The sequence below is a fragment of the Marinospirillum minutulum DSM 6287 genome, from assembly GCF_000422325.1.
In the GTDB taxonomy this organism is placed as follows: domain Bacteria; phylum Pseudomonadota; class Gammaproteobacteria; order Pseudomonadales; family Halomonadaceae; genus Marinospirillum; species Marinospirillum minutulum.
The window spans coordinates 115,344-346,029 of record NZ_AULO01000009.1 but is presented as its reverse complement, the minus strand read 5'-3'; the positions used below and the strand labels follow the sequence as shown (position 1 = coordinate 346,029).

The window sequence follows — 230,686 nt, the reverse complement described above, 5'->3', positions numbered from 1 at the left end:
CACTTAGCCCAATGCCCCCTTACACAAAGCTGGGCAAATAACCAAATGGTTTGGGTTAGCACCAGACGCACGGGTGATTTACCGCTAGGCAATGAGTCCTCTTCACGCCAAATCTGTGCTGAGTGTTTGCAGTTACTGAACTACAAAGGCTTCGATTTACAAAAAAATCGCAAAATTGCTTATAGTAAGAATCTAATTAAAACCTTCTCCAGAGAGGAGTTTTTTCGAGTTTATACGCTTTACCCAGTACAAGGTTTGGCAGAAAAGCTTGCATAACTGAATTAGGGCGTTTATCGTTGTTAGCCAGTAAACAAATATTTAATAAAAGGCAGCAGACATGCAGCATAGTTCTCTTAACCAAAAGACACGCCTAGCAAAAGCTAGCTTCTCTTTTTATGGCTATTGGTTTAGCAGAATTCATCGCGTCTGAGCTTTTTTGCGGGCGCCTAGTGGCTGCCCAGGCATAGATAAAAAAACCCCGGTGCAGTCCAATCACCGGGGTTTTTTTATAAGGAAAATTTGGCAATGAACAGTAAACTATCCACACCAACGAATGAACGACTTATCACAACACCAGCTGAACTAAGACAACAACTGCCTTTACCCAAGGCTTTACAAACACAAATAATGCAGCAACGCTTGGCCGTTCAAAAAATTGTTGCAGGTGAAGACAAGCGATTAATCGTAGTCGTAGGCCCTTGCTCCGTACATGATATTAGTGCCACGCTAGATTACGCTCAGCGCCTAGTAAAGCTACAAGAAAAAGTTGCTGATAAGCTTTTATTAATCATGCGTGTTTACTTAGAAAAACCCCGTACCTGCTTGGGCTGGAAAGGCATGGTTAACGACCCAGACAGGGATGGCAGCAACAATTTAACTAAGGGTTTGGTTAGGTCACGCCAACTTATGTTGCAAGTTGCTCAACTAGGCTTACCTTTAGCAACCGAAGCTCTGAATCCTTTTTTAGCCCCTTACTTTGAAGATTTAGTTAGCTGGTATGCCTTAGGTGCACGCACGACTGAATCACAAACCCACCGTGAAATGGCCAGCCAATTACCTGGCAGCATCGGCTTTAAAAATGGTACTGATGGTGGTTTTTCAGTAGCAATCAATGCCATTAAAGCAGCAGCTCAGCCTCAGCAAATTACACGTATCAATAGTCATGGACAGTTAGTTTTATCTAACTCGCCCGGTAATCAGTCCAGTCATTTAGTATTGCGTGGTGGTAATGCTGGCCCCAACTACCATCCAGATCAGGTAGCCGCTGCCAGTCATGCTTTACGTGCCGCTGGGGTTAATCACCGTGTAATGATTGATGCTAGCCATGCCAATTGTGGCAAGGTGGCAGAACGCCAGCAGCAGGTACTAGAAAGTGTTGGGCAACAACTGCAAGAAAGCCAAATTATTTTAGGTGTTATGTTAGAAAGCTTTTTAGTAGCAGGGCAGCAACCTTTTCAAGCAACAGAAGGTGTTTACGGTCAATCTATGACTGACCCCTGCTTAGATTGGCAAGCAACCAGTAGTAGCCTGCTTAAATTAGCCCAGCAGGTTAGACTAAGCACTCACATAGCTGAGCCTGCATAAAGTGGCTGGCTATCATTAACGAGTAAAATTAAGATGTTTATGTTTACACTTAAAAGCTTAGACCCAATAGACTATCGCCAAAAAACACGTAAAAGCAGTTTAATTTTAATTGTGGTTTTTGCATCTTTAGGTATGGGTTTGGCTAGCCTGCTAGTCATTATTTGGGGTAGCCCTGGCGGTAATAATTTTCGTCTAAATTTGCTGGGTGTTTTGCTTGGTTTACTAGTCACCCTCTTACTGGTTAAGTTGGTATTTAGTAAACAACCTTTTATGCAAGAAGCTATCTATGGCTGGCACTTAAAACGTAATTTAATGCGTGTTACTAATAAAATGCACACCATTAAAGCCTTGGCAGCAACGAATAACCCTGAAGCATTAAAGCTATTGCGCTTTTACCATCTGGCGCTGGAACAAATGCACCGCCTAGAAGGTGATGACACTGCACTACTAGAGTTAAAAGTTGAGAAGTTAGCGACTGAAGAGCAAATGCAGGGGTTAAACCTGCCGACTCATATAAATTATTTAGACCCAGCTTGGCTAGCAACCCTAGAAGAACAAACGCCTTAAGATACACTTAATGGCGTGTGGTTTGGTCCGTTTTTAACTTTTTTTGTTCCATCATTAAAGCGGTAACATATTCAGCACGACTTGAAGCATTAACTGGCTTTTCACGTTCTTGGCACCAGTCAATTAAAGCTTCAACATCCACTTCTACCTTCTCAATTAAAATATTGCGTGTTGCAAAAACCTCAATCATTTCTAAGCTTTTTTCCTGCCACTCTTGCCAGGTTTTTTCTAAGCTAGCACTATCTTCGGCCACTTCAATTAAACGTGACCACTGATCTTCTTTAATCCAACATAGCCCAGCAACTTGCGGTGTTACATCTAAGGGTTGTTTAATCATTTTTCTTTCCATTAAAGCTGTTTAAAACTTTCACTAGTCCTTACAGCCTAGCACCAAGAAAAACCTTTGCCTACCCAGCTAACCAAGCTTTTCTGCATAGGCATCTAACAAGGTTTCTTGCACACTAACCTCTGCCTTGCCTTCTGCTGGTGAATTCAGCAAATAAGTTCCATCACTTAGTAGCTCCCAGCTTTGGCAGTTATCTAACAAATAGGTTTCTAAATCTTTACGTACTCTATTAGCCAAACGTGGGTCTAATAAAGGGAAGCAGGTTTCTACACGATGAAATAAGTTACGCTCCATAAAGTCAGCACTAGCGCAGTAAACGTCTTCTTGACCATCATTATAAAAACAGAAAACACGTGTGTGCTCTAAGAAGCGACCAATAATAGAGCGCACTTTAATATTTTCTGATACTTCGGCAATGCCGGGTTTTAAGCAACAAATGCCGCGAACAATTAAGTCGATTTCAACACCTGCTTGGCTAGCCCGATAAAGTGCTTTTATAAGTTTAGGCTCAGTAATAGCATTTACTTTAATAATAATGCGTGCCTTTTTGCCTGCGCTTGCAAAGTCTGCTTCTCTATCAATCATTTCGATTAGTTTTTTGTGTAGGGTAAAAGGCGCATGAAGCAGTTTGCGCATATTTAATACTTGTCCCATTCCACAAAGTTGCAAAAACACCTTATGCACATCTTCACAAATGTCTTTATTGGCAGTTAATAAACCATAATCAGTATAAAGGCGTGCTGTTTTTGCATGGTAATTACCTGTTCCCAAGTGGGCATAAGGGCGTAAACGTCCCTGCTCTCGACGCAACAAATGCATCATTTTTGCATGGGTTTTATAGGCAACCACACCATAAATAACAATAGCACCCGCTTCTTGTAAGCGGCTAGCAAGCGTAAGGTTGTCTGCTTCATCAAAGCGTGCCCTTAGCTCTATAACAACAGTGACTTCTTTACCATTACGGGCGGCTTCAACAAGCGCACTAACAATATTGGAATCTGCGCCTGTACGATAAAGGGTTTGTTTTATGGCTACTACATCTGGGTCATTAGCTGCTTCTCTTAGCAGGTCTTCAACCGGAGAAAAGCTTTCAAAAGGGTGATGTAATAATAAATCTCCCTGACTAATGGCATTAAAAATTGAGCCTTCTTCTTTACGCAGCGGTTTAGGTAGGCCGGGAGTAAAAGGCTTGTAGTGTAAGTCTGGGCGATCTATCTGTCCCATAACAGCCATAAGGCGGTTTAAATTAACGGGGCCATTAACTCGGTAAAGCTCTTCATCGGTTAAGGAAAACTGCCTCAATAAAAACTGAGCCAATTCTTCTGGGCAATTATCTGCCACTTCAACACGTACTGCATCGCCATAGCGCCTAGATAAAAGCTCACCACGTAGCGCACTGGCTAAATCGGATACATCTTCAGAATCCACAGCTAGGTCGGCATTGCGGGTAATTCTAAACTGGTAGCAGCCTTTCACCTTCATTCCGGGGAAAAGTGATTCTGCATGGGCGTGAATCATTGAAGATAAAAAAACAAAATTATCGCCACCTTCACAGAGTTCATCAGGCAAGCGTAATAAGCGTGATAAAGAACGAGGCGCGGGTAGAATAGCCAAGCCACCTTCGCGACCAAAAGCATCTTTGCCTTCTAAAGAAACAATAAAGTTTAAGCTTTTATTTACCAAGCGTGGAAAAGGGTGAGAAGGATCTAAACCTATAGGGCTAATGACTGGCAAAATTTCATTATTAAAAAACTCTTTAACCCAAGCAGCTTGTTCTTTTGTCCATTGCTCACGACGAATAAAGCGTATCTGTTCTTCTTCCATCGCTGGGATTAGCACTTCATTTAAAAGGCTATATTGACGCTCAACCTGTTCATGGCATAAGCGTGAAATTTCTTTTAAGACTTCGCTTGGGCGCATACCATCTATAGCAGATTTTTCTCTATCTAAGGCAACTTGGCGGCGCAGACCTGCCACACGTATTTCAAAAAACTCATCTAGGTTGCTAGAGAAAATCAAAAGAAAAAATAGTCGATTCAAAAGCGGGTGACTAGCATCTAAAGACTGCTCTAGCACTCGAATATTAAACTGCAAGTGGGATAGTTCGCGATTAAAGTACAAATCAGCTGCATCAAGATCAATGCTGTCATCTAGCTTACGCCGCCTAACACCACTTTTACTCTGGTTAATACGCAAACTAGCACGAGGGGCGCTAGTTGCAGGTGTTTGAGTGCTGGCTTCTACTTGATTTGTTGCTTCTGTTTTTATCGCCATCTATCCCTGTCCCTTACGTTTATTGATTTAATAGTTCTGCTGCACGTTTACCGTAATAAGTTAGGACGCCATCACTGCCAGCACGCTTCATACAGACTAGCGCTTCCATCATTACGGCCTCTGTTAACCAGCCTTTTTCTATCGCCGCCATGTGCATAGCGTATTCACCACTGACCTGATAAACCAAAGTAGGTACACCAAATTGGGTTTTTACACGGCGGACTATATCTAGGTAAGGCATACCTGGTTTAACCATTACCATGTCAGCGCCTTCTGCTAAGTCTAAAGCCACCTCGTGTAAAGCTTCATCGCTATTAGCTGGGTCCATTTGATAACTGGCTTTATTAGCCTTACCCAAGTTGGCCGATGAACCCACCGCATCACGGAAAGGCCCATAATAAGCGGAGGCATACTTAGCCGCATAGGATAAAATGCGTGTATTTACCAAGTTTTCTTGTTCTAGCACTTGGCGTAGCGCACCTATACGTCCATCCATCATATCGGATGGGGCTAGAACATCCGCACCCGCTTCAGCATGAGATAAGCCTTGCTTAACCAGTGTTTCAACGGTACGGTCATTTAATACGTAGCCTTGAGTATCAATAATGCCATCCTGACCATGAGTTGTGTAAGGATCAAGCGCAACATCCGTAATAATACCCAACTCAGGTACGGCATCTTTTACTGCCTTAATGCTGCGCTGTACTAGGCCGTTAGCACTGTAAGCTTCTTCAGCAAATTCGCTTTTACCTTCTTGTCCAACAACCGGAAAAAGTGCAATACCAGGAATACCTAAAGCAGCCAGCTCACGTGCTTCTTGTACAAGTAAATCAATACTTAGGCGATCAACTCCTGGCATGGATGGGATAGGGTTACGGGCATTTGTACCTTCTTGTACAAAAATGGGTACTAAAAAATCATTGGGCGTTAGCTCGGTTTCTCGCATTAAACGACGTGAGAAATCATCCGCACGCATACGACGCATACGAGTAGCTGGAAACTGACGAAAAGTTGTTTGCACGCTTAAACCCTCTTAAAAGCAATATAAAGATAAAACTTACTTCTAGTATATCAGTCAAAGGTTGCATTTAAACTGCAACAGTTTGCCACCCACGCTTTATCTAGCTAAATTTGATTGTTACAGACTAGCTTCCCTTGGAGAATACAATGAAAAAGAAAGTCGCTTTGTTAATTGCAGGTTGTGGCGTTTATGACGGCGCAGAAATTTATGAAACGGTACTAACCCTACTTCGCCTAGACGAAAAAGATGCTGACTATCAGTTTATCGCGCCAGACAAACCACTAGCTCATGTGATTAACCACCTAACAGGTGAAGAGGTTAAAGACAGCCAGCCAGAAGGTGCTGCAAGCCGCAACCTTTTAGTTGAAGCAGCACGTTTAGCCAGAGGAGAGATTATTGCCTTATCAACAGCTAATCCTGAAGATTATGACGCAGTCATACTTCCCGGTGGTTTTGGTGTAGCTAAAAACTTTTCTACTTTTGCTACAGAGGGCGCTGCCTGTACGGTAGATAAAAAGGTACAAGCTTTTGTACAGGCCTTTTACCAAGCAGAAAAGCCCATTGGCCTGATGTGCATCACACCAGCCATTACTGCTAAGTTAATTCAGCCAGGTATTTTATGTACTGTTGGAAACGATGCTGCGGTTGAAGGTGCTATGACTAGCATGGGCTCATTGCACAAAAGCTGTGCTGTTGACGAAATAGTAGTTGATAACAACCACAAGGTGGTTACTACGCCTGCCTATATGCTAGCCAGCAGAATTACTGAAGCAAAAGCCGGCATTTTTAAACTCGTTGATAAAGTGCTTGAGCTAGCCTAAGTTAACTTAATTAAAACCAGTAGCCCTCTATTAAGCAGGGCTACTTTTTTTAGATTAGGTCTGCTACACCAGATAAATCTACACCAAATGAATTAACCCTAATTGCACTAATGCCCCAAAGGGTTGCAGGGTTAATTTTTATTCGTTCATTAACATTACAAGCGCTGCGAATAGCAAACTGTTCAGTGGCAGTGTTTCTACGTCTAGGCGATAAAAATAAATCGCCATCGGTTTTCTTAATACTAGCCACCAAAGGTGAACGTGGGTCTGGCGTACGACCAATAACAACTGCCAACTCTCCATTGTTAAGGCGAACATAAACCCCAGGCGGGTACACACCTAATTCATTCAAAAACAGTAGTGTTAGTTTAGAATCGAATTTGCTGCCTCGTTGAGTGAAAATATCACGTAAAGAGTCTTTGTGTTTTATAGGGTTACGATAGGGACGGTGCGTTACCATGGCTGTGTAAACATCGGCTAGTGCCAAGATTCTTGCTTCTCGACGAATAGCATCGCCCTTCAACTTACGTGGGTAACCCGTACCATCTAGTTTTTCATGATGCTGAGCAACAAGCTCTATCCATAATAAATCATCAATTCCCGCTTCTTCTAACTTTTGTGCACTCTGTAGTGGGTGACGATTGATTACTTCGCGCTGCTGATCATTTAGTGGTGTTTTTTGTTGATGTAACCGCTGCTGATAAGGGTTCATTGCTATATTGCCAGTTAAAGCTGCTGCTAAAACTGACAACCTTACTGTTTGCTCTACCTGCAAACGATCAAGTATTAACTCGGTTAATACTGCAATTTGCATTGGATGATGAACATGGTAAGGAAACTGTTCAGCTAAATGCACCGCGCCTAATAAAGCATCGCTATCATATTCAACCAACCCTTGAATATGCGTCGCTATATCGTAAACACGCTTTTTAATAACACTACCAGCGGGTCGCTTTTCTGCTTCTATTAGCTTAAAAACTTCTTCTAATTTTAAGCAAAGCTCATCAAATTCAGCAAAAGGGTTAACTTTACGACGAAACTTTATAGGTTTGGGTATAAGGCTTTCTGGATCTGGCTCTATTTCTTGAGCAAATAAGCCTACTCTAGTTAAGATTTCCTTTTGCCTATCTGAGCGTAGAGTAGAACCCTTGGCCATTAATAACTTACCAAACTCGTCATAAATAGACCAAGGCACCGGCTGATTCACTTGAAGGTGTTCAGGCGTTATTCTTGTTAATTCAAAATCACGCAAAAACATAGCATATCCTTGCAGTCTGTCTGTAACCTAAAAAGGCTGATCAGCGTAGATGGCTTGTAAATAATCGCCACCACACTGCAGTTCTTCAAACCAGGTTAGAAACGCTTCTACCTGATCTTCTTGAAACATTGCTCCATGCTGAGGCACTATCATTTTTACTTTGTAAGGCAAAGCTCTAATTCTAGCGACCCAATGCCGACATACAGCATTAGAATGCATGTAGCGTTTATGAAAAGGCTCCATATAGGCCTTATGTGCTTCAAAGTCTTTAACAAAAATTTCACGGCCGCCTTCTGGGTAAATGGATGCCCCAATATCACCAGTAAACAAAATACCCGAGCGCTCATCAAAAATACTAAAGTTACCTTCACTGTGTAAAAAGTGGGCAGGCAAAATTAAAAGATGATCACCCGTTGGCAGACGTAATTTAGCGCCTTTATCTGGCAGAGGAACAACACGTTCAGGTTCATCTAAGCCAAAGTGAGAAACAAAGTGCAGCCATAGGCGTGAAATTAATAACTTGGCATCGGTTGCCTTCATCCAATAAGGAGCCGAAGAACACACATCGGGATCTTGATGCGTGGCTAGCAGGGTATTGAGCTGCCGAGGATGCAAATAGCGGGTTACCTGCTCTAACACCTGATGAAATACATAAGTACCACCTGGGTCAAACAAGTAACCCTGACCACCATTAATGATTAAGCACTGGTTAGTTTGCACAAAAGAATTGGAACCTTCCTCTTCTTCCCAGCCAAACCAAACAAACTGGTGATCATCATCTTCATATAACAAGCGATCATCATCTAAAATTTCATTCATCTCGACAGGCTCCTAGTGGTTTCTTCCTTTATTATTATTCTGCCTACTCTAGAACAAATGCATGCTTGTAAAACTGAGCCAGCTCAAAAGCCGTAGTATTCATCCAATAAGTCTGTTCCACATTGCAGGTTTTCTAGCCAATCTAAAAACTTTGGGATGTGCTCTTTACCAATAATTGCACCATGCTGCGGTACAATCATCTCTATAGGGTACTGGCGAATCATGCCCACCCACTTGCGTAAAGCTGCATTATTACCCATATAACGCTTATGGAAACCTTCGGTATAGGTTAGGTGTGTTTCCCAGTCTTCTACCATTAGGTAGCGCTCACCTCTTGGAAAAACAGCAGCACCGATATCACCAGAAAAAAGAATTTTGGAGCGACTATCATAGAAGCAGAAGTTACCTTCACTGTGTAAAAAGTGAGCAGGCAACATAACGATTTCACCACCGGCTGGTAACTTAATCATTTTGCCGCGGTCTTCGATAGCTATAAGGCGGCTGTTATCACTAAAGCCAAAATGAGAGACAAAACGTATCCACAAACGAGAAACCAATAAACGAGCATTGGTTGCTTTTAGCCAAAGCGTAACAGATGAAAGCACATCAGGGTCTTGGTGAGTTGCCAAGAGGTAGCGGATTTGTTCTAGGGGAAGGTATTTATTCACTTCGGCAGCAACTTCAGAAAAAATAAAAGCACCACCTGGATCAAATAGATAGCCTTGATCCTGATTAACGACTAACACTTGATTAGACTGTACCAAACTTTCATCTGTATCTGGGTCTTCCCAACCAAACCAGATGTATTGGTGATCATCGTCTTCGTATAGAACCTTACTACTTTCTACCATCTTCGACTCCATCGGCCTCATTAATACTTCCATTTCTTTAATATATATCAAGCATCCTTAACTTAACAATTGATATAAAACAATAAACCCGCTAGATAAGGCGGGTTTATTGTTTTATAATGTAAAGTTTTGTTTTATTCTTCTTGTTTAGCCTTGGGTAGTAAGCGTGAAATCAATATACCCACTTCAAACAATAACCACATAGGTACAGCTAGCAGGGTTTGCGAAAAAATGTCGGGCGGTGTCAATAACATGCCAACAACAAAGCAGCCTAGAATTACGTATAAACGCTTAGCTACTAGGCTTTCAACATTAGTAACACCGGCCAAAACAAGTAGCACCGTTGCAACAGGTATTTCAAAGGCTATACCAAAAGCAAAAAAAAGCTTAAGTACAAAGCTTAGGTAGGCGTTGATATCCGTCATTACTGCAACACCCTCAGGCGCTGCAGTAGTAAAAAAAGCAAACAACAAAGGAAACACTGCGTAATAGGCAAATGCCATGCCTGCATAAAATAAAACAATACTAGACCCTAACAGAGGAAAAGCGAGTTTCTTTTCATGGGCATATAAACCTGGTGCTATAAAGCTCCATATTTGGTAGAGGATATAGGGCACACTGACTAAGAAAGCTGTAAATAAAGTTAATTTAAATGGCGCTAAAAAGGGCGAGGCTACTTCAGTAGCTATCATCTGTGCGCCAGCAGGCAGAATGGATCGTAAAGGTTGTGAAATAAATGCGTAAATATCATTGGCAAAGTAAAATAAGCCAATAAAAACAACCAAAACAGATAGAACAATACGCAGCACTCGGGTACGCAGTTCAATCAAATGCTCAACTAAAGGCGCATGACTAGCAGGAGCGGTACTCTCTTCAGGATGAGAAGAAGGCTGCATATCAGGGTTACTCACTTAGAATCTTCCTTAGACTGAGTTGCAGTAGGTGCTGAATCAGTATTGCTTGGTTTTGTTAATTCCATTTCTTCAGCAACCTCTTTTTCTACCTCATGTAAGCCACTACGCACCTTTTTTTCGTGCTCAGCTAAGCGCTCACGCATTTCCTCTAACTGCATCTGTTCACTCACTTCTTGCTGAATGCCAGAGACCATTTTTCGGATACGCCCAATATACAAGCCCAAGGTTTTAATTGCTTGCGGCAAGCGGTGTGGGCCTAGTACCAACAGCCCCACCACAGCAATGACTAGGAGTTCAAAAAAGCCAATATCAAACATAGACTAGGGCGCTTATTTGCGCTCCTGCTCCTGATCAACCTTAGTTGCTTTAACATCAATAGGGTCTTTATCTGCTGCTGTTTTTTCTAGGTTTTCTGAACTCGCTTCTTGCTCGCCTTCTTTCATAGCTGATTTAAAGCCTTTTACGGCACTGCCTAAATCGCTACCTAAGCTACGGAATTTTTTAGTTCCAAAAATTAGAACAACTATGCCTAGTACAATAAGAAGCTGCCAAATACTAATGCCACCAAAGCCCATGATTATCTCCTACTATAGATCAAACTATCGATTAAAGGATTGTTATTTGTTACTACGACTCGCTTTTTCATCCAAGCCAGAAATGCCCATACGGCGAGCTAGCTCATTAAGTACATCTTGATAACTTATGTCTAAGTGCGACAGCATAACGAGTGAATGAAACCAGAGATCTGCTGTTTCCGCAACGACTTCATTTTTAGCGCCCAAGGATTCTGCATCTTTAGCTGCTAAAATTGTTTCTGTGGCTTCTTCGCCCACTTTTTCTAAAATCTTGTTTAGCCCTTTATGGTGCAACTGGGCGACATAAGAACTGGTAGGGTCGGCCTGTTTACGTTCTTGCAAAATAACAGCTAGCTGTTGAAGGATATCACTCATTAACACTACTGCCTTGTTAAACCAAAAAAAAGTAACTAAGAATAATTAAAACCCGCTCAATACACCAGCAGCCTAACGTCTAAGTAATATTAAAAGCCCTACACCACCCACTACCCAAGGCTGCCATTCGCCTTCAAGCAAGGGCAGAAGGTAATCACCCAAGCCAGTAACTAAAGCTAAACCCAGTAGCAGACTACCAATTAAAAGCTGGCCATTACGACGCCGGTTTTTAGCCATTTCGTTTTTTAGCTCAGTAAGAACTAGGCGCTGCGCTTGCTGATCTTTTTGCCAGTTACCTAGTTGACTTAAACCTTCATGCGCTAACTGAGGTAGCTCAGGAACTAACTCTAGCCAATCGGGTAATTTCTCTTGAGCTTTTTTAAGAATACCACGCGGACCGACACGTTGTTTCATCCAATTTTCTAAAAAGGGTTTAGCCGTAGTCCACAAATCTAATTCTGGGTAAAGCTGCCTACCTAAGCCTTCAATATTCAGCAGTGTTTTTTGTAACAAAACTAGTTGTGGCTGCACTTCCATATTAAAACGCCTTGCTGTTTGGAATAAACCTAACAACACCTGCCCAAAAGAAATGTCTTTTAAAGGCTTTTCAAAAATAGGCTCGCAAACGGCGCGAATAGCCGCAGCAAATTCATTGGCACGTGTACCTTCGCCAACCCAGCCAGATTCTATGTGTAACCTTGCAACCTCATGGTAGTCTTGCTTAAAAAAGGCTAATAGGTTACGTGCCAGGTAGTTTTGATCTTCAACACTTAAAGAACCCACAATACCGCAATCTATAGCAATGTACCTTGGGCTTTCTGGTTTACTGGTATCTAAAAATATATTGCCTGGGTGCATATCGGCATGAAAAAAGTTATCGCGAAACACTTGGGTAAAGAAAATCTCTACGCCGCGTTCTGCCAATTTTTTCATGTTCACTTGATGCGCTTTAATGGTTTCTACTTCTGCAATAGGTACACCATAAATGCGCTCTTGCACCATTAAATTTCTACGTGTAAAAGGCCAATGGATGGATGGCACATAAAGTAAAGGTGAGTTTAAAAAGTTGCGTTTAAGTTGCGAGGTGTTAGCTGCTTCTTTTTGTAAATCTAACTCATCCATCAAGCTAACTTCATAATCTGCTACCACGGCAACCGGATGAAGGCGACGTGCATCAGGCACTAAGCGAAGCACTAAATGTGCCAGCATGTATAAAAGCTGCACATCTTTTTTAATAACTTTTTCTACCCCAGGGCGAATCACCTTAACAACAACCTTTTCTCCCGTATGCAGGGTAGCAGCATGAACTTGCGCAACAGAAGCTGAAGCTAAAGCTTCACTTTCAAACTCAGCAAAGGCCTCTTCCACTGACATACCTAAGGCCTTTTCTATGGTTGCCTTAGCCTGTGCTGCTGGGAAGGGTGGCACTTGGTCTTGTAATTTTCTTAGCTCATCGGCTACATCGGGCGGCAATAAGTCGCGCCGTGTTGATAGCATTTGTCCAAACTTAGTAAAAATTGGGCCGAGTTCCTCTAAGGCCAAACGCAGCCGCTCCCCCCGTGTATAGTTTTTCATAGGGAAAAGTTGTGCTGGATTCAAGCGCATTAGCAGCACTAGAGCAAAAGGTAGGCGATCTAAGGGAATTAAACTGTCTAAGCGGTAACGTAAAGAAATCCAAGCAATACGAAAAGCACGGTATAAGCGTCCCACTTATTTTTCTCCTGCTATTGGCTGTAACTGCTTTTCTAATAGGTTAATGCGTGCTTCTAAACGGTCGACATCTAGCCTAAGCTCATGCAAGGCATCTTCTGCCACGTGCCAGCTATCTTTGCCCGGCAAAACACCTGCTTCATCATCTAGGTAAGACTTAATATCTTCACTAGCAGAAAGTGTTAAGCGTTCCCCAAACTGCAGCAGTTGGTTAAAACCAGCTTGAATAGAAGCAAGTGGTAAAGGCCCAGCAGCACGTGTGATTAGCTCTTGGGTATCCAAACCCAAGCCTGCAAGAAGTTCTTGTAACACTTCTAGCAGGTGGGTATTACCACCGACACTAACATTTGGCCCAAATAAAATTTGATTAGCATTTTTACTGGTTGCCATCTTCAAATAGTCTTGAGCTGAAGCAAGTATCCAAGCATCTGCAGGTGCTTCACCTTGACGATAAAAGTAAAATCCATCTTCTGCTACCTGCATTCTTAATTGTAAATTTAACCCACTCACTTGAAACTCAATGCAGCTACCCTGTAGTTTTTCAAAGGCAGCAGTAGCAGCACCCTCTTGAAGAATAGCCTGCCTTAACAAAGGGTTAACTAAGCTTTCAAGCGCTGTTAAAACACTCAGCGGTAATTGCATAAAATTTCAGCTTCCTTGAAAGTAAGTTACAGCTTAAAACCACGGTGCAAAGCAACCACACCTGAAGTCATATTGTGGTATTCCACATCACTTAAACCAGCATTAATCATCATTTCTTTTAGTGTTTCTTGGTCTGGGTGCATACGAATGGATTCCGCCAAATAACGGTAGGAGTCACTATCACCGGCCAAAAGTTTGCCCATTAAAGGTAAGGCTGTAAAAGAATAAAGGTCATAAGCTTTAGACATTAGTGGGTTAGTTGGCTTAGAGAACTCCAGTACCAATAAGCGACCACCTGGCTTAAGAATACGTGCCATATCCTTCAGAGCTTTGTCTTTATCAGTAACGTTACGCAAGCCAAAAGCTATGGTAATGACATCAAAGTGATTGTCTGGAAAAGGTAAAGCTTCTGCATTGGCTTGTACAAAACGAATATTACCGCCATAACCTTTATCAAGCAGACGATCACGGCCAACCTTAAGCATAGAAGCATTAATATCAGCCAGAATCACCTCACCCTCTTCACCCACTAGGCGTGAAAACTGCATGGTTAAATCGCCTGTACCACCGGCGATATCTAACACCTTATGACCTTTACGCACACCCGATAACTCAAGGGTAAACTTCTTCCACAAACGATGAATGCCCATCGACATCATATCGTTCATCAAGTCATATTTAGTGGCTACGGAATCAAAAACCCCAGCAACCCGCTTAACTTTTTCATCAACCGGCACCTCTTGGTAACCAAAGTGGGTTGTTTTATCTTGTTGCTCTTGTGTCATGATTGGGTACCTACATCAACAGCGAGTGGAATAAGTTTTGGAGTGCGGCTTTCGCCAGCTGCTGCTAGTTGATCTAAATACCGCTGCCACCAAACTTCTTTATTTTCACCTAGTTGCCAAAAATAATCCCAGGTGAATAGCCCTGTGTCATGCCCATCATCAAAACTTAACTTTAAGGCATAACGTCCAACGGGTTCAATTTTCCAAATACGCACATCTTTCTTGCCTACTTGCAACTTAGGTGAACCATGCCCCTGCACTTCAGCAGAAGGCGAGAGCACTCTTAATAGCTCAGCTGAAAGTTCAACTAGCTTTCCATCAGCATAATGCAACTCTAAGCAATGACGACTTTTGCTGTAATGGATTTTTGTTGGCTGGGGTGTGGCCATGTTGCACCTTTAAAGAATGTAACGTGAAAGATCTTGGTCTTTAACCAGCTCGCCTAGCTGCTTATTAACATACTCAGCATCAACCACTAGCTTACCGTTAAGGCTTTCTGTTGCAAAACTGGCTTCTTCTAATAAGCGCTCTATTACGGTATGCAAACGGCGTGCACCAATGTTGTCGGTGTTTTCGTTCACTTCGTAGGCTATTTCTGCCAAGCGATTAATACCATCATCGGTAAAGCTAAGTTCTACACCCTCTGTGGCTAAAAGTGCTATTGCTTGGCGAGTTAAAGAGGCCGTAGGTTCGGTTAAAATGCGGCGAAAATCTTCGGTTGTCAGTGCTTTAAGCTCTACACGAATAGGCAGGCGGCCTTGCAGCTCTGGAATTAGATCTGAAGGTTTAGCTAGGTGAAAAGCACCTGAAGCTATAAATAAAATATGGTCGGTTTTAACCATGCCATATTTAGTGCTAACCGTACTGCCTTCTATTAGGGGTAACAAGTCACGCTGCACACCTTCGCGTGATACATCACTACCACCCGAACTTTCACCACGTTTACATACCTTGTCTAACTCATCTAAAAAGACGATGCCGTTTTGTTCAACTAAATCAACCGCTTCACGCTTAATTTCTTCTTGGTTAACCAAACGTGCCGCTTCTTCATCACGTAATTGACGCTGGGCATCACGAATTTTTAACTTAGTGGTGCGGCGCTTTTTTTGATCTAGGTTAGAGAACATGCTTTGTAGCTGCTGGGTCATTTCTTCCATACCCGGCGGGCTCATTATCTCTACACCAATTTGTGGCCCGGCCACTTCAATTTCTATTTCTTTATCGTCTAGCTGGCCTTCACGTAATTTTTTACGGAACATTTGGCGAGTTGCCGATTCTTCTGTCGCAGCGGTGTTAGCTTCTTCGCCTCTGGCTGGCGGTAACAAGGCATCAAGAATGCGTTCTTCAGCTGCATCTTCTGCTAATACATTATGTTTACCCATGGCTTCTTCACGCAGCATTTTTACTGCCGATTCCATTAGGTCACGAATAATGGTTTCTACATCACGGCCGACATAACCTACCTCAGTAAATTTAGTGGCTTCAACTTTAATAAAAGGCGCTCTGGCAAGCTTGGCTAAACGGCGAGCAATTTCTGTTTTGCCCACACCGGTTGGACCAATCATTAAAATATTTTTTGGGGTAACTTCTGCGCGCAAGTCTGGATCTAACTGCATTCTGCGCCAGCGGTTACGAAGGGCAATAGCAACAGAGCGTTTGGCATCAGCCTGACCAATAATAAAACGATCTAACTCACTTACAATTTCTCTTGGCGTCATGCTGCTCATTTCTTTATCCCTTCAATGGTTATCTGGTGGTTAGTAAAGACACAAATATCACCGGCTAACTCTAAACTTTTTTCAACAATTTCTTGAGCGGATAGCTCGGTATTTTCAAGGAGCGCCCGCGCTGCTGCCAAAGCAAAATTACCGCCCGAACCTATGGCTAGTACGCCGTGTTCTGGCTCAACGACATCGCCTGTACCGCTAATGCATAAAGTGGCGGTTTCATCGGCAACAACTAACATGGCTTCTAAACGCCTTAGCGCTCGGTCAGTCCGCCAGTCTTTAGCCATTTCAACGGCGGCTCTAACTAGCTGACCGTGGTGTTTTTCTAGCTGGCCTTCAAAGCGTTCAAACAAGGTGAAGGCATCGGCTGTACCACCGGCAAAACCGGCTAGAATTTTATCGTTATAAAGGCGACGGACTTTACGTGCATTGCCTTTCATCACGGTATTACCTAAAGAAACCTGGCCATCACCGCCAAGTACAACTTCGTTATCTCGACGTACGCACACTATGGTGGTCATACCGTCTCCTTAATTAGGGGTTATTGATTGGGGCACTGTCGACTGCTCAACCTCTGGTTCATCACGCAATCTTAACAGCATAAAATCAAGTCCAGCCTTAGCTAAATCATTTTGTGCTCGGGCAAGTAAGCGTCTATCTTGGTAAGGACCCACTTGTACACGGTGCCAAGTATCACCACTCCCCGTTTCTACTTCACTCACTCGTATGCGGTCATAACCTAAACTTTTCAAGCGTTCTTCTTGCCTTTTAGCATCGGCAGCGCTACGAAAGGAGCCAACTTGCAACATAAAACGGGGCTGATCTTCAGCTTCTCTAGGTGTTGATTTATAGGCTTCAATTTCTGGTGCTACGACTTCGCTTTCTGGTAGCAGGGTATAAAAATCAAAACGTGGTGTTGATTGGTCTTTAGCTTTAGCTGGTGCTTCTTTAGGCTTTTCTTCATTTTTAGCCTGAGGCACTTTTTTAACTTCAGCAGCAATTAAGGGTGGTTTTGCTTGTAGGGGCGTTTGGCTAGAGGGCTGACTTAAAATTGCGGCAAGGAAGCCTGCCACCAAACCTAGTGTCAACCAACCCCAACCGGGCAAACGATCCCAGAAATTCACATCAACTGGCTCTTCTTCAACAGTGCGTGGACTTGCACCGCGAGACCTAGTTGTTTCGTTTTTTTCTGGTGTAGTGCGCTTTCGTTGACGGCTAGCAAAGTCTTTAGCCATTATACCCCTCCATTCCTTAGTAACATCTAATTAGGGAGCCGGTGTACTACATAGAATCAGGTGCAGTAACACCTAGCAGATCTAAACCTTTAGCAAGAACCTTCCGTGTTGCGGCTGCTAGCATAAGCCTTGCTGTTCTAACTTGAGCGTCTTCCACTAAAAACTGATTAGCGTTATACCAAGAGTGCATCGCTGCGGCTAAATCGCGCAGGTATTGGGCAATTTGGTGGGGTTCAAGTTCCCTTGCTGCTTTTTTTACTACTTCAGGGAAACGTGCTAATAAATTCAATACCGCTTGCTCTTGATCGGTATTCAGTTGTGCTAGGCATTCAGTCGCTTTTTCAGACCAGCTATAACCTTTTTCTTCTGCCTGACGTGCTACACTAGCTAAACGGGCGTGAGCATATTGAATGTAATAAACTGGGTTGTCGTTGGTTTGTGAGCGCGCTAAATCTATATCGAAAGTTAGCTGTGAACTAGGCGCACGCGCCGCTAAGAAATAACGGGTAGCATCGCAGCCTACCTCATCAATTAAATCACGCAGGGTCACGTAGCTGCCCGCCCGCTTAGAAATTTTAACTTCTTCACCATCACGCATTACTGTCACCATCTGGTGCAGCACATAATCGGGCCAGCCTTCAGGAATGTCCACTTTTAGCGCTTGTAGCCCTGCTCTTACACGGGTAATGGTTGAATGGTGATCAGCACCCTGTTCATTAATTACTTTTTTAAAGCCGCGTTGCCATTTATTCAAGTGGTAGGCTACATCGGGCACAAAGTAGGTATAACCACCATCAGTTTTACGCATAACGCGGTCTTTATCATCACCAAAGTCAGTAGTACGCAACCATAAAGCACCACCTTCTTCGTAGGTAAAGCCGTTATCAATTAATTTTTTTACTGCCGCTTCAACCAAGCCTTCTTGGTAAAGTGACGATTCTAAATAATAAACATCAAAAGCCACACCAAAGGCTTTTAAATCTAAATCTTGTTCACGGCGCAAGAAGGCCACTGCAAAACGGCGAATGGCATCTAAATCATTAACATCAGCATTGGCTGTTACCTGCTGGTCATCTGCAATGACTGTGTCGCCAGCAAGAAAAGAGTTGGCAACATCAACGATATAATCGCCTTGGTAGCCATCTTTTGGCCAGCTAGCGTCTTCTGGGCCTAAACCCTTGGCACGCGCTTGTACCGACAAGGCTAGGTTATCTATCTGAGCGCCAGCATCGTTATAATAAAACTCGCGCGTTACCTGCCAGCCAGTAGCTTCTAATAAACGGCTTAAACAATCACCTACAGCAGCACCCCGCCCATGACCTATATGTAAGGGGCCGGTGGGGTTAGCAGAAACAAACTCGATTTGTACTTTTTCACCCTGACCAACATTGCTCTGACCAAAAGCTTCATCTTCTAGCACCTGGCTTACCACCGAAGTGAGTGTAGCTTGAGATAAAAAGAAGTTAATAAAGCCTGGGCCGGCAATTTCCATCTTAGAAACTTTTTGGCAAAAATCGGTATTGGCCTGTAAACGCTGCACTATAATTTCAGCTAAATCCCTTGGCTTTTTTCCTGCTGGTTTAGCAGCCATTAAAGCAAGATTGCAGGCTAAATCGCCATGCGCCTTATCCTTGGTGTTATCAATTTGAATGCGAGGCTGAAAATCTTCAGGTAAAAGTTGGTCAGATTTTAGCTGGGCAACAATAAGATCTAGGTGTTCAGAGATAAAAGCTTTCATGTATTAAGACTAGCCTAGGGGTTGGTTCAATTAGAGAAATAGGAATAACTGAGCATTATCCAAGGAAGGAACGCAAAAGTCACCCGTCACGGTTTGCGACTAGGCCAATTTGTCTGATTAATTTTAGGTAAATAAGCCTGATACTGGCTTAGAGAGATATAGTTAGCCTGCCGCATACTCTGTAAAACATTGCGATACTTGCGACGTAAGGCTGGGGTTAAATTACGGTTTTGATAAAGGCTGTAATGGTAGCGTCTTGGGCTAGGTAGCATTAGTGTCAGCCAAGCCCCTTCTGCAGCATTCATTTGCGCTGGTTTTTTAGAAAAATAATAGCGTGAAGCTGCAGCAACGCCATAAACATCAGGGCCAAACTCCGCTAAGTTTAAATAAAGTTCCAGAATTTCATTTTTACTAAAGGCAGCTTCTAAACGGCGGGTTAAAACAGCTTCTTGTAGCTTGCGGTAATAGCTTTGTTGCTGATTCAAAAAGAGATTTTTAACGGTTTGTTGGCTTAAAGTGCTGCCCCCAAAAGCGACACCACCACGGCGTAAATTAGTAATAAAAGCATCTAATAATGCATCGTAATCTAAGCCTCGGTGCTGAAAAAAGCGTGCATCTTCTGCCATAACCACGGCATACATTAAATCGCGATTAATCTTGCGCAAGGGTACCCAAGCATAATAAGCCGTTGGTACTTCAAGTTGCTTGGTAACTCGTTTTTCTGCCTGCTGCTGTAAATCGGCAAAGCTTTGCCCGGCAACATCTGGCAAGCTGTAAAAAAACCAACCCAACAAGCTACCGCTGATTAGTAAAAAAGTGAGCGTTATCCAGCCCAACAAATATACAAAGCGCTTAAACCAACTCACTGGAATGGCCAATAAAGCCTTAATCTTTTGCATGAATGGGTGAGGTTTAGTGCTTTTTTTACGAGTTGGCTTACGCATCCCTTTTATTCCTTTCCTAGCCTAGCACCCAACCTTCAGCGGTACTTTTTTCTGTGTAACCCAGCTTGGCTACTAAAGCCTGAGCTGGAGCATTGGCCTCTAAATCCATTATGCGAAGCGATCGATTAGTTTTACTTGCTTCTAAAGCCAGTAAATTCAATAAACGGGTTGCCACTCCACGGCGTTGGGTTACTTTTCTTACCCTTAAATCGGTTAACTTCCAACAATTAGCTTCTTCGGTCACTAACACAGCGCCCAACAAATGGTCATTAAACAATCCACCAGCAAACCAACTATTAGGTTGAGTTAAAGCTTTAGCAACAAAGGCTGGTGCAGAAGCATCCAAAACCTCAGTATAAATTTTGTTTAAATCAACTAACCAAGCTGGCTGTTCTTCAACCGCTTTAGAGTCAGCTTTAACCAAGAATACAGGCATGCCACTATCCTTTATTGAATTTAAAAAAGCATCTTAGCAAAAAACTATAGCCTGCATAAAAACCTCTGCGCTGCCTTTCAGCGTTGCAACTGTTATAATTGTTCTATCTAAAGCTTCTTTAAGGGTTAAAAACACCATGAGTGCACGCATTGCAAGTGTAAGTCGCGACACGTTAGAAACTAAAATTAAAGTTAAAATCAATCTAGATGGCAGTGGCGTTTTCTCCTGTAACACGGGGATTGGCTTTTTAGACCACATGCTAGAGCAGGTTGCCCGCCACGGTCAGATAGATATGGAAATTGAAGTGGATGGCGACCGTCATATAGACGATCACCACAGCGTGGAAGACTTAGGCATTACGCTAGGTCAGGCATTTGATAAAGCCGTGGGCGATAAAAAAGGCATGGTGCGTTACGGCCATTCCTATGTGCCTTTAGATGAAGCCTTATCTCGCGTGGTTATCGACTTCTCTGGTCGCCCCGGCTTATTTAAAGAGGTTGAATTTACCCGTGCAGCCATTGGTGGTTTAGATACGCAATCTTTATGGGAATTCTTTTACGGCTTTGTAAACCATGCCCGCGTTACGCTGCACATAGATAACTTAAAAGGTGTGAATGCCCACCACCAAGCTGAAAGCATCTTTAAAGCCTTTGGTCGAGCTTTACGTATGGCTCTATCTGCCGATGAACGCATGGCAGGACAAATGCCTTCAACCAAGGGTGTGCTCTAAGTTATGGATTTAGTCATTATTGACTATGGTATGGGTAATTTACATTCCGCCCACAAGGCAGTAGAAAAAGTAGCCGCTGGACGTAAAACAGTGGCTATTTCATCTGACCCTGAAGTGATACGCAAAGCCGAGCGGGTTATTTTACCCGGCGTGGGTGCTATGCGAGACTGCATGGCTGAAATGACCAATACTGGCCTACTGCCGGTTATTGCTGAGTGCTTACAAAACAAACCTTTTCTGGGTATTTGTGTTGGCTTTCAAGCACTAATGCAAACTAGCGAAGAAAATGGCGGTGTTGATTGTTTAGGCCATTTTCAGGGGCGGGTGAAGTTTTTTGGTAAGAACCTAGTTGACTCAAATGATCAGCGCTTAAAAGTACCCCACATTGGCTGGAACCAAGTTCAACCAACCCAAGACCACGCACTTTGGCAGGGCATTTCTGCAGCCGAATACTTTTATTTTGTGCATAGCTATTATGTAGAAGCCAAGCAACCAGAACAGCGTTTGGCTAGCTGTGATTACGGCGCAATTCATTTTGATGCCGCCCTAGTAGAAAACAACGTTGCCGCTGTGCAGTTTCACCCAGAAAAAAGTGCCGCAGCTGGCCTACAACTGCTTAACAACTTCCTCAACTGGAAACCCTGACCTTTACTATTGGAAACCTGTCACCATGTTAATTATTCCTGCAATTGATTTAAAAGATGGCCAGTGTGTACGCCTAAGACAAGGCCGTATGGAAGAATCCACCAGCTATGGCGATGATCCAGTTGAAATGGCTGCACGTTGGGTGAAAGCAGGCTGTCGTCGCCTACACCTAGTTGACCTTAACGGTGCTTTTGATGGCAAGCCAGTGAATGGTAAAGCAGTGACTGACATTGCCCGTGCTAACCCCGGCCTACCCATTCAAATTGGTGGCGGTATCCGTTCTGCTGCCACCATTGAACACTACCTAGAAGCCGGTGTGCAGTTGGTTATTCTTGGTACTAAAGCGGTGAAAGAACCCGAGTTTGTGACAGAAATGTGCCGTCTTTTCCCTGGTCATATTATTGTTGGTCTTGATGCTAAAAATGGCATGGTTGCTACTGATGGTTGGGCAGAAGTGTCTAACCAACGTGCGACCGACCTAGCCAAACGCTTTGCCGATGATGGTGTGAGCAGCATTGTTTACACTGATATTAGTCGTGATGGCATGATGCAGGGTGTAAACATTGAAGCCACAGTAGAACTGGCTCAGTTGGGCGGTTTACCAGTCATCGCTTCAGGTGGTGTCACTGACTTAGGTGATGTTGAGCGCCTTGTTAAAGTAGCCGACCAAGGCATTATTGGCGCTATTACTGGCCGTGCAATTTATGAAGGTTCACTTGATTTAGCCGCCGCACAAAAGCTAGCCGACCAAGGCTAAGGAAAAACTATGACCGCAATTAAACCAACGACCCTAACAAAACGCATTATTCCTTGCTTAGATGTAGACAAAGGCCGAGTAGTAAAAGGCGTTAACTTTGTTGGTATTCGTGATGCTGGCGACCCTGTTGAAATTGCCAAGCGTTATAACGACCAAGGTGCTGATGAAATTACCTTTTTAGACATTACTGCCAGCACTGAAGACCGTGGCACTACGCTAAAAATGGTTGAACAAATTGCTGGTGAAATTTTTATTCCGCTCACGGTCGGTGGTGGTGTGCGTAGCTGTGAAGACATTCGCCGCCTACTGAATGCCGGTGCCGATAAAGTCTCTATCAATACCGCTGCTGTCACTAATCCAGAACTGGTTAAAGAAGCCGCTGAACGCTTTGGTAGCCAGTGCATCGTAGTTGCTATTGATGCTAAAAAAGTTTCGGCTGAAGGTGAAGCAGACCGTTGGGAAATTTTTACCCACGGTGGCCGCAACCCAACGGGGCTAGATGCCATAGAATGGTCGAAGAAGATGGTCGAGCTAGGTGCTGGTGAACTTTTACTTACCAGTATGGACAGAGATGGCACCAAAAATGGTTTTGATTTAGGTGTCACTCGTGCCATAGCCGATGCAGTGAGCGTGCCGGTGATTGCTTCTGGGGGTGTGGGTAACTTACAACACCTAGTTGATGGTGTTTTAATTGGTCATGCCGATGCAGTGCTTGCAGCAAGCATTTTCCACTTTGGTGAACACACCATTCCTGAAGCCAAGCAATTTATGGCCGATCAAGGCATTCCAGTACGTTTATGACTTTTCAAGCATTATGATTCTTAAAACAAGAGCTACAAGCCAGCCGCCTGTGCTGGCTTTTGTCATTTTATGGTTAACAGGGCTTTATTTAAGGCTACCCATACTGGTTATACCACCTTTAACCGCAGCCATAGATGATGACTTTAATCTGCCACAGGCGCTCTTAGGCAGTCTAACCACCCTGCCCATTTTAATGCTTTCGGTTGGAGCTATTTTAGGTTCGCTGGTGATTATTCACCTAGGCGCACGCACTACCCTAGCCATGGCCTTGGCTTTAGTAGGGCTAGCTTCAGCCGCTAGAGGCTTAACTGACCAACTAGCCTTGTTACTTAGCTTTAGCGCCTTTATGGGGCTAGGCATTGCCATAATGCAACCTGCACTGCCCGCCTTATTAACCCGCTGGCTACAACCCACTCAGCTCGCTTTAGGTAGTGCGGTTTATATGAATGGCATGTTAATGGGGGAATTTATTGGTGCTGGTTTAACCCTGCCGATTTTAATGCCTTGGTTAAATAATAGCTGGCAACTTACCCTTTTAGTTTGGTCTTTGCCTGCCTTGCTGGTAGTAGCGCTGTTGTTTTTGCCTAAGCAACACCCCTTACCTGCAACCAACAATAAAGCCAACAAAAGCTGGATGCCTAACTGGTCAGACCCTTTGTTATGGCGCATGGGCTTTTTACTGGCAGTCAGTGCTTCATTGTTTTTTGGCGGTAATGCCTATTTAAGTAGCTTTTTAGAAGCCCGTGGTGAAAGCCATTTACTGCAAGCCGCTTTTTTCTGGTTCAACATAGCGCAGATGTTCGCCTCAATTTTAATGCTATTTATGGCGAGGCGTTGGATAGCTAGAATACTACCCATTAAAATTAGCTTAATAGCAACCATTGCTGGCATGTTAGGTATGCTGTTATTTAATGGCTGGCTAAGCTTAATGTTTGGTTTTATGTTGAGTTTTTGGGCAGGAATACTACTGATTCTTTTGGTTGCTTTGCCGCCACAACTGCGTTCAGGGCACGAAGCTGGCAAGCTAGCCGCTGGTGCTTTTACAGTTTCTTACAGCTTGTCTTTTTTCTTACCCTTGGCAGGTGGTTTAGTGGCAGACTGGTTTGAACAGGCTTCGCTTAGCCTGTGGTTCTTGCTTGTTTTATCGCTTCCAGCTATTCCTTTAGCTTGGGGTTTTCCCCTACAGAACAAACGCTAGAGCGTACCACGGATATGCAGTTTAAAGGTATCTGGGTCAAGCAGGGTTTCCCGCAAGGGGCGACCCGGCTTGTACTTAACGTCATAGTTCAAAATTCTACTCACCTGCTCTCGCGTCTCATCACTCGCATTCACCCCTAGCGTTATTGATAAAACAGCCTTAGGTGGGAAATTATAAAAGTGAACCAGCTTACCATTGGTTAAAGGCTTACTACTTTTAGCTTCATCTATTGGGCGAATTAGCCTAATTTCTTCTTCTGCCGCATATTCAGCAGGGCGATGAAACAAGGCTGGAAAAGGCTTAACAGGATGGTCTGCTTGGGGACGAGGCTTGCCATAAACAACAGGCCGTAACACTTGTTTTTTACTATTAAAACCTGGGTAGCTGGTATCTAGCTCTAACACTAAACCTCGGTGCTGGTCTGCCCAACGATCCCAGAGTAAGGGGTTATCTGGACGAGCAAAAAAACGGGCAATGGCGAGTTCTTGGTAAGACTCAGGATTGGGTAAAATAGCAGGCTTACCCTGCCGTCCTTTTTTCATTTGTTGTTCTATTTTAGGGCGTTTTTTTTGTGCTTCAACTTGAAATATTTCCCAAGTCATCAAGCCTTTAAGCTGGGGTGGCAAAGCTTTAAATTGGCGTTTTAATTCTTTTTGAAAATCTGCTTCACTAATCCGTATAGCTTGGCGCTGAATCATGCGTGCATTGTTTTGGTAAGGGTCAAGCAGATCTGCCACTTCGCTTAGGTGTAAACGTGCATGACGCAACACATCGAGTTGCAAAGGATTAAGGTAAAGGTAAACCTTCACTTAGAAATGCCTTTAATGGGTTTTTCTACAACTAGTGCAGGTAAGTAAATAGTATTAAATTCTTCGGGCAAACGACGTAACTTACCACTACTCAGGGTTACACAGGCAAAGTAGGTATAACCACGCATTAAGGTTTTTTGATCACTGACTCGAATTAATTGAAAGCGCCTTGCTACCCTAAAGCGTTGATCATACTCAACTATCCAAGTTGCCATTTCTAACGTTTCACCTTCAAAGGCTGGCGCTAGGTAATCTATTTCATGGCGAATCACTACCAAGGCTCTGTCTAAACGTTCATAATCTTCAATTGTTAAACCCAGCTTATTAGAGTGCTGCCAGCTAACCTCTTCAATATAACGTAGGTATTCAGCATTATTAACATGCCTGTAATGATCTATGGCTTCAGCCGAAACGGTAAACCGTGTAGTAAAAGGCTGCGCTAAATCCCATTGCATTAAATTCTACCTATTGAATAATTAAAGGGTTTCCAACAAGGCTGCATAAGCTGTTGCATCTAACAAGCTTTGCCATTCTTTATCTAGCTGAGCAGCATCGGCTTCAAGAACAAAAATCCACGTAATGAGTGGCGCTTCATTCAATACCTCAGGCGTGTCTTCTAAATCTGTATTACAGGCTATTAACTTGCCACTGACTGGTGACTGAATTTCAGAAGCGGTTTTAACTGATTCAATACCGGCTAGCACTTCGCCCGCTGCAACTTCTTTACCCAGTTCAGGCAGTTCAACATAAACAATATCACCCAAAGCATCTTCAGCGTGTTGGCTAATACCCACGCTCACTTGAGTTTCATTAATTCTTTTTGCCCATTGGTGAGTAGTGCTAAAACGCTGTTCGTTACTCATACTTGCTAACCTTTTTAATCTTTTAGTTTTAATTTATGCTGGCTTTTGTCACGGTAATCCACCACTTTACGCTGTAAAAAAGCGGCTAACTCTTCAGTGGTTTTACCTTCTTCGATACGTGCCGCTGGCAACCACATAGGGCCTGGGTAAACCAAAAAACCTTCTTGTGTACGAACTACCCGTTTAATTTGATTCCATTCAAGTGTCTGCTTTGGTTTAGCATCCACTTGAATGGTTATTTTTTCTTCTTCTAAATTGTATTTCAGGTTAACGCCCTCCATGCCCGAGCGTTTAAAAGCTCGTCTAAACATGCGTATCATCAAAGCACCACGCAGCGCATACCAGCACAAGCCAGCTGCTATTAGCACTAAATCCCAAACTGAATAGGTAAAGCCTCGATGCGCTATATTGATAGCCAGCAAACCCGCTAGGGTAAAAATAACCAGCCACATAGTGGCCTTACCCCGACCACTACGTGGCCCTAGTTCAAAATCATAAAGCGCTAGACGAACAAATTGGGGCTCAGTCCAACGATACTCAATATTCATAGTTAACCTTTATTGTTATTAGGAAAAAAGTTTATAAAGCTGGGAAGGGTATTTTATTAATCGCCACCCAAACTATGTAAGCAACGCTTAATAAAGCCATAGCATAAGCCCAGAGCTTGCCACGCTTAATTGCAATCGTGCCAAAAGCTATATAGGCAAGCAGCCCCACAACCTTGGCGGTTATCCAAGCAGAATTATAAAAAGGCCACTGACCTAGGTGGTAGCAAAGCGCTAAAGCGGCAATCAGTAAAACAGTATCGTTACCATGAGCAAGAATACGCACCCATTTATTGCGTATCCAGCCAGCACCCATGAGTGCAGAAGCACCGCGAATGGCAAAAAATACCACACTAATCGTAATCGTAAGCATGTGTAGGTGCTTAAATGCTTCGTAACCCATAATGACCAACCTTAAGTTAAATTTATTAAAATTAAAAAGAAGTATCTTACCAGATGCAAAATTAAATCGGCATTAGGTCTGGCAGGCTTTACACCATACACTGGCACGTTGACCTAACTTAACTTCTTGTAAAACAGCACCACAAGCCTTGCAAGCTAAGCCGCCCCGACCATAAACGTTTAGCTCTTGTGCAAAATAACCTGGTTTACCATCACCACCTACAAAGTCACGCAGCGTTGTACCACCCTGCTCTATGGCTGCTGCTAACACTTCACGAATAATTTCTACCAAACGCTGGTAACGCTTAAGGCTTACTGTACCAGCAGCTCTGCGTGGGTCGATGCCTGCACGAAACAAGGCTTCGCTTGCATAAATATTACCCACACCCACCACTTGAGCGTTATCCATAATAAATACTTTAATGGCTAGCTTGCGGTTTCTGGAACGCTGAAAAAGTGCTTGGGCAGTAAAGGCATCACTTAAAGGTTCTGGCCCTAACTTCTTTAAAAGCGCATGTTCTGAAGCAGCGCCTTGATAATCTAATAAAGCGCCAAAACGGCGGGGGTCGTGGTAGCGCAGCCGCATGGGCGCTTGGTAATCTTCCGCTAAAGCCGCTACTTGCAGTTCTACATGGTCATGCTTTTTCCAAGGTTCATCGGGCGCAACTAACCTTAAACTGCCCGACATACCTAAATGCCAAATAAAACCCCAGTTAGCTTCTTGTGCTTCTTTTTCAAGCACTGGAAAAATTAAATATTTAGCGCGGCGCTGCAAAGGTGCCAGCTTTAAACCTTTCACCCGCTGCGGTAAATCTTCAGGAATAGGCCAGCGTAACTTAGGTTGGCGTACTTCTAGCTTTTCAATCGTTCGGCCTTCTAACCAAGGGTTAATGCCTTTACGGGTTGTTTCAACTTCGGGCAACTCTGGCATATCAGCCTCCTAGTTAGTATTTAAAAAAACATAAAAAAACCCGGGCCACCTGCGCAGACCGGGTTTTTCAACAAGTGAGGCTAATCAATTACTTGATTTTAGCTTCCTTGTAAGTAACAACCTTACGAACAACTGGATCGTATTTATTACGTTCTAGTTTTTCTGGGGTGTTACGCTTGTTTTTCATAGTGGTGTAAAAGTGACCAGTACCGGCACTAGAAACCATTTTGATTTTCTCACGCATGTTTATTGCTCCAGTAATTGTTTAAGCAGAACTTAAACTTTTTCGCCGCGCTTAGCGATATCGGCTAAAACTTGCTCGATACCTTTTTTGTCAATCATACGAATACCCTTGCTGGATACACGTAGCTTAACAAAACGCTTCTCTGACTCAACCCAAAAGCGGTGAGTGTGCAAATTTGGCAGGAAACGACGACGCGTTTTACGCTGCGAGTGGGAAACATTGTTCCCGGTTAGCGGTTTTTTACCGGTAACTTGGCAAACCATGGACATTATATGCCTCCAGTCAATCTAAGGGCGCAGGTGTTGGAAAAATGAAAGGCGCCTTTATACCAGAAGGGCAGCCCGCAGGCAAGCCGACAAACCATCCAGGTTAAAACGCTGGCGTATTATAGCAGACCTCTGGCAGCAAAAGACACTGGTTCTCCATCACCAATTATAAGATGATCTAAAACTCGCACATCAATACAGGCTAAAGCTTCTTTCAATCTTTTTGTAATCAGTTCATCAGCATTACTTGGTTCAGCAATGCCCGAAGGGTGATTGTGCGCCATTATGACGGCTGCAGCGTTGTGTGCCAAGACTAACTTAACAACTTCTCGCGGATAAACAGAAGCACCATCTAGAGTGCCACGAAATAAAACTTCAAAATGCAGTACACGATGCTGGTTATCTAATAGTAATAAAGCAAATACTTCATGGGGCAAATCACGTAACTGAAGCTTTAAATAACGCCCAGCCGCTTCAGGGCTAGTTAGCCCTTCACCACGCTTAAGCTCTGCTTCAAGGTAACGGTGCGACATTTCTAACATGGCCTGCATTAAAGCAAACTTGGCTGGCCCTAACCCAAGATGGGCACAAAACTCTTTTTTACTGGCTAGTAATAAAGGCCTTAAACCACCAAAGGAATGCAGCAGCTCTTTGGATAGATCAACGGCACTTTTACCCTTAATGCCCGTATTAATAAAAATGGCTAGTAGTTCTGCATCGGTTAGGTAGGAAGCGCCTTTTTCTAATAGCTTTTCTCTAGGACGCTCATCGGCTGGCCAGTCATTAATTCCCATAGTGAAACCTCCCTGCTGATTTCTCAGTCAAATGCTAAACATGGTAAGGTTAGCCTCCTTCTACTCAGGGGTTAATTGATCCATGACAGGACTTAATAATAAACGCCTACTGCTTGGTATTAGTGGTGGTATTGCTGCTTATAAAAGTGCCTTTTTAGCACGCTTACTGGTTAAAGCCGGTGCCCAAGTACGTGTTGTTATGACACAAGGCGCACAAGCTTTTGTGCAGCCGCTAACCTTTCAAGCCTTAACAGGCAACCCAGTGCATACCGGCTTGTTAGATCCTGAAGCTGAAGCGGGTATGGGGCATATAGAGCTAGCGCGCTGGGCAGATTTAATTATGATTGCGCCCACCACTGCCGATTTGATGGCACGTCTAGCCACAGGGCAAGCAGGCGATCTATTAACCACTTTATGCCTAGCTAGCAAAGCGCCTGTTCACCTAGCGCCAGCCATGAACCAAGCCATGTGGCAGCACCCAGCTACGCAACGTAATACGCATTTATTAGAAGAACTGGGTTATACAATTATTCCACCGGCAGAAGGTGAACAAGCTTGTGGCGATGTTGGCGCTGGGCGTTTACCTGAACCTGAAGCACTTTTTAATTGGGTAGAAAGCTTTTTTCAAACAAACCAGCCCAAACTAACTAAAAAACTAGGGGAAGGTTTACGCATAACGATTACCGCTGGCCCCACCCAAGAACCTTTAGACCCAGTACGCTACTTATCTAACCATAGCTCCGGCAAAATGGGTTATGCCCTAGCAGCCGCAGCGGCAGAGCTCGGTACAGAGGTACAGCTTATCTCTGGCCCTGTAAACCTAACCGTTCCCGCTGGTGTAAACTGCACTCAAGTCATTACCGCAGAACAAATGCTAGAAGCCTGTGAAAAGCTACGCAGCACAACCGATATTTTTATTGCCTGTGCGGCAGTGGCAGATTACCGCGCTGAAGCGGTGGCTGATCAAAAACTAAAGAAGCAAGCTAATCAAGATGAGCTGGTTTTAAAGCTAGTAAAAAACCCTGATATTCTAGCTACTATGGCTAAAGCAACTGACAACAAGCAACAACCGCGCCCTTTTTGTGTAGGCTTTGCGGCTGAAACACAACAGGTTGAAGACTATGCTCAAAACAAGCTGATTAATAAAAATTTAGATGCCATTGTTGCTAACGATGTAAGTGATAGCAGCATAGGTTTTGGTAGTGATCAAAACCGCGTCATTTTATTTACCCGTTCAGGCAAACAAATTAACCGAGATCCTCTGCCACTAAACAGCAAGCAGGCTTTAGGACAACAATTAATGTTAAAACTCTTGGCCTTTTATAAGGAACAGCAAATACTATGAATCATCCTGAAATAAAACACCCCAAGGTCGCAGTAAAAATTCTCGATTCAAGAATCGGTACTAGCCTTCCTTTACCTAGCTATGCAACGGAAGGTTCAGCAGGTATGGATTTACGTGCCTTATTAGATGAAGCCCTAGTAATTGAGCCTGGCTCTACCCACCTAGTACGCACAGGGCTAGCCATTCATTTAGCAGACCCTAGCCTTGCAGGTATTATTTTACCCCGCTCAGGACTTGGCCATAAGCACGGTATTGTTTTAGGAAATCTGGTAGGGTTAATTGATTCAGACTACCAAGGTGAATTAATGATTTCTGTCTGGAATCGCGGTCAAACCCGCTTCACCCTAGAACCCGGTGAACGCCTAGCTCAATATGTAATAGTGCCAGTTATTCAGGCAGAGCTAGAGGTAGTGGAAGACTTTGCAGCCACAGAACGTGGTACAGGTGGTTTTGGTAGTTCTGGTCGCCACTAATACCAGCCCATATTAGCGCCAAGAGGATTAAACATGAGTGATGTTCCTGCTTCTATTTTTCGTGCCTATGATATTCGTGGCATAGTTGGAAAAACCCTAACACCTGAAACAGTGCAGCTTATCGGCAAAGCACTGGGTTCAGAGGCGGCCACAAGAGGAGAGACAACGATTGTTGTAGCACGTGATGGGCGTGTTTCTGGCCCAGCCATGATAGAAGCCTTAAAAAAAGGCATTCTAGAAACAGGCCGTGATGTAATAGACATAGGCATGGTACCCACACCTACCCTCTACTATGCAGCCATGCAAATAGAAGGCACCAGCTCAGGTATTATGGTCACTGGCAGCCACAACCCACCCGACTACAACGGTTTTAAATGTGTATTGGCTGGCGAAACCTTACATGGTGCTGCTATTACAGACCTCTACCGCCGCATAGTTGAAGCCGATTTCAAGCAAGGTCAAGGCTTTGAAAAAAATCACGACATTAAAGATGAATATATCAATGCCATTCTTGAATCCGTTCAACTAAAGCGCCCGCTTAAAGTTGTTGTAGATACGGGCAATGGTGTGGCTGGCGAACTCGCACCCCGCTTAATGAAAGAACTAGGCTGCGAAGTTATTCCCCTCTTTACAGAAATTGATGGCACCTTCCCTAACCATCACCCAGACCCAGGTAAGCCAGAAAACTTAAAAGACTTAATTGCCAATGTTCAATCGAATCAAGCCGATTTAGGCCTAGGTTTTGATGGTGATGGCGACCGTGTGGGTGTAATTACACCTTCTGGTACTCTTATTTTCCCAGATCACCTAATGATGGCTTTTGCCGAAGACCTCATTAGCCGTAACCCAGGTGCAAAAATTATTTACGATGTAAAATGCAGCGGCAATCTAGGTAAGGTTATTAGTGCTGCCGGTGGCAAACCAGAAATGTGGCAAACAGGTCATTCCCTAATTAAAGCACGCATGAAAGAAACAGGTGCACTACTAGCAGGTGAAATGAGTGGTCATATTTTCTTTAAAGAACGTTGGTTAGGCTTTGATGATGGGCTTTATGCCGCAGCCAGATTATTAGAAATTCTAGCGGCTCAAGATTTAGATGCTGATGCCTTCTTTAGCCAATACCCGCAAGACTTAAGCACACCAGAAATTAATATTGAAGTCACTGATGAAAACAAATTTGATCTAGTGCAAAGACTAGCGCAAGAAGGTGACTTTGGTGCTGGACAAAAAACCACCCTAGATGGTATTCGTGTTGATTACGAAGATGGCTGGGGGCTTTGCCGAGCGTCTAACACCACACCAGTATTGGTACTTAGATTTGAAGGTAAAACGCCCGAAGCACTTGCCAGAATAAGCGATACTTTTCGTACTGCACTAACAAAAATTGATGCCAGCCTTGAGCTGACTTTTTAATTGAGACTCGCTATGACACCAACACCTTCTGACGCCAGCCCACAAACTGTTGTTACTGTTTTATCAGAAGCTTTACCCTATATTCAAAAGTTTTCTGGTAAAACGCTGGTTATAAAATACGGCGGCAACGCCATGACTCAAGATGATTTAATCGATTCCTTCTGCCGTGACGTTGTATTGCTAAAAGAAGTCGGTATTAACCCCGTTGTTATTCACGGTGGCGGCCCACAAATTGGCGACCTGCTTGAACGCTTAAAAATTGAATCAAAATTTGTGAATGGTATGCGTGTTACCGACAGCGCCACTATGGATGTAGTACAAATGGTGCTAGGCGGCTTGGTTAACAAAGAAATTGTTACCCAACTTAATATGGCTGGCGGTAAAGCCATAGGTTTAACCGGTAAAGATGGCCAATTAATTAAAGCTAAAAAACTGCAAGTAAGCCACAAAACACCTGAAATGATGGCGCCCGAAATTATTGATATTGGTCAGGTAGGTGAAGTAGAGTCGGTTGATGTTTCTTTAATAGAAATGTTAACTAGCCGTGACTTTATTCCTGTTATTGCGCCCATAGGTGTTGATGCCAAAGGTGCATCTTACAATATTAACGCCGACTTAGTCGCTGGCAAGGTTGCCGAAGCCTTAAAAGCAGAAAAACTTATTTTGTTAACCAACGTGGCAGGCTTACAAGATAAAAAAGGCAAGGTATTAACAGGCTTAACAACCGCACAGGTTGATGCACTAATTGCCGATGGCACCATCTACGGTGGAATGCTACCCAAAATTAACTGTGCATTAGATGCTGTAAAAGGTGGTGTTCATACTGCGCACATTATAGATGGCCGTGTGCCTCATGCCACCCTACTCGAAATCTTTACCAATGCTGGCGTGGGTACACTTATTACCAACCAAACCAATGCAGCGGTTGAAGCAACTAACTTAGTCGAATCTTAATAGGATAAGTCAAAGTGCAAGAACAGCAACCAGTGAAGCGTAAAAGGACCACGCAACGAAGGGATGAAATTCTTCAAGCGTTAGCAAAAATGCTGGGTGACCAGCATCAAGGACGTATTACCACCGCAACACTTGCCAAAGAAGTAGGGGTTTCGGAAGCTGCTCTTTATCGCCATTTCAGCAATAAAGCCAGTATGTACAAGGGATTAATCGAGTTCATAGAAGAAAGCCTCTTTACTCGAATCAACATCATCATGAAAGAGCAAAGCGCTACCTTGGTGCGCTGTGAGCACCTTTTAACCCTAGTGCTGGCTTTTGCAGAACATAACCCAGGGCTCTGCCGTCTACTTACCGGCGAAGCCCTAGTGGGTGAAGATGAAGCACTTTGTAATCGTATTTCACGTTTATTTGATCGTATTGAGGTACAAATTAAACAAGTTTTACGAGAAACAGAAATACGTGAAGGAAGAAAAGTTGTACTACCAACAACCGCTGCAGCCAGTATGCTACTGGCTATAGTAGAAGGCCGCATAGTGCAATTTGTGCGCAGTGGTTTTCAGCGTAGACCAACACACGAATGGTCTATTCAGTGGGAACATTTAGCTAACGGTTTAGTTATTTAAACCACTGCTAAAAGCCACGCCAAACACCGTCATATAAAGTGGTAGCAGAACCCTCCATAAATACGGGGGTTCCATTTCCCTGCCACTCTATTTCCAGCTCTCCACCAGGCAAATACACCTTCACTTTTTCATTCAACCAACCCGCACGCCTACCCGCCACCACTGCTGCACAAGCACCTGTTCCACAAGCAAGGGTTTCGCCTGCACCTCGTTCATAAACCCTAAGCTTAATGGCATCTGGCGCCAACACCTGCATAAAGCCAACATTCACCTTAGAAGGAAAACAAGAATGGGACTCCAAAAGTGCACCTAAACGTTGCACTGGCGCAGTATCAACACTTGCAACCGGCAATACAGCATGAGGATTACCCATATTAACCACCGCCAGCTTTACCAATTCACCACCGGTTTCTAATTTATAAAAGTCAGCTTCCTGCCCAGTAATAAAAGGAATTTCACTTGGCTTAGTTTTAGGAATGCCCATATTGACCTTCACTAGCCCTGTAGGGGTTATGCTCAGTTGAATAATGCCTGCGCTGGTTGCAACACGAATAGGGTTTTTATTGGTTAAACCTTTATCACGCACATAAATGGCAAAACAACGCGCACCATTACCACACTGCTCAACCTCGCTACCATCGGCATTAAAAATGCGGTAATTAAAATCGACATCCTTTTGTCGCGATGACTCCACCAGAAGCAACTGATCAAAACCAACACCAAAATGTCGATCCGCTAAAAGGGTTAATTGCTCTGGCGCTAAATCAATAGGTGCTTGGGTAGCATCTAGCACCATAAAATCATTACCTAAACCATGCATTTTGGTAAAGGTTAAAGGAGTAGAAATACTGCTCATCGTTAAGGCTCCACTAAATAAATACTTTTTCAGATAAAACACTTAGCGAGAAACGTGCCAACCTTAAAAATAGCACAAAGCCTTGTAAATCAAAGGCTGGCTAATAATAAAAACAAACCAACTGCGCTTTAAAAGTGCAACAGCACTTTAACGGTGCGCCAAATAACATAAAACCCGCTCTATAAAAACCTAACTATCTGAAATATTTAACTATTTCATTATTGGCATGGCTGATGCAGTTACCTTTCTTGTAAATAGACTCACCATTTTTACTAGAAGGAGCAACCTATGAAACTAGTGGCTGCAATTATTAAACATTTCAAACTCGATGATGTACGTGAAGCCATTGCAGAAGTTGGCATACAAGGCATTACCGTGACAGAAGTAAAAGGCTTTGGTCGTCAAAAAGGCCATACCGAACTCTATCGGGGTGCTGAGTATGTAGTGGATTTTTTACCCAAGCTTAAAGTTGAAGTGGCCGTAGGTGATGACCAGGTAGAACAGCTAATTGGTGCCATTATTCAAGCCGCTTATACAGGCTCGATAGGCGATGGAAAAATCTTTGTTAGCAACTTAGAGCAGGTTGTTCGTATTCGTACCGGCGAGATGGGTGCAGATGCCATTTAAGTTAGGCCTTTAGGTCTAAGGAGACCCAGATGGAAAACAATATCTATGCTTTGCAATATGCCCTAGACACCTTTTACTTTTTAATGGGTGGCGCCTTTGTTATGTGGATGGCAGCAGGCTTTGCCATGCTTGAATCGGGTTTAGTTCGTGCCAAAAACACCACAGAAATCCTAACCAAAAACATTGTACTTTACGGGCTGGCTTGCACCGCTTATTTAGCCGTGGGCTACCATATTATGTATGGCGGCGGATTCTTCTTGTTTGGAATGGATCTATTAGATACCCAAGCCGTTCTTACCCAATTCACTAATCGTGAAAATGGCTTTGATGGCGCTGCCATTTACTCTCCAGCTGCCGACTTCTTCTTTCAAGCCGTTTTTGTAGCAACCTGCATGTCGATTGTTTCTGGTGCTATCGCAGAACGCATGAAACTTTGGATCTTTTTAACCTTTGCCCTAGTGATGACCAGCATCATCTATCCTATTAGTGGTAGTTGGGGCTGGGGTGGCCAAGAAGTTTTTGGTCTTTATTCTTTGACTGAAGACTTAGGTTTTAAAGATTTTGCAGGCTCAGGCCTAGTGCATTTTGTGGGTGCTAGCGCAGCCCTAGCCGGTGTTATTTTACTTGGGCCTCGTATTGGTAAATATGGTGAACGAGGTGAAGTGCGTGCCATTCCAGGTGCTAATCTACCCTTAGCGACCTTGGGAACATTCATTCTTTGGCTAGGCTGGTTTGGCTTTAATGGTGCATCCGTCTTAAAACTTAGTGATATAACCAGTGCTCATAGCGTTGCGGTGGTTTTCTTAAACACCAATGCAGCCGCTTCAGGTGGCTTATTAGGAGCACTCATTATTAGCTACCTAAAATTTCGCAAAGCAGACCTAACCATGATTCTAAACGGCGCTTTAGCTGGTTTAGTCGCTATTACTGCTAGCCCAGATACAACTAGCCCAGTGTTAGCGGTATTGATTGGAGTTGCTGCAGGCATACTTGTCGTATTCTCCATTCTTTTAATGGACAAACTACAACTTGATGACCCAGTTGGTGCAATTTCTGTGCATGGTGTAGCCGGTTTATTAGGACTGCTAGTTGTACCATTAAGTGCAGAAGGCACTAGCTTCTTAGGTCAGCTTGCAGGTGCAGCAACCCTCTTTATTTGGGCGTTTGGCGCTTCCTTTGCTGTTTGGTGGCTACTAAAAAGATTCTTTGGCCTACGCATCAGCGCAGAAGATGAATACCAAGGTGCTGATATTAGCGAATGTGGAATGGAAGCCTACCCTGAGTTTTCTAACAAAGCTTAATAAGAAAACTAAAAGCCTTCTAGCCTAAGGGTTAGAAGGCTTTTAGTTACAAATCTTAGGGTAAGTATACATTAGATAATAATTTTTTGTTATTTAACACCTTTACATTCTTATAGCTAGAATTTAATTTAGACGAGTTTATAAAAAAATTTACAACATTCATATAAATCACACCTTAAAACTTTAAGCATTTAATTTTATTAGTCTGTATACTCACACCGCTATTAAAATAGCACCGTATGAAATTTCTTAAAATCTTAGGATGGATTATTATGTTTAAAAAAATCGTAGCAGTAGCAGCACTTGGTTCTCTATTTGTACTTGGTGGTTGTGCAACGGGTACTTCACCCGTAGGCACTGGTTTGATCACTGATGTAAAGGGTCCTATTACTGCAACTGAACTTAATGGCAGCAAATCTGGTTCAGCTTGTGCTACATCGATTATTGGTTTAATTAATAAAGGTGATGCATCTATTGCAGCAGCTAAAGCTGATGGTGGTATTACCAATTTAGCAACTGCTGATTACCACACAAAAGGTTTCTATCCTTTCGTTGGCACTACTTGCACCAACGTAACTGGTAACTAATTAGCCTTAAAGCTAAGCGTGTGTTACACACGCTTAGCTTCCAGCTTTAATTTAATGCATTTCAATACTGCTTACTCATTTGCTGCCTAGTGATTCTAAACCGACCATTCTAATCCCTGTGGCAATTAACGCTAGACCAGCAACCTTATTAATAACGCTTACCGCCCAATTTTTTAGCTGCCTTCTTGCTAGTTGACCGCCCGCATAACCAAACATACTGTAAACCAGTAAATCAGCTAAAATGCAGGTTAAGCCCATAAGTAGTAACTGAAAAGCAAGGGGTTGATTTGGGTCAATAAACTGGGGTAAAAGTGCAGCAAAGTACATCAGCGCTTTAGGGTTAGCTAGATGAACAATCAAGCCTTGAGAAAAAGCCTTAGTCGCTGTTGTTTTAGTGCGTTGCGTTTTAACTTTAATAGCGGCTGTTTTAGAAAAAATTGCCGAAATTCCCAAGTAAAAAAGGTAAAGCACACCAAACCATTTAATAGCTGAAAATATAAGGTTCGATGCCACAATTAATGATGCAATACCTGTCGCAGATAAGGCAAAAAACAGGGCATCAGCACTAGCAACGCCTAGTACACTAAAAAATGCCATTTTTGCATTACTTGAAGCACCTTGAGCCGCAACCGTAATAGCTGAAGGACCTGGCACTAAAACAAGCATAACAGTGGTAATAAAAAAGAAAATGTAGAGTTCTGTGCTCATAAGTACCCTTAATCTAATGAACCAACCAGCAGTTGCCACTTAGCAACCCTTACCTAGATTCCGCAAGCATTCAAGTCTTTTTTTCTCTAAAATAGCAGCTGAGTAGTTTAGGCCAAGCTGAATAGCATTACACTTCAATCTTTTTATCTAAAACCTAGTGCAGCACAAAACTACAGCTCACCTAAAGCTTTTGTAGCAGTTTCATGCTTACTAAGGTGTGTTAGTATTGCAAAAAATAGTTAAAACTTGAGGATATATGGAAGAAAAAATGCAGCATAATGGAATTCATGTATGAAATACACGCGTATTTCTACTTATCTTATTTTTCTTACCATATTTTTACTACTTATCAACGTGGTTATGATTTTCTTCATCTTCCATACTGTTAAAGTGCTAGAAAATGATGCCAGTATAGTTAATCGTATGGGAGTTATTAGAGGGTCAATTCAGCGAATTACTAAGCTAGAACTCTCAGGTAACCGAAACCATTACACCAACCTAATTGAAGAAACAGACCAACTAATTGAAAGCTTATTAGAAGACAAAAAACTAGTATTTTTTGCTAAAGACTATACAGACTTCGATATTGAAAACATAATAATCATTCAAAATAAATGGCATCATCTCAAGAAGTTGTTAGCAACCTACCAAGCAAACCCAACCACCCCTCTTTTAATACAAATTCTAAATGAAAGCGAAGCGTCTTGGGAGTTAACCAACTTTGTAACTTTAAATGCTCAAGAGGTTGCTGAAAGCAAAGTTTCTGGCATTAATAATTTTTATATCATCTTACTAATTTACACTATTAATGTTCTCTTGGTTATATGGGTTGTTTATTCCTACGTGAGAAACAACCTTGAATTTAAAGCTTCTTACGACTCACTAACTGGATTAGCAAACAGGCATTCATATGAAAAAACTATAGAAGCTGAAATTGAAAGAAGCAACCGTTATAAAACAAATTTTAGTTTGATAATTTATGATATTGATTATTTTAAAAAAATAAATGATACCTATGGGCATGAAGTGGGTGACAAAATACTAATCGAGCTTTCTAACCTAGTTAAAAACACCCTGCGTAAAAGTGATGAGGTTTTTAGGGTAGGTGGTGAAGAGTTTGCAATTATAACGCCTGAAACCGATGCTACTCAAACGCTAGTATTAGCTGAAAAAATTCGAAAAGAGGTTGAAGCTGCAGTTTTCTATAATGATATAAAAGTAACGCTTAGCCTTGGTGTGGCAGACTCCTTTTCCGGCAAGACAATATCAGACATCTATAGACTAGCTGACCTAGCCTTATATAAAGCCAAAAATGCAGGTAGAAATAAAGCTGAAAAACACCTTTAGTTTACTGTTCGGGTAAATGATAAGCACACGGCCTTAACGAACCGAAGTTCATCCGCAGTTTTCTCGAAATCCTCAAGCCCTTGAACAGCAGCTATGCCACGACCACGGCTCGTAAGCAGGATTGGGCGACCTGTAACCTGAGTTCGATAAACTACCCTTCCTAGATTAATCTTTAGATCTTAAAGAGAGACAACATCTTCTGAAAACTTTACTTGCATGACACCTAGCCCAAAGTAGAGCAGCTATCACTATTAGCACCACTTAACAGGTGCCATCAAGAAAATATAATGCTGCAAAATACCTTGTTAAATTGCATTCGGCTCAACCTTGAAGTGGATGAGAGCAACTTGATCTCCATTATAATCTACTCGCGACTCAGTCTCATAAGGACAAAAACCAAGTTTTGAGTAAAAAAGAAGCCCCGCTACATTTCGGTTAAAACACGACACAGTTACAGTTTTGGCATGGTACTTTTCAAAGGCTAGCTTGGTCATATGCGAGATTAAATAACGGCCTACACCGGTGCCTCTGCAGTCAGAAGAAACTATAACATTGCCAATTGAGCATACCCCTTCTTGCCAGCGATAAAAATTTGCAAAGGCAACAACATGCCCATCTTTTTCCACCACAGTTGCACTCGCACGCGTTTGAATGCTAAGGCGCACATCAGCCACGGTTAACGGAAAAGTTGCTCTAGGAAAACAGTAAAAAAGCTCTTCTCGTGTTTCTGTTAACTTACAGATTTGTTCAATATCATCTTCTGTTACTTCTCGAGTAAACATAGATTCCATCCTTTTTAATTTAACGCCTTACTAACGCTAAATAAGAAGCCCCCCCGACTATCGAGAGCTAGAAAGTGCAGGAGAGTTTATTGTAAGGCTGTAAGCCAAGCATGGGCTGAAACGATCTTTTTGGCATGAGGCTGGGTATCCAACTAAAAGCAGTAAAGCATAAATGCTGAAAAAAGCTAATTAAAATGGATACTGCCTACCTCATGGTATCTTGTTAGCTTAATTATATTGTACCGTCACTCTTAGTTGGCTTAACTCTAGCAGAACCCGATAGCTTTAAATTTTCATTAATTGATACAATCCTTAAGACTGCCATTTTTTTGTGAAACTCATCAAACTTTTCTGTAAGACTAGAATCTGCAAAAACTCCCATTGAGTTCTCAGATGCGTAATCAATACAGGAAACATCTAAATCATTAGCAACTATAAAAGCCTTAACAATAACGGAAAAAGTCAGTGGCGCTTTATGATCTACTTGACACTCTTCCCATTCAACAATATTACCTGACACCGCACATTGTACAGGTCTATTTTTAAACTGTTCAATTTTAAACTCTCTAGTTCTTTTACGTACAGAAAACCGACAAACACTGGAAAAATACTGCAAATCTGAAGGCACTCCGCTAATTGCCATTCTGTAACTGAAAAGCTGCTCATGAATTTCTCCATCAAGCTGACCAACAAAACAAAAACATTTTGTAGTCCTAAACTCTGGATGGCGGACAACCATTACACTTAAAATTTTATTTTCATTTAATTCATCAGGCAAAATACCTAAGCCTGATACAACATCTTCTGCAAACTCTTCTACTTCATCTGATGGGCCTGTATCCTTAAATGCTAAAGCAATTATATCCTTAGCATCCTCATCATTAAGGCTCTCACCAAAACTATACTTATCAAATATTTTTTTGTAGAACTTTAAAGCAGCGGTCTTTGATGGAAAAATTTTATTTCCAATAGTTATAGAGAACCTGCTCATTTACTGTGCTAACTCCTTGATAAGCCAACATTTTATTAGCAGGCTAGCTCAAATTGCCTCTGCTGATTAAATTTAACTTTCTAACCTAACTTACCGATTTTTATGAAAAAAATCTATTAACCCATTGGTTGATACTAGGCGAAAACGAACAGGCTGGCATTCCATAAAAAAACCGCCCTAGCTATTACAACTAGGGCGGTTTGTATTTTTTTCTGCTGGCTTAGTTTTTTAAGTTATAAAGAGCCGCTCCAAGCTTTTGGCTCAAAACTTAACGTAGCAAAGTAATCTTCTAGCGTTTCTGCACGGCGAATCCGTTCTACACTGCCATCGGCTTTAAGCAATAACTCTTGTGGGCGAAGTTTGCCGTTGTAGTTAAAGCCCATTGCCTGCCCGTGTGCGCCGGTATCTTGAATTATCAGCAGGTCGCCTTCCTCAACCTTAGGTAAAGCACGTTGTATTGCAAATTTATCGTTGTTTTCGCATAAGGAACCAACGACATCGACCAGCGGGTCTTGTGGGCTAGGTTCTTTGCCCAACACAGCAATGTGGTGATAAGCATTATACATACCTGGGCGCATTAAAGCCGACATACAGGCATCCACACCAACATAGTTGCGGTAGGTTTCTTTGCTGTTAATGGCTTGAGTCACTAACACACCATGCGGGCCGGTAATATAACGGCCACTTTCCATATAAACTTTGGGCTTATAACCCTGCTTTGCTGAAAATGCTTCTAGCAGCTTGTGCGTTTCTTCGCCCAACAATGCCACATCAAACACGGCTTCTTCAGGACGGTAAGGAATACCCAGCCCGCCACCAATGTTAATAAACTCAAACTGAATGTTAAGCGTTTGACCAATTTGTGCCGCTAGGTCTAGCAGCATTTGGGTGGTTTGTACCATATAGCTAGCATTGCATTCATTAGAGGCCAGCATGGTGTGTAAACCAAAACGCTTAGCGCCTCTTGCGCGGGCTTTTTCAAAGGCGGCAAAAATTTGTTCATGCGTTACGCCATACTTGGCTTCCGTGGGCTTGCCAATAATGCTATTACCACTACGTGCAGCACCTGGGTTATAACGAAAACAAACCAGCTCAGGCATTTCAGGTACTTTATCAATTAAATTAATATCATCTAAATTAAGAATACAGCCGCCTTCTTCTTGGGCAGCCATAAACTCTTCTAACGACGTATTATTGGAGGTGAACATAATGTCTTCACCTTTAGCACCGGCTTGGCGAGACAATATAAGTTCAGCAATGGAGCTGCAATCAAAGCCAAAACCCATGTCCGCCATAATGCGTAAGATGCTGGGGTTAGGCAGGGCTTTAACCGCATAGTATTCACGAAAACCCTCTACTTTAGAAAAAGCTTGTTGTAACTGGCGACCAGTTTCACGAAAGCCTTCTTCATCATAAAGATGAAAAGGTGTGCCAAAATGCGCGGCGATATCGGGCAGCTTAGGGTAAAGGCGTTGAGAAAAATCATTAGAAATGGGCATAAAAGCAACCTGTTATAGCGGTGAGTTTTTTAGTGCTGCTTCAATACGCAACATGGCTTCTTGCACTTTATCAAATCTGTTAAAGGCACTAATACGCACATGGTTTTCACCACAAGGACCAAAACCCACACCGGGCGTACAAACGATACCCGCTTCATTCAGTAAGAAATCAAAGAAGCCCCAAGCATCCTGTTCCACTTGTACCCAAATATAAGGCGAGTTATCGCCTCCCACGCATGAAAAACCCATGCGCTGCAAAGCCGCACGAATATGCGCTGCATTGTTCAGATAATACTGAATCAAGGCTTTTACTTGCGCCTTACCTTCTGGGCTATAAGTGGCTTCTGCTGCACGTTGTACCGGATAAGAAACGCCATTAAATTTAGTGGTTTGGCGGCGCATCCATAAATCACGCACCGATACTGCGTCACCCGCAGCTGTGTAGGCTGTACAAGCTTTAGGCACAACCGCATAAGCGCAACGCACGCCGGTAAATCCAGCGGTTTTTGAATAGCTTCTAAATTCAACAGCCACTTTATCTGCGCCTTCAATTTCATAAATAGAATGCGGCAAGTCTTCGTCTTGAATAAAGGCTTCGTAAGCGGCATCAAACAAAATTAAGGCTTTGTTTTCAAGGGCATAATTAACCCACAAGGTTAGCTGCTCACGGGTGATACTGGCACCTGTTGGGTTATTAGGAAAACACAGGTAAATTAAATCGACAGGTTCTTTGGGTAAGTCTGGCAGGTAGTTGTTATCTGCCCTGCACTCTAAATAAACCACGCCAGTACGACCTGCCATTACATTGGTGTCTAAATACACGGGATAAACAGGGTCGGGAATGGCTAGGCGTATATCTTGGGCAAATAGTTCTTGAAAGTTACCCACGTCGCACTTAGCACCATCGCTAACAAAAACTTCATCAGCCGCTATGTTAGCGCCGCGTGCTTGAAAGTCGTGTTCGGCAATGGCCTCGCGCAAAAAGTCATAGCCTTGCTCGGGGCCATAGCCCCGAAAAGTTTTGCTTGAGGTTAATTCATCAATGGCTTGGTGCATGGCTTGCACACAAACACTTGGCAAGGGTTGGGTTACATCACCTATGCCTAAACGAATTAATTCCTGCGTTGGGTTTTGCTGTTGAAATGCCTGAATACGCTGGCTAATTTCTGCAAATAAATAGCTGTTTTGTAGTTTTTGAAAACTTTCATTAATACGAATCATAATGGCTCCATTAAAAATGCATCTACAGCATTGGCTGCTTCACGTCCTTCACGAATTGCCCAAACCACCAGCGATTGACCACGGCGCATATCGCCAGCACTAAATACTTTAGGTACGTTGGTAGCATAACCATCTTTAGCATCCGTTGAAGCTTTGGCATTGCCACGGGCATCTTTTTCTACACCAAAACCTTCTAAAATACTGGCAACTGGGCTAACAAAACCCATCGCCAATAAAACTAAATCAGCTGGCCAAATTTGCTCACTATTAGGCACTTCTTCAAACTTGCCGTCTTTCATTTCAACACGCACGGTTTTAAGGCCAGTTAGCTTGCCTTCACTGCCGATAAACTCTTTGGTGGCTATGGCAAATTCACGTTCACACCCTTCTTGGTGACTAGAAGAAGTGCGTAATTTATAAGGCCAGTAGGGCCAGGTTAATGGCTTGTCTTCCTGTTCGGGTGGTTTAGGCATTAGTTCAAACTGCACTACCTTGGCTGCACCTTGACGGTTGGATGTACCCACACAGTCTGAACCCGTGTCACCACCGCCAATAACAATAACCTGCTTATTAGCTGCACGAATTTGCTCAGGCATAGCAACGCCAGCGTTAACGCGGTTTTGCTGGGGTAAAAACTCCATTGCAAAATGCACACCCTCCAGCTCACGACCGGGAACAGGCAAATCGCGGGATTGTTCTGAACCGCCGGTTAGCAATACCGCATCATAGTCTTCTAACAGGCTGGCAGGCGTTACATTGGTTGTGGCCCAGTTGGTCACTTTAGTACCTTCAGGCAGTTCACCAACTAGGGTATTAGTACGAATCTCCACACCTTCGGCTTTAAGCTGCTCTACCCGCTTGTCTATGGCTTCCTTTTCTAGCTTAAAGTCAGGAATACCAAAGCGTAATAAACCACCCACTTGGTCATTTTTTTCAAACAAGGTGACGCTGTGCCCTGCTCTGGCTAACTGCTGAGATGCAGCTAAACCTGCTGGACCAGAACCCACCACGGCTACTTTTTTGCCGGTTTTTTGTTGGGCAATTTGTGGCTTAATCCAGCCTTCTGCTCTGGCACGTTCAACTATGGCGCGTTCTATCGACTTAATGCCCACTGGGTCGGAGTTGATATTTAAGGTGCAAGCGGCTTCACAAGGTGCTGGGCAAATTCTTCCCGTAAATTCAGGAAAGTTATTGGTGGAATGCAAAACCTGACTGGCATTTTGCCAATCTTGGCGGTACACCAAATCATTAAAATCTGGAATAACATTATTCACTGGGCAGGCGTTATGGCAAAAGGGCGTGCCACAATCCATACAGCGTGCACTTTGTTGCTTGGCTTGTTCAGGCGTTAATTCATGAACAAATTCTTTGTAATCCTTAATCCGTAACTCCACGGCTTCATAATCTTCTTCAATGCGCTGGTAGTTGAGGAAACCTTTGGTATGTTCCATTTTTATACCCTCCAATCAGTGGTTGTTAGCTGCGCTAGGGCTTGGCCATATTCATTGGGATAAACTTTAATAAAGTGGCTTCTGGCTATTTCCCAGTTAGCCAAAATCATTTCAGCCTGTGGCGAAGCGGTTAGCTGTAAATGTTCTTCTAGTAGGGCTTTTAATAAAGCTTCATCTGACTTGCCTGTGTGCAAAGGTATAGCGGCGGCAAGTTGCTCTGCTTCTGTTAAGACTGGCTCTAATGCCACTTGGGCAGTATTGCAGCTTTGGGCAAATAGCTGGTCTGGATCATAAACATAGGCCACACCGCCCGACATACCTGCCGCAAAGTTACGGCCTGTTTTACCTAATACCACCACTGTACCGCCAGTCATGTATTCGCAAGCATGGTCACCCACACCTTCAACCACTGCACTGGCACCGGAAAGGCGTACAGCAAAACGTTCACCAGCTACACCCTTAAAGAAGGCAGCACCAGAAGTTGCACCGTAAAGCACGGTATTACCCACAATAATGTTGTTAGTTGCTTGCCCTTTAAAGTCTGCGCTTGGACGAACAATTAACCGCCCGCCAGAAAGTCCTTTGCCGGTGTAATCATTGGCTTCGCCCACTAAATCAAAAGTAATGCCTTTAGCTAGAAAAGCTGCAAAGCTTTGACCACCCGTACCTGTGCAGTGCACTTGTAAGGTGTTATCCGCTAAACCTTCTGGGAAGTGGCGAATAAATTCACCAGAAAGCATAGCGCCCACTGTGCGGTGAATGTTTTTAACTTGGGTCTGAATTGTTACTGGCTTAGCCTGCAATAAGGTTGGTTTAGCCTGTTCTATCAAAGACTGGTCTAAGGCTTTATCTAAACCATGATCTTGCTGGCTAGTGTGAAGGCGAGCAACGTCTGCTGGTGCTGTAGATTGAGCAAACACACGAGCAAAATCTAAGCCTTGGGTTTTCCAATGCTCAACACCTTCACGCATGTCTAATAAATCCACCCGACCGACTAGCTCATCGAACTTACGCACACCCAGTTGCGCCATAATTTGGCGAACTTCTTCAGCAATAAAGAAGAAGAAATTCACTACGGCTTCAGGCTTACCAGAAAACTTCTTACGCAAAATAGGGTCTTGCGTGGCGATACCCACAGGGCAGGTATTTAAGTGGCATTTACGCATCATAATGCAGCCAGAAGCCACTAGGGGTGCGGTTGCAAAACCAAATTCATCTGCACCTAATAAAGCACCCATAACCACATCACGGCCGGTTTTCATTTGACCATCGGCCTGCAAGCGAACTCGACCACGCAAACGGTTAAGTACAAGGGTTTGCTGGGTTTCTGCTAAACCTAATTCCCAAGGTGTTCCAGCGTGCTTAATAGAACCCCAAGCCGCTGCGCCTGTACCGCCATCATGTCCGGCAATAACGATATGATCGGCTTTGGCCTTAGCTACACCTGCGGCAATGGTACCAACACCCACTTCTGATACTAGCTTGACGGAAATATCAGCACGCTGATTGACGTTTTTTAAGTCATGAATAAGCTGTGCTAAATCTTCTATCGAGTAGATATCATGGTGAGGCGGCGGTGAAATAAGCCCTACACCCGGTACTGAGTGGCGTAATTTGCCGATGTATTCAGTCACTTTACCGCCGGGTAACTGACCGCCTTCACCGGGTTTAGCACCCTGCGCCATTTTAATTTGAATCTGATCGGCTGAGGCTAGGTATTCGGTGGTTACACCAAAACGACCTGAAGCAACCTGCTTAATTTTCGAGCGCAGGCTATCGCCTTCACGCAAGATGTAATCAACCTCAAGGGTGTTGTCATCCATAATCTCGCTGAGTTTTGTGCCAGCATTAATGGTCTGCCCCTGCATCTCTTGGCGATAACGGGCATGATCTTCCCCACCTTCACCTGTATTGCTTTTGCCACCAATACGGTTCATGGCAATGGCAAGGTTCATGTGGGCTTCAGTAGAAATGGAACCTAAAGACATAGCGCCGGTTACAAAGCGTTTAACAATTTCACTGGCAGGTTCAACTTCTTCTAGTGGAAGGCTGTTTTCAGGGTTGGCACGAAATTCAAACAAACCACGCAAGGTCATCTGACGCTTAGATTGGTCATTAATAATCTTGGCGTATTCAGCAAAGGTTTCAAAACGATTGCTTAAAGTACTGTGCTGGAGTTTTGCTATGGCATCGGGTGTCCAAGCATGTTCTTCACCGCCTGCACGCCATGCAAAATCACCACTGGCAGCTAGCTGTGAATTAAAATCTGAGGCCTTTTTAAAAGCTTTGGCGTGGCTCTGCATAGCTTCTTCGGCTAGGTCAAAAATATCCAAACCACCAATTTGGGTAGGCGTACCAGCAAAGTATTTTTTAACCAAGGCTTCACTCAAGCCAACGGCTTCAAAAATCTGTGCACCGCAGTAAGACATATAAGTGCTTATGCCCATTTTGGACATGATTTTGGTTAGCCCTTTGCCTATCGCTTTAATAAAGTGGTTAGAGGCTTCTTCTGCAGTAATACCTAAATCAGGAGCAATAGCAGCCAAGGTTTCTAAGGCTAAATAAGGGTGCACTGCTTCTGCACCGTAACCTGCCAAAACAGCAAAGTGATGCACTTCCCTAGCGCTGCCGGTTTCAACCACCAAACCAACCGAAGTACGTAAGCCTTTTTTTACTAGATGCTGATGAATAGCAGATAAAGCCAGCAAAGCAGGAATGGCTAGGTGCTCACTATCCATATTGCGGTCGGTCAAAATAAGGATATTGCTACCTTTACTAATTGCCTCGACTGCTTCTGAACAAAGGTAAGCAACACGGGCTTCTATACCTTCCTTGCCCCAAGCTAGCGGGTAAGTAATATCAATTTCACTTTTACGGAATTTACCGCCGCTGCTCTGCTCGATAGCACGCAGGCGGGCCATATTGGCAACATCTAAAATGGGTTGAGCAATTTCTAAACGTAACGAAGGGTTGGTGGCATTAATATCCAGTAAGTTAGGGCGTGGGCCAATAAAGGACACCAAAGACATAACCACCGCTTCACGAATTGGATCAATCGGCGGGTTAGTTACCTGGGCAAATAACTGGCGGAAATAATGGTAAAGCGGTTGCTGACGCTTAGATAAAATAGCAATTGGCGCATCGTTACCCATCGAGCCAATGCCTTCTTCGCTTTTAGTTGCCATAGGTGCTAGCTGGTATTTAATGTCTTCTTGGCTATAACCAAAAGCTTGTTGGCGTACCAATAAAGATTCTTTAAAAGCTAAAGGCGGTGTATCACTGGTTAAGTTTTCTAAACAAATGCGTACATTGTCTATCCACTGGCGATAAGGCTTGGCAGAAGCATAAAGGCGCTTTAGCTCTTCATCTTCAATAATGCGGCCTTGGTCCAAGTCGATTAAAAACATCTTGCCTGGTTGTAAGCGCCATTTGCGCACAATTTTTTCATCGGGAATCGGCAACACACCTGATTCAGAAGCTAGCACTACTACATCATCATCGGTTACCACAAAACGTGCTGGACGAAGGCCGTTACGATCCAGGGTTGCACCAATTTGGCGACCATCTGTAAAGACCATCGCCGCTGGACCATCCCAAGGTTCTAACATGGCTGCGTGGTATTCATAAAAAGCGCGGCGCTGTTTATCCATAAACTGATGCTGCTCCCAAGCTTCGGGAATCATCATCATGGCAGCTTGTGCTAAGGGATAGCCCGCCATAACTAGCAGTTCCAGCGTGTTATCAAAAGTTGCTGTATCTGACTGACCATCAAGGCTAATGGGATAGAGTTTTTTTAAGTCATCACCCAAAACAGGCGATGCCATAACGCCTTCCCTTGCTCGCATCCAATTAAAGTTACCTTTAACTGTGTTGATTTCGCCATTGTGGGCAACCATGCGATAAGGGTGAGCTAAGGGCCAAGAAGGAAAGGTGTTAGTAGAAAAGCGCTGATGCACTAGCGCAAAGGCAGAGGTTAGCTGTTCGTTTTGTAAATCTAAATAGTATTTGCCTACCTGATCGGCCAGTAACAAGCCTTTATAAATAATGGTGCGGCAAGACATGCTAGGCACATAGTATTCAAAACTATGGGTTAGGTTTAAGCGGGCAATACGTGACGAAGCCGTTTTACGAATAACATAAAGCTTACGTTCCAAAGCATCGGACACCAAAATATCCGTTCCACGACCGATAAAGATTTGGCGCATTACTGGCTCACTCGCCAAAACCTCAGACGACATGGATAAATCACGGTTAACAGGCACATCGCGCCAGCCTAGTAACACTTGTTTTTCTGCGGCAACTGCTCTTTCTAGTTCACGCTCACAGGCTTGGCGAGCAGCGGCTTCTTTGGGTAAAAAAACCATACCCACACCATAATCGCCCGGCGGTGGCAGCTTCACACCTTGCTTAGCCATTTCACTACGATAAAAAGCATCAGGTATTTGAATAAGCAAACCTGCGCCATCACCCATCAGTGGATCAGCACCCACAGCACCCCGGTGATCTATATTTTCGAGAATTTTTAAACCCTGTTGCACTATGCTGTGCGACTTTAAACCTTTAATTTGGGCAACAAAGCCAACACCGCAAGCATCATGCTCCGCATTGGCATAAAGCCCAGTATCTATAGCATTTTGAATTTCTGAAGTTCTAGCTCCAAAATTTGCTTGAGTCATAGAGGCGCTCCCTATCATCTGAATTAAAATAAAAAGGCAGTTTTATTAACCTAGACTGCTTCACTTTATTTTTATTCTGCAAGGATTAAGCCAACCTTAGAAAAACCTAAGCTTTATGGGCGCTACAGCTAAGCTGTTATTTTTTAAGCAAGGATAATTAAAAGACTTTGCGCTAAAAACGCGCAGCCATGCACCAAAGCTGTGCGTGGTGAGAAGTGAGTAGCTAACTTTCTTATTGATATATTTTTCAGCAAATTGCTATACTTTGTAAGACATTGTACAACATTCTGCATGGGGTAAAGTTATGAAAGCAGAAATGCTGAGCACTCGAATTGATCAAGAAACCAAACTAGCCTTCACCAATGTTTGTGAAGAAATAGGCCTAAGTCCTTCTCAAGCAATAAAGCTGTTTGCTAAAGCAGTCATTAACTATGGTGGCATTCCATTTGAGCTAAAAGCTAAGCAACCTAATGCGCTAACCGCTGCGGCTATAGAAGAACTTGAGTCTGGCAGGGGGCATACTGCATCTACTATTGAAGAGTTACTAGGTAACTTAGAGACGGGTAAGCCTAACAATGCTTAAACTCGAGTATTCCTCGCAATTTAAGAAAGACTTTAGGAAAATAACAAAACTGCCAATACCAGATATGGTTGAAGTTGGTCACTTAATAAAACAATTACAGTTAGGTAAAACATTACCTGAAAAACATGTTGATCATGCCTTGTCAGGCAACTGGCATGGCTTTCGTGATTGCCATGTTAAACCAGACCTAGTTTTAATTTACAAAATAGAAGAAACAAGCCTGAAACTTGCCAGAATAGGAACACACAGTGAGCTATTTGGTTAACTGAATTTCCCCACTTCAATAGTCAAGTACATCTTAGCGGTTTGGTTTTTAAAATTATCCAATAAATCATTATAGAGTAGTAGCTTGGCTAAAATTATTCCTCACCTTCACTCCCTAAGTTTGTGGCTTCTATATTTAGGTCTTTAATTTTGCGGGTTAAAGTATTGCGCCCCCAGCCTAATAGTTCAGCGGCATCTCGTCGCCCACCAGCAGCTTGTTTTAAAGCGGCTTCTATCATAATGCGTTCAAACACGGGCAAGGCTTGGTTAAGCAAACCTTTATGCCCTTGTTGCAGGCTGTGTTCTGCCCAGTGGGATAAAGCGATTTCCCAAGATTTCCAAGATTGAGCGTTACTTTGGGTGGGTTCTGCATTTAAAAGCTCAGGCGGTAGGTCGCTAACCATCACTTCACGGCTAGAAGCCATAACGGTTAACCAGCGGCAGGTGTTCTCTAATTGGCGAACATTGCCCGGCCAGGCTTGCTGGCTTAAAAAGGCTTGGGTTTCTGGTAAGAGTATTCTAGGTTCAACATTCAGTTCACTGGCTGCTTTTTGTAGAAAATGGGCAGCCAGTTTAGCTATATCTTCACGTCTTTCGCTTAGTTTGGGCAGATGAATTCGTATAACGTTCAAGCGGTGGTAAAGGTCTTCACGAAAACGTCCTTCGTTAACTAGAATTTCTAAATCTTGGTGGGTGGCGGCAATAATACGAACATCCACTTCGATAGGCAGGTGGCCGCCTACCCTATAAAAAGTACCGTCTGATAACACTCGCAATAAACGTGTTTGGGTTTCTAAAGGCATGTCACCAATTTCATCAAGAAACAGCGTGCCGCCTTTAGCTTGTTCAAAACGCCCTTTACGACTGGCAGCAGCGCCGGTAAAAGCGCCTTTCTCGTGACCAAACAGCTCAGATTCAATTAAATCTTTAGGAATAGCCGCCATATTTAAAGCAATAAAAGGCTGTTGGGCACGTGGGCTATGGCAATGCAAGGCATTAGCAACCAGTTCTTTACCTGTACCCGATTGCCCGTGAATCAGCACTGTCATGCTGGAGTGTGACAGGCGACCGATAATACGAAATACCTCTTGCATGGCGGGTGCTTCACCAATAATGGCACTACTGGCGGCTGGGTATTCGCTTGTTGCTGTCTGCTCTTGAGCATGGGCTAAGGCGCGTTGCACAAGTGCAACTAGCTCGTCTAAATCAAAGGGTTTAGGTAGGTATTCAAAAGCACCGCTTTGGTAAGCTTTAACTGCGCTGTCTAAATCTGAATGGGCGGTCATTATAATTACTGGTAGGTTAGAGTAACGCTGATGCACTTCTGCCATTACCGCCAAACCATCCATACCCTGCATACGAATATCGGTCACTAAAATGCTTGGCTGGCTGGTCGCTAATTTTTCTAAGGCTGCTTCACCACTGGTAAAGCTGGTAACCACAAAACCAGCTCGTGTTAGGGCTTTGTCCATAACCCAGCGCATCGATTTTTCATCGTCAATAATCCAAACTTGATCAGTCATGGCGTGCGGCTCCTGAGCGGGGTGCTAGCTTAGATTTAAAAGGCAGAAAAATACGAAAAATAGTAGAACCCACTTGGCTATCGCATTTAATTAGCCCGTTATGCTGCTGCACTAAGGCTTGGGCGATAGGTAAACCTAAGCCTGTGCCTTGTGTGCGCCCAGTGACCATAGGGTAAAACAAAGCTTTAAGTAGTTTGCTATCAATACCTGGGCCATTGTCTTCTACTTCGACTAAGCAAACTAAACGGTGTCTTTGGGTGCCAAGTGTAAACTGCCTGAGTGCTCGTGTTCGTAAACTTATGGTTGCTGGGCGCTCACTGGGGTTTTCTAAAAGTGCTTGGGCTGCATTACGTACTAGATTAAGCACGACTTGAATCAAGCTATCTAGGTCGGCAGGTAGTTCTGGTAGGCTAGGATCATAGTCACGTACTAGCTTAATTGCATCGCCTACTTCAGCTTGCAAAATAAGACAAACACGCTCTAGTACCTGATGAATATTAATCCAAGTAAAATTCATCTGCTGGTGAGAACCTAACATACGATCAACTAGCTGACTGAGTCGGTCGGCTTCATCAATAATAACGTCTGTGTATTCTTTTAATTCTGAGTTGGGTAATTGTTGGGCAAGCAGTTGTGCCGCACCACGAATACCACCTAAGGGGTTTTTAACCTCATGCGCCATGCCTTGCACTAAAGCGCGTGTAACTTGGTTAGCAGTCAAAAGGCTGGCTTGCCGACTTAGGTGTAAAACACGGTCTTGGGGCAATAATTCTACTAACAACTGTTGCCCTTGCTGTTCTGTTTCACTTAGGGGCGTGGCGGTATAATCAAGCGTCATTACCTGTGCACTGCTTGGAAAATGCAGGCATGCTTCACGACGGGTATAAGGGCGTTTTTCTAATAAAGCCTGGTGAAGTGCATCTAAACAGTCGTCATCTTCCCAAAAAAACAGCGTAATGGGGCGATTTAATAAATGGGCACGACTGGTTTCAAAAAGCTGCTCTGCTGCTAAATTGGCATAAAGCACACACAAGTTTTTATCGAGCAACAAAACCGCAACCGATAGCTGCTCTAACAGTGCATGACTTAAATTAGCTGAATAAGCGGTGGGTGGATTCATAAATAGGCTACTTACAGGTTAACTCCATAATAAATAAGTATGCCCCATTAAGGGGCATAAGTATTTACAGGCTGTAGTACATATCAAATTCAGCTGGGTGAACTGACTCACGTAAACGAGCCACTTCGCTTTTTTTACAACCAATATAGGCTTTTAACATATCTTCAGAAAACACTTCACCTTCTAATAAAAAGCTTCTATCTGCCCATAAAGCATCCAAGGCTTGATCTAAGCTATAAGCAACCTGAGGAATGTTTTTTTCTTCTTCGGGTGGCAAGTCATAAAGGTTTTTATCCATTGCATCGCCGGGATGAATTTTGTTTTTTATACCATCTAAGCCAGCCATTAATAAAGCTGAAAAAGCTAAATAAGGGTTAGCGGTAGGATCAGGAAAGCGGCATTCAATACGCTTACCTTTGGGGCTTTTTACCCAAGGAATACGAATGGACGCAGAGCGATTACGGGCAGAATAAGCCAACATCACCGGTGCTTCATAACCTGGTACTAGGCGCTTATAAGAGTTAGTGCTGGGGTTGGTTATCGCATTAAGGGCGTGAGCATGTTTGATAATGCCACCAATATAATGCAAGGCCATTTCAGACAGGCCAGCATAACCATCGCCTGCAAAGAGATTTTTACCCTCTTTAGATAAGGACTGATGAACATGCATACCTGAACCGTTATCACCTACTAAGGGCTTAGGCATAAAAGTGGCGGTTTTATCCATTGCATCAGCGGCATTATGTACACAGTATTTTAATAGCTGAACTTCATCGGCTTTTTTGACTAAGGTGTTAAACGGCACACCAATTTCACACTGCCCCGCATTAGCAACTTCGTGGTGATGCACTTCAATTTCTAAACCCATCGCTTTCATGGCATCACACATGGCAACACGCACATCGACTAACGAATCGACCGGTGGTACGGGGAAGTAACCGCCTTTAACTCTGGGGCGGTGTCCGGTATTTTTTCCGTTAACTAACTGCTCTGTTGCCCAAGCGCCTTCGTCAGAATTAATTTCAAAGCTCACGCCCTGCATGGTTTCTTTCCAAGTAACAGAATCAAAAACAAAAAACTCAGGTTCAGGGCCAAAGTAGGCTGTATCAGCAATACCTGTGGACTGTAAGTAGAGTTCTGCACGGCGTGCGATAGAACGAGGGTCACGGTCATAGCCAGACAAGGTAGCTGGTTCAACAACATCACAACGCAGAATAACCGTTGGCTTTTTGGCAAAGGGATCCATCACAGCCGTGGAATCATCAGGTAAAAGCGTCATATCGGAAGCTTCAATTCCTTTCCAGCCATGAATTGATGAACCATCAAACATTTTTCCTTCTTCAAAGGCCTCATCATCAAAAGCTTCGGCTGGAAAAGTAATGTGGTGTTCTTTACCTAGGGTATCGGTAAAGCGTAAATCTACCCACTCGGCTTGATGCTGGTGAATAAGTGCTTGGGTTTTGTTAGGCATAAAATAAATCCTCTAAGTCAAAGTTACTATCACAGCTAATTGCTGTATTAACTAAGAGTTAGCAAATTCCATGCCACAAGAAAAAAGCCCGTAAATACAGGCAGATAAGCTAATAAATGCAACAAACATGCACTCTAATGGTGCACAGCCTAGTATTTGCACCAAGCTAAAGCGAAGGGCAGGACTGCTGCTAAATGGCGAGCTGTCAGCTTTAACTTGTTGATTTTAAGTCGTTTGGTTGGTCTTTATCCTGTAGGATCTTTCTTAGTTGAATGAGTAGAGTTTGTTTTATTATTAAAGGAGTCTTGGTGATGCCTACTTCAACATCTGATTTTCATCTAAAGCCAGCCCTTGTGGCTATTGCTATTGGATTTGCAATCTGGTTTATACCAACACCTGAGGGTGTTTCGTCTCAAGGCTGGCTAATGCTCGCCCTTTTTGTAGCAACCATAGCGGCGATTATTGGTAAAGTTATGCCCATTGGGGCTATTTCAATTCTCGCCATTACCTTGGTTGCTGTCAGTGGCGTAACTAGCGATAACCCTGGCACAGCCATACGCGATGCGCTGGGAAGCTTTAATAACCCATTAATTTGGTTAATTGCCATAGCAGTCATTATTTCTCGTGGGTTAATTAAAACCGGCTTGGGTGAGCGTATTGGCTACTATTTTATTGCCGTCTTTGGTAAAAAAACCGTGGGAATAGGTTATGGCTTGGCGCTATCAGAACTCATCTTAGCGCCTGTTACACCCAGCAATACAGCGCGTGGTGGCGGTATTATTCACCCAATTATGCTGTCTATCGCAAAAAGCTATGACAGTACGCCAGAAAATGGCAACACCAGTAAAATTGGTAAATACCTAGCCTTGGTGAACTACCATGCCAACCCTATTACCTCAGCCATGTTTATTACGGCAACAGCACCTAACCCTTTAACCGTTAAGTTGATTGCCGATGCAACAGGTGCAGCCATTACGCTAAGCTGGACAACCTGGGCCTTAGCCATGCTATTGCCTGGCTTGGTTGCCATAGTTTTGATGCCTTTAGTTATTTATTTGATGTACCCACCCGAAATTAAAGAAACACCTGATGCAGTTAACTTTGCACGCGAACGCCTTGCTCGCTTGGGTAAATTAACCCGTGATGAAGGCATTATGCTGGGTGTATTCTTAGTGCTACTGCTGTTTTGGGCAGATATACCCGCTTTAATTTTTGGTGCTGCCTTTAAACTTAACGCCACCACCACCGCTTTTTTAGGGCTATCCATTCTACTTGTTACAGGGGTTTTGAATTGGAAGGACGCACTAACTGAAAAAAGTGCGTGGGATACACTTGTGTGGTTTGGTGCTTTAGTAATGATGGCTACTCAACTGAACAAGCTAGGGGTAATCACTTGGTTCTCTGGTACCATTGAAAGCGGCATTGTTAGTACGGGTTTACCTTGGCCTGCAGCAACAGCGCTATTAGTTTTAGTTTTTCTCTATTCTCACTACTTCTTTGCCAGCACCACAGCCCACATCACCGCCATGATGGGTGCTTTTTTAGTGGTAGGTTTAAGTCTGGGTGCACCACCCATGGCCTTTGTACTCATGATGGCTGCTGCCTCCTCCATCATGATGACCCTAACCCACTATGCTACCGGTACTTCACCAGTAATTTTTGGCTCTAACTATGTAGAGCTAGGAGAATGGTGGAAGGCTGGTTTTGTAATGAGTGTGGTGAACCTACTTATTTGGGTAGTGGTTGGTGGTATTTGGTGGAAGGTGTTAGGTTACTGGTAAATACCAAGCTTTACCCTGTACTAGGGCTTACACTTATTGGTGTAAGCTCTTATTTTAATCTAATCTAATTTTAATCCTATCTAAGAAGTAGCATGATTTATATAAGCGACACCCTCAGCCTTAATGATGACGAAGTAGAAATTAGTGCCATACGTGCACAAGGTTCTGGCGGCCAAAACGTTAATAAGGTCTCCTCAGCAGTTCACCTACGTTTTGATATTAAAGCCTCTAGCTTAAGTGACTTTCAAAAGCAGCAGCTACTAGAAAGCAAAGACCGTCGCATTAATAAAGATGGCGTGCTGATTATTAAGGCACAAAACTTTCGTACCCAAGAAAAAAACCGTTACGCAGCTTTTGAGCGCCTACAGCAGTTTATTTTAGAAGCCACCCATATAAACAAACCAAGAACCCCTACCAAACCAAGCAAAAGTGCTAGACGTAGACGCGTTGACCAAAAAACACAGCGCGGCGCTACCAAAGCACTGCGCAAGAAAGTAGATTTTTAATTAAGCTGCTGAAGTTAAGCTTTTTAAACTCTTTCGGTTAAATATCCAAAGGGTAATAAAAGCCGGAATATTCATTAAAATTCCATAAATCAGCGCTAACATGCCTAGCTCAGGTGCTTGTAAAAAACTAAAAGCTATCATCATCGCCATGCCCGCATTTTGCACACCAGTTTCAAAACTTAAAGTGCGTGACTGCCGTTCACTTAAACCCAGAAGCCTAGCAAGCATATAACCAGCCGCAAGCGCCAAGCTTGCCAGTAGAATAACCATTAAGGCACTTAGCCCAAACACTGAAGGTAAAACCTGATAATTCACACTAATTAGTACCAGTATCATCAGCATTAATAGCCCAACCGATAGCTGCTTGAATTGTTTCTCATACCTTTCTACCCAAGCGGTTTTCAACCGACGCAAGCCCATACCCAAAGCTAAGGGCAAAACGGTTACCAAAGTTAATTGCAGCACCACCAATTTGTAAGAAAGCTTAAAGACAACCTCGTAACCCAGCCAAGCCAACTGCATTTGTGCAGCCCAAGGCATCCAAAGCGGCGACAACAAACTAACTATTGCAGTAAGAGCAATCGAAAGAGGCAAATCACCCTCAGACAAGCTACTAAAAAGATTAGAGGTTGCACCCCCAGGCGCACAGGCTAACAAAACCAAGCCTGCCGCTATTACGGGTGGTAAACGCAAAACTAAAATAAGCGCCCAAATAATGACCGGCAAAAGCAATAGCTGAGCGATTACCCCCAGTAAAGCAGCTTTAGGCTTGCTCACTAAAGGGGTAAAACTTTGCCAGCTTAGGCCAGTACCCATAACAAACATGATTAAGGCTAAACATAAAGGCAGTAAAACTTGGTTGGCTAACAAGGTCATTCCATTTTCCATCTGAGTAGTTGCTGAGTTAAGGCTTAAAAAGCAGGGGCTAGCTTAAGCTAAAACGGTCATAGCTTCATCTGGCAGGTTAGGCAAAAGCTTAAGTTAAATATAATCGACAGGTATTTACTCATAGCATCTCCGAAATACCCACTAACAAAAACCCAGTATTTTGTTACCCTACTAGCCTAAGCTAGTATAGCCAGCATTAATCTAGGCTTGCTCTGAAGCAAACGAATTTAAGAGGAAAATAAAATGGCAGACGACCTTTACCAGAAAGGCATCAAAAAAATTCAAGAACTAACCGCCTCACCCGATGACAACCCAACGGGTTTTATGAACATAGGTGCAGACTTTAAAGACCTAGCACCTGATTTAGAAAAGTACGTGGTTGAGTTTGCCTTTGCTGGTGTTTATTCACGCCCAGGTTTAGATAATAAGCAAAAGGTGCTAACCACTATTACTGCACTTGTCGCTCAAGGTAAGCCACAAATTGCTATGCACATTAAAACAGGCTTAGCCGTTGGCTTAACGCCAGAAGAAATAGTCGGCTGCATTATGCACCTTATCCCTTACGTTGGTTTTCCTAGTGTTATTAATGCGCTAACCGTGGCTAAGCAAGTTTTTGCCGAAGAAGGTGTAACTGTAGATACCTCGGCCTTTGATTAGTAGCCAGCAGCTAAAAAGATAAGCAAGATGACCCAGCAAAAAAACTCATTTTTCAGTAGTACACCTTGGTGGTTAAAGGCAATGGCCGTGTTAGTTGTTGGCATTGTAATAGGCTGCTGGCTTACAGCAGATGAGGGTTTTGCAGTCAAGTTTACCAATGCTGACCAACAACAAATCACCTCAATTAAGTTAGATTTTGGCAGCTCCAATAGCCAATCAAGCATTCAAACTTTTCGCTTAGCTCCACAAGAATCTAGGGTACTTTTTTTAAACCACCCGCTTGGCGCTGGGTTTAATGTGCTGATTACTTATGCCAACGGGCAGCAGCAAGAATTTTGTGCTTTAAAAGATAACAAGAACCCAAGGCCAGAGCTAAAGCTTGTGCTTTAGCTGTTAAAAGCAAAAACAAAAAAGCCCCGAACTTATTAGCTCGGGGCTTTTTCATTGCATCTCTAAAAACTACCGCTTTAAAATCTACTACTAAAACTTAATCGTGTGGAATCCCACGCTTACGATAAATTGAGTAGTAAAGCAGCGGTATGACCACCAGCGTTAGTAGGGTTGATACTAACAAGCCAAAGATTAGTGAAATGGCCAAGCCGTTAAAAATGGGGTCATCTAAGATAAAGAAGCCACCCACCATCGCTGCCACCGCGGTTAGAATAATTGGCTGGGCTCTTACGGCACTGGCTTTAATCACTGCATCTTCCCAACAAGCACCTTCACGAATCGACTGGTTAATAAAGTCGACAAGTAAGATAGAGTTACGCACGATTATCCCCGCTAGGGCAATCATTCCTATCATGCTGGTTGCGGTGAACTGTGCGCCTAACAGGCTATGCCCTGGCATAATGCCGATCATGGTTAAAGGAATCGGCGCCATAATCACTAAAGGCACTAGATAAGACTTAAACTGCGCTACGACTAGCATGTAAATAAGTATCATACCCACGGCATAGGCAATACCCATATCACGGAAGGTTTCATAAGTAATTTGCCACTCACCATCCCATTTAATGGCGGCTGTATCTGGCCATACAGGTTGGTTTATAAAGTATTGCTCTGGTGCATCCACTTCATCGGCTAGGGTAAAGACTGCATCAAACATACCGTAAAGCGGCGAGTCTAATTTACCAGCCATATCCGCCATTACATAGTTCACTGGCAGTAAGTCTTTATGGTAAATAGAAGCCTGCCAATCGGCGGCTGTTACTTTAGCAAACTCTGACAAACTCACTAGCTGGCCTGAACGGTTACGCACACTTAACGACAAAAGCTGTGACGCTTGTGCTTTATCGCCTTCGGCTAGCTGTAAACGTATGGGGACTGGGTATTTCATTCGTTCATCATGTAGATAACTTAATTCAACCTGCCCTAAAGCGATGGATAAAGCTTCAACTAGTTGGCCTTGGGCTACACCTAAACGTGCCGCACGATCACGGTCTACCTGAATTAACCAACGATTAGCGCTTGCTTCTAACGTGGTATCCACATCAATAACATCATCGGTGCCTTTAAGTAGCGTTTCTACTCTACGAGTCATCGCCGCTCTTATAGCTGGTTCTGGGCCATAAATTTCAGCAACAATCGGTGCTAAAACGGGCGGACCCGGTGGTACTTCTACCACTTTTACGTTGGCATTAAAGCGTTCACCTATGGCCTGTAAAGGCGCACGAACCGACAAAGCAATGGGGTGAGAAGCTAGTTTACGATCACGACGGTCAACCAAGTTAACTTGAATGTCGCCCATGTGTGGGTCTGCACGTAAATAATACTGACGCACTAGGCCGTTAAAGTTAATCGGTGCCGCTGTGCCAGCATAGGTTTGCCAGCTCATCACTTCGGGTACGGTTTCTAGGTACTCACCTAGCGCCAGCAGTACTCTTTGAGTTTCCTCAACGGGTGTGCCTTCTGGCATATCAACAATTACCTGAAATTCAGATTTATTGTCGAAGGGTAGCATTTTCATCACTACCGCTTGGAAGGCTGGCAACATGGCCGCAGCTATGGTTAAAAACACCACCGTTACACCTAAAATAACACGGCGCTTACGGCTTTCACCCAAGAAAGGACGCATGACTTTATCGAAGAAGTTAAGCACTCGATCTTTCTTGGCTTCAGCTTTAGTATCACCTGAATCATGGCCTTCATGCTTCATTAGCTTAACGGCTAACCAAGGTGTCACTACAAAGGCAATAATGAGCGAAATCAACATACCCGCCGAGGCATTAATGGGGATAGGGCTCATATAAGGCCCCATCAAACCTGTTACAAATGCCATAGGTAAGAGTGCAGCTATAACCGTAAAGGTTGCCAAAATAGTGGGCGCACCGACTTCATCAACGGCTTTAGGAATTATTCCTACTAGGGATTTGGTGCCTAGCTTCAGGTGTCGGTGAATGTTTTCCACCACCACTATGGCATCGTCGACCAAAATACCTATCGAAAAAATTAACGCAAAAAGTGACACTCGGTTGAGCGTAAAGCCCCAAGCCCAAGAGAAAAACAGGGTAATCGCTAGGGTAATAACCACCGCAATACCAACTATTAATGCTTGGCGCCAGCCTAGTGCCGCTAAAATAAGTAGCACCACCGAACCTGTGGCAAACAGTAATTTAGTAATTAAAGTATTGGATTTATCTGCCGCTGTGTAACCGTAGTCACGAGTAACTAAAACCTCAACTCCTTGTGGAATCACTCGGTCTTTAAGTAGTTCTAAGCGTTCAGTAACCGCTTGGGTAATATCAACAGCATTCTGACCCGGCTGTTTAGCTATGGCTAAAGTGACTGCCTGAGCTAACTGGCCAACTGGACGCTCACCTGCAGGACCAAAACCTGTCATCACGCTTTGTGCTGGCACTTTGCCACCACGGGTTACTTCAGCAATATCTTCTAAGAAAACCGGCGCACCTTCGTGCATACCTACGACTAGGCGGCGCACTTCATTCACTTCACTTAATAAGCTGCCAGCCTGAACGGGTAAAGCCGTGCCATCTTGCACTACCCAAGCTTCTTGAGAGGTTGCATTAGCGGCTTCTAGTGCTTGCTGAATATCATTTAACGCTAGGTTGTAACCACGCAAGCGTGAGGTATCGAAGATAACCTGCACTTCATCTTTAGCACCACCTAGGGTGTAAATGTCACGTGTGCCAGGAATGCGCTTTAATTCAGTTTCTAAGGCATGGGCAACGCTGGTTAAATTTTCAGCAGTGAAATTAGCATCGTCACTAAAAAGCGTCAGCGCCATAATCGGCACATCATCAATGCCTTTGGCTTTTATTAAAGGTGGCAAAGTGCCTAAATTCTGCGGTAACCAATCTTGATTGGTGTACACCTGATTATAAAGGCTGACCAAAGCTTCTTGGCGTGGAATACCTACATCAAACTGGACGGTAACAACTGCCATACCATGACGTGAAACCGAGTAAACATGCTCCACATCGGCCATTTCACTCATCACCTGTTCGGCAGGTGTAGCAATTAAGTGTTCAACTTCAATAGGGCTAGCACCGGGGAAGGCAATAAAAATATCGGCCATGGTGACGTCTATTTGTGGCTCTTCTTCTTTAGGCGTAACCACCACCGCAAATAAACCCATCAACATACCGGCTATCGCCAATAAAGGGGTTAGCCTAGAAGTTTGGAAAGCAGCCGCAATACGGCCAGAAATCCTTAACTTACTATCACTCATTCGTTGCCTCCATACTGGCTAAAGCGGCAGCTGGGCTAAGCACTAAACGCTCGCCTTCACCTAAACCAGAAAGCACTTCTAACTGTTCACCTTCACGGCTTCCTATACGTACTTGGCGTAAACGAGGCAAGTTTTTATCATCTAAAATATAAACCGCACGTAATTCGCCACGCTGAACTAAGGCTGATGCAGGTATCCATAAAGCTGAACGCTCGGCAACCGGTAAATTCACCTTCACCAACATGCCAGGGAATAAGTCACCTTCGGGGTTTTCTAAGTTCATACGCACACGAAAGGTATGAGTTGCAGGGTCTGCATAGGGGTAAAAAGTCATGCTGGAAGTTTCTAGAACACGGCCTGTATCTAGTAAAACTTGGGCTTCACGCTTTTCACGAGCACTGGCTGTATAACGCTGCGGTAAAGCCACAACAACGCGTAACTCTTCTAACGACAAACCTGACATGAGCGGCTGACCTGGGTTAACTGAAGCACCCACTTCAACATGGCGTTCAGTCATAATGCCGCCGTAGGGCGCAATAATACGAGTGTAATCCATTTGCTTACGTGCTTCTGCTACACCTGCTTCGGCACGGCTCATGCGAGCTTCAGCACCACTCAGTTGGTTACGAGCTTGGTCTAGCTGGGCTTGAGAAGCGAGTTCACGCTTATAAATGCCTTCAATACGTGCAAAGTTTTGCTTGGCATCTTTTAAGCCCGCCTGCGCTTCACGCAAACCAGCTTCAGCTTGGTTTAAACGTGCTTTTTGTTCGGTGGAATCTAGTTCAACCAACACATCGCCCATGGCTACTGCATCATCAACATCAAAATAAACTTTGCGAACCTGACCACTGGTTTGGGCAGATACCGTGGCCTGATGCACCGCTTCTATCACACCATCTAACTGAATTCGCTCAACTAGGCTGGCACGCTCAACTGGCTGGGTTTCCAGCGCCTGTACTTGTAGCGAGATACCAGCCAACATAGCGACAGCTAGCATCTTCCAAGAATTGTTCATCCCCATCTCTCCAGTATCAGAAATTATTTTTCACAAAAAATTGTATAGAGGCTAGTAACCAAAGCTTTAGCACGGTCATTAGCCAGCTTGTAGTAAATTTGCTGTCCTGCTCGGCGACCTTCAATTAAGCCTTGCCGACGTAAAACACCTAGGTGTTGCGACAAACTAGGCTGCTGTAAACCCAGTTTTGCTTCTAACTCACCCACATTTAGCTCTTCTTGACTTAATTGGCAGAGAAGCATCAAACGTGAAGAATGAGAACAGGCTTGCAATAGCTCTGAAATGTCACTAGCTTGACTTTGCATTTTGCTAATATTCATTCATCACCAAAACAGCTAATCTTAATATAGTAATTTATAATATACTAATACACCAACTTCAAGCAAGTTTATGATTCTGTAGTAAGATTTTGAACTAAGCCTCGCCTATAAGTACCGGGCGTACTGCCTGTCCAGTTACGAAAAGCTCGATTAAAACTAGCTATATCTTCAAAACCTAACTGCCCAGCCAATACCGCTAAAGGTACTGAGCTACTAGTTAATTGTTGAATGGCTAAATCTCGACGAACTTCATCTTTTATTGCTTGAAAATGGGTTCCTTCAGCAGCTAAGCGGCGAGATAAAGTTCTAACCGACAAATGTAAGGCCTCTGCTACCTGCTGAATAACTGCACCCGTCTGCTCTACTTCACTTAAAAAATCTTTAACACGATGGGCAAGCAACCTTTCTCCAAAAGAAACATAAATCCAATCTGCAGGCGCTCTTTGCAAAAATGCACTAAGTTGTTGTTTGGTTTGCCTAATGGGTTTACGCAGTAACTTTTTATCAAAATGTATCGCCGTCCAAGACTGATCAAAAACCACTTCTCCCGGATAAAAATACAAGTACTCATGACTATGTTGTGGCTGATGGTAGGCACAACTAATTTTTAGCGGTGGGATTTTTTCAGCAATTAACCAAGAAGCAATGCCGTGCACTAGTTTAAGCATTAACTCATGCACCAATACCCTATCGCCCTGTAAAGGTGCATTCTCTATAAAACGTAATGAAGCCAAGTCATCTTCTATAACTAATTTATAAGATACATCATCGAGCAATAACCTAAAAAACTGACTATAGCGGTGTAAAGCCACTTGTAGATTAGGTGCATCTAATAAGCTTAAACATAGGTATTTCAGCGTTCCACCACGCAAAGGGCGACTAAAGAAGCCGGGCGTTTCATCATCATATTCATTCGCTAATAAACGATACAAACGCGCAAACTGGTAAACGGTAACACGCCCATGGGGTGCTTCTAATAAAAAGTAGGGAATACCTGCTTGCAGTAAAAAATACTTACGTCTAGCTAACGTTGTTGTTATCCCCTGAAATAAATTGTGTACAAAATGCATGGGGACAGTGGTGGAAGATGCATCCATTTTTGACTCTTCTTAAGCTGATTAAAGATTGGCACGAAATGCTAATTTTTTGGCATAAAGCGCCAAATACTAATTTTAAATGCGCCTAGTATGAATCAAGCAAACCTGCACACCTAGCTTTATTCACACGAATTTTGGCAAGGAAACAGGGAGATTGCTAGATAAAACAAAAATAACAAATTGAGACGGAGTAATAAAATGTTATTAAAACCTACCCTAATGATGGCAGCTTTAGTTAGTGCTTTTAGTCTTTCTACCACAGCCGCTGCAGCTGTAAGTGACAACGAAATTCGTATTGGCTACCTAGCGGATATGTCTGGTCCTTATCGCGACCCTATAGGTCCTAAAGGTATGGATGCCATTCAAATGGCAATAGATGACTTTGGTGGCCAGGTTAATGGTGCAAAAATTATTACTTTTAGTGCCGATGACCGTAATAATGCTGACTTGGGTTCAAGCATCGTTAGAGGTTGGATAGACCAAGATAAGGTCGATATGGTTACTGGTTTAATTGCTTCTTCAGTTACGCTCGCTTCAATCAAACTCTTAGAAGAAAACGACAAGCTAGGTTTGGTTAATGGTGCAGTTTCTTCGTCTATAACCAATCAGCACTGCGGTCCTAACCACTTTCACTGGGTTTATGATACTTGGGCTATGTCTAACGGTACGGCTAGTGCTATTACCCAAGAAGGTAACAAAGACTGGTTCTTGCTCAGTGCTGACTATTCTTTTGGTCATGCTTTAGAAAATGACGTAGAGCAGGTAGTTAAAGCCAATGGCGGAAAAATTGTGGGTAAAGTTCGCCACCCCTTCCCTAGTACCGACTTTGCTTCTTTTATGCTGCAAGCTCAGTCTTCAGGCGCAAAGGTTATTAGTTTAAATAACGCAGGTACCGACACCACTAATGCTATACGTACTGCCAGTGAGTTTGGTATTACTCAAGCAGGGCAAATACTGGCAGGAATGGTGGTATTTAGTAGCGATGTTCGCAGCCTAGGTTTAGAAACCGCTCAAGGGTTACAGTTTACCAAAGCCTGGTATTACGACATTAATCCTGAAGCGCGTGCTTGGGCAGAAAGATTCAAAAAAATAACTGGCACTATGCCAACCATGGTTCATGCTGGTCTCTATTCTAGTACCCGCCATTACCTTCAAGCCGTTAAGGATACTGGCACAGATGATACTCAAACGGTTCGTAAAAAAATGATGGAAACGCCAGTCAACGATATTTTCGCTAAAAATGCGTATATCCGTGAAGACGGTCGTATGGTGCATGACATGTACCTAGTAAGAGCTAAAACACCGCAAGAATCAGCAGATGAAGATGATTTATTTGAAATCGTTCGCACCATACCTGCCGACAAAGCTTTCCGTCCTTTATCTGAAAGCGTTTGTAAAATGGTTAAAAAATAAGGAGGGCTATAATGATGACAATTTCTCCACAAGCCAACACTATCAGCGCTGCGCTTAGCCGTAGCGCACGCAAAAATGCCACTTCGGTAGCGTTAAAGTATCTCGATAGGCAATGGACTTACCAAGCACTCAATCTTGCAGTTAATAAAATTGCTAACCATCTACTCAAACAAGGTCTTAAAAAGGGCGACAGGGTTGTCGCCTATGGCAAAAACTCTGATGCCTATGTTTTAGCTTGGCTAGCTATTTTACGAGCGGGGCTGGTTCATGTACCCACTAATTTTGCACTGAGCGCAGAGGAGCTGCGCTATGTTGTTCAACAGTCTGAAGCAAGCGGTATCATTAGTGACCTCAGCCTAGCCGCTAATGTTGAACCCGCAATTAAAGACACCAACCTTGTTTTTAAAGCGCACTTTCATAGCAGCCAAGTAAAAGAAACCGACATTTTACAGTTAGCCTTAGCTGACTTACCCGCTAATGCGCCGGAAGTTGCGCTAGCCAATGATGACTTGGCCCAGTTCCTTTATACCTCGGGCACTACTGCTGCGCCCAAAGCCGCTATGATGACTCATCAAGCATTAATGGCAGAGTATATGGCTTGTATGGTTGAGCTGGATTTAAAACCCAACGAACCCATGCTAGCTGCCCTGCCTTTATACCACTCAGCACAAATGCACGTCTTCTTAATGCCTGCATTACTCTTAGGTGCCACTGTACGCCTAATGGAAAGTCCTTTACCAGACCAGTGCCTTGAGTGGATAGAACAAGAATCCTTAGTTTCCTTTTTTGCGCCACCTACTTTTTGGATAGCACTGCTACGCCACCCAGACTTTGATAAACGCAACCTAAGCAGCCTTAAAAAAGCCTATTACGGTGCATCCATTATGCCAGTACCAGTACTTAAAGAAATGGAGCAGCGCTTACCAGGTGTTGGGCTTTATAACTGCTATGGACAAAGTGAAATAGCACCCCTAGCTACTGTTCTACGCCCTGAAGATCATGCTGATCGTCCAGCTTCTGCAGGCAGACCCATTATTACCGTAGAAACACGCATTGTAGATTTAGAAATGAACGACCTACCTGCTGGTGAGCAGGGTGAAATTGTTCATCGTTCACCACAACTGCTGACTGGCTACTGGAATAACCCTGAAATGTCTGAAGAAGCTTTTCAAGGTGGCTGGTTCCATTCTGGTGATGTTGGCTACTTAGACGAAGAAGGCTATTTGTTTATTGTTGACCGTATTAAAGACGTTATTAATACCGGCGGCGTAGTGGTTGCTAGCCGCGAGGTTGAAGAAGCTTTATTTACTCATCCAGCGGTATCAGAAGTGGCCGTTATTGGCATGCCTGATGATAAATGGATTGAAGCCATTACTGCTGTAGTGGTGCTTAAAGAAGGAGTTTCAGCTACTGAAGCTGAGTTAATTCAACATGCACGCCAGCACTTAGCACCCTTCAAACTACCTAAGAAAATTGTTTTTAGTGATTCACTCCCCAAAAGTACCGCAGGTAAAATTCTAAAACGTCACCTGCGTAAGGATATTCAGTAATGCTTGAACAAGACGAAAACACTCAGCTTTTCTACGAAATGATTTGCCGTTTTTTAGATAAAGAAGCCGACCCTTACTATTCTGACTGGGAAGAAGCAGGGCAAGTACCCCGTGATTTTTGGCTTAAGTTAGGTGAAGCAGGCATGTTGGCCATTGACCTAGCCGAAGAATATGGCGGCACAGGTGCAGATTTTGCTATTACTCAGCTAGTAATAGAAGAAATCTCCCGTCGTGGTTTTGGTGGGCTTGCCAGTGGTTACAATATTCATAGCAATATCGTTATTCCATACATAGAACACCTAGCCAGTGAAGAACAAAAGCACTACTGGTTGCCACGCATGGCTAATGGTGAAGTCATGAGTGCTATTGCCATGACCGAACCCGGTGCAGGCAGCGATTTAGCCAATATCAAAACCCGTGCTGAACAGGTTGCCGATGGCTGGAAGTTAAACGGCTCTAAAATCTTTATTACCAACGGCATGATGGCGGATATGGTCATCGTTTGTGCCAAAACCGACCCTAGTGCTGGTGCTAAAGGCGTATCGTTATTTTTAGTGGATACTCACCTAGCAGGCTTTTCTCGTGGCAAGCCAATTAAAAAAATAGGCCAACATGCCAGTGACACTGCCGAACTCTTTTTTGAAGATATGTTATTACCGGCTGATGCACTCTTAGGCCAAGAAGGTTCTGGTTTTGCTTACCTTATGCAAGAGCTACCTCGTGAACGCTTAGGTGTTGGCTCACAAGCCCTAGGTTCAATGGAAGGCGCTTTGGCGCTCACCTTAGATTACGTTAAAGAGCGCACTGCCTTTGGTCAGCCAATTGCTAACTTCCAAAATACCCGTTTTAAGCTAGCCGAAGTACGCGCAAAAATTGATATGGCACGGGCTTATTTTAATCATTGTGTGGCGCTCTACCGTGAAAACCGCATGTCTGGCACCGATGCAGCAATTTTAAAACTGCAATTAAGTGAAATGCAGTGCCAAACCATTGATGAATGTTTACAACTCTTTGGTGGTTATGGTTATACGCTGGAATACCCCATTTCACGTTTTTATGTAGATGCAAGAATCCAAACCATTTATGCCGGTACTTCTGAAATTATGAAAGAAGTGATTGCTCGCTCCATGCTTGGCAAATAATTATTTATTAAGTGACAAAACAGATAGAAAACCCTAGGAATAAAAAATGAAATTTAATTCGGTTGTTATTGTGGAAGGTGTACGTACCGCTATTGGTGGTTTTGGTGGCAGTTTATCTAACCTCAGCCCTGCTGAAATGGGTATCGCCACTGCTAAAGAAGTGATTAAACGTAGCGGTGTGGATGCCAAAAAAATCGATCACGCTGTTTATGGGCACATTATTACTACTGCGCCACAAGATGCTTATCTAGCCCGCCATATCGCCATTAATGCTGGCCTAGATGAAAGCTCTGCAGCTTTTAATGTAAACCGTCTTTGTGGTTCTGGCTTACAAGCGATTATTTCTGCGGCACAAATGATAGAAACAGGTGATAGCCAGCTAGCTTTAGTGGGTGGCGCGGAATCCATGAGCCAAGGCGCTTATTTATTGCCAAAAGCACGTACAGGTTTGCGTATGGGTGATGGCAGTGTGCAAGATTTAACCTTAGGCATTCTTAGTGATCCTTTTGGTACGGGTCACATGGGTGTAACCGCAGAAAACATTGCTGCTAAATACGGTTTAACTCGTCAACAACTCGATGAATTTGCCCTAGCCAGCCACCAAAAAGCAGCGGCAGCAATAGAAGCTGGACACTTTACCGATCAAATTGTGCCTATTCCTGTTAGAAAAGGCCGTGAAGAAGTACTTTTTGCGACCGATGAGCATGTGCGTGGCCAAGTTAGCCTAGAGGATTTAGCCAAACTAAAACCTGCTTTCAAAAAAGACGGTTTAGTGACTGCGGGCAATGCTTCAGGTATTAACGATGGTGCTGCTTCTTTATTATTAGCTAATGAAGAAACTGCAGCACAACAAGGCCTTAAAGTTAAAGCACGTTTAGTTGCCAATGCCTTTTGTGGGGTTGATCCTGCTTTTATGGGTATGGGCCCAGTAACAGCCGTAAAAAAAGCGTTAGCCCAAGCGGGTCTTACTATGAATGATTTAGATGTGATTGAATCCAACGAAGCTTTTGCTGCTCAGGCTATGGCTGTGGCACAAGAATTAGGCTTCCCAGCCGATAAGCTAAACCCTAATGGTGGTGCAGTGGGAATGGGGCATCCTGTAGGTGCAACGGGCAGTATTCTTACCGTAAAAATACTTTATGAGCTAGAGCGTATTAAAGGACGCTACGGTCTTATCACCCTTTGCATTGGTGGTGGACAAGGTATAGCTTTAATTATTGAACGTGTTAGCTAAAAATCAATAACAAAACTAAAAAATGATACAGTAAGGGAGCTAAAAATGACTTCAACTATACAACCTAAAATTTTACCTGCTACTAAGTCGGCGGTTAACCCGCCACTGCTAATCGGCGATATTTTAAAATCGGGTGTACGCATGGCAGGCGAAAACAAAATTGTTTATCGTGATTTAAGTCGCCATAGCTATAAAACTTTTGAAAAACGCGTTCACCAGTTAGCTCACCTATTAACCAGCCAAGGTGTTAAAGCCGGTGATGTAGTAGCAGTCTTAGATTGGGATAGTCACCGTTATTTAGAATGCTTCTTTGCTATTCCCATGCTAGGCGCAGTTTTACATACGGTTAACGTGCGCCTAGCACCAGAACAAGTGCTTTACACCATGGAGCACGCTGAAGATGTGTTTGTATTAACCCACCAAGAGTTTTTATCCCTTTTAGAACCACTAGCAGCCAAACTTCCCCAAGTGCGTGGTTATATTCTTTGCCAAGATACACCTGAAGAGGTAAAAAGCAGCCTGCCTTTAAAGGGTGAATACGAAGCCTTACTAGCAGAACAACCAACCAAGTATGACTTCCCAACTTTTGATGAAAATGCCGTTGCTACGCTTTTTTATACAACGGGCACAACAGGTAACCCCAAGGGCGTATTTTTTACCCACCGCCAATTAGTTTTGCATACCCTAACCGAAGCAAGCAGCGTACAAGCGCCAGGTTTTGAATTGCTTAACCGCGACAAGGTTTATATGCCCATCACCCCCATGTTCCACGTACATGCCTGGGGTATTCCTTACACAGCAACCCTCTTGGGGGCGCATCAGGTTTACCCAGGCCGTTACGAGCCAGAAATGCTGGTGAAGTTGTTAGTGACAGAAAAAGTCGATTTTTCTCACTGTGTTCCCACCCTGCTTAATATGGTGGTTTCAGCCGATGCAATTACCTCTGGCAAGGTAAAATTAACTGGCTGGAAGGTTCTAATAGGTGGCAGTGCTTTACCACAAGGTTTGGCTAAAAAAGCTTGGGACTTAGGCATAGATACTCGCTCTGCCTATGGCATGTCAGAAACCTGCCCGCTACTAACCGGCTCTATTCTGCCAAAAAACATAGCCGATGCTGATTTTGAAACCCAACTACCTTGGCGCTGCAAAACGGGAGTGGCAGTACCCTTTGTTGATTTAGAAGTCGTTGACACCTACGGTAAGCCCTTACCTCACGATGGCGAAAGCGTGGGCGAAATAAGGGTTAGATCGCCTTGGTTAACCCAAGCTTATTATAAAGAAGAAGCCCGCAGTGAAGAGCTTTGGCAAGAAGGCTGGTTGCATACCGGTGATGTAGCCACCATTGATGAACATGGCTTTTTAATGATTCGTGACCGTATTAAAGATGTAATTAAAACTGGCGGCGAGTGGCTCTCCTCTTTAGAGCTAGAAAACCTCATTAGCCAATGCCCAGGTGTTGCAGAAGTAGCCGTAGTCGGTGTAGTTGATGAGCAGTGGGGCGAACGCCCAGCGGCTCTAGTGGTAGTGACCGACCCTTCTCGCCCGATTGAAACCAGTGCAATTCAAAAACACCTAGAAACTTATGTAGAGCAAGGCAAAATCAACAAATGGGCCATTCCACAACAAATTATGATGGTTGAGGAAATCCCCAAAACCAGCGTTGGCAAACTGAATAAAAAAGTGATACGCCAACAGCTAGCTGATTAAATCCGCTTCTTTTTCTTAGGCACAACAACCACCTGGGTTCCGGAAAAAATATCCGGCCAGGTGCGTTTTTCTTTATCTATAAACAACCACAAAAAACCCAGACCCAAACAAGCCCAAGAACATAAACCACCGACTAAACGTAAAAAAGTTTGTTTAGCATTAATCGGCTGGCCTTGCGTTGTTTGCACACGAATACGCCAAGCTAACATGCCCAAGGTTTGTCCGGCACGTCGCCAAAAGTAGCCATAAAATAAAAAAGGAATAACCCAAGCTATTAGCTGAAAAGCTAAATGCTCATTGGCTTCACCACCAGTAAGAGACACGCCAATAAAACCATAAAGCATAAAAATAGCGCCTAGTAATAATGAATCATAAATAATGGCGGCTAAGCGTCTAAATAATCCGGCAAAATAAACTTCGTCTAAATCAGCAAAAACGTGTGGCATAACAGCTTCCAATTCATATTTATTTAAGAAAGTTTACCTAGCTCGATAGATAAACCAAAAACCAAAAGCGGCACAAAAACCTGCTGGAATTAATACCGCTAAAGCAGGATTAAACCCCCATAACAAAGCGCTAGGGCCTAGCAAGTCTTGCACAAACTTAACCGATAAAGCGATCACTATGCCATGAAACACTCGAGTGCCAGCAGGTACAGAACGTAAAGGCCCAAAAGTAAAAGAAGCACCTAATAAAACCACTGCAAAAACAGTAATAGGTAAGAGGGTTTTTTTCCAAAAAGCTAACCAATAATAACCACTGGGTTGACCCTTAGACTCTAAATAACCAGCATATTTCCATAGCTGGCTAGGTGGTAAGTCCTCTGCTTCAAAAGCTTGTAAAGCAACATATTGAGGCTCGATAGGCAGGTTTATATCTAATTTTGGGTAGGTAGACTCTTCAAGCTTGTCTGCACTAAATGTTATATCTCTTACGTTACTTAACTGCCAACCCTGCTCTAAGTAATCTGCACGTGGAGCCGTAATCAGCTTATTTAAAGACCAATCTTCGTTTAATTCAAAAATCCTTATACCTAGTAGTTGCCCATCATCCCGCGCTACATTAATACTATAAAAGTTATTGTTTTCTTTTAGCCATAAATCGTGCGAAGTAACTAAATTAGATTGCTGGGTTTTATTCAGTTTTTCCCAACGGTAGGTGTCGGCAAACTGCCCAAGACGCGGCAACCAAAACTCACTGGCTAAAATAGCTAGTATTAATAGAATAAATACCGGCTTACAAGCTTGAAAAATTAACCTAGGAATTGAAATACCAGCAGCACGCATAACCGTTAACTCACTGGTTGCAGCCAAGTTACCCAAACCAATTAACACGCCCACCAAAATAGCGATGGGTAAAAATAAGTAAAAACGGTTAGGTAAGCGAATTAATAGGTAATTAACAACCTGAGAAAAGCCATAGTCACCTCTTAGGTTATCTAGCTCATCTAGCAGTGAAAAAACAATGTCCAGCCCTACTATCACCATCAATACGGCCAAGGTACTAATTAGTACAGCATTAGCTATATAGCGCCCGAGTAGTTTCATTTTTGAAAGACCCCACGCCGCCAGCATAAAAGTAAACCCAGTAACAAAAAGCCTGCATGAACCAACCACATACCTGGCCAAATAGGCCATTGTCCTTTATTTATAATTCCTTGCAAAGACATAAGCGTGCCCAGAAAGATTAGCTCTAATAGTAATACAGGCAAGATAGCCATAAAGCGGCCTTGGCGGGGATTCACTTTAGTTAAAGGTAAGGCAATAAAAACCATTACAATAACCAAGCTAGGCAAACCTAAACGCCATTGCAGTTCTACTTGTGCTGGTAAACTTTTATCTGCTAAAAGCTTATTCAGTGGCAGCATGGCTACCTGTTCCCTTACGCTCGGCGGTGTATAAACCCCAACCCTTAGTGCATAACGATCAAACTCTAAAAAGTTACTGGTTAAATCTGCATCAGGCAGCTCATAGCGCCAGCCATCTTCTAAAACCAAGAAGCGACTACGCGACTCTTCATTCATTTGCTGATAACCCCGCTCAGCTAAAGCCAAGGTAGTTGCATCTTTTTCTGCTTGAACAATCAACACCCTTCCTAACAAGCTCTTATCTTCACTCAGTTGGCTAACAAAAACAGTTTGTTTATTAAGTTTGGTAAATTGCCCTGGCGCTATGGATTCAAACCCAGTTTTTTCTTGTTGCTCCTGTATCATCAACTCACTAGCAAACTGCGCCTTAGGTGTAAGGTAAAGACTGCTAAAAGCCGTTAGACTGGCTACTCCTAGAGCAAGAACTAATACCAGCTTCATTAATTGCCACTGACTAATACCACTTGACTGTATAACTGACATTTCGCTTTCCATATACAGGCGACCAAAAGTCAACATTAGTGCCAATACAAAGCTTAATGGAATAATTAGCTGCAATGCATAGGGTGTATAGAAAAGTGTAAGGTGTCCTAAAATATCAAGCGACATACGACCAGAAGCGACACGACCCAAAAACCTCGCAAAGCGACTACCCACTATAACCATAAGTAAAATACTACCCACGGCTAGGGTTGAAATTAGTATTTCACGCGCAATATATCGATAAAGGATCAATCCTAACTCCTGCAAGCAAACTAACGATGCATTTCTTAAGTAAAGCCATTATCCTACATGAACAACAAGGTTGTCTTGCTAACAAGGTAAAATGACGATCTTTCTAAAGACTTTTACGGAGCAGCTATGAATTTCAAACTGGTTACCCAATCCCCAGCCCTTACGGAAACAGCCTGTGTGGTACTTCCAGTGATGCAGGATGGTAGCCTTACGCCTGCTGGCGAAGGTGTTGATAAAGCTACAGAATCACTCATTCGTCAAATTATTGACCGAGGTGACTTTAAAGCCAAGCTAGGCAAAACTTTTTTAGTTCCTTTTGCTCCAGGTGCTGAAGCCCAGCGTATTCTGTTAGTAGGCATGGGCGAACAAGCTAAGCTGACTGAAAACAAGTTCAGTAAAGCCTGCCAAGCAGCTTATGAACACTTGGCACAACTTAGTCTTCATGATGCGCTGCTCACCCTTGCGGATACGCCTCTAAAAGACCGTGACTCTAGCTGGAAACTGCGCTTAATGGCTGAAATTGCAGAAACCAGTTTCTATCGTTTTACAGAGTTTAAGTCTAAACCAACAGTAGAAGACTTTCCTGCTGAACTCGCCTTCTACTGGCCAGAAAACCAGCAAAGCACTGAAGGTGAAAAAGCTTTACAGGTAGGTCAGGCTGTAGGTCAGGGTAAAAACCTTGCTCGCACTCTAGGCAACCGTCCCGGTAATGTTTGTACGCCTATTCACCTAGCTGAAATAGCGCAAGAACTTGCGTCTAAAGATTCTAATTTTACAGCAACGGTGTTAGATGAAAACCAAATGGCAGAATTAGGTATGAACAGCCTACTTTCGGTTGGTAAAGGCAGCGCACAACCACCCCGCCTTATTGTTGTTGAATATAAGGGCAGTAAAGACCCAGAAGCAGCACCTCACCTCTTATTAGGTAAAGGGATTACTTTTGACACTGGCGGTATTAGCTTAAAGCCAGGCGAAGGTATGGATGAAATGAAATTTGATATGTGCGGCGCAGCTAGTGTGCTGGGTGTGTTAGAAGTTATTCGCCAAATCAAACCTAAGTTAAACCTAGTCTTTATGATTGCCGCTGCAGAAAATATGCCGTCTGGTAATGCCAGTAAGCCAGGTGATATTTATACGACCATGTCCGGTAAAACAGTTGAAGTGCTTAATACCGATGCCGAAGGCCGTTTAGTGCTGTGTGATGCGCTAACCTATGCTGAGCGCTTCAACCCAGCCAGTGTGGTCGATATAGCTACCCTTACTGGTGCTTGCATTATTGCTCTAGGCCACAACATTAGTGCGTTATTAAGTAATAATGATGAATTAGCTGCTGCACTATTAAAAGCTGGAACTGATGCTAATGATACAGCTTGGCAGTTACCGCTAGCCGAAGAATTTCAAGAACAGTTAGATTCTAACTTTGCGGATATGCAAAACATTGGCGGTCGTCCTGCTGGCACCATTACTGCAGCAGCCTTCTTGTCGCGCTTTGCAGAAAACTACCCTTGGGCACACCTAGATATCGCCGGTACGGCTTGGCATTCGGGTAAACAAAAAGGGGCTACGGGTCGTCCAGTAGGTTTATTAGTGAACTACCTACTCGATATTGAAGCAGCTAACGCATGACCCGTGTTGATTTCTACCTGCTAGCAGAACAGTCCAACACTAGCCGCCTAGATTTTGCCTGCCAATTAGCAGAAACTATCTGGCGACGCGGCCATCAGCTTTACATTCATGTAGCTAATGAGCAGCAAGCACTTGAGTTAAATGAAAAGCTATGGAGCTTTAAACCTGAGGCCTTTGTGCCTCATGGTTTGCTTAATGCCCACCCACCTTCACCGGTTGAAATTGGCTGGCAGGATGACCCAGGCAATCACCACGATGTACTACTTAACCTTGACTTAAAAGTACCCAGTCACTTTTCTCGTTTTCAGCGAGTAGCAGAAATTATTGACGGTGATGAAGCAGTAAAAGCACCTAAAAGGGCGGACTGGAAGTTCTACAAAGAAAGAGGCTACCCAGTACACACCCATGATATGCGCTCAAGGTAGAAGTTAGCCCCTAGGGCTGCTGGTGAGGTAATAACCCCTCATAGATAACATCAAGCAAGTCCGGTCCTTCATCCTCTTCACAAACCACCTTAACGTGACGGTTAATCATTAAGCCACCGCCTAGCTGTAATACTGGGTTATCCACACCTACTAAACGCATATCTTCCCGTAACTGTTTAATTAAAGCACGTAACTGCAAAGGGTTAGGGAAGTCTAACCCTAAATCTTCAAGATAAGCTTTTAACTCATCATTGGGTAAAGCAACCATTGGCTCTTGCTGTAATAGACGTTGCAATATCACTGCTGTTAGGCGGTTTATTTCCACTCTAACAGCTCCTTTAGATAAGGCAGACGGGTGTAGACTAAGTACAATACTTGCTTCATGCATAGTGTTCACTTCACACCTAGTAAATGTTTCAAAAGGTAACCAGCTAGTTTTATTTACTTACAAGCATAACCTGAAAAGCGCTTTTTTACAGCCTACCAGTTAACAGTTTTTTAGCCATGCAGTATTTCTAGTAAAAAGCTATAATCCCTGCAATTAAATCTTACATTCAGCTTTACCAGCAATCTACGGAATCCTCATGACCACTAAGCCAGAAGCCTCTCTTGATAAAACCTATCAGCCCGCCGAAATAGAAAAGCGTTGGGCTAAAGAATGGGAACAACTCGGTTACTTTCGTCCCTCCGGTCAGGGCGAAGCCTTTAGTATTATGATTCCACCACCTAACGTCACCGGCAGCCTGCACATGGGTCATGCCTTCCAAGATTCCATTATGGATGCCCTTACCCGCTGGCAACGTATGCAGCAAAAAAACACCCTCTGGCAAGTGGGTACCGACCACGCAGGTATCGCCACGCAAATGCTGGTTGAACGTAAAGTTGCCGCCGAAGAAGGCAAAACACGCCATGACCTGGGCCGTGATAAATTCCTAGAAAAAGTTTGGGAATGGAAAGAAGAATCGGGCGGTAACATTACCAACCAGCTACGCCGCCTAGGTGCTTCAGTCGACTGGGAACGAGAACGCTTTACTATGGACGATGGCTTTTATAAAGCCGTTCAAGAGGTTTTTATTCGTTTATACGATGAAGGCTTAATTTACCGTGGCAAACGCCTAGTCAACTGGGACCCAACCTTACACACTGCCATTTCTGATTTAGAAGTCGAAAACAAAGAACAACAGGGTAACTTTTGGCATTTCCGCTACCCACTAGCCGATGGTGTCACCACCGCTGACGGCAAAGATTACCTAGTGGTTGCTACTACCCGCCCAGAAACCTTATTAGGCGATACCTGTGTTGCGGTTAACCCTAAAGATGAACGCTACGCTTCAGTTATTGGCAAAGATATTATTTTACCGCTGGTCGGTCGTCGTATTCCGATTGTGGCCGATGACCATGCTGAAATGGATAAGGGTTCAGGTTGCGTAAAAATCACCCCAGCGCATGATTTTAATGACTATCAGGTCGGTAAGCGCCATAACCAGCCATTAATTAATGTGCTAACCCAAGATGCCGCAATTCGTGAAGAAGCTGAAGTTTATAATATGGATGGCAGCACTAATACTGAGGTGGATGCCAGCCTACCCGAAGCTTTTCATGGCCTAGACCGTTTTGTTGCCCGTAAAAGTCTCGTTGTAGCTATGGACGAACTAGGCCTGCTTGAAAAAGTAGAACAAGTAAACAACACCCTTCCCTATGGCGACCGTTCCGGTGTCGTGATTGAGCCGCTGTTAACCGACCAGTGGTTTGTAAAAATTGCGCCCTTAGCCGAGCCGGCCATTAAAGCCGTAGAAAATGGCGATATTCAATTTGTACCCAAGCAGTATGAAAACATGTATTTCTCTTGGATGCGTGATATTCAAGACTGGTGCATTTCTCGCCAGCTTTGGTGGGGTCACCGTGTTCCAGCTTGGTACGATGCAGAAGGCAATATTTATGTGGCAGCCTCTGAAGAAGAAGCTCGCAGCAAGTACAGCTTAGACGCATCACTTAAACTCGAACAAGATACCGATGTGCTGGACACTTGGTTTAGCTCTGGTTTATGGACTTTTGGCACCCAAGGTTGGCCAGAACAAACGCCTGATTTAGAAACCTTTCACCCTAGCAGCGTACTAGTCACCGGCTTTGATATTATTTTCTTCTGGGTAGCACGCATGATAATGCTAACCCTTAAATTTACTGACCAAGTGCCGTTTAAAACCGTTTATGTCACCGGCTTAATTCGTGATGATAACGGTCAAAAAATGTCTAAATCTAAGGGCAACGTGCTTGATCCTTTAGATATGATTGACGGTATAGACCTGCCTGCGCTGTTAGAAAAACGCACCAGCGGTTTAATGCAGCCCCAGTTAGCCGAAAAAATTGCCAAGCAAACTAAAAAAGCCTTCCCCGATGGCATTAGCGCACACGGTACCGATGCGCTGCGCTTCACCCTACTAGCCATGGCAAGCACTGGCCGTGATATTAACTGGGATATGAAACGCCTAGAAGGCTACCGTAATTTCTGTAATAAAATTTGGAATGCAGCACGCTACGTACTTAGTAATACTGAAAATGAAGACTGTGGTTTAGATGAAACAGCAGAAATCGAGCTAACCCTAGCCGACCGTTGGATTATTTCACGCTTACAAGAAACCGAAAGCACCGTAACCCGCCATTTAGAAAACTACCGTTTTGACTTGGCTGCCAATGCTTTTTATGAGTTTGTATGGCATGACTATTGCGACTGGTATTTAGAACTTTCTAAGCCTGTACTTTGGGATGAAACCTCGCCTGCTGCACGTTTACGTGGCACACGCCGCACCTTGGTTAGAGTATTAGAAACTCTGTTGCGCCTTGGTCATCCTATGATTCCCTTTATTACCGAAGAAATTTGGCAGCGGGTTAAACCTTTAGCTGGCGTTGAAGGCGCTTCCCTGATGCTAGCAACCTGGCCTGTGGCAAATGAAGCAAAAATTGATGCCGCTGCGGTTAGCGATATTGAATGGGTGAAAGGGGTGATTTTGGCGGTACGTGAACTGCGTGCAACCAACAACATTTCACCAGCAGTTGCTTTGCCTATTTTAATTAACAACGCAGGCGAAGAAGACCAGCGCCGTTTGGCCGATAACCGTATCTTCTTACAGAAACTTGCCAAGCTAGAAAGTGTTGAACTAGCCAGCGAACTACCCATGAGCGCCATGCACCTAGTTGGCAAAATGGAAGTGCATTTACCCTTAGCGGGTTTTATCGACAAGGATGCTGAAATTGCTCGCTTAGATAAAGAAATTGCTAAGTTGCAGCAAGAGATAGAGCGTACCGAAAAGAAACTTAGCAATGAAGCCTTTGTTAGCAAAGCGCCAGCGGAAGTCGTTGCTAAAGAACAGGCGAAGATAGACCAAGCCAAAGCAACGGCTAGCAAGCTGAAGGAACAGCAAGAACAGCTTAAAAGCCTATGATAGATAAAAGCAGCAACCAGCAACACAGCTTGCTGGAAGACGCTTTAGCCTTACTCACTGCCACCCCTTTGGTGGCTTTGGGTATTACCTTTTATAGCCAAGCCGAACTACTCACCGGCAGCACCGCCGGTTTAGCTTTCTTAATTAAATACCTGACCGAATGGGGTTTTGGTCCGGTATTTTTTATGCTTAACCTACCTTTTTACCTACTGGCTTATTTACAAATGGGCTGGAAATTTACCCTACGCACTTTTTGTGCCGTGGGTTTAGTTTCTCTATTAACTGAAATAACACCCATCTGGATTCAATTTGAATACCTTAACCCCATCTATGCCGCTGCTTTAGGTGGTATGTGTTTAGGGTTAGGAATGTTACTGCTATTTCGTCACCGCGCCAGCCTAGGTGGCATCAATATTTTGGCGCTCTACCTGCAAGACCGCTTTAATATACGCGCAGGCAAATTTCAGATGGGCGTAGATTTAGTCATAGTCATGCTAGCAATTATGGTACTGCCTTTAGATAAAGTGCTCTTATCCATTACTGGTGCCGCAGTGCTGAATATGATTCTTACCCTTAACCACAAACAAGGGCGTTATCAGGGAATAAGTTAGTTCTTAATTATTTTATTATTTAGCCGATAGGTTAGTTAGTCAATTATTAGCAGGGAGCATATATCAGATGCCTTTAACTTTTTCTTCTGACTCACTTCGTTTAGCTAATTCTAAACAAGCTAACACCATTAAAGCACAGGCTGGCACTAGTACCACGATGACTAATGATTCTTTAACCAGGTCACGAGTAGCACCAGAAGATAGTGCAGCTAAAGAAAATAAGCGCATTTATCTTCATCTATCTGAAGAGGCTAAAAACAAGTCACGCCTTGAAAAGAAAAAGGAAGCGATTGATAAAAGTGATTTACCCACCAAAATCAAAGACCATTTAAAAAGAATTCATGAGCTGAAAGAAGAGCTGCGTAAGCTAGAGCAAGCGCTTAAAAAAGTGATGGCTAATAACAATATTTCAGAAGAACAAAAAGATTTACAGGCAGCACAAATCCAAACCCAAATTAATGCTTTAAATAGTGCTCTTTTATCTACAATGAATAGCTTAATTGAAGATTTAAAAGAAGAGCCATTAACAGCAGAACAAGCATCTAGCTTTGCCGAACTGCTGCTTTAGCTAAGTATCTAGTTGGTATGACTGGCTAATAACTCTAACAGTTGTTGCTCATCCATTACTGGCACGCCTAGGCTTTCTGCCCTAGTAAGCTTAGAACCCGCTGCTTCACCTGCTACTAGCTGGCTGGTTTTTTTAGAAACGCTACCCGCTACTTTTGCGCCTAAGGCTTCAAGCTTTTCTTTGGCTTGGTCACGAGTTAGGCTTTGCATACTGCCGGTTAACACCCAAGTTTGCCCTGTTAAGGGTAAGTCTTCACGCCTTACTTGAGTTTCTGGCCAGTGAATACCTTGGGCTAATAAATCGTCTAAAGTCGTTAGATTATGCGGCTCATTAAAAAATGCATAAATATGCTGGGCAACTATCGGCCCCACATCATCCACTTCTAATAGCTGCTCAATACTCGCCTGCTTTAAGGTTTCTAGCTGACCAAAATAGCGGGCTAAATTAGCAGCAGTAGCTTCACCTACTTCTCTAATACCTAGCGCATAAATAAAGCGAGCTAGGGTGGTTTTTTTACTTACTTCTAAAGCTTCAAGCAGATTATTAGCTGATTTTTCTGCCATGCGCTCTAGGTTGGCTAGCTGTTCAACTTTTAATTTGTACAAATCAGCAGGGCTTTTAACCAGTTCATTATCAACTAGCTGGTCGATTAACTTAACGCCCAAGCCTTCGATATCAAACGCTTTACGACTAGCAAAGTGTTTAATGGCTTCTTTGCGCTGGGCTGGGCAATAAAGCCCACCGGTGCAACGGTAAGCGGCTTCACCTTCAGCACGCTCAACATGCGAATCACAAATTGGGCAGCTGGTGGGCATAATTATGCTTTGCGTATTTGTAGGGCGCTGCTCAAGCACGACTCGTACAATTTGCGGAATCACATCACCAGCACGGCGAATAATCACTGTATCGCCAAAGCGTACTTCTAAGCGAGCAATCTCATCCATATTGTGTAGCGTGGCATTAGCAACCGTCACACCGGCTACCTGCACTGGCGCTAGGCGTGCGACAGGCGTTACAACACCGGTTCTGCCCACTTGGAACTCAACATCTAACAGGCGAGTAATTTCTTCTTGCGCTGGGTATTTAAACGAAGTTGCCCAACGGGGTTCTCTAGCACGAAAACCTAGCTCTGCTTGCAGGCGTAAATCATTAATTTTTAAAACAGCACCATCAATATCGTAGGGTAACTGGTCACGTTTGGCAGCTAGCTCATCACAAAAACTCTGTAAACCCGTATAGCCTTTAACGACTTTTAAATCGGGGCTAATTTTAAAGCCCCAATTTTTAAGTGCTTGCATGGCTTTTTCGTGGGTTTTCACAGCAAAGTCTTGGCTAATTTGCGCTACTTGGTAAGCAGTAAATTCTAAAGGGCGGGTGGCGGTAATGCGTGAGTCTAACTGTCTTAAACTACCTGCTGCGGCATTGCGTGGGTTAGCAAAGGTTTTTTCATCGGCTAGGCGTGCTTGCTCATTCATGGCTTCAAAAGCCGAACGCGGCATATAAACTTCACCCCTAACCTCTAGCAACTCTGGCAATGGCTGGTTGTCAGCAGAACGTAGGCTAAGCGGAATAGAGCGCAGGGTTTTTAAATTTTCAGTAATGCCTTCGCCGGTTTGGCCATCGCCACGGGTTACGCCTTGTATTAGCTGGCCATTTTGGTATAGCAAACTCACTGCCAAGCCATCTAACTTGGGTTCGCAGCAAAATTCTAATTGCTCGCCTTCCTTACCTTCTTCGCCTATAACAGCACGACCTAAATCAGCCAGTTCTCTTTCTACCCGCTTTACAAAGGCCTGCAAGCCTTCAGCATCAAACACATTACCTAGCGATAACATAGGTACTTGGTGGCTAATGCTAGGAAAGTCGCTTAAAGGCGTTGAGCCAACTCTTTGAGTAGGTGAATCGCTGGTAACTAATTCAGGGTGTTTGGCTTCTAGTTCTTGAAGCTGTCGAAACAGGCGATCGTATTCGGCATCAGGCAAGCTTGGGTCATCTAACACATAATAACGGTAGCTATGTTCGTTGAGTTGCTGGCGTAAATCTGCAAGCTGTGTTTGAAGTTGAGTCATGGCTTTGGTCGTCGCTATTTAATTTTCCCAGCTTTTTTGGCATTAATGCGTGTTTGGTACTCAAAATCTTTAATGGTTTGGCGGTAATGTTCTATCGTTTGCTGGGTTAAATTGCTACGTTGCTCATCCTGCAAATCTGCACCCCAGTTTTTTTCCATTACCCTAGCCGTGGCTAGCATTCGCTCAAAAACAGCCATAGGTAAAGGTGTATTAGGCAAGGGCATAACCAAGACTACGCCAGCAGTAACAAAGTCTTCTTCTGTGTTAGGATCAAAATTACCGGGCGAAAACATATTCACCAAAGAGTAACCTAGGTAGGACTGAGCATCTTTTTCTTCAATGTAATGGTAAAAGCCACTTTCGCTTAGCTTCATGCCAATCATATCCATAAATTGACAAAGGTGACTGCCTATAAAGGGCTTGTCTTCCGGTGCATTTACATTAATGGTTAAGAAGATCTCAGAGCCACCCCAAGCACTTTTTTCTAAACTGGTTAATAAAGCGGTTCGCAAGGTTTGCTCTTGTTCTTCAGGGTCAATTTCAGCTTCTTTGGGCTGGGCTAGGGTTTCATCTGCAACTTTTCTTACTTTTGATTCAGCTACAGACGCTTCTTTTGTAGGCTGTTTAATGCTTGGGTGTTCTAGTTCTACCAGGTCATCCAGGTTATCTTTCACTACTGCTCTACTGGTTTTATTTGCTGCAACTTCTGTTGCTTGTTGTTCAAAACGTGCTTCTTCTTGCTGTTCTTTAGCTAGGCTGTTTTTCTTTTCTTGCAGTTGTTGCAGTTCTTTTTGCTGCATTTCCATAGACGTTCGTGAGGCTTCTGCAAAAGCAGGGTCGACAGAAAACATGCGGCGCATTTTATCCCAGGCTAGTTCTTCTTCATTTTCAGAGCCAGTATTTTGTGGTTCATACGTATTAGAATCTTCTGGAATCAAGCTTTCTTCATTTAAAGAAGGTGCTTGAGAGTCTAGAGGGTTAGTATCTAACTCACTGGGCTGTGAGGGTTGCTTGTCTATATTGGGGAGCTGCTGTTTATTGCGCAGTACAGGAATAGGATCATCATCAAAGATATCAATATCATCAAATAGTGGGTCTAAGCCTTGTTGCGATGAAGGCTTTTTACCATCTAGCGCTAAACTGGGTAGTTCTCGCGCTAATTGAGCACGGCGTTCTTGCTCTTCTGGGTCTTCATAACCATCATTTTCACGGCGTGCGGCCGCACGCTTACGACGTATCGCATCTAGGAGTACTAATAGAAAAACCACTGCACCAAGCAGCATTAAACCTTCTTGCAGACCCATATAACCCTTGCCCTTGAACCATAAAACCGAGAAGCTTACCAATATTTGCTATTGGTTACAGTAAAATTGCTTAATTGGCGACCATAGCAGAAGCTTCTTCTAGATCAACACTCACTAATCTAGAGACGCCTGGTTCTTGCATGGTGACACCCATCAGCTGCTCTGCACTCTCCATGGCTTGTTTATTGTGTGTAATATAAATAAATTGTATTCGTTCAGACATTTCTTTTACTAAACGTGCATAGCGTCCAACGTTAGCATCATCAAGTGGTGCATCAACTTCGTCAAGCATACAAAAAGGCGCTGGGTTAAGTTCAAATATTGAAAAAACCAAGGCTAAAGCAGTTAAAGCTTTTTCGCCACCCGATAGTAGATGAATTGTGGCATTCTTTTTTCCTGGTGGGCGCGCCATTATAGCAACACCTGTCTCTAGTAGGTTATCGCCCGTTAGTTGTAACCAAGCACTACCACCACCAAAAATACGTGGGAAGAGCGCTTGTAAACCTTGATTAACCTTTTCAAAAGTTTCTTTAAAACGTAATCGCGTTTCTTTATCTATACGTCGTATTGCTGTGTCTAGTGTATTAAGTGCATCTTCTAATTCATCATTTTGTGCATCTAAATAATCTTTACGTTCTGCCTGTTGGTCGTATTCTTCTATGGCAGCTAGGTTAATCGCACCTAAACGACGAATTCTTGCTTGGGTATCTTCTAGGTCTGCCTGCCAGCGTGACTCTAATGCGTCTTCTGGTAGGTGTTCCATAACTTCACGTAGGGTAGTTTCTAATTCCCGCAACTGCTCTAAGTGGCTGTCTCGTTTAACCATTAGGCTTTGTTGTTTTAGGCGTTGTGCTTCTAATAAGCCACGGAGTCTATCTAGCGTTTTATCTTGTTGGCTACGTTGTGCTTCTAGCTCTCGCTGTTCTTGCTGGGCTAGCTGTTGTATTTGACGCAACGCTTGTACCTGCTGCTCTTGCTGCTGATGTTTTTCTAGCAAGGCATCTAATTGATCTGTTTGCTCATCACCTGGCTCTCTTGCAGCTTCTAGCTCTAGGAGTAAATCTTGGTATTTTTCTTGCTGAGCTTGGCGCTGTTCGGCTAGTCGCTGTATTGCTTGGTGTCTTGCCTGCTCTTTAGTAAGCAGTTGTTGTTGGCTTAGTCTGGCTTCTTGTAATGCCTGTTGCTTGAGACGAAGCTGTTGCCGACCTGCTTCACGCTGCTGACGTAGCATTTCTCGCCCTTGCTGCTGATCTTCACGCTGCTCAAGGTTAGCTTCTACTTGTAGAAGGGATAGCTGCCAAGCTTCTTTGTCTTCTTGTAAGCTTTCTTGCAAGCTTAAACTTTCTTTGATTAATTGGCTCAATTCATCTTGTAACTGTTCACTGCGCTGCTGGTTATGCTTAACCTTTGTTTGCAAGCTGGCTTGCTTGCTGCCTAGCGCTGCTAACTGAGTTTGTAAAGGCCTAGTCTCTTGTTGAAGCTGCACCAGCTTTTGCTCACACTTTTCTATAGCTTCTAAACAACTGGCCTCTTGAAACTCTAGTTCATTTAACGCTTCTTCTAAGAGGGACTGCTGCTCTTCTAGGCGGCGTATTTCTTGCTGTCTGGCGAGCATACCCGTTGTTTGTGCTGTTGCTGCTTGCAATAGCATACCATCAGCAAAAACCTGTTCACCTTGAGCGGTTATTAGGCTAAATACTCCACTCAAATTTTGCTGTTGTGTTAGTGCTTCTGCTAGGTTGGTTGCGGTTTTTATGTTGGCCAACTGCTGAGCTAAACTGGCTGGTAACTTGTTTGGGTTACGAATTTTGTTGAGTAAACTGTCTGTGGGTAAGTTATTTATTATAGTGCTGGCTTGCTGGTAAACCAAAAGATTGCCTACGGGCAAGCTGGCTAGTCGCTGAGTGAGGTTTTTATCTAGCGGTACTTCACTTAATAAAGCAGCTAAAGAATTGGCTAGGGCCACTTCAACTGCTTTTTCCCAACCTGCTTCAATTTCTAATACTTCACCTAAACGCGACCAGCTGGTTAAACCTTGGTTTTTTAACCAAGCATCTAGCTCTGCATCTTGCCCTTCTAATTCAGCTTGTTGCAAGGCTTGCAACGAAGCTAGACGGCCTTGCTGCTGCTGAAATTGGCTGGTTTGCTGATTTAAGCGCTGACGCAGCTGTTTTTGCTCTTCTTGCTTTTCAGTGCGTTGTTCACGCAGGCTTTCTTCATTTGTTTCTAGTTGCAATAAGCGCTCTTGAACTGCTTGCTGCTCTAGGCTTAAGTCTTCTAGCTGAGCTTGTTCTTCTTCTAGATTAGCTAAGCTTTGCTGCTGCGTTTCTAATCGAGTACGGCGCTCTGCTAAGTTCTGTAGGTTACGTTCATGCTGTTGAATACGGGCTTGAGCTAAGGCTGCTTCACGTTGGTCTTTTTCTGCGCCAGCAACAAAACTATCCCAAGTTAGTTCTAGTTGATGAAGCTTTTCTTCTAGGCTATCAAGAGCTTCTTGTTCGATAGTTTCTAATTCAGCCAGTTCTTCAACAAGTGGTTCTGTTTCAGCCAGCTCTTCTTGTAAGGCTAGTAGCTGCTCTTGATCTAACTGCTCATCTTCTTCTGCTTTGCGTTGTTGCTGGCTTAACGCTTCTAATTCAGCTTGCAGCTGTCTTTCACGTTGTTGACGATGTTGTAAACCTTGCTCTAGGCGCGCAATTTGCAAACTGGTTTCAGTCAGAAGTTTTTGTGCTATGTCTAGCGCATCACTGGCTTCTGCTTGGCGTTCACGACTGGATTCTAACCTAGCCTCACCCTGCCTTAAACTGACTAAGCAGGCTTCTTGCTCTAGCTCTAATTCGGCTAGCTGTTCTAGTAGGCTGGCTAGCTGGTGATCAAGTTCTCGCCAGCGCAAAACGGCTAATTCGGATTTCAGGCGACGTTCACTGGCTTTTAATTGTTGGTAGCGTCTTGCCGCTTCAGCTTGACGACCCAAACGCTCTAATTGCTTGCCTAATTCTTCTCGAATATCACTTAAGCGTTCTAGGTTTTCTTGTGTTCGTTTAATGCGATTTTCGGTTTCACGGCGGCGTTCTTTATATTTAGAAATACCTGCCGCTTCTTCAAGGTAAACACGTAACTCTTCAGGACGCGCCTCAATTAAACGAGAAATCATACCTTGTTCAATAATGGCGTAGCTTCTTGCCCCTAAACCTGTGCCAAGGAAGAGATCGGTTATATCACGGCGGCGACATTTAGTGCCATTAAGTAGGTAATTTGATTGTGCATCACGGGTAACCACTCGCTTTACTGAAATTTCAGCATATTGGGCATAAGCACCGCCCATTTTGCCTGAGCGGTTGTCAAAGAGAAGTTCAATAGATGCTTGTCCTACAGGCTTTCGGTTACGTGAGCCGTTAAAAATAACGTCCGTCATCGATTCGCCACGTAGGTATTTAGCAGAAGATTCACCCATTACCCAGCGTACAGCATCTATAACATTGGATTTGCCGCAGCCATTTGGCCCAACAATCGCTGTCATATTGCTTTTAAAACTCACCCTAGTGGGGTCTACAAAAGACTTAAACCCCGCCAAGTTGATGGATTTTAGACGCATGAGTGTAAGTACCTAACGAGGTTATTTGCTTACAACTGTTGATTAATTTCTAGTTCAACACGCTGCTGCCCATCAACATTTAGTACTTGTGTTTGTCCTTGCCAATCGCCTTCTTGTGCTTGAGGTGTACCACCTATTGCAATACGCGCTTGAATAACTACCTGCTTTGCAGAAGAAAGGTTGTTTTGTGGCATCATGGCTTGTTCATCACTAAGCACTAAGCTGGTGGGTAAGTCACTTACTTTAATACGTGTTGCAGCTAAGGGCGCACCAGCCCCCCCCACAGGCTGAGCAAAAACAAATACTGTAGCTCGTGGGTCGGCTAGCAAGCTGGCAGCATTACTAAGCTTTAGGTTAACAATAAATTGTGGTCCACTTGCAGTTAGTGGCTCCATTCCTAAGCGCTGACGTACATCGGCAATGCCTTCACGTAAGGATTCATCTGCTTCTATACCGCTAGCACGTGGTAAAGCGGCCTCCCAATAAACACGTGCTGCCTCCCAGTCTTGCTGTTGGTAGGCTGCCATACCTAATAAACTTAGGGTTGCTGGGTCTTTAGGGTCAACCTCCAAGGCTTGATCTATTAGGCTTTGTACCCGCTCACTTAAACGCTGACCATCTGCAAAGTAAAGGGCTTGTGCCTGTTGAGCTAACAACATTGCACTGGTACCTTCAATGCGAATAATCTCACCTATAGCTTCAGCACCTTTTTCTAGTTGGCCTAAGTCTAGGTAAACACGTGCCAATAATGACCAGCCCTGAGTATCGTCTGGGTTGGCTGCTACGGTTTCTTCTAAGCGCCTTAGCAGGCTACCAAAATCCTTACGACCTTCTTCAATTAGTTGCTGTTGTGCATACCAAGATTCCAAACCTAAGCGTCCACCAATACGCTCATAAAGCAGGAAGGAGGTTCCTAGTACAGCACCGATAACAACAACTAGTGCTGTTTTTTTGAAAAAACTACTTGGGCTGTGCCAAGTTTTTTGTTGGCGAATATCCGCATCATCTAGCAAGAGGTCTTCTATTTCTGCTTTCATTTGTGGGAAAGCATCTTCTTCTATACGACCTTCTTCTAAATCTAGGTCTAGCTGGGCTAGCTTTTGGCGGTAGAGAGTAATGTTGGCTAATTGACGGGCATGTTGCTGGGCTAACAGCTGTTTGGTTAATTTTTCTCTACGCAATAATGGCCAAATTAAAAATAATGCTGCTAAAGCAGCTAGTAGAAAGAGGCCGATCCATAAGGAGGTCATTTGGATTCCTTAGTATTCGATGAAGATAGGGTTGGGTCTGCGTTTTTTTCTAACTCAAGGATTTTTTGAATGCGTAACTGTCTTTCTGATAAAGACATTTTTGCCGTTGAGTGGGAGGACTTACGACTGCGCACAAGAAAAAAAGCTAGCAGCAAACCTAAAAAGACCAATGCAGGAGGTAGATACCATAATAACCAGGTATCACTACGCATGGGTGGATTATAAAGCACATAGTCACCAAAGCGCTGAACCATAAAATCAAAAATTTGCTGGTCCGTTTTGCCTTCTTCTAAAAGCCTATAAAGCTCTTGGCGCATATCATAGGCACTGGGTGAGTTAGAGTCAGCAATGCTTTGGTTCTCGCATTTAGGGCAGCGTAACTGCCCACCTACTTCTTTATAGCGTAGGCGGTAACTATCGTCACTAAAGTCATAAAGTTCGATTGCTGCTTGGCTAGTTGCGCTCAGCAAAAGAAATAATAGAAAAATTATCGATTTTTTTGCCATTTCTGCACCTCTGGCATAATGACTTGATCTACCAGTTGCGGAGTAATTACCCCAGCAAGGTGGTAGCGAACAATGCCTTCACTATCAATTAAGAAGGTTTCTGGTGCACCGTACACACCTAAATTAAAAGCTAATTCTCGCAAACCATCTTCTTCTACCAATATTTGGGTGTAAGGATTTCCTAACTGGCTTAGGTAGCGAAAAGCTTTAGCTGGTTCATCCTTGTAGTTCAAGCCGACAATGGGTACGCCAGCTTGTGCCATACGAACAATTTCTTCATGTTCGTCATAACAACTAGGACACCAGCTACCCCAAACATTAAGCAAAAAAACTTCACCAATTAAGTCTTCACGCGTAACAAGCAGATTCGGGTTAGTTAGCCTAGGCAAACTAAATTCAGGTAGTGGCTGCCCTATTAGGGCTGACTCTCTAGCAGAAGGATCCATACTTAACCCTTTGTAAAGAAAAATACCCACTAGTAGAAAAACAATTAAAGGAAGAAAAAGTAAAAAGCGCTTCACTTTACACGCCTCCTTTATTGATAGCTGTTAGCTGTTCTTGTGCTTTTTTGCTGGAATAACGGCGGTCAGTAATGGCCAGCACACCACCTAAAGCCGCAATTAAAGCGCCCAACCACAACCAGCGTACAAAGGGCTTGTAATGTACACGCATTGCCCAAGCATCGGCAGTTAACTCTTCACCCATAGCTACATAGATGTCTTTTAGAAAACCCCACTCTATGGCTACTTGAGTCATAGGCATACCGCGCACAGTGTACAAACGCTTTTCTGGTGTCAGTGTATTAATTAAACGTCCTTTAGGGTTGTGTACTTCAACAATGGCACGGTCAGCAATATAGTTAGGCCCTTCACGGTGAATTAGTTTTTTAAGCGTAAATTGATAGCCTTTAACTTCCACAGGCTGATCAATTTGCATACGCAAATCACGCTCTTCACCATAGTTAGAAACCATAGTCACGCCTAGCACAATAAGTGCTGCACCTATATGACCAAAGAACATACCTAAACGGCTACGACTAATGCCCAACCAACCTTTTTTAGTACGTGAAGCTTCCCACAAATCTCTAAAACTGGTGGTGAAGATCCATAAGACCAAGGTTAAGCCCAAGGCTACGTACAAGTGCCATTCGCCATCATAAACCCAAGGTAAAACAGCAAAACCTAGTACCAGCGTTATTACGCCGGCTAACCAGATTTTTTTCTTGAGTTTTTGCCACTGCATTTGTTTCCAATCTGTTAAAAGACCCAAGCCCATAAATACGCCTAACAAAAGCATTAAAGGAACAAACAGAGCATTAAAGTAGGGAGGACCAACTGATATTTTACCCGAACCAAGAGCATCTAAAATTAGCGGATAAAGTGTACCTAGCAGCACCATAATGGATGCAATAACCAAGATTAGATTGTTAGCTAACAGCAGAACATCTTTAGATAACAAAGAATAGCTAACTCGGGCTTTTAAGTTGGGCACTCTCAGGGCATAGACTAATAACGATGCACCCACGGTAACTGCCAACAAAATAAGTAGGAAGAAACCCCGCTCAGGGTCATTGGCAAAAGCATGTACTGAATTAAGTACACCAGAGCGCACCAAGAAGAAGCCCACCAAACTTAATGAGAAGGTGAAAATAGCTAACAGTAAAGTCCAGCTTTTGAACACACCTCGTTTTTCAGTAATGGCTAACGAGTGCATTAAGGCCGTACCCGTTAACCAAGGCATTAAGGAAGCATTTTCAACGGGGTCCCAAAACCACCAACCACCCCAACCCAGTTCGTAATAAGCCCACCAAGAACCTAGCGCAATACCAACGGTTAAAAATGCCCAAGCACTGGTTGTCCAAGGACGGCTCCAGCGAGCCCAAGCAGAATCTAGTTGGCCCGACCAAAGGGCTGCCAATGCAAAAGCAAAGGTAACAGCAAAACCCACGTAACCCATATACAACAGAGGCGGATGAAAAATTAGACCTGGGTCTTGTAAGAGCGGGTTAAGGTCAGCACCGTCTACTGGAATACGGGGCAAAATGCGATCAAAGGGGTTAGAAGTAAAAACGACAAACAGCAGCATACCAACACTTACAAAACCTAAAACAGACAACACCCTAGCCAGCACTTCTGCAGGTAAGCCACGACTAAGGGATACAGCAAAAGTCCAGCCAGCTAGAATAAGCAGCCAAAGTAACAAAGAACCCTCATGCGCTCCCCAAACAGCGCTCAGCTTATAAAACCAAGGTAAGGCTGAGTTAGAATTGGCTGCCGTGTAGGCAAGGCTAAAATCATCAAACAAAAAACTGAGACTGAGTAAAACAAAACTAATCGCTAACAGAGTAAACTGCGCCCAAGCTGCTGGCTGCGCATAGGCTAACCATAAAGGTTGGCGTGTAAAGCTACCAATAAGGGGTAAAAATGCCTGCACACAAGCCATAGCTAAGGCTAGAATCAGTGCAAATTGACCGAACTCTGGTAAATAAAGAACTTCCATCAAAAACTTCCTGATTAGTTAACGAACTCTGTTACTTGTTTGAGGTGTCACGTATAAAAGGGGCTGCTTCTGGCATTTCACCTGCAAGCTTAAGGGCTTCAGCAACTTCTGGCGGCATATAGTTTTCATCATGGCGTGCTAAAACCTGGCTAGCCATTAGCTCGCCTTGGTCATTTAAACGCCCCACAGCAACAACACCCTGACCTTCACGAAATAAGTCGGGTAAGATTTTTTCGTAGTTAATCCAAATTTCTTGGTTATAGTCAGTTACTGCAAAACGCACTTTCATACTTTGAGTGTCTCGCTCAACACTGCCCTCAACCACCATACCACCGGCACGAATCTCAGCACCTTCTGGCGCCTCACCAGCCACTATCTGAGTAGGTGCATAAAAGAGGTTAATGTTTGAACTAAGCGCATAGAGTGTTAAGCCTATAGCCAAAGACAAACCACCCACCATTAAACCAATGAGCATCAGTTTTTGTTTACGTTTAGGAGTCATAAGTTACTACCTCAATAGGCTATAAAAGAGTTATTTAGTCCTTGCCGCTTCCCTTGCTAATTGGCGGCTCAGTTGTTTACGGGTACGCTTTAAATTAAGCCAAGGTAGTAAAACGCTAGAGAGCAGTAACACCAAGGTTAGTGCGTAAGAGCTCCAAACATAAAGCCCATGACCACCCATATTGATGAAGTCAGACAAGCTATTAAAATACATAGTTCATTTATCCTTCAGTAATTCACGTACCCAGCCAGATTTAGCTTCACGGCGCAGCACTTCAGCTCTGGCACGCAACAACACTGACCAACCTAGTAGAGCGTAAAAACCCAACACCATAAATAGCAGTGGCAAGTACATGGAAGCAGGCATAGCCGGTTTTTCGGTTAATTTAATACTGGCTGGCTGATGCAGGGTGTACCACCAATCCACCGAGTATTTAATAATTGGAATATTAATAACACCTACTATAGCAAGCAATGCACAAGCTTTAGCAGCAACCTCTTGGGGACTAAGGGCTTCTCGCAAAGCCATAACACCTAAATAAAGAAAAAATAAAATTAACATGGAAGTTAAACGTGCATCCCACATCCACCAAGTTCCCCAGGTTGGCATTCCCCAGATAGCACCAGTAACTAAAGAAATGAAAGTCATGATTGCGCCTATAGGTGCAAGTGCTTGAGCAACCACATCGGCCATTTTCATTTTCCAAACGAGCAGCACTACGCCAGCAGCAGCCATCATCATATACACAGACTGGGCTAAAAAAGCAGCAGGTACATGAATGTACATAATGCGGAAACTATTGCCCTGCTGGTAATCCATAGGTGCATACGCAAGGCCTAGCACCAAACCTAAACCAAGCAATAACAAGCTACTCATAGCAAACCAAGGCAGCCACTTACCGGTTATTTGGTAAAACCACTTGGGCGATCCTAGACGATGATAAAGTGTTTTCAGCCAGTTCCACACGTTCCATTACCTGCCTTAAAAGTTATTCACCAGAAACAGCAATTCTTAATGCTGCTGCAATTGCCCAGGGCGATAAAGCTAAGGCTACTAGCGCCAAAGCAGCCAATAAAGCTAAGTGGGCAAGGGCAGTATGCCCATTAATAGCAGCCTGCATTGCACCAGTACCAAAGATAAGCACTGGCATATAAAAAGGTAAAACTAGCAGGGTCATTAATACGCCTGATTTACCTAACCCGGTAGTTAAAGCCGCACCTATAGCACCAACTAAGCTCAGCGCTAAACTACCTAACAACAAAGAAAGCATGAGTACGCCTTGAGCCTGCCAAGGTAAGTAGAGCATTATTCCCAATAAAGGTGCTAACAAAACAAGTGGCACACAACTTAACAACCAGTGCACTAAAACTTTAGCTAGACTTAAAGGTGCCACAGAATAGCCACAGACTAGCAGCTGCTCAAGCGAACCATCCTGCAAATCGGGTCGAAACAAAGCATCGAGCGACATTAGTACAGCTAGCAAGGCAGCCACCCAAAGCACTCCTGGCGCAACGGGTGCCAAAATTTCTGCAGTAGGCGACACACCTAACGGAAAAAGCACGACCACCAAAGCAAAGAAAACCAAGGGGTTGATTAAATCGCCCTTACGACGTACTTGAAGTTGCCACTCACGCTTTAAAGCCGCTACAAAGACACCAATTAAACTTGAGGAGTTCACTGCTTCACGTGTTAGGCGACAAAAAGCCGCAGGCTTTTCATTATTTATTTGGTTCATGTCACTTCACCTAGGGTTAGCTTTTTTAAGCCTGGTAACTCTTCAAGTGCATGATGACTCGTTAATATAACTGCACCGCCTGCTTGGCTATGCTTAATAAGCAGGTTTTCTACTGAAGCAACGGCAGTTTTATCTAGGGCGGTGAAGGGTTCATCAAGTAACCATACTGAGCGCTGAGTAAAAGTTAAGCGAGCTAAGGCTACACGGCGCTTTTGCCCTGCTGATAGCTGGTGACAAGGCTGGTCTTCATAGCCTGCTAAACCCACTTGGCTTAATGCGTTATCAAGTAAGGTTTCGTCTTTGATGCCTTCTAAAGCTGCAAACCAGTGAAGGTTTTCTAAGGGAGAAAGCTCGGCTTTAATACCAGCTAGGTGGCCTATAAACAACATAGACTGGTAAAAGTTGTCACGGCAGGTATTAATGTTATGTCCTTGCCAAAAGAGTTCGCCTTCATTAAAAGGCAATAGTCCTGCTAGCAAACGTAACAAGCTGGTTTTTCCTGCCCCATTAGGACCTTCTAGCTGCAATAATTCACCTGCATAAAGATCGAAACTTAAATCATCAAAAAGCAACCGCTCATCTCGCATACAAGATACCTTGCGAGCTGTTAGTAGAGCAGAAGTGCTTTTGGTTGATGTTTTAATCAAAGCAGGAGAACCTTACAAAAATGCAGTATAAATAGGGCGTACACTTTACTATGATCCAGCTTAAACCGCTACCCAGCTACAAGCAGCACTAACGCTTTAAGGAGATAAGCCTATGCAGGGATTACCGCAAACACCGCCAACCTCAAATGAATCGAGTAGCCTAATAAGGACAAGCGGAACAACGACTTTAGCAACTGAGGGTCGGCCTGTTTTATCACCTGGTCAGTCAACAACTGGGCAAGTTTTATCTAGTGAGCCTTTACAACAGGGGCAGGGTTACCGTGTACAGGTTCAGCTAAGTAATGGCCAGCAACTCAACTTAATTGCGGACAAACCCTTTCCAGAAGGCCAGCAATTACAACTTATGGGGCGTACTGAAGGTCAGGTTGAAGTTAGGGTCTTGTCACAAGCGGCTAGGCAACAGCTTGCCACCAGCCTAATAAGCCAGCTACCAGCAATGAAAGTTTCCTTAGCGACAGGGCAAACACTCCCTTTACAAGCAGGGCAAGCAAGTCGAGCTGAAGTGCTAGCTAGCCAACCTGCAAGTGGTCAAGGTTATACCCTTCGTTTAAAACTAAGTTCCGGCCAACAAGTCAGCTTAGTGTCTGACCGTCCGCTACCCATTTCCAGCCAAGTCCATTTGAATGCTAGCCTACAAGGCGGTTTAGAATTACGCTCGCTAAACCGAGAAACTTTGCAGCTACTAGATCAAATAAAATCACCTCTAACAGCCCTACCTAGCACAGCCAGCAGAACTTCAACAGCTACTCCTTCAAGCCTTGAAACCTTGCTTGCAAGTGCCAGTGCACAGTTGCGCCATGCTTTACCTAGGCAAGCACCTTTAGCTCAGTCTATGCAGCAACTTAGCCAATTGGTTCGTCAACTGAGCAGTACTACTTCTGCACCTGCACCGCTAGCCACTAGCAATACAAGTACTACCACTTCTGCTGCTACCCAAGCCACCCCAACAGCCAAACTGCTTGCTAGCCTAACAACTCAGTTAGGTGAGGCATTAAAACTAATCCCGCAAGGCAACCAAACGCCTTCCGCTAGCAGCTTGCAGCAATTTATTCCTTTTAGTGGTTTATTGTTAGAAGCCAACCTGCTTAGAGGTGTACAAACTAATCCAGCGGGCGGTGATTTAAAGCTATTACTACAACAAGCCAGTAGTTTACTGCGCCAAGGGCTTGCAACTACAGGTGATTCAACACCTCGTCAACAACAGGCTATGCAGCAGCTAGCACAGCAAGTACAAAGTGCAGAGTCGCGAATTCAAGTACTTCAACAAACCAGCCTACAAGCTAGCCAAGCTACACATGAACGAGGACAACCAGCTCAGGTTATTCAAATGGATTTACCCTATTCTGTTAGAGGTGAATGGTTTCAGGCTCAGTTAGAAATACGCCGCTGGATAGAAGAAAAAGAAGCCGAAGCGGCTCTTGAAGAAGTAGAAAAGAAAACCCGTAGTTGGGAAGTTAACTTAAGTTTTACACTTAAAAACTGGGGCAAAATTCATACCTTACTACGCCTAAAAGATGAGCATTTGAAGGCAGATATTTGGGTTGAAGCTGAAGAATCTTACCTACCTATTAAAAACCAAGCCGAGTTACTGGCTGCACGTTTAAGGCGTATCGGTGCAGATGTAGAAGAAGTTGCTTGCCATTTAGGCGAACCACCACCCACCATAAAAAAAGCTGGCCACCAACAAATTATTGATACACGGATTTAGTATGCGACTTGATAGAAAAAACTTTACCCGCCCTAAAACTGCAGTAGCACTTCAATATGATGGTTTAGGTGCACCAAGACTTACGGCTAAGGGTAATGCGGAAACTGCAGAAAGAATTATGGCAATTGCTGCTGAGCATAATATTCCAATTCATGAAGATCCTGAACTGGCAGCTGCTTTGGCACATTTAGACTTAGGTGATGAAATTCCAGAACTGCTTTATTTAGCAATTGCTGAAGTTCTATCTTTTATTTATGACTTAGATACATTGCGCAGTAAAACTAGCGGTAAATAAGCTAGTTATAGGCATAACGCTCTTCTTGGTGGGGGTGTTCTTTTTGGGCTTTAAGCTCTGAGTGAACCAAGGTAATTAACTCTGCTTCAACACGCGCAAGGCCGCAGTTGTTAATTAAATCTTCTGCTGAAGCACCCATTTCAACTAGGCGAACAGCATAGGCATAGGGAAGACTGCCAGGATCACGCTGTTCAAATTCCATTTGTCTTTCCATAGTTGAATTAAGGCGCTTTTCAACTTCAACCAAACGCTGACCCACACCGATAGCACCACTACCCATGGCATGAGTTTCATTGCGTAAGGCTTTAACTAGCAGATGGGTTTCTTGGCGTGCCTCAACTAGTTTTTGCTTCAGTTGGCGTAAATTTGAATAACAAATAAGCGCCATAATAAAACCTAGAGTGGCCAACAAGAGGGCTAGTAGCTCAAACCAACCAATCGTAGGTAATGTCATTAAATTGCCGCCAGTTCAGACCACTCTTCTTCTGACATCAGCTTGTCAAGTTCAACCAGGATGAGTAGTTCATTGTTTTTGTTGCAAACGCCCTGAATAAACTTAGCGCTTTCATCGTTACCAACATTAGGTGCCGTTTCAATTTCGGACTGTTTTAGGTAGACCACTTCAGCCACGGAATCGACCATTATACCAACCACCTGTTGATCTGCTTCAATAATCATAATTCGAGTGGAATCGGTTACTTCACTAGCAGGTAATCCAAAACGCTGACGCGTATCGATTACCGTAACAACATTACCGCGCAGGTTAATAATGCCTAATACGTAATCAGGTGCACCAGGCACAGGTGCAATTTCTGAGTAGCGCAGCACTTCTTGAACCATCATGACATTAATGCCATAGGTTTCTTCTGCTAGGCGAAAGGTAACATACTGGAGTACCAAATCAGTGGCACTTTCAGCCTGAAATTTTTGTGGGCTAGACATGGCTCAATCCTTTAGTTCATATTGGGGGAACACCCATTAATGTTAATGCTAATACACCTAGGGCATTAAAAATAGTACCTAGGCAATAAACTCTTAATCTAAATAAACCTTATTAGTCATCTAGGTTGTTCAGTGCGGCTAAGTTAGCAGGTTCTAAATCACCATGACCTTCTTTTAGTAGTCGGTCAAAGGCTGCAACGTCAATTAAAGCACACATATGCTCTATTACTGTTCCAGCTAACCAAGGGCGTTTACCCAAGGTTGTACGCCAGCGCACTTGCTCAGGCTTTAAGCTAATAGAGCGATCAACCTCGTTACAGGCCAAGCCCCAAGTACTGTTATGAATACGAATAATCAGTTTATAAGGGTCTTGGTTTTTTTCTACTAAAGCTGGCGGTAGTACCCATTGCGCTGTGTCTACCATGGATACATTCATATTATTGTTGCGCAACATTCCTATAAACCAACTAGGCTGACCAAAAAGTGGCGTTGGTTGCTTCTCAATTTTAATAATACCGCCTAACTCTACCAAGGGTACTGCAAGCGTTAGGCCTTTAACTTTAAATAACAGACATTCAAAGCGCTCCTGCGCCCAAACAGGGCGACCATCCTTCCAACCTGGTGGAGAAGGTGGCTGACCCGCTGCGGGTGTTTCTACTTGTTTTTCTTTACTGGTAACTTTAACCGCTGGCTTAGGTTCAACTTTAACCTTTTCTTCTATTTTAGGCTCTACTAGCGGCTGAACCACCTCTTGTGCAGTTTCAATTTCTTGAACAACATCGGCTAAAGTTTCTACAGCAGGCTCAACCTCTGGGAGTTTTAAATTAGGCAAAATGACCTGTGGCTGAACGGAAGGTTCATCTAGCTGAACAGGTCTAGCTAACGCTTCTGCTGGTGTTTTAGGAGCCTGTTGAAATGCCAACATAGATTCGCTTAGCTGGCGTGCTTGTAAAGATTCTTCTTGCTCTTGACGTCCAGCAGCTTTTTCTTCTACTGGGTTGTCATCGGTTAAATCATCATGCAACAAGGCTTCTAAATAATCTTCTATTGCTTGCTGAGGAGTATCTTGCCAACTCATTAGCTATCCTCCTTACCAATAACACCTTGCTTACGTAACTCTGCTTCTTTTTCTTGTAAGAACTTGAGCAGCACTGTGTAGGCATGCACACCACGACTATTAGGGTCTAACATAGAAGCAGGCATACCAACCACACTGGCATCACGAAACTTAGTATCAACAGGAACCATAGAGTGCCAAATGACATCGCCATAGGTATTACGAAGCAAGCGCAGACTTTGAATTGAAGCTTGTGTGCGTCGATCATAAAGCGTAGGCACAACAGTGTAAGGTAAGCCCTGTTTACGTGCTTTATTAATCATTTTTAATGTACGCATCATGCGCTCTAAACCTTTAATGGCTAAGAACTCAGTCTGCACTGGAATAATTAGTTGCTCACAGGCTGCCAAGGCATTAATCATTAGCAAACCGAGTACAGGTGGGCTATCAATTAACACATAATCAAAACGATTCCATAATTGTGCTAAGGATTTTGCTATAACCAAACCCATGCCACCTTTACCACTCATTTGGCGCTCAAGTGTTGCTAAGGCAGTGGAGGCGGCCATAATCTTCATACGATCATGGCCTGTATCTAGCAGCAAGCTAGCCGGCAAAGATTCTGGAATTTGCTTGTGTTGAAATAGGTCATACACACTTTTTTCAACGCTATCAGGGTCGTATTTAAAGTAACTGGTAAGTGAGCCGTGCGGGTCTAAATCAAGCAACAAAACCTGATGACCTCGATCCGCAAGAATGCCGCCGAGCGTCACTGCTGTTGTTGTTTTGCCAACACCACCCTTTTGATTAGCGACTGCCCAGACATGCATACCTGATTTAACTCCTGTTGATCACCTAAATCAGGTGACGTCACTTATTAACTTATCGGAAATATCCGCAAGGTTGATTATCTCATCGGCTAATCCAGCCTTAGCAATTGCCATAGGCATGCCATAGATAACAGAGCTTACTTCATCTTGCGACCAGACAACAGAACCCGTTTCTTTTAACATACGAGCACCTTCTTTGCCGTCTGAACCCATGCCTGTCAAGATTACACCAAGCACCTTTCCAGGGTAAACCTTAGCTCCTGAGCCAAAAGTTATATCAACACTTGGTTTATAATTTAAACGCTCATCACCATCGAGTATTCTAACTGAACCACCACCCCGTTTGTCGATCATCATTTGCTTGCCACCCGGTGCTAACAAGGCTAAGCCAGGCTTTAGTTGATCACCATCTTTTGCTTCTCTTACTTCAATTTTACAAAGACTATTAAGTCTCTCTGCAAAAGCACCAGTAAAAGTGGAAGGCATGTGTTGAATTAAAACAATAGGTGCAGGGAAGTTAGCAGGTAGCTTAGTTAATACCGTTTGCAAAGCCATAGGCCCACCTGTCGAGGTACCTATCATCAATAAAGAAAAATGACGTGGTTGGGGCTTAGGTTTAGGTGCAGGCACAAGGTTAGCTTTTGCCGCGGCACGCTCAACTTGTAATTGCTGCTGACTTTTCTTTGCATCTTCACGTCTTGCAGCTATACGCTCTGCAAGGCTTAAACGCTTTGTTTCTGGCTTTGCAGATTTAACTTCTGGTATAGGCCTAGGAGTGCCTGCTGTTTTTATTGGTCTTGTATTGGTTTGCCCAACACCACTTTTGGCAACTGTTAGCAGGCGCTCACACAATACACGCGCCATTTTCTCTATATTGCGTGAAATGTCTTCAAAGTTTTTTGGCAGATAATCGACAGCACCCGCTTCTAAGGCATCTAAGGTTACTCTTGCACCTTCATGTGTTAGTGAAGAGAACATAAGTACTGGCGTCGGTTGTTTTGCCATGATTTCGCGAACCGCAGAAATACCATCCATAACCGGCATTTCATAATCCATCGTGATGACATCAGGTTTGAGTGAAAGTGTTTTTTCAACAGCTTCACGGCCATTAGATGCTGTACCTATAGCCTGTAAACGTGGGTCTGTTTCTAACAACTCACAAACCCTTCGTCTAAAAAAACCTGAATCATCAACCACCAGAACGGTGATTGGCATTTTTATCTCCCAAACCTATTCATAACCAACTCAGCGACGACCTGTATAATGATTCAACAAGCCCGGAATATCGAGTATTAAAGCTATACGGCCATCACCAGTTATGGTTGCACCAGCTAAACCTGGGGTGCCATGCAGCATAGTGCCCAAGGGCTTAATAACCACTTCTTCCTGACCAATTAAGTCATCAACCACAAAGCCTACCTGCTGATTACCTATAGCAACCACAACTACGTGTGCTTCTTTCATTTCTTCTTTAGAAATCTCGCGTTTAGCAGGATCTCTAACTAACCAACGGCGTAGGTAGAAGAGTGGCAAGGTTCGGTCACGGATAATAATGACCTCATGACCATCTATCTTGTTTGCACGTGATACATCTAACTGGAAAATCTCATTGACGTTAACCAAAGGTAACGCAAAAGTTTGATCTTGTAGCTTGATCATAAGTGTTGGCATAATCGCAAGGGTTAGCGGCACCTTGATAATAATCTTACTGCCCTTGCCTAACTCAGACCAAACGTTAAGTGTACCGTTAAGCTGCGAAATTTTTGTTTTAACAACATCCATGCCTACACCACGACCAGAAACATCTGAAGCAACTTCTTTGGTGGTAAGACCGGCTGCAAAAATTAAGTTAAATGCTTCTTGATCGGTGAGTCGGTCGGCTGCATCTTGATCTAACTGACCCTTTTCTACTGCTTTACGTTTGAGCACTTCAGGGTCCATACCAGCACCATCATCAGCGATGGTTAGCAGAATATGATCACCTTCTTGCTCGGCAGATAGAATGACCTTACCTACACGATCTTTGCCATTTTTTTCACGCACATCTGGCATTTCTATACCATGATCTGCAGAGTTACGAACTAAGTGAACCAAGGGGTCGGCTAGCGCTTCTACTAGGTTTTTATCTAGGTCGGTATCTTCACCGATCATTTCCAGAACCATTTCTTTTTTCATGGAGCGGGATAAATCGCGAATAATTCTTGGGAAGCGACCAAACACCTTTTTAATGGGCTGCATACGCGTTTTCATTACTGAACTTTGCAAGTCAGCAGTAACTACATCTAGGTTACCTACTGCTTTTGCTAGCTCAGCATCGGCACTGTCAGAGCCTAAACGAACAAGGCGATTACGTACTAGCACCAACTCACCGACCATGTTCATTATTTCATCAAGGCGCGAAGTATCAACACGAACCGTCGTATCGGCTACAGCCTCTTTACGTGCTGGCGGCTTAGCAGCAACTGCTGGTGGTGCTGCAGCTGGCTTGCTAGTAGCTACAGCTTTAGAGGCTGGTTTGGCCTCAGGTTTGGCCTCAGGTTTGGCTTGAGGCTTAGCTTCCGACTTAACTACACCTGGACCTTTGCCTTTACCATGCAACTGGTCTAGCAAAGCATCAAATTCGTCTTCTGTAATTTCATCACTTGCTGCAGTGCTAGTTTCAGGCTTACTCGCTGGTGCAACGCCTGGACCCTTACCCTTGCCATGAAGTTCATCTAGCAGGGCATCAAATTCATCTTCAGTAATTTCATCGCTAGTGGCGGGTTCTGCGGCTTGAGGTGCTTGCGCTTCTTTTTCCATCGCAGCACGATCTTCAGGGCTTAAAGCATTAAGTAAACTTTCAAACTCAGCATCGGTAATGTCGCCATCAGCAGCTTCAACAGCTTCGTTGGCTGAACCTACCTCTTGGCTTGCTGATTCTTCATTAGGTGGACTGCCTGTCTCTTCACCTTCTGGCTGAGCATAGTAGGCAAGCGCTTCAATTAGGGCGGGGTCAGCATCACCAGGCATTTCATCCGAGCGTACTGTTTCAAACATCTCATTAACAGCATCTAGCGCACTAAGCACTGTATCCATTAATTCAGGTGTAACCTGGCGTTGATTTTTTCTAAGCGTATCAAATACGTTTTCAGCGTTATGACAGCATTCGACTAGGGGAGTGATTTGTAAAAAACCAGCACCACCCTTTACGGTATGGAATCCACGGAAAATAGCATTAAGTAAGTCAGGGTCATTTGGAGACTGCTCCAAATCCACCAACTGCTCTGAAAGTAGTTCCAGGATTTCACCAGCTTCTACAAGGAAATCCTGCAGAATATCCTGATCTGCGTCGAGACTCATCCATCGGCTCCTTTAAAACCCGAGACTGGAGAGAAGATCATCAACTTCATCCTGTCCTGATACAACATCAACGCCGCGTTTCTCTGCATTGACTACAGGCCCTTCGGGAATCTGCTTGTCGATAATCTCAGTGTTTTTATCAGTATCCTTAGGTTGGATACCCGTTATTCTATCCACTTGACTAGCCATTTTAACTAAATGAACCAGACTGTCTTCTACTTCATGTACCAGAGTGATTACTTTTTTTACGACTTGACCTGTTAGGTCTTGGTAATCCTGCGCTAAAGTGATCTCACTAAAGTTACCACTAAGCACATCCGTCTGTCGTTCAGTTTCTACCAAAAAGGTATCAATGCGCCGATACAGGTCTCGGAATTCCTGTGGTTTCATTTCACGACGAATCAGACGTCCCCACTCATTACGCAATAAAGCGGCTTCTTTACCTAGTTCACTTACAATAGGTAAACACTCTTCTACCTTATCCATAGTGCGATTGGCAGCATTTTGGGTAAGGTTAATTACATAGTTAAGACGATCAGTGGCATCAGCCATCTCAGAAAGTGTTTTATCCTGATCAACTGCTGCACGAGTATCAACATGAAAATCTCTGATAGCATCGTGCAGGGCGCGTGTTAACTGCCCTACCTGCTGATACAAGTCTCTATTACGCGCATCGTTGATGGTCTGTAACAAGTTAACAGCATCGGCCAGAGCACCCTGCTCAATTTTATCAACCAGCTCACTGGTTGTATTGCGCAATAACTCTTCAAAACTTTCCGGTACTTCGCTTTGTTCAGATATGCATCTACCTTGGCTCTATAATAAATGATGAAAAGCCATTATTTTTGGATGCGCTCAAAGATTTTCTCAATCTTTTCCTTTAGAACAGCTGCAGTAAAAGGCTTCACAATATAACCATTAACACCAGCCTGCGCTGCTGCAACAATTTGCTCACGCTTAGACTCAGCAGTAACCATTAGAATTGGTAAATCTTTCAAGTCTGGATCGGCACGCACATGCTTTAACAAGTCGAAACCTGTCATACCTGGCATATTCCAATCAGTTACTAAAAAATCATAGTTACCGGCATTCAGCATGGGTATCGCTGTAAGACCGTCATCTGCTTCATGTGTGTTATTAAAACCCAAATCACGAAGCAAGTTTTTTATGATCCTTCTCATAGTAGCAAAATCGTCGACAATGAGAATCTTCATATCTTTATTCAAGGCAACCTCCGTTAAACCTTGCAAACAGCGGTAATGATATTAGTAGAACAACACCTGAAGAGAGGCATGCTATACATTTTTCCAGTCGGCAAGCCTTCCGCGCAACCGCGCTGCAGCTTGACTAAGAATCTGACTGACTCGGGACTCACTCACATTTAGAATGGCACCTATCTCTTTCAGATTCAGTTCTTCGTTATAGTACAGAGAAAGTACCATTTGTTCACGCTCAGGCAAAGCTGAAATTGCATCTGCCAACGATTCCTGAAACCGTGATTCTTGTACTTCAGCATAAGGTTCTTCCGCATTTTGATCGGGCACCTCATAGGCTGAGTCTTCCTGGCTATTTATTTCTTCAAAACTAAATAACCTTGAACCTGCAGTATCAGCTAGATACTGGTTATATTCTTTAAGTGAAACACCCATTTCTTCGGCTATTTCATGATCTTGAGCATCCCGCCCTGTGCGACCTTCTATTGTCCTTACCGCTTCAGTTACTCGACGACTGTTTTTGTGGACTGATCTAGGCACCCAGTCTTGTCGACGCACTTCATCAAGCATGGCACCTCTAATACGTATAGAGGCGAAGGTTTCAAAGCTAGCGCCTTTTTCAGCATCAAAGTTACGTGACGCTTCAATTAACCCCATTGAACCGGCTTGCAGTAAATCGTCTAACTCCACTGTAGCAGGCAAACGCCCTAATAAATGGTAGCCAATTTTGCGCACCAAAAGCGAATGCTTCTCTAGCAACCTTGCATCTGCAAGCTGTTGGTTGCGGGAGTAAAGACTAAGACCCTTGGTTGCTGTCATTTATTAAGCTCACTAACTGTCCCTAGGTTTCTTCACTTCGTTCTACATCTCTAACAAATCTTGCCAGTATGGATGTAGGGCTTGCTAGCTGTACGTCATCCGGTATCTTCTGACCATTAGTGAGGTAACTGACCGGAAGTCTTTTTTCTAGCACCAAGCCTAACACTTCACCTAGATGCATGGCTTCATCTAACTTGGTTAATATACACCCATTTAAGCCTGCCTCTCGGTAAGCTTCATAGGTATCAAGTAGAACTCTTGCCTGACTAGTTGTCGGCAAAACTAAAAAGCGCCTTATACGTGCCTGTGTTGAAGCTAACAGGTTAACCTGTGTCTGCAAGTTAGGGTCACGCACATTTAATCCTGCTGTATCAATCAATACAAGGCTTTTGCCACGCAAAGATTTAAGGGTCATATCGAGCGAATTATTTTCATCCACTACCCTTACAGTAACACCTAGTATACGACCTACAGTACGTAATTGCTCATAAGCTGCAATTCGATAACAATCCGTTGTAACCAGTGCTAAACCATCTGCACCATGCTTTAACACATAGCGTGCAGCAAGCTTACTTATGGTGGTTGTTTTGCCTACACCCGTTGGCCCCAATAAAGCAACTACTCCGCCTTTATCAATAAATTCTTCGTCTAGCGTTTGAACTTCACCCTTTAAACGATCTAACACCTGTTGCCAGGCTGTTTTATTGTCGCTATCAGGGTTAATTTTAACTAATTTTAGCAAGCGTTTAATATAAGAGTCACTAAAACCTGCCATTAATAATCGATTACGCACCAAAGCTTCTGCTGGATTCCTGTAAGAATCCTGTTCGCGCATTTGCTCTTTGAGCAAGTCACGCAAACTTTGAATTTCTGACTGCATGGCTTGTATTGCTTGGTCACTACCAGAACTACTAGCCCGTGCAGGTGGCGAGAAATCTTCGTAGCTAGAAAAATTATCAGCCATGCCATCGTTATAGCCGTCTGACAAAGCACCTAGCTGACGTACACGCGCCTTACGCTGAAAAGCGTTTTCACCACCTGTATCAAAACTTGCGCCAGACAAAATACGTTGACGCGCCTCATCTAATTCTCGCTGCAAGGCTTCACCTTGGTCAGCATTTTTAAGTGCATCAGCTAGGTTTCGCGGGCTAGCATCACCGTCATAATCTAGCGCACAAACAATTTCTACGCCGTTATCTACTTTTTTATTAGAGAGGATAACAGCATCATCGCCTAGCTCATCACGAACTTGGCGCATTGCCTGCCGAGAATCAGCACCAAAAAAGCGTTTTACCCTCATTAATAAACCTCTTTTGCCCGCACTTTTACCACCTACTGACCTATAGTTGCCACGATAGTAATTTGTTTATTATCAGGTATTTCTTGGTAAGACAAAACGTGAACATTCTGAATACCATAGCGTACAAACCTAGCCATAACTGGCCTAACGGGTGCAGCTGTTACCAACACGGCAGGATTACCTGCCATTTCTTGTTGCTGAGCAACCTCACTTAAAGATTGCTGTAATTTTTCTGCCATCGCTGGCTCAAGTATTAACTGGTCAGTTTCGCCACCCTGCTGTGCTGCCTGCTGCACACTTTTAAGTAGCAACTGCTCTAGCTGGGGTTCTAGCGTAATTACTGCTAGGTGCTCACTTGGGCCAGTAATGGCTTGTACAATTGAGCGCGACAAGGCTACACGTACTGCTGAAGTTAGCTGCACTGGATCACGTGTTGTATGAGCCGCCTCAACCAAAGACTGCGCAATTGACCTAAAATCTCTAACTGGAACCTGTTCAGTCAACAAGTTTTGCAACACTTTCAGTAAGATAGATAGAGTAACACTCTCCGGCACTAGCTGCTCAGAAAGTTTAGGTGCCGTTTGCGCCAACATATCAAGCATCTTATGCACATCATCGTGGCCAATTAACTCATGTGCAAAATCATGCATTATCTGGTTAAGCTGAGTTGCTATAACTGTACTGGCATCAACCACAGTATAACCAAGGGTTTGAGCTTCTTCACGCTGGCTGGAATTTATCCACACTGCCTCTAAACCAAAAGCAGGATCACGTCCTTTTATACCATTAATAGGTCCATAAACTTGGCCAGGGTTAATCGCCATTTCTCTTTCTGGGTGAACCTCTGCTTCACCTACAGCCACCCCTTTAAGAATAATACGGTAACTATTAGGTGTTAAATCTAGGTTGTCACGTATGTGCACTGAGGGCATTAAAAAGCCTAGGTCTTGGGATAGCTTTTTACGTATACCTTTAATACGCCCAAGAAGTTGTCCACCCTGAGTTTTATCCACTAAAGGAATCAGTCGGTAGCCTACCTCTAACCCAAGCAGATCAACAGGAGCAACATCTTGCCAATTCAGTTCTTTTTGGTCGACCACATCAGGGTCAGGCGTCATGGGTAGCTGGTTTGCCACCTGTGCAGCCGCCGCTTCTTCAGCCAATTGTTTTTGTTGCATACGAAATATTAAGAAAGCTCCACCACCGGCTATAGCCGCCAACCCTAAAAATGCCACATGCGGCATACCCGGAATAAGCCCCATAATCACCATAAGTACGGCAGCAACTGCCAAGGCTTTAGGTGTACCAAACATCTGGGTAGAAATTTGCGTAGAAAGATTTTGAGTTGAATTAACTCGCGTTACCATTATGGCAGCAGCAACTGAAAGCATTAAGGAGGGAATTTGCGCTACTAAACCATCACCTATGGTTAACAAAACATAACGTTCTGCTGCCAGCGCAAAGGTTAGATCGTGCTGGAACATACCTATAAGCAGACCACCAACCACGTTAATAACCAGAATCATGATACCGGCAACAGCATCACCGCGAACAAACTTACTCGCACCATCCATGGAACCATAGAAGTCAGCTTCAGAAGCTATGTCTTCACGTCGCTGCTTAGCTTCTTCTTGGTCAATTAAACCCGCATTAAGGTCGGCATCTATTGCCATTTGTTTACCAGGCATAGCATCAAGAGTAAAGCGTGCACTTACTTCAGAAATACGCCCCGCACCCTTGGTAATAACCACAAAGTTAATAATCATTAAGATCATAAACACTATGGCGCCCACTATGTAGTTACCACCAATTAAAACTGCCCCAAAGGCCTCAATAACCTTACCAGCAGCATCGCCACCTTCATGACCATTAAGTAAAACAATACGCGTAGAGGCAACGTTAAGTGCCAAACGTAACAGGGTTGCAACCAGCAAAATAGTGGGGAAGACAGCAAAATCAAGGGGCCGCATAGCATAAACGGCAACCAGCAATATCACGATTGCAAAAGCAATATTGAAGGTAAAAAACACGTCCAATAAAAAAACCGGCATCGGCAGAGTCATCATGCCAAGCAAGCTTAAAAGCAAAATAGGAATACCTACTTGGCTTTGGACTAGAGTACGTAAGTGGTTTTGAAACTGAGTTCGATCCATGCATCACCTGGTTAGCACACAAATGTCAGGCACCCTGATACTGCCGCCGCAGAAGTATGCCAAGATCTGTCCATGAAATAAACTCATGGAATATATCCATAATTAGTAGTTTTGTAAGTTAGCCCTCACCCGGGTCTAAATCGGGTGGTACTTCTACCTGGGTTACTTTACTGGGCTTCTTCGCTTTACCTGCTTTATGTTGTTTCATTTGGAAAACGTAAGCTAATACCTGAGCAACTGCCATATAGAGCGCTTGGGGTATTTCTTCGCCTATCTCAGTTGAGTAATAAATTGCCCGAGTCAAGGGTGGCAACTGTAACACCGGGATCTGATAATGATCAGCTATTTCTCTAATTTTTGCAGCTAAATGATCGCTACCCTTAGCTAATACGCTGGGAGCAGCATTACCCGACTCATCATACTTCAACGCCACAGCATAGTGAGTTGGGTTAGTAATAATAACATCTGCATCAGGAACATCTGACATCATACGCCTTTGTGCCATTTCCATTTGCATACGGCGAATACGACTTTTAACCTCTGGCTTACCTTCAGTGTTTTTAAACTCGTCTTTTACTTCCTGAAGGGTCATTTTTAGTTTTTCATTGTGTTGATGTAGCTGCCAAGGCACATCAATTAACACCACAACAATTAATGAGGCACTGATAGCCAAAAAAGACCAAATAATTAAGTAGCTACCTTTAGCTATAGCAGACTTTAGCGGCATAGCACCCAAGGCTGCAAACTCACCTCTTAAGCCCCAAATAATAACAAAAGATACCCCAGCCACTAAGGCTACTTTGGCAACAGACTTAACAAACTCAACTAGGGAGTTTTTAGAAAAAATACGCTTAATACCAGAAATTGGATTTAATTTATTAAATTTAGGTATCAATGCTTTACCAGTAAAGTTCCAACCACCAATGACAATTTGTGAGAAGGCACCTACTAGAAACAATACAATTAGTAGCGGTAACGCTACTCCAAGCGCACGCCAAACTGAACCACTAAAATGGGTAAACATGGCATCATGGCTAGTGACATCAAAACGAGTTAAATCAAAATTGAAAGCGAATAATTCTAAAGCCTTAGCACCCATCCACTGACCAAAAATTAGCAGCGCAAAACCACTGGCAATTAATAAGGCAGCTGTGGTTAATTCTTTTGAGCGGGCAACCTCGCCATCGCGCCGTGATTCTTCTTTACGTTTCGACGTGGGTTCTTCTGTTTTTTCTTGACCATCTTTGTTTTCAGCCATTACTTCAGCTCCAACCAGACTCTAAGCAAATCAAAAACGTCACGTGCCATACGATCATAATGAAAGAGGTATTCAGTGCTCCACATCCATAATTCAAGCAAACCTAAGATCATCATTACAGGAAAGCCAATAACAAAAATATTTAACTGGGGAGCAGCACGGGTAACAACGCCCAAAGCAATATTAACAACTAGCTTAGCAATAATAATTGGCATGGCCATTAAGAGTGCACCAGCAAACAACCAACCACCTTGAATAGCAATCATCCAAGAGCGTTCACGTGTTAACCCTTCCCAGCCAATAGGAATAATGGTAAAGCTTTCTGCCAGAGTATAGACAATAACTAGGTGCCCACCTGTGGCAAGAAAAACCAAGTTAGTTAAAATTAACGTATATTGGCTTAATACTGTTACGTTGACACCACTGGCAGGGTCAGCCATTTGCGCCATACCCATACCTATTTGCATAGCAACAATTTGCCCAAAAATAATAAAAACTTGAAATAAAAGCTGAACTAGAAAACCAAGACTAATACCAATTAAAATTTGCTGTGCAACTAACAACCAGGTTTGTGGCGATAAAGCATCTGTAACAGGTACGGGTGGCAATAAAGGCAGTAAAACTAATGTAAGAAAAAATGCTAACCCAATGCGCACTTGAGCTGGCACCATGTTAGCTCCAAAAATTGGAGCCACCATAAAAAAAGCACCTATGCGAAAAAAAGGCCATAAAAAGCTACCCACCCAGGCCGTTAATTCAGCATCGGTTAAGGCAGTCATTTAAGCACCTTAACCAATCAAATAGGGAATGTTATGTGCGAGACGTTGAAAAAACTCCATCAACATACGCAAAATAGTGGGGCCAGCAACAATAAGTGCCAGCAGGGTAGCCATAAGACGAGGTAAAAAACTGAGTGTTTGTTCATTGATTTGTGTCGCTGCCTGAAATACAGCAACAATTAAGCCCATAAGCAAACCAGGAACAACACCAATTAAAACGATAACTATAACTAGAAAAAGCGCTTCCCTTAAAAGATCTACCGCAACCTCAGGTGTCATTTTAAGCCTCCAGTTACTAATAGTTTAGCAGCTAGGTTAATAACCATAACTTGCTGCCAGAGTACCCATAACCAAAGTCCAACCATCAACTAAAACAAATAACATAATTTTAAATGGCAAAGAAATAATAATAGGTGAAAGCATCATCATACCCATAGCCATCAAAATACTTGCTACCACCATATCTAATATTAAAAAAGGAATAAAAAGCATAAAACCTATCTGAAAAGCCGTTTTTAATTCACTGGTAACAAAAGCAGGTACAAGTACAACAAAGGGAACTTCTTCTGGTGAGTTAATAACATCATAACCACCAATACGAGCAAACATATCTAAATCAACTTCACGCGTTTGTGACAACATAAACTCTTGCAAAGGAGCCTTAGCTAACTCAACGGCTTTAAGCGGGCTAACCTCTTCTGCTATATAGGGTTGTAAAGCTTCAGCATTCACCCTTTCCCACACTGGCGTCATAATAAAGAAGGTTAGAAAAAGTGTTAGACCTAAAACAATTTGGTTAGAAGGCGTTTGCTGCAAACCCATAGCCTGACGCAAAATTGCTAAAACAATAATAATACGGGTAAAACTAGTCATCATAATGAGCATTGACGGCAAAAAGGTTAGGGCCGTCATAATGGCTAGAATTTGGATGGTGACCGAATAGGTTTGACTACCATCGTCATTTTGCATCATACGCAAGGCTTCAATGCCTGGAATTTCAGCAAACACATTTGAAGATATTAATGTAAGGCTTACTACTAGCAGTAAGCTAGCTAGCCGACTAATCCGCGTCATTACCTTTGGTCTCCTTGGGGTTAGTCGCTGCTGCTTTATTTTTTACTAACCAGTGCTGCATAAACTGGCTAAATGCTGGTTTATTAGCACTTTTTTCTGGATCAATGGGCGTTTTTAACTCATGTAGAAGTGTTATTTGCTGGCTAGTTACACCCAACAAAAGCTGTTCTTCTCCCACCTGTACTAACAAAAGTTTTTCACGATTTCCCAAAGAAGAAACAGCTAAAGTGCGTATTACACCAGCACTACCTATTGCTCCTGGTGCTAAACGCATACGCTTAGCTAACCAAGCTAAGGCAAACATTAGCGCTAAAACTAGAACAAGGCCTAGAAAAACTCGGGTTGCTAAAGCTCCAGTGCTAGCAACACTAGGCTCTGCAGCTGCTAATAATGGCTCGGTAACTAACAAGAAAAGCAGCAAACAAATACTTTTTGTTTGCTGCCCTAAATACGCAAGCTTTTTACCTAGCATGGATATCAACGTAAGCGTTTGATACGCTCCGATGGACTGACAACATCAGTCAAACGGATACCAAACTTTTCGTTAACCATAACAACTTCACCATGAGCTATTAGGGTACCGTTTACTTTAACATCCAAAGGCTCACCTGCTAGTCTATCTAACTCTATAACAGAGCCTTGATTCAGCTGAAGCAAATTGCGTATTGCTATTTCTGTACTTCCTACTTCCATAGCAATATTAACTGGGATGTCCATAATCACTTCTAGATTAGGGTTATCACCATCAAAGCCAACCGAGTCATCTTCTAAATACTCTAAGGGCGCTGACTGAATATCGTCTTCGGTTATTTCATCTTCAGCGTCTGCAGCAGCCTGCTCTTCTAAAGCAGCACCCCAATCATCGTCTTCAAGCGACTCTGTTTCTGATTCAGCCTGCTCATTCATTGCCGCAGCCCAATCATCATCACCACCAGACTCATCTAATGCTGCTGCCCAATCATCGTTATTTTCTTCTTCACTCATAACTAGTCCCTAACTGCCTTCAAATAAAATAGTGTTATATAAAATTAGCGTACCAATCTAATTTGTTCTTTCACTTTTAATGCAAGATTTTCACCCGAGCGCCCCATCTCACATTTAAATACAGGTACGCCATTTGCCAGTAGAGTAACGTGATCAGGCATATCTACAGGAATTATGTCTCCTGCTTCAAGGTGAACTAAGTCTCTAAGGGTAAGTGTTTTATCTACCACTTTTACATCAAGTGGAATTTTAGCTTCCATAATATCGGCACGCAGCGCCCTAACCCAACGCTCATCAATATCATCGACATCTGACTGCACACCTGAGTCTAACTCTTCTCGCACCGGCTCTATCATTGAATAGGGTATGGTGACATGCAAATCACCACCACCGCCATCTAATTCAATATGGAAAGTGCTAACCACCACCACTTCACTAGGGCTAACAATGTTGGCCATAGCTGGGTTAACTTCAAACCCTATGTATTCAAAGTTAAGCGGTAAAACGGTTGCCCAAGCTTCTTTTAAATCGATAAAAACCTGTTCTAAAACCTTTTGAACAATTCTAATTTCTGTAGGTGTAAACTCTCGCCCCTCAATTTTGGCATGACGTCCATCACCACCAAAAAAGTTATCTACCAGCTTAAAAACCAGCTTGGCATCCATTACAAAGAGTGAAGTACCTCTGAGGGGACGAATTTTTACAAGATTGAGACTGGTGGGAACATAAAGTGTGTGTACATACTCACCAAATTTCATTATTTGTACGCCACCCGATGCAACGTGAGCACTGCGGCGAAGTAAGTTAAATAGGCTTATACGGGTATAACGGGCAAAACGCTCGTTAATCATTTCCAAGGTAGGCATACGCCCACGTACAATCCTATCCTGACTAGTAATGTCATAACTATGAACACCACCTGGATCTGCATTGGCATCAGACGGATCAGGCAGATCATCATCATCAACACCATGCAGCAGTAGGTCTATTTCATCCTGCGAGAGTAGATCCTGTACTGCCATAACGCCCCACCTTGTCAGTCAAATAGCTTTAATACTAATTACTGCATTACAAAATCTGTAATCAGCACTTCATCAATTTTCATTTTTTCACGATCCATAACTTCCTGCACCACTTCAAAAGCACTCATTTGAAGCTGTAGTTTTCCTTCAGGTGTTTGCATCGTTTGGTAATCTTGTTTGGTGAATAACCTATTAAGGTTGTTCTTAAGCAAGGGCATATGTTTTTCTACAGCCAAAGCTATGTCAGTGCTTTCTGTTTTAATTGCTAAAGATATTTGCAGAAAGCGCTGCCTACGGTCAGAAGAAACCATAGGTGCAACAAAAGGCTCTTCAAAAGAATAGTAAAAAGAAGTGCTCTTGGTAGGCTTGTTGCTCGTGGCACTCGCAGATTGCTCTTCACCTTCAGCAGGGCCTTTATCTAAAAAATAGAGGGTTCCACCTACGGCAAGTGCACCAACTATAGCCAATCCAACGACTAAACCACCAATAAGTAGTAGTTTGTTTTTCTTTTCACCTTCAGCCATACGCCCCCATCTCCTTTCAATTACTAACTTGCTAGTAAATAATTTAACAATAGCTAGATGCTAAGCGTAATAGTCTATCAGACCTAAAGGCTGAGTTAAGACAGGTATTTGCATCTCTTCAAGTGTTTCTTCCTTGCCTGCTAAACCTGAACCAGCAAATTGGTTTGAACCGTCTTTTTCTTGCCCTTGACCTGAGAAAGACTCTTCAGATACTTGAGCATCAGCTAACATTAACCCTTCAGCCTCCATCATCTCACGCAACTTAGGCAAAGATTGCTCTAATAGTTCACGAGCATGGGCATTAGGTGCTTGAAAAATTACTGAAGCCTGTTCACCCTGCATCCGAATTTGAACCCTAACACTTCCTAAGTTGGGTGGGTCTAAACGCATTTCTGCTACTTGTAAATTTTTAGCATTCATCATGCTAATGCGGTTAGCTAAGGCTTGGGCATTAGATTCAGCTGCCGCCTGCATCATCAGGGGCATACTAGTAAACCCTGCAGCCATTCTTGCAACCGTTTGTGTTCCTGCACCAGCTGCTTGTGAGCTAACCAACCCCATACCTGCAGCCTGTAACAATTGATTTAAAGCTTCGCCACCAGCTCTTGCTACACCCTGTGAGCTTGCCTTGCCTAAATTACTAACCAATTCGTTTAACTTATCTTGTTTAGATGCGTTTTGATCACTCGTCTGCTCTTTAGTGTTGGACTTATCTTCTTTAGTTATTAAAGACGAGTTATCTTTAACTGCAGGATCTCGAGCAATTGCAGACAAGGTTTCATTGCTGCGTAAAGATGCCGCATCAGCTAATAACTTCAGCTCACCCACGGCACCAGGTTGGAATTGAATAGCTGCAACACGTTGAAAATCAATATCTGCGCCTAACAAGCCTGCTAGTAAGTCTGTAAAACCCTCTGTTACTTTAAGGTCATCTAAACTAACCTTCTGAATTTTAGCTAAAAGCGTTTGTAACTCTGGTGGTAGACTTGCTAAAAGTTGCTCTGGATCTTCTTCTAACTGCTGCTTTAAATTTTGCAATGCTTCAGGTGACAGGCTAGCAAACCAATCACGCACCTCGTCCAAAACTTGTTGCTGGTCTTCTTCTGGCAAAGCGGCAAGAAACTTCCGTGCTTCTTCACTAATCGGCAAAGATTCGCCACTTACCTCTTGGTGTTCTATTTCGCTATTTTCAGTTGGAGCAGAATGGCGATTTCTATCTAGGGCTTGAACATTTTTTTCTGCAACTTCAGCCTTATTAGGTGCTTTATTCTTAGTTGTTTGTGACTGATTTGCCAAGCCATCTGTTGGTTTAGCATTATGTAGCTGTTTTTCTAACTGACCTTTAAATTCAGATACATCCACCCTAGAGCGGGGTGCTTTAGAAGGTGCTGGCGGTGGACTGCTAGCTTTAGAACTAAGTAAAAAATCAAGTTTTGCAGAGGTATTCATTTATTCGCTTCCTAGTTTCAACCTGTTACACAGGATTAAAAAACACTATAACTAGGTTTAAGCAGGATTCATGCCAAGAGCTAAATTCTTCTTGAAGCACGTTGACTATTAAACTCATCAAAGAGTTTTTGTTCCTGCCGGTTAGCCATAACAGCTTCGTCTTGACGTGCTGCTTCCATTACACTACTGATTGCTTTAGCTCTTGCTTGGGTTTTAATCCAGTGCTCAGTAACCTGAGCTTTTTGTTCTTCAAGCAGTTTTATTTGTTCATTCTGTTGGATTTGAGCTGCTTCTAAGCGTTGAACAAACAACTGGTAGCGCATTACCGCATGAACATCCATCTTTCGGCCTGGTTCATCACCACCACGCATCAACTGTAGGTACTCTGATTCATATACCTTTAACTGACCCTGGGTTGCTTGTTCAGCTGCAATTTTACTATTTAAATAACCTAAAGCGCGTGCAGCTTCATCAACCTTGCCTTGAGCAAGTTTTAACACAGGCTGTAAACGCTTTTCACGACTCACCTAGCCACCTCACTGCTCTTGCGTTAAAAACATATTTTTAGCCAACAGCTCTAAACGCTGATTACTCGTAAGTAAATCCGTTTGTTCGTCCAGACCTTGCTGTAAAAACTGACGCATCACAGGCATTAATGCAATGGACAAGTCTATTTCTTGATCGCTACCCTGAGTATAAGCACCTACGTTAATCAGGTCTTTATTCTGCTGATACTTGGCATAAAGCTGCTTAAAACGATATACACGAGACAAGTGTTCAGCACTAACTATTTGTGGCATAGCGCGGCTAATGGAGGCCTCTATATCTATGGCTGGATAATGCCCTTCTTCTGCCAAACGTCGCGACAAAACCACATGACCATCTAGAATGGCTCGCGCAGCATCAGCAATAGGGTCTTGTTGATCATCGCCTTCGGTTAATACAGTATAAAAAGCAGTGATAGAACCTTGCCCTTTTGCTGCATTACCTGTGCGCTCCACTAGCTTAGGTAGCATAGCAAAAACAGAAGGTGGGTAACCCTTAGTTGCGGGCGGTTCTCCGACGGCTAGCGCTATTTCACGTTGCGCCTGTGCATAACGGGTTAGCGAGTCCATCAATAAAAGCACCCGCTTACCTTTGTCACGGTAATACTCTGCAATACTATGGGTGAGCTGGGCTGCACGTAAGCGCATTAATGGAGCATCATCAGCAGGAGAAGCAATGACTACTGAACGTGCCATGCCTTCTGGACCAAGAATTTTTTCAATAAACTCTTGCACCTCACGACCACGCTCACCTACCAAGCCAACAACAGTAATATCAGCTTGGGTAAAGCGAGTCATCATACCTAGCAAAACTGACTTACCTACACCACTTCCAGCAAACAAACCCATTCGCTGACCCTGACCAACCGTTAGCATTGCATTAATTGCGCCTACACCAACATCTAAAGGTGTATCTATCGGGTGACGTTCAAGGGGATTAATTGTTCTGCCATTTAAACTAGCTTCGCCGTCGACTTCTAAAGGCCCTTTACCATCTAAAGGGCGCCCATAACCATCGAGAACACGACCCAGTAAACCGAACCCAACGGGAACATTCATTGCCTTTAAATTAGGTGTAACCCTTGCACCAGGGCGCAAACCTTCTGCAGTTTTTAATGGCATTAAAAAGATGTTTTCGCCTGAAAAACCAACCACTTCGGCCTCAACAGGCGTACCTGTTGTTGATTCAATATCGCAGTAAGAACCAACCGGCAGATTGCAACCAACTGCTTCAAGTGTAAGGCCGACCATACGCACTAATCGCCCTTCTACTAAAGGTTTATCTAGTGGGATATTTTTTTGATGGCTTTTTAAACGCTCTGCCAGACTTAGGTTAACCATTTTAGTCGCTCGGCTTTTCAGCAGATGGCGCATCTAAAGGTTCATCGCCCTCAGGTTCTTGCAAGTCATCTAGCCAGGTGCTTTCAAGTACGTTTTCAAGGTAACGGTCATCATGAACAGATTCAGGTGCCCATTCTGCTTCTTCTAAAATAGCATCTGCTTCCGCAGGTTCATCTTTAACTTCAGCATCACTTGCAGCTGTGCCACTAGCTGACTCAGCTAAAAGTGCTTCGAATTCAGTTTCTGCATCGTCAGCAGCAAACTCATCCAAGAAATCATCAACTTTTTCAGAGTTACTTTCTAAGCTTTCTGGCGCAAGGTCTTCTGCTACTGTTTCTTCAGCAAATAGTTCATCTGTTGCTAGCTCGCTAGTAGCTGGATGATTGGTAGCTTCATTTTCAGTTGCTTCATCCTGCACCTGCTCAAAGGGTTCATCTATTGATTCATTAACTACTGTTTCTGTAGCTTCTTCTGCTTGAGGAGCTTCTGCTTCAGCTATAGCTTCTTCTTTAGGCGCAGGCGCCAAGGGTTGCTCATGACGTGGTGCTTTACCACGCTGTAGGCTTACTTGTGCAACTGGCTCCGGCATTGGCTGCTCAGAAACGGCTGTATCCTCTAACTCTGAGCTAGTAGCGTTTTCTAGGTTTGCTTTGTCCAGGCTTTCAGGCTGTTGAGTTTCGGTAGCAGTAGGTTCCGAGAAGGTTGTTTCAGCTAAAGGCGTTGCATCTGGGGTAGCTAATACCTGCTCGGGCAGAGGCTCAAAATTGCTTGCAGTAGACTGATAAGCGCTACCTAGCAACTTTTCTATGATTTTTTTGTAGCGATTTTCTAGCGTAGAATCAACAAGGCTTTGCAAGGTTTCAATTTTAACACCGCCCAAGGTTACTTCAGGGTCACCAACTAGGCGGTAATCTTCTAGTAAGTCTTGGCAGGCTGCTTCAGCTAAATTTAAATCTTCAGGGTTAAGAAAAATTCTTAATCTTTGATGCCCCGCCGGTAAGGCAGCAACGGCTTCTTGTATCACTTCTGACAAGAAGCCTCTTTCAATTTTTATTTCGCGACGCAAAATTGCTCGGCAGACTAAATCGACTAGGGATAAAAGTGCACCTTCGACTTCATGATCTAAGGCAGCCAAAGGCCCTTGTAGCTGTACTATCAGGCTTTGCAGCCTAGCTAATTGTTGATCAACCTCTTGTTCAGCTTGATCTAAGCCTCGCTGATACCCAGCTTGAAAACCTGCTTCTTGTCCAGTTTGCTCACCTTCTTGGTAACCTAGCGCACGACCATCTTCTTTGCCTGCAAGGCTACCTTCTGTAAAGCCTGCAGCATAACCTTCTTGCCTAGCCTGCTCTTTTAGTGCGTCTACTTCTTCTTGGCTTGGCAAAACGGGTTCTGCTGCTTCTTCAGCTTCGGATACTTCTTGTTCTTGAAGTTCGCTTAAACGTTGCGCAATACGACGCTTAACGCCGGTGAGATCGGGCATCTCCCAGTGGGTATAAGCAACATTTTCACTAACTGGAATACGCTTTTTGTTTTGCACTCAACCTACCTATTAAGTCGACAACAAGAGCAGACTTAGACCATTTCATCCCCGCCAGAGGCCAGGTTAATGGTGCCATCATCTGCAAGGCGACGCGCCACACCCAATACTTCTTTTTGGGAGCTTTCAACTTCACTAACGCGAACTGGGCCTTGTGCTTCTAAGTCATCACGTAGCAATTCTGCTGCACGCTTAGACATGTTTTTAAATATTTTCTCTTGAACCCTACCCTCGGCACCTTTAAGGGCAAGCGTTAGTGTTTCTGGTTTAACTTCACGCAACAGTATTTGTAGGTCTTTATCATCAAGGTCGGCAAGGTTATCAAATACAAACATAAGGTCTTCGATCTCTTCACCCAGCGCCTCGTCGATTTCTTTAATGGCATCCATAAGCTCACCTTCGACATTACTATCAAGGTTGTTCATTATGTTAGCCACCACCTTAACACCACCCATACTGGTTGTTTGAGTGCCACCTGAACCTGAGAATTGTTTTTCCAAAATATCGTTTAACTCTTGCAAAGCTTGTGGCTGAACTGACTCTAAGGCAGCAACACGTAGCATTACATCTAGACGCACTTTAGGGTCGAAGAAACGAATAATTTCCGCACCTTGGTCTGAGTCTAGGTAGGATAAAACTATGGCCTGAATTTGAGGGTGTTCAAAACGAATAATGTCTGCAACCGCACGTGGTTCCATCCATTTTAAAGTATCTAAACCTGTAGTGTTACCACCCAGTAGAATACGGTCGATCAAGCCGTTAGCTTTATCTTCACCCAAGGCTTCGCTAAGCATACGGCGGATATAGCTATCTGCACCCACACCCAGGCCTGTTTGCTCACCAACATTCTCAAGGAAGTCACCTAAGACTTCTTCAACATCGGCTCGGCTCACATTTTGCAACTGCGACATGGCCAAACCTATCTTTTGAACTTCTTTAGGCCCCATATGCTTAAGCACTTGCGCTGCATCTGTTTCACCCAACGACATCAAAAGAATTGCTGCTCTTTCTAAGTTAGAAAGGCTTTCCGTATAGAGTTCGTCTTCACTCATCGCTAGATACCCAATGGCGTACTACCTGAGCTACCCGTCCAGGGTTCTCAGCAATCAAGGCACGAATTGCATTCAACTGCCGCTCATAAAGATCACTTGGTGGTGCCAAGAGAGGATCATCCGAAGCACTCAGTGTTACTTGATCATCTGAAAGCCCATCATCTAAAGGTGCCAAGGAATCCAATTCCGAGTCGCTTATGTCTTTATCAGAACGGGTTGCCAAGTTACGTAATATTGGACGCAACACACCAAATATAAGAATCAAGACAAACAACCCAGCCAACACCTGCTTGGCAAGTTCCCATACCCAAGGCTGCTCCCATAGGGGTAGTTCTGGAATTTCTTCAACTGTGCCTTCAACAAAAGGTGAATTAATAACACTAACGCTATCACCCCTTGCAGCAGAGTAGCCTACAGCATTACGCACCAAAGAGGTTAAGCGCTCCAGCTCATTTTCACTCCAAGGCTGACGCTCTGCGGCTCCTGTTTCAGGGTTGCGCTGAATAAGGTCATCTATTACCACTGCTACGGTTAGGCGTGCAATTCGTCCTGAATCATTACGTGAATAACTCAGCGTTCTGTCTAGCTCAAAGTTACGAGTAGCTTGTGAACGACGATTGGTTGGGGTTTCAGTTGCATTGGCACCCGTGGCTTCTTCTGGTGCAAAACCATCTTGTGGTGGCTGGTTGGATAAAGCACCAGGAATACCCAGAGGGCCAAAATCGCCACCACGCTGCTCATTGACTGTTTGCTCACTACGTATGGCTGGCATATCAGGATTGAACTGTTCAGAACTCTGTTCAACCTTGGTAAAATCCACATCAACTGACACTGCGGTTTGGAAACGGCCTGGGCCAGCAACGGGTTCTAAAATTGATCTTATGCGTTCATTTATGCGTTGCTCAACCAAGCGGGTATGCTCTAACTGCTTGGCCATAGCTTTGTCAGCTTCGTTTTCTTCTTTTTGCGACAAAAGATTGCCGCGCTGATCCACTATGGTGACATCTTTTATGTCCATTTGTGGAATGCTAGAAGACACTAGGCGCATAATAGAATTAGCCTGAGCGGCATCCATACTTCTACCAGGTGTCAGGCTTAAAAATACTGACGCTGATGGCTTGCGCTGATCACGTAAAAAAACCGATTGGCGAGGTACTGCAAGATGAACTCGTGCTTGACGCACAGCATCTATGCTAGCAATTGTTCTGGCCAGCTCACCTTCAACACTGCGTAAATAACGAGCGTTTTCCATAAACTGGCTAGTGCCTAAACCTTGATCTCCCTCTAACAACTCATAACCAACCGTATTAGGCTGACTAATATCTGCACCAGCAACTTGCATGCGGGCACGATGAATATCGTCCTCTTTAACTAACAAAGCACCTGAGGAAGGGTCTATTCGATATTTAATTTGATTTCTTTCTAAAATTTCGACAATAGCCGAAGAGTCCACCTCATTTAAGCTGGACATTAGGGGGCGGTAACTATCTGATTGAGACCAGAGTACAACAGCAAAGCCCAAAGCTATACTGGCTGCAAAACCCACTAGCAATGCCATTTGGCGCAGGACATCTAACTGATTGAAGTTAGAAAGCATCGCTTCTGCTTTGCTACCACTCTTCAAAAAGCTACTAGTATTCTGCTTGTCACTCTTAGCCTGACCTGTAGCAACACCGCTAGCCTCTGGCTGGACAGCATCAGGCAGATTTTTAGAATCTGACTCACTGGCCACATTGGCAGGTGCATTTTCCATTAATTAACCCCAGTTAATCCATTCTGACAATCCAGACATTAGACCGGCATCCGCATAATTTCTTGGTAAGCAGTAACGAGTCGACTTCTCACCTGAGACATAGCTTCAAAAGCCACTGATGATTTTTGAGAAGCAATCATAACATTAACGATATCGACATCTGGGTCACCCATTTCATAACGGGTGCGTAAATCACCTGCTTCTTGTTGGTGATCATTTACCTTGTCAATGGCTTGCTTCAACATAGTTGCAAAGGATGGAACTTCTTTTACTTTGGCAGCAGAGTCCACTCCAGTAATTGGATTTACACCACCTTCTTGCAAACCACTAACCAAGGGCTGCAAACCTAAAGATGATGGGCTCATACTATTTTTTATCTGACCTTGTGCCGACCTTATTTGCGTCAACACACTTGAAATATCAGCGCGCTCAATCATGCCAGCCTACCTTTATATTCATGTTAAAAACATGTAACCAATCCACTCAACCAACTAAAGCTAATAAACGGATTAAAGATGGAAGTTTTTTGCTTTATTAAACCTATAATTAATCAGGGATTCAGGTTGCTTACTCTACCGAATAGCCTGCCTAATGACTACACTATATTCCCACAAATTATCAGTAAATACTGATCAGTAATGCAACCCAGAGTTAATTTACGTTAGCCTTGGTAACAATTTCTTTTTAGTTTTTTAGTCAAAACAGCCTTCTTCACGCATTTTAGCTAACTTATAACGTAAAGTTCTAGGGCTTATTCCTAAACGCTCTGCTGTTTCTTTTTTTCTGCCAGCTTCTTGCTTTAGAGCCTCAAGAATCATTTGCCGCTCCTGCTCCCACAAATCATCTTTTAACGCTTCACCAGAGAACTCAGCTTTTGGCTCAACCGCAGGTGCAGATAAGTCCGCCTCTATAACTAAACTTTGCAGGGTAATGGTATCGCCTGTAGCCAGAATTAATGCCCGCTGCACTACGTTTTCTAGCTCACGCACATTGTCTGGCCAAGAGTGCTCTTTTAATCTTTTTGCGGCATCAGGGTGCAAGTCTGGCAGTCTTTTTACACCCATACGTTGCGCATGTTTAGCAATTAAGAAGTTTGCTAAGGGTACAATATCTGCTGGCCTAGAACGCAAAGGTGGCCAAGCCAAAGGAAAAACATTTAAACGATAATAGAGGTCTTCACGAAATAATCCATCAGCAACGGTTTGTTTAAGGTTTCTGTTACTGGTAGCTAAAACGCGTACATCTAATTTCAAAACTTTACGTCCACCCAAACGCTCAACTTCTTGCTCCTGCAAAACTCGCAGAAGCTTAGCCTGTAGCTCTAAGGGCATTTCAGTAATTTCATCTAGTAAGATTGTACCACCATCGGCCTGTTCAAACTTACCTGGCGTACTAGCATTAGCGCCTGTAAAAGCACCTTTCTCATAACCAAACAAGGTTGCCTCTAAAAGGCTTTCGGGGATAGCTGCACAGTTAATAGCAATAAAAGGTTTGGCAGCTCGGTCAGATTCATTATGAATATAACGCGCCAGCACCTCTTTACCTGTACCTGACTCACCACCTATCATTACTGAAGCGTCACTTTTAGCAACTCGGCTAGCCAGCTGCAACAATTCTCGACTAGCTGGGTCATCAACTATAGGCTGATCTGAAGCCGCTTGCTTGTTGCCTGCTTGAGTCTGCAAAAGCGGCTTGATTACTTTTACTAAAACTTCGGGGTCAAAAGGTTTTACTAGGTAATCGGCAACACCTTTACGCATAGCCTCTACAGCTTGATCAATACTTCCAAAGGCTGTCATTAAAACCACGGGGATACCTTGCCAATTTTCTTGAATCGCATTCAACAGTTGGTGACCGTCCATAATTGGCATGCTGACATCTGAAACAACCAAACTTACTGGCTGTTTCTTCATTTTTAACAAGGCTTCCTGACCATTTTCTGCAGAAATATACGACCACCCTTCCAATGACAAGGTATCCTCTAGTGCTTCTCGAAGATCTGCATCGTCTTCCACAATTAAAATAGGCTGCATTACTACTCTCCAGAATCTTTCTTTTGCTCGGCATCAGTGCCAGCAGGCAAAGCTAACCAAGCCCTTACTCCCTTACCTAAACTCGTTTGTAGCCAAAATCGTCCTTTGTGCGCTTCGACTACTGCCTGCACTATAGCCAAGCCTAATCCAGTACCTTGAGATTTAGTTGTATAAAAAGGCTCTTGTGCTTTTTTTACTTTGCTCGTATCTATACCTGGCCCCTCATCTGCCACACAAACCAAGAGGTGACGCCCATCCAAGCCAGGCAAATCATCAACCACTTCTAAATGCAGGGTGATTTTTGGTGCTGGGCTAACGGCTTCTACTGCATTATTTATTAAATTAAGCACTGCACCCACCAAAGAGTCTGGACTAAGAACCAACTCACCTTCAAGCAAGCCAAGATCCCAAGCAAACTCGAGTTTATTTCTTTCTACCACTGGCTGCACAGCATCCTGCAAAGCTAATAAAAACTCCTTAACTTGCATACGGCGAGCCATGCGAGTCTCGCCTTTTGCAAAAATCAACATGTCACGAATTTGTTGATCCATGTGCTGTAAGCGGCCTTTTATTCTGGCAGCAAATTTTTTTTGTTGTTCAGGCTCTAGGTTGTCTTTTTGTAAATGTCCTGCATAAAGCAGCGCTGTAGATAAGGGTGTTCGTAATTGATGCGCTAAAGATGCAACCATGTGTCCCATAGAAGACAAACGCTCATGGCGAGCCAACTGCTCTTGCAAACGTCGAGTTTCTGTTAAATCTTGCAATAGAATTAGCTGGCCTGCACTTTCTGTCAAAGAACTAATGGAAAGACTTACTCGCCGCCCATCACGCAAAGACACCTCATGCCCGTCATCACTGCGGGGCGCAAAAGCACGCTGCACTACTGACAACCAAGACTCACCAACCAAAGGCTCACCCAAAATAGCAATCGCTGATGAGTTAGCTTGGCTTACCTGCCCATATTGATCTAGCATTACCAAACCTGCTGGCAAAACAGCCAATACATCTGCCAAAGCCTGCTCGGCCGCCTTAGCAGCTAGTGTTCCATTCTTATTCACACCCACTGCAACCTCTTTAATATAAACTTATTCCTGTCATTTTCGCACAGACTAGTAGGTTTTGGTTAGAATGGTTGTTTAATAATTTATTAGCCGGAATCTCATGTCGACACCTTTTGTTCATTTGCGCCTACATACCGAATTCTCTCTACATGATGGTCTCGTCTGCCTTAAACCGCTTGTTAAAAAAGCAGTTGAGCTTGGCTATCCAGCTTTACCACTAACCGACGAAAGCAACCTCTTTGCTTTAGTAAAATTCTACAAGCTAACCCAAAAGGCAGGAATCAAACCCATTATTGGCAGTGATTTCTGGCTAGAACCAGCAGATGAAAAGTCACCACCTGCCCGTATAACCCTACTGGCAATGAATAATACTGGCTACTTGAATTTAACAGAACTCTTGTCACGCGCCTGGCTAGAAGGCCAGCACCTAGGTAAAGCTTACCTTAAGTTTGAATGGCTAGCAGCCCAACCAGAAGGCTTACTAGCCTTATCAGGTGCAAAGGAAGGCCCAATAGGCCAACTACTTTTAGCTGGGCATTTAGAGGAAGCAGCTCAACTTACACGCCAATGGATGCAGGTTTTGCCTAACGCCTTCTATCTAGAAGTACAGCGCACTGCACGGCTTGGTGATGAAGAATGCCTTCATGCCAGTGTACAACTAGCACAGCAACTTAATTGCCCGCTAGTCGCAACCAATGATGTCCGTTTTATGGAGCGTAAAGACTACTGGGCACATGAAACTCGCGTTTGTATAGGTGAAAGCCGCACCCTTGACGACCCAAGACGCAAAACAACCTACTCAGAAGAACAATACCTTAAAAGCCCTGAAGAAATGCAGGCGCTTTTCAGTGATTTACCTTCTGCTTTAGCCAATAGCGTTGAAATTGCTAAACGCTGCAATGTTGAAGTACGCCTAGGTGAGTATTTTTTACCCAAGCTACCCATAGAACCGGGCATGACAGAAGACGAATTCTTCCGTAAAAAATCCCATGACGGTTTAACCGAGCGACTTAAAACCCTTCATCAGCCTAGGCCCGACAACTTTGCGGCAATAGAAAAAGAATATAGAGACAGGCTCGATTTTGAACTAAACACCATTATTCAAATGGGTTTTCCCAGCTACTTTTTAATTGTTGCAGACTTTATCGGCTGGGCAATAGCAAACCAAGTACCCGTAGGCCCAGGCCGAGGCTCGGGTGCGGGTTCTTTGGTTGCCTACGCGCTCAATATTACCGACTTAGACCCTTTACAGTACAGCCTACTTTTTGAGCGATTTCTTAACCCAGAAAGGGTTTCCATGCCCGACTTTGATATCGACTTCTGTATGGAAGGTCGAGAAAGGGTTATTGACTATGTAACAGAAACCTATGGTCGAGAAGCTGTTTCGCAAATTGTCACCTTCGGTACCATGGCAGCCAAAGGTGTAGTACGTGATGTTGCTCGTGCTCAAGGTAAATCCTACGCTGTTGGCGATAGGCTCTCTAAAGCCATACCTTTTGAAGTTGGTATGACGCTCGTAAAAGCTGCAGAAGAAGTTGAAGAACTTAAAGCACTAGAAACCGCCTACCAAGCCAAGCTTAGTGGCGAGCTTAGTGAGCAAATGCTAGAAAACCTAGATCAAGAAGGTTATGAAGTTTGGGCCATGGCGCGTGAACTAGAAGGTATAGCACGCAATACAGGTAAGCACGCAGGGGGAGTGGTTATAGCACCTAGCAAACTAACCGATTTTGCCCCAGTAATGACAGATGAAGAAGGTGAAGGTCGGGTTGTTCAATTCGATAAAAACGATATTGAAGAAGCCGGGTTAGTTAAGTTTGACTTTTTAGGCCTACGCACCCTAACCATCATAGATCGCGCACTCAAAGATATTAATAAGAACTACTCACCCGATGATGAACGCTTCTTAAAAATTACCGAAATACCACTAAACGATAAAAAAACCTTCGATCTGCTAAAAAAAGCCGAAACTACCGCTGTTTTCCAGTTGGAATCACGCGGCATGAAAGAGCTAATCAAAAAGCTTAAGCCCGACAGCCTAGAAGATATGATTGCTTTGGTTGCCCTCTTTCGACCCGGCCCACTGCAATCAGGCATGGTTGATGATTTTATTCAACGTAAGCATGGTTTATCACCTATATCTTACCCTCACCCAGACTATAACCACGAGTCACTAAAACCCGTACTCGAACCCACCTACGGCATTATTCTTTACCAAGAACAGGTGATGCAGATAGCTCAGGTAATGGCTGGCTTCACCCTAGGTGGTGCCGACATGCTAAGGCGAGCCATGGGTAAGAAAAACCCTGAAGAAATGGCAAAAATGCGCCAGCTCTTTATGCAAGGTAGTGAAAAAAATGGCATAGATGCAACCGAAGCAGGACAAATATTTGACCTAGTAGAAAAGTTTGCTGGTTATGGTTTCAACAAATCTCACTCAGCTGCCTATGGCTTGGTTTCTTACCAAACTGCTTGGTTAAAAACCCATCACCCTGCCTCATTTATGGCAGCGGTTATGTCTACAGAAATGAACAACACTGAAAAAGTTGTCATGTTGGTAGAAGAAAGCCGTGCCATGAAACTAACCATTACCCCTCCCGATGTAAACCTTGGTAGCTGGTACTTCACTGTTAATACTGCAGGTGAAATTGTTTATGGCCTAGGAGCCATTAAAGGGGTAGGTGAAAGCCCCGTTGAAGCCATCATTGAAGCCCGCAGCCAAGACGGTCCTTTCAGCGACCTATTTGATTTTTGTAACCGTGTCGATATGAAACGTCTAAATAAGCGCTGTATTGATGCGCTTATTCGTAGTGGTGCTTTAGATAAGCTAGCACCTAGCCGCAACCTACTTTTAGCCGCCTTAGAAGATGCACTTAAAGCAGCAGACCAAGCTAATCGCAATATTAGCTTAGGAATGGACGACCTATTCGGTGGCCTCAGCAATAATGATACAAGCAACAACAATGACCCCTATGCTCCCTACCTAGGCACACCCGCCTGGACAGACAAGCAGCGCCTAGCAGGTGAAAAAGAAACCCTAGGACTTTACTTAACCGGCCACCCTATTGATGAGTACGAGCTAGAACTCAAGCGCTTTGTTAGTAAAAAAATTGCCAGTCTCCAACCTTCGCGAGATCAACAACGCATTGCTGGTTTAGTCATGGCTTTTCGCACCATGAAAAGTAAACGCGGCGACACCTTGGCATTTATGACTTTAGACGACCGTACAGGGCGTATTGAAGTTTCGGTTATGGGCGAAGACTATGAGCGCTTTAAGCCACAATTAACTAAAGACGCTCTACTTATTCTAGAAGGGGAGGTACGTGAAGATAGCTTTACCGGCGGCCTTGCCATGCGCTGCAAAGACATTACACCCATAGCCGAAGCACGGAGTAAGTTTGCTAGAGCCTTAGAGATAAGTTTTAATGAAAACTCTTTTAATGAAGAAAAGCTAACACAACTAACCCAGTGCTTAATAAAGCATCAGCAAGATTCAGGCTTAGCGCTAGAGATCAACTATACTTGCAAACTAGGCAAGGTCAGCCTCCTAGCAAGCAAGCAATGGCAACTGATGCCTAGTGATCAACTGCTAGAGGAGCTAAACCAGCTACTTGGCAAAGAAAGTGTAAGGTTAATCTATCTAAATGAAGGGGAAGTATGAAAAAGCTTATAAAAAATAAATGGAAAGCACTGCTTAAATTTTGAGTCTAAGCCAACTTTCGTCTATAGTTGCCGCAAATTTAAAATTACGATGCATTTTTTCTTGTTAATAGCTGCTGAATAAATTCTAGGCAAAACATCATGAACTTGAACTATTTAGATTTTGAACAGCCCATTGCTGATCTTGAAACAAAGATTGAAGAATTACGTCTAGTTGGCAACAACTCAGACCTCAACATCACTGATGAAATTTCGCGTTTGCAAGAAAAAAGCCACAAGCTAACGGAACAAGTTTTTTCTAACCTAACAGCATGGCAAGTATCTCAGCTATCGCGTCACCCGATGCGCCCCTACACCCTAGATTACCTTAATCTACTCTTTGATGATTTTGATGAACTGCATGGTGACCGGCATTTTGGTGATGATGCCGCTATAGTTGGGGGTATGGCACGCTTAGATGGCCGCCCAGTTATGGTTATTGGTCATCAAAAAGGCCGAGATGTAAAACAAAAAGTAAAACGTAATTTTGGTATGCCACGTCCTGAAGGCTACCGCAAAGCACTGCGTCTAATGGAAATGGCAGAACGCTTTAAAATGCCCATTCTCACTTTTATAGATACCCCGGGGGCTTATCCAGGTATTGATGCTGAAGAACGTGGGCAATCAGAAGCCATAGCTTTCAACCTGGCCGCTATGTCACGCCTTAAAACACCCATCATTTCAACCATTATTGGCGAAGGTGGTTCAGGTGGCGCTTTAGCTATTGGTGTATGTGATGAACTGATGATGCTGCAATACTCAACCTATTCTGTTATTTCGCCTGAAGGCTGCGCCTCTATTTTATGGAAGAGTGCTAGCAAAGCAGCCGATGCCGCACAAGCCATGGGGCTTACAGCGAATCGCTTAAAAGAACTAGGGCTAGTAGACACACTAATACCCGAACCCTTAGGTGGCGCACACCGCAACCCCGAAGAAATGGTTGTTAGCTTAAAAGCTGCCCTTAACCAAGCTTTAGATAAATTAGATAAAAACACAGAAGACGAGCTACTAGAAAGACGCTACCAACGCCTAATGAGCTATTCTTCTTTGCAAGATATTTCTTAACCTAAAACTTTTTTGGTTAACGACTAAAAAGAGGCGATCTATTCGCCTCTTTTTTTGCCTAGGCTATTTCATTTTATGCACCCACTCGTAAAAAAAATTCAACTCGCACTACCCGCCAACACTAGCAAAGTTTGTATTGCTTTAAGTGGTGGACTAGATTCACGCGTGCTTTTTGAGTTGGCAAGGCAACTTGCAGAACACCAGCCTAATATTCAATTAAGAGCCCTTCATATTCATCACCAACTTTCTAAATTTGCTGATGACTGGGCGGCTTTTTCCCAAGTAATTTGCAACACAGCCCAAGTACCTTTAAGTATTCATCAAGTTAATACCAACAACTTTGCCACTGCCAGCCTGGAAGACCGTGCAAGGCGTGCAAGGTATCAAGTGTTTGAACAAGAGCTGCAAACCGATGAAGTGCTTTTACAAGGCCACCACCAAGACGACCAGGTAGAAACGCTACTGCTGCGCCTATTACGTGGTGCTGGCACACTGGGGCTAGCCAGCATTCCCTTACAAAGACCACTGGGTAAAGGGCTTATTTTACGCCCCTTATTAAACACACCCAGAGCTGAACTGCTTAAGTTTGCCCAAGCCGCAGATTTAAAATGGGTGGAAGATGACAGTAATTTTGAAGTCGATTTTGACCGCAACTTTTTACGTTTAGAAGTTTTACCGTTATTACAAAAACGCTTTGCCAATACCAACCCAAACCTAGCTCGCGTTACCCAACTAGCCGCCGAAAGCCAGCAACTTAACCAAGACTTAGCACAATTAGATTTAGCCAACTGCCAACTAACAGAACACAGCCTTAACTTAGAAAGCTTTTTAAAGCTGGCCGACTATCGCCAAGTTAATTTATTACGTTATTGGTTAAAAACAAGAAACCTAACCCTGCCCGGGCATAAAATCTGGCAAGAATTAACCAAGCTGTATAGCGCCGCGGAAGACACTCAGCCCATTATTTGCTGGGATAAAGGCACTGAACAAGTTGAAGCAAGGCGTTTCCAAAACCAGCTATTTATAGCACCTAGCCAGTATTTCCAGCCTTTAGCTAAGGATTGGCACGCCAATTGGGATGGTAAAACACCATTGAATACACCCGTTGGAAGAATCAACTTTCAGCTGGTTAGTCAGCAAGAAGATAACCCCAAGCCTAATTTTAGATTGCAAGCTCGCCAAGGTGGCGAAACCCTGCGCCAAGCCAAGCGTGGGCAGCGTGATGTAAAGCGTTTATTGCAAGAGTTACACCTCCCCCCTTGGCAACGCAACCAACTGATTTTTATCTGGCAGAATAAAACCCTTGTTGCTGTCGACAAATACCTAGTGGCTGAAGACTGGCAGATCGTTAATTGAGTCGATTCCTGCTTTGGATTTTTTAGCCCTTCTGGTAGACTAGCTTCCCATCTAAGGCTTTTCCTCCCTGTTTTTTTGTTCTAACTCCAAAAGGTTAGAACCTGATCTATTTTCGGACGGTTTTCATGACGCGTTACATATTCGTGACTGGTGGTGTGGTTTCATCTTTAGGGAAAGGCATAGCCTCAGCTTCCCTAGCAGCAATCCTTGAAGCCCGTGGCTTAAAAGTCACTATTATGAAGCTGGACCCCTATATTAACGTAGACCCAGGCACCATGAGCCCTTTTCAGCACGGTGAAGTATTTGTTACCGAAGATGGCGCAGAAACCGATTTAGACTTGGGGCATTACGAACGTTTTATTCGTTCGCGCATGACGCAAAAGAATAACTTTACCACTGGCCGTGTTTACGAAAGCGTGTTGCGTAAAGAGCGCCGTGGCGATTATTTTGGTGGCACAGTCCAAGTAGTGCCACACATTACCGATGAAATCCAAGAAAGAGTGATCGAAGGTGCTAAAGGCTACGATATTGCACTTATCGAAGTAGGCGGCACAGTGGGCGATATTGAATCCCTACCCTTTTTAGAAGCCATTCGCCAACTCAGGGTTAAAGTGGGTTCACAACACGCGCTGTTTATGCACCTAACACTGGTGCCTTATATTAAAACAGCGGGCGAAACCAAAACTAAGCCAACTCAACACTCAGTTAAAGAACTGCGTTCCATTGGTATTCAGCCAGACATTCTTATTTGCCGTTCTGAAGTAAGTATTGAAGCTAACGAGCGCCGTAAAATTGCCCTCTTCACTAACGTCGATGAAAACGCCGTTATTTCTTTGCCTGATGCCGATACGATTTACCGCATTCCAAGCATGTTGCACGAGCAAGGCTTAGATGAAATTGTGGTACAAAAATTTGGTCTAACCTGCCCAGAGGCGGATTTAAGTGAATGGGTACAGGTAGTTGATGCCAAACTTAACCCACAAAAAACCATTAAAATTGCCATGGTTGGTAAATACATGGAATTGCTTGAAGCCTATAAATCATTAATTGAAGCCATTCAACATGCAGGCATCAAAACTCGTACCAAGGTAGAAGTTGATTACATAGACTCAGAAGAAATTGAAAACAAAGGCACTGGTCGCCTAGAAGATAAAGATGCCATTCTTATTCCCGGCGGGTTTGGTGAAAGGGGTGTGGAAGGTAAAATTCTAGCCGCACAGTTTGCTCGTGAAAACAAAGTTCCTTACTTGGGTATTTGCTTAGGTATGCAGGTCGCTGTTATTGAGTTTGCTCGCAATGTGGTGGGTTGGGCAGATGCCGACTCAACCGAATTCACTCTAGACACCCAGCACCCAGTCGTTGGCTTAATTACCGAATGGTTAACGCCTGAAGGCAAAATAGAAACACGCGATACCAATTCAGACCTAGGCGGCACCATGCGTTTAGGTGGCCAAGTTTGCCACCTAGAACCAAACACTAAAGCCTTTGCCAGTTATGGTGCAGAAAAAATTGTTGAGCGTCACCGACACCGCTACGAAGTAAACAACCAATTTATTGGTGAGTTAGAAAAAGCAGGCCTAGTTATTTCAGGTCGCAGTGAAGACAAAGCACTAGTAGAAATGATTGAACTACCAGACCACCCTTGGTTTGTTGCTTGCCAGTTTCACCCAGAATTTACATCGACACCGCGTGATGGACACCCACTTTTTACTGAGTTTGTAAATGCAGCACTTACTCACAAGGCTGAACGTAAAAATACGGGTAACCTAGTATGAATCCAAGCCCTAGCAACCTAGCCAGTATCAAGGTCGCAGACCTTAGGCTGGCTAATGACCGTCCATTTGTTTTATTAGGCGGCATGAATGTATTGGAATCTCGTGATATGGCTATGCGTATCGCTGAGCACTATGTTGAAGTCACCCAAAAACTGGGCATTCCTTATATTTTTAAAGCCAGTTTTGATAAAGCCAACCGCTCGTCTATTCACTCCTTCCGTGGCCCAGGTTTAGATGAAGGCTTAAAGCTATTACAAGAAATTAAAACCACTTTTAACTTACCCGTTATTAGCGATATCCATGAATGGGAACAGGCAGCGCCAGCCGCAGAAGTGTTAGATATTCTACAACTACCCGCTTTTTTAGCACGGCAAACCGATTTAGTCACTGCCATGGCTAAAACAGGCAAACCCATTAACGTAAAAAAACCCCAATTCATGTCACCTAGCCAAGTGGGCAATTTGGTTGAAAAGTTTGCTGAAAACGGCAATAACCAAGTCATGCTCTGTGAACGTGGCGCTTGTTTTGGCTACGATAACCTAGTGGTCGATATGCTCGGTTTTGGCGTAATGAAAAAAGTAGCTAATAACGCACCTATTATTTTTGATGTGACTCATGCTTTACAAATGCGTGATGCCACCGGCGCTGCTTCAGGTGGTCGTCGTCAACAAGTGGCAGAACTAGGCCGTGCTGGTTTAAGCCAAGGTATAGCGGGTTTGTTTTTAGAAGCTCACCCTAACCCAGACCAAGCCAAATGCGATGGCCCTTCAGCTTTACCCCTAGATAAACTCGAACCCTTTTTACAGCAGATGAAAGCCGTGGATGACTTAATTAAATCCCTGCCAGAACTGCATATAGATTAAAAATATTAATAACTAACTATCCTGACTGACATACTTGGAGACTTCTTTTCATGGCTAAGATTATCGACATTAAAGGGCGTGAAGTTCTGGATTCACGCGGCAACCCCACCATAATGGTTGACCTAAAAGTAGAAGGTGGTTTTAAAGGTTCTGCCTGCGCTCCTTCGGGTGCTTCCACGGGTTCTCGTGAGGCATTAGAGCTGCGTGATGGTGACAAGTCTCGCTACCTAGGCAAGGGCGTTCTTAAAGCCGTAGCCAATGTGAATGGCCCCATTCGTGATGCTTTGTTAGGTCAGGATGTAACTCAGCAGGCTAATCTAGATAAAATCATGTTAGAACTAGACGGCACAGAAAACAAAGCCAAGCTAGGTGCTAACGCTATTTTGGCTGTTTCTTTAGCCGCTGCCAAAGCTGCGGCTGAAGCAAAAGGCATCGAACTATTCGAGCACATAGCCAACATTAATGGCACGCCGGGTATTTATTCTATGCCAGTGCCTATGATGAATATTATTAACGGTGGCGAACACGCTGACAATAACGTTGATATTCAAGAATTTATGGTACAGCCAGTTTCAGCACCTAACTTTGCTGAAGCACTTCGCGCCGGTGCAGAAATTTTTCATGCACTTAAAAAAGTATTACAAGATAAAAACCTTAGTACCTCAGTGGGTGACGAAGGTGGCTTTGCACCCAACCTAGCCTCTAATGCTGAAGCCCTAGCGGTAATTAAACTTGCCGTTGCTGATGCCGGTTATGAATTAGGCAAAGACATTACCCTAGCCTTAGATTGTGCAGCTTCTGAATTTTACAAAGATGGCCAGTACAACCTAGCTGGTGAAGGTAAAGTTTTTACTGCTGAAGAGTTTAGTGATTATTTAGCAGACCTTTGCCAAACCTACCCCATTGTTTCGATTGAAGACGGCCAAGATGAATCTGACTGGGCTGGCTGGAAAATTCAAACCGAAAAACTAGGTGATAAAGTTCAGCTAGTGGGTGATGACCTGTTCGTAACCAATACTAAAATATTACAAGAAGGCATTAGCAAAAACATTGCTAACTCCATTCTTATTAAATTCAACCAAATTGGTACGCTAACAGAAACCCTAGAAGCCATTCAAATGGCAAAAGATGCGGGCTATTCAGTGGTTATTTCTCACCGTTCCGGTGAGACAGAAGATGCAACCATTGCTGACCTAGCTGTAGGCACAGCAGCTGGCCAAATTAAAACTGGCTCACTTTGCCGTTCCGACCGAGTTGCTAAATACAACCGCTTACTCGTTATAGAAGAAATTCTAGGCAAACAAGCACCCTATGCAGGCTTAAAAGCCATTAAAGGCCAGTAGCCAGAAAAGTGTTTATCTAGCCAAGGAAGGAAAGGTAGACATTATTTTTAAGCTGCTATAAATAAAGAGTGCCTTATAAACTAACCCTGAAAGTTGGAAATCCAGTTTCAGGGTTTTTTCTAATTATTATTTCACTCTAGCTGCTGGAATTTATGTCTCGAATCTTATCTGTCTTAGTCATATTGCTACTACTCATTACTCAATACCGTCTTTGGTGGGGTGAGAATGGCTTGCTTGAATATTGGCAAACTCAAGAGCTGGTTTCTAACTTAGAAGCTAATAACCAGCAACTGCAAAAACGTAATTCACGACTGGATGCACAAGTACAAGACTTAAAAAGCGGTTTAGATGCCGTAGCAGAACGTGCACGTTTCGATTTAGGCATGATAGGTAAAAATGAAACATTTTTCTGGCTTATTGGTGAGCCTCCCCAGTCTTTTACAGAACCTCTGCCTGAGATGGAGCAACAACCATGACAAATCTTGCTTCTAGTAATCGCCTTTGGTGTTTACTACCTGCAGCTGGTATAGGTCAAAGGATGGGCTCTAATCTGCCCAAGCAATACCTTCCATTAGCTAAAAAAACACTGTTAGAGGTTACACTCGAACGCTTGCATCTAGCCTTTCCAGAAGCTGTTTTAGTCTTACCCCTCCATGCAGAAGACCTTTGGTGGCCTGCAGTAAAGCTAAGGTTTTTAAACCGCTACCCGCAAGCAAAACTTATAACCTGCCTTGGTGGCAAAGAAAGGGCTGATTCTGTTTTAAATGGGCTGAATGCCTTGGCTAAACTCGCTCAACCCAATGATTGGGTAATCGTTCATGATATAGCAAGACCTTGTGTTACCTTGCAGGATTTACACCAGTTTTACCAAGCCTTAAAAGATCATCCCGTTGGTGGCCTGCTTGCTGCCCCCGTAGCCGATACCATGAAACGTGGAAAAAACCTTAGCAACAGCGCCAGCAACACGTCTATTCAAGAAGTTTGCGCTACACTAGACCGTAATCAACTCTGGCATGCACTAACACCACAAATGTTTCGCTTTAATAAGCTACACTCAGCTTTGTCTGATGGTTTGGCTCAAGGGTTAAGTTTAACCGATGAATCTTCAGCCTTAGAGGCAGCAGGTTACCAGCCACTTTTAATTCCAGGAAGAAGAGACAATATTAAGATTACACACCCTGAAGACCTTCCTTTTGCTGAGTTGCTTTTAACTCATCAACAAACCCCTTAGGAAAAAAATAACCATGCGTATCGGACAAGGCTTTGATGTTCATAAATTTGGGCCCGGCGAATTTATTACTCTAGGTGGCGTACAAATTCCTTACCATCAAGGTTTTATAGCACACTCAGATGGTGATGTGCTTATTCACGCCTTGTGTGATGCGCTTCTCGGTGCTTGTGGCTTAGGAGATATAGGCCATCACTTTCCTGATACAGATCCGGCCTTTGCTGGTGTAGACAGCCGCATTTTATTAAGAAAAGTTATGCAAGAAGTTAGTCAGCGGGGTTATCAACTGACTAATGCCGACATGACGATTATTGCTCAAGCACCCAAAATGATGCCTCACCTATCAGCCATGCTAGAAAAACTAGCGGAAGACTTGAATACCAGCGTGGAAAGATTAAACATTAAAGCCAGCACCACTGAAAAACTTGGTTTTGTTGGGCGTAATGAAGGTATTAGTGCTCTTGCTGTTGTTCTTTTGGAAGCCTCATGCTCTTAGAAAGCTCACAAACCCTGCTACCTACCGCCCTGCCCACATCACCCTGGCAGGGCGTTTATCGCTTACAGCCTGAAGATTTCCAAGTAGAAGAAGTTTTAGGTTTTGAACCCGAAGGCCAGGGCGAACACTTGTATTTATGGGTAGAAAAAAAAGGCAGTAACACCCTTTTTGTAGCTCAAGAACTGGCTAGAAGTGCAGGTATTCACCCCGCTGCAGTTGCCTATTCCGGCTTAAAAGATCGCCACGCTGTTACCCGTCAGTGGTTTTCTTTACACCTGCCAGGCAAAGCAGACCCCACCGTTGAAAGCCTTAATTCTGCCAACTGGCAAGTTTTAAAAATGGCTCGCCACCCACGTAAATTAAAACGTGGCACTCACCGCTGCAACCATTTCACCTTACGTTTACGTATTGATAATAACGATGAGTCTACAGGTAGCTGGTTAGAAGTGCGCTGGCAACAAATTATTCAACAGGGTGTACCTAATTATTTTGGTCCTCAGCGTTTTGGGCGAGGTAATCAAAATATAGCCAAAGCTATCGATTGGCTAATGGCAGACCCACCCACAAAACCACCAAAACGCCAAGAAAAAGGCATCTATCTCTCTGCTTTGCGCAGTGCATTATTTAATCGCTGGTTGGCAGAAATAATCACTAACAACCTTTGGCAAAACCCACTAGATGGAAGCTGCTTTAACCTACAAGGGACACGCAGCTATTTTGCTGATCCAACAGCAACGGATATAAAAAAACGCCTAGCCAGTGGTGACATTAACCCTGCAGGTCCTTTGGCAGGTAAGGGTGAATTGCAAAGCTCTGGGCTTGCCTTAAAAGCTGAGCAAGCTTTTCGTGAAACCTATTTACCCTATTGGCAAGCTTTAGAAAAGCAAGGGTTAAGGCTAGAATACCGCCCATTACGCATGTTACCTCAAGCAACTAGCTTTAATTGGCAAGCACCTTGGTTAACGATCAGCTTTAGCTTACCTAGCGGTTGTTTTGCTACCAGTATGTTAGCTGAACTACTGAATGCCAGCGATGCACAAATTTCTTAGGGAATCTTCTTATGAAGCTACTTTTATCAAACGATGATGGTGTTCATGCTGATGGATTAGCAACACTTGCTGCTGCTTTAAAAGATTTGGGTGATTTATTAGTAGTCGCACCTGATCGTAACCGTAGTGGTGCCAGCAATTCACTTTCGTTAGATCGCCCACTCTACCCACAACAACTGAACAATGGTTTTTGGTCAGTTGACGGCACACCTACAGACTGTGTTCATCTAGCGATGGGCGGTGTCTTTGGTGACCTGCCCGACTTAGTAATTTCAGGCATTAACCATGGCGCTAACCTAGGCGATGATGTGCTTTATTCTGGTACTGTTGCCGCTGCAACGGAAGGGCGCTTTTTAGGTTTGCCCGCCCTAGCCGTTTCATTAGCAGGCAATAACCATTTTGCTACCGCGGCAGAAGTTGTTCGCAAACTAGTTAAAAGCTATCTTTCTAAGCAAAATAAACTACAACTACCACCTCGCAGTTTATTAAACATCAATGTACCCGATGTACCCCTTTTTGCTTTAAAAGGTTATGAAATTACTACCCTTGGTCATAGACACAAGGGGGTCGACCCAATTAAAACAGTTGATCCTCGTGGTCAAGCACGCTACTGGATAGGCGGTGTTGGCAATGCCGCTGAAGCAGGTGTTGGAACAGACTTCCACGCAATCAATAATGGGCAGGTTTCTATAACTCCTTTACAGTTTGATATGACTCGGCATGAAAGCCTTGATCAGGTGAAAAAATGGCTGAATTCTTGCGATTAAACCCTCAATTCAAGGGTATAGGTTTTACCTCACAGCGCACGCGTGACCGAATGATAAAGCGCCTTGTTGAGCAGGGCATAAAAAACACTCAGGTATTAGATGCCCTCAGCTATTTACCTAGGCATTTGTTCTTAGATGAAGCACTGGCTCACCGTGCCTATGAAGATACAGCCCTGCCTATAGGCCTAGGCCAAACCCTTAGCCAGCCCTATATAGTAGCGCGTATGACTGAATTACTATTAGAAATAGAGCCCAAAAAAGTCCTTGAAATCGGAACAGGGTCTGGCTTTCAAGCGGCTGTTCTAGGTTGTTTAGTGCCTGAAGTTTGGAGTGTCGAACGCCTAGACCCATTACTTGAAAAAGCACGCCATAGAATTAAAAACTTAGCGCTTAAAAATATAAAGCTCCACCATGCCGACGGCAACTTTGGATTAGAGCGCGAAGCACCCTTCGATGCCATTTTAGTAACAGCCGCACCTAAAGAAGTTCCACCGAGTCTTTTTCAACAACTAGCCGAAGGTGGGCGCTTAATTGTACCTTTAGGTGACGAGCAACAAATGTTAAGTGTATTTGATAAACAGGATGGCAAGATGATTCAAACAGATGTCGCAGCAGTACGCTTTGTACCCCTCTTGCCTGGAGCTCAAAAGTGAAGCTTTGGCAAATTTACCTACGCGGCATGTTAATGGGTGCAGCAGATATCGTCCCTGGTATTTCTGGCGGTACAGTAGCTTTTATTACTGGTATTTATGAGCGCCTAATTAATAGCCTACGCAGCTTCGATTTAAAGCTCTGGTCAGTATGGAAAAAATCAGGTTTAAAAGGTGTGTATAAGGCAGTAGATGCTACTTTTCTTATCACCCTGATTGCCGGCATTTTATCCAGCGTTTTACTCCTCTCCCACCTAATAAGCTGGTTACTTGCTAGTTACCCCCTACACCTTAATGGTTTGTTTTTTGGTTTGGTTGTTGGATCAGCCGTAATTATTTCTCGAGAAATGGGTGGCTGGACACTCCATCAGCTGTTTTTTATGTTGCTAGGTGCAGTGCTGGCTAGTTTTATTAGCCTAGTGTTACCCAGTATCGGTAGCCTTACACCCCTCACTTTTTTTATTGCCGGTATGATAGCTATTTGTGCCATGATCTTGCCTGGTATTTCAGGTAGCTTTTTATTGCTAACCCTTGGTCTTTACGGCCCACTGGTTGAAGCCGTTAAAGCATTCAACCTAGTTTTTATAGCAGCTTTTGCCGTTGGTGCTGGCTCTGGGCTATTAGCTTTTTCCCATCTACTAGGTTGGCTATTTGATCATTTTAGAGCAGCAACCTTTGCCGTTTTATTCGGCTTTGTTATTGCTTCGCTTAAGCATATTTGGCCTTGGCAATTCTTAACTAGTTATAAAATAAATGAACAAGGAAAAATGCTTCCTTTAGACACACAAGTGTTACTTCCTTGGAAATACAGCCAAATAACTGAACTACCCTCACATCAACTCAGTGTTTTAATTTTAATGCTGCTTGGCCTACTCGCGGTGATCTACCTAGCTTCTAGAAACAAATAATTTAAAAGCCACTTAAGCGGCATATAACTTGCAGGTTTTAGTTTAGCAATCAAGTCATCCTCCTATAGCACCAACTAGGTGCTATAGCAGCTTAAAGGAGCAGAGACATGACAAAATCAACGCTAAAACAAGCAAGCAAACTGGCTCAACCTACTGAGCTAGATGAATTCAAAGAAGCTAACCTACTAGACGACCCACAACCGCTAGAACTAGAAGCAAGTGATGCTTTTGAGCAAGCATTAGAAAATGAACGCCTAACGCGCAACAACACCCTTGATGCAACCCAAATCTACTTAAATGAAATAGGCCGCTCACCCCTACTAACGGCCGAAGAAGAAATATTTTTTGGACGCTTAGCCAGGCAAGGCGATGCAGCAGGCCGCAAACGCATGATTGAAAGCAACCTACGCTTGGTTGTAAAAATTGCCAGACGCTACAACAACCGTGGTTTGGCCTTATTAGATTTAATAGAAGAAGGGAATTTAGGTTTAATTAGAGCCGTAGAAAAGTTCGATCCAGAACGCGGTTTTCGCTTCTCCACCTATGCAACCTGGTGGATAAGACAAACCATTGAACGTGCTTTAATGAACCAAACCCGCACAGTGCGCTTACCCATTCATGTTGTTAAAGAACTGAATACCTACCTAAGAACAACACGCGAACTATCACAAACACTCGACAAAGAAGCAACACCAGAAGACCTTGCCAACCACCTAGAAAAACCCCTAGATACAATTAAAAATATTCTGGGCTTAAATGAGCGTAATACATCTTTTGATCAGCCTAGTGGCCCCAATGCTGACCGCCCCTTATTAGAAACCCTAGCTGGTGAAGAAGCAGATCCTTTAGATGAAGTTCAACAACAAGATATTTGTGCCTATGTAGATAACTGGCTTAACACCCTGCCTGATAAACAGCGTGAAGTTATAGTAAGACGCTTTGGTCTTAGAGGGCATGAAGCCACTACCCTAGAAGAAGTTGGTCAGGAAATAGGTTTAACTCGTGAAAGAGTAAGACAAATTCAAATGGAAGCCTTAAAACGCTTAAGAAAACTCCTTGATAGGCAAGGAATAAGCATGGAAGCTGTGATAAGTGGTTAGTTCCATGTACGCATTTGCATACATGACTGAGTGCTATCAACAGCAAAAAAATCAACTTTACTTGCTTCAGATCAAATTACAAATATAACTAATTGATTTATAAGGATTTAAAAAATATAGCATAAGTAAGTGATAAGAAAAGCAGGCCTTTTTACTTCACGCAAAAGTGCTAATCTACACTTGTCGTCACGGAGCTAGGAAGCAAGATAACAGGGACAAAAGGAAGCAAGGTGCAGCGTTGAAGGAGGTCAGGATGACCAAACGAGAAAGCATCGGAGCAGTCTTGGAAAGGCTGAACAAGCAGGTAGGCTTTAATCTAAACAAGGATGTTAAGAGCAAATTGCAAAAGGCATGTTCAGGGAGAAACAGCCAAGTAAGGATACAGTATAAGGAAATACCCCGGGCGGCTTAGGCCGCCCTTATTTTTTCATGTTATACTTCCGCGCCTTACAGATAACCCATCTCAGCAAGTCTATTATTATGCAAATAAGAAGAATACTGGCGCTTCTACTGGTCTTTTTTAGTCTTCCCCTTATGGCTCAGACTAACAACACCTACCTTACACCTTCCGACCAGTACACCTCCTTGCTTAAGTGCCATAGCCTTGCTTGCCAATACTGGTTAGCTAGCCCAACAGCTACACAACTAACCAGCAGTAACACCAACCTAGCAGCTAGACCCCGCTCAGAAAAATACAGCAGTATGGTTACAGAAACACGTAATATGGGTATTTTATCGCTAGGAATTATGGCGCTACTTTATGTTATGCCTGAAAGTGTCTCTAAATGGGATAGAGACGAAATGAAGTTCAACACCCTGGGTGATAAGTGGTTAGAAAACAACCGAGCCGGCCCAGTTTGGGACCAAGACGAGTGGGAAATTAACTATATTGGTCACCCTTATTTTGGTGCTGCCTATTACATGGTAGCTCGTAATCAAGGGCTGACTCCGCTTGAATCTGGAGCCTATTCTTTTTTAATGTCTAGTTTTTTATGGGAAATGGGTATTGAAGCCTTTGCAGAAGTACCTTCCAAGCAAGACATTATTATCACCCCGTTAATTGGTTCCGTTATAGGTGAAGCCTTTTATATATGGGAAAAACGCATAGAGGCAAATAACAACCTAGTAATGGGCTCCTCTTTTCTTGGAAAAACCACTCTAGTGCTTTTAAACCCTGCTGGCACTACCTCTGCTGGGATAAACCGCCTACTTAATGGCGAAGCATCTGAGTTATCTGGTCTAAGCAGTGGCTGGGTTGTTAAGCCACCTCGCTCAAGTTTTACTCCTGGCAAAGGACAGGTTGCTGAACCTGGTTGGATAGGCTTAGAAGTTAAATATGGTTTTTAAGAAGAAAAGTTTAATACTATAAAAACTTCTGCTTGGCTTTTAATTTTTACATCCTGCTGTGTCGTTGGATTAGTTAACTTAGCATCAAAACCACCAAAACGCAGACCCGTTTCTACCTGCCAGCCACTTTTTCTTAAGGGAAACAACACCCCAGCTTGCACACCTGCTGAAGCTCCTGACTGGTAGTTTTTTGCTGCATCCAGTTCTAAATCTACCAAGCCACCATACACACCTGCAAAAGGTCGCCAAGTTTCTCCGGCTCGCCAAAGGTAATCATAGTTAGCGTGAATAGTACGAGTGCTGGCAGAGTCCCAAGAATAAAAATTTAAATCGGCATAAACTCGGTAAGCAACCTCAGTCACACCTAAAATAAAACCATAACCACTAGCCGTTGTTTCATTCAAACCACTAAAGTTTGTATTCACTGCTGCCAGCCTAACCCCAAACAAAGGTAAGGTTTCAGCCCTAGAACTAGGGCTAACAGCCAAACCTACTAGAAGCACTAGTAACAAAAAAGCTGCTTGTGAAGAGTGTAAAAACTTAAACCTCATAGACCACCTCTTTAAATTTTACAGCAGGATAACGCTTTTTACCTGACGCTTCACCTAGCTTAGGGTAAAATGATTTATATCAATTTTCCTTCTGCTGCACTCGGTACCCTTCATGTCTGTTCGTAAAATCTTTGATTATCCAAAATACTGGGCTGAATGCTTTGGCACAGCGCCTTTTTTACCCATGAGCCGCGAGGAAATGGATTTATTAGGCTGGGATAGGTGCGACATTATACTCGTAACCGGTGATGCCTATGTTGATCACCCTTCCTTTGGCATGGCGGTCATAGGCCGCACACTTGAAGCACAGGGTTTTCGAGTTGGCATTATTGCTCAGCCAGACTGGCACTCTAAAGAAGATTTTATGAAACTAGGCAAGCCCGAACTCTATTTTGGGGTAACGGCTGGCAACATGGATTCCATGATTAACCGCTATACTGCAGAACGCAAAATTCGTTCTGATGATGCTTACACCCCCGGAGATATCGGAGGTAAGCGCCCCGACCGTGCCAGCCTTGTTTATACCCAACGCTGTAAAGAAGCTTGGAAGGATGTGCCTGTTGTACTCGGCGGTATTGAAGCATCACTAAGACGCATTGCCCACTACGACTATTGGCAAGATAAGGTTCGTCGCTCTATTTTAGTTGATGCTAAAGCCGATATTTTACTCTTTGGTAATGCTGAACGCGCCTTAATAGAAGTAACCCACCGTATAGCTCAGGGTGAAGCTATCAGCAGCATTACTGATGTACGCGGCACAGCTTTTATTCGCAAAGATACGCCAGCGGACTGGCTAGAAATTGACTCCACTCGAGTTGACCGCCCCGGTCGTATTGATAAAATTATTAACCCCTATGTGAATACTCAAGATACTGAGGCCTGCGCTGTAGAACAGCAAAAGCAGCCGCCCTTAGATAACTTAAATTATGACAACCAAACCGAACAGGCACTAGAACTACTCACTGCTGAACAGGCTGCCGAACGCCGCAAACTCGAAAAGCTAGTCACCAGCACCCACCGCTCTAAAAGTGTTATTCGCTTACCTAGCTTTGAACGGGTAAGTAAAGACCCAGTGCTTTATGCCCATGCTAACCGTGTACTTCACCTAGAAACCAACCCAGGCAATGCCCGTGCACTTGTTCAAAAACACGGCGAACAAGATTTATGGATTAACCCACCACCCATACCTTTATCCACCGAGGAAATGGACGCAGTATTTGACCAACCCTATGCCCGTGCGCCTCACCCTGTTTATGGTGATGCCAAAATTCCCGCTTGGGATATGATACGTTTTTCAGTGAATATTATGCGTGGTTGTTTTGGTGGCTGTACCTTTTGTTCAATTACCGAACATGAAGGACGCATTATTCAAAACCGTTCTAAAGATTCTATTCTGCGTGAAATTGAAGCCATGCGCGACAAGGTTAAAGGCTTTACTGGCATAGTGTCTGATTTGGGTGGTCCTACCGCCAATATGTACCGCCTAGCCTGCAAAGACCCTAAGGTAGAAGCTTCTTGCCGCCGACCTTCGTGTGTTTTTCCCGGCATCTGTTCTAACTTAAATACCGATCACAGTGCTTTAATAGAACTCTACAAAGAAGCACGTACACTGCCTGGTGTTAAAAAAGTATTAATTGCTTCAGGTCTGCGTTATGACCTAGCCGTAGAATCACCTGAATACATCAAAGAACTGGTTACTCACCATGTAGGGGGCTACTTAAAAATTGCCCCTGAACATACCGAAGCTGGGCCTTTATCAAAAATGATGAAGCCGGGCATCGACAGCTACGACCGCTTTGAGCAGCTTTTTAATAAGTTTTCTAAAGAAGCAGGTAAAAAACAGTACTTAATTCCCTACTTTATTGCCGCCCACCCAGGCACTAATGATGAAGATATGATGAACTTGGCGCTTTGGTTAAAAGGCAAGGGGTTAAGAGCCGACCAAGTACAAGCGTTTTATCCTTCGCCTATGGCAACCGCCACCACCATGTACCACACCGAGCGTAACCCACTTAGCAAGGTCGACTATAAAAGTGACAAGCTAGAACCCATTAAAGGTGAGCGCCAGCGCCGTTTGCACAAGGCTTTTTTACGCTACCACGACCCAAAAAACTGGCCAATGCTGCGCGAAGCTTTAACCACTATGGGTAGAACAGATTTAATTGGCTATAGCAAAAAACACCTAGTACCACCCACTGACCCAATCAAAGGCACTGAAAAAGCCAAACAGTTTCAAGGCAAGGCTAGAATTTTAACTCAGCATACTGGCCTACCACCTAGAGGCAAACCCAAGGCAGGCAACCGAACCAAGTCAAAGAAAAGGGCTTAGAAAAATAGTAGAGCTAAAATAATAAAGGCAGCCTTGGCTGCCTTTGTTTAGGTTAATAGTTAATTTCGAAGTCGCTGTCGAGTTCAGGAGTAAACGCATCAGTACCCCCATCTCCAAAAGCAGGCTGATAATCTATTGCTGTACCACCGTTAGCATTTATATTAGCAGCAAAAGCTTGACCTACAATGGTACCTGAACCACCAAGCTTTAAATCAGATAAAGCATAAACCACCCCATAAAGCTTAGTACCACCTGATATTTTAACTGCTTCTTTTTTACCAGCATAAGTTGATAGCAAGGTAAATAAAGGTTCACCCTTATCGTTAACGGCATTTTTATTTAAAAACTCAAACCCACCCGTTAACTTGAATTCGCCAGTAACAATTAGCGTAAGACTAGAGTCTGAGTCTATTTGCATACTAGCACCACCATTCATTTCTACATCACCATCAATAAAAAGTATGACTCTACCCCCTGAAATAGTTAAAGAAGGGTCTTTGCCACCGCTATTAATTTTAAAGTCATCAAATACTCTTAAACTTACATCTTCACCTAACAATGAAACTGGTGAATAAATAGGAATATCAACTTCTTGATGGTCTTCCACTCGCCAATCAGCATTATAGACTTCAAATTTTTCTGGCGTTATTCTGGCTCGTTGAAATGGAAACTGACCCATTTCTTTTTTCTGCCCATGCTCTAAGTTTGCAAAAGCATCTCTGACACTAGCTTTTGGTAGGTTGTTAAGTAGTATTTCTTTGTCATCTTGATCCGTATAAAAGCTTTCATTCATTGCTTTTTCTAAGCCTAGTGGATCAACTTTAATTTTTTCATCCAGTAGCATTTTTTCTGCTTTTTTATACCAGTTCTTATCTTTCATATTGTTAGGCATATCTATTTCTTCATAAGCCAGATTTCCATCAGTGATTTCAGCACCACCTTTGATAACTATTCCGCTAGCCGCTACATTGCCCTTTACTTCAGCACCACCCGTAAGTGATAGGGTTCCTGAAGTAACAGCAGCATTATTACCAAAACCATGTTGGTTAAAGACGTTATTTAAGCCGTCTATAACACCATTAGGTTCAGGGTTGTTATTTTTTATTAAAATTTTTCCGTTTCCAGCAATACGACTAATGGGCTTACTTTCATCGCCTTGCCAAGCAATCAAATTAAATTGAAACTCTTTTTCAACCTTAGGATCATCACCCGTGTAATCTTTACAACTACCTAGCTTCACTAACTTCCAATAAATGGCCGGGTTATTGTCTGTAGCAGTTTGAAAAGTCTTTTTAATAGCTAATAACTCATCACTTAGCTCACTTTTAATAGCTTCACATACAGAAGCTGCAGAATCACCATCTGCATTATTAGAGTTGCTAGTTGTTTCAACACGGTACATTCCCGCATAAATGGCTGACTCTAGGCTAGCGGCATGGACTTGACTGGTAGCAAGGCGTTCTTCTGCGCCAGAGCGATTAGAAGATGCAACAAAAACAGCACCTACAAATAGCATGGCAATTAAGGCTACAACTAAAATATAGCCTTGCTGAGTATTACGTTTTTTAGGCTGAGTTTTCATATCGACTCCTTTTAATATTAATTATTTTTATTATTCTTTATTTTATTATCATGCTTAGATCGCAAATAGAAAGTACTATTATATTCAAAGTCTTTTTCTATTTCTAAAAATTCATTTTTATCTAGTATTAACCCTACTCTTACCGCAATTACTTCACCTAGCGTGGTTTCTTCGCACGCTTTAAACTCTATTAATTTATCTGTACCGATTTCAATTTTTGCACATTCTAAGTTTAGTTTAGTAACACCAAAGGCTATAACTTCTGAATGGCTAACTGTAGAGCCACCCGTAGCATACTCCACTTCGCACACTAGCTTGTTATCTACGAGTGAGTAGGTTTCAGTAAAATTCTGCTGCATCTTTTTAGCTAAGCAGCTTTGTGTTTCCCTATCTGCGTTACTATTTATTTTGATACTTAGTTGAGTATTACTGCTAGTAGCATTAACTTTTTCTGCACCTCGAGTGCTTCTGGCTAAACTAGAAGTAATAAAGCTTAAAGACTCATACAGATTGCCATAGTCTTGCGTCAGGTTTTGTGCTCGGGTTATAGCGCTAACACTAGTAGCGATACCTGCCATAAGCAAAGCACCTAAAGCTAGGGTAATTAGCTGCTCTATTAAAGTAAAACCTTCTTGTTTAGCTTTATTTTTCAATTAATTACCCTTACAACCATCTTTTTCATATCGAACTATAAGACTCTGTTTTACTTCGTCTTTTTTTGCATTAGTGGGTTTTATAGTTAACTCAAACTCCCAGTAGCTATTCTCATCTAGAGTTCTTACTATTCTATTTATTTTATTCTCACCTGCTATTTCGTTTTGCGGATGATATACAGCTATTAAATCACTACGCCAACTCGCTCTTGAATCTTTAAAATGCTTGCTGCGCCATTCAGTTTCATGTTTTTCAATAAAAGCATCGAGCCCTTTATCAGTTGGATTATTTTCAATAAATTTTTTTCGTGCGTTTTCATCTTGCTTACTAAGGTAACAAGCATCAGCATTTAACCTAGCTTGCAGGTCTTGTGCATACAGCCCAGCTAGGTTTTTTTGGTGGGTTTCAAAACCCCTTTGTTGACTACCCACCTGCATAGTTACCACAGCGACTAAACCTAGGGTAATCACCAAGCCTGCGATTAGTACTTCTAGTAGAGTAAATCCTTGCTGTTTCATTTTATCTGCATTCACTCTTATCTAGTATTTCTCGAATACGCACTCGGCCATTAAAACAAACCTCAACCTGCCGCTTGAGCTTTTCAGTGCTTATTTCAAGGTAAACATCTTTATTTTCATCGCTGGGTTTTCGATTACCCCTAGATTCAAACTCAATTTTATTATCTTCTACACCCTTGAAAACCAAGCTAATTTGTTCATTTATTTCATGGTGTTGTTCAAGCTTCTGGTCAGTATCATTTACAGTAAAAGTACCTAATAAAACACTTGCGTCTTGGGTGCATTGCGTTGCCGTTTTACTTGTTATAAAACAAAGCCTAGCATCAGTTTTCAGGCGGGTTGCGTCATTTCGAGTATAAAGGAGGGCGCTATAGGCAGCGTTAGTTGCACTAACTAAGCGACTCTTTTCTAACATTGCTTGCCCTGAGGGTACTAGCACGCCTAGTGTTAGGGCAATTAACCCCAGCACAACTAAAAGCTCCAGCAGATTAAACCCTTGCTGTGGTGAAAAGTTTTTAGTGTTTCGATGAGTCAGCATGTAAGTCCCATCCTAGGTTACACAAAACAACTGTTACATAAAATAATATAGTTCACTATATTCATACACCCAAAGATAAGCAAGCAAGTCCTTTTTGTCCTTAATTTAAAATAAATCTTCTGGGTCAACATCCAAAGACCAGCGTACTCGGCGTGCTTCTGCACTACCTTCTAACCAAGCTAAAAGCCTTGCCATTAGACGGTGTAGAGGTGCACGTTTATTGGCATGTAAAAGTAATTGCATGTGATAACGACCCTGCCGCCTTTCCATGGGGGCTGGCACTGGACCTAAAAGGGTAACCCCTTCTTGATTCAGCAAGTTAGCCTGTTCAGCTAACAAGCGCATAAATTCTTCTACCTGTTCTGTTTTGGGTGCTTCTGCCCTTAACATGGCTAGGTAGGCATAGGGTGGCCAGTTAATTTTTTTTCTTTCTTCTAACAAATCTAGCGCCAGCGCTTCATAACCTTCGATGCATAGTTTTTCTAACCTAGGGTCATCGCTGTGATGCGTTTGAATAATCACTTCACCCGGTTTTTCTTCTCTACCTGCCCTGCCTGCCACCTGAATAATTAGCTGGGCAGTGCGTTCCATGGCTCGTGGATCGCTAGAATAAAGCCCATGATCTGCATTTAATAAGGTGGCTAGGGTTACATCAGGAAAATGATGCCCCTTAGCTAACATTTGTGTGCCTAATAAAATAGCAGGGCGCTGGCGAGCTACTTGATCTAGTTTGCTGGCTAGGTCGTTACGGTTTTTTACGCTGTCTCTATCTAGGCGAATAACAGGAATATCAGGGTAACGCGCTTGCAGTGTTTCTTCTGCCCTTTCTGTACCTGCACCCAAAGGCTTTAACTCTCCTTCAACACATTGTGGGCAGTTAGTGGGCAGGGGTTGTTGTTGATCGCAATGGTGGCAATGCAGTTTTGGGGGTTCTCTATGCCAAGTCATACGCGCATCACAATGCAAGCACCCTGCTATCCAACCGCAGCTAGTACACATTAATACTGGGGCAAAACCACGGCGGTTTAACAGCACCAGCACTTGGTTTTCTTCTTTTAAATGTTTATCCATGGCTAGAAGTAAAGGCTCAGAAAACCCACCGACTAAATGACGGTTACGTATATCGAGTAGCTTAGGCTCTGGCACTAGCACGCCTGCGCCTGGCCTTTGTTTTAAATGCAGCCAAAGGTAAGCCCCTTCTTTAGCCTTAGCCAAACTTTCTAGAGAAGGCGTTGCCGAACCCAGTAATACGGGGAGGTTTTCTTTTTTTGCACGTAAAATGGCTAAGTCTCTAGCCTGGTAGCGCACACCTTCTTGCTGTTTAAAGGATGAGTCATGCTCTTCATCAACAATAATTAAACCTAGCTTTGGCAGGGGTGTAAAAATAGCTGATCTTGTACCTAACACCACAGAAGCACGCCCTTCTAACGCACTACGCCAAGCCGTAAGTCGCTCTTTGTCTGCCATACCTGAGTGCATAGCTACCACTCGTCGATTAAAACGGCGTTCAAAACGCTTGAGGGTTTGTGGGGTTAAACCAATTTCGGGTATTAACACCAACACCTGCTTACCCTGCTCTAATAGGTGTTGAATTAACTGCAAGTAAACTTCTGTTTTACCGCTACCTGTAACACCTTGCAAAAGGGCAGGACTAAAAGCACCTACTTTACTAACCAGCAATTCCACTACCGCTTGTTGTTCACTGGTTAGTTTTAAGGGAACTTCGGCAAGCACACTGGTTGGAAGGTGCTCAGCAGGGGCTAGCTGGGGTAAGCCTACACCTTTTTTTTGTGTGGCCAGTTTTTGTAGTTCTATTAATTTTTTGCTTTCTAAGCCTTGCAGCATGGCTAGGGTAAAGCCTTCTGACTGCAAAGATTTTTGCGTTTTGGGAAGACCACTGGTTTGTAAAGTGCGTATTAAGGCTGCTTGGCGTGGTGCTCGCTTTAACGCTTCAATAGAAGTTGTACGACCTAATTCTGTTAACTGCCAACGTGGTTCTTGCGGTGGGTGTAAAGCTTGCCCTTGACGCAATAAAGCCGGTAAAGCAGCGCTAACCACCTCGCCAAGTGGTTGATGATAATAACTGGCTATCCAGCTTATAAAATCTAGATGCGGTTTAGAGAAGAGGGCTTTAGTGTCTAAATAGGTTAGTGCTGCTTTTATACGGTTAGCAGGTAGTTCACTGGTTTCTGTTATACCCATAACCAAGCCAATCATCTGTCGGTGACCAAAAGGAACTTTCACCCTTACACCTGCTACAGGCAAGGGTTCTCCTGCAACTGGCCAATAATCAAATAGGCGACGCAGGGGTGTTGGGAGGGCAACTTGGATTAACGGCATGAATTTACTCTAAAAGTGTTTGGTGCTTAGCCTTTTGCCTGTTAGAATACGCCACCTTAATTCCTATTGACACCCTATGCGGTGCCTGGCAAGAGATCAGGCGGCGGCGTAGCTTAACGAGGCTTACCATGAAAAAAGACATTCATCCTAAATATGCTCCTGTTGCAGCAACTTGCACCTGTGGCAACACTTTCACTATTAACTCTACCCTAGGTCAAGCTACAATTGACTTGGATGTATGCTCTAACTGCCACCCTTTCTACACTGGTAAGCAGAAGCAAGCAGCCACTGGCGGCCGTGTTGAGCGCTTCTCTAAGCGTTTTGGTGCTCGTTCTACTAAGTAATTTTTTACTTTTTCTAAGAACCAGAGTTCTTTTATCTAGGCTCTGGTTTTTTTATGCTTGTTTATTCCAAAAAAACATAAGCTTAGATGCAATCCCGCCTTTTACCCAGCTCAAATGCGCTTAAAACGCTTGTTTGAATGCAAAAAATTATATATGCTTCTTAGACCTTAGTAATGCTTGAGTACCAAAAAGCCACAAGCTTTTCGTACTGCAAGTCAACTTAAAACATCTTTCTTTTCATACTTCAACTAGTGAAAAAATTCTAATGCCTCAAGATATTAAGCAAGCAGCACTTGATTATCATGCTAAGCCAATTCCTGGCAAATTGAGTATCGAGCTAACCAAACCAGCAGCAACCGCTAAAGATTTAGCCTTGGCTTATAGCCCCGGTGTTGCTGAACCCGTACGTGAAATTGCAAGAGACCCTGAACTAGCTTACAAATACACAGGTAAAGGTAACCTTGTTGGTGTTATCACCGATGGTACTGCCATTCTTGGTTTAGGTAACCTAGGTCCTTTGGCTTCTAAGCCCGTTATGGAAGGTAAGGGCGTACTTTTTAAATGCTTTGCCGGTGTCAACTCTATGGACATCGAGGTGAATGCAGAAAGCCCACAAGCTTTTATTGATACGGTTGCCCGTATTGCAGACACTTTTGGTGGTATTAACCTTGAAGATATCAAAGCACCTGAATGCTTTGAAATTGAACGAGTGCTTATTGAACAGTGCAGCATTCCTGTTTTTCATGACGACCAACATGGTACAGCCATAGTAACGGCTGCCGGTATGCTTAATGCGCTAGAACTGGCTGGCAAAACAATTGAAGAAGCTAAAATTGTTTGCTTAGGTGCTGGTGCTGCCGCAATAGCGGGTATGAAGTTATTGGTGGCTTGCGGCGCAAAAAGTGAAAACATCTACATGCTTGACCGTCAGGGTGTTATTCATACTGACCGTGATGATCTTAACCAATACAAGGCAATGTTTGCTAACAATACATCCAAGCGCACCTTAGATGATGCACTTGATGGTGCTGATGTGTTTGTTGGTCTTTCTGGTCCTAACTTAATGAGCCCTGAACAGCTAAAACTTATGGCTCCTACGCCTATCGTATTTGCTTGCTCGAATCCTGATCCTGAAATCAACCCAGACCTTGCTCATGCCACTCGTAACGATGTCATCATGGCAACTGGCTGGTCTGACTACCCTAATCAGGTTAACAACGTTCTTGCTTTCCCATTTATTTTCCGTGGTGCGCTTGATGTACGCGCCAGCAAAATTAATGAAGAAATGAAAGTTGCTGCAGTACATGCACTTAAAGAACTAGCAAAAGAACCTGTACCTGCAGAAGTTTTAACCGCTTATGAGCTAGACGCTTTAGCCTTTGGCCCTGAATACATTATTCCTAAGGCTACGGATAAGCGTTTACTGGGTCGTATTTCTTCGGCGGTTGCTCAGGCAGCGGTTGATTCGGGTGTTGCTCGTCTACCCTTCCCAGCTCACTATCCGCTAGAAAGCGTCGAAGACGTTTACGGTAACTAGTTGGTAAAAGCTAGCAAACAAAACCGGAGCCTAGGCTCCGGTTTTTTTATGAATAAAAGACTGAAAAGTTAGTAATTAAAACAAGGCCTCAGGCGGTGGCGCATTACCCGATGGGCTGGTTTGGCCTTCTTCTTGTAAATTATTTTGGAAAGATTGCTCTGTCGACCTAGATTGCGGTACGCGTTCTTTATAGAAGATTTCAAACATTGCATCCTGCTGCCCTGGGCTAGCCAACAAGCCACTGGTAGGGTCTATTCTAACTGTCACCAAACCTTCAGGACGCTGCATTACCTTTTCTGGCTGGTTTTTTAGTGCAACTTCCATAAATTTTATCCACATAGGTAAAGCTAGGTTAGCACCATATTCACCCGTGCTGGATGGCTGATCGAACCCAGCCCAAACGCTGGCAACAACATCACCATTAAAGCCAGAGAACCAAGCATCGTGCAGTTCGTTAGTTGTACCTGTTTTACCTCGAATATCACTTCTTTCTAATGCTTTGGCACGCCTACCCGTACCATCATCAATAACATCACGTAAAATGGAATGCATGGTGTAAACAGCACGCTCATCTACTTTTCGTTTTGCGAGTGGATAAACAGTGCCTGCGAGGTTAATTGTTTCTTGCTCGGCAGGACAGTTACGGCACACTTTAGGCTTAATTGCCTGATAAAGTACTTCACCCTCTGCATTTTCAATACGAGTTACTAGGTGCGCTTCTACAGGATAACCACCATTGGCTAGCATGGCATAAGCACTGGTCATTTCTACTGGCGTTACGTTGGCACTACCCAAAGATAAAGATAAATCACGAGGCATGCGCTCTGAAGGAAAACCAAAACGGCTAATGTATTCTATTGCTCTACCTATACCTAAATAGTTAAGTACCCGAATAGAAATAAGGTTGCGTGACTTATATAAACCTTCGCGTAAACGTGTTGGACCATAAAAAGTTCCTGTAGAGTTTTGTGGCCGCCAAACATCTTCTAGCTGCTGGTCTTCAAAGACTACTGGTGCATCATTAATAATAGTCGCTGGCGTATAGCCTTTTTCTAAAGCTGCCATATAAACAAAAGGTTTAAAAACTGAACCTGCCTGACGAGCGGCTTGATCTGCACGGTTAAAACGACTTTGATTAAAATCGAAACCGCCTACTAGCGCAGTAATTTCACCTGTTTCTGTTTTCATGGCAACTAATGCTGCTTCTAAATTAGGCAGTTGGGCTAATTGCCAAGGCCGCTCTTTAGATGCTGTTTTCTGTAGCCTAACTAAATCGCCCTGTCCTGCTAAACGGTTGCCAGCGAGTGCTTTTCTATCTTTCCAAAAGGGCGAGTGGTAGCGGCCAGCCCAATCCCAGTCCTCAGGTACTAACTCTACTAGTTCACCGCCCTGTTTTAGCAGAAGTAATCGCTCTGCTTCGGCTTCCACCACTATGGCTGGCACTAGTTTTCCGTAAACGGGTGTGCTGTCTAAAACCCTTAACCAATAACTAACATCTAAACCCAAGGCTTCTTCTAACGGCTTCGCTCTAGGGTCTTGTAAAGCAAGCTGCACCTGCTCTAAGCCAGATTCAGTTGCTTCAATTTCAGCTAGGGCATCACCTTCCAAAACTTCTTGCTGCTCTACTAAAGGAATAGCTTGTTGCTCTACACCTCGCCAACCACGGCGTTTATCATAGTTTAATAAACCTTCTAAAATAGAATCATTAGCCGCTTTTTGTTGTTCACTAATAATGGAAGTATAAACTTTTAAGCCTTGGGTATAGGCCTTGTCGCCAAAAACGTCTAGGGTGAATTGACGAGCAGATTCAGCAACATAAGGGGCATTAATGTCTTGTTCTGGTGGGTAATAACGGGCAGTAACCGGGGCGCGAATGGCTTCTTCATAACTGTTATCATCCAAAGAGCCTAGGCTATACATGCGCGACAGTATCCAGTTGCGGCGTATCAAAGCGCGGCGCGGGTTAGCTAGGGGGTTATAAGATGAGGGCGCTTTAGGTAGACCTGCAATCATTGCTAGCTGAGCCAGGTTAAGCTCAGCTAGAGGTTTGCCATAATAAACCTCGGCTGCCGCCATTATGCCGTAGGCACGATTACCTAAGTAAATTTTATTAACGTACAGCTCTAAAATTTGTTGCTTACTTAACTGCTGCTCAATTCGTAACGACAAAAGAATTTCACGAATTTTACGGGCAAAAGTACGATCCCTAGTTAGAAGGTAGTTACGGGCTACCTGCATAGTAATGGTAGAACCACCTGACTGAATACGACCAGAGTTAATTAGCTGCACTGCTGCTCGTGCCAAGCCTTTTATATCAACACCTGGGTGCTCATAAAAACTGGCATCTTCTGCTGCCAATAAAGCATCAACATAGCGTCTAGGAATGGCATCATAGTTAATTCTTGTGCGGCGATGTTCACCAAATTCAGCCATCAACAAATTATCTGAAGTATAAATTCGCATAGGAATTTCTAACTGCTCACTTAGCAGGGATTCCATATCCTGTAGCTGAGCAACTTCTTGGTGTAGACTAGGTAAAAAGTACAAGACAATGGCAAAAGCCCAAGCGCCACCTATCCCTGTGCCAACAATCCCTAACCAAAACAAATACTTCAAAATATTTTTAAAAACACGCATAGTTTACCTAGCAGCAATAACGCCATATTTTACTTTTAAAATAGAGCGCAGATAATGACACAAAAACTAAGCAACGAACAATTGCGCATTTGCTTACGGTCTGATACAAATTGTAGCTAGAGTACATTAAAATGGCTTGTGCGCTTAATTTGTTCATTAAAGGATGAATGCAACACCATGTTCAGGATGCCCCCTCTACCTTTTTTTCGTCCTAAAAAGTTACCGCTGATAGGTATAGATATTACTAACTCAGCTGTAAAACTACTAGAAATACATCCTTATGGCGATAAGCTACAGGTTGCCAGCTATGGCGTTGCTCCTTTAGAAGGTGGTGCAGTAGCTGATCGCCGCATCAAAGATTATAAGTCAGTTGCCCGTAGTATTAAACGCGTCATCGATCGCACACAACCCAGTACAACACGTACCGCAGTGGCTGTTCCAACGGCGGCAGTTATTACTCGCACTCTAAGCTTGCCTGTTGAGTTAAATGACGATGAAATGGAAGCGCTTGTCATGGAAGAGGCAGAACAGCATGTTCCCTACCCTCTGAACGAAGTTGCTATCGACTTTCAGCGCCAACCACCACTTAACCCTGATGATGACAACCAACCTGTTCTTTTGGTTGCTTGCCGTAAAGAAGTTACTGATCAGCTAGATTACGTTTTAGAAGAAGCAGGCTTGGAACCCATAGTAACTGACGTTGAAAACTTGGCTATGGAAAGGTCTCTAGGCTTATTACTAAACAAACTTCCTAAACAAGAAGAAAACCTAATTGTGGCTGTTGCTGATGTCGGCGCAACTAGCACAACACTTAATATACTCAGAGATGGTGAGACTATTTATAGTCGCGATCAAATTTTTGGTGGCAAGCAGCTAACAGATGAAATCCAACGCTTTTATGGTTTGTCACGCGAAGAAGCAGGTTTTGCTAAGAAGAAAGGTAACTTGCCTGCAGATTATTACACCGAATTATTAGAACCTTTTAAAATTGCTTTAATTCAGCAGGTTGAACGCCAACTCCAGCTTTTTTATTCATCCAGTTCTTACCACGATATTGACTACCTAATTCTTGCAGGCGGGTCTTCAGCAATTGATGGCTTGCCAGACCTTGCACACCAGCAGCTAGGTTGCCCTACCTACATTGCCAACCCTTTTGTTGATATGCTTTTAAGTAACAAGGTAGATGCTAAAGCCTTGGCACAAGATGCGCCAGCAATGATGATTGCTTGTGGCCTAGCCATGAGGGTTTGGTCATGACAAATATAAATATAGGCATCAATCTAAGGCCTTGGCGTGAAGAAAGGCGCCAAAAGCAACAGAAAACCTTTGCTCAACTCAGTTGGTTGGCTTTAGTGGTTGGCTTACTTATTAGTGTTTTGCTGTGGCAAAGCACCAAGGCTTCTATAGCCATTATTCAAGACGAAAATCAGTTTATAAAAACACGTATGACCCTGTTAGATAAAGAAATTAAAGAAGTGGCTAACCTACGTGAAAAGCGCCAGCAACTACTTAAACGCATAGAGGTTATTCAAAAGCTACAAGATAACCGCAGCGTAACGGTTGAAATAATGGATCAACTGGCGAGCAGTATTAATAGCGGCATTTATTTGATTGAAATAAAGCGTAACAACAACCAAATTTTAATAGAAGGCCATGCCAACCCATCACAAGCTGTTGCCGCTTGGATGCGTAACCTAAAAAAACAGCCTCGCTTTAATGAACCTGTTTTACGCAGCCTAACCACTGATGATAAGTCTAACTTAACTCATTTTGATCTTTTGCTACCCTTAAGGGATTCAAAACAATGAAAAAGTGGCTAGCAAACTCTGTAGAAAGCATCGCTTGGTTTAATCAGGCTAAAATTAACCTTAAGCATTGGCTTAAAGGCCAACTTAGAGCCATAAAAAAGCTAGAGCGTGATGACCTAGACCTAGCCAATGCAGGTCAGTGGCCAGATTCAGTTAAAATATTCTCCTTAATATGCATTGTTGCTGGGGTTGTTTTTGCAAGCCACTGGTTACTGCTTAGCAATTATAAAGAAGAGCTTAACCTTGCCCGCCAAGAACAAACGCAGCTATTAGAAGATTACCGCCTACGCTCGTTTCAAGCCGCAAACCTACCTGCCTATCAGCAGCAAATGCGTATTATGGAAGAGACTTTTTCAGGCCTATTAGCTTTTCTGCCAACTGGCAATGAAATTCCTCGCCTGCTTGATGATATTCAGCAGCTTGCAGGCACACAGCGCTTAGAAATACTGGAACTTAACCTAAAAGATGCTGAAGATAATAATTTTTATAGCCAGCTACCCTTTGAGCTAGTGGTACGTGGCGACTTTCATCGCCTTGCTAATTTTATGGCAGGCATGAGTAACCTTGACCGAATTATTACCCTGCACAACTTTACTCTTAAACCTGTAAAACCAGGTTCAAGCAGTTTAAACCTAGTTGTAGATGCTCAAACCTACCGTTACGACCAGCAAGGAAAAAAGGCTAATGAAGGGAGAAGAGATTAATGCATGGTTTATTGCTTTTACCTTTAATTCTTCTATTGGCTGCCTGTGGTGATTCAACCCCAACCACCAGTATTGAAGAACAGCTAAACGAGCTACGTACTAGGCCTCAAGGACAAATTGAACCCTTACCTAATTTTCCAGAAACAGTAAAAGCCCAGTATCAGCAGCAAGAAAGGGACCCTTTTTTACCAACAAAAAGTGCAGTTAGAAACAGTGGTCTGTCTGCCCCTGACTTAAACAGACCATTGGACAGACTAGAAGCCTGGGATTTAAGCCAACTTTCTTTACGTGGCACCATGAAACGAGGCGAACAAATAAAAGCCCTAATAATTACCCCAGACAACCAACTAGTGTCTGTTACAAAAGGCGATCGCATGGGCAAGGATCACGGCACCATTATTCATCTAGATAAAAACAGCATAACACTAAGAGAGCTTATTCCTTCTGGCTCAGAGTGGCATGAACGTGAACAAACAATATTTATATCCAAGTAGGTTTTTTATATGACTGTTAACTTTCACCCCAAAGCCTGGCTACTTGTTTTTTTATTGCTTGGACTTTTGTTCCCTTTTACAGCTTTAGCTAATAAGGCTCAGATTACTGGCATTGATTTTCAGCGCACCCATCAGGGTAACGCTAGAATTTTATTAAATTTTTCTGCCCAGCCCTCCTTACCTGAAGCAGAACAATTTAATAAAGGATTAAGACTGAAGTTTCCTGCCACAGAAATTAATTATGATTTAGTTAATCTCTATGACACCAATGATTTTGCTACCCAAGTAGATCAACTAGAACTTTTTCAAACAGGCGCAAGAGCTGAACTTCTTATTAATATAAAAGGCGAATTTAGTTACCTGCTAAACACACGTGATAACCAGTTACAAATAGAAATTGCTGCTACTAGTCTTAGCCAAGCAGCAGCAACGCGAGCGCCCGGTAACTCCGCATTTCGTTATACTGGTGATCTAGTATCTCTAAGTTACCACGATATCCCCGTGCGTGAATTACTGGCTGAATTAGCTGCATTTTTAGGTTTAAACCTAGTAGCAGGTGAAAATGTTACTGGCAATATTACCCTACAACTTGAAGACATCCCTTCAGACCAAGCTTTGGATATAGTGCTTATATCCCAAGGTTTAGCAAGTCGCCAGCAAGACAGCATCTTGCTTGTAGCGCCTGCACAAGACCTGATAGATTTAGAAGAGCAACAACATAAAGCAAGGCAGTCAGCCATTAAGGTCAGCCCGCTTGAAGATGCTTTTATTAAAATTCGTTATGCCGATGCCACAGCCTTACAAACATTTATTCTTGGTGATCAGGTAGAAGCAGCACCCCCTAGCGGTATTGGTGCTGGCTTGCTGGGTAGCCTGCCTCTTCCCAACTTTAACCAAGAAGAAGCTAGTCCTCAGACCACACGGCGCTTTTTATCAGACCGCGGTCACCTATTGGTAGATAATCGGACTAACACGCTTTATGTACGGGACACAGCTGAACAGGTTAACCGCATTAAAGAAATTATTAAAACGCTGGATGTACCTGTAGATCAGGTAATGATTGAAGCCAGAATTGTGGTTGCTCGTACTGGCGTAGGTGAAGAACTAGGTGTTAGCTGGGGTGTGCGTAGCAGCCCTAAAGCTGGCTTAGGTCAATTTAATACGGAAAGATCAACCACGCGTGGTGGCTTAGAAAACGAGAATTTTTTACAAGCTGACCGGGGTACTAGTATAGACTTCAACCCAGCCACAGGGGCTAACTTTGGTTTTGTATCTAGCAAACTATTGCTCGATTTAGAATTAGCAGCCTTAGAAACCGAAAACCGTAGCGAAATTATTTCCCAGCCTAAGGTTATTACCTCTAACCGCAATAAAGCCGTTATTCGATCAGGTGAAGAAATTCCCTACACCTCTGTTGATAGTGATGGAGAGCGTACAACGGATTTCCGCCAAGCAGAACTACGCTTGGAAGTAACCCCTCAAATTGTAGGTGATGGGCGTATTTTTCTAAACCTACAGGTCAATAATGATAGTAGGGGCGAAGAAACGGCTACAGCAGGCCCAACCATCAATACTAATGCAGTAGAAACCCAAGTATTGGTAAATAACGGTGAAACTATTGTAATAGGTGGTATATTCACCTCACAAAAACTAGAAGGTGAAACAAAAGTTCCCTTTCTAGGCGACATTCCTTTAATTGGCTGGCTGTTTCGTAGTTCCTATAGCAACCAAGAAAAAGTAGAATTACTGGTTTTTATTACTCCAAGAATGCTTAATGATGCTCTGGTTAGAAACTAATGCAGGATGAACCCAAGTGTAACTCGCTTACCAATATTTTTTTAATCGGCTCTATGGGCGCTGGTAAAAGCACGCTCGGCCGCTTGTTAGCCAGTGCTTTAAAACGTCCTTTTTATGATTCAGACAGGGTGATAGAAGAGCGTTGTGGTGCTAGCATCCCTTGGATTTTTGATTTAGAAGGCGAAGAAGGTTTTCGTTTGCGTGAAACCCAAGTAATTGATGAGTTAACTCAAGAACAAGGCATCGTTCTTTCAACTGGTGGTGGCAGTGTCTTAAAAGAAGAAAACCGCCAATTTTTGAAAGAGCGAGGTGTGGTTATTTTTTTACGTACCACGGTTGAACAGCAGCTTTTACGCACAAGTAAAGACCGTAGTCGGCCACTGCTACAAACAGAAAACCCACGTGCACGACTTGAAGAACTTAAAGAAATACGTGACCCACTTTACTTAGCTACAGCTCACTTAATTGTTGATACTGACCAACGTCCACCACGCCAAGTAATGCAAGCTATTAAACAACAGTTAATGCAGTACATGTAATTATAAAAATTTACTGGAATACTCATGCAAAGCCTGAACTTAGACCTTGGAGAACGCAGTTACTCCATTCATATTGGCCCGCAACTCCTTGAGAAGCCAAACTTAATTTTGCCTCAATTAAGCGGCAAACAACTACTAATTGTTAGCAACACAACTGTTGCACCACTTTACCTAGAAAAACTAAAAGCCAGCCTAAGCCAAGCTAAGCCAGACTTAATAATTAAAACCTGCATTCTCCCTGATGGTGAAGCTTATAAAAACCTTGAAAACCTACAAAAGGTTTGGGATACACTGCTTAAAGAAGGCTTTAACCGCAAGGCAACACTACTCGCCCTAGGTGGTGGTGTGGTGGGCGACATGACTGGTTTTGCAGCTGCCTGCTATCAGCGTGGCGTTAATTTCATTCAAATGCCTACAACACTTTTATCTCAGGTTGATTCATCAGTTGGTGGTAAAACCGGTGTAAACCATCCTTTAGGTAAAAATATGCTGGGTGCTTTTTGGCAACCCCGCCTAGTGCTTGCCGATACAGATGTATTAAAAACACTGCCCAGCCGCGAACTTGCTGCGGGAATGGCTGAAGTTATTAAATATGGTTTATTAGGCGATTTAGCATTTTTAGAGTGGCTTGAAGCTAACATTGCTGGCCTTATGTCAGGTGCCAGCCAACTAGTTAGTGAAGCCATTGCCCGTTCCTGTCAATGTAAAGCTGATATCGTTGCAGAGGATGAACGTGAAGGTGGCAAGCGTGCCCTGTTAAACCTAGGTCATACCTTTGGTCATGCCATAGAAACTGAAATGGGCTATGGTCAGTGGCTGCATGGCGAAGCTGTGGCTTGCGGTATGTGGTTAGCGGCAGATTTGTCCCGCCGCCTAGGCTGGTTAACCTTAGCCGATGTAAAGCGGGTAGAAAAAATCTTGCTTGCTGCTAACTTACCCGTAAAGCCCCCAAAAGAAATGACCCTTGCTAGTTTTTTACAGCATATGGCTGTGGATAAAAAGAATGTAGATGGGCAATTAAGGCTCATTCTTTTAAGGCAACTAGGTCAGGCTGAACTGGTAGAATTCAATGAATTGCCCTTGTTAGAAGAATGCCTAACCGATGCACTTACAAAAACGCACTCGCTTTAACCAGTGACGCGTTCTACTGAACCTTCTGATATGATTAAATGCTAATCTTTAGCCAACGCATAATGTCCACGGAGTCGCTGGCATGCAACCCAGGGAACCATCACTAAATAGTCCAACACCGTTTAATGAACAAGCACTTTTATTAGAGCATGTTAATGATGCTGCTGTTTTTTATTCGGGGAAGCAACATGGTAAACACCTAGATTTACTGCTTCATCTTAGTCGTTATAGCAACCTGCTGTTGACCGTTACTGGTCAGCAAGGCAGCGGTAAAACTCACCTAAAAAATCGTATGCTGCAACAGCTCGATTCTGGTGTGGTAGTAAGCCTGCTCGATGCAAATAAAACCGCATCTGCGGCACAATTGTTGCCAACCCTTGCTCAAAACTTAAATATAGAAATACCTGCCAAGGCAGACTTTGATTTCTACCTTGCCGAAATTCGTAATTTCAGCAGCCAATTAAGTGAAGAGGGTGGAAGCTGCTTAATAGTTATAGATAACGCAGAAAACCTAGAACAAGATGCAATTAATCTGCTTCTTGATCTTGCCACTACCACTAGCGATAACCTTAGGCCCCACCTAGCCTTGTTTGGTAAGCAAGCACTTTTCACTAAGCTGCATCAAAAAGAGAATCTTGCTCGTTTTGAATCGGTAGGCCACCATCTACCACTAGAAGCATTTAATGAGGCTGAAGCTAGAAACTACCTAGAGCACCGCTGCAATAGTGTTGGTATAGATACGCTACCCTTAGATGACAAACAGTTTGCTAGGGTTTACCAAGCAGCTAAAGGGCTACCTGGGCTATTAAATACTGCTCTAGTTGAAGAATTAAGAGCAGGTGCTAGCCAAACGGGTCTTGTGCCAAGTAAAGCCCCTGCTAAAAATGCCAAAACTAAAACTAAAGCTACGCCAAAGCCCAAAAAAGCTAAGGCAGCACAAAAAAGCAAACTACCTTTTTGGCCTTTACTTCTAGCGACTAGCCTAGTGGCACTGCTTGTGGTTGGGTACCTTTATAAAGATCAACTCACGCCTAGCTCTGTGCCAGACACTAGCTTAATTAGTCGTTCACAAGAAATACGTCAAAATGATGCGGCATGGCAGCCACCTGCCTTAGCCGAACAAACCCTGCCTACAGAGCCTTCAACAGAGACTCCAAGGGTTACTGAGCCTCTGGTTGAAATTGAAGAACCTCCAGTAATCACTGAAGAAACACCGCTAGTAGAGCAGCAACAGCCTGAACTCGTCACCCAGGTTGAAGAAAGCCCTCTTGATTTACCCGATGACACGCCTATTGCAGCTACAGCCCCGCAGGTTAAAGAAGCACCTAAAAAACCTGCTGAACCTAAAAAAGTTACACCTAAACAGGTGGCAACCCCCAAAGCTGCAACCTGGGTTGATAAAGGCGCTAGGCGTGAAGCCACCTTAATGGCTAAACCAGCTAACCATTACACCTTGCAAATGATGGGTAGCCTAGATGAAGCCAGTGTTAAAAGCTTTATTGAAGCACAAGTAACTAACCGCTCAGACTTCTCTTATTTTGAAGGACGCTACAAAGGGCAACCTTGGTATGTGGTTGTTTATGGTGACTATGCAAGCCGTGATGAAGCCTTAGCAGGAATACAAAAACTACCTAAAGGTTTGCAGAAGCAGCGCCCTTGGGCTAGAAGCTACCAAAGCGTGCAAGAAGATATTCGTAGCCATTAATTTTTTAAAAGGTTAGCCTTTACTGGAGCAACAAATGAACCTTAGACCCCGTTTACAAGGCGTTACCCCTGACGGTAAGCGCATAGACCTACCAGATTTAGCTGAAATTGAAGTGATTTGGGATGAAGGCTTGCCTGCAACCATCTTAATTAGCCCAGATTATTTAGAAGGCAGTAGCCTATCTATTGAAGTGGGTAGCGAAGAAAATGATCAGCATAATGTTGAAGAGTATGGGGTGCTTGTTTTACGTCCAGGTTCTTGCAATGTGCTAGATATAGAAGTTGAAACTCATGCTATGGAAGCAACTGAGGAATAACTTTAACCACTTCAAAAAGGAAGGCTCCTAGCAACTAATACTAGGAGCCTTCTTTGGTTTGGAGCCACCAATAAACCGCTTGCCTACCTAATTAGCTAGTCAACATCGTCCACTTCATCTAAAACCGTTGCTAAAAGCGGTGCTTGTTCGTCTAGATCGAATACCATAAAAGAAAGCTTCACATCTAAAAACTCATCAAATAAAGCTCTGTCCATATCTGCTGGCCAATAGCTGTCGTCATCTTCCCAAGAGAGCAGCTCATTTTCTAATAGTTCAAAATGGCGCTCATCAATAAAGACTTCCAAGGCATCTTCGTCTTCAAGCTCAGGAATAAGGTAGGTGGTCGCTTCAAGGTTAACTTCTTCAAGTGTTACCTGTTCGCCCTCTTCATCTAGGCTGTTAATCCAATCAACAAAGGGCTGTTTTAATTGAATGCTAATAGCAGAGCGGTTGAGCATCTTCATGGTAGGTCTCCGGCTAGTGACTGGTAGGTATTCTGTTGCATCTAAAATGGTTTTACTTCATTAGTTGAGCTTGCCACTCTTCGGGATTAAACCCGACTAACAACTGAGTAGCGGTAACAAGCACAGGACGCTTAATTAAACTTGGATTCGCTTGCATTAGGCTAATAGCTGAAGCTTCATCAAGGTTAGTACGGTCTGTTTCTGGTAGTTTGCGCCAAGTTGTACCACGGCGGTTAACTAAGACTTCCCAGCCCACCTGATCTACCCAGGTTTGTAAAGTGCTGCTTGCTATCCCATCTTTTTTATAATTATGGAACTGAAAATCTAGCTGCTGTTCTTGTAGCCAAGTACGCGCTTTTTTCATGGTGTCGCAATTGGGTATTCCGTAAAGATTCAACATTTTAACCTTTTTCCTAGTCTTCCGCTGCTATTAATATTAAAAATCAATAAGCTAGCGATTCCAGCCAGAGTCATAAAGTGGATAACCTGGCTCTTTTGCTTCTTTATCTAGTTCATCACATAAACGTGCTTCTAGCTGTTGGCATAATTCAGGGTCAGACAAAGGGCTGCCATCTTGCAGGGTAACAAAAAAAACGTCTTCAACTCGTTCACCTAGCGTTGCTATTTTGGCGTTCTGTAGCCATAAATCAAACTCTACAAAAATTCGACCTATTCTTGCTAACAAACCAGGTCGGTCGGGTGTAATCACTTCAATTAAGGTGCGTAGGTTACTAGGATCATTACTAATGTAAACCTGAGTAGGTAGCGTAAAGTGCTTTAACTGCCTAGGCGTATGCCGTTTAACAAGTTGAGGGAAATTTTCGGGGTTATTCAGTGAGCTAATAAGTTCACTTTCTATTTCGGCTAGGCGTTGTTGGCTGCGTGGAATTTTGCCATTTTGCTCTAATACAATGAAGGTATTCAGTGTAAAGCCTTCATCACTTGAAGCGATACGCGCATCATGAATTGAAAGCCCCAACCTATCTAGAGTGGCTGCGGTGGCAGCAAAACCAAAGGCAACATCACGGGAATGAATAAATACCTTGGTTCCGCCTTCCCTTATGTTTTCAGTCGGTGCCATCAATAAGACTAGCGGTTCTTTACTAGGCGCATGTTTTAAAATGCCTTGTGTATGCCAAACCACTTCTTCTGCTGTATTTTGTAGAAAGTAATCTTTCCCTAAGCTTGACCAGAGGCTTAAAACGCTTTGCTTGGCTATTTTTTTAGCTTCTAAGCCTTCTAAGGCGGTACGCTGGGTTTCTTCTATCCAATCGGTTGGGTCTATAGGGTTTTCTAAACCTCGGCGTAAAGCTCGTTTAGTTTCTGTGTACAACTGATTTAATAAAGCTGCACGCCAGCCATTCCAAAGCTTGGGATTAGTGGCATTAATGTCTGCAACTGTCAGTACGTGCAAATAATCTAGGTGAACTTGCTTGCCTATTTTTTCAGCAAAACGTCTTATTACTTCTGGATCAGTTAAATCTTGTTTTTGTGCAGTAATGGACATTAGCAGGTGGTTTTCTACTAGCCAGCTCACTAAATAAGCATCATTTTTACTAACGCCCTGCCTTTGACAAAAAGCCAAAGCACTCGCTGCACCTATTTCTGAATGATTACCACCATAACCCTTACCTAAATCATGAAATAACCCTGCTAACCAAATAACAGATAGATTAGGTAACTGGGGCATAATGCTTGAAGCTAAAGGAAAGTTTTTTTGCTCGGCAGGATCCCGAAAACTTTGCAATAAGCGCAAAAGCCTTAGGGTATGGGCATCAACAGTGTAGATATGAAACAGATCATGCTGGGTTAATCCAACTGCGTGACCAAACTCGGGTAAATAACGACCCAAAATGCCATAGCGGCTCATACGCGTTAACTGTAAGGGCACATCGCCTTCCGAGTTAAGTAGCGCCATAAATAGCTGATTAACTCGCTTATCTTGACGAAAAGCTTCATCAATTAAATGGCGGTGATCACGTAAGGCTCGAATTGTTGTTGCACGCACGCCTTTTATTGCTGCGTGTTCTGCCATTAACAAAAATACTTCTATTAGGGCAAAAGGATCCCGCTCAAATACATCATCACCTAGGTGCTCAATTAAACCATCACGTATTTGAAATCGCTGGTTAATGTAGGTGACCTGCTGCACTTCATCTTCTTTTAAAAGTGCTTGCTCAAAATGCTGAAGTAGAACATCGTTTAGCTCGGTTAAGGTGGTAACTACCCTATAATAACGCTTCATAAACTGTTCAACAGCTAGGCGTTTTTCTGTATCTAAATAACCAAATAAAACTGCGAGTTCGCGCTGATAATCAAACAGCAAACGGTCTTCACAACGGTCAGCTATTAAGTGTAAGGCATAGCGCACCTGCCATAAAAAACTTTGCCCTTGCTCTAACAAGCGCACTTCCGTTTCCGTTAAAAAGCCTTCTGCAAGTAAATCTTTTAAAGAGGTTGCGTGAAAATGCCGCTTAGCTACCCAGCCGATCATTTGAATATCACGCAGGCCACCAGGCGAGCTTTTAATATTAGGCTCTAAATTATGGTCACTATTATTATATTTATTGTGCCTTGCTAGCTGCTCTTGCCACTTGGCATCAAAAAATTTTGCTGAGGGCCACATTTTTTCTTGCGATAAGCGCTCTAGCATTGCCTCTTGCAAAGCCAAAGAGCCAACCAGCAGGCGGTTTTCAAAAAGATTAGTGGCTACGGTTATATCTGCCTTAGCTTCACGCTCACAGTCCTCTAAAGAGCGAAAACTATGCCCGACTTCCAGCTTTATATCCCAAAGCAGGGTAATAAACTCAGTAAGCGGCTGGTGGTAACGACTGGTGTTATCATCAGGGACTAACACCAGTAGGTCTAGGTCTGATTTAGGGTGAAGTTCTCCACGTCCATAACCGCCCACAGCAAAGAGTGCCAGCTTATCATCTGGCCAGGGAACTAGACGCCAAATACAGGCTAAAAGCTGATCCATAGCCCAAGCACGACCATAAACCAGGTCACGTATATCTGCGCCATCATAAAAAGCTTGATCTAAGCGCTGATTAATAATTGCCAGCGCTTGTTTGAGCAGTGGAACTTGAGTCAAACTTCCTTGTAGCTGCTGCTCTAAGCGCTGAAAATCGTAGAGTGCTAAGTTAGGATGAAACTGATAGTTAACACTCATCGACCCACCTCGCTGAAGAAAAAAGAATTAAAAGGTTTCTTCACTACGGCGCGTTAATACTTCCACCCCAGTTTCAGTCACTAACAGGGTATGTTCCCACTGAGCCGTTAATTTCCCATCAGAAGTTTCAACTGTCCAACCATCGTCTAAGAGTTTGCTATGACGTTTACCTGCATTAATCATCGGTTCAATGGTGAAACACATGCCCGGCTTTAAAACTAAATCGGTACGGGGTGTATAGCCATCGTAATGCAGTATTTGTGGGTCTTCATGAAAATCTTTGCCTATACCATGCCCACAATATTCTCTAACGATAGAAAAACGACTGGTATTTTTTTTGACCATATTCTGAATTAACTTACCAATTTCTGAGATACGCGCACCAGGCTTTACTAGCTTTATAGAGGCATAGAGGGCACGCTTGGTAAATTCAGTTAAACGACGGGCTTCAACACTGGGTTCACCCACATAAAACATCTGACTTGTATCACCGTGATAACCATCTTTAATAACGGTAATGTCTATATTGATAATGTCACCATCTTTAAGTAACTGTTTATCGTCTGGAATACCATGGCAAATAACATGGTTTACCGAGGTGCAAATGGATTTAGGAAAACCATGGTAGTTAAGTGGTGCGGGTATGGCTTGCTGCTCTTCAACGATATAGCGGTGACAAAGAGTATCTAGCTCACCTGTAGAAACACCCGCTTTAACATGGGGCGCAATCATTTCTAAAACTTCTGCTGCCAAACGGCCAGCAACACGCATCTTTTCAATTTCTTCAGGTGTTTTAATGGGGACATTCATTCAACAACTCACTTAAAAAAGTTAGCCCAAAACAAATTCGGACTTTATGTTCGCGCAGGACTATGCTATAAAGTGCGCGCTTAAAATCAACTGTGAAAGGATACGACAAGGGCAGACTCTTGGCAAACAAGCGGCTCTCCTTACCTAGGTAGGTTTAAAGCAAACTAACCGCACTCATTTAAGTGCAACTTAACGTCACACATACACCGACACATTCATCTGGGTGCCTTAAGCCACTAGGCTAGGGTTGATGTTTGGGGTGTATGGAGGCCTAACCCGAACTACTGGAGTATTACTATAATGGCACAAGTTTCTATGCGTGACCTGCTACAAGCCGGCGCTCACTTTGGTCACCAAACGCGCTACTGGAACCCAAAAATGGGTAAATACATTTTTGGCGCGCGTAACAAGATTCACATTATCAACCTAGAAAAAACTGTTCCAGCGCTTAACGAAGCCATTTCTTTTGTTGAGAAATTAGCCAACGGTAAAAACAAGATTCTTTTTGTTGGTACTAAGCGTGCAGCTAGCAAGGTTGTTCGTGAAGAAGCCGATAAAGTTAACATGCCTTACGTTAACCACCGCTGGTTAGGTGGTATGCTGACCAACTACAAAACTATCCGTCAGTCTATTCGTCGTCTGCGTGACTTAGAAACTCAGCAGCAAGATGGTACTTTTGAAAAGCTAACTAAAAAAGAAGCGTTAATGAGCACCCGCGAAATGGAAAAGCTAGAGCGCTCCATTGGCGGTATTAAAAACATGGGCGGCTTACCAGACGCACTCTTTGTTATTGATGTAGACCACGAGCGTCTAGCCATTAACGAAGCTAACAAGCTAGGCATTCCAGTTATTGGTGTAGTAGACACCAACTCTAACCCAGATGGCGTAGACTACGTTATTCCTGGTAACGATGATGCGATTCGTGCCGTACAACTTTACGTACGTGCCATTGCTACTGCTTGCAGCAAAGCACGTGAAGAAGAAGTTGGCGAAGAGCTAATTGAAGTTGCAGAAAACTCCGCTGAATAATTAGCTTTCAGCTTAGCCTGCCTAACCAAATTTAGGCAGGCTTTCTCTATTCTTGGTTATTTAAAACCTTCTAAACATCTTCTCATCAAGGGGATTTATTCATGGCAAAGATTACTGCCGCACAAGTAAAAGAATTACGTGACCGTACCGGCTTAGCAATGATGGAGTGCAAAAAAGCACTTGAAGAAAGCAACGGTGATATCGAACAAGCCATTGATGATCTACGTAAAAACTCTGGTTTAAAAGCAGCCAAAAAAGCAGGCCGTATTGCTGCTGAAGGTGCTATAGCTACACGTGTTGCTGCTGATGGCAGCTACGGCGTAATGGTAGAAGTAAACTCTGAAACTGACTTCGTTGCCCGTGATGACAACTTCCTTGGTTTTGTAGACAAGGTTGCTGACAAACTACTAGCAACGCGTGAAACTGATATTGCTAAGCTAACAGCTGGCGAGTTAGAAGATGCGCGTGGCGCTCTTGTACAGAAAATTGGTGAAAACATCACTGTACGTCGTGCCACCCTAGTTGAAGGTGCAGTTATTGGCGAATACGTTCATGGCGGCCGCATTGGTGTCATTAGCGTTCTTTCTGCTGGCGATGTTGAAGTAGCTAAAGATGTTGCTATGCACGTTGCTGCGGTTAATCCTCGCGTATGTAAGCCTGCTGACATGCCTGAAGAAGAGCTAAACAAAGAAAAAGATATTATTTTGGCTCAGCCAGATATGGCTAGCAAGCCTGCTGACATTGCTGAAAAAATGATTGGTGGTCGTCTGAAGAAGTTCCTAGCTGAAAACAGCTTAACTGAACAGGCCTTCATCAAGAACCCTGAACTAACTGTTGGCGCTTATGTTAAAGCAGCTGGCGGTGAAGTTGTTAGCTACCAGCGCTTTGAAGTTGGCGAAGGTATCGAAAAGAAAGAAGAAGATTTTGCTGCAGAAGTGGCAGCTCAGGTTGCAGGTCGTTAAAAACCAAACCAACCTATTCTGGGTTAGACTACTAGCTTAGAAGCTCCTCAAAAACGTGCTGGGTCTTCCCCGCACGTTTTTGTGCAATTAAAGAACCCTCTATTCTGCCTATTTGGAGACTTGCCATGGCCACATCCGATCGCAATGCAAAATACAAGCGTATTCTTCTTAAGCTTAGCGGCGAAGCCCTTATGGGAGATCAAGAGTTTGGTATTGACCCTAAAGTGCTAGATCGTATGGCCTTAGAAATAGGTCAGCTCGTTGGCATAGGTGTTCAGGTAGGTATAGTTATTGGTGGTGGTAACCTTTTTCGTGGCGCAGCCTTAAGCGCAGCTGGCATGGAAAGAGTGACAGGCGACCACATGGGCATGTTGGCAACCGTTATGAATGCCCTTGCCATGCGTGACGCACTCGAGCGTACAAATATCCGTACCCGCGTTGTATCAGCCATTCCCATGAGTGGCGTAGTAGAACACTATGATCGACGCACAGCCATTCGCTACCTAACTTCCGGCGATGTGGTTATTTTTTCTGCCGGTACAGGTAACCCCTTCTTCACTACCGATTCTGCCGCTTGTTTACGCGGTATTGAAATTGATGCCGATGTCATCATTAAAGCAACCAAGGTAGACGGTGTTTACAATAAAGACCCAGTAAAATTTTCAGATGCAGTAAAATATGAGCGTCTTAGTTATGACGAAGCACTCGATAAAAAGCTTGAAGTAATGGATTTAACTGCTATTTGTCTAGTTAGAGATCAAAGCATGCCTGTAAGAGTTTTTAATATGAATAAATCAGGTGCATTGCTTAATTTAGCAGTGGGCATACATGAAGGCACCTTAATCGATAAAGGTTAAACCCTATTTTTTGCTTAGCTACTTTTGTTTAGAGGTAAATATTGTGATTAACGAAATAAATAAAGACACCCAAGAGCGTATGGATAAAAGCCTAGAAGCACTAAGAAATGCTTTTAATAAAATCCGTACAGGCCGCGCTCACCCTAGCATTCTTGATTCAGTTCGTGTGGACTACTACGGCAGTGAAGTTCCGCTTAGTCAAGTTGCCAATATCAATATTGAAGACAACCGTACACTAGTGGTTATTCCTTGGGAAAAAACCATGGTACCGGCAGTTGAAAAAGCCATAATGAAATCTGACTTGGGTCTAAACCCCAATACTGCAGGTTCCAATATTCGTGTGCCTATGCCCGCGCTAACAGAAGAAACGCGTAAAGGTTATACCAAGCAAGCACGTACTGAAGCTGAAAATGGCCGCGTTGCGATACGTAACATTCGTCGCGATGCTAACAACCAGCTAAAAGCTTTATTAAAAGACAAAGAAATCAGTGAAGATGAAGAGCGTCGTGCTCAGGATGAAATTCAAAAAGTAACGGACAAATACACCGTTGAAATTGATAAAGCACTAGCGACAAAAGAAGAAGACTTGATGCAAATTTAACCTAACTAGGCTTCTCTAATGTCTTCAAAAAACGATCTACCACAGCTTGAGATTTTACCTAAGCATGTTGCCATTATTATGGATGGCAACAACCGCTGGGCAAAACAACGCAAGCTTCCTAGTCTTGCTGGACACAAAGCAGGTGTTGACTCGGTAAGAGCTGTACTAGAAGTTGCTTTGCAACAAGGCATAGAGGTCGTTACTTTGTTTGCCTTTTCTAGTGAAAACTGGAAAAGGCCAGCAGAAGAAGTTAGCGGCTTAATGGAGCTATTTAAATGGGCTTTGCGTCGTGAAACTAAACGACTGCACAAGTACCAGGTTAAATTAAAAATTGTTGGTGATCGCACGGCTTTTTCTAACGAACTGCAACAGCTAATGCTTAAAGCAGAAGCGTTAACGGCCAACAACACCAAAACTACCCTAGTTATAGCTGCTAACTATGGTGGACGGCAAGACATTACCACTGCTGCACGCCAACTGGCTTTGCAAGTAAGCAAGGGTGAATTAAACCCTGAAGCAATTGATGAGCAAAAACTTCAGCAATACCTAGCCTTTGAAGACCTACCAGACCCTGATCTTTGTATTCGCACCAGTGGCGAACAGCGCCTAAGCAACTTTTTACTCTGGCAGCTAGCTTATACTGAGCTAATCTTTGTTGATGCCTTTTGGCCTGACTTTCGTCAACAGGCCTTCTATGAAACCCTTAAAGTCTTTATTAGTCGCCAACGACGCTTTGGTGGACGTGAAGAAACAACTGCAAGCTAATTAAAACGGATACCCCTAGCCATGTTAAAGCAAAGACTGCTAACTGCATTTATTTTAGCGCCCTTGGCACTCTGGGGATTGTTTGGGCTAAGTGGTGCATCTTTTGCTATTTTTACAGGCCTCGTTATAGGTGTTGGCGCTTGGGAGTGGGCTAGGCTTTCTGGCTTTAAACTTGTAGGTCAGCTGCTTTTCCCTGCTTTTATATTATTAATGCTTTATGGTGTTTACCAGCAACCCGAACGTTTAGAAGAAGCACTTTGGTTAGGCTTAATTTGGTGGCTAGTCGCTCTATTTTTTGTAGTTACCTACCCACGCACTACAAGCATTTGGCGCTGCCCACCCCGCCGCTTAGTTATGGGTATTTTTATTCTAATTCCTGCTTGGGCAGGCTTTGTTCTTTTGCGTGAACAGGGTTGGTTTTGGTTGCTTTATGTACTGCTCATTGCTTGGGTAGCCGATGTTTTTGCCTATTTTGCTGGCCGTGCTTTTGGCAAGCACAAGCTGGCTCCTGCCGTTAGTCCTGGTAAATCTTGGGAAGGTGTACTGGGTGGTTTAGTTGGTACTAGCCTACTCACTGCTACCGCAAGCATTTACCTAGGGTTTTCTTTAAATCAGTTTGGTTTGTTGTTAGCCATAACCCTTATTATTACTGCCGTATCTGTACTAGGTGATCTAACCGAAAGCTTGGTTAAACGTGAATCAGGCATGAAAGACTCTAGTCAATTATTACCAGGGCATGGTGGAATTATGGATAGAATTGATAGCCTAACTTCGGCAATTCCAATTTTTACTCTATTAATGCTTAATTTTGCTGGTAACTTAATATGATACGTATAGCAATTTTAGGTGCTACAGGTTCGATAGGTCACTCAACCCTCGATGTTATTGCACGTAACGCAGAGCAATATGAAGTTTTTGCTGTTTCAGGTTATCAACGCCTAACTGAATTACTGGAAATCTGTAAGAAATTTCAACCCAAGCTTGCCGCCGTTCCTGAAAAAGAAGCCATTAAATTTCAAAAGCAATTACTAGCGGCAGGATGCAAAACCCAAGTGGTTGCTGGTAAAGAAGGCCTGCAAATTTTAGCCAGCACTCCTGAAGTTGACCTAGTTGTAGCAGCCATCGTTGGTGCTGCTGGCTTGCTACCTACGCTTGCCGCTGTTAAAGCTGGTAAGCGTATCCTACTCGCAAATAAAGAAGCCTTGGTTATGTCGGGCGCTCTTTTTATGGATGCGGTAAAAACTCACCAGGCAGTCTTGCTACCTATCGACTCGGAACACAATGCCATTTTTCAATGCTTACCAGCCGACTTTGCAAAACGTAGCTTCGCTGAACAAGGCATAGAAAAACTTTTATTAACTGCTTCTGGTGGCCCCTTTCGTGGTTGGTCAAAAGAAGCTTTACAAGCAGTAACCCCAGCACAAGCCGTAGCTCACCCTAACTGGTCTATGGGTCAAAAGATTTCTGTTGATTCAGCCACTTTAATGAACAAAGGCTTAGAGCTAATTGAAGCCTGCTGGTTGTTTAATGTTCAGCCACAACAAATAGAGGTGGTTGTTCACCCACAAAGCATTATTCATTCCATGGTGAGCTATCGAGACGGCTCTGTTTTAGCACAGCTAGGTAACCCAGATATGCGTACTCCCATAGCCCATGCCCTAGCTTGGCCTAAACGCATACCTGCTGGTGTTAATCCTCTTAATCTAATAGCTTCAGCCGCCTTAACTTTTGAACAACCCGATGAAGCTGCCTTCCCTTGTTTAAAACTAGCGCGTCAAGCTTTTGAAGCTGGCGGCACTGCCCCTGCGCTTCTTAACGCAGCCAATGAAGTTGCTGTAGCGGCTTTTTTAGAGGATAGAATTCGCTTCACAGAAATACCTCAAGTAATTAGCCAGGTGTTAGATCTTAGTTCTATTCATGCGGCAAACGATCTGGAATTTTTACTGTCAGAAGACCAGCGAGCTAATCAGTTGGCCGTTAGCATCATTCAAAAGCTTCACTAACCTCTTGCGGAATTAAAGCTAGTTATGGATTTTATACACAATATTTTAGCCTTAATTATTACTCTAGGCATTTTAATTACCTTCCATGAGTTCGGTCACTTTTGGGTTGCGCGTCGTTGTGGTGTAAAAGTTTTGCGCTTCTCCGTTGGTTTTGGCAAACCTTTGTTTAGCTGGCATGACAAACAGGGCACTGAATACGTCATAGCTGCGCTACCTTTGGGTGGCTATGTAAAAATGCTGGATGAGCGTGAAGGCAAGGTACCAGAAGAACTGGCTGACCAATCGTTTAATCGCAAAAGTGTAGGGCAGCGTTTTGCAATAGTTGCTGCCGGCCCCCTAGCAAACTTCCTTTTAGCTATACTTGCCTATTGGCTTATTTTTGTTATTGGTACTCAAGTTCCTGCCCCTCTAGTTGGCAAGGTAGAGTCTGGCTCGCCTGCTGCTTTAGCAGGTTTAAAGCAAGGAGATGAAATTCTAAGCGTTGATGGTAGCAATACACCTAGCTGGCAAGAGGTTGGCTTGGGATTACTTTCGCGCATGGGTGAAACCACCCATATCACGTTAAATGTGCAAAACGAGCAAGATAGTTACCAACGTGAACTCAACCTAACTTTAACTAATTTTTTAGCTAACCAAGAGCAGCCTGATCCTTTTGGAAGTTTAGGTATTAGCCCTTGGCGACCAGAGCTTGCCCCTGTTTTGGGCAGCATTCAAGCTTCAAGTGCTGCACAAGCAGCTGGTTTACAGCCAGGCGATAAGGTTGTCGGTGTTAACAACCTTGCTATATCTAGTTGGGCAGCTTTAGTAAAAGAGTTACAAGCCAACCCTAATAAACTAATTAATTTAACCATAGAAAGGGAAGGGCAGCGCCTACCGATTGCTATTACGCCAGGCGTTCGTGTACAAGACGACGGCAGTGAAGTAGGTTTTATTGGTGCTGGTGTAGAAGTACCTGAATGGCCTGCGGAGTTATTACGTGAACAACGTTTTGGCCCAGTAGATTCGCTAGTCCGTGCTTCACAAAAAACAGTAGAAATGAGCTGGTTAACACTCAACTCTATTGGCAAAATGGTTACCGGGTTAATTAGTCCTACCAACTTGTCAGGCCCCATTACTATTGCTAGGGTTGCCAGCGATTCAGCACGTTCTGGCTGGGAAAGTTTTATTAGCTTTTTAGCCTATGTCAGCATTAGTTTAGGTATCCTTAACTTATTGCCTATACCTGTACTCGATGGGGGGCACCTGCTTTTTTATGCTGTTGAAGCGATTAGAGGTAAACCCGTTACTGAAGCGGTGCAAGAAGCAGCAACGCGTGTGGGTGTGTTGATGCTGGGTAGTTTAATGTTGCTCGCTTTTTATTTTGATTTAATGCGCCTTTAGTAACTAAGCACTCGGCTATTTTAAGCTACAGCACTTGTTTACACGCGGGTTATTACATTATTGTTGGCAACTGCTTTTTATTGGCAGATAAAATGCCCCACTGAGACGGATACAGAACAGCGTGAAATTTCGTAATCCAATTTTTTTAATTCAATACCTAGTTTTTTCTTTAATTTTAATCGGCTGCTTAAGTTCTCAAGCTGTTGCAGCTAGTTTTCAAATAGAAGACTTACGCATTGAAGGCTTGCAACGTGTTTCGCCAGGTACGGTTTTTTCTGAACTACCTTTGCAAACCGACGAACCTATAACGCTAGAACAAATTACTAAAGCAAGTAAGCAGCTTTTTGCTACGGGACTTTTTGATGACGTTGCTGTTTACCAAGACAGTGAGCAACTTGTCTTGCGTGTAAAAGAACGCCCCACCTTACAAAAGCTAGAAATTGACGGTAACAAAAAAGTAAGTACAGAAGATTTAACCAAAGGTTTGTCTCAAGCTGGTTTAGAAGAAGGGCAAATTTTTCAGCGCTCTACCCTCGATCAAATCAAACTAGAACTTGAGCGCATGTACCATGCCCAAGGGCGTTATAGCGCTAAAATTACTAGTGAAGTAGAAGAACTGCCGCGTAATCGTGTAGCTATTAAAATCAAAATTAACGAAGGTAGCGTAGCTGCTATTCGACGTATAAATATTGTAGGTAATCAAAACTACACAAATAAAGAACTGCTCAAGCACTTCGAACTCAATGAAACCAAAGGTTGGACTCTCTTTTCATCTGCCGATCAATATTCACGCGAAAAACTCAGTGGTGACCTAGAGCGCTTGAGGTCTTGGTACCTAGATAATGGTTATTTACGTTTCAATATAGAGTCCACGCAGGTTTCTATTAGCCCTAACCGCCAAGATATTTTTATTACCGTCAATGTGTTTGAAGGTGATCAATACAAGGTTAGCGAGGTGGAACTGGCAGGTGAGCTGATTTTAGAAGAGCCACAACTGACACCCTATATTTTCTTAAAAGCAGGCGATACCTTTTCACGTAGTGCCATGACTGCTTCTAGTGAAGGTATTCGGAGTCGTTTAGGTATAGAAGGTTATACCTTTGCTGAAGTAAATGGCCGCCCCGATATTAATGATGATAAAAAAGAAGTTAAGCTTATTTTCTTAGTCGACCCAGGTCGCCGTAGTTATGTACGTAAAATTAATTTTGCTGGCAATATAAGCACAAAAGATGAAGTGTTAAGACGTGAAATGCTTCAACTTGAAGGTGCTTCGGCTAACACAGATTTAATCAAGCAGTCTAAAGAGCAGCTAGATAGACTCGGCTTTTTTAGTAGTGTTAATGTTGAAAACCAACCCAGTGCCACCAACCCAGATTTAATAGACGTTAACTACACAGTGGAAGAACAACCCTCTGGTTCAATTTCTGCCAGTGTTGGTTATTCACAGTCTAGTGGTGTGGTTTATGGTGCTGCCTTATCCCAAAACAACTTTTTAGGTACAGGTAATATTGTTAGCTTTGGTGCTAACCGAAGCGACTTCCGTACCAGCTATAACTTTTCTTACCTAAACCCCTACTACACCATTGATGGTGTTTCTCGTGGTTTTAATCTCTTTTACCGTGAAACTGATTTTGACGAAGACTATGGTATTTCTAGTTATGCTACTGATGCCTACGGTGCTAATGTTACCTATGGCTATCCAATTTCTAGAAATAGCCGTTTAAGCCTATCCTTAGGGTTCGACAACACTAATGTACAAGCAGAAACCTATAACGGTATTATTTTGTTAGATGATATTCGAGCTTTTGACAAAGATTATGGTTTAGAATTTTTTAATTACAAGGTAACTGGCCGCTGGACTAGAAACCTTCTTAACCGCGGCATTTTAGCCACCAATGGTAGTTATCAAAGTTTTAGTTTAGAAGTAGCAACGCCTGGTTCTGACTACCAGTTTTTCAAAAGTAATTACCGTGGGCAAAAGTATTTTAAACTTGCTGACAGTTGGTCACTTAAGTTTAAAACAGATTTAGGTTATGGTGACGGTTTGGGCAGCCAATATAGCCAGTTGCCTTTTTATGAGAGTTATTTCTCTGGTGGTTTAAGCTCGGTACGTGGTTACCGTTCTAACAGCCTAGGGCAGCGTAGCACTCAAACATTCAATGGTGTTCAAAGCGAAACCAGCAGTGCGCTAGGGGGCAACGTTTTGGTTGAAGGTTCAGCAGAACTTATTTTTCCATTGCCTTTTATAGAAGATCAGCGTTCCATGCAGACCAGTCTATTTCTTGATGCTGGTAGCGTTTATACCACCAAATGCATTGCAAGCAATACCAGTTGTACTGAGGGCGTAGATTTAGACCAGCTCCGCTACTCAGTGGGCATTAGTCTTACTTGGTTAACGGCGATAGGCCCTCTGGCCTTTAGTATTGCTGAACCCTTAAATGATGAACCGAATGACCGTACAGAGTTCTTCCAATTCTCACTTGGACAAACTTTCTAACCCAAAGGACAAAACAGTGAAACCTACTAGCCTAAAAACAATATTTCTAGCCTTACTACTTAGCTTAAGCTTTGGTTTAGCAGCTGAAGAATTAAAGTCGCCTCGCATTGCTGTACTTGACTGGCAAGGCGCTTTAATGGAGTCAACCAAGGTTCAGGAAGAATTCAAAAAGGCAGATCAGCAACTCGGTGCTGAGCAGAGTAGAGCGCGTCAACTAGCAGAAGAAGCGCGTAGCCTACAAGAGCGACTACAGCGTGATAGCTCTATTATGAGTGAAGATGAGCGCCGTAAAGTAAGCCAGCAAGTTGAACAGAAAGCGCAGGAATACCAGTTTGTAGCATCAAGATTGCAAAAGCAGTTACAAGAAATGCGTCAAGAAATAGTTGAACGCCATAGACCTAGTCTTGAAGCGGCGGTTAATGAAGTTATTGAAGAGTACAAGGTAGACTTACTGCTTGATAGGCAGGCAGTTGCTTTTGCTAGACCCCAGTTTGATTTAACTCGAGCTGTTGCAGATAAACTCAACAAGGCTAAATAATCTACCTAATGAAAACCTTTACCTTAGGTGAACTAGCTACTTATCTAGGTGCAGAAGTTCACGGCAACCCAGAACACCAGATAACCGAGATGGCTAGTCTTGAAAAAGCTACTTCATCTCAGGTGAGCTTTTTAAGCAACCCCAAGTTTTTGCCTTACCTTAAAAACTCTCAAGCAGGTGCGGTATTACTCAAACCTGACCAAGCAGCTGAGTTTTCTGGCAACAGTTTGCTCCTTGCTAACCCCTACTTAGGTTTTGCTAAACTCAGCCATTTATTTGATGATAAAAAACCACCTGCTGGCGTTATTCACCCTACAGCTAGTATTGCAGAAGGCGCTGAAATAGACCCTTCTGCGCATCTAGGTCCCTATGTTGTTATAGAGGCAGGCTGTAAAATTGCTGCGGGAGTCATTATAGGTGCTCATTCCGTGCTAGCAGAAGGCTGCAGCATTGGTGAAAACACCCTGTTACACCCCAGAGTAACGCTTTATCGTCGAGTAGAAATAGGTAAAAATTGCATCATTCACTCGGGTGCGGTTCTGGGCTGTGATGGTTATGGCTTTGCTCCTACTGGCGGTGACTGGGAAAAAATAGCCCAGCTAGGTAACCTAATCATTGCTGATCAAGTAGAAATAGGTGCTAATACTGCCATTGACCGTGGTGCACTTGGCAATACCGTTATAGGAAAAGATGTAAAAATAGATAATCTTGTTCACCTCGCACATAACGTTAAAGTAGGTGAACATACAGCCATTACTGCTCAAGTAGGTGTGGCTGGCTCTACCACCATTGGTGCTAATTGCATGTTTGGTGGTAATAGCGGTATTGCTGGCCATATAGAGATCTGTGATGGTGTTCAAGTAACTGGCATGGGTATGATTACTGGCTCAGTCAACAAACCTGGGGTTTATTCTTCAGGTACGGGGCTTTTGCCTAGTTCTAACTGGCGAAAAAGTGCCGTACGTTTTAGACAATTAGAAGAACTAAACCAAAAGGTTAAAAGCCTTGAAACTCAGCTCCGGAAGCTTTCTAGTCCGGAATAATTAAACTGCCCTTCTTTTTTGGGCTAAATAACTTAACGCTTATTTTGGCGTTCTTTAGAGGTAAAGATCCATGGTTATGGATATCAATGAAATTAAAAAGTACCTACCCCATCGCTATCCATTTTTATTAGTCGACAGAGTAGTAGAAATTGAACTAGGCAAATCCATAGTTGCTTACAAAAACATTACTGTTAACGAACCTTATTTTTTAGGCCACTTTCCAGAACACCCTATTTTCCCAGGTGTATTAATTATTGAAGCCATGGCTCAAGCAGCTGGTGTATTAGGTTTTAAAACAGTGAATAAGCTACCGGCTGATGGTCACCTCTACTATTTTGTTGGTAGTGAAAAAACACGTTTTAAACGCCCTGTAGTACCAGGCGATCGCTTAACGCTTGAAGCTACCGTATTACGTGAAAAGCGTGGTATTTGGGTTTTTGCTTGCAGAGCCCACGTTGATGGTGAAACCGTGTGTGAAACTCACATTACCTGCGCGGAGAAAAAAGTTTGAGTCTAATTCATCCAACTGCGCTGATCGATCCATCAGCACAACTGGCAGAAGATGTTGAGGTAGGCCCCTACTCAATTATCGGCCCACAAGTAACTATTGGTGAAGGTTCCGTTATTGGCCCTCACGTAGTTATCAAAGGGCCTAGCACTCTAGGTAAGCGCAACCGAATTTTTCAGTTCGCCAGCGTAGGGGAAGACTGCCAAGATAAAAAATACCAAGGCGAGCCAACCCGTTTAGAAATGGGTGATGATAACGTTGTTAGAGAAAGCGTGACTATCCACCGAGGCACTGCCCAAGATTTAGGCCTAACTAAAATCGGTAATGGCAACCTTTTTATGGCCTACTCACACGTTGCCCACGATTGTGTTGTTGGTGATAACTGCATTATGGCTAACCAAGCTACTCTTGCAGGTCATGTTACGCTAGGTGACTATGCAATTCTTGGTGGGTTATCTGCTGTGCATCAGTTTAGCCGTGTAGGTGCTCATGCCATGTGTGGTGGTGGCTCTATTATTTTGAAAGATATACCCGCCTACGTCATGGTGAGTGGTCACCCTGCTGAAACGCATGGCATTAACTACGAAGGCTTAAAGCGTCGTGGTTTCTCAAAAGAAGCCCTACAAGCTTTGCGCAATGCTTATAAAGTTATTTTCCGTCAGGGCTTAAACCTGCAAGATGCTATTAATCAGCTAGAAGCTGGACAAGTCTCACCAGAAATTCAGGTTTTCTTAAACTCCATAAAAAACTCTGCACGTGGTATTACACGTTGAAGATTTACCTGGTTGCCGGAGAAATCTCTGGTGATATTCTAGGTGCAGGTTTAATTGCTGAATTAAAAGCCCTCTACCCTAAAGCAGAGTTTCGTGGCATGGGTGGAGAGCTAATGCAGGCTCAAGGGTTAACCAGCCTTTACCCCCTAGAAACACTCTCAGTAATGGGTGTAGTAGAAGTTCTTAAACACCTACCCAAGCTAATTAAAGTTAGAAAGCACCTCTACCAAGATGCTTTAGCCTGGGGTGCCGATTTAATGATAGGCATAGATTCACCCGACTTTAATTTAGGCTTAGAAAAGAAACTGCGTGCGCAGGGAATAAAAACTGTGCATTACGTTAGCCCCTCGGTTTGGGCTTGGCGACAAGGTCGTATTAAAGGCATTAAACAAAGTGCTGATTTAATGCTGGCACTGCTACCTTTTGAAGCTGAATTTTATCACCAACACCAGATGCCAGTTACTTTTGTAGGCCACCCTACTGCTGATACCCTTCCTATGGAACCCAACAAGCCTGCGGCGCGTCTTGCCTTAGGTTTAGCAGAGCAACAAAGGCCTGTTATAGGCTTATTGCCTGGTTCTCGTGGTGGTGAAGTCGCACGCTTAGGAGCCTTGTTCTTACAAACAGCACAAGAAATAAAAAAAACACATCCCAAGGCAGTTTTTTTACTACCTGCAGCCTCACCTAAACGCTATAAAGAAATTCAACATTTGTTAGCAGAACACCCTGTTAAAGACCTACAGCTACTTCAAGGCAAGGCAGACCAAGTATTACAAGCAGCAGATGTTTGTTTAGTTGCTTCAGGTACGGTGGCTTTAGAGGCGCTTTTCTGTAAAACTCCCATGGTAGTTAGTTACAAGCTTGCCCCCTTAACCTGGTGGTTATCCAAGTTTATGCTGAAATCTAAATGGGTAAGCCTACCAAATTTATTAGCACAAAGAACACTGGTGCATGAGCGCTTACAAGACCAAGCCAAAGTAAGTCAGTTAACAGAAGACCTACACCAGCTACTTAATGAGCCAGCCGTTGCTGCAGAACAAACTCAAGCCTTCTATGCTATTCACCAACAGCTTAAATGCAATGCAAGCAAACAAGCTGCTCAAGCCATTGCAAAGCTGCTAAATAATCAAAGCAAATGAAAAAGAACCCTCCAGCACCTTTAATGCCAGATGAAATACCTTACCAAGGCTTCCTACTTGCAGGTGTTGATGAGGCGGGTCGAGGACCACTTGTTGGTTCAGTAGTGGCAGCCGCTGTTATTCTTGACCCTAACCAGCCCATTATTGGTTTAGATGATTCAAAAAAACTAACCGAAAAAAAACGCGAAGCTTTGGCAATAGAAATTAAACAAAAAAGCCTTACTTGGGCGGTAGCAGAGGCAAGTGCTGCTGAAATTGATGAGCTGAATATTTTACAAGCCAGTTTTTTAGCCATGCAAAGAGCAATAGATGCTTTACCAACTGCCGCAGAGTTTGTTCTTGTCGATGGCAATCGTTTACCTAAAAGCCTACAGTTGCCTGCCTTAGCCGTAGTGAAAGGGGATGCTCGCCACCCAGCTATAGCTGCAGCCTCTATTCTTGCCAAGGTTAGCCGCGATGCCCAACTAGTAGCCTTAGATAAACGCTACCCAGATTATGGTTTTGCCAAGCACAAGGGCTATCCTACCAGAGCACACTTTGCAGCAATTAAAGCGCTAGGAGTACTTGCCGAGCACCGTAAAAGCTTTGGGCCTGTAAAAAAGCAGTTAGAGCTAGAAGAAGCATTAGAAAAACAACAGGTGTTATAAAATAAGGCTAGGTTTTACTTTTTGCCTAGCACTTATTAACTAATCGCTTAGGCAATTGAATAACCCTAAACAACTGAAAAAAACTTTCTAGTAAGTCGGTTTTATTGGCTAAGTACTTAATGCTAAGCGAAGAAACCACCCCAACCAGCCCAGCACCAATTATATCAAAGGGGAAGTGAACCCCAACAAAAACCCTCGCCAAGCCTGCTAAAAAACTTAACAAAACCAGTAACACGCCTAGTTTTAGTGTTTCCCTGCTAAATAGGTAGCTAGATGCAATAGCAAAAATAAAGGTGGTATGGTCGGAAGGAAAGGAAGTGTCTGCTGCATGTTCTACTAGCTGAGAACCTAGGTTAAGTACAAAAGGGCGTGGGTGGAAATAAAATACCCCTATCAAGTAGCTAAGCAATAAAGCTAAGAGTACCGAGTAGCCAGCAAAAAAACTGATACGCTTTTTATTTAAATCGGCAAAAAACCATAAACTAACCATTACCCCTATTAAGATAAAGGGCATAACCTCAGCTATAAAAATAGCCGAGGCATCTAAAATAGCATTTTCTCCAGCTAACTGATTGATTGCTAGAAAGAGATCACTATTCAAACTATCCATATTTATTCATCTTGCTTAACTACTTTCGCCAATAGTTATTAGCTGCCGCTACGGTTTGGAAGTTAACTGCTATTACCTGAGAAGCTGCCGTTAAAGAATCTGCAGACTCGGCATAATCAGGACGAAGTTTCTTTAGCATTTCTGGGTCAGGTTGAGTGTATTTCACCCCACGGCGACTTAGCGTAATAGCAAGTTCAAAGCCTTCTTGAGGGGTTGCGGTAATCAGTGAAGTTAACCAAATGTCTGTCATTTCTTTACCCTTCTTGTTGTTTTAAATAGTAGAAGCTTTTCAATTACTTAAATTTTCTTTGCATGAATCAAAATATACCGACCCATGCGCCACCAAGGCTCTTGCTGGCAATAACGTCGCTCAATTTCTACCAACCTGGCTGGAGTTGCTTCAGGCGGTAATTTTAAGCGTAGGTAATCATTGAAAACACGAACACCTGTTGTTGCGGTAATCTCAAAGCCTGCTGTTTCTAACCATGCAATAACTTCAGTCGGCTGTAAAGGTGAAATAGGTGTTAAACGCTTGCCTTTACCCTTGCCTTGCAAACCTTTTTCTAAAACTCGCTGCCAGTTTCCTCGTAAAACATTTGCTAAAAATAATGCATCGGCATTAAAAAACATTAGCGATAAATGCCCTTGGGGTGCTAAGTGCTGCAATAGCTGATTCAATGTTTCTTTGGGTTCTTGCAACCATTCCAATACAGCATGACAAACTATTAAATCAAAGCCTTGCTGACTAGCAGGAAGGTGCTCTGTTAGCTGTTGAATAGAGGTATTTAGGGTAGCTACCTTATAACGTGCTAAACGCTTAGCAGAATAGTCGAGCATTTCAGCTGCTGGCTCAGCTAATACTACTTCGTGCCCTTTACGAGCCAACCAGCAAGAGATTTGCCCTAAGCCACCTCCTGCATCTAGCACCTTCAAACCTTTTTTATCTAGCGGCAATTCTGCAAGCATGCGTTCACGCAGAATTTTAAGGCGCAAACGCCCCTTGGCAGTGCCATAAATATTGCGTGCAAATTTTTCAGCCATACCACTACTGAAATGACGGTCTTGCTTAGGGGTAGGCATAGTAGGTAACGGCTTAAAGAAGGGCTAGTAAAGTGCAGCTTTTACCTTGAAATAAAAGCTGCACTGGTAGGTGTGTTTTAGCTTGCGAAGGGGTCACGCAAAACTATAGTTTCTACCCTGTCTGGGCCTGTTGAAACGATATCTATCGGCACACCTAGTTTGTCTTCTAAGAACTTAATGTAATTACGCGCATTAGTGGGTAGCTCTTCTAGGGTTTGAGCACCTACTGTAGATTCTGACCAACCGGGCAAGGTTTCGTAAATAGGCGTTACACCTGCAAAACCTTCGGCATCAATAGGGCAGTTTATACGTTTTCCTGCTTTATCTTCATAAGCCACACATACTTGCAGGGTTTCTAAACCATCTAGTACGTCTAACTTAGTTAGACAAATACCCGTAACCGAGTTGACTTGTACAGCGTAATTCACTGCTACAGCATCGAACCAACCACAGCGGCGTGCACGACCCGTTGTAGTGCCAAACTCGTGCCCCTTACTCGCTAGGTGCTCACCAACTGTATCGTCTAACTCAGTTGGCATAGGCCCTGAACCAACACGTGTAGTGTAGGCTTTAGTAATACCAAGAATGTAATCTAAATACCTAGGACCAAACCCTGAACCAGTAGCTACACCACCGGCTGTAGTATTTGAACTAGTAACAAAAGGATAGGTGCCATGATCTATGTCGAGTAGCGAACCTTGCGCTCCTTCAAACATAATTTTTGCACCCTGCTTACGCAAATCGTGCAGATAGGTAATGGTATCGCAAACCATAGGACGTAACTGTTCAGCGTAAACCATGCACTTATCTAACAGGGTTTGATAATCAACAGGCTCTTCTTTAAAAAAGTTTTCTAATACAAAGTTATGGTAAATCAATACTTCTTTTAGCTTTTCTGGAAGACGCTCTGGGCATAGTAGGTCACCAATACGCAAACCACGACGTGCAACCTTATCTTCATAGGCAGGGCCTATACCGCGGCCCGTAGTACCAATTTTATCTTCGCCACGCGCCTGTTCGCGTGCTACATCTAGGCGCACGTGATAATCCAAAATAAGTGGGCAGGCGGCGGATAATTTAAGGCGGCTACGTACTTCAACGCCACGCTCTTCCAGCATTTTAATTTCTTTAAGCAAAGCATCGGGGGCAACAACCACACCATTGCCAATTACGCAGGTAACCTTGTCACGTAGGATTCCAGATGGAACCAGGTGAAGCGCAGTTTTCTGACCGTTAACAACCAAGGTATGTCCAGCATTGTGTCCACCTTGAAAACGCACCACTGCTTGGGCATTTTCTGTTAGAAGATCAACGACCTTACCCTTACCTTCATCACCCCATTGGGTACCTAAAATGACAACGTTATTGCCCATTTTTTAATCTCTGTAGCCTAAATGAATTTAAAAAGCCAAACTTTGAAAGATTAACAAGCCTCAGTGACTTGTCAAACACTTAGTTAACTTGTGATCACCCACTGATCTTCTTTACGTATAATTTGCTGACTAGTGCCTTCTGACAAACTAGCTTCAGCTGCTTGCAAAATAACCCTTTCACCTTTAGAGCGTAAGTCTTTTAGCAAGGCTCTACCTGCCTTATCTCTTAACATAGCTGCCGGTGCAATTAGAGGTGCTTTAACTTGCTTAACGGCTTGCAAGCTAGCCAGTATTTTTAAGTCAGTAGAAAAGCCCGTTGCTGGACGCGCTCTACCAAATACCTTGCCTATTTCATCATAACGTCCACCCTTAGCCAAAGCTTGGCCTAGGCTGGGAACATAAGCGGCAAACACTATACCTGTATGGTAGTGGAAACCACGTAATTCTGACAAATCTAGGTAGATATTTAAATTGGGATACTGCTCCGTTAAAGCGGCAACTAACTGCTGCAACTCTTGCAAAGCTTCTTGAACTTCGGCTGGCGCACCTACCAGTGTTTGCTGTGCCGTTTCTAGCACTTCTAAACCGCCATTTAATTTAGATAAGGCAATAATTAACCTAACCGCAGGCTGGTCTTCCCAAGGTGCTAGCAGCACGTTGAGTTCATCTAAACGCTTTTGCTGTAAAATACTAAATAATTGGTCTTCAATTTCTTTAGGCAGCTCACTGTCAGTAATGAGTGCACGATAAATAGCTACATGACCTAAATCTAAGCAAAGATTTTCAGCACCAGCTAGCAGTAGACTATCTAGCATTAAGCAAAGAATTTCTAAATCGCTATCTAGCCCATTTTGACCAAAAAGCTCTGCGCCAATTTGAATGGGTGAACGAGAGCCAAGCAGGTTATCGAGTTGGGTGCGTACAATTTCAGCTGAATAGCAAAACCTAGCTGCGCCTTCTGAACGCATAGAGTGAGCATCCATACGCGCAACCTGTGGAGTTACATCAGCACTAACACCCATCATACGACCACTTAATTGGTCTGTTACTTTAAAGGTTTGTAAGCCAAGATCATGACCAGCCCCCACTAGAAGCGAGTCTAAAAACTCTACTTTGGGCGGTAGAACGAGTTCATAACCCCAGCTATGAAAAAGGTCTAACAGCTTACGACGCAGATTTTCAATTTGACGAGCCTGAGGCGGTAAGACCTCATCCATCCCGTCAGGTAACAGCCAGCGGTCTGCACTACTCATAAACCTCTCCAAGCTTAGTACTTTTTACTTTACATAAAAAACCGGGAGCCACGACTCCCGGCGTTCTTAGTTTACTAACGTGAGTTACTTGCTACCCTTGGAGTTATCCAAGTAGCGGAAGAAGTCACTTTTAGGACTAACAACCAGAATATCTTGCTTGTTATTAAAGCTATTACGGTAGGCTTCCATGCTACGCAAGAAGCTATATAACTCACGATCTTGGTTGTAAGCCTTAGCATAAATACTGGTTGCTTCTGCATCACCTTCACCTCGTAGGATGTCAGCATCACGCTCAGCAGTTGCAAGAATAACTTCACGTCCACGGTCTACCGCAGCACGAATACGCTCAGACTGTTCTTTACCCTGAGCTCGGTATTCACGTGCTTCACGCTGACGCTCGGTACGCATACGCTCATAAACTGAGTTAGAAACTTCTGAAGGTAAGTCAATTTGCTTCACACGAATATCAAGGATAGCAACACCCATAGAGTCACGCATTGCGCTATTTAACTCTTCAATTGGGCGACTCATTAGTTCATCACGCTGCTCGCTCACTATCTCGCCTAGGGTACGACGACCAAACTCGTTACGTAGACTTTCATCCACTCGAGGAGCTATCAAGCGCATAGAAACCTGTTCATCACCCGCTGTTGCTTCATAGTAGCGAGTAACATCAACAATTTTCCACTGCACAAAAGAGTCTACAATAACGCCTTTACGGTCACCCGTTAAGTAGCGTGAAGGTGTACCATCTAAGGTTTGTAAACGTGTATCAAACAAGCGCACGGTATTATAAACAGGCACTTTTATGTGAATACCGGGTTGAATATCGGTTTCAACCACTTCACCAAATTGTAGGCGAATAGCGCGTTGTGTTTCATTAACTATGTAAAGACTGCTGCTTGCTAGCAGTGCCAAACCAGCAAGAATAGCCAGTGCGACTATAGAACGAGCGTTCATTAGCGACCCTCCCGACGAATACTGGTAGTGGTGTTGGAGTTTTGTCGTTCACGAATCTGTTCAATAACTTGGTCTGTTAGCTGATCTATATCAAAATCACTCGCTAAACTACTCGTTGAACTACTAGCGCTAGTACGCGACCCACTGGTTGTAGGTGCCGAAGAACCTAAACGATCAAGTGGTAGGTACATCATATTATTACTGCCTTCTTCTGTATCAACCAACACCTTGCTTGAATTAGAAAGCACTTCTTGCATAGTATTTATGTACAAACGCTCCCGTGTTACTTCAGGTGCTTGGCGGTATTCTTTTAATAGTGCCAGGAAGCGGCTTGCCTCACCTTCTGCACGCGCTGTTACCGCTTCACGGTAGGCTTGCGCTTCTTCACGAATACGCGCTGCACGACCTTCAGCATCGGGAAGAACAGAGTTTTCATAAGTACGCGCTTGGTTAATGCTGCGCTCACGGTCTTCACGGGCACGAATTACATCATCAAAAGCTGACTGCACTTCATCTGGTGCAGAAGTGCTTTCAATGTTGACTGTTTCTAGCGTTAAGCCAACGCCATAGTAATCTAAGAATCTTTGTAAACGATTATTCACGCCCTGTGCCAAAATCTCACGGCCTTCAGTTAGTATCTGAATTAAGTCGGTTGTACCCACTTCATGGCGTAAAGATGAATCGAGTGCATATTCCAGTGTGCGCTCAGGCCCACGAACATTGAGTAGGTAATCTTTTGGATTACTAACAACATACTGTACTGAAATACTGACCTGAACAATATTTTCATCACGCGTTAGCATAGTAGCGTTTTGGTTAAATGAACGAATACGCGTTACGTTAACCTTGCTAACTGAATCAATAATGGGCGGATTCCAATGCAAGCCTGGCGTTACTGTTTCATGGTATTTACCTAAGCGTAGAACAACGCCTCGCTCAGCTTGGTCGACTAGATAAAAGCCACCTGCAACCCAAATAGCAACAACCAGTACCGCAACCAAAGCCGTTAAACCATAACCACCAAACTTGCTTGGTGGTTTAGTTCCACCCGTATTACCGCCTTTACCACCACCAAAAATATTGGTGACCTTGTCTTGTAATTTCTTTAAGGCTTCGTCTAAATCAGGTGGTCCCTGATTAGGTCGCTGGCCGCCATCATTACCAGAGTTACGGTCTGGCTTGCGCCCGCCGCTTCCCCAAGGGTCGTGCTGATTGCCGTTGCCACCTGGCTCATTCCACGCCATAGAGTACTCTCCACTAAATTAATGTAATCTTTGATTGATTTTATAAGTAAGAAATATTGCGCAATGCTACCTTAAATTACACCTAAGGTCATGGTTTAGTAACCCAAACCAGCGACTCTTCCGCCATATTTAACTGGGATAAGAGCTGCCTAAAATCTTTTTGTGGTAAGCGCAACTGTAACTGACACTGACCTTCTTCACTGTAGCACTCATCTAATACTGCATTTAAATTAAACAAAGCAGCACGCAAACGTGTTTGCTCTGGCTCCAGCTCTAGCGTCCCTTTAACAATTTTAATTGCTAAACGTTCATTAATTGCTTGCAGTAGTAGGTCGCAGCCCTCACCCGTAACAGCCGACAACCAAACCCTCTCTGGTACACCTTCTGCATTACGATCAATTCTGGGCTTTTGCTCTAACAGGTCTATTTTGTTAAAAACCATTAAGCTAGGCACATCTGCTGCACCTATTTCTTCTAGCACTTCTTCAACCTGAGCAATATTGTCATCTCGCTCGTGACTAGCAGCATCAACAAGGTGCAAAAGCATCGTTGCTTCGGCTGCTTCTTGTAGGGTGGCTTGAAAAGCATCAACTAACTTGTGAGGTAAATGGCGAATAAAGCCAACTGTATCTGCTAAAACAATAGTGCCTACATCTTCTAATTCAATACGTCTTAACGTAGGGTCTAGCGTGGCAAAGAGTTGATTAGCCGTATAAACATCAGCCTTAGTTATACGATTAAATAACGTTGACTTGCCTGCGTTGGTATAGCCCACTAGAGAAACAGCTGGAATTTCTGCCTGCACTCTAGCCCTTCGACTTGTCTCGCGCTGCACACGCACTTTTTTTAATCGACGCTGTATAGCGTTAATTCTTGCGCGAATTAAACGCCTATCCGTTTCTAACTGGGTTTCACCTGGACCACGTAGCCCGATACCACCTTTTTGTCTTTCAAGGTGAGTCCAACCACGAATTAAGCGGGTTGTTAAGAATTCTAATTGCGCCAACTCGACTTGCAACTTGCCTTCATAGGTACGCGCTCGCTGAGCAAAAATATCTAAAATAAGCCCAGTACGATCCAGCACTCGGCATTGCAGTTCTTTTTCTAGGTTACGCTCTTGGGAAGGTTTTAAGCTGTGGTTAAATAGCACCAGGTCGGCTTGGTGTTCTTCTACAGCAGCTCGAATTTCTTCTAGTTTACCCTCGCCTACAAAAAGGCGTGGATAAGGCGAGCTACGGCTACCACGAATAAGTGCTAGGGGTTCCGCTCCTGCTGAGCGAACTAGCTCAAGAAACTCATCAGAGTCTTCTCGTTTAGATTCATCGGGAAAATCTATATGCACAAGGACGGCTAGGTTGCCGCCCTCTTCGCGTTCAAAAAACAATCAGTGACTCCTAATGCGAGCTTTATGCTTCATCTTCTTCCGAAGGCAAGCGCACATTGCGTGAAGGTACAACCGTTGAAATGGCATGTTTGTATACCATTTGACTGACGGTATTACGCAACAAAATAACAAACTGATCAAAAGATTCAATTTGGCCTTGTAGCTTAATGCCGTTAACTAAAAATATAGATACAGGAACTCGCTCTTTGCGTAGCAAGTTTAAGTAGGGGTCTTGTAAAGTTTGCCCTTTGGACATGTTGGTATCTCCCTTGAACATTAGAATTTTTTATGAATCTTTTGTTTATTGTTAATTTTAAGTTTTAGAACCTGCTGAAAACCAGCTAATTCAGTATTATGCCCTGCTCTTGGCTAATTATAACCATCCTAAACGGCTTTTGTCCGTCATTTATGCCACACCAACAAAAGAAACTTATACTGAAGCAGGTTTTAATGCCAACAAACCTTCTCCAACAGCTTTGCCTGCAATAAAATTTTCTACTGCTGTGACTACCCTTGGCAAAAGTTGCGGATGATCACTTACTAGCCAGTTAAGATTCTGCCATGACCTCATCCAAGTCAACTGTCGCTTGGCTAACTGCCGTGTTGCAGCTATACCTCTAGCTTTAAGCTCGGTTAAGTCATAGTCACCATCTAGGTATTGCCATACTTGGCGATACCCTACAGCGCGCATAGAGGCCAAACCTAGGTTCAAGTCACCTCGCTGGTACAAGGCTTCGACCTCTGTAATTAAACCTTGTTCCAACATTTGCAAAAATCTTTGCTCTATACGCTGGTGCAGGGTGGCGCGTTCTGCAGGTACTAACCCTAATTGTAACAACCGCCAAGCAAAGGGTTGTTGTTTTTGCTCTTGCCAAAGCTGAGTGCGTGTTTTACCCGTTTGTTGAAAAAGCTCTAAAGCCCTTAAAGTACGCTGTGGATCTGTCGGGGCAATTTTAGCTGCTGACTCAGGGTCTATCGCAGCTAAACGCTCATGTAGTGCGGGGCAACCTAGCTGTGATAATTCATCTTCTAATTGCTGCCTTATTTTAGGATCGGATGCAGGTAGGTTAGAAGCACTGCCTAAAAGGCTTTGGTAATAAAGCGATGTACCGCCCACCAATAAAGGGGTTTTGCCTGCCGCAGTTATTTCTTGCATGGCTTGCAAGGCATCGCGTCGAAAATCACCAGCGGAATAGCTTTGTGCAGGGTCACGCAAATCAATTAAGCGGTGAGGTGCTCTAGCGAGGGTTTCTGCATCAGGTTTTGCTGAACCTATATCCATGCCTTTATAAACTTGGGCTGAATCAACACTAATAATTTCACAGTTCAGCAGCTCAACTAAAGCTAGGGCTAAATCGGTTTTACCTGCGGCGGTAGGCCCTAATAAAAAAATAGCTGGTGGACGTTTATCTAATGCTTCTTCTAGCATCATCGTCCCCTCAAAAACATTTTATCTAAATCCTGCATACTTAATTGAAACCAAGTAGGGCGTCCGTGGTTGCATTGATCGCTACGTTCGGTTATTTCCATATCACGCAGTAAAGCATTCATTTCTGGTATAGAAAGCTGCCGACCTGCCCTAACCGAGGCATGGCAAGCTATATTGGCAAGCACTTCATTAATGGAATTTTCTAAACTTCTTGCCGTGCCAAAACGCTTCATTTCATCCAATAAGGTAGAAACCAAATCTGCTGCCTTAGCACCTTGTAAAAGCACCGGCATAGAACGTATCACCACTTCTTGTGGCCCTAGCACATCTAGCTGCACACCCAAGTCATTAAGCAGTTCAGTATTTTGACTCGCTAACTCGGCTGCTTCTTCATCTACACTGACTGCTTCTGGCACGAGTAAAGGCTGGGCTGTTAAAGGTCGCTTTAACCAGTCCTTTTTTAACCGCTCATAGGTAATACGTTCATGGGCGGCATGCATATCAACCACCACTAGCCCTTGAGTATTCTGCGCCAGAATATAGATTCCTTGCATTTGCGCTAAAGCATAACCTAAGGGTGGTACTTGTGCTGTTTCGTTGGTTGAGCTTTCTTCGGTTGGCGGTGCTTCTGACAAATGGCGATAAAACTCTAAAGTGCTACCCGCTGGTGTAGTTGAATTGGCTAAAGGCTTACTTGACGAACTTGCAAACCCTTGCCAATTTAAAGACGACTGCTCTTGAAGTTGCTTAACAGGTTCTGAAAAACCATCAGTAGTTTGAGTAGGGTAGTTTTGCTGTGCCGTTATTTCTGGTTCTACAGGCTGTTTTTCAGAACCAATTAAAGCACCCGACAAGCGCCTATGCAGGCTACTGAAAATAAAATCATGCACCCAGCGGCCATCACGAAAACGTACTTCATGCTTAGTGGGGTGAACATTCACATCAACAATTTTTGGATCAACCTCTAAATAAAGTACAAAAACCGCATGACGACCCCCATAAAGCACATCTTGGTAGGCTTGGCGTATGGCATGGGCAACCAGTTTATCGCGCACCACTCGCCCATTCACAAAAAAATACTGCCTATCGGCTTGGGCGCGTGCATAAACAGGTAAACCCACCCAGCCACGTAATTGAATGCCTGTTGCTACGGCTTCTATGGGGAGGGATTGCTCAACAAAATCTTTACCTAACAACTGCGCCACTCGCCGATATTTTAAGCGCTCATCTTCGGTATCTAAGGGGATAGCAGGCAATTGATGAACTAATTTACCCTGATGTTTAAGCGTGAAGGCAACATCCTGGCGTGATAGGGCTAAACGCCGAAAAACTTCTTCTAAATGATTAAATTCTGTGCGCTCTGTCCGTAAAAACTTGCGCCTTGCTGGGGTGTTAAAAAACAGGTCGCGCATGGTTAAACTTGTACCACGCGGGTGAGGCGCTGGGGTTACTTGCGACTGCATGTCTCGCCCTTCTGCAACCACACGCCAGCCTTTGCCTGAATCATCGGTACTGGTTACTAACTCTAAGCGCGATACCGAGCTAATAGAAGCCAGAGCTTCGCCACGAAAACCTAGGCTAGCCACCCCTTCTAAGTCATCTAAAGTAGTGATTTTGCTGGTGGCGTGCCGAGCCAGCGCTAGGGGCAAATCTTCTACAGCGATACCACTGCCGTTATCACGAATTTTTAATAATTTAACACCTGCGTCTTCTAGCTCTATATCAATTTGTGTTGCGCCTGCATCTAAACAGTTTTCTACCAATTCTTTTAAAACTGAGGCAGGGCGCTCGACCACTTCGCCCGCGGCAATTTGGTTAGCTAGGCGTGGACTAAGCAGTTGGATAGATTGAACAGCAGGATTTTCACTAGTGCTTAAAATCATGTCGATGGAATCCTTAGTCTTTGACCGACGCGAATAACATCATTATTTAAACCATTAATCTTACGCAACTCACCTATATCTACCCCTTTACGTCGTGCAATTTCTGAAAGGGTATCGCCACGGCGAATAGTATAAGCCGTAGATGAATGGCTGCGATTAGCTGACAGGGTCGTATTGGGAGGTGGGTTTTCTATAAAATAATCTTTAATGGCATTGGCTATTTGTTGGGCCAGTTTACGCTGGTAGGCTAAATCCTTCAGGCGTTTTTCTTCTTGTGGATTAGAAATAAAACCGGCTTCTATCAGCATGGAAGGCATATCAGGCGACTTAAGCACTAAAAAGCCCGCTTGTTCCACATCACGCTTATGTAGGTGGTTCACTCGACCTAGGTTTTTTAACACCCTAGAGCCTACTTTTAAACTTTCTGACAAGGTGGCAGTCATGGATAAATCAACCAATACGCCTGCCAGCGTTTCATCTTTATCGCCTAGAGTTAAAACACCTTCGACCCCACCAATTAAATCAGCACGGTTTTCGCTATCAGCCAACCAACGCGCCGACTCAGAACTAGCGCCTCGTTGTGAGAGCACATAAACCGATGAACCCTGAGGCTGGGGCAGGCGGTAGGCATCGGCATGCACAGAAACAAACAAATCAGCTCTTGCGTTACGTGCTACTTCAACACGTTTACGCAAACCTATGTAGTAATCACCGGTACGTGTCATAACGGGTTTAAAAGCTGGGTCTTTTTCAATAATGCTTGCCAACTCTTTAGAAATACCCCAAACAACGTGCTTCTCTCGTGTTCCTGAAGGGCCTATAGCACCAGGGTCTTCACCACCATGCCCTGGGTCGATAGCAATTACAATTTGCCGTTGCTGCTTGATTGTTTTAGGTGCTTGTTGCTTAGGTGCTTTCTGCTTTTCTGGTAAAACTAAATCGACCACTAGACGGTGACCATACTGCTCATTAGGACGCAATAAAAAGCTACGTGGTTGCACATCTTGTGATAAATCTAGCACAACGCGTAAATCTGTTTTATTACGTACAGCTGAACGAACACGACTGATAGGAGTGTTAGTTAAGTCACTTGAATCTAACTGAGTATTAAGGCGAACATCGCTAATATCTATCACTAAACGATTGGGGTTTTCTAAACTAAAAACCCTATGTTCTACTGGACCAGACAAGTCAAAAACCAAACGGGTATGGTCAGGTGCAGGCCAAATACGTAGGCTATTAATACGTGAACTTGCTTGCACTTCAAGTGTTAAAAAAGCCAAGACAAGTAGTAGCAAGGAGTGACGAATCGAGTTTAAGGTCATTATTTTCTACAAGGTTTTAAGCGTTGACTAGCTGTTGTAAAGCTATTTTTGCAGTGGGTGTAAAGGCTTCTATCTGTAAATGACGGCCTACATCTTGGTAGCTAAAAGTAAGATGCAAATCTGCTTTAGGTAAAAAGCCCGCACCTTTTTGTGGCCATTCTATCAAACACAAAGCAGCTGCATCGAAATAGTCACGCACCCCTAGGTATTCAAGCTCTTCTGGGTCGGCTAAGCGATAAAGATCAAAATGGTAAACAGGGCGTTCTTTCAGCTCATAGGGCTCAACCAGTGTATAGGTGGGGCTTTTTACAGCACCTTGATGCCCTAGGCTTTGAATCCAGCCTCGAGAAAAAGTTGTTTTGCCACTACCTAAATCACCCTCTAAATAGACTACACCCTGCTGAAATAAGCCAGCTAATTGGGCTGCCAGCGCTATTTGAGCTGCTTCATCGGCTAAATAAAACTCCACTTTCATCTTTTTACCTTTGGTTTGTTAGCGGCACATTATAGTTAAAAAAAGCCCAACTTACCTTAATTCACTAACTCTCTTAAAAAGGGTAATAAATCAGTGGGTAACAATCCTCTGGGTTGGTTGCCTGCTGCCTTATCTCCTGCCAAAGCATGAATTTTCATTCCAGCTTGGGCTGCTTCATAGGCAGTTAACCCCTGTGTCATTAAGGCAGCAATACAACCACTGAGTAAATCACCCATGCCTGCTACGCCCATGCCAGGGTTACCAAAAGGACAAATGACTGGCTGCTTAACCCCTGCAGGTGAATAGTCTACAACCAAAGAACCTGCACCTTTAAGCAAGGCAACTGACTGGGTTGTTAGAGCCAAATCAGTAGCAAGAACTAAACGATCAGCTAAGTCTTCTATTTGAGTTTTGTGTACTAACCTTGCTGCTTCACCCGGATGCGGTGTAATCACCCTTTGCCCCTTAGCTGGCGGCACTAAGCCTTTAGCCCACAAATTTAAAGCATCAGCATCGACAAGCATTGGGCCGGTAAATTGAAAACTTAGCTGCCAAAGCTGTTTGGCTAGTTGGCTTTGCCCTAAACCTGGCCCAATAACCAGAACATCTGCCCATAAAAAAGCAGCCTTTATTTGCTCTTCTAACTGTGTTTTTGAATTTGCAGCTAAGGCTTCCACCATTATTTCTGGCTGGGTCGCTAAAAAAGCGGCTAGATGCTCTGCTATTGTTAGCACTTTCACCATGCCAGCACCTGTTCTTAAAGCTGCTTGGGCGGTTATTAATGCTGCGCCACCCATGCCTGTTAATCCACCAATAATTAACAGGCGACCATGACTGACTTTGTGGTTATTCTTTTTACGTGCTGGCAAGGGGCTAATTTGATTGTTTTGTTGTAAATAAGCACTAGGGGCTACTGGCCAATCACTCGCAGTTATACCTAAATTACTTAAGCGCACCTCACCGCACAGATCAACACCTAAGCCAGTAAATAACCCTGCTTTTAAAGCTATAAATGTTAGGGTTAAATCTGCTTCTACCGCTAAGCCAGCCGGTTGCCCTGTATCAACCAATAAACCTGAGGGTGCATCTAACGCAAACACCTGACTTGGTGCCGCATTTATTGCATTTATCCAAGCCCTTAGCTGCCCACGCACTTCGCCTTTTAGACCTATACCTAAGAGAGCATCAACTAGCACTTCTTTAGTGGTAAATTCAACTTGGCAAGGATCACCGGTTTCTGGCTGCAAACCATAAGCAACAACTGCTTGCCAAGCTTGGGCAGCTTCATTTTTATAGCTACTAGGATTAACAGCCAACCATAAGCGTACTTGTTTTCCTGCTTGAGCAGCATAAAGCGCCAGCAATAAACCATCGCCCCCATTATTACCGCCGCCACAAAACACATTAATACAGTCAGTATTAGGCCAGCGTTTATCTAAAAGCTGCCAAGCTGAACTGGCTGCTTTTTGCATTAACTTAAACCCGAGTGTACCTGCAGCAATAACCAAACGATCTAACTCAGCACAGGCAGCAGCAGTATAAAGTGGTAAAATTTCTTGCTGGCTAGGTTGGCGCGGATCAATCAACATGGCTAGCTCCTAAATAAATATCTGTTTTTTTAAGTATATTGGCCTAACTGCTGGCTTAGCGTTTCTTTCATCCAATCCCTTAAAGTTTCAGGTGCTAGCACTACTAAACCTTTACCTTGACTTAATAACCAACGCCTTAGCTGCATACCATCTAACACTTCAGCTTCAAGAATATAGTTATCTTCATTTTTATCATCTTGAACTAATTTCTGGTTAGCTGATAAAGGTGTTTCACTCAACAAGCTTGACATGTGTGCTGCTAGTTGAAGCTTAAGGTTAATCTATTTCTTTTCAGGAAGAAGCGTAAGCGTTCATTCTAGGGCGTTCTTGACTCACACCTAAATAAGCTATTTAACTTCTTTAAGTGGTGTCAGAAGCTCTGGGGAGACTTTGTATTGTTTACGCCCATCGTTGTCTTTGCCTAACACTATCACGCTTTTTCGATTAATTTTGGTTACTAAACCTACCTTAATCCCATCTCGGGCTTCAAAGGTTACTTTCATGCCTACATGCAGCCTAACTAAAGCCTGAAGGGTTTCTTTTTCACGTAATTCATCAATACGGCGGCAGATTAGATGGTTCAGTTCAAGTAACTGATCCAGTGTAAAACCTTCAAAATTCATGGTGTTTATTCTCTACAGGCTTGATTGTCGCTGAGGGTGGCGTGGGTCGATTAACGCACGTAATGGATTGTCGGCAAATCGTTCTTTCCACAGCCGTGGGGTTAGTTCGTTAACTTTGCTAGCCGGGTGCTGGCTGATTCGCTGCAATACATCGACTAGGTAGGTGTAGGGATTGAGGTCGTGTAATTTGCAGGTGCTGATTAGGCTTTGGATAATGCCTAAGTGTTCAGCACCCAGTTCTGTCCAGCAGAACAGCCAGTTCTTACGACCCAGTGGAATGGGGCGCAGGGTGCGTTCTAAATGATTAGTGTCGGGTTGTACGTCTGGGTCTTCTAAGAAGACACTCAGACTGGCTTCACGTTTGAGCACATAATTAAGTGCTTTACTCAGTGGATCACTGGGTAACAGGCCGCAGTTTTCCAGTTGACCTTGGCACCACTGGAAGAAGTGACTGACTAGAGGTTGGGTGTGGTCTTGGCGGTATTGGTGTTTTTTCTGGCCGCTGAGTCCTAGCTTTTTGATGGTTGCTTCGTTTTGATACAGCTTGGCAATTTGCTGCAGTGCCTCGGTGGCTTTTTCTGGGTGTTCTTTTTGGGCTTCAATAAAATAGCGGCGGCTGTGCACCCAACACTGGGCATGAGTGATGTTTTTTTGTGCGAGTCGCATTTAAGCAATCCTCGTCCCGCTGTTTTTTTGCCGTTCCTCGCTGATAAGAACGAACGCTACGCTTTTCTTCTTCCTGCGGTGCTTGCGACGCTTGCGCCGTTGATGCATCGGTTGCTTGAAACAGCTCCCCTTGTTCGGCTAGGTCAAAAACCTGCCTTTTATGCACCTTTAAAACGCTTAAATTGCCGGTATTTTTGCACTTCAATGCCATCAATTAAAAGTTGTAGTCCGGCAGGCGTTAGTAGCTTTTGGCCTTTGCTGGTTGGCTGTACCCGAAACTGTCCCTGCTCCAAACGTTTAGCCCATAAACAATATTATGTTGCTGGCAAAACTGTTTAATGGACAAGCCACTGTTACGGTGTTGGTTTATTAGAGTCTGCCACTGCTCTGGAGTACGATGTTTTTTCATGGAGGTCACCTTGTTAACTATAAAAAGTGACTGTAGAGAATTATTTGTTGAAGTGGCAGAACGTCTTAGAATGAACGCTTACTCTGCGACTGCACTTAGCGTTACGCGCAGAATTAAGGCGTGTCGCAACAGTCGCAGGGCTGGAAGTTAGTTCAACCAGCGGTTTACGCCCAAGGGTTGTAAGCTGGCATCTAGCATTCTAACTAATAGCATTTCGCCCTGTTGGCTGACTTTAAATTCACCATATTTAGCTTGTGCGTAAATTTCAGCTGTGCCTTCTTGAAAGAAAAAAGCATTCGTACCTAAATGCGCCTGCCCTTTTTGATAGCGATATTGTAAGCGCATTTGGTGTGGTTGCGGTTGTGTTGCTTTGTCTATCTCAAGATTGGCTAGCTTAGCTATTTGGTTTTGGTCTAGGTTTACTATAAGGCTCGCTTTATAGGGAACCTCTAACCCTTGGATGCGTAAGGCGGCGCTAATATCTCTGCTAAGAGTAAAATTTAAAATCATGTAATCGCCTTGCATGAGTGAGCGTGGGTCAACTGGCGCTAATTCTAAAATTACGGTTTTACCAGAGCGTAAAATATTTTCTTTTTTCCAAATACTAAAATTAAGCACGCCTATTAGAATTAAAGCGGCAGCAAAAATAGCTAGATTTTTAGGCTTACGCATGAGCTGTTTCCTTAGAGCAAAAGTATTTATTTATAAAAAAGAAACTAAAAAAAGTTAAGCTAGTAACAAAAAGTAATATAGATTTATACATAAGGTTAAAGTTTAACGAGTAATAAAATATAAAGGCTAGATAAATTAAGCTAGCTAGAAGAGTTAAGATATAAATTCTATGCTTTAGTTGCATAACTAGCATAAGTAGAATTACCGCTCCAGCTAGGCCATAAATATAATAGTTTAGCCAGCTTAAAATTATAATTAATGCAATAAATGTTTTAGGTAACTTTAAATATATAACCGTATAAATACCTAAACCTAAACAGGTAAGAGCATGAATTAAGCTAGGTAGGTTGATTTTTGTATTATTAAAAACAGAGTAATTTAATAAGTCGAAAATATCTAACATGCCTATAGAATGGTTAAGCATAAGTATGCAGCTAGCTAAATAAATTAAAGTAGAGCTAAGAGCTACAGGGTATAACCAAGCATAAATATTAGGGCGAGCGGTAAGGTTTAGCCAAGCTAAGCAACTGAGAATCAACAGTATAAATTGGCTATAGAATACCCATAAATAAAAATTAAAGTAACGGCTTATTTCTAAGTAAATAGCTAAGCTTATAAAAGCTAAAAGGCAGCTAAGCAGTTTAAAAGCATGAATGGGCAAAAGTAAGAATATAATTATATTTATGCCTATTACGCTTAAGGTAGTTAGCTCTACAGGCACTTGAATTAAGCTTAGGGTAATAACCAAAGAGGTTTGGCTAACCACATAACTAGCTAAAGCAATTTGCATTAAAAAGCTTGAAGTATGGTTTTTATTGTTCTTAATAAGTAAAAAAGTTAAGCCTGCATAAATAAGTGCATTTATTAAGGCTGGTATATAAAAGCTTGAATTTAGTGACCAAACAAAAGTAGCGGTAAAGAATAAAGATGCAAGCACCGTTAACCAGCCGCCTATAGCAGCTATAACTTTTAAGTAAAGTGGTTCTTGGTTAGTATTAATTGCAGGCTCTGCTTTATCTATAGCTATAAGTTTGGCTTGTTGTAATTCTTGCCACATAGAATTAGTCATGTTTGCGCCCTTCAACTAAGTTTGCATTGGGTGTAACTATATTTTTTGGCAGGTTGCTAAGCTGATAAATGTTTTTTAAATACCTGCCTGCGAAAAAGCATGTAATGAAAAATATAAGGCTAATAAAGCCAGCTCCTAAGTAGTCATTAAAAATTTTAACGGCTAAATAAAAGTTTAGATAGAAGATAGCCGAGAGCAAAATTACACTTAAGTGAAGAACATTTAATTTTTTATAGCGATAAAAATAAAAACTGGGGCTTAAAATACTCAGCCACACTATAAAGCTGGTTAAATTTATATTGTATAAGGCGAAGTCTGTAGCTAAGAAAACTGTATAAATAAAAATAGCTGATATTAAGCTAGGTAAACCAAATTTATTATCAAATTTAGCATAGGTTTCTAACACAATTAAGAAGACTAGGTTTAAGCTAAGCGCTTGCCAAGTATAGGTAGTGGCTAGAATATCGAACACAAAAAATAGGCCTGAAAAGTGCCAGTGATATAAATACAAAGCTAGGTTGCTAAGTAGCCAAACTAGAAAAGCTATAAATACTTGTTGGCTAAGTATTAACCAAGGGGTTAGCAAAACTGCCCAATATAAAAATAGTTCATAAGTGTCTGCGCCTGTTTGGTAAGTTTGCCCAATTAAAGCTAAACAAGCGCCAAGCATTAAAGCCGCTGTGCCTAAGGCTAATTGCCCTACAGGGTGCGCGGCATTAAATTTTAATAAGGGCGCAAGGCTTAATACAAATAAAAACTGTACTAAAGCTAGTTTAAACAAGCGGCCTAGGTCGTCCCAATTAAATGCAAAAAAGAAAATAACACTGCTAATAAAAGTAAATGCGCCACCTATAAGTAAGAAGCGTTGCCAAAAAATAAACTGTTGCGCTGGGCTAGCAACTGCGTGGGTAACTTCTAGTGCTTGCGGTAAGTTTTTAGCGTTTAAATGCCCTTGTTGTATCCACTGCATAAGTTGGTAAATTTTATTCACTTGGAACCTCGTAAATTCTTGTTATAGCTCATCTATAGTTATCCAGCGGCTGGCGCTGCGCCCTTGGTCGTCGGTAACAGTAATTAGTTTGCGGCCTAGTGTGGTGGGCTGCCAGTACAAAACTCTATTAGGTTTGCTAGTGCCTAAAAGCTGATTATCGGCCTGCCAATAAAGTGTTTTAACCCGCGCTTCGGCGGCGGCCTGTAAGGCTAACTTGTTTTCCACCCCTACACCTTTCGCATTCAACATAAAATTTATATTGGCGTAAGGCAGTAAAATTTGTGGTTTATTGGCTTCTTGAATACTTAGCTTCGTTGAGCAATCAATACTTGGCGGAGCTAGGTTATTTAAGCCAGCTTGTTGAAACATGCTCGCTAAATCTGACGGCCAAAACTCATACACTCTTTGTTCGTGTTGGTGTGTGTAGGGCGGGCATACGGCTAAACCAGTCTTTTTATTCACCCATACTTTTTGGTGTAGCTGACTAACTTTTATGGGCGACACACCAGTAATAAACCAGCCTTGTTCTACCTTAGGGCAAAGGCTATTGGGCAAGTCTCCTGAAGCGGCGCAGAAGTCTACTTTTTGTAAATTAGATGGCACAGGGCGTAGCTGTTCTGGTTGTGCGGTTATGCGCGGCAAACCATCGGCGATACGCCACCACAAGGGCGCAGCGGTTTTTATGCCGACTAAATCTTGGTTGCTAGAACCGTCAAAATTGCCTGCCCAAACTATTAATACATAAGAACCAACTACGCCTGCTGTCCAAGCATCGCGCAAGCTCCAGCTTGTACCTGTTTTCCAAGCGGTAAACCAAGGGTGCTGTAAAGCTTGTGGGCTTATATTTGGCGCTGGGTTTTGTGCCAGCATATCTAGGGTTAGGTAGCTGGCGGCAGGGCTTAGTAAGGTTTTGTTAAGTGTATGCGTTGCAGGCTTAGTAAAGCGTAAGGGCGTGTCTATGCCTTGATTAGCCAATAAGCTATAGAGCCGTGCTAGCTCTAACATAGAAATTTCTGCGCCGCCTAAAACTAAAGATAAACCATAGTGATTGCGGCTGGCTAAGGGCTGTACTTGGGTACTTTTTAAGAGGGAATATAAGTCTTGTTCGGGGTTTAAAGCTTCGGCCAAGGCGACAACGGGAATATTACGGCTTCTATTTAACGCCAAGGTTGCAGAAATAGGCCCAGCAAAACCGCCATCAAAATTTTCGGGCAGGTAATTGCCAAAGTTTTGTGGGGTGTCTTTTAAAATGCTTAAGGGGTGAATTAACCCTTGGTCTAAAGCTGCGGCATAAACTAAGGGTTTTAAAGTTGAACCCGGTGAGCGTTTTGCTAGCGTGCCATTTACTTGCCCTGAATTTGCTTTATTAAAATAGTCTAGCGAGCCAACCATTGCGACTAGGCTTTGGCTTGGCCAGTGCACTAACACAGCCGCAGCATTTTGAATGCCATAACGCTGCAAACTGGGTTGATTAAGTTGTAATTGTTGTTCTAAAAAAAACTGTAAGTTGGGTTCTAAAGTGCTAAGTATTTTGGGGTTATGCGGTTGTAAGGCGAGCAAATAATCTACGGCGTGGGGCGCTAAAAATACTGGTTTAGGAAAATAAGCTTGCGCCACTGGGTGAATGTTTAAATCTTGCCGTTCTGGTGCTTGGGCTTGCCAGCGTGTTAATAAGCGCACAACCGCTGCATGGGTAGAAGCGGCATGGCGTGGGCGCAAGTTAGGTTGTTGGGGTGTAACGGCTAAAATTGTGGCTTCTAAAGTAGAAATTTGGCTGGCTGGTTTATTGAAATACAACCAAGCGGCGGCTTCAACGCCTTGAATGTTGCCACCAAAAGGCGCGAAATTTAAATAGGCTTCTAAAATTTCAGTTTTACTGTAACGCCATTCTAACCATAAGGTTTGCGCTATCTGTTTAGTCTTAGCCCAAGGCGTGCGGGTAGAAGTGCGGTTAAGTAGGCGCACTAACTGCATGCTTAAAGTAGAACCGCCTTGGCGTGCTCCGCCTGTATAAGTAGCGAAAGCGCCACGCACTAAGCTGACTGGGTTAACGCCTAGGTGGTAGTAAAACCAGCGGTCTTCTTGCGCCAACATAGCTTCAACCAAATTATTATTGATGGCGCTAAGCGGCACCCAAGCGCGGTATTGCTCATCGGCGGCAGTGGTAAGGCGCAGTAGGCTACCGTCGGCGGCTAAAACTAATTGCGAATTGGGAAATAAAGACTGTAAAGGCGGGCTAGGCCAGAGCTTACCTAAAGGCCAAATTACTAGCGCGATAAGTAGCAGCCCAACTAAGGCTGCACTTAAACGCACTAATACGGCTGTTGGTTTCATTTATCGGCTGGTTGAATAACTAACTGGCTCGGCGCGGTAATAGCTTGCAGGCTCGGTTCATACATAGCGCTAACTAAAATAGGCGGCACTACAAAGGTTCCTGAGTTAATTGCCCGCACTTTGTAGGTAAGTTCAGCGGTATTGTTATTTCTGAGCCAGCCGTAAATTAGCATACGATCGTCTCTAAGGTTGTCGAAAGATAAGCTCCACGGCCCTTTAATGCTATGCAGCAGTGGTGAAGTATAAGCGGAGGCGCTTTCTGCTTCGGTACGCACATTCGGCATGGGTTCAAAGCCGCCGGGGAGTAAATCGACTATGGCTAGTTCTTGGTCTGCAATATCGAGTAAAGCTTTTACTTGAATGCGTACTAAAAATTCATCGCCAACTTTAATTGTAGTTAAGGGTTTGCCATCTAAACCTAAGTAAGCACGGTTTATTTCTAAGCCGCGTTGTGCGGCTGGTTCGGGTTGGGCATCAAAACCAGCTTGGTAGGCAGAATAGAATACTGGGCTAGTACCTAGGTTATGAATGCTTAGCGTGGTAGCTGTATCTGGAATCAGCGTGCCTTGTTCTTCAGGGTTAGCGGCGGGGGCTAACTGAATGGCATCTTTGCTGGCGCTTTGCGTATAGCTAAGTTCAGTAGCGAAGCTGCTTTGTGTAGCCTGCTGGTGATAGCTTTCTAAACCTAAAATTAGCCAAGCTGCAGAATGGCTATGGTAGTTTTGGGTCGAAATTGCGCGGCTGGCGGTGTACAGCACTTCTTCAGGCAATTTGGGCGTAAGTTCAGGGAAGTGCTTAGTTTGTAAATATAAGTGGATAGCCAATTCGGTCAGGTTATCTTGATACACCACTTGGCGACGTTCTTTTTCTTGCCAGCCTAAATTTTGCATTAGCGGCAAACCTAAATCTTGTTGCTGATGCAGGGCTAGGCTAGAAGCTATATAAGCGGCGGTTAAATCTTGTTGCCATTGTTTGGGGAGATATTTATTTAGGTCGGCTTGTAGGTTGATTAGCTCGCGGCTCATTACTTCGCCATTACGTGCAAGCAAGTAAATTGCCCAAGCCGCTTGGCGTAATTCAGCTAGGCTGCTGTGCTGGCGGTTGGCATAGCTTTTTACAAACTTTAGCGTGTTATTCAGTAAGTCTTCCGGAATAGGGTGCTGGCGGTCTTTTGCTTCTAGCAAGAATTGCGCTGCGTAGAGCGTGGCGTAGGTAGCTGTATCGGGCGAAGCATTCCACAACCCAAAACCGCCCGTATTATTTTGGCGACTACGTAAAATGGCGGTGATGTTGTCGAGCTTCATGTGCCCGCCACTTTTAAGCAGAGGGTAATCGCCTAAAATTAAGTCGGGCAAAGCACGGCTAGTAAGCTGTTCGGTACATAAGTGTGGGTAGCTGTCTAGGTAGTTAGTTAAGCCAGTAGCCCAAATTAACGGCGACGCCCACACGCTTACATCAGAACTAGCATATTCAGGGTGCATAGTTCTTAAGCCTTTAAGAGTCGTGTCTTTTTTCGGTTTTACCATGCCAGCATGCAAAGTAGTGCGATAAGGCGAAGCTGGTCTTACCGAAATGCTTTCGGTGTAAGTGGTTTGGTGCTCGCCGCTTTGCGCGATAAATTTAATGGTTTGTGCGCCCAGTTTTTGTTCACCAAGTGCGGTAGCAAATTTAACGCGGAAGGTAACGGACTCATCTTTACCTTCGTTCAGAGTTAAAAACTGTTGCTGCTCGCCTAAAATTTGTGCGCCTTCGGGCAGTTCTAAGTTAACGGTAAACTTAGCTGCGTCCGAACCTTTAATGTTATTAAACACACCTACAGTTAGGTTTACTTCATCTTGCGGTACTACGGCTGGTGGCGTGTTGGGCGATAAAATTATGTCGGCCTGCACTTTTACATCTTGGGCTAAAACCTGCATTTTTTCTTGGCTCACCAGTACGGCATACACACGTAACGAACCATTGAAGTAACTAGGCACGGGGAAGCTTAATTCATGCTTACCAGCTTCTAAGTCTTGTAAGCCCGACCACCAAACTACGGCTGGCTGGCGCTTTTTCTTGAAAGGGTTCAGGTTTTGGGCGATTAAATCAGCGTTGTCGGCTTCGTAATCATCACCACCTGCGGCGGCGGCAAGAACCTGCGCAAAGTTGGGCAGAATTAAGTCTAGCGTTTGTAAAGTGCGCACTTGTAGACGAATTTTCTGGAAGAAAAAGTCGATAGGTTTAGGCAGTTCAAACTTAGCAACTTGTAAAATACCTTCATCAACTGCAACTAAAGCGACACGGGCAGAACTTTCTGTAGTTAAGCTAAGGTTTAAATCTTCACCCGGCTGCATAAGTTCAGGCGTGTTTAATTCGGCGGCTAAATTAACTTGCTGGCGGCCTAAATTAAATGGCGCTACCGCGTAAGATAACGGGCTAGAGTAAATATCTGTGTCGGTACTAGAACGGAAAAACTGCACATTCACATAGGCATTATGCGTTAGGCCTTCAGGTACAGTTAGGGAATGTACCGAGCTAGTGGTCGTCGTTTTAAACCATTGGCTGGTATAGACTTTATCACGTTCTATAGTTATTAAACCTGTGCCTGTATAGGGCGCAATAATGTTTACTTGTATGTTTTCGCCAGCGTTATAAGAATTTTTATCTAGCTTTACTTGTAGTTCGGCGTTGCGTTCTAACGAACGGGTTAAGTTGGCCGTACCTGCTACGGAATAATTGATTTGGCTGAGTAATTGCCCTTTAGCATCACGTAAACGCACAATAAATTGCCCGGGGTTTTGGCTATTTAAAGTGGTGTCGTAACCAGTTGGCGTAAGCTGGACTTCTGTGCTTTCAAGCGGATATTCACGCTTTTGCGAAATATATTTATAAGTGCCGTTATCTTGGCGCGCTAAAGAAGAAACATAACGCACTTCGCTAAGTTCTAGGCTTAAACCTTCTACGGCTTGTGGTTCTAACCTAGAGTTCAACGCTAAAAAGCTTAGGTTGCGTTTACTGTTATGTTGCAGGTTTAGGTTGCCATCAATTTTATAACCCACTAAATAATCGGCGTTAGATACCAGTTGCTGCGCGGTAGCATTTACGGCGCGGCCAGCATCTTTTTCAAAAGCTTGGGCGGTTAAATGTACAGTGTAAGCGGTTTGGTTAATTTGGTTTAGGTCTAGGTCAAAAGTTGCTTTACCTTCGGCATCTGTAGTTTGCATATTTAAGCTGTGGTACACAGAACTGCGCAAACTATTGGCTAAAGACTGGAATTTATATTCCCTAAATTGGGGGAAGTTTAAGGCCGCTGGCACTAAGTTTAGGCTGCCTTCAACTCGTGCGCCTTCGGCAGGAGCACCAAATAAATGCTGTACATCTACCTTGGCGATTAGGTCTTGCGGTTTTATCCAACCAGTTAAGGCTTGGTCTACTAAGCTAGCGGTTACTTTTAAGCGGTCGGGTTCAAATTCACGCACGTTAAAAATATGGCTGCCTAGTTCTTTGTAGTTGTTATGTTTTTCATCAATTATTTGTTTTACCTGAAAAATGTATTCGCCTGTTAAAGCGGTTTCAGGTAAAGCGAAGTCTATAGAATTAAAACCTGTGGCGTGTAAACGTACTCTTTCTTTTAAAACTGCGCGGCCACGTGGGTCGAACACTTCTACCTGTAAGGGAAAATTGTGCGTCGCTGCTAAGCTCCAGTCGCCCGATTTAACTATGAACATTAAATGCGCTTCTTCGCCGGGGCGGTATAAGCGTCGGTCACTAAAGGCGTAAGCGCTTAGTTGTTGTGCATTAGGTTGGTTTAAGCCGCCAACAGGAAAACGAGAAAAATTTACTTCGCGGTTTGCTAACCAATAGGGTAGGTAGGCTATATCTTGGCCTTTGGTAATGCGATACATCAGCTTAGCTTTTTCGTTGTGGCCTGAAAGTTTTTTCAGGGTGCTGGCATCAAACTGCGCGTGGCCTTGGTTATTAGTGCGTGTACGTACTAAGGCTTTGCCGTTTACGCTAAGTAATTCAACGAGTGCATTGGCTAAGGGTTGGCCTTGGCTAACTGAAGCGGCAAAAATATCTACTGCGCCTGTGTCGCTATATTTAGCAATTAGGCCTGTATCGGTAAGGCTGATTAAGCGTATATCACGGTGGCCTTCTTGTTCTATATCTACAATAAATAAGCCATTGTTGAGGTTTTCTTTGGCTAGCAAAGCGCCTAAATCTATAGGCGTGATAGACATTTTTTTAGTGCTAGGGGCAACTACTTGGTGGGTTTGTTTAAAACGTACTACTAAAGAATCTAGCAGTTCATCGTAAACTCTATCTTGTTGTAAGCTGTTGTTTTGGTGCATAAATACATGCGCTTGCTCTGGTAGAACATGGGCTATACGCACGTTAAATTCTTGTAAACCACGCGATAAAATAGCAATTTTTTTATCGCCATGAATCGAAAGTAAATTACCTTCGGCAATAAAGCTTAGCTTGGTAGCGTACTGATTAAAGTAGGACCTGCCCGTATATTTTTCGAGCATTTCATAGCCGCCCACGGCTAAAAGCCCTTCTTCTACTTGTACAACTACAGAACGCTTAGCAGGAATATCTAGTTTAAAGTTGTGTCTTTGTGAGTTTTCAAATTCACCGGGAATAATTTCAACTCTTAAGGGTTGGCTGGCAGCAAGGTTTTTTTCGTTGAGTTCTTGCTTACCTTCGGGCAATAGCCAAAATTTAGTTTTGTTACGTATTTCTTGTTCCGCCACAGGGAAGTTCATATACATAGATAAAACTTGTTGCGGCTCTTCCCCTTCGTCAACTACTAAAATATCTATATCAGTAATTTTTAATTTACCGCGCCCTGGAATAGTTTGGCTAAGACTAGTTTTATTGCTGAGTTTATTACCACCAAGTGTAGATTTTACTTCGCTGTCTAAAACTAAGCGGAGCGTTCTGTCTAGCTTAGGAATGTTAATTAGCTTGGTGTGCACATAGGCGGTGTAGCCATTTTGGGAATAGGTAACATTAAAGTCGGCGGCCTTAGGGTCGGCAAATTCTAAACCTGCGTTGGCAGAAAGCTTAAGGCTGCGTTCAAATAAAACTGGGTCTACAGGGTAAGAAAAGGTGTATTCAGCCACTACCTTTTTTTGATTGTTATCTATTGGGTCTTGATAAAACTGAATTTGGGTATTGGTTACTCTGAAGGTAGGAATTGAAAAACTTCTAACATTGGAACCATGCAAGGCTAAGTCGCCCAATAAAACGGGTTTATCGAGAGTAACCTTATATTCAGCGCCGGGTATCCAGTTTTGCGTAGGAGTAAAAACTAGGCTGTTGTTATTGTACCAAGACCACTGGCCTTCTATTTTAGGCTGAATACTTACACCGTTTAAGCGTTCGGCTTTGGCTTCGTCATCTAAAGGGGCAACATCTTTATTAAATATCAGCCTAAATTTACCTAGCGGGGTGTTGCTGGGCGTACTTAGGCTTAAGCTTACTGGTTCTATTTTTTCTTCCAGTTGTTCTACATAGGTTAAGGCTGGTTCTGGTTTAGGCGTGAAAAATTCAACTAAATAAGGTTGCCCAACTACATAAGCATAAAAACCTAAGGGTGCTAAAAAATGCAGTGCCCGAATACGTTTGTGCTTACACAACCATTCCCAATAACCTGAAAAAATATTGCCAATTAACCTTAACCATACAGGCGGATTCCAGCGGCCAAATAAGGCGCGGCCTAGCCAAGCTAAAGCACTAAAAATGAATAAAATTAATGACCACAGGAAAAACTTTTTGGGCGGAGTGGTTGGCGTATGCGGGGCAGTAACTTCAGCTTCAGGTTTTTTGTCCATAAAAAAATCGCTTATTTTATAGTTGGTTAGTATTGATTCATACAAAACTGTTGGGGCGCATTTATAGCAATAGCTTAAATACTATACAAGTCCTGGATTCAACAACTAAATGATTTAGATATTGACCCAGACGACCCTACTAATTACTGGGTTATCACCAGTGCAAAAGTTAGCGCTAAAACAATAGAGAAATCTAAAAATGACAGCAGTAAAACTATTAACGTGATGGATGGTGAAGAGCTAGCCGACTGGATTATTAAACATGCACATCGATTGTCTCCTGATACAAAAAATAAACTAGGCCTATCTGCATTACCAACCCTTCTGCTATAAAAGAAGTTTATTGGCAGGTAAAACTGCTAGATTCGACTGGGCTGCGTTAACACAATAAACCCTAGCCCAGTTTCTACTAATCAACAAACTTTTCAATTACGCTTTCCGCCCCTATAAGGGGGATAACGCGCACCAAAACGTCATCCATTACACCCGCTTCTGCCTGGGTAATGAGTTTGGCTTTATGGTCTTTCCAAGAGAGTGTTTGAATAAGGCTGGCTGCCACAATTGAAGGTTTATCAAGGTTTTTTACTCTAACTTCTGTTGCAGCACCTCGAATGCTTGTGCTGATAGGGCAGCAGATTAGTAAGCCAGTTTGCTTATTGTATTGTTTAGATGAAAGAACTAACGCTGGCCGATACTTGCCAATTTCTTTGCCTTTTGTTGGGTCAAAGTCTAGCCAGATAATATCGTTACGTTCAGGAATGTATTGCGGTGCCATTACTCACCCAACTCAGATGCAGAGAGGTGAGCTAATTCATCTGCATGGGCGCTATGAGCATCCAACCCTTTCAATAAATCAGCCTCAGAAAAAGGTAGGTTTACTTTACGTGGAGCCTTCTTAACACCTTCAATCACAATCTTGCCAGCCTTCACTCTGATGCTTATTGGGCTGGACACATCAAGGTTAGCTTGCGCTAAAACTCTAGTAGAAAGACGTACTGCGGCACTGTTTCCCCAGCGTTTAATTTCACTTTGCATTAGCTGACTCCCACCAAAATAGATACACTTGTATCTACTTTAGTGTCGCTAAAGATAACTGTCAATTATTTTATTTAGTGAAGCGCTTACTAATAAACCTTAGTACACCTGTGGTAAAATTACTGGTTAGCTGTTCTAGCAAACTAGAGAGTAACCATGACATTTTTAAAAGCGCCTTGGCGCAGCTTAGTGTGGCTAGGTCTTTTATTAGTCGTATTACTTTGGCCCATTCACCGTTTAGTAGAAAGCTACTACCTTGAGGGTCTAACTCGAAAAAATGAACAAACCTTAGATTTATTTGTTGCTAACCTGCAAGGCACTTTGCAGCGTTACGAAGTGCTACCACAAATTTTAGGGCGCTTGCCTAGTGTACAGCAAGCCTTGCTTAATCCGACCCACCCTAAGAGCCTACAAACTGCCAATAGACTTCTTAAAAACATTCAGCAGCAAACCGGTGCCGATGTTATTTACCTTATGAATACCGATGGGTTAACACTTGCTGCATCTAACTGGGATGAAGAACGTAGTTTTGTAGGCAACAGTTTTGCCTTTCGTCCATATTTTAGTCATGCCTTAAAATATGGGCGAGGTGAATTTTTTGGCTTAGGTAATATTTCTTTTAAGCGTGGCTACTATTTTGGTAGCGCGGTGCTTTCTAGCGATCAGGTAAAAGGCGTAATCGTTGTTAAAGTTGATTTAGATTTTACCGAAACACTCTGGGGTAAAACGCCTGAACAACTTTTAGTTACTGATAAAAACGGGGTGGTTATTCTCACCTCACAACCAGAATGGCGCTTTAAAGCTACTCGTGAACTCGACCCTGAAGAACAGCTAAGCATTGCTGAACACCAGCCCTACACCTCCATTAACCCCAGTCCCTTTACTGCCAAGCCACAAGATTGGTTAAAACTTAATCAGCTATTACCCACCATAGGCTGGCAGGTGAGCATTTTTACTCCACGCCGTTTAATAAATGAGCCAGTCAATACTGCTATGGCTGTGGCAACGGCTTCTTTATTAGCCTTATTGCTTATTCTTGGGTTAATCATGCAACGCAAGCACCATTACTTAGAGCGAATAGCCCTTGATACCCAAGCCAAACGTGAGCTAGAAGCCAGTGTACGCACTCGTACTCAAGACCTTCAAACCCTTAATAGCCGTTTAAAACAAGAAGTATTAGAGCGTGAGTCTGCCCAGCAAGAATTAGTCAGAGCGCAGGATGAGTTAGTCCAAGCAGGTAAGCTATCCGCCTTAGGTATTATGTCTGCTAGCATCAGCCATGAACTCAACCAACCCTTAGCAGCCATTCGTAGTTACACTGATAATGCCAAGGTTTTACTTAATCAACAAAGGTTAGAAGAAACAGCCAATAACCTTAATTTAATCGGTTCGCTCACAGAGCGTATGGCATCCATTATTGAACACCTGCGTGCTTTTGCTCGAAGGGATCGTCATGCTTCAGAGCATGTTGCTTTGCAACCTGCCATTGATGATACGCTTAACCTGGTTGCAAAACGCCAACTTAACTTAGGCATAGAAATACTCCGCAGCATTCCTGAAGCCACACTTTGGGTTGAAGCGGGAGAAACTCGGTTAAGACAGATTTTAAGCAACCTAGTTAGCAATGCTTTTGATGCTTTAAGCGAAAGTAACCAAGCTCGCAAGCTTTGGTTAACTACTCAAGTTACTGATGGTTGGGTCGTTTTAACACTTAGAGATAATGCTGCAGGGTTTACCCAAGAAGCACTAGAGCAAGCCTACGAACCTTTTTACACCACCAAAACCAGCGCTAAAGGTTTAGGTTTAGGCTTGGCTATTTGCCACAGCCTAACTCAAGCCTTAAAAGGTCGCCTAGTCTTAGCTAACCACCCTGAAGGCGGCGCCCTAGTAACCCTTTATTTACGCCAAATTCCTGAGGCGAACCTGCTGAACTCGAGTGAGGATAGCTTTAAATGATACAAATTAGTCCTGACACCCAGCTAGTGCTCTTAGATGATGACAGTCATTTACGAACAGCACTTAGCCAAACCTTTGATTTAGCCGGTTTAAAAGTTCAAGCCTTTGCTAATGCTGAAGGAGTTTTAGCGGCCTTACCAACCGATTGGCTAGGTGTTTTGGTGACAGATATTCGTATGCCAGGTATCAGCGGTTTAGAGCTTTTAGAGCAAGCACAACAGCTAGACAAACAACTACCCGTATTACTTATTACTGGTCAGGGTGATGTCCCCCTAGCAGTCCAAGCCATGCGGCAAGGTGCTTATGATTTTCTACAAAAACCCTTTGCTAACGACTTGTTGTTAGACAGTGTGCACCGTGCTTTAGAAGTCAGGCGTTTAGTGATAGAAAACCGTGCACTGCGTTCTGCACTTGCTGAGCAAAAATTGCTTGGTGAAAGACTCTTAGGTCACTCAGCTAGCGCAGAACGTTTACGCGAACAAGTCCGAGCTTTAGCCAATATTCAAGCCGATGTATTAATTCTTGGTGAAACAGGTAGCGGTAAAGAAGTGGTTGCCAGAGCACTGCATGATTTGTCGTCTCGCAGTAATGCACCCTTTGTTGCCATTAATACTGGTGCTTTGGCAGAGTCGGTCATTGAAAGTGAGCTTTTTGGCCATGAAGCAGGTGCCTTTACCGGTGCCAATAAACGTCGCATTGGTAAGTTTGAACATGCCAATGGCGGCACTGTTTTTTTAGATGAAATAGAAAGCATGAGTTTAGACGTACAAGTGAAGCTTTTACGTTTACTACAAGAAAGGGCTTTAGAGCGTGTTGGTTCTAACCAGCTAATTCCTTTAGATATACGCATTATTGCCGCAACTAAAGAAGACCTATTAACCGCGGCAGATGAAGGGCGCTTTCGTGCTGACCTTTTTTATCGCCTCAATGTAGCGCAAATAAACCTTCCACCTTTACGTCAGCGTACTGAAGATATTTTACCGCTTTTTCAACACTTTGCAGAAGCAGCAAGCCAAAGGTACAAGCTAGGTGAAGTGAGCTTAGATACCGCCACTCGTGCCCAACTTTTAAGTCATGAATGGCCGGGCAATATTCGTGAACTGCAAAATGCAGCTGAGCGCTGGGTTTTAGGTTTAGACTTAGCAATCAACCCTATACCAGCAGCAGATAACTCTAACCAAAGCGACCTACCCTTAGCACAACAAGTCGAAGCCTTTGAACGAAGTTTAATTGTTGCTGAACTAGCTAAACAACACTCTTCCTTGCGTGAGGTGGCAGAAGCCTTACAACTACCTCGCAAAACCCTGCACGATAAACTACGCAAATATGGGTTAAGCGCAACACAGGTTGGCGAAAACCCGCCAAGTGAAAGCTAATTTTGGCGAAAATCCGCCAAAAAAACATTCAATAAAATAAACTGCCTCTTAGCTGTAAAACTAAAGCACCTTAAAAACTTGTCTGCTTACCCAAATAGCACAAACTTATGCTACTTTAGTTGTATTAACACCATTTAGGCACGCTAGCTGCATAGGCTAAGATTGCATCAACTTGGGCATACTTGTCCTACAAGAATAAAAGCGCCGCATCGCGGCACTCCTTACAGCAAGAGGAAATTTTAATGCTTAAAATGACCACTAAAGCACTCGTTTGTGCTGCATCGCTTACCCTTTCAGGTTTAGCTCTAGCGGCTGAACCTATTGTTATTAAGTTCTCTCACGTAGTGGCAGAACACACACCTAAAGGTCAGGGCGCTTTGCTTTTTAAAAAGCTAGCTGAAGAACGCCTACCAGGCCAAGTGCGTGTTGAGGTTTATCCTAACTCATCACTATTTGGTGACGGTAAAGAAATGGAAGCTTTACTGCTAGGTGATGTACAGCTAATTGCACCTTCTTTAGCTAAATTTGAACACTACTCCAAGCCTATTCAAATTTTTGACCTACCCTTCCTATTTGACGACATCAATGCCGTTGACCGCTTCCAAAAAGGTCCTGTTGGTCAAGAGTTATTGAAGTCGATGGAAAGCAAAGGCATTACTGGTTTAGGCTATTGGCACAATGGTCTTAAGCAGCTATCTGCTAACAAAGAATTGCGCGAGCCAAGAGATGCACGTGGCTTGAAGTTCCGTGTACAAGCTTCTGCGGTACTCGATGAGCAATTCAAAGCCTTACGTGCTAACCCACGTAAAATGAGCTTCTCTGAAGTTTATCAAGGTTTACAAACCGGCGTAGTTAATGGCGCTGAAAACCCCTACTCAAATATCTACTCTCAGAAAATGCATGAAGTGCAGTCACACATTACTGAGTCTAACCACGGTTTACTAGACTACATGGTTATTACCAACACTGAGTTTTGGAATGGCCTACCTGCTGATATTCGTAATGAACTAACAGCCATCATGGAAGAAGTAACGGTTGAAGTGAATAAGCATGCTGAAAGCATTAACCAGCGCGACAAGCAAACCATTCTTGATAGTGGTAAAACCAAAATTCTATACCTAACCAAAGCTGAGCGTGAAAAATGGCGCAAAGCGATGAAGCCAGTATGGAAAAAGTTTGAAGCACAGATTGGTGCTGATCGCATTAAAGCCGCAGAAGCAGCTAATAAGCAGTAAAAATAGTACCAGCAAGTCCATGAGGGACTTGCTGGTATTTTTTTGAGCGAGATTAACCGTGCTACAACTTAAGATTCTGCCATCCTCTTCAGGAGATATTTTATGAACAAACTGCGCCTTATTTGGGATCGCTTTGAAGAGGGGTTTGTTGTCTTTTTATTGACAGCGATGACCTTAGTTACCTTTGTTTATGTCATTTTAAACAACTTTTATACTTTTTTTTACAACCTAGGTGATCGCTTTGAAGAAGGTTCACCTGGCTTGTCAGAGTTCTTTTTTACTATAGGTGATTTTATTCTTGATATGGCCCAGGCCATGACTTGGAGTAACGCCTTAACTAAAGCTTTATTTGCTTGGTTGCTTTTCTTTGGTATTGCCTATGGTGTGCGTGTAGGCGGTCATATTGGAATTGATGCTTTAGTAAAGCTGGCTTCCAGAAAAACCCAAAAATACATAGCGCTGGTTGCCTGTGTCATTAGCTTGGGTTATGCCGGGTTAATAACCGTGGCTAGCTATGCTTGGGTGAGTGCTTTGTTTGAAGTCAATATTGGTGCTGATGATTTAGGTCAGTTTGGTATTAAACAGTGGCATATCACTTTGATTGTGCCCCTAGGTTTTACCTTGGTTTTTATACGTTTTGCAGAAATTTTTGTACGCATTTTGCGTAATGAGCAAGTTGGTTTAGGCCTAGCTGATGAAGCTGCTGATGCGATGAAACTTAGCAAGCAAGAGGAACACCTGTAATGACTATTCTTTTCCTCTTTGTTGCACTTTTTGCATTAATGTTTATTGGTGTGCCTGTTGCAGTTTCTTTGGGTTTAGCAGGCTCTGTCACCATTATGCTTTTCAGCCCAGATTCAGTACGCTCTTTAGCAATTAAACTGTTTGAAACCAGTGAACACTACACCCTACTAGCCATCCCCTTCTTCCTACTTGCTGGCTCTTTTATGACCACCGGTGGTGTGGCAAGGCGTTTAATTGACTTTGCTAACGCCAGTGTGGGGCATATTCGTGGTGGTTTAGCCATAGGTGCGGTTATGGCTTGTATGCTCTTTGCTGCGCTTTCTGGTTCTAGCCCTGCTACCGTTGCTGCGGTGGGTTCTATTGCCATAGCTGGCATGGTTCGCTCAGGTTATCCACAACCCTTTGCAGCTGGCATAGTAACCAACGCAGGTACTTTAGGCATTCTAATTCCACCTTCAGTCGTTATGGTTGTTTATGCTGCGGCAACCGAAACCTCGGTAGGTAAATTATTTATGGCTGGGGTTGTACCAGGCCTATTACTGGGTTTGGTTTTAATGGTAGCTATTTATGCTATCGCTGTTAAGAAAAACCTACCCGCCCTACCCAGAGCAACACCTCGTCAGTGGCTTAGCGCTGCTCGTAAAGCGGCTTGGGGTTTATTGTTAATGGTGATAATTCTGGGTGGTATCTACTCAGGTATGTTCACCCCTACAGAAGCAGCAGCTGTAGCAGCGGTTTACTCAGCTTTTATCGCCTTGTTTGTTTACAAAGACATGACTATAAAAGAAGCACCTAAGGTAGTGCTTGAAGCAGCAAAACTAAGCATTATGCTGATGTTTATTATTGCCAACGCCATGCTCTTTGCTCACGTATTAACAACGGAACAAATACCTCAGCAAATTACTGCCATGGTGTTAGAAGCAGGCTTACAGCCTTGGATGTTCCTTTTAGTGGTTAATATCGTACTACTGATTGCCGGTGCCTTTATGGAACCTTCAGCAATTATTTTAATCCTTGCACCCATTCTCTTCCCCATCGCTATTGAATTGGGTGTAGACCCTATTCACCTAGGTATTATTATGGTGGTGAATATGGAAATAGGTTTAATCACGCCACCCGTGGGGCTAAACCTCTTTGTCACCTCTGCCGTTACTGGTATGTCTTTAGCTGAAGTTATTCGAGCAGCCATGCCTTGGCTCATGTTGCTACTTGGCTTCTTGGCTTTAGTTACTTACATTCCAAGCATTTCAATGGGGTTACCTAACCTACTAGGTATGTAATTAGCCTTGTGCTTCTCTTTACAGCCGGTGAATGAATGGCTGTAAAGAGGAGGCAAGTATATAATTCGTCCATGCCTAGCCAACCTCTGTTAAAAAACCTTGCCCAAGATATAAAGCACCTAGCCCGTGAGCTGGGTTTTTCTGCCTGTGGCATTAGCGGCATAGATTTAGGCGAACACCCTGCTTATTTAGAAAAATGGTTAGCTGCTGGCTTGCATGGTGATATGCAATGGATGGCTAATAACCTAGACAAACGCCGTGACCCCAGCTTGTTAGAAGCAGGCACGCAAGCCATTATTAGTGTGCGTTTAGATTATTTACCGCCTGAAACCCAAGCCATTAAAATACTGGGTTCTGCTAACAAGGCTTATGTTAGCCGTTATGCGCTAGGGCGTGATTATCACAAACTAATTCGTAAGCGCCTTGCTAAACTTGCTGAACAAATTAACCAGACAATTGAAGACACGCCAGAATTAAAGGCCGCTTTTCCAGAGTTTTCTAGCCGTGCCTTTACAGATTCAGCACCGGTACTTGAACGGGGCATTGCCCAGCAAGCCGGTTTGGGCTGGATAGGTAAGAACTGCATGTTAATTACCCCCAAGGCAGGTAGCTGGTTCTTTTTGGGGGAACTTTACGTTAGCTTGCCACTACCAGCAGACGAGCCTTTTACTAAAGACCATTGCGGTGCTTGCACTGCCTGCCATGTGGCCTGTCCTACCCAAGCTTTTGTTGCTGATGGGGTATTAGATGCACGCCGCTGCATTAGCTATTTAACTATCGAGCTAAAAGGCAGTATTCCAGAAGAATTAAGACCTTTAATGGGAAACCGTATTTATGGTTGTGATGATTGCCAGTTGGTTTGCCCTTGGACACGCTTTGCGCCCACCACTAAAGAAGCCGATTTTCACCCACGCCACCAGTTAGCTAGCAGCGACTTAATCGACTTATTTAATTGGGATGAAGCAACTTTTTTGAAAAACACCCAAGGCTCACCCATTCGCCGTACGGGCTATATCAGCTGGCTACGCAACCTTGCTGTTGCCTTAGGTAATGCACCCACTAGTCTAGCTATAATAGAAGCCTTGAATGCTAAGCGTGACTACCCCGATCCCATCGTTCAAGAGCATGTGCTTTGGGCCTTAGCTAGACACCAGTAAACTAGCTATCCGCAAACAGTAGATAATCTTCTAGATTGTTAATTAAATCCCGCTCATTGGTTAGGCGCTTGCATGCATCAAAGACTGTTTTGGCTTCCTCGCCCCACCTTAAACGAAACATAACCAGCCATTGTTTTACACGCATCACACGCACAATTTCTTCATAAAACTGGGCGTCAAGTTTTAGCCATTCCAATAAGAAGCCAAGCATCCGTTTAAAATCCACCTGCTCCACTTCTTCGCCGGCTAAGTGTTGTTTTATTTGCTTAGCCAACCAAGGGTTAGTCATGGAAGAGCGACCCAGCATGGCATGATGCACACCGCTGACTGCAACGCAGCGTTGGTAGTCAGCTAAGGTCCAAATATCACCATTAGCAAACACTGGCACATCGACTACTTCAGCAATGCGTGCCACCCATTCCCAGTGAGCTGGTGGTTTGTAGCCTTGTGCACGAGTTCTAGCATGTACAACTAGCTGACTAATGCCAGCTGCATTTAAAGCACGGGCATTGTCTAGGGTTAGCTCGGTATCATCATAACCTAGGCGCATTTTGGCGGTTACTGGGGTATCTAAAGCTTTTAAAGCTTGCGCTACCGCGTGAGTTGCATCATAAAGACGGTCGGGATAGCGCAGCATACTGGCACCACCTAAGTGGCGATTAACAATTTTGGCTGGGCAACCATAATTAAGGTCAATCACCTTAGCACCTGCCTTAACACCTACTTCAGCATTCGCAGCAAGTGCTTGTGGGTCACTTCCAAGTAGCTGTAAATGCACAGGAACACCAATTGGCGTTAAGGCATTTTGTCGCAGCTCTGGGCAAATTCTATGAAACACTCTGGCAGGCTGGCGACCCTGAGTAACACGTAAAAACTCTGTAACACAAAAATCCCACCCACCTTGACGGGTAATTAAGTGCCGAGTTGTTGCGTCCATAACACCTTCCATGGGCGCTACAGCAACCAAAACGGGTGATTTTGCTTTCAATTTTTGCTCTCAAAGCTAAATAAGTGGATTTTTTTCAGGCTGCATTTTACTGGCCAATTCCAGTAAATACACGGCTTTTAGCTGCATTCAGTAAAAAAGTTTAAAAATGTAGTGACTCTTGTAGTTGCTACAAAAAAAAACCTAGTGCAAGGTTAAGTCTGCAAAATTAGAGCATTTTTTAAACACGAGGGTGTGCTATGCATACAACCAACCTAATGACAGAAGGTTTTAACCTAATGCTAATGGGCATGGGTTTTGTTTTTACCTTCCTGACATTACTGGTAATCGCTACCACTTTAATGTCGAAAACCATTTTACGTTTTTCGAAACCCGAGCCAGTAGCTAAGCCAGTTAAACCCGCTGCTAGCACCAAAACTCAGGGTAAAAATACTGAACTCATCGCTGCTATTAGTGCTGCAATTCATTTACATCGGCAACGCAAATAACGCAGCAAGAATGTTTAACGCTTAAAAAACAAATTTAGACTAGACAGGTAATAACCATGACTGCACCCCAGAAAAAACTCGGTATAACCGACGTTGTCCTCCGTGACGCCCACCAATCTCTATTTGCAACACGGATGCGTTTAGATGACATGTTACCTATAGCTGAAAAATTAGACCAAATAGGTTTTTGGTCTTTAGAAAGCTGGGGTGGGGCGACGTTCGATTCCTGTATTCGCTACTTGGGTGAAGATCCTTGGGATCGTATTCGCCAACTTAAAAAAGCCATGCCTAACACACCTCAGCAAATGCTCTTGCGTGGTCAAAACCTTTTAGGTTACCGCCACTATGCTGATGATGTAGTAGCTAAGTTTGTTGAACGCGCTGCAACAAATGGTGTCGATGTATTCCGTATTTTTGATGCGATGAATGACCCGCGTAACCTTGAAAGCGCCATTAAAGCGGTTAAAGCTTGTGGTAAACATGCTCAAGCAACCCTTTCTTATACCACTAGCCCAGTACATACCACGGATATGTGGGTAGATTACGCCAAGGTGCTAGAAGACTTGGGTGCTGATTCTATCTGTATCAAAGATATGGCGGGGATTTTAACGCCCTACGATGCTTTCGATTTAGTTTCTCGCCTTAAAGCGCAAACCAACCTAGAAATTCAAATGCAAGCCCATGCTACGGCTGGCTTGTCTGATATGACCATTCTAAAAGCGGCTGAAGCGGGTATTGACCGTGTAGATACGGCTATTTCCTCTATGTCTATGACCTACGGTCACTCAGCAACAGAAACCGTTGTAGCAGCACTGGCAGGTACAGACCGTGATACTGGCCTAGACCTTCTGGCACTAGAAGAAGTGGCTGCTTATTTCCGTGAAGTGCGTAAAAAATATGCCCAGTTTGAAGGCTCTTTAAAAGGTACTGATTCACGCATCCTAGTTGCTCAGGTGCCAGGCGGTATGCTTACCAACATGGAAAGCCAGCTTAAAGAACAAGGTGCAGCTGATAAGTTTGATGAAGTGCTAGCTGAAATTCCACGCGTGCGTGAAGACCTAGGCTTTATTCCTTTAGTTACTCCTACTTCACAAATTGTAGGCACTCAAGCGGTCATTAACGTTTTAATGGGCGAGCGTTACAAGTCTATATCTAAAGAAGTGCAAGGCATTCTTAAAGGTGAATACGGTGCAGCACCTGCTCCTTATAACACTGAGCTACAAGCACGTGTTTTAGATGGTGCGGAAGCCATTACTTGCCGCCCTGCTGACTTGCTAGAAGATGAGATGGACAAACTAGCCGCCGAAGTTAAAGCCAAGGCTAAAGAAGAAGGCATTCAGCTAGCCAAAGGCGAGCAAGAAATTGATGACGTACTAACCTACGCTCTCTTCCCCCAAATTGGCCTTAAATTCTTACAAAACCGTGGTGATGCTTCAGCTTTTGAACCTGTACCAACTCTTGAAAGTGCTCAAGCTGCTATGGCACCTAAGGTTGCTGCACCAGCAAATGACTCTGGTGTTTACACAGTAAAAGTCAATGGCCAAGCCTATGTGGTTGAAGTAGCTGAAGGTGGTGATGTAACAGCCTTAGCTTCTGTTGAAACCTCGACTAGTACAGCGCCTGCTGCACCTGCACCTTCAAGCGGTACAGGTGTTACGATTGATGCGCCCTTAGCAGGTAACATCTTCAAAATCTTAGTTAAACCAGGTGAAGACGTAGAAGCCAATCAGGTAGTCATCATTATGGAAGCGATGAAGATGGAAACAGAAATTCGTGCTGTTGAAGCGGGTACTGTTGGTGATATCGCCGTGCGTGAAGGTGATGCCGTACAAGTTGGCGATACCCTACTGACTCTCTGAGCGGAGCTGATTCATGGATAAAATTCTACTACTGTGGGAGGGTTCAGGGCTGTATAACCTGAGCCTACCCCAGTTTGTTATGATCGTTATTTGCCTATCGCTACTCTACCTAGCCATAGTCAAAAAATTCGAACCTTTACTACTATTACCTATAGGTTTTGGTGGTTTGTTGGCGAATATTCCTGAAGCTGGCTTGGCACTTTCCGCCTTTGAGCAATCTTTGGCAGTTTTTGACCCTGCTGTGATGCAAACTTATGCTGATAAGCTAGGCCTAGTATTAGATGGTGCAAGCAAAGCAGCAAATAAAGAGATTTTATTGCCTGCCATTAAAAGCTTAGAAGACCCTGTGATTTTGCAGGAACTTAAAACTATGGCAACGGCTGCTGGCTATACTGATGGTATGCTTAATACCTTTTATCAAATCACCATCGCTTCAGGTGCTGCACCACTCATTATTTTTATGGGTGTAGGTGCTATGACCGACTTCGGTCCTTTGTTAGCTAACCCTCGTACCCTTTTCTTAGGTGCGGCGGCGCAGTTTGGTATTTTTGCTACTGTGCTTGGTGCTGTAGGCTTATCTTCTTTAGGCATCGTTGATTTCAACATCAACCAAGCGGCAGCTATTGGTATTATTGGTGGTGCAGATGGCCCTACGGCTATTTACGTTGCTAGTATTCTTGCGCCAGAGTTATTAGGGGCAATTGCTGTTGCTGCCTACTCTTACATGGCTTTAGTACCTTTAATTCAGCCACCCATTATGCGTGTGTTAACCACTAAGGCTGAACGTGCCATAGTCATGAGCCAGCTGCGTCCAGTAACCAAGCGTGAAAAAATTATTTTCCCGATTGCTGTTCTGGTATTGGTAGCACTTTTCTTACCTTCGGCTGCGCCCCTTTTGGGTATGTTCTGCTTAGGTAATCTAATGCGTGAGTCGGGTGTGGTCGATCGTTTATCAGATACAGCTCAAAATGCGCTAATCAACATCACCACTATTTTCCTTGGTTTAGCAGTTGGTTCTAAACTGGTTGCTCATCTTTTCTTAACAATAGAAACGCTTGGTATTTTAGCCTTAGGTATTGTTGCTTTTGGTATAGGTACAGCTACAGGTGTGCTTATGGCTAAGCTAATGAATAAAATGAGCAAAATGCCGATTAACCCCTTAATTGGTTCCGCAGGCGTTTCTGCTGTACCTATGGCTGCTAGGGTTTCTAATAAGGTGGGCTTGGAAGCTAATCCTCAAAACTTCCTGCTAATGCACGCTATGGGGCCTAACGTTGCTGGTGTGATAGGTTCTGCCGTTGCTGCGGGTGTAATGATTATGTACCTTAGCTAGGTAACTGCCCAAAGAAAAAGAAAGGTCGGAGCAAAACTCCGACCTTTTTTTGTTTCTCTTAATGGAAACTTAGTTTTCTAGCTATTTAACTGCTTAAGCAGCCAGTTTTAAATCTGCTTGCTCCGTCTCAACATACAAGGCTTCTTGCCAAGCTTGGCGCTTTTGCAGCTCTTCTGCTAGTGCTAACATGGTTTCTATATTCATATCAAGGCTCCCTCTGCCTGTTTATCTACTACTTTGGGTGAACACCCACTTATAATATAGCAGGTGACTGGCAAGTCAGCCAGCTTAAGTAGATAAGATTTTTATATAAGTATTTCATTAACTTAGACACCATTTCATCTCGCAACTGCACAAATAAAAGGCATTAATTAGCTTTACTTAAGTTCACTGGCTCTTGGTTTAAGGTTATGCTAAAAGTTAATCTCTAGCCCAAGTATGGAGAAGAAAAATATGGTTTTTGCCATTTATGAACAGGGATTGCGTATCCACACCCCCAAGGAACAACTTTTGGCAAGACCCGCTATTCGCCAAGCGCAAGCCGTTAGCGCTAGCCGCCGCCTCGTCGACCACAAGGGAGACTCAGAGCATAACCAAGACATCAGTAATCAAACTTGGATTTATGGCTACCCCGAACAACAACCCAATGAAAAAGAACAACAACCTCAAAGCAAAGCCATGCAGGCTTATGCAGAAGTTGAACAAAGCAAAAAGAAGCAGGTGCCTTTGCTTCCTGCACTTCAAATTATGCGTAGTCCTGTTATTACCCTGCCTGCAAAAGCTAGCCTTAATGAAGCATGGAAGCTGATGCAGCAAGAGCACATTCACTATTTGGTTTTATTAGATGAGGTGGGCGATTTAGTAGGGGTTATTGATGATCGTGAATTATTGAAAGAAGCAGCCGGTGTGGGCGAGTTAAGTAAGCAAGAAGGGGTTGACCTAGCAACAACACAAGCCAGTAAATTAGTAAAAGCCCCCCTAGTAACAGCCACGGAAGAAACCGATATTCGTGATATTGCACGGGTAATGCTGGCTCAAAAGGTTAGGGCCATGCCTATAGTTGATACAGAAGGCGCGTTACAAGGCTTGGTGACTCGTTCAGACTTAATGCTAGGGCTAGCTAACCAAAACTTAGAAATTTGGACTTAAGCCTGCTTAGCGCTTATTCATCTCAACAAGTGCGGTGAGTTTATTTTTTAAACGATTTGAATCTAAGTTTTCTTGTTGCTCAATTAGCTGTTTCTTTTTAAGTGCCTCACGCTGCTTTTTATTTGCTTCTAACTTTTGCAAATGCTCAGCAGCAAAGTCAGCTTCTTCTTTACTAACAAAGCCTGCGTTATTGCCTTTTAAATCTAGACGAACAGCACCTGTTTTCATGCAGCGAAGGTAACGCGGTACTTTTACATAGCTGGCCAAAGCACGACGTATTTTTTTCATATCGCCGCCTTCTGCCGCTAATAAATCTTCATGAATACCAATTTTTAAAGGCTGGGGTTGGCCTGGCATAAAAGAGCGAGGGTAGGTTTTTATCCAATAGTCTAAACGCTGTTGAGGATTAAGCTTATCTAATTCACTAGCAGTAGGCAGATTGGTTTTAGCCGTTTCACTTGGCTTAGACACACCTAGTGTTTCTTTAATCATTACCATTAAAGAATCTGAACGGCTTAGTAGCTCTGCTTCAACTGGGTTTTCTAGTGCTTCAGTAAGCCGTGTGCCAAGTGCTTCAATATTCTTTTCTAACTGAATAACCCGCTCACTTAATTCTGTGTTACGTGTCTCTAAGGCTACAATTTCTTGCTTAGCCTTACCTAAGGCATCTAACCCCTTGGTGGCATAGTTTTCTAACTGTCCAAGCAGCTGGTCTACATCAACATCTAGCTCTAACTCTTCTGACATAACTATCTTTACCTAGCTTATTTTTTGCGCTGCAAACAGCGAATAGCGTAAGCATAGCGATTACCTTCCTGTGCTGGGTAGGTATCACGACTCGTTTCCAACCATTCTTCACTACTGACTTCAGGAAACCAAGTATCGCCCTGCGGCTCTGCATCAACTTCAGTTAAATAGAGTGTGTCTGCTAAAGGAAAGGCTTGCTGATAGATTTCTCCACCACCTATCACCATGATTTCTGATGCGCCATCAATTATGGCTTGGCTATCAGCAATTTTTAAAGCAGCAGCAAGGCTGGTTGCCACTTTCACACCTGGATGATTAAACTCAGGGTTACGACTTATTACTATATTGGTTCGCCCTGGCAAAGGACGACCAATCGACTCAAAAGTATTGCGCCCCATAACCAAAGGTTTACCTAAAGTAGTGCGCTTAAAATGCGCCAGTTCTTCTGGCAAATACCAAGGCATAGCATTTTGAAAACCTATCACTCGGTTTTTAGCTGCGGCAACAATAATAGCTAGGGGTGTTTCTAATTGTTGATTAGCTAAATTCATACGGCCACCGGTGCTTTTATAAGCTCATGGTGTTGGTAATTTTCTATGCTGATATCATCAAAAGTAAAGGCAAATAAATCTTTCACTTCTGGATTTAGCTTTAACTGGGGCAGGGTAAAAGGCTGGCGACTTAGCTGTAAATCGGTTTGTTCTAGGTGGTTCGAGTAAAGGTGTGCGTCACCTAGGGTGTGTACAAAGTCACCCACTTCTAAACCACACACCTGGGCTAGCATGTGAGTCAATAATGCATAGCTAGCAATATTAAAAGGAACACCTAAGAAAATATCAGCACTGCGCTGATACAGCTGGCAGGAAAGACGTCCTTCTGCTACATAAAACTGAAACAAACAATGACAAGGAGGCAATGCCATTTCATCAACCAAAGCTGGGTTCCATGCGCTTACTAATAAACGGCGTGAATCAGGGTTAGTTTTAATCTGCTCTACTAGATTACTTATTTGATCAACCGAGCCACCATCACTCTTTGGCCAAGAACGCCACTGGTAGCCATAAACTGGACCTAAATCACCCTGCTCATCAGCCCATTCATCCCAAATAGAAACGCCATTATCTTTTAAATAAGCAATGTTCGTGCTGCCTTTCAAAAACCAGAGGAGCTCATGGATGATAGAGCGAAGGTGCACTTTTTTGGTTGTCACCAGTGGAAAGCCCTGCTTTAAGTCATAACGCATTTGATACCCAAACACGCTATAAGTACCTGTTCCAGTACGATCTGACTTAAAAACACCTTGGCTGCGCACATGGCGCATTAAATCGAGATAAGCTTTCATAACTAACCCATAAAAAAATGCTTCTATTATGCCTAAATTAAGACTTTTTGGCAGTCTTCTGGTTGCGATAAGCGAAAACCATAAGTAACACCCCAGCAAGTATCATAGGTAATGAAAGCAGCTGCCCCATACTTAACCCACCGAGCAATAAACCTAAATGTGCATCAGGTTCACGGGTAAACTCAACCATAAACCTAAATAGTCCATAACCAATTAAAAATAAACCACTCACACTACCTGCAGGGCGTGGCTGCTTTGAAAACCACCAAAGCAAAGCAAAAAGCACCAACCCCTCTAAGGCAAACTGATACAACTGTGAAGGGTGGCGTGGATCTGGCCCTGCACCTGGAAAAACCATTGCCCAAGGAACATCCGCCGTTCGCCCCCACAACTCGCCATTAATAAAGTTACCAATTCTTCCTAAACCCAAACCTAAGGGCGTAAAAGGCGCAACAAAATCACCTAGTGCGACCCAGTTAATTTTATGCTTACGTGCAAACAGCCAAACAGCTAGAGCAACACCTATAAAGCCGCCATGGAAAGCCATGCCACCTTCCCAAACCCTTAGTAACCAAAGAGGGTCAGCCAAAACACGATCAAAGTGATAGAAGAGTGCATAACCAAAACGCCCGCCTAAAATTACCCCCAAGGCAGTGTAGAAAAGTAAATCACCAATTTGCTCTTTAGTTAAGCCTATTCGATGCGCACGCTGCCTAGCCAACCACCAGGCCAGCATAAAACCCACTAGATAAGTTAGCCCATACCAATGCACTTGAATAGGACCAAGACTAATAGCAACAGGATCTATAGCTGGGTAGGTCAACATGGATAATAACTTCCTAAAAAGGCAAATTTAAAAAAGTAGGAGTTTTAAGCCCACTAAAAATAATAACAAGGCAAAAAGGCGTTTTAAAAGTAACTCTGGTAAAAAGTGCGCTAGCCTTGCACCCACCCGGGCAAAAGGTACGCTAGCCACACTAATACCAATAAAGGCAGGCCAGTAAATAAAACCGCTAGCCAGCTCGGGTAAACTTGGGTGTAGCCAACCTGCCCATAGGTAACCTAACGCACCAAAGAGAGCAATAGGAAAGCCTAAAGCAGCAGAAGTTCCAACGGCTTGGCGCATAGAAGCATTGCACCAAATTAAAAAAGGTACACTTAAAGTACCACCACCTATACCAAAAATAGTCGATGCCCAGCCTATAAAGCCACCCGCAGAGGTTAAAACCAACGGATGAGGTTCGCCCACTCTTGGTTTGGGTTGAAGCTTCAAAACCATTTGTACAGATACAAGAATGACAAATACACCAATAATAGCTTGCAATGCTAAACCACTCAGCAAGCTGGCTGTCCAAGCACCTAACAAGGCACCCAAACCTAGCCCTAAGGTAATTAACTTAACCCAAGACCACTTAACACCTTGCTTTTTATGGTGTGCAAGGCTGGAGCTAATAGAAGTAGGGATAATAGTTGCCAAAGAAGTTCCCACCGCTAGGTGTACTAATACCTCGGGTGAAAAACCGAGTGCTGTAAAAGCCATAACCAATACAGCAACTATAATTAAGCCACCACCGATACCAAATAAACCGGCTAAAAAGCCTGCTGCTGCACCTAAAGCTAAATAGGTTAAGTAAACCAAGTGTCACCTCATTTTTTTTCTAACCAACTCTGAACTAGCTCACGCAACTCATTAGGTCGGTAGGGTTTAGTTAAGTAATCATCAATGCCTTGGGTTAAAAAGCGCTCATACTCTAAATCCATTGCATTGGCTGTTAAAGCAATAATTGGTACCTTGGCATTAGCATTATTTAACTCACGCCATAAGCGGGTTGTTTCTATGCCATCCATAACGGGCATAAATATATCCATTAACACTAAATCGTAGTTTTTTTGCTTACCCAGCACTAAGGCTTCGGCACCACTACTAGCAACATCAACTTCATAACCAGACTTTTCTAACACGCTTGACGCTAACATGGCATTTACAGGCCCATCATCGACAACCAGCAGGCGGCCTAGTGTTAGCTGCTCAGATTGCTTACCCAGTTTTGCAGGTAGCTCAATTTGTATTTGCAACCCACCAGCACTGATCGCTTCTACATCTAGGCTGCCTTGCATTTCATGTACCAGCTGACGTGTTAAGAGTTGGCCTAAACCAAGCGCACCAGAGGAAGCTACGTAGCTGCTACTTAAGGGTGTGGTCAATTGGAAACGGCGCAAACGCTCCTTTTCATCTAAGCCACCCCCCTGGTCTTGAATTTTTAACTGAAGTCGCCCTAAGGTATTCCAACCAAACCACAGGTGAATATCACCCTTACCAGACAGCTGGATCATCTGGCGTAGCAGGTGGCGCATCAAGCGAAATAAACGCCGCCTGTCTATAACTAAAAACTCAGGAATATTGCTGCCATATTCGATTAGTAAACGACGACCGCTCTTGGCTAGTGAACCTTCATTGGCAGTATAACAATCATTCACTAGCGAACTAAGAACAAGCGTATCTTCAGATAAATCTTGCTGACCCAGCTCGCCAGCATCGGACATATCACGCATGTTATCTAGTAGGTGCTGCATTTCTATTAGCTTGGCTTGACAGTAGTT

Annotated in this window: 221 protein-coding genes and 2 pseudogenes (2 of these 223 only partly in view); 88 read left to right on the top strand and 135 right to left on the bottom strand. The window is 43.4% G+C overall.

The window, feature by feature from the left end:
• The 3 genes from H571_RS0103455 to H571_RS0103445 form a co-directional block, all read left to right on the top strand.
• Window positions 1-276: the 3' portion of a hypothetical protein gene (locus H571_RS0103455; RefSeq protein WP_027848095.1), read on the top strand. The gene continues 243 nt to the left of window position 1, outside the view; only the last 276 of its 519 coding nucleotides appear in the window; its start codon lies beyond the left edge, outside the window; it ends in the stop codon at window positions 274-276.
• 249 nt (window positions 277-525) lie between these two features.
• Window positions 526-1,584, top strand: coding sequence for a 3-deoxy-7-phosphoheptulonate synthase (locus tag H571_RS0103450; RefSeq protein ID WP_027848094.1), 1,059 nt, complete (start codon window positions 526-528; stop codon window positions 1,582-1,584).
• Between the two features lie 33 nt (window positions 1,585-1,617).
• Window positions 1,618-2,151, top strand: coding sequence for a DUF3087 family protein (locus tag H571_RS0103445; protein WP_211219750.1), 534 nt, complete (start codon window positions 1,618-1,620; stop codon window positions 2,149-2,151).
• Window positions 2,152-2,158: 7 nt separating this feature from the next.
• Here the strand turns inward: H571_RS0103445 and H571_RS0103440 are convergent, their stop codons facing one another.
• The 3 genes from H571_RS0103440 to hemB form a co-directional block, all read right to left on the bottom strand.
• The gene (locus H571_RS0103440) at window positions 2,159-2,488 is read right to left on the bottom strand and encodes a hypothetical protein (RefSeq protein ID WP_027848092.1); all 330 of its coding nucleotides are present in this window, start codon (window positions 2,486-2,488) and stop codon (window positions 2,159-2,161) included.
• Window positions 2,489-2,566: 78 nt separating this feature from the next.
• Window positions 2,567-4,771 carry a polyphosphate kinase 1 gene (ppk1, locus tag H571_RS0103435; protein WP_027848091.1) on the bottom strand — a complete coding sequence of 735 codons (2,205 nt, stop codon included), beginning with the start codon at window positions 4,769-4,771 and terminating at the stop codon, window positions 2,567-2,569.
• Window positions 4,772-4,790: 19 nt separating this feature from the next.
• Window positions 4,791-5,792 carry a porphobilinogen synthase gene (hemB, locus tag H571_RS0103430; protein ID WP_027848090.1) on the bottom strand — a complete coding sequence of 334 codons (1,002 nt, stop codon included), beginning with the start codon at window positions 5,790-5,792 and terminating at the stop codon, window positions 4,791-4,793.
• Window positions 5,793-5,938: 146 nt separating this feature from the next.
• Between hemB and elbB the strand changes: the two genes are divergently transcribed.
• Window positions 5,939-6,613, top strand: a complete 675-nt coding sequence (gene elbB, locus H571_RS0103425) for an isoprenoid biosynthesis glyoxalase ElbB (RefSeq protein ID WP_027848089.1) — start codon at window positions 5,939-5,941, stop codon at window positions 6,611-6,613.
• A gap of 49 nt (window positions 6,614-6,662) precedes the next feature.
• Here the strand turns inward: elbB and H571_RS0103420 are convergent, their stop codons facing one another.
• From H571_RS0103420 to H571_RS15435, 17 genes are all read right to left on the bottom strand, one after another.
• Window positions 6,663-7,871 carry an HD-GYP domain-containing protein gene (locus tag H571_RS0103420; protein ID WP_027848088.1) on the bottom strand — a complete coding sequence of 403 codons (1,209 nt, stop codon included), beginning with the start codon at window positions 7,869-7,871 and terminating at the stop codon, window positions 6,663-6,665.
• 27 nt (window positions 7,872-7,898) lie between these two features.
• A complete protein-coding gene (locus H571_RS0103415) occupies window positions 7,899-8,690 on the bottom strand; it encodes an oxygen-binding di-iron domain-containing protein (protein WP_027848087.1) in 792 nt (263 codons plus the stop codon).
• An 83-nt stretch (window positions 8,691-8,773) separates the two neighbouring features.
• Window positions 8,774-9,541 (bottom strand): oxygen-binding di-iron domain-containing protein, encoded by a 768-nt coding sequence (locus H571_RS0103410; protein ID WP_036217348.1) that lies wholly within the window; start codon window positions 9,539-9,541, stop codon window positions 8,774-8,776.
• A gap of 134 nt (window positions 9,542-9,675) precedes the next feature.
• On the bottom strand, window positions 9,676-10,437 hold the full coding sequence (tatC, locus tag H571_RS0103405; RefSeq protein ID WP_027848085.1) for a twin-arginine translocase subunit TatC: 762 nt from the start codon (window positions 10,435-10,437) through the stop codon (window positions 9,676-9,678).
• 11 nt (window positions 10,438-10,448) lie between these two features.
• Window positions 10,449-10,772 carry a Sec-independent protein translocase protein TatB gene (gene tatB, locus H571_RS14050; RefSeq protein ID WP_051168116.1) on the bottom strand — a complete coding sequence of 108 codons (324 nt, stop codon included), beginning with the start codon at window positions 10,770-10,772 and terminating at the stop codon, window positions 10,449-10,451.
• Between the two features lie 12 nt (window positions 10,773-10,784).
• Window positions 10,785-11,030, bottom strand: a complete 246-nt coding sequence (gene tatA / locus H571_RS0103395; protein ID WP_027848084.1) for a Sec-independent protein translocase subunit TatA — start codon at window positions 11,028-11,030, stop codon at window positions 10,785-10,787.
• 42 nt (window positions 11,031-11,072) lie between these two features.
• On the bottom strand, window positions 11,073-11,405 hold the full coding sequence (locus H571_RS0103390; RefSeq protein WP_027848083.1) for a phosphoribosyl-ATP diphosphatase: 333 nt from the start codon (window positions 11,403-11,405) through the stop codon (window positions 11,073-11,075).
• A 72-nt stretch (window positions 11,406-11,477) separates the two neighbouring features.
• Entirely contained in the window at window positions 11,478-13,115 is a 1,638-nt protein-coding gene (ubiB, locus tag H571_RS0103385; RefSeq protein ID WP_036217347.1) for a ubiquinone biosynthesis regulatory protein kinase UbiB, read from the bottom strand.
• Window positions 13,116-13,757, bottom strand: coding sequence for a ubiquinone biosynthesis accessory factor UbiJ (locus H571_RS0103380; protein ID WP_027848081.1), 642 nt, complete (start codon window positions 13,755-13,757; stop codon window positions 13,116-13,118). It abuts the gene before it with no gap.
• A 26-nt stretch (window positions 13,758-13,783) separates the two neighbouring features.
• Window positions 13,784-14,542 carry a bifunctional demethylmenaquinone methyltransferase/2-methoxy-6-polyprenyl-1,4-benzoquinol methylase UbiE gene (gene ubiE, locus H571_RS0103375; protein WP_027848080.1) on the bottom strand — a complete coding sequence of 253 codons (759 nt, stop codon included), beginning with the start codon at window positions 14,540-14,542 and terminating at the stop codon, window positions 13,784-13,786.
• Window positions 14,539-14,931, bottom strand: a complete 393-nt coding sequence (locus H571_RS0103370) for a gamma-butyrobetaine hydroxylase family protein (protein WP_027848079.1) — start codon at window positions 14,929-14,931, stop codon at window positions 14,539-14,541. The genes ubiE and H571_RS0103370 overlap by 4 nt, the downstream gene beginning before the upstream one ends.
• Window positions 14,932-14,940: 9 nt before the next feature.
• Window positions 14,941-16,269, bottom strand: a complete 1,329-nt coding sequence (gene hslU, locus H571_RS0103365; RefSeq protein ID WP_027848078.1) for an ATP-dependent protease ATPase subunit HslU — start codon at window positions 16,267-16,269, stop codon at window positions 14,941-14,943.
• Window positions 16,266-16,790: an ATP-dependent protease subunit HslV gene (gene hslV / locus H571_RS0103360; protein WP_027848077.1), complete on the bottom strand. Its 525-nt coding sequence runs from the start codon at window positions 16,788-16,790 to the stop codon at window positions 16,266-16,268. Before hslV ends, hslU begins: the two co-directional genes overlap by 4 nt.
• Before the next feature lie 9 nt (window positions 16,791-16,799).
• On the bottom strand, window positions 16,800-17,504 hold the full coding sequence (locus H571_RS0103355; RefSeq protein ID WP_027848076.1) for an SPOR domain-containing protein: 705 nt from the start codon (window positions 17,502-17,504) through the stop codon (window positions 16,800-16,802).
• 46 nt (window positions 17,505-17,550) lie between these two features.
• Window positions 17,551-19,242, bottom strand: coding sequence for an arginine--tRNA ligase (gene argS / locus H571_RS0103350; RefSeq protein ID WP_027848075.1), 1,692 nt, complete (start codon window positions 19,240-19,242; stop codon window positions 17,551-17,553).
• A gap of 86 nt (window positions 19,243-19,328) precedes the next feature.
• A complete protein-coding gene (gene mtgA / locus H571_RS14045; protein WP_051168115.1) occupies window positions 19,329-20,186 on the bottom strand; it encodes a monofunctional biosynthetic peptidoglycan transglycosylase in 858 nt (285 codons plus the stop codon).
• A gap of 16 nt (window positions 20,187-20,202) precedes the next feature.
• Entirely contained in the window at window positions 20,203-20,622 is a 420-nt protein-coding gene (locus tag H571_RS15435) for an acetyl-CoA sensor PanZ family protein (RefSeq protein WP_051168114.1), read from the bottom strand.
• 136 nt (window positions 20,623-20,758) lie between these two features.
• Here H571_RS15435 and hisB point away from each other — a divergent pair, with 136 nt between their 5' ends.
• The 5 genes from hisB to H571_RS0103310 are packed head-to-tail and all read left to right on the top strand — an operon-like array spanning window position 20,759 to window position 24,753.
• Window positions 20,759-21,352, top strand: coding sequence for an imidazoleglycerol-phosphate dehydratase HisB (hisB, locus tag H571_RS0103330; RefSeq protein WP_027848074.1), 594 nt, complete (start codon window positions 20,759-20,761; stop codon window positions 21,350-21,352).
• 3 nt (window positions 21,353-21,355) lie between these two features.
• On the top strand, window positions 21,356-21,997 hold the full coding sequence (gene hisH / locus H571_RS0103325) for an imidazole glycerol phosphate synthase subunit HisH (RefSeq protein WP_027848073.1): 642 nt from the start codon (window positions 21,356-21,358) through the stop codon (window positions 21,995-21,997).
• A 25-nt stretch (window positions 21,998-22,022) separates the two neighbouring features.
• The gene (hisA, locus tag H571_RS0103320; protein WP_027848072.1) at window positions 22,023-22,754 is read left to right on the top strand and encodes a 1-(5-phosphoribosyl)-5-[(5-phosphoribosylamino)methylideneamino]imidazole-4-carboxamide isomerase; all 732 of its coding nucleotides are present in this window, start codon (window positions 22,023-22,025) and stop codon (window positions 22,752-22,754) included.
• Between the two features lie 9 nt (window positions 22,755-22,763).
• Complete coding sequence (gene hisF / locus H571_RS0103315; protein WP_027848071.1) at window positions 22,764-23,555, top strand: imidazole glycerol phosphate synthase subunit HisF; 792 nt, start codon at window positions 22,764-22,766, stop codon at window positions 23,553-23,555.
• A gap of 13 nt (window positions 23,556-23,568) precedes the next feature.
• Window positions 23,569-24,753 carry an MFS transporter gene (locus H571_RS0103310; protein ID WP_027848070.1) on the top strand — a complete coding sequence of 395 codons (1,185 nt, stop codon included), beginning with the start codon at window positions 23,569-23,571 and terminating at the stop codon, window positions 24,751-24,753.
• Here H571_RS0103310 and H571_RS0103305 read toward each other — a convergent pair.
• The 9 genes from H571_RS0103305 to radC all read right to left on the bottom strand — a co-directional run bounded on the left by H571_RS0103305 (window position 24,750) and on the right by radC (window position 29,607).
• A complete protein-coding gene (locus H571_RS0103305) occupies window positions 24,750-25,562 on the bottom strand; it encodes a hypothetical protein (RefSeq protein WP_027848069.1) in 813 nt (270 codons plus the stop codon). The two genes, H571_RS0103310 and H571_RS0103305, sit on opposite strands and share 4 nt — an antisense overlap.
• The gene (locus tag H571_RS0103300) at window positions 25,559-26,017 is read right to left on the bottom strand and encodes an acyl-CoA thioesterase (RefSeq protein ID WP_027848068.1); all 459 of its coding nucleotides are present in this window, start codon (window positions 26,015-26,017) and stop codon (window positions 25,559-25,561) included. The genes H571_RS0103305 and H571_RS0103300 overlap by 4 nt, the downstream gene beginning before the upstream one ends.
• A gap of 21 nt (window positions 26,018-26,038) precedes the next feature.
• Window positions 26,039-26,425, bottom strand: coding sequence for a glycine cleavage system protein GcvH (gene gcvH / locus H571_RS0103295; RefSeq protein ID WP_036217340.1), 387 nt, complete (start codon window positions 26,423-26,425; stop codon window positions 26,039-26,041).
• 14 nt (window positions 26,426-26,439) lie between these two features.
• Complete coding sequence (locus tag H571_RS0103290; RefSeq protein ID WP_027848066.1) at window positions 26,440-26,973, bottom strand: hypothetical protein; 534 nt, start codon at window positions 26,971-26,973, stop codon at window positions 26,440-26,442.
• Window positions 26,974-27,004: 31 nt separating this feature from the next.
• Complete coding sequence (locus H571_RS0103285) at window positions 27,005-27,373, bottom strand: SirB2 family protein (RefSeq protein WP_027848065.1); 369 nt, start codon at window positions 27,371-27,373, stop codon at window positions 27,005-27,007.
• Window positions 27,374-27,445: 72 nt separating this feature from the next.
• Window positions 27,446-28,303 (bottom strand): bifunctional DNA-formamidopyrimidine glycosylase/DNA-(apurinic or apyrimidinic site) lyase, encoded by an 858-nt coding sequence (gene mutM / locus H571_RS0103280; protein ID WP_027848064.1) that lies wholly within the window; start codon window positions 28,301-28,303, stop codon window positions 27,446-27,448.
• Window positions 28,304-28,391: 88 nt separating this feature from the next.
• On the bottom strand, window positions 28,392-28,547 hold the full coding sequence (gene rpmG / locus H571_RS0103275) for a 50S ribosomal protein L33 (RefSeq protein ID WP_027848063.1): 156 nt from the start codon (window positions 28,545-28,547) through the stop codon (window positions 28,392-28,394).
• A gap of 32 nt (window positions 28,548-28,579) precedes the next feature.
• Window positions 28,580-28,816: a 50S ribosomal protein L28 gene (rpmB, locus tag H571_RS0103270; RefSeq protein ID WP_027848062.1), complete on the bottom strand. Its 237-nt coding sequence runs from the start codon at window positions 28,814-28,816 to the stop codon at window positions 28,580-28,582.
• A gap of 116 nt (window positions 28,817-28,932) precedes the next feature.
• Window positions 28,933-29,607: a RadC family protein gene (radC, locus tag H571_RS0103265; protein ID WP_027848061.1), complete on the bottom strand. Its 675-nt coding sequence runs from the start codon at window positions 29,605-29,607 to the stop codon at window positions 28,933-28,935.
• Window positions 29,608-29,689: 82 nt separating this feature from the next.
• Between radC and coaBC the strand changes: the two genes are divergently transcribed.
• Genes coaBC through slmA form a run of 5 tightly spaced genes read left to right on the top strand, consistent with a single transcriptional unit; the run spans window position 29,690 to window position 34,415 of the window.
• Window positions 29,690-30,952: a bifunctional phosphopantothenoylcysteine decarboxylase/phosphopantothenate--cysteine ligase CoaBC gene (gene coaBC / locus H571_RS0103260; RefSeq protein WP_027848060.1), complete on the top strand. Its 1,263-nt coding sequence runs from the start codon at window positions 29,690-29,692 to the stop codon at window positions 30,950-30,952.
• The gene (dut, locus tag H571_RS0103255; RefSeq protein WP_036217336.1) at window positions 30,949-31,425 is read left to right on the top strand and encodes a dUTP diphosphatase; all 477 of its coding nucleotides are present in this window, start codon (window positions 30,949-30,951) and stop codon (window positions 31,423-31,425) included. The genes coaBC and dut overlap by 4 nt, the downstream gene beginning before the upstream one ends.
• Window positions 31,426-31,458: 33 nt before the next feature.
• Window positions 31,459-32,838, top strand: a complete 1,380-nt coding sequence (locus H571_RS0103250; protein ID WP_027848058.1) for a phosphomannomutase/phosphoglucomutase — start codon at window positions 31,459-31,461, stop codon at window positions 32,836-32,838.
• A gap of 12 nt (window positions 32,839-32,850) precedes the next feature.
• Complete coding sequence (gene argB, locus H571_RS14035) at window positions 32,851-33,792, top strand: acetylglutamate kinase (RefSeq protein WP_051168113.1); 942 nt, start codon at window positions 32,851-32,853, stop codon at window positions 33,790-33,792.
• 14 nt (window positions 33,793-33,806) lie between these two features.
• The gene (gene slmA, locus H571_RS0103240; protein WP_027848057.1) at window positions 33,807-34,415 is read left to right on the top strand and encodes a nucleoid occlusion factor SlmA; all 609 of its coding nucleotides are present in this window, start codon (window positions 33,807-33,809) and stop codon (window positions 34,413-34,415) included.
• Window positions 34,416-34,422: 7 nt separating this feature from the next.
• Here the strand turns inward: slmA and dapF are convergent, their stop codons facing one another.
• The gene (dapF, locus tag H571_RS0103235; RefSeq protein ID WP_027848056.1) at window positions 34,423-35,271 is read right to left on the bottom strand and encodes a diaminopimelate epimerase; all 849 of its coding nucleotides are present in this window, start codon (window positions 35,269-35,271) and stop codon (window positions 34,423-34,425) included.
• A gap of 288 nt (window positions 35,272-35,559) precedes the next feature.
• On the opposite strand from dapF, the gene H571_RS0103230 reads away from it, so the two are divergent.
• The 3 genes from H571_RS0103230 to H571_RS0103220 all read left to right on the top strand — a co-directional run bounded on the left by H571_RS0103230 (window position 35,560) and on the right by H571_RS0103220 (window position 37,786).
• A complete protein-coding gene (locus H571_RS0103230; RefSeq protein ID WP_027848055.1) occupies window positions 35,560-35,898 on the top strand; it encodes a P-II family nitrogen regulator in 339 nt (112 codons plus the stop codon).
• A gap of 29 nt (window positions 35,899-35,927) precedes the next feature.
• The gene (locus H571_RS0103225) at window positions 35,928-37,199 is read left to right on the top strand and encodes an ammonium transporter family protein (protein ID WP_027848054.1); all 1,272 of its coding nucleotides are present in this window, start codon (window positions 35,928-35,930) and stop codon (window positions 37,197-37,199) included.
• Between the two features lie 239 nt (window positions 37,200-37,438).
• Window positions 37,439-37,786 carry a TRL-like family protein gene (locus tag H571_RS0103220; RefSeq protein ID WP_211219749.1) on the top strand — a complete coding sequence of 116 codons (348 nt, stop codon included), beginning with the start codon at window positions 37,439-37,441 and terminating at the stop codon, window positions 37,784-37,786.
• Between the two features lie 75 nt (window positions 37,787-37,861).
• On the opposite strand, the gene H571_RS0103215 is transcribed toward H571_RS0103220, so the two are convergent.
• Window positions 37,862-38,494, bottom strand: a complete 633-nt coding sequence (locus H571_RS0103215) for a LysE family translocator (RefSeq protein WP_027848052.1) — start codon at window positions 38,492-38,494, stop codon at window positions 37,862-37,864.
• A 291-nt stretch (window positions 38,495-38,785) separates the two neighbouring features.
• On the opposite strand from H571_RS0103215, the gene H571_RS15430 reads away from it, so the two are divergent.
• Window positions 38,786-39,841: a GGDEF domain-containing protein gene (locus H571_RS15430; RefSeq protein ID WP_051168112.1), complete on the top strand. Its 1,056-nt coding sequence runs from the start codon at window positions 38,786-38,788 to the stop codon at window positions 39,839-39,841.
• Here H571_RS15430 and H571_RS16075 read toward each other — a convergent pair.
• The 7 genes from H571_RS16075 to H571_RS14030 form a co-directional block, all read right to left on the bottom strand.
• Window positions 39,838-40,011 (bottom strand): type II toxin-antitoxin system prevent-host-death family antitoxin, encoded by a 174-nt coding sequence (locus H571_RS16075; protein ID WP_281167264.1) that lies wholly within the window; start codon window positions 40,009-40,011, stop codon window positions 39,838-39,840. The genes H571_RS15430 and H571_RS16075 overlap by 4 nt on opposite strands.
• A gap of 135 nt (window positions 40,012-40,146) precedes the next feature.
• A complete protein-coding gene (locus H571_RS0103205; protein ID WP_027848050.1) occupies window positions 40,147-40,623 on the bottom strand; it encodes a GNAT family N-acetyltransferase in 477 nt (158 codons plus the stop codon).
• Window positions 40,624-40,855: 232 nt separating this feature from the next.
• Window positions 40,856-41,614 carry a DCL family protein gene (locus H571_RS0103200; RefSeq protein WP_027848049.1) on the bottom strand — a complete coding sequence of 253 codons (759 nt, stop codon included), beginning with the start codon at window positions 41,612-41,614 and terminating at the stop codon, window positions 40,856-40,858.
• A 233-nt stretch (window positions 41,615-41,847) separates the two neighbouring features.
• Window positions 41,848-43,113: a diaminopimelate decarboxylase gene (locus H571_RS0103195; protein WP_027848048.1), complete on the bottom strand. Its 1,266-nt coding sequence runs from the start codon at window positions 43,111-43,113 to the stop codon at window positions 41,848-41,850.
• Window positions 43,114-43,125: 12 nt separating this feature from the next.
• Entirely contained in the window at window positions 43,126-44,334 is a 1,209-nt protein-coding gene (locus tag H571_RS0103190; protein ID WP_027848047.1) for an LL-diaminopimelate aminotransferase, read from the bottom strand.
• Entirely contained in the window at window positions 44,331-45,785 is a 1,455-nt protein-coding gene (locus H571_RS0103185) for a glutamate synthase subunit beta (protein ID WP_027848046.1), read from the bottom strand. The genes H571_RS0103190 and H571_RS0103185 overlap by 4 nt, the downstream gene beginning before the upstream one ends.
• Before the next feature lie 2 nt (window positions 45,786-45,787).
• The gene (locus tag H571_RS14030) at window positions 45,788-50,461 is read right to left on the bottom strand and encodes a glutamate synthase-related protein (protein WP_051168111.1); all 4,674 of its coding nucleotides are present in this window, start codon (window positions 50,459-50,461) and stop codon (window positions 45,788-45,790) included.
• A gap of 304 nt (window positions 50,462-50,765) precedes the next feature.
• Here H571_RS14030 and H571_RS0103175 point away from each other — a divergent pair, with 304 nt between their 5' ends.
• Window positions 50,766-51,044: a type II toxin-antitoxin system RelB/DinJ family antitoxin gene (locus H571_RS0103175; RefSeq protein WP_027848045.1), complete on the top strand. Its 279-nt coding sequence runs from the start codon at window positions 50,766-50,768 to the stop codon at window positions 51,042-51,044.
• Window positions 51,037-51,309 carry a type II toxin-antitoxin system RelE/ParE family toxin gene (locus tag H571_RS0103170; RefSeq protein WP_027848044.1) on the top strand — a complete coding sequence of 91 codons (273 nt, stop codon included), beginning with the start codon at window positions 51,037-51,039 and terminating at the stop codon, window positions 51,307-51,309. Before H571_RS0103175 ends, H571_RS0103170 begins: the two co-directional genes overlap by 8 nt.
• Window positions 51,310-51,403: 94 nt before the next feature.
• On the opposite strand, the gene glnG is transcribed toward H571_RS0103170, so the two are convergent.
• The 3 genes from glnG to glnA form a co-directional block, all read right to left on the bottom strand.
• Complete coding sequence (gene glnG / locus H571_RS0103165) at window positions 51,404-52,831, bottom strand: nitrogen regulation protein NR(I) (protein WP_027848043.1); 1,428 nt, start codon at window positions 52,829-52,831, stop codon at window positions 51,404-51,406.
• On the bottom strand, window positions 52,824-53,951 hold the full coding sequence (gene glnL / locus H571_RS14025; protein WP_051168110.1) for a nitrogen regulation protein NR(II): 1,128 nt from the start codon (window positions 53,949-53,951) through the stop codon (window positions 52,824-52,826). The genes glnG and glnL overlap by 8 nt, the downstream gene beginning before the upstream one ends.
• Window positions 53,952-54,015: 64 nt before the next feature.
• Window positions 54,016-55,422, bottom strand: a complete 1,407-nt coding sequence (glnA, locus tag H571_RS0103155; RefSeq protein ID WP_027848042.1) for a type I glutamate--ammonia ligase — start codon at window positions 55,420-55,422, stop codon at window positions 54,016-54,018.
• Window positions 55,423-55,733: 311 nt separating this feature from the next.
• Here glnA and H571_RS0103150 point away from each other — a divergent pair, with 311 nt between their 5' ends.
• Together H571_RS0103150 and arfB are read left to right on the top strand one after the other, a co-directional pair.
• Window positions 55,734-57,203 (top strand): DASS family sodium-coupled anion symporter, encoded by a 1,470-nt coding sequence (locus tag H571_RS0103150; RefSeq protein WP_027848041.1) that lies wholly within the window; start codon window positions 55,734-55,736, stop codon window positions 57,201-57,203.
• A 92-nt stretch (window positions 57,204-57,295) separates the two neighbouring features.
• Window positions 57,296-57,709, top strand: coding sequence for an alternative ribosome rescue aminoacyl-tRNA hydrolase ArfB (arfB, locus tag H571_RS0103145; RefSeq protein WP_027848040.1), 414 nt, complete (start codon window positions 57,296-57,298; stop codon window positions 57,707-57,709).
• Here arfB and H571_RS14020 read toward each other — a convergent pair whose 3' ends face one another.
• Window positions 57,710-58,585: a bile acid:sodium symporter family protein gene (locus H571_RS14020; protein WP_036217330.1), complete on the bottom strand. Its 876-nt coding sequence runs from the start codon at window positions 58,583-58,585 to the stop codon at window positions 57,710-57,712.
• Window positions 58,586-58,840: 255 nt separating this feature from the next.
• On the opposite strand from H571_RS14020, the gene H571_RS0103135 reads away from it, so the two are divergent.
• Complete coding sequence (locus H571_RS0103135; RefSeq protein WP_027848039.1) at window positions 58,841-59,254, top strand: carboxymuconolactone decarboxylase family protein; 414 nt, start codon at window positions 58,841-58,843, stop codon at window positions 59,252-59,254.
• 27 nt (window positions 59,255-59,281) lie between these two features.
• A complete protein-coding gene (locus H571_RS15425; protein WP_051168109.1) occupies window positions 59,282-59,644 on the top strand; it encodes a hypothetical protein in 363 nt (120 codons plus the stop codon).
• A gap of 97 nt (window positions 59,645-59,741) precedes the next feature.
• Here the strand turns inward: H571_RS15425 and H571_RS0103125 are convergent, their stop codons facing one another.
• The 4 genes from H571_RS0103125 to H571_RS0103110 form a co-directional block, all read right to left on the bottom strand.
• Window positions 59,742-62,945, bottom strand: coding sequence for an efflux RND transporter permease subunit (locus H571_RS0103125; protein WP_027848038.1), 3,204 nt, complete (start codon window positions 62,943-62,945; stop codon window positions 59,742-59,744).
• Window positions 62,938-63,960 (bottom strand): efflux RND transporter periplasmic adaptor subunit, encoded by a 1,023-nt coding sequence (locus H571_RS0103120; protein ID WP_245562314.1) that lies wholly within the window; start codon window positions 63,958-63,960, stop codon window positions 62,938-62,940. Before H571_RS0103120 ends, H571_RS0103125 begins: the two co-directional genes overlap by 8 nt.
• A gap of 23 nt (window positions 63,961-63,983) precedes the next feature.
• On the bottom strand, window positions 63,984-64,280 hold the full coding sequence (locus H571_RS0103115) for an ArsR/SmtB family transcription factor (protein WP_027848036.1): 297 nt from the start codon (window positions 64,278-64,280) through the stop codon (window positions 63,984-63,986).
• Window positions 64,281-64,348: 68 nt separating this feature from the next.
• Window positions 64,349-65,377, bottom strand: a complete 1,029-nt coding sequence (locus tag H571_RS0103110) for an AraC family transcriptional regulator (RefSeq protein WP_027848035.1) — start codon at window positions 65,375-65,377, stop codon at window positions 64,349-64,351.
• A gap of 219 nt (window positions 65,378-65,596) precedes the next feature.
• On the opposite strand from H571_RS0103110, the gene H571_RS0103105 reads away from it, so the two are divergent.
• The 5 genes from H571_RS0103105 to H571_RS0103085 are packed head-to-tail and all read left to right on the top strand — an operon-like array spanning window position 65,597 to window position 72,423.
• Window positions 65,597-66,790 (top strand): ABC transporter substrate-binding protein, encoded by a 1,194-nt coding sequence (locus tag H571_RS0103105; RefSeq protein WP_425411341.1) that lies wholly within the window; start codon window positions 65,597-65,599, stop codon window positions 66,788-66,790.
• A gap of 11 nt (window positions 66,791-66,801) precedes the next feature.
• Window positions 66,802-68,340, top strand: a complete 1,539-nt coding sequence (locus tag H571_RS0103100; RefSeq protein WP_036217327.1) for a fatty acyl-CoA synthetase — start codon at window positions 66,802-66,804, stop codon at window positions 68,338-68,340.
• The gene (locus tag H571_RS0103095) at window positions 68,340-69,482 is read left to right on the top strand and encodes an acyl-CoA dehydrogenase family protein (protein ID WP_027848032.1); all 1,143 of its coding nucleotides are present in this window, start codon (window positions 68,340-68,342) and stop codon (window positions 69,480-69,482) included. Before H571_RS0103100 ends, H571_RS0103095 begins: the two co-directional genes overlap by 1 nt.
• Before the next feature lie 46 nt (window positions 69,483-69,528).
• A complete protein-coding gene (gene bktB / locus H571_RS0103090; RefSeq protein WP_027848031.1) occupies window positions 69,529-70,716 on the top strand; it encodes a beta-ketothiolase BktB in 1,188 nt (395 codons plus the stop codon).
• A gap of 45 nt (window positions 70,717-70,761) precedes the next feature.
• The gene (locus tag H571_RS0103085) at window positions 70,762-72,423 is read left to right on the top strand and encodes a fatty acid--CoA ligase (protein ID WP_036217325.1); all 1,662 of its coding nucleotides are present in this window, start codon (window positions 70,762-70,764) and stop codon (window positions 72,421-72,423) included.
• On the opposite strand, the gene H571_RS0103080 is transcribed toward H571_RS0103085, so the two are convergent.
• Genes H571_RS0103080 through lptF form a run of 3 tightly spaced genes read right to left on the bottom strand, consistent with a single transcriptional unit; the run spans window position 72,420 to window position 75,025 of the window.
• The gene (locus H571_RS0103080) at window positions 72,420-72,869 is read right to left on the bottom strand and encodes an RDD family protein (protein ID WP_027848029.1); all 450 of its coding nucleotides are present in this window, start codon (window positions 72,867-72,869) and stop codon (window positions 72,420-72,422) included. The two genes, H571_RS0103085 and H571_RS0103080, sit on opposite strands and share 4 nt — an antisense overlap.
• 33 nt (window positions 72,870-72,902) lie before the next feature.
• Complete coding sequence (lptG, locus tag H571_RS0103075; protein ID WP_027848028.1) at window positions 72,903-73,970, bottom strand: LPS export ABC transporter permease LptG; 1,068 nt, start codon at window positions 73,968-73,970, stop codon at window positions 72,903-72,905.
• Window positions 73,967-75,025, bottom strand: a complete 1,059-nt coding sequence (gene lptF, locus H571_RS0103070) for an LPS export ABC transporter permease LptF (RefSeq protein WP_027848027.1) — start codon at window positions 75,023-75,025, stop codon at window positions 73,967-73,969. The genes lptG and lptF overlap by 4 nt, the downstream gene beginning before the upstream one ends.
• 126 nt (window positions 75,026-75,151) lie before the next feature.
• On the opposite strand from lptF, the gene H571_RS0103065 reads away from it, so the two are divergent.
• Entirely contained in the window at window positions 75,152-76,651 is a 1,500-nt protein-coding gene (locus H571_RS0103065) for a leucyl aminopeptidase (protein WP_027848026.1), read from the top strand.
• Window positions 76,648-77,076 (top strand): DNA polymerase III subunit chi, encoded by a 429-nt coding sequence (locus tag H571_RS0103060; RefSeq protein WP_027848025.1) that lies wholly within the window; start codon window positions 76,648-76,650, stop codon window positions 77,074-77,076. Before H571_RS0103065 ends, H571_RS0103060 begins: the two co-directional genes overlap by 4 nt.
• 10 nt (window positions 77,077-77,086) lie before the next feature.
• Here H571_RS0103060 and H571_RS0103055 read toward each other — a convergent pair whose 3' ends face one another.
• Window positions 77,087-77,464 carry a hypothetical protein gene (locus H571_RS0103055; protein ID WP_027848024.1) on the bottom strand — a complete coding sequence of 126 codons (378 nt, stop codon included), beginning with the start codon at window positions 77,462-77,464 and terminating at the stop codon, window positions 77,087-77,089.
• Window positions 77,465-77,660: 196 nt separating this feature from the next.
• Between H571_RS0103055 and H571_RS0103050 the strand changes: the two genes are divergently transcribed.
• The 3 genes from H571_RS0103050 (at window position 77,661) to H571_RS0103040 (ending at window position 81,695) form a co-directional block, all read left to right on the top strand.
• Window positions 77,661-80,516, top strand: coding sequence for a valine--tRNA ligase (locus tag H571_RS0103050; protein WP_036217321.1), 2,856 nt, complete (start codon window positions 77,661-77,663; stop codon window positions 80,514-80,516).
• Window positions 80,513-81,127 (top strand): YitT family protein, encoded by a 615-nt coding sequence (locus H571_RS0103045; RefSeq protein WP_027848022.1) that lies wholly within the window; start codon window positions 80,513-80,515, stop codon window positions 81,125-81,127. Before H571_RS0103050 ends, H571_RS0103045 begins: the two co-directional genes overlap by 4 nt.
• Window positions 81,128-81,194: 67 nt before the next feature.
• The gene (locus tag H571_RS0103040) at window positions 81,195-81,695 is read left to right on the top strand and encodes a hypothetical protein (RefSeq protein WP_027848021.1); all 501 of its coding nucleotides are present in this window, start codon (window positions 81,195-81,197) and stop codon (window positions 81,693-81,695) included.
• Window positions 81,696-81,703: 8 nt separating this feature from the next.
• Here the strand turns inward: H571_RS0103040 and ligA are convergent, their stop codons facing one another.
• The 12 genes from ligA to ccmA all read right to left on the bottom strand — a co-directional run bounded on the left by ligA (window position 81,704) and on the right by ccmA (window position 95,802).
• Window positions 81,704-83,764: an NAD-dependent DNA ligase LigA gene (gene ligA, locus H571_RS0103035; RefSeq protein WP_027848020.1), complete on the bottom strand. Its 2,061-nt coding sequence runs from the start codon at window positions 83,762-83,764 to the stop codon at window positions 81,704-81,706.
• 14 nt (window positions 83,765-83,778) lie between these two features.
• A complete protein-coding gene (locus tag H571_RS0103030) occupies window positions 83,779-85,068 on the bottom strand; it encodes a cell division protein ZipA (RefSeq protein ID WP_027848019.1) in 1,290 nt (429 codons plus the stop codon).
• A 70-nt stretch (window positions 85,069-85,138) separates the two neighbouring features.
• Window positions 85,139-88,663 (bottom strand): chromosome segregation protein SMC, encoded by a 3,525-nt coding sequence (gene smc / locus H571_RS0103025; protein WP_027848018.1) that lies wholly within the window; start codon window positions 88,661-88,663, stop codon window positions 85,139-85,141.
• 29 nt (window positions 88,664-88,692) lie between these two features.
• Complete coding sequence (gene ccmI, locus H571_RS0103020; RefSeq protein ID WP_027848017.1) at window positions 88,693-89,913, bottom strand: c-type cytochrome biogenesis protein CcmI; 1,221 nt, start codon at window positions 89,911-89,913, stop codon at window positions 88,693-88,695.
• Window positions 89,910-90,419, bottom strand: a complete 510-nt coding sequence (locus H571_RS14010) for a cytochrome c-type biogenesis protein (protein WP_051168108.1) — start codon at window positions 90,417-90,419, stop codon at window positions 89,910-89,912. Before H571_RS14010 ends, ccmI begins: the two co-directional genes overlap by 4 nt.
• Window positions 90,401-90,940: a DsbE family thiol:disulfide interchange protein gene (locus H571_RS0103010; RefSeq protein ID WP_027848016.1), complete on the bottom strand. Its 540-nt coding sequence runs from the start codon at window positions 90,938-90,940 to the stop codon at window positions 90,401-90,403. Before H571_RS0103010 ends, H571_RS14010 begins: the two co-directional genes overlap by 19 nt.
• A gap of 1 nt (window position 90,941) precedes the next feature.
• A complete protein-coding gene (locus H571_RS0103005) occupies window positions 90,942-92,918 on the bottom strand; it encodes a heme lyase CcmF/NrfE family subunit (protein ID WP_027848015.1) in 1,977 nt (658 codons plus the stop codon).
• A 31-nt stretch (window positions 92,919-92,949) separates the two neighbouring features.
• Window positions 92,950-93,420 carry a cytochrome c maturation protein CcmE gene (gene ccmE, locus H571_RS0103000; protein WP_027848014.1) on the bottom strand — a complete coding sequence of 157 codons (471 nt, stop codon included), beginning with the start codon at window positions 93,418-93,420 and terminating at the stop codon, window positions 92,950-92,952.
• Between the two features lie 30 nt (window positions 93,421-93,450).
• The gene (ccmD, locus tag H571_RS0102995; protein WP_027848013.1) at window positions 93,451-93,633 is read right to left on the bottom strand and encodes a heme exporter protein CcmD; all 183 of its coding nucleotides are present in this window, start codon (window positions 93,631-93,633) and stop codon (window positions 93,451-93,453) included.
• Between the two features lie 3 nt (window positions 93,634-93,636).
• The gene (locus tag H571_RS0102990; RefSeq protein WP_027848012.1) at window positions 93,637-94,386 is read right to left on the bottom strand and encodes a heme ABC transporter permease; all 750 of its coding nucleotides are present in this window, start codon (window positions 94,384-94,386) and stop codon (window positions 93,637-93,639) included.
• A gap of 22 nt (window positions 94,387-94,408) precedes the next feature.
• On the bottom strand, window positions 94,409-95,155 hold the full coding sequence (gene ccmB / locus H571_RS0102985) for a heme exporter protein CcmB (RefSeq protein WP_027848011.1): 747 nt from the start codon (window positions 95,153-95,155) through the stop codon (window positions 94,409-94,411).
• Window positions 95,152-95,802 (bottom strand): cytochrome c biogenesis heme-transporting ATPase CcmA, encoded by a 651-nt coding sequence (ccmA, locus tag H571_RS0102980; protein WP_342664327.1) that lies wholly within the window; start codon window positions 95,800-95,802, stop codon window positions 95,152-95,154. Before ccmA ends, ccmB begins: the two co-directional genes overlap by 4 nt.
• A 112-nt stretch (window positions 95,803-95,914) precedes the next feature.
• Here ccmA and H571_RS0102975 point away from each other — a divergent pair, with 112 nt between their 5' ends.
• Both H571_RS0102975 and H571_RS0102970 read left to right on the top strand, forming a co-directional pair.
• On the top strand, window positions 95,915-97,531 hold the full coding sequence (locus H571_RS0102975; protein ID WP_027848009.1) for a flagellar hook-length control protein FliK: 1,617 nt from the start codon (window positions 95,915-95,917) through the stop codon (window positions 97,529-97,531).
• Window position 97,532: 1 nt separating this feature from the next.
• The gene (locus H571_RS0102970; protein WP_027848008.1) at window positions 97,533-97,826 is read left to right on the top strand and encodes an EscU/YscU/HrcU family type III secretion system export apparatus switch protein; all 294 of its coding nucleotides are present in this window, start codon (window positions 97,533-97,535) and stop codon (window positions 97,824-97,826) included.
• 1 nt (window position 97,827) lies between these two features.
• On the opposite strand, the gene H571_RS0102965 is transcribed toward H571_RS0102970, so the two are convergent.
• The 28 genes from H571_RS0102965 to H571_RS13985 form a co-directional block, all read right to left on the bottom strand.
• Complete coding sequence (locus H571_RS0102965) at window positions 97,828-98,280, bottom strand: DUF2802 domain-containing protein (RefSeq protein WP_027848007.1); 453 nt, start codon at window positions 98,278-98,280, stop codon at window positions 97,828-97,830.
• Window positions 98,280-98,768, bottom strand: a complete 489-nt coding sequence (locus H571_RS0102960; RefSeq protein WP_027848006.1) for a chemotaxis protein CheW — start codon at window positions 98,766-98,768, stop codon at window positions 98,280-98,282. The genes H571_RS0102965 and H571_RS0102960 overlap by 1 nt, the downstream gene beginning before the upstream one ends.
• Window positions 98,769-98,880: 112 nt before the next feature.
• Complete coding sequence (locus H571_RS14005; RefSeq protein ID WP_051168106.1) at window positions 98,881-99,846, bottom strand: chemotaxis protein CheW; 966 nt, start codon at window positions 99,844-99,846, stop codon at window positions 98,881-98,883.
• The gene (locus H571_RS14000) at window positions 99,846-100,655 is read right to left on the bottom strand and encodes a ParA family protein (protein WP_051168105.1); all 810 of its coding nucleotides are present in this window, start codon (window positions 100,653-100,655) and stop codon (window positions 99,846-99,848) included. Before H571_RS14000 ends, H571_RS14005 begins: the two co-directional genes overlap by 1 nt.
• Window positions 100,656-100,685: 30 nt before the next feature.
• Window positions 100,686-101,870: a protein-glutamate methylesterase/protein-glutamine glutaminase gene (locus H571_RS0102945; protein WP_027848005.1), complete on the bottom strand. Its 1,185-nt coding sequence runs from the start codon at window positions 101,868-101,870 to the stop codon at window positions 100,686-100,688.
• Window positions 101,871-101,900: 30 nt separating this feature from the next.
• On the bottom strand, window positions 101,901-103,994 hold the full coding sequence (locus tag H571_RS0102940) for a chemotaxis protein CheA (RefSeq protein WP_027848004.1): 2,094 nt from the start codon (window positions 103,992-103,994) through the stop codon (window positions 101,901-101,903).
• Window positions 103,995-104,006: 12 nt separating this feature from the next.
• Window positions 104,007-104,753, bottom strand: coding sequence for a protein phosphatase CheZ (locus H571_RS0102935; RefSeq protein WP_211219748.1), 747 nt, complete (start codon window positions 104,751-104,753; stop codon window positions 104,007-104,009).
• Between the two features lie 80 nt (window positions 104,754-104,833).
• Entirely contained in the window at window positions 104,834-105,208 is a 375-nt protein-coding gene (locus tag H571_RS0102930; RefSeq protein WP_036217447.1) for a chemotaxis response regulator CheY, read from the bottom strand.
• An 81-nt stretch (window positions 105,209-105,289) separates the two neighbouring features.
• The gene (locus H571_RS0102925) at window positions 105,290-106,027 is read right to left on the bottom strand and encodes an RNA polymerase sigma factor FliA (protein WP_027848001.1); all 738 of its coding nucleotides are present in this window, start codon (window positions 106,025-106,027) and stop codon (window positions 105,290-105,292) included.
• Between the two features lie 22 nt (window positions 106,028-106,049).
• Window positions 106,050-107,327 carry a flagellar biosynthesis GTPase FlhF gene (gene flhF, locus H571_RS13995; RefSeq protein WP_036217318.1) on the bottom strand — a complete coding sequence of 426 codons (1,278 nt, stop codon included), beginning with the start codon at window positions 107,325-107,327 and terminating at the stop codon, window positions 106,050-106,052.
• A 32-nt stretch (window positions 107,328-107,359) separates the two neighbouring features.
• Window positions 107,360-109,480, bottom strand: coding sequence for a flagellar biosynthesis protein FlhA (flhA, locus tag H571_RS0102915; RefSeq protein ID WP_027848000.1), 2,121 nt, complete (start codon window positions 109,478-109,480; stop codon window positions 107,360-107,362).
• A 118-nt stretch (window positions 109,481-109,598) separates the two neighbouring features.
• A complete protein-coding gene (gene flhB, locus H571_RS0102910; RefSeq protein WP_027847999.1) occupies window positions 109,599-110,738 on the bottom strand; it encodes a flagellar biosynthesis protein FlhB in 1,140 nt (379 codons plus the stop codon).
• Entirely contained in the window at window positions 110,738-111,517 is a 780-nt protein-coding gene (gene fliR / locus H571_RS0102905; protein ID WP_027847998.1) for a flagellar biosynthetic protein FliR, read from the bottom strand. Before fliR ends, flhB begins: the two co-directional genes overlap by 1 nt.
• 9 nt (window positions 111,518-111,526) lie before the next feature.
• Complete coding sequence (locus H571_RS0102900) at window positions 111,527-111,796, bottom strand: flagellar biosynthetic protein FliQ (protein ID WP_027847997.1); 270 nt, start codon at window positions 111,794-111,796, stop codon at window positions 111,527-111,529.
• Between the two features lie 36 nt (window positions 111,797-111,832).
• Window positions 111,833-112,591 (bottom strand): flagellar type III secretion system pore protein FliP, encoded by a 759-nt coding sequence (gene fliP / locus H571_RS0102895; protein ID WP_027847996.1) that lies wholly within the window; start codon window positions 112,589-112,591, stop codon window positions 111,833-111,835.
• Window positions 112,578-113,063, bottom strand: coding sequence for a flagellar biosynthetic protein FliO (fliO, locus tag H571_RS13990; protein WP_051168104.1), 486 nt, complete (start codon window positions 113,061-113,063; stop codon window positions 112,578-112,580). The genes fliP and fliO overlap by 14 nt, the downstream gene beginning before the upstream one ends.
• A 5-nt stretch (window positions 113,064-113,068) precedes the next feature.
• Window positions 113,069-113,575, bottom strand: coding sequence for a flagellar motor switch protein FliN (gene fliN / locus H571_RS0102885; protein WP_027847995.1), 507 nt, complete (start codon window positions 113,573-113,575; stop codon window positions 113,069-113,071).
• 44 nt (window positions 113,576-113,619) lie between these two features.
• Entirely contained in the window at window positions 113,620-114,597 is a 978-nt protein-coding gene (gene fliM / locus H571_RS0102880; protein ID WP_027847994.1) for a flagellar motor switch protein FliM, read from the bottom strand.
• Window positions 114,598-114,635: 38 nt separating this feature from the next.
• Entirely contained in the window at window positions 114,636-115,121 is a 486-nt protein-coding gene (locus tag H571_RS0102875; protein ID WP_027847993.1) for a flagellar basal body-associated FliL family protein, read from the bottom strand.
• A 60-nt stretch (window positions 115,122-115,181) separates the two neighbouring features.
• A complete protein-coding gene (locus H571_RS0102870; protein WP_027847992.1) occupies window positions 115,182-116,570 on the bottom strand; it encodes a flagellar hook-length control protein FliK in 1,389 nt (462 codons plus the stop codon).
• Between the two features lie 80 nt (window positions 116,571-116,650).
• Entirely contained in the window at window positions 116,651-117,097 is a 447-nt protein-coding gene (locus tag H571_RS0102865; RefSeq protein WP_027847991.1) for a flagellar export protein FliJ, read from the bottom strand.
• Window positions 117,098-117,106: 9 nt separating this feature from the next.
• The gene (gene fliI, locus H571_RS0102860; protein WP_036217315.1) at window positions 117,107-118,456 is read right to left on the bottom strand and encodes a flagellar protein export ATPase FliI; all 1,350 of its coding nucleotides are present in this window, start codon (window positions 118,454-118,456) and stop codon (window positions 117,107-117,109) included.
• 1 nt (window position 118,457) lies between these two features.
• Window positions 118,458-119,996: a flagellar assembly protein FliH gene (locus H571_RS0102855; protein WP_027847989.1), complete on the bottom strand. Its 1,539-nt coding sequence runs from the start codon at window positions 119,994-119,996 to the stop codon at window positions 118,458-118,460.
• Between the two features lie 35 nt (window positions 119,997-120,031).
• On the bottom strand, window positions 120,032-121,048 hold the full coding sequence (gene fliG / locus H571_RS0102850; RefSeq protein WP_027847988.1) for a flagellar motor switch protein FliG: 1,017 nt from the start codon (window positions 121,046-121,048) through the stop codon (window positions 120,032-120,034).
• Window positions 121,041-122,801 (bottom strand): flagellar basal-body MS-ring/collar protein FliF, encoded by a 1,761-nt coding sequence (gene fliF, locus H571_RS0102845; protein ID WP_084482634.1) that lies wholly within the window; start codon window positions 122,799-122,801, stop codon window positions 121,041-121,043. Before fliF ends, fliG begins: the two co-directional genes overlap by 8 nt.
• A gap of 38 nt (window positions 122,802-122,839) precedes the next feature.
• Window positions 122,840-123,238: a flagellar hook-basal body complex protein FliE gene (gene fliE, locus H571_RS0102840; protein ID WP_027847986.1), complete on the bottom strand. Its 399-nt coding sequence runs from the start codon at window positions 123,236-123,238 to the stop codon at window positions 122,840-122,842.
• 255 nt (window positions 123,239-123,493) lie between these two features.
• The gene (locus tag H571_RS0102835) at window positions 123,494-124,834 is read right to left on the bottom strand and encodes a sigma-54-dependent transcriptional regulator (RefSeq protein ID WP_027847985.1); all 1,341 of its coding nucleotides are present in this window, start codon (window positions 124,832-124,834) and stop codon (window positions 123,494-123,496) included.
• A 2-nt stretch (window positions 124,835-124,836) separates the two neighbouring features.
• Window positions 124,837-125,892, bottom strand: coding sequence for a sensor histidine kinase (locus tag H571_RS13985; protein ID WP_156887831.1), 1,056 nt, complete (start codon window positions 125,890-125,892; stop codon window positions 124,837-124,839).
• Window positions 125,893-125,995: 103 nt separating this feature from the next.
• Between H571_RS13985 and dnaE the strand changes: the two genes are divergently transcribed.
• The 15 genes from dnaE (at window position 125,996) to H571_RS15420 (ending at window position 143,538) form a co-directional block, all read left to right on the top strand.
• On the top strand, window positions 125,996-129,553 hold the full coding sequence (dnaE, locus tag H571_RS0102825) for a DNA polymerase III subunit alpha (RefSeq protein WP_027847984.1): 3,558 nt from the start codon (window positions 125,996-125,998) through the stop codon (window positions 129,551-129,553).
• Between the two features lie 140 nt (window positions 129,554-129,693).
• A complete protein-coding gene (accA, locus tag H571_RS0102820; RefSeq protein ID WP_027847983.1) occupies window positions 129,694-130,656 on the top strand; it encodes an acetyl-CoA carboxylase carboxyl transferase subunit alpha in 963 nt (320 codons plus the stop codon).
• A gap of 75 nt (window positions 130,657-130,731) precedes the next feature.
• Complete coding sequence (gene tilS / locus H571_RS13980; RefSeq protein WP_051168102.1) at window positions 130,732-132,012, top strand: tRNA lysidine(34) synthetase TilS; 1,281 nt, start codon at window positions 130,732-130,734, stop codon at window positions 132,010-132,012.
• 125 nt (window positions 132,013-132,137) lie between these two features.
• Window positions 132,138-133,787 carry a CTP synthase gene (locus tag H571_RS0102810; RefSeq protein WP_027847982.1) on the top strand — a complete coding sequence of 550 codons (1,650 nt, stop codon included), beginning with the start codon at window positions 132,138-132,140 and terminating at the stop codon, window positions 133,785-133,787.
• Window positions 133,784-134,650 carry a 3-deoxy-8-phosphooctulonate synthase gene (kdsA, locus tag H571_RS0102805; protein ID WP_027847981.1) on the top strand — a complete coding sequence of 289 codons (867 nt, stop codon included), beginning with the start codon at window positions 133,784-133,786 and terminating at the stop codon, window positions 134,648-134,650. Before H571_RS0102810 ends, kdsA begins: the two co-directional genes overlap by 4 nt.
• A gap of 50 nt (window positions 134,651-134,700) precedes the next feature.
• Window positions 134,701-135,993 (top strand): phosphopyruvate hydratase, encoded by a 1,293-nt coding sequence (eno, locus tag H571_RS0102800; protein ID WP_027847980.1) that lies wholly within the window; start codon window positions 134,701-134,703, stop codon window positions 135,991-135,993.
• Window positions 135,994-136,145: 152 nt separating this feature from the next.
• Window positions 136,146-136,469, top strand: coding sequence for a cell division protein FtsB (ftsB, locus tag H571_RS0102795; protein WP_027847979.1), 324 nt, complete (start codon window positions 136,146-136,148; stop codon window positions 136,467-136,469).
• Window positions 136,466-137,224, top strand: coding sequence for a 2-C-methyl-D-erythritol 4-phosphate cytidylyltransferase (gene ispD, locus H571_RS0102790; RefSeq protein WP_027847978.1), 759 nt, complete (start codon window positions 136,466-136,468; stop codon window positions 137,222-137,224). Before ftsB ends, ispD begins: the two co-directional genes overlap by 4 nt.
• A 13-nt stretch (window positions 137,225-137,237) precedes the next feature.
• Window positions 137,238-137,717 carry a 2-C-methyl-D-erythritol 2,4-cyclodiphosphate synthase gene (gene ispF / locus H571_RS0102785; protein ID WP_027847977.1) on the top strand — a complete coding sequence of 160 codons (480 nt, stop codon included), beginning with the start codon at window positions 137,238-137,240 and terminating at the stop codon, window positions 137,715-137,717.
• Entirely contained in the window at window positions 137,708-138,766 is a 1,059-nt protein-coding gene (truD, locus tag H571_RS0102780; RefSeq protein ID WP_051168101.1) for a tRNA pseudouridine(13) synthase TruD, read from the top strand. The genes ispF and truD overlap by 10 nt, the downstream gene beginning before the upstream one ends.
• Window positions 138,767-138,777: 11 nt before the next feature.
• Window positions 138,778-139,533: a 5'/3'-nucleotidase SurE gene (gene surE / locus H571_RS0102775; protein WP_027847975.1), complete on the top strand. Its 756-nt coding sequence runs from the start codon at window positions 138,778-138,780 to the stop codon at window positions 139,531-139,533.
• Window positions 139,512-140,186 carry a protein-L-isoaspartate(D-aspartate) O-methyltransferase gene (locus tag H571_RS0102770; RefSeq protein ID WP_051168100.1) on the top strand — a complete coding sequence of 225 codons (675 nt, stop codon included), beginning with the start codon at window positions 139,512-139,514 and terminating at the stop codon, window positions 140,184-140,186. Before surE ends, H571_RS0102770 begins: the two co-directional genes overlap by 22 nt.
• The gene (locus H571_RS0102765; RefSeq protein WP_027847973.1) at window positions 140,183-141,091 is read left to right on the top strand and encodes a DUF368 domain-containing protein; all 909 of its coding nucleotides are present in this window, start codon (window positions 140,183-140,185) and stop codon (window positions 141,089-141,091) included. The genes H571_RS0102770 and H571_RS0102765 overlap by 4 nt, the downstream gene beginning before the upstream one ends.
• A 107-nt stretch (window positions 141,092-141,198) precedes the next feature.
• Entirely contained in the window at window positions 141,199-142,191 is a 993-nt protein-coding gene (gene rpoS, locus H571_RS0102760) for an RNA polymerase sigma factor RpoS (protein WP_051168099.1), read from the top strand.
• Between the two features lie 534 nt (window positions 142,192-142,725).
• Complete coding sequence (locus tag H571_RS15420) at window positions 142,726-143,538, top strand: DUF3943 domain-containing protein (RefSeq protein ID WP_051168098.1); 813 nt, start codon at window positions 142,726-142,728, stop codon at window positions 143,536-143,538.
• Here the strand turns inward: H571_RS15420 and H571_RS0102745 are convergent.
• Window positions 143,535-144,089, bottom strand: a complete 555-nt coding sequence (locus tag H571_RS0102745) for a hypothetical protein (RefSeq protein WP_027847971.1) — start codon at window positions 144,087-144,089, stop codon at window positions 143,535-143,537. The two genes, H571_RS15420 and H571_RS0102745, sit on opposite strands and share 4 nt — an antisense overlap.
• Before the next feature lie 112 nt (window positions 144,090-144,201).
• On the opposite strand from H571_RS0102745, the gene H571_RS13970 reads away from it, so the two are divergent.
• On the top strand, window positions 144,202-146,418 hold the full coding sequence (locus H571_RS13970; RefSeq protein ID WP_051168097.1) for a YgiQ family radical SAM protein: 2,217 nt from the start codon (window positions 144,202-144,204) through the stop codon (window positions 146,416-146,418).
• A gap of 52 nt (window positions 146,419-146,470) precedes the next feature.
• Here the strand turns inward: H571_RS13970 and H571_RS0102735 are convergent, their stop codons facing one another.
• The 5 genes from H571_RS0102735 to H571_RS0102715 all read right to left on the bottom strand — a co-directional run bounded on the left by H571_RS0102735 (window position 146,471) and on the right by H571_RS0102715 (window position 152,050).
• The gene (locus H571_RS0102735) at window positions 146,471-148,000 is read right to left on the bottom strand and encodes a pilus assembly PilX family protein (RefSeq protein WP_027847970.1); all 1,530 of its coding nucleotides are present in this window, start codon (window positions 147,998-148,000) and stop codon (window positions 146,471-146,473) included.
• Between the two features lie 17 nt (window positions 148,001-148,017).
• Complete coding sequence (locus H571_RS0102730; RefSeq protein WP_027847969.1) at window positions 148,018-148,653, bottom strand: PilW family protein; 636 nt, start codon at window positions 148,651-148,653, stop codon at window positions 148,018-148,020.
• Entirely contained in the window at window positions 148,654-149,172 is a 519-nt protein-coding gene (locus H571_RS0102725) for a type IV pilus modification PilV family protein (RefSeq protein WP_027847968.1), read from the bottom strand.
• A gap of 1 nt (window position 149,173) precedes the next feature.
• Window positions 149,174-149,710 carry a prepilin-type N-terminal cleavage/methylation domain-containing protein gene (locus H571_RS0102720; protein ID WP_027847967.1) on the bottom strand — a complete coding sequence of 179 codons (537 nt, stop codon included), beginning with the start codon at window positions 149,708-149,710 and terminating at the stop codon, window positions 149,174-149,176.
• 105 nt (window positions 149,711-149,815) lie between these two features.
• Entirely contained in the window at window positions 149,816-152,050 is a 2,235-nt protein-coding gene (locus tag H571_RS0102715) for a primosomal protein N' (protein WP_027847966.1), read from the bottom strand.
• Between the two features lie 128 nt (window positions 152,051-152,178).
• Here H571_RS0102715 and rpmE point away from each other — a divergent pair, with 128 nt between their 5' ends.
• Complete coding sequence (gene rpmE, locus H571_RS0102710; RefSeq protein WP_027847965.1) at window positions 152,179-152,394, top strand: 50S ribosomal protein L31; 216 nt, start codon at window positions 152,179-152,181, stop codon at window positions 152,392-152,394.
• A 265-nt stretch (window positions 152,395-152,659) separates the two neighbouring features.
• Complete coding sequence (locus H571_RS0102705; RefSeq protein ID WP_027847964.1) at window positions 152,660-153,931, top strand: malic enzyme-like NAD(P)-binding protein; 1,272 nt, start codon at window positions 152,660-152,662, stop codon at window positions 153,929-153,931.
• 75 nt (window positions 153,932-154,006) lie between these two features.
• On the opposite strand, the gene H571_RS0102700 is transcribed toward H571_RS0102705, so the two are convergent.
• A complete protein-coding gene (locus H571_RS0102700; RefSeq protein WP_027847963.1) occupies window positions 154,007-156,568 on the bottom strand; it encodes a penicillin-binding protein 1A in 2,562 nt (853 codons plus the stop codon).
• Window positions 156,569-156,745: 177 nt separating this feature from the next.
• Between H571_RS0102700 and pilM the strand changes: the two genes are divergently transcribed.
• The 9 genes from pilM (at window position 156,746) to H571_RS0102655 (ending at window position 165,062) form a co-directional block, all read left to right on the top strand.
• Window positions 156,746-157,825: a type IV pilus assembly protein PilM gene (gene pilM / locus H571_RS0102695; protein WP_245562313.1), complete on the top strand. Its 1,080-nt coding sequence runs from the start codon at window positions 156,746-156,748 to the stop codon at window positions 157,823-157,825.
• Window positions 157,822-158,376: a PilN domain-containing protein gene (locus H571_RS0102690; RefSeq protein WP_027847961.1), complete on the top strand. Its 555-nt coding sequence runs from the start codon at window positions 157,822-157,824 to the stop codon at window positions 158,374-158,376. Before pilM ends, H571_RS0102690 begins: the two co-directional genes overlap by 4 nt.
• Window positions 158,373-159,080: a type IV pilus inner membrane component PilO gene (locus tag H571_RS0102685; protein WP_051168095.1), complete on the top strand. Its 708-nt coding sequence runs from the start codon at window positions 158,373-158,375 to the stop codon at window positions 159,078-159,080. Before H571_RS0102690 ends, H571_RS0102685 begins: the two co-directional genes overlap by 4 nt.
• Window positions 159,080-159,574, top strand: coding sequence for a pilus assembly protein PilP (locus H571_RS0102680; protein WP_027847959.1), 495 nt, complete (start codon window positions 159,080-159,082; stop codon window positions 159,572-159,574). Before H571_RS0102685 ends, H571_RS0102680 begins: the two co-directional genes overlap by 1 nt.
• Window positions 159,575-159,583: 9 nt before the next feature.
• Window positions 159,584-161,371 (top strand): type IV pilus secretin PilQ, encoded by a 1,788-nt coding sequence (locus tag H571_RS13965; protein WP_051168094.1) that lies wholly within the window; start codon window positions 159,584-159,586, stop codon window positions 161,369-161,371.
• Window positions 161,371-161,910 (top strand): shikimate kinase AroK, encoded by a 540-nt coding sequence (gene aroK / locus H571_RS0102670; RefSeq protein ID WP_027847958.1) that lies wholly within the window; start codon window positions 161,371-161,373, stop codon window positions 161,908-161,910. The genes H571_RS13965 and aroK overlap by 1 nt, the downstream gene beginning before the upstream one ends.
• Before the next feature lie 24 nt (window positions 161,911-161,934).
• Entirely contained in the window at window positions 161,935-163,041 is a 1,107-nt protein-coding gene (gene aroB, locus H571_RS0102665; RefSeq protein WP_027847957.1) for a 3-dehydroquinate synthase, read from the top strand.
• Between the two features lie 82 nt (window positions 163,042-163,123).
• A complete protein-coding gene (locus H571_RS0102660; RefSeq protein ID WP_027847956.1) occupies window positions 163,124-164,746 on the top strand; it encodes an AAA family ATPase in 1,623 nt (540 codons plus the stop codon).
• A 34-nt stretch (window positions 164,747-164,780) separates the two neighbouring features.
• On the top strand, window positions 164,781-165,062 hold the full coding sequence (locus tag H571_RS0102655) for a hypothetical protein (RefSeq protein WP_027847955.1): 282 nt from the start codon (window positions 164,781-164,783) through the stop codon (window positions 165,060-165,062).
• A 95-nt stretch (window positions 165,063-165,157) separates the two neighbouring features.
• On the opposite strand, the gene H571_RS0102650 is transcribed toward H571_RS0102655, so the two are convergent.
• Genes H571_RS0102650 through map form a run of 4 tightly spaced genes read right to left on the bottom strand, consistent with a single transcriptional unit; the run spans window position 165,158 to window position 169,508 of the window.
• Entirely contained in the window at window positions 165,158-165,526 is a 369-nt protein-coding gene (locus H571_RS0102650) for a hypothetical protein (protein ID WP_027847954.1), read from the bottom strand.
• Window positions 165,527-165,578: 52 nt separating this feature from the next.
• Window positions 165,579-165,926 (bottom strand): ArsC family reductase, encoded by a 348-nt coding sequence (locus tag H571_RS0102645; protein WP_084482630.1) that lies wholly within the window; start codon window positions 165,924-165,926, stop codon window positions 165,579-165,581.
• A 51-nt stretch (window positions 165,927-165,977) separates the two neighbouring features.
• Entirely contained in the window at window positions 165,978-168,698 is a 2,721-nt protein-coding gene (locus tag H571_RS13960; RefSeq protein ID WP_051168093.1) for a [protein-PII] uridylyltransferase, read from the bottom strand.
• 27 nt (window positions 168,699-168,725) lie between these two features.
• Window positions 168,726-169,508: a type I methionyl aminopeptidase gene (gene map / locus H571_RS0102635; protein WP_027847952.1), complete on the bottom strand. Its 783-nt coding sequence runs from the start codon at window positions 169,506-169,508 to the stop codon at window positions 168,726-168,728.
• A gap of 300 nt (window positions 169,509-169,808) precedes the next feature.
• Between map and rpsB the strand changes: the two genes are divergently transcribed.
• The 15 genes from rpsB to rnhB all read left to right on the top strand — a co-directional run bounded on the left by rpsB (window position 169,809) and on the right by rnhB (window position 184,250).
• Window positions 169,809-170,537 carry a 30S ribosomal protein S2 gene (gene rpsB / locus H571_RS0102630; protein ID WP_027847951.1) on the top strand — a complete coding sequence of 243 codons (729 nt, stop codon included), beginning with the start codon at window positions 169,809-169,811 and terminating at the stop codon, window positions 170,535-170,537.
• A gap of 101 nt (window positions 170,538-170,638) precedes the next feature.
• Window positions 170,639-171,499: a translation elongation factor Ts gene (tsf, locus tag H571_RS0102625; RefSeq protein WP_027847950.1), complete on the top strand. Its 861-nt coding sequence runs from the start codon at window positions 170,639-170,641 to the stop codon at window positions 171,497-171,499.
• Window positions 171,500-171,624: 125 nt separating this feature from the next.
• Window positions 171,625-172,356, top strand: a complete 732-nt coding sequence (gene pyrH / locus H571_RS0102615; RefSeq protein ID WP_027847949.1) for a UMP kinase — start codon at window positions 171,625-171,627, stop codon at window positions 172,354-172,356.
• Between the two features lie 43 nt (window positions 172,357-172,399).
• A complete protein-coding gene (frr, locus tag H571_RS0102610; RefSeq protein ID WP_027847948.1) occupies window positions 172,400-172,957 on the top strand; it encodes a ribosome recycling factor in 558 nt (185 codons plus the stop codon).
• An 18-nt stretch (window positions 172,958-172,975) separates the two neighbouring features.
• A complete protein-coding gene (gene uppS / locus H571_RS0102605) occupies window positions 172,976-173,722 on the top strand; it encodes a polyprenyl diphosphate synthase (protein ID WP_051168092.1) in 747 nt (248 codons plus the stop codon).
• A gap of 21 nt (window positions 173,723-173,743) precedes the next feature.
• The gene (locus tag H571_RS0102600) at window positions 173,744-174,550 is read left to right on the top strand and encodes a phosphatidate cytidylyltransferase (protein ID WP_027847946.1); all 807 of its coding nucleotides are present in this window, start codon (window positions 173,744-173,746) and stop codon (window positions 174,548-174,550) included.
• Window positions 174,547-175,725, top strand: coding sequence for a 1-deoxy-D-xylulose-5-phosphate reductoisomerase (gene ispC / locus H571_RS0102595; protein ID WP_027847945.1), 1,179 nt, complete (start codon window positions 174,547-174,549; stop codon window positions 175,723-175,725). Before H571_RS0102600 ends, ispC begins: the two co-directional genes overlap by 4 nt.
• A gap of 24 nt (window positions 175,726-175,749) precedes the next feature.
• Window positions 175,750-177,105, top strand: a complete 1,356-nt coding sequence (gene rseP, locus H571_RS0102590) for a sigma E protease regulator RseP (protein WP_027847944.1) — start codon at window positions 175,750-175,752, stop codon at window positions 177,103-177,105.
• A 121-nt stretch (window positions 177,106-177,226) separates the two neighbouring features.
• The gene (bamA, locus tag H571_RS0102585) at window positions 177,227-179,602 is read left to right on the top strand and encodes an outer membrane protein assembly factor BamA (protein WP_245562312.1); all 2,376 of its coding nucleotides are present in this window, start codon (window positions 177,227-177,229) and stop codon (window positions 179,600-179,602) included.
• A 16-nt stretch (window positions 179,603-179,618) separates the two neighbouring features.
• Window positions 179,619-180,140 (top strand): OmpH/Skp family outer membrane protein, encoded by a 522-nt coding sequence (locus H571_RS0102580; protein WP_027847942.1) that lies wholly within the window; start codon window positions 179,619-179,621, stop codon window positions 180,138-180,140.
• An 8-nt stretch (window positions 180,141-180,148) separates the two neighbouring features.
• Window positions 180,149-181,183, top strand: coding sequence for a UDP-3-O-(3-hydroxymyristoyl)glucosamine N-acyltransferase (gene lpxD / locus H571_RS0102575; protein ID WP_036217314.1), 1,035 nt, complete (start codon window positions 180,149-180,151; stop codon window positions 181,181-181,183).
• A 70-nt stretch (window positions 181,184-181,253) separates the two neighbouring features.
• A complete protein-coding gene (fabZ, locus tag H571_RS0102570) occupies window positions 181,254-181,694 on the top strand; it encodes a 3-hydroxyacyl-ACP dehydratase FabZ (RefSeq protein WP_027847940.1) in 441 nt (146 codons plus the stop codon).
• Window positions 181,691-182,464: an acyl-ACP--UDP-N-acetylglucosamine O-acyltransferase gene (lpxA, locus tag H571_RS0102565; RefSeq protein WP_036217313.1), complete on the top strand. Its 774-nt coding sequence runs from the start codon at window positions 181,691-181,693 to the stop codon at window positions 182,462-182,464. The genes fabZ and lpxA overlap by 4 nt, the downstream gene beginning before the upstream one ends.
• Window positions 182,461-183,603 (top strand): lipid-A-disaccharide synthase, encoded by a 1,143-nt coding sequence (gene lpxB / locus H571_RS0102560; protein ID WP_027847938.1) that lies wholly within the window; start codon window positions 182,461-182,463, stop codon window positions 183,601-183,603. The genes lpxA and lpxB overlap by 4 nt, the downstream gene beginning before the upstream one ends.
• The gene (rnhB, locus tag H571_RS0102555) at window positions 183,600-184,250 is read left to right on the top strand and encodes a ribonuclease HII (protein ID WP_084482626.1); all 651 of its coding nucleotides are present in this window, start codon (window positions 183,600-183,602) and stop codon (window positions 184,248-184,250) included. The genes lpxB and rnhB overlap by 4 nt, the downstream gene beginning before the upstream one ends.
• Before the next feature lie 25 nt (window positions 184,251-184,275).
• Here the strand turns inward: rnhB and H571_RS13955 are convergent, their stop codons facing one another.
• The 27 genes and pseudogenes from H571_RS13955 to H571_RS13930 form a co-directional block, all read right to left on the bottom strand.
• The gene (locus H571_RS13955) at window positions 184,276-184,860 is read right to left on the bottom strand and encodes an undecaprenyl-diphosphatase (protein ID WP_036217307.1); all 585 of its coding nucleotides are present in this window, start codon (window positions 184,858-184,860) and stop codon (window positions 184,276-184,278) included.
• Between the two features lie 19 nt (window positions 184,861-184,879).
• Complete coding sequence (locus tag H571_RS0102545; RefSeq protein WP_027847936.1) at window positions 184,880-185,110, bottom strand: hexameric tyrosine-coordinated heme protein; 231 nt, start codon at window positions 185,108-185,110, stop codon at window positions 184,880-184,882.
• Between the two features lie 47 nt (window positions 185,111-185,157).
• Window positions 185,158-185,940, bottom strand: a complete 783-nt coding sequence (locus H571_RS0102540; RefSeq protein WP_027847935.1) for a methyltransferase domain-containing protein — start codon at window positions 185,938-185,940, stop codon at window positions 185,158-185,160.
• A gap of 77 nt (window positions 185,941-186,017) precedes the next feature.
• Window positions 186,018-187,313, bottom strand: a complete 1,296-nt coding sequence (locus H571_RS0102535; protein ID WP_027847934.1) for an adenylosuccinate synthase — start codon at window positions 187,311-187,313, stop codon at window positions 186,018-186,020.
• Between the two features lie 83 nt (window positions 187,314-187,396).
• Complete coding sequence (locus H571_RS0102530) at window positions 187,397-188,566, bottom strand: ATP phosphoribosyltransferase regulatory subunit (RefSeq protein ID WP_027847933.1); 1,170 nt, start codon at window positions 188,564-188,566, stop codon at window positions 187,397-187,399.
• Window positions 188,567-188,650: 84 nt separating this feature from the next.
• A complete protein-coding gene (gene hflC / locus H571_RS0102525; protein WP_027847932.1) occupies window positions 188,651-189,526 on the bottom strand; it encodes a protease modulator HflC in 876 nt (291 codons plus the stop codon).
• The gene (hflK, locus tag H571_RS0102520; protein WP_027847931.1) at window positions 189,526-190,770 is read right to left on the bottom strand and encodes an FtsH protease activity modulator HflK; all 1,245 of its coding nucleotides are present in this window, start codon (window positions 190,768-190,770) and stop codon (window positions 189,526-189,528) included. Before hflK ends, hflC begins: the two co-directional genes overlap by 1 nt.
• 88 nt (window positions 190,771-190,858) lie before the next feature.
• Window positions 190,859-192,154 (bottom strand): ribosome rescue GTPase HflX, encoded by a 1,296-nt coding sequence (hflX, locus tag H571_RS0102515; protein WP_027847930.1) that lies wholly within the window; start codon window positions 192,152-192,154, stop codon window positions 190,859-190,861.
• A 22-nt stretch (window positions 192,155-192,176) separates the two neighbouring features.
• The gene (gene hfq, locus H571_RS0102510) at window positions 192,177-192,410 is read right to left on the bottom strand and encodes an RNA chaperone Hfq (RefSeq protein WP_027847929.1); all 234 of its coding nucleotides are present in this window, start codon (window positions 192,408-192,410) and stop codon (window positions 192,177-192,179) included.
• A gap of 174 nt (window positions 192,411-192,584) precedes the next feature.
• Window positions 192,585-193,583, bottom strand: a complete 999-nt coding sequence (gene miaA / locus H571_RS13950) for a tRNA (adenosine(37)-N6)-dimethylallyltransferase MiaA (RefSeq protein ID WP_051168091.1) — start codon at window positions 193,581-193,583, stop codon at window positions 192,585-192,587.
• Complete coding sequence (gene mutL, locus H571_RS0102500) at window positions 193,583-195,466, bottom strand: DNA mismatch repair endonuclease MutL (RefSeq protein WP_051168090.1); 1,884 nt, start codon at window positions 195,464-195,466, stop codon at window positions 193,583-193,585. Before mutL ends, miaA begins: the two co-directional genes overlap by 1 nt.
• Window positions 195,463-196,791, bottom strand: coding sequence for an N-acetylmuramoyl-L-alanine amidase (locus H571_RS0102495; RefSeq protein WP_027847927.1), 1,329 nt, complete (start codon window positions 196,789-196,791; stop codon window positions 195,463-195,465). The genes mutL and H571_RS0102495 overlap by 4 nt, the downstream gene beginning before the upstream one ends.
• Window positions 196,792-196,807: 16 nt before the next feature.
• The gene (gene tsaE / locus H571_RS0102490) at window positions 196,808-197,266 is read right to left on the bottom strand and encodes a tRNA (adenosine(37)-N6)-threonylcarbamoyltransferase complex ATPase subunit type 1 TsaE (protein WP_027847926.1); all 459 of its coding nucleotides are present in this window, start codon (window positions 197,264-197,266) and stop codon (window positions 196,808-196,810) included.
• 56 nt (window positions 197,267-197,322) lie between these two features.
• Window positions 197,323-198,855 carry a bifunctional ADP-dependent NAD(P)H-hydrate dehydratase/NAD(P)H-hydrate epimerase gene (locus H571_RS0102485; RefSeq protein WP_036217302.1) on the bottom strand — a complete coding sequence of 511 codons (1,533 nt, stop codon included), beginning with the start codon at window positions 198,853-198,855 and terminating at the stop codon, window positions 197,323-197,325.
• Window positions 198,856-198,884: 29 nt separating this feature from the next.
• Window positions 198,885-199,136 (bottom strand): WYL domain-containing protein, encoded by a 252-nt coding sequence (locus H571_RS0102480; RefSeq protein WP_281167263.1) that lies wholly within the window; start codon window positions 199,134-199,136, stop codon window positions 198,885-198,887.
• Between the two features lie 66 nt (window positions 199,137-199,202).
• Window positions 199,203-199,478 (bottom strand): hypothetical protein, encoded by a 276-nt coding sequence (locus H571_RS0102475; RefSeq protein ID WP_027847923.1) that lies wholly within the window; start codon window positions 199,476-199,478, stop codon window positions 199,203-199,205.
• A 12-nt stretch (window positions 199,479-199,490) separates the two neighbouring features.
• Window positions 199,491-200,135 (bottom strand): annotated as a pseudogene (gene tnpC, locus H571_RS13945) (IS66 family transposase); the annotation flags it as partial.
• Window positions 200,077-200,310: a hypothetical protein gene (locus H571_RS15875; RefSeq protein WP_156887830.1), complete on the bottom strand. Its 234-nt coding sequence runs from the start codon at window positions 200,308-200,310 to the stop codon at window positions 200,077-200,079. The pseudogene tnpC and the gene H571_RS15875, both read right to left, overlap by 59 nt.
• Window positions 200,303-200,443: pseudogene (locus tag H571_RS13940) on the bottom strand (transposase family protein); the annotation flags it as partial. The pseudogene H571_RS13940 and the gene H571_RS15875, both read right to left, overlap by 8 nt.
• Window positions 200,383-200,553, bottom strand: coding sequence for an IS66 family insertion sequence element accessory protein TnpA (tnpA, locus tag H571_RS16280; protein WP_425411338.1), 171 nt, complete (start codon window positions 200,551-200,553; stop codon window positions 200,383-200,385). The pseudogene H571_RS13940 and the gene tnpA, both read right to left, overlap by 61 nt.
• Before the next feature lie 147 nt (window positions 200,554-200,700).
• A complete protein-coding gene (locus tag H571_RS0102460; RefSeq protein WP_027847922.1) occupies window positions 200,701-201,225 on the bottom strand; it encodes a GDYXXLXY domain-containing protein in 525 nt (174 codons plus the stop codon).
• Entirely contained in the window at window positions 201,218-202,294 is a 1,077-nt protein-coding gene (locus tag H571_RS0102455) for a DUF4401 domain-containing protein (protein WP_027847921.1), read from the bottom strand. Before H571_RS0102455 ends, H571_RS0102460 begins: the two co-directional genes overlap by 8 nt.
• On the bottom strand, window positions 202,287-203,285 hold the full coding sequence (locus H571_RS15415; protein WP_051168089.1) for a DUF2157 domain-containing protein: 999 nt from the start codon (window positions 203,283-203,285) through the stop codon (window positions 202,287-202,289). Before H571_RS15415 ends, H571_RS0102455 begins: the two co-directional genes overlap by 8 nt.
• 21 nt (window positions 203,286-203,306) lie before the next feature.
• Window positions 203,307-205,619 (bottom strand): penicillin-binding protein 1C, encoded by a 2,313-nt coding sequence (pbpC, locus tag H571_RS0102445; protein ID WP_051168088.1) that lies wholly within the window; start codon window positions 205,617-205,619, stop codon window positions 203,307-203,309.
• Window positions 205,616-211,438, bottom strand: coding sequence for an alpha-2-macroglobulin (locus tag H571_RS0102440; RefSeq protein WP_027847919.1), 5,823 nt, complete (start codon window positions 211,436-211,438; stop codon window positions 205,616-205,618). The genes pbpC and H571_RS0102440 overlap by 4 nt, the downstream gene beginning before the upstream one ends.
• A gap of 409 nt (window positions 211,439-211,847) precedes the next feature.
• Window positions 211,848-212,213 (bottom strand): type II toxin-antitoxin system PemK/MazF family toxin, encoded by a 366-nt coding sequence (locus H571_RS0102435; RefSeq protein ID WP_027847918.1) that lies wholly within the window; start codon window positions 212,211-212,213, stop codon window positions 211,848-211,850.
• Window positions 212,213-212,473, bottom strand: coding sequence for an AbrB/MazE/SpoVT family DNA-binding domain-containing protein (locus H571_RS13930; RefSeq protein WP_027847917.1), 261 nt, complete (start codon window positions 212,471-212,473; stop codon window positions 212,213-212,215). The genes H571_RS0102435 and H571_RS13930 overlap by 1 nt, the downstream gene beginning before the upstream one ends.
• Window positions 212,474-212,629: 156 nt before the next feature.
• Between H571_RS13930 and H571_RS0102425 the strand changes: the two genes are divergently transcribed.
• The 6 genes from H571_RS0102425 to queG all read left to right on the top strand — a co-directional run bounded on the left by H571_RS0102425 (window position 212,630) and on the right by queG (window position 220,221).
• Window positions 212,630-214,429, top strand: coding sequence for a sensor histidine kinase (locus H571_RS0102425; protein WP_027847916.1), 1,800 nt, complete (start codon window positions 212,630-212,632; stop codon window positions 214,427-214,429).
• Complete coding sequence (locus H571_RS0102420; RefSeq protein WP_027847915.1) at window positions 214,426-215,805, top strand: sigma-54-dependent transcriptional regulator; 1,380 nt, start codon at window positions 214,426-214,428, stop codon at window positions 215,803-215,805. Before H571_RS0102425 ends, H571_RS0102420 begins: the two co-directional genes overlap by 4 nt.
• A gap of 242 nt (window positions 215,806-216,047) precedes the next feature.
• Window positions 216,048-217,040 (top strand): TRAP transporter substrate-binding protein, encoded by a 993-nt coding sequence (locus tag H571_RS0102415; protein ID WP_027847914.1) that lies wholly within the window; start codon window positions 216,048-216,050, stop codon window positions 217,038-217,040.
• A gap of 102 nt (window positions 217,041-217,142) precedes the next feature.
• Window positions 217,143-217,784, top strand: coding sequence for a TRAP transporter small permease (locus tag H571_RS0102410; protein WP_027847913.1), 642 nt, complete (start codon window positions 217,143-217,145; stop codon window positions 217,782-217,784).
• Complete coding sequence (gene dctM, locus H571_RS0102405) at window positions 217,784-219,064, top strand: C4-dicarboxylate TRAP transporter large permease protein DctM (RefSeq protein WP_027847912.1); 1,281 nt, start codon at window positions 217,784-217,786, stop codon at window positions 219,062-219,064. Before H571_RS0102410 ends, dctM begins: the two co-directional genes overlap by 1 nt.
• A 71-nt stretch (window positions 219,065-219,135) precedes the next feature.
• Window positions 219,136-220,221 (top strand): tRNA epoxyqueuosine(34) reductase QueG, encoded by a 1,086-nt coding sequence (gene queG / locus H571_RS0102400; RefSeq protein ID WP_027847911.1) that lies wholly within the window; start codon window positions 219,136-219,138, stop codon window positions 220,219-220,221.
• Window position 220,222: 1 nt separating this feature from the next.
• Here the strand turns inward: queG and H571_RS13925 are convergent, their stop codons facing one another.
• Window positions 220,223-221,209: a tRNA dihydrouridine synthase gene (locus tag H571_RS13925; RefSeq protein WP_156887829.1), complete on the bottom strand. Its 987-nt coding sequence runs from the start codon at window positions 221,207-221,209 to the stop codon at window positions 220,223-220,225.
• A gap of 197 nt (window positions 221,210-221,406) precedes the next feature.
• On the opposite strand from H571_RS13925, the gene H571_RS0102390 reads away from it, so the two are divergent.
• The 4 genes from H571_RS0102390 (at window position 221,407) to H571_RS0102370 (ending at window position 225,996) form a co-directional block, all read left to right on the top strand.
• Window positions 221,407-221,655 carry an OadG family protein gene (locus H571_RS0102390; RefSeq protein WP_027847910.1) on the top strand — a complete coding sequence of 83 codons (249 nt, stop codon included), beginning with the start codon at window positions 221,407-221,409 and terminating at the stop codon, window positions 221,653-221,655.
• Window positions 221,656-221,711: 56 nt separating this feature from the next.
• The gene (oadA, locus tag H571_RS0102385) at window positions 221,712-223,514 is read left to right on the top strand and encodes a sodium-extruding oxaloacetate decarboxylase subunit alpha (protein ID WP_027847909.1); all 1,803 of its coding nucleotides are present in this window, start codon (window positions 221,712-221,714) and stop codon (window positions 223,512-223,514) included.
• A 13-nt stretch (window positions 223,515-223,527) separates the two neighbouring features.
• Window positions 223,528-224,847, top strand: coding sequence for a sodium ion-translocating decarboxylase subunit beta (locus H571_RS0102380; protein ID WP_027847908.1), 1,320 nt, complete (start codon window positions 223,528-223,530; stop codon window positions 224,845-224,847).
• Between the two features lie 453 nt (window positions 224,848-225,300).
• Window positions 225,301-225,996, top strand: coding sequence for a CBS domain-containing protein (locus H571_RS0102370; RefSeq protein WP_027847907.1), 696 nt, complete (start codon window positions 225,301-225,303; stop codon window positions 225,994-225,996).
• Between the two features lie 6 nt (window positions 225,997-226,002).
• Here the strand turns inward: H571_RS0102370 and H571_RS15410 are convergent, their stop codons facing one another.
• The 6 genes in view from H571_RS15410 to H571_RS0102340 are tightly spaced (at most 37 nt apart) and all read right to left on the bottom strand, a layout consistent with a single transcriptional unit that may run on beyond the window.
• The gene (locus tag H571_RS15410; RefSeq protein WP_051168087.1) at window positions 226,003-226,743 is read right to left on the bottom strand and encodes a ProQ/FINO family protein; all 741 of its coding nucleotides are present in this window, start codon (window positions 226,741-226,743) and stop codon (window positions 226,003-226,005) included.
• 17 nt (window positions 226,744-226,760) lie between these two features.
• Entirely contained in the window at window positions 226,761-227,294 is a 534-nt protein-coding gene (gene folA, locus H571_RS0102360) for a type 3 dihydrofolate reductase (RefSeq protein ID WP_051168086.1), read from the bottom strand.
• Window positions 227,291-228,085, bottom strand: coding sequence for a thymidylate synthase (locus tag H571_RS0102355; protein WP_027847905.1), 795 nt, complete (start codon window positions 228,083-228,085; stop codon window positions 227,291-227,293). Before H571_RS0102355 ends, folA begins: the two co-directional genes overlap by 4 nt.
• Window positions 228,086-228,122: 37 nt before the next feature.
• Entirely contained in the window at window positions 228,123-228,911 is a 789-nt protein-coding gene (lgt, locus tag H571_RS0102350; protein WP_027847904.1) for a prolipoprotein diacylglyceryl transferase, read from the bottom strand.
• 27 nt (window positions 228,912-228,938) lie between these two features.
• Window positions 228,939-229,724 carry a sulfite exporter TauE/SafE family protein gene (locus tag H571_RS0102345; protein WP_027847903.1) on the bottom strand — a complete coding sequence of 262 codons (786 nt, stop codon included), beginning with the start codon at window positions 229,722-229,724 and terminating at the stop codon, window positions 228,939-228,941.
• Between the two features lie 8 nt (window positions 229,725-229,732).
• On the bottom strand, window positions 229,733-230,686 hold the final stretch of the coding sequence (locus H571_RS0102340) for a response regulator (RefSeq protein WP_036217301.1). 1,722 nt of this gene lie beyond the right edge of the window; only the last 954 of its 2,676 coding nucleotides appear in the window; the start codon falls outside the window, past its right edge; its stop codon occupies window positions 229,733-229,735.

Coding starts and splice junctions, on each gene's coding strand:
- H571_RS0103450 (WP_027848094.1), top strand. CDS start 526: ATGAACAGTAAACTATCCACACCAACGAATGAACGACTTATCACAACA.
- H571_RS0103445 (WP_211219750.1), top strand. CDS start 1,618: ATGTTTATGTTTACACTTAAAAGCTTAGACCCAATAGACTATCGCCAA.
- H571_RS0103440 (WP_027848092.1), bottom strand. CDS start 2,488: ATGATTAAACAACCCTTAGATGTAACACCGCAAGTTGCTGGGCTATGT.
- ppk1 (WP_027848091.1), bottom strand. CDS start 4,771: ATGGCGATAAAAACAGAAGCAACAAATCAAGTAGAAGCCAGCACTCAA.
- elbB (WP_027848089.1), top strand. CDS start 5,939: ATGAAAAAGAAAGTCGCTTTGTTAATTGCAGGTTGTGGCGTTTATGAC.
- H571_RS0103420 (WP_027848088.1), bottom strand. CDS start 7,871: ATGTTTTTGCGTGATTTTGAATTAACAAGAATAACGCCTGAACACCTT.
- H571_RS0103415 (WP_027848087.1), bottom strand. CDS start 8,690: ATGAATGAAATTTTAGATGATGATCGCTTGTTATATGAAGATGATGAT.
- H571_RS0103410 (WP_036217348.1), bottom strand. CDS start 9,541: ATGGTAGAAAGTAGTAAGGTTCTATACGAAGACGATGATCACCAATAC.
- tatC (WP_027848085.1), bottom strand. CDS start 10,437: ATGCAGCCTTCTTCTCATCCTGAAGAGAGTACCGCTCCTGCTAGTCAT.
- tatB (WP_051168116.1), bottom strand. CDS start 10,772: ATGTTTGATATTGGCTTTTTTGAACTCCTAGTCATTGCTGTGGTGGGG.
- tatA (WP_027848084.1), bottom strand. CDS start 11,030: ATGGGCTTTGGTGGCATTAGTATTTGGCAGCTTCTTATTGTACTAGGC.
- H571_RS0103390 (WP_027848083.1), bottom strand. CDS start 11,405: ATGAGTGATATCCTTCAACAGCTAGCTGTTATTTTGCAAGAACGTAAA.
- H571_RS0103380 (WP_027848081.1), bottom strand. CDS start 13,757: ATGCAATTACCGCTGAGTGTTTTAACAGCGCTTGAAAGCTTAGTTAAC.
- ubiE (WP_027848080.1), bottom strand. CDS start 14,542: ATGACACAAGAGCAACAAGATAAAACAACCCACTTTGGTTACCAAGAG.
- H571_RS0103370 (WP_027848079.1), bottom strand. CDS start 14,931: ATGGCCACACCCCAGCCAACAAAAATCCATTACAGCAAAAGTCGTCAT.
- hslU (WP_027848078.1), bottom strand. CDS start 16,269: ATGAGCAGCATGACGCCAAGAGAAATTGTAAGTGAGTTAGATCGTTTT.
- hslV (WP_027848077.1), bottom strand. CDS start 16,790: ATGACCACCATAGTGTGCGTACGTCGAGATAACGAAGTTGTACTTGGC.
- H571_RS0103355 (WP_027848076.1), bottom strand. CDS start 17,504: ATGGCTAAAGACTTTGCTAGCCGTCAACGAAAGCGCACTACACCAGAA.
- argS (WP_027848075.1), bottom strand. CDS start 19,242: ATGAAAGCTTTTATCTCTGAACACCTAGATCTTATTGTTGCCCAGCTA.
- mtgA (WP_051168115.1), bottom strand. CDS start 20,186: ATGCGTAAGCCAACTCGTAAAAAAAGCACTAAACCTCACCCATTCATG.
- H571_RS15435 (WP_051168114.1), bottom strand. CDS start 20,622: ATGCCTGTATTCTTGGTTAAAGCTGACTCTAAAGCGGTTGAAGAACAG.
- hisB (WP_027848074.1), top strand. CDS start 20,759: ATGAGTGCACGCATTGCAAGTGTAAGTCGCGACACGTTAGAAACTAAA.
- hisH (WP_027848073.1), top strand. CDS start 21,356: ATGGATTTAGTCATTATTGACTATGGTATGGGTAATTTACATTCCGCC.
- hisA (WP_027848072.1), top strand. CDS start 22,023: ATGTTAATTATTCCTGCAATTGATTTAAAAGATGGCCAGTGTGTACGC.
- hisF (WP_027848071.1), top strand. CDS start 22,764: ATGACCGCAATTAAACCAACGACCCTAACAAAACGCATTATTCCTTGC.
- H571_RS0103310 (WP_027848070.1), top strand. CDS start 23,569: ATGATTCTTAAAACAAGAGCTACAAGCCAGCCGCCTGTGCTGGCTTTT.
- H571_RS0103300 (WP_027848068.1), bottom strand. CDS start 26,017: ATGCAATGGGATTTAGCGCAGCCTTTTACTACACGGTTTACCGTTTCG.
- gcvH (WP_036217340.1), bottom strand. CDS start 26,425: ATGAGTAACGAACAGCGTTTTAGCACTACTCACCAATGGGCAAAAAGA.
- H571_RS0103290 (WP_027848066.1), bottom strand. CDS start 26,973: ATGAATATTGAGTATCGTTGGACTGAGCCCCAATTTGTTCGTCTAGCG.
- H571_RS0103285 (WP_027848065.1), bottom strand. CDS start 27,373: ATGGGTTACGAAGCATTTAAGCACCTACACATGCTTACGATTACGATT.
- mutM (WP_027848064.1), bottom strand. CDS start 28,303: ATGCCAGAGTTGCCCGAAGTTGAAACAACCCGTAAAGGCATTAACCCT.
- rpmG (WP_027848063.1), bottom strand. CDS start 28,547: ATGCGTGAGAAAATCAAAATGGTTTCTAGTGCCGGTACTGGTCACTTT.
- rpmB (WP_027848062.1), bottom strand. CDS start 28,816: ATGTCCATGGTTTGCCAAGTTACCGGTAAAAAACCGCTAACCGGGAAC.
- radC (WP_027848061.1), bottom strand. CDS start 29,607: ATGGGAATTAATGACTGGCCAGCCGATGAGCGTCCTAGAGAAAAGCTA.
- coaBC (WP_027848060.1), top strand. CDS start 29,690: ATGACAGGACTTAATAATAAACGCCTACTGCTTGGTATTAGTGGTGGT.
- dut (WP_036217336.1), top strand. CDS start 30,949: ATGAATCATCCTGAAATAAAACACCCCAAGGTCGCAGTAAAAATTCTC.
- H571_RS0103250 (WP_027848058.1), top strand. CDS start 31,459: ATGAGTGATGTTCCTGCTTCTATTTTTCGTGCCTATGATATTCGTGGC.
- argB (WP_051168113.1), top strand. CDS start 32,851: ATGACACCAACACCTTCTGACGCCAGCCCACAAACTGTTGTTACTGTT.
- dapF (WP_027848056.1), bottom strand. CDS start 35,271: ATGAGCAGTATTTCTACTCCTTTAACCTTTACCAAAATGCATGGTTTA.
- H571_RS0103230 (WP_027848055.1), top strand. CDS start 35,560: ATGAAACTAGTGGCTGCAATTATTAAACATTTCAAACTCGATGATGTA.
- H571_RS0103225 (WP_027848054.1), top strand. CDS start 35,928: ATGGAAAACAATATCTATGCTTTGCAATATGCCCTAGACACCTTTTAC.
- H571_RS0103220 (WP_211219749.1), top strand. CDS start 37,439: ATGAAATTTCTTAAAATCTTAGGATGGATTATTATGTTTAAAAAAATC.
- H571_RS0103215 (WP_027848052.1), bottom strand. CDS start 38,494: ATGAGCACAGAACTCTACATTTTCTTTTTTATTACCACTGTTATGCTT.
- H571_RS15430 (WP_051168112.1), top strand. CDS start 38,786: ATGAAATACACGCGTATTTCTACTTATCTTATTTTTCTTACCATATTT.
- H571_RS0103205 (WP_027848050.1), bottom strand. CDS start 40,623: ATGTTTACTCGAGAAGTAACAGAAGATGATATTGAACAAATCTGTAAG.
- H571_RS0103200 (WP_027848049.1), bottom strand. CDS start 41,614: ATGAGCAGGTTCTCTATAACTATTGGAAATAAAATTTTTCCATCAAAG.
- H571_RS0103195 (WP_027848048.1), bottom strand. CDS start 43,113: ATGCCCATTTCTAATGATTTTTCTCAACGCCTTTACCCTAAGCTGCCC.
- H571_RS0103190 (WP_027848047.1), bottom strand. CDS start 44,334: ATGATTCGTATTAATGAAAGTTTTCAAAAACTACAAAACAGCTATTTA.
- H571_RS0103185 (WP_027848046.1), bottom strand. CDS start 45,785: ATGGAACATACCAAAGGTTTCCTCAACTACCAGCGCATTGAAGAAGAT.
- H571_RS14030 (WP_051168111.1), bottom strand. CDS start 50,461: ATGACTCAAGCAAATTTTGGAGCTAGAACTTCAGAAATTCAAAATGCT.
- H571_RS0103175 (WP_027848045.1), top strand. CDS start 50,766: ATGAAAGCAGAAATGCTGAGCACTCGAATTGATCAAGAAACCAAACTA.
- H571_RS0103170 (WP_027848044.1), top strand. CDS start 51,037: ATGCTTAAACTCGAGTATTCCTCGCAATTTAAGAAAGACTTTAGGAAA.
- glnG (WP_027848043.1), bottom strand. CDS start 52,831: ATGACTGATCAAGTTTGGATTATTGACGATGAAAAATCGATGCGCTGG.
- glnL (WP_051168110.1), bottom strand. CDS start 53,951: ATGAATCCACCCACCGCTTATTCAGCTAATTTAAGTCATGCACTGTTA.
- glnA (WP_027848042.1), bottom strand. CDS start 55,422: ATGCCTAACAAAACCCAAGCACTTATTCACCAGCATCAAGCCGAGTGG.
- H571_RS0103150 (WP_027848041.1), top strand. CDS start 55,734: ATGCCTACTTCAACATCTGATTTTCATCTAAAGCCAGCCCTTGTGGCT.
- arfB (WP_027848040.1), top strand. CDS start 57,296: ATGATTTATATAAGCGACACCCTCAGCCTTAATGATGACGAAGTAGAA.
- H571_RS14020 (WP_036217330.1), bottom strand. CDS start 58,585: ATGACCTTGTTAGCCAACCAAGTTTTACTGCCTTTATGTTTAGCCTTA.
- H571_RS0103135 (WP_027848039.1), top strand. CDS start 58,841: ATGGCAGACGACCTTTACCAGAAAGGCATCAAAAAAATTCAAGAACTA.
- H571_RS15425 (WP_051168109.1), top strand. CDS start 59,282: ATGACCCAGCAAAAAAACTCATTTTTCAGTAGTACACCTTGGTGGTTA.
- H571_RS0103125 (WP_027848038.1), bottom strand. CDS start 62,945: ATGAGTGATAGTAAGTTAAGGATTTCTGGCCGTATTGCGGCTGCTTTC.
- H571_RS0103120 (WP_245562314.1), bottom strand. CDS start 63,960: ATGAACAATTCTTGGAAGATGCTAGCTGTCGCTATGTTGGCTGGTATC.
- H571_RS0103115 (WP_027848036.1), bottom strand. CDS start 64,280: ATGAATATTAGCAAAATGCAAAGTCAAGCTAGTGACATTTCAGAGCTA.
- H571_RS0103110 (WP_027848035.1), bottom strand. CDS start 65,377: ATGGATGCATCTTCCACCACTGTCCCCATGCATTTTGTACACAATTTA.
- H571_RS0103105 (WP_425411341.1), top strand. CDS start 65,597: ATGATGGCAGCTTTAGTTAGTGCTTTTAGTCTTTCTACCACAGCCGCT.
- H571_RS0103100 (WP_036217327.1), top strand. CDS start 66,802: ATGATGACAATTTCTCCACAAGCCAACACTATCAGCGCTGCGCTTAGC.
- H571_RS0103095 (WP_027848032.1), top strand. CDS start 68,340: ATGCTTGAACAAGACGAAAACACTCAGCTTTTCTACGAAATGATTTGC.
- bktB (WP_027848031.1), top strand. CDS start 69,529: ATGAAATTTAATTCGGTTGTTATTGTGGAAGGTGTACGTACCGCTATT.
- H571_RS0103085 (WP_036217325.1), top strand. CDS start 70,762: ATGACTTCAACTATACAACCTAAAATTTTACCTGCTACTAAGTCGGCG.
- H571_RS0103080 (WP_027848029.1), bottom strand. CDS start 72,869: ATGCCACACGTTTTTGCTGATTTAGACGAAGTTTATTTTGCCGGATTA.
- lptG (WP_027848028.1), bottom strand. CDS start 73,970: ATGAAACTACTCGGGCGCTATATAGCTAATGCTGTACTAATTAGTACC.
- H571_RS0103065 (WP_027848026.1), top strand. CDS start 75,152: ATGAATTTCAAACTGGTTACCCAATCCCCAGCCCTTACGGAAACAGCC.
- H571_RS0103060 (WP_027848025.1), top strand. CDS start 76,648: ATGACCCGTGTTGATTTCTACCTGCTAGCAGAACAGTCCAACACTAGC.
- H571_RS0103055 (WP_027848024.1), bottom strand. CDS start 77,464: ATGCATGAAGCAAGTATTGTACTTAGTCTACACCCGTCTGCCTTATCT.
- H571_RS0103050 (WP_036217321.1), top strand. CDS start 77,661: ATGACCACTAAGCCAGAAGCCTCTCTTGATAAAACCTATCAGCCCGCC.
- H571_RS0103045 (WP_027848022.1), top strand. CDS start 80,513: ATGATAGATAAAAGCAGCAACCAGCAACACAGCTTGCTGGAAGACGCT.
- H571_RS0103040 (WP_027848021.1), top strand. CDS start 81,195: ATGCCTTTAACTTTTTCTTCTGACTCACTTCGTTTAGCTAATTCTAAA.
- ligA (WP_027848020.1), bottom strand. CDS start 83,764: ATGACTCAACTTCAAACACAGCTTGCAGATTTACGCCAGCAACTCAAC.
- H571_RS0103030 (WP_027848019.1), bottom strand. CDS start 85,068: ATGGGTCTGCAAGAAGGTTTAATGCTGCTTGGTGCAGTGGTTTTTCTA.
- smc (WP_027848018.1), bottom strand. CDS start 88,663: ATGCGTCTAAAATCCATCAACTTGGCGGGGTTTAAGTCTTTTGTAGAC.
- ccmI (WP_027848017.1), bottom strand. CDS start 89,913: ATGACCTCCTTATGGATCGGCCTCTTTCTACTAGCTGCTTTAGCAGCA.
- H571_RS14010 (WP_051168108.1), bottom strand. CDS start 90,419: ATGGCAAAAAAATCGATAATTTTTCTATTATTTCTTTTGCTGAGCGCA.
- H571_RS0103005 (WP_027848015.1), bottom strand. CDS start 92,918: ATGGAAGTTCTTTATTTACCAGAGTTCGGTCAATTTGCACTGATTCTA.
- ccmE (WP_027848014.1), bottom strand. CDS start 93,420: ATGACTCCTAAACGTAAACAAAAACTGATGCTCATTGGTTTAATGGTG.
- ccmD (WP_027848013.1), bottom strand. CDS start 93,633: ATGTATTTTAATAGCTTGTCTGACTTCATCAATATGGGTGGTCATGGG.
- ccmB (WP_027848011.1), bottom strand. CDS start 95,155: ATGAACCAAATAAATAATGAAAAGCCTGCGGCTTTTTGTCGCCTAACA.
- H571_RS0102975 (WP_027848009.1), top strand. CDS start 95,915: ATGCAGGGATTACCGCAAACACCGCCAACCTCAAATGAATCGAGTAGC.
- H571_RS0102970 (WP_027848008.1), top strand. CDS start 97,533: ATGCGACTTGATAGAAAAAACTTTACCCGCCCTAAAACTGCAGTAGCA.
- H571_RS0102965 (WP_027848007.1), bottom strand. CDS start 98,280: ATGACATTACCTACGATTGGTTGGTTTGAGCTACTAGCCCTCTTGTTG.
- H571_RS0102960 (WP_027848006.1), bottom strand. CDS start 98,768: ATGTCTAGCCCACAAAAATTTCAGGCTGAAAGTGCCACTGATTTGGTA.
- H571_RS14005 (WP_051168106.1), bottom strand. CDS start 99,846: ATGAGTTGGCAAGATACTCCTCAGCAAGCAATAGAAGATTATTTAGAA.
- H571_RS14000 (WP_051168105.1), bottom strand. CDS start 100,655: ATGCATGTCTGGGCAGTCGCTAATCAAAAGGGTGGTGTTGGCAAAACA.
- H571_RS0102945 (WP_027848005.1), bottom strand. CDS start 101,870: ATGCCAATCACCGTTCTGGTGGTTGATGATTCAGGTTTTTTTAGACGA.
- H571_RS0102940 (WP_027848004.1), bottom strand. CDS start 103,994: ATGAGTCTCGACGCAGATCAGGATATTCTGCAGGATTTCCTTGTAGAA.
- H571_RS0102930 (WP_036217447.1), bottom strand. CDS start 105,208: ATGAAGATTCTCATTGTCGACGATTTTGCTACTATGAGAAGGATCATA.
- H571_RS0102925 (WP_027848001.1), bottom strand. CDS start 106,027: ATGACAGCAACCAAGGGTCTTAGTCTTTACTCCCGCAACCAACAGCTT.
- flhF (WP_036217318.1), bottom strand. CDS start 107,327: ATGAGGGTAAAACGCTTTTTTGGTGCTGATTCTCGGCAGGCAATGCGC.
- flhA (WP_027848000.1), bottom strand. CDS start 109,480: ATGGATCGAACTCAGTTTCAAAACCACTTACGTACTCTAGTCCAAAGC.
- flhB (WP_027847999.1), bottom strand. CDS start 110,738: ATGGCTGAAAACAAAGATGGTCAAGAAAAAACAGAAGAACCCACGTCG.
- fliR (WP_027847998.1), bottom strand. CDS start 111,517: ATGACTGCCTTAACCGATGCTGAATTAACGGCCTGGGTGGGTAGCTTT.
- H571_RS0102900 (WP_027847997.1), bottom strand. CDS start 111,796: ATGACACCTGAGGTTGCGGTAGATCTTTTAAGGGAAGCGCTTTTTCTA.
- fliP (WP_027847996.1), bottom strand. CDS start 112,591: ATGACGCGGATTAGTCGGCTAGCTAGCTTACTGCTAGTAGTAAGCCTT.
- fliO (WP_051168104.1), bottom strand. CDS start 113,063: ATGCTAGGTAAAAAGCTTGCGTATTTAGGGCAGCAAACAAAAAGTATT.
- fliN (WP_027847995.1), bottom strand. CDS start 113,575: ATGAGTGAAGAAGAAAATAACGATGATTGGGCAGCAGCATTAGATGAG.
- fliM (WP_027847994.1), bottom strand. CDS start 114,597: ATGGCAGTACAGGATCTACTCTCGCAGGATGAAATAGACCTACTGCTG.
- H571_RS0102875 (WP_027847993.1), bottom strand. CDS start 115,121: ATGGCTGAAGGTGAAAAGAAAAACAAACTACTACTTATTGGTGGTTTA.
- H571_RS0102870 (WP_027847992.1), bottom strand. CDS start 116,570: ATGAATACCTCTGCAAAACTTGATTTTTTACTTAGTTCTAAAGCTAGC.
- fliI (WP_036217315.1), bottom strand. CDS start 118,456: ATGGTTAACCTAAGTCTGGCAGAGCGTTTAAAAAGCCATCAAAAAAAT.
- fliG (WP_027847988.1), bottom strand. CDS start 121,048: ATGAGTGAAGACGAACTCTATACGGAAAGCCTTTCTAACTTAGAAAGA.
- fliF (WP_084482634.1), bottom strand. CDS start 122,801: ATGGAAAATGCACCTGCCAATGTGGCCAGTGAGTCAGATTCTAAAAAT.
- fliE (WP_027847986.1), bottom strand. CDS start 123,238: ATGATTGAGCGCGCTGATATTTCAAGTGTGTTGACGCAAATAAGGTCG.
- H571_RS0102835 (WP_027847985.1), bottom strand. CDS start 124,834: ATGCAGCCTATTTTAATTGTGGAAGACGATGCAGATCTTCGAGAAGCA.
- dnaE (WP_027847984.1), top strand. CDS start 125,996: ATGTCGACACCTTTTGTTCATTTGCGCCTACATACCGAATTCTCTCTA.
- accA (WP_027847983.1), top strand. CDS start 129,694: ATGAACTTGAACTATTTAGATTTTGAACAGCCCATTGCTGATCTTGAA.
- tilS (WP_051168102.1), top strand. CDS start 130,732: ATGCACCCACTCGTAAAAAAAATTCAACTCGCACTACCCGCCAACACT.
- H571_RS0102810 (WP_027847982.1), top strand. CDS start 132,138: ATGACGCGTTACATATTCGTGACTGGTGGTGTGGTTTCATCTTTAGGG.
- kdsA (WP_027847981.1), top strand. CDS start 133,784: ATGAATCCAAGCCCTAGCAACCTAGCCAGTATCAAGGTCGCAGACCTT.
- eno (WP_027847980.1), top strand. CDS start 134,701: ATGGCTAAGATTATCGACATTAAAGGGCGTGAAGTTCTGGATTCACGC.
- ftsB (WP_027847979.1), top strand. CDS start 136,146: ATGTCTCGAATCTTATCTGTCTTAGTCATATTGCTACTACTCATTACT.
- ispD (WP_027847978.1), top strand. CDS start 136,466: ATGACAAATCTTGCTTCTAGTAATCGCCTTTGGTGTTTACTACCTGCA.
- ispF (WP_027847977.1), top strand. CDS start 137,238: ATGCGTATCGGACAAGGCTTTGATGTTCATAAATTTGGGCCCGGCGAA.
- truD (WP_051168101.1), top strand. CDS start 137,708: ATGCTCTTAGAAAGCTCACAAACCCTGCTACCTACCGCCCTGCCCACA.
- surE (WP_027847975.1), top strand. CDS start 138,778: ATGAAGCTACTTTTATCAAACGATGATGGTGTTCATGCTGATGGATTA.
- H571_RS0102770 (WP_051168100.1), top strand. CDS start 139,512: ATGGCTGAATTCTTGCGATTAAACCCTCAATTCAAGGGTATAGGTTTT.
- rpoS (WP_051168099.1), top strand. CDS start 141,199: ATGACAAAATCAACGCTAAAACAAGCAAGCAAACTGGCTCAACCTACT.
- H571_RS15420 (WP_051168098.1), top strand. CDS start 142,726: ATGGCTCAGACTAACAACACCTACCTTACACCTTCCGACCAGTACACC.
- H571_RS0102745 (WP_027847971.1), bottom strand. CDS start 144,089: ATGAGGTTTAAGTTTTTACACTCTTCACAAGCAGCTTTTTTGTTACTA.
- H571_RS13970 (WP_051168097.1), top strand. CDS start 144,202: ATGTCTGTTCGTAAAATCTTTGATTATCCAAAATACTGGGCTGAATGC.
- H571_RS0102735 (WP_027847970.1), bottom strand. CDS start 148,000: ATGAAAACTCAGCCTAAAAAACGTAATACTCAGCAAGGCTATATTTTA.
- H571_RS0102725 (WP_027847968.1), bottom strand. CDS start 149,172: ATGAAACAGCAAGGATTTACTCTACTAGAAGTACTAATCGCAGGCTTG.
- H571_RS0102720 (WP_027847967.1), bottom strand. CDS start 149,710: ATGCTGACTCATCGAAACACTAAAAACTTTTCACCACAGCAAGGGTTT.
- H571_RS0102715 (WP_027847966.1), bottom strand. CDS start 152,050: ATGCCGTTAATCCAAGTTGCCCTCCCAACACCCCTGCGTCGCCTATTT.
- rpmE (WP_027847965.1), top strand. CDS start 152,179: ATGAAAAAAGACATTCATCCTAAATATGCTCCTGTTGCAGCAACTTGC.
- H571_RS0102705 (WP_027847964.1), top strand. CDS start 152,660: ATGCCTCAAGATATTAAGCAAGCAGCACTTGATTATCATGCTAAGCCA.
- H571_RS0102700 (WP_027847963.1), bottom strand. CDS start 156,568: ATGCGTGTTTTTAAAAATATTTTGAAGTATTTGTTTTGGTTAGGGATT.
- pilM (WP_245562313.1), top strand. CDS start 156,746: ATGTTCAGGATGCCCCCTCTACCTTTTTTTCGTCCTAAAAAGTTACCG.
- H571_RS0102690 (WP_027847961.1), top strand. CDS start 157,822: ATGACAAATATAAATATAGGCATCAATCTAAGGCCTTGGCGTGAAGAA.
- H571_RS0102685 (WP_051168095.1), top strand. CDS start 158,373: ATGAAAAAGTGGCTAGCAAACTCTGTAGAAAGCATCGCTTGGTTTAAT.
- H571_RS0102680 (WP_027847959.1), top strand. CDS start 159,080: ATGCATGGTTTATTGCTTTTACCTTTAATTCTTCTATTGGCTGCCTGT.
- H571_RS13965 (WP_051168094.1), top strand. CDS start 159,584: ATGACTGTTAACTTTCACCCCAAAGCCTGGCTACTTGTTTTTTTATTG.
- aroK (WP_027847958.1), top strand. CDS start 161,371: ATGCAGGATGAACCCAAGTGTAACTCGCTTACCAATATTTTTTTAATC.
- aroB (WP_027847957.1), top strand. CDS start 161,935: ATGCAAAGCCTGAACTTAGACCTTGGAGAACGCAGTTACTCCATTCAT.
- H571_RS0102660 (WP_027847956.1), top strand. CDS start 163,124: ATGCAACCCAGGGAACCATCACTAAATAGTCCAACACCGTTTAATGAA.
- H571_RS0102655 (WP_027847955.1), top strand. CDS start 164,781: ATGAACCTTAGACCCCGTTTACAAGGCGTTACCCCTGACGGTAAGCGC.
- H571_RS0102650 (WP_027847954.1), bottom strand. CDS start 165,526: ATGAAGATGCTCAACCGCTCTGCTATTAGCATTCAATTAAAACAGCCC.
- H571_RS0102645 (WP_084482630.1), bottom strand. CDS start 165,926: ATGTTGAATCTTTACGGAATACCCAATTGCGACACCATGAAAAAAGCG.
- H571_RS13960 (WP_051168093.1), bottom strand. CDS start 168,698: ATGAGTGTTAACTATCAGTTTCATCCTAACTTAGCACTCTACGATTTT.
- map (WP_027847952.1), bottom strand. CDS start 169,508: ATGAATGTCCCCATTAAAACACCTGAAGAAATTGAAAAGATGCGTGTT.
- rpsB (WP_027847951.1), top strand. CDS start 169,809: ATGGCACAAGTTTCTATGCGTGACCTGCTACAAGCCGGCGCTCACTTT.
- tsf (WP_027847950.1), top strand. CDS start 170,639: ATGGCAAAGATTACTGCCGCACAAGTAAAAGAATTACGTGACCGTACC.
- pyrH (WP_027847949.1), top strand. CDS start 171,625: ATGGCCACATCCGATCGCAATGCAAAATACAAGCGTATTCTTCTTAAG.
- uppS (WP_051168092.1), top strand. CDS start 172,976: ATGTCTTCAAAAAACGATCTACCACAGCTTGAGATTTTACCTAAGCAT.
- H571_RS0102600 (WP_027847946.1), top strand. CDS start 173,744: ATGTTAAAGCAAAGACTGCTAACTGCATTTATTTTAGCGCCCTTGGCA.
- ispC (WP_027847945.1), top strand. CDS start 174,547: ATGATACGTATAGCAATTTTAGGTGCTACAGGTTCGATAGGTCACTCA.
- rseP (WP_027847944.1), top strand. CDS start 175,750: ATGGATTTTATACACAATATTTTAGCCTTAATTATTACTCTAGGCATT.
- lpxD (WP_036217314.1), top strand. CDS start 180,149: ATGAAAACCTTTACCTTAGGTGAACTAGCTACTTATCTAGGTGCAGAA.
- fabZ (WP_027847940.1), top strand. CDS start 181,254: ATGGTTATGGATATCAATGAAATTAAAAAGTACCTACCCCATCGCTAT.
- rnhB (WP_084482626.1), top strand. CDS start 183,600: ATGAAAAAGAACCCTCCAGCACCTTTAATGCCAGATGAAATACCTTAC.
- H571_RS13955 (WP_036217307.1), bottom strand. CDS start 184,860: ATGGATAGTTTGAATAGTGATCTCTTTCTAGCAATCAATCAGTTAGCT.
- H571_RS0102545 (WP_027847936.1), bottom strand. CDS start 185,110: ATGACAGACATTTGGTTAACTTCACTGATTACCGCAACCCCTCAAGAA.
- H571_RS0102540 (WP_027847935.1), bottom strand. CDS start 185,940: ATGCCTACCCCTAAGCAAGACCGTCATTTCAGTAGTGGTATGGCTGAA.
- H571_RS0102535 (WP_027847934.1), bottom strand. CDS start 187,313: ATGGGCAATAACGTTGTCATTTTAGGTACCCAATGGGGTGATGAAGGT.
- H571_RS0102530 (WP_027847933.1), bottom strand. CDS start 188,566: ATGAGTAGTGCAGACCGCTGGCTGTTACCTGACGGGATGGATGAGGTC.
- hflC (WP_027847932.1), bottom strand. CDS start 189,526: ATGAACGCTCGTTCTATAGTCGCACTGGCTATTCTTGCTGGTTTGGCA.
- hflK (WP_027847931.1), bottom strand. CDS start 190,770: ATGGCGTGGAATGAGCCAGGTGGCAACGGCAATCAGCACGACCCTTGG.
- hfq (WP_027847929.1), bottom strand. CDS start 192,410: ATGTCCAAAGGGCAAACTTTACAAGACCCCTACTTAAACTTGCTACGC.
- miaA (WP_051168091.1), bottom strand. CDS start 193,583: ATGCTAGAAGAAGCATTAGATAAACGTCCACCAGCTATTTTTTTATTA.
- mutL (WP_051168090.1), bottom strand. CDS start 195,466: ATGATTTTAAGCACTAGTGAAAATCCTGCTGTTCAATCTATCCAACTG.
- H571_RS0102495 (WP_027847927.1), bottom strand. CDS start 196,791: ATGACCTTAAACTCGATTCGTCACTCCTTGCTACTACTTGTCTTGGCT.
- tsaE (WP_027847926.1), bottom strand. CDS start 197,266: ATGAAAGTGGAGTTTTATTTAGCCGATGAAGCAGCTCAAATAGCGCTG.
- H571_RS0102485 (WP_036217302.1), bottom strand. CDS start 198,855: ATGTTGATTGATCCGCGCCAACCTAGCCAGCAAGAAATTTTACCACTT.
- H571_RS0102475 (WP_027847923.1), bottom strand. CDS start 199,478: ATGAATTTTGAAGGTTTTACACTGGATCAGTTACTTGAACTGAACCAT.
- tnpA (WP_425411338.1), bottom strand. CDS start 200,553: ATGAAAAAACATCGTACTCCAGAGCAGTGGCAGACTCTAATAAACCAA.
- H571_RS0102460 (WP_027847922.1), bottom strand. CDS start 201,225: ATGCGTAAGCCTAAAAATCTAGCTATTTTTGCTGCCGCTTTAATTCTA.
- H571_RS0102455 (WP_027847921.1), bottom strand. CDS start 202,294: ATGACTAATTCTATGTGGCAAGAATTACAACAAGCCAAACTTATAGCT.
- pbpC (WP_051168088.1), bottom strand. CDS start 205,619: ATGAAACCAACAGCCGTATTAGTGCGTTTAAGTGCAGCCTTAGTTGGG.
- H571_RS0102440 (WP_027847919.1), bottom strand. CDS start 211,438: ATGGACAAAAAACCTGAAGCTGAAGTTACTGCCCCGCATACGCCAACC.
- H571_RS0102435 (WP_027847918.1), bottom strand. CDS start 212,213: ATGGCACCGCAATACATTCCTGAACGTAACGATATTATCTGGCTAGAC.
- H571_RS13930 (WP_027847917.1), bottom strand. CDS start 212,473: ATGCAAAGTGAAATTAAACGCTGGGGAAACAGTGCCGCAGTACGTCTT.
- H571_RS0102425 (WP_027847916.1), top strand. CDS start 212,630: ATGACATTTTTAAAAGCGCCTTGGCGCAGCTTAGTGTGGCTAGGTCTT.
- H571_RS0102420 (WP_027847915.1), top strand. CDS start 214,426: ATGATACAAATTAGTCCTGACACCCAGCTAGTGCTCTTAGATGATGAC.
- H571_RS0102415 (WP_027847914.1), top strand. CDS start 216,048: ATGCTTAAAATGACCACTAAAGCACTCGTTTGTGCTGCATCGCTTACC.
- H571_RS0102410 (WP_027847913.1), top strand. CDS start 217,143: ATGAACAAACTGCGCCTTATTTGGGATCGCTTTGAAGAGGGGTTTGTT.
- dctM (WP_027847912.1), top strand. CDS start 217,784: ATGACTATTCTTTTCCTCTTTGTTGCACTTTTTGCATTAATGTTTATT.
- queG (WP_027847911.1), top strand. CDS start 219,136: ATGCCTAGCCAACCTCTGTTAAAAAACCTTGCCCAAGATATAAAGCAC.
- H571_RS0102390 (WP_027847910.1), top strand. CDS start 221,407: ATGCATACAACCAACCTAATGACAGAAGGTTTTAACCTAATGCTAATG.
- oadA (WP_027847909.1), top strand. CDS start 221,712: ATGACTGCACCCCAGAAAAAACTCGGTATAACCGACGTTGTCCTCCGT.
- H571_RS0102380 (WP_027847908.1), top strand. CDS start 223,528: ATGGATAAAATTCTACTACTGTGGGAGGGTTCAGGGCTGTATAACCTG.
- H571_RS0102370 (WP_027847907.1), top strand. CDS start 225,301: ATGGTTTTTGCCATTTATGAACAGGGATTGCGTATCCACACCCCCAAG.
- H571_RS15410 (WP_051168087.1), bottom strand. CDS start 226,743: ATGTCAGAAGAGTTAGAGCTAGATGTTGATGTAGACCAGCTGCTTGGA.
- folA (WP_051168086.1), bottom strand. CDS start 227,294: ATGAATTTAGCTAATCAACAATTAGAAACACCCCTAGCTATTATTGTT.
- H571_RS0102355 (WP_027847905.1), bottom strand. CDS start 228,085: ATGAAAGCTTATCTCGATTTAATGCGCCATGTGCGCAGCCAAGGTGTT.
- lgt (WP_027847904.1), bottom strand. CDS start 228,911: ATGTTGACCTACCCAGCTATAGATCCTGTTGCTATTAGTCTTGGTCCT.